Source organism: Jonesia quinghaiensis DSM 15701 (genome assembly GCF_000423205.1).
Taxonomy (GTDB): Bacteria; Actinomycetota; Actinomycetes; order Actinomycetales; family Cellulomonadaceae; genus Jonesia; species Jonesia quinghaiensis.
This window is the reverse complement of record NZ_AUHN01000004.1, coordinates 115,344-346,029: the sequence shown is the minus strand read 5'-3', so window position 1 is coordinate 346,029 and position 230,686 is coordinate 115,344. Positions and strand designations below refer to the sequence as shown.

Annotated in this window: 203 protein-coding genes, 1 tRNA gene, 1 pseudogene and 1 riboswitch (1 of these 206 running past the window's edge); of the genes and pseudogenes, 132 read left to right on the top strand and 73 right to left on the bottom strand. The window is 58.2% G+C overall.

Annotated features, from left to right (window positions below):
* Together G538_RS0101650 and G538_RS0101645 are read right to left on the bottom strand one after the other, a co-directional pair.
* A protein-coding gene (locus G538_RS0101650) for a peptide chain release factor 3 (protein ID WP_051196454.1) crosses the window boundary here: on the bottom strand, nt 1–344 show its 5' end (the start). The gene continues 1,240 nt to the left of window position 1, outside the view; 344 of the gene's 1,584 nt are visible here — the first part of the coding sequence; it begins with the start codon at nt 342–344; its stop codon lies off the left edge, out of view.
* A complete protein-coding gene (locus G538_RS0101645) occupies nt 341–754 on the bottom strand; it encodes a MerR family transcriptional regulator (RefSeq protein ID WP_029067941.1) in 414 nt (137 codons plus the stop codon). The genes G538_RS0101650 and G538_RS0101645 overlap by 4 nt, the downstream gene beginning before the upstream one ends.
* A gap of 198 nt (nt 755–952) precedes the next feature.
* Between G538_RS0101645 and G538_RS0101640 the strand changes: the two genes are divergently transcribed.
* Genes G538_RS0101640 through G538_RS0101625 form a run of 4 tightly spaced genes read left to right on the top strand, consistent with a single transcriptional unit; the run spans nt 953 to nt 4,429 of the window.
* Nucleotides 953–1,495 (top strand): hypothetical protein, encoded by a 543-nt coding sequence (locus tag G538_RS0101640; protein ID WP_029067940.1) that lies wholly within the window; start codon nt 953–955, stop codon nt 1,493–1,495.
* Between the two features lie 23 nt (nt 1,496–1,518).
* Entirely contained in the window at nt 1,519–2,694 is a 1,176-nt protein-coding gene (locus G538_RS17160; RefSeq protein WP_051196453.1) for a biotin/lipoyl-binding protein, read from the top strand.
* Nucleotides 2,691–3,329 carry an ABC transporter ATP-binding protein gene (locus tag G538_RS0101630; protein WP_029067939.1) on the top strand — a complete coding sequence of 213 codons (639 nt, stop codon included), beginning with the start codon at nt 2,691–2,693 and terminating at the stop codon, nt 3,327–3,329. Before G538_RS17160 ends, G538_RS0101630 begins: the two co-directional genes overlap by 4 nt.
* The gene (locus G538_RS0101625) at nt 3,326–4,429 is read left to right on the top strand and encodes an FtsX-like permease family protein (protein WP_029067938.1); all 1,104 of its coding nucleotides are present in this window, start codon (nt 3,326–3,328) and stop codon (nt 4,427–4,429) included. Before G538_RS0101630 ends, G538_RS0101625 begins: the two co-directional genes overlap by 4 nt.
* 305 nt (nt 4,430–4,734) lie before the next feature.
* Here G538_RS0101625 and G538_RS0101615 read toward each other — a convergent pair whose 3' ends face one another.
* From G538_RS0101615 to G538_RS0101605, 3 genes are all read right to left on the bottom strand, one after another.
* Nucleotides 4,735–6,951: an ABC transporter permease family protein gene (locus G538_RS0101615; RefSeq protein WP_029067937.1), complete on the bottom strand. Its 2,217-nt coding sequence runs from the start codon at nt 6,949–6,951 to the stop codon at nt 4,735–4,737.
* Entirely contained in the window at nt 6,948–7,625 is a 678-nt protein-coding gene (locus G538_RS14535; protein WP_035832743.1) for an ABC transporter ATP-binding protein, read from the bottom strand. The genes G538_RS0101615 and G538_RS14535 overlap by 4 nt, the downstream gene beginning before the upstream one ends.
* Before the next feature lie 259 nt (nt 7,626–7,884).
* Complete coding sequence (locus tag G538_RS0101605; protein ID WP_029067936.1) at nt 7,885–8,586, bottom strand: NUDIX hydrolase; 702 nt, start codon at nt 8,584–8,586, stop codon at nt 7,885–7,887.
* Between the two features lie 204 nt (nt 8,587–8,790).
* Here G538_RS0101605 and G538_RS0101600 point away from each other — a divergent pair, with 204 nt between their 5' ends.
* The 3 genes from G538_RS0101600 (at nt 8,791) to G538_RS14530 (ending at nt 11,476) form a co-directional block, all read left to right on the top strand.
* On the top strand, nt 8,791–9,291 hold the full coding sequence (locus tag G538_RS0101600) for a hypothetical protein (RefSeq protein ID WP_157544259.1): 501 nt from the start codon (nt 8,791–8,793) through the stop codon (nt 9,289–9,291).
* Nucleotides 9,292–9,413: 122 nt separating this feature from the next.
* Nucleotides 9,414–10,514 carry an SPFH domain-containing protein gene (locus tag G538_RS0101595; protein WP_029067934.1) on the top strand — a complete coding sequence of 367 codons (1,101 nt, stop codon included), beginning with the start codon at nt 9,414–9,416 and terminating at the stop codon, nt 10,512–10,514.
* Nucleotides 10,511–11,476: an inorganic polyphosphate kinase gene (locus tag G538_RS14530; protein WP_051196452.1), complete on the top strand. Its 966-nt coding sequence runs from the start codon at nt 10,511–10,513 to the stop codon at nt 11,474–11,476. The genes G538_RS0101595 and G538_RS14530 overlap by 4 nt, the downstream gene beginning before the upstream one ends.
* A gap of 47 nt (nt 11,477–11,523) precedes the next feature.
* Here the strand turns inward: G538_RS14530 and G538_RS14525 are convergent, their stop codons facing one another.
* From G538_RS14525 to G538_RS0101575, 3 genes are all read right to left on the bottom strand, one after another.
* Nucleotides 11,524–13,125, bottom strand: a complete 1,602-nt coding sequence (locus tag G538_RS14525; protein WP_084618030.1) for an MATE family efflux transporter — start codon at nt 13,123–13,125, stop codon at nt 11,524–11,526.
* A 328-nt stretch (nt 13,126–13,453) separates the two neighbouring features.
* Complete coding sequence (locus G538_RS0101580; RefSeq protein ID WP_169514074.1) at nt 13,454–16,828, bottom strand: S8 family serine peptidase; 3,375 nt, start codon at nt 16,826–16,828, stop codon at nt 13,454–13,456.
* A gap of 224 nt (nt 16,829–17,052) precedes the next feature.
* Nucleotides 17,053–17,916 carry a hypothetical protein gene (locus tag G538_RS0101575; protein WP_029067932.1) on the bottom strand — a complete coding sequence of 288 codons (864 nt, stop codon included), beginning with the start codon at nt 17,914–17,916 and terminating at the stop codon, nt 17,053–17,055.
* A gap of 114 nt (nt 17,917–18,030) precedes the next feature.
* Here G538_RS0101575 and G538_RS0101570 point away from each other — a divergent pair, with 114 nt between their 5' ends.
* Nucleotides 18,031–18,246, top strand: a complete 216-nt coding sequence (locus G538_RS0101570; RefSeq protein ID WP_029067931.1) for a hypothetical protein — start codon at nt 18,031–18,033, stop codon at nt 18,244–18,246.
* Nucleotides 18,247–18,306: 60 nt separating this feature from the next.
* Entirely contained in the window at nt 18,307–18,996 is a 690-nt protein-coding gene (locus G538_RS0101565; protein ID WP_029067930.1) for a uracil-DNA glycosylase, read from the top strand.
* Here G538_RS0101565 and G538_RS14520 read toward each other — a convergent pair whose 3' ends face one another.
* Complete coding sequence (locus tag G538_RS14520) at nt 18,997–19,647, bottom strand: nuclease-related domain-containing protein (protein WP_051196451.1); 651 nt, start codon at nt 19,645–19,647, stop codon at nt 18,997–18,999.
* 400 nt (nt 19,648–20,047) lie between these two features.
* Here G538_RS14520 and G538_RS0101555 point away from each other — a divergent pair, with 400 nt between their 5' ends.
* The 4 genes from G538_RS0101555 to G538_RS0101540 are packed head-to-tail and all read left to right on the top strand — an operon-like array spanning nt 20,048 to nt 24,388.
* Nucleotides 20,048–20,752 carry a YkoF family thiamine/hydroxymethylpyrimidine-binding protein gene (locus tag G538_RS0101555; RefSeq protein WP_029067929.1) on the top strand — a complete coding sequence of 235 codons (705 nt, stop codon included), beginning with the start codon at nt 20,048–20,050 and terminating at the stop codon, nt 20,750–20,752.
* Nucleotides 20,752–21,510, top strand: a complete 759-nt coding sequence (locus tag G538_RS14515; protein ID WP_245566761.1) for an ECF transporter S component — start codon at nt 20,752–20,754, stop codon at nt 21,508–21,510. The genes G538_RS0101555 and G538_RS14515 overlap by 1 nt, the downstream gene beginning before the upstream one ends.
* Nucleotides 21,507–23,615, top strand: coding sequence for an ABC transporter ATP-binding protein (locus G538_RS0101545; RefSeq protein WP_029067928.1), 2,109 nt, complete (start codon nt 21,507–21,509; stop codon nt 23,613–23,615). The genes G538_RS14515 and G538_RS0101545 overlap by 4 nt, the downstream gene beginning before the upstream one ends.
* The gene (locus tag G538_RS0101540) at nt 23,612–24,388 is read left to right on the top strand and encodes an energy-coupling factor transporter transmembrane component T family protein (protein WP_029067927.1); all 777 of its coding nucleotides are present in this window, start codon (nt 23,612–23,614) and stop codon (nt 24,386–24,388) included. Before G538_RS0101545 ends, G538_RS0101540 begins: the two co-directional genes overlap by 4 nt.
* A gap of 40 nt (nt 24,389–24,428) precedes the next feature.
* Here G538_RS0101540 and G538_RS0101535 read toward each other — a convergent pair whose 3' ends face one another.
* Both G538_RS0101535 and G538_RS14510 read right to left on the bottom strand, forming a co-directional pair.
* Complete coding sequence (locus G538_RS0101535; protein WP_029067926.1) at nt 24,429–24,863, bottom strand: hypothetical protein; 435 nt, start codon at nt 24,861–24,863, stop codon at nt 24,429–24,431.
* A 67-nt stretch (nt 24,864–24,930) separates the two neighbouring features.
* The gene (locus G538_RS14510) at nt 24,931–25,215 is read right to left on the bottom strand and encodes a sulfurtransferase TusA family protein (protein WP_051196450.1); all 285 of its coding nucleotides are present in this window, start codon (nt 25,213–25,215) and stop codon (nt 24,931–24,933) included.
* Nucleotides 25,216–25,303: 88 nt separating this feature from the next.
* On the opposite strand from G538_RS14510, the gene G538_RS17155 reads away from it, so the two are divergent.
* From G538_RS17155 to G538_RS0101500, 6 genes are all read left to right on the top strand, one after another.
* Nucleotides 25,304–26,029 carry a GntR family transcriptional regulator gene (locus tag G538_RS17155; RefSeq protein WP_051196449.1) on the top strand — a complete coding sequence of 242 codons (726 nt, stop codon included), beginning with the start codon at nt 25,304–25,306 and terminating at the stop codon, nt 26,027–26,029.
* The gene (locus tag G538_RS14500) at nt 26,026–27,309 is read left to right on the top strand and encodes an MFS transporter (RefSeq protein WP_245566760.1); all 1,284 of its coding nucleotides are present in this window, start codon (nt 26,026–26,028) and stop codon (nt 27,307–27,309) included. Before G538_RS17155 ends, G538_RS14500 begins: the two co-directional genes overlap by 4 nt.
* 63 nt (nt 27,310–27,372) lie before the next feature.
* Nucleotides 27,373–27,663 carry a hypothetical protein gene (locus tag G538_RS0101515; protein WP_029067925.1) on the top strand — a complete coding sequence of 97 codons (291 nt, stop codon included), beginning with the start codon at nt 27,373–27,375 and terminating at the stop codon, nt 27,661–27,663.
* A 249-nt stretch (nt 27,664–27,912) separates the two neighbouring features.
* The gene (locus tag G538_RS0101510; RefSeq protein ID WP_245566759.1) at nt 27,913–29,838 is read left to right on the top strand and encodes a DUF4914 family protein; all 1,926 of its coding nucleotides are present in this window, start codon (nt 27,913–27,915) and stop codon (nt 29,836–29,838) included.
* A 204-nt stretch (nt 29,839–30,042) separates the two neighbouring features.
* Nucleotides 30,043–32,412: an ATP-binding cassette domain-containing protein gene (locus tag G538_RS0101505; RefSeq protein WP_029067923.1), complete on the top strand. Its 2,370-nt coding sequence runs from the start codon at nt 30,043–30,045 to the stop codon at nt 32,410–32,412.
* A gap of 180 nt (nt 32,413–32,592) precedes the next feature.
* A complete protein-coding gene (locus G538_RS0101500) occupies nt 32,593–33,429 on the top strand; it encodes an NAD(P)H-binding protein (protein WP_029067922.1) in 837 nt (278 codons plus the stop codon).
* A 153-nt stretch (nt 33,430–33,582) separates the two neighbouring features.
* Here G538_RS0101500 and G538_RS0101495 read toward each other — a convergent pair whose 3' ends face one another.
* The 5 genes from G538_RS0101495 to G538_RS0101475 form a co-directional block, all read right to left on the bottom strand.
* Entirely contained in the window at nt 33,583–34,278 is a 696-nt protein-coding gene (locus G538_RS0101495) for a DedA family protein (protein WP_029067921.1), read from the bottom strand.
* 121 nt (nt 34,279–34,399) lie between these two features.
* Entirely contained in the window at nt 34,400–34,894 is a 495-nt protein-coding gene (locus tag G538_RS0101490) for an ASCH domain-containing protein (protein WP_029067920.1), read from the bottom strand.
* Nucleotides 34,891–35,145, bottom strand: a complete 255-nt coding sequence (locus G538_RS14495) for a hypothetical protein (protein ID WP_051196448.1) — start codon at nt 35,143–35,145, stop codon at nt 34,891–34,893. The genes G538_RS0101490 and G538_RS14495 overlap by 4 nt, the downstream gene beginning before the upstream one ends.
* Before the next feature lie 74 nt (nt 35,146–35,219).
* Nucleotides 35,220–35,714, bottom strand: a complete 495-nt coding sequence (locus G538_RS0101480; protein ID WP_157544258.1) for a hypothetical protein — start codon at nt 35,712–35,714, stop codon at nt 35,220–35,222.
* 123 nt (nt 35,715–35,837) lie between these two features.
* Complete coding sequence (locus tag G538_RS0101475) at nt 35,838–36,884, bottom strand: LacI family DNA-binding transcriptional regulator (protein ID WP_029067918.1); 1,047 nt, start codon at nt 36,882–36,884, stop codon at nt 35,838–35,840.
* 267 nt (nt 36,885–37,151) lie between these two features.
* Here G538_RS0101475 and G538_RS0101470 point away from each other — a divergent pair, with 267 nt between their 5' ends.
* Nucleotides 37,152–38,465 (top strand): ABC transporter substrate-binding protein, encoded by a 1,314-nt coding sequence (locus tag G538_RS0101470; RefSeq protein WP_029067917.1) that lies wholly within the window; start codon nt 37,152–37,154, stop codon nt 38,463–38,465.
* Between the two features lie 87 nt (nt 38,466–38,552).
* Here G538_RS0101470 and G538_RS14490 read toward each other — a convergent pair whose 3' ends face one another.
* Nucleotides 38,553–39,527: a LysR family transcriptional regulator gene (locus G538_RS14490; protein WP_051196447.1), complete on the bottom strand. Its 975-nt coding sequence runs from the start codon at nt 39,525–39,527 to the stop codon at nt 38,553–38,555.
* A 270-nt stretch (nt 39,528–39,797) separates the two neighbouring features.
* On the opposite strand from G538_RS14490, the gene G538_RS14485 reads away from it, so the two are divergent.
* The 12 genes from G538_RS14485 (at nt 39,798) to G538_RS0101400 (ending at nt 53,325) form a co-directional block, all read left to right on the top strand.
* Complete coding sequence (locus G538_RS14485) at nt 39,798–41,114, top strand: MFS transporter (protein WP_051196446.1); 1,317 nt, start codon at nt 39,798–39,800, stop codon at nt 41,112–41,114.
* 80 nt (nt 41,115–41,194) lie between these two features.
* Complete coding sequence (locus G538_RS0101450) at nt 41,195–42,103, top strand: ABC transporter ATP-binding protein (protein ID WP_029067916.1); 909 nt, start codon at nt 41,195–41,197, stop codon at nt 42,101–42,103.
* Nucleotides 42,100–42,849 (top strand): ABC transporter permease, encoded by a 750-nt coding sequence (locus G538_RS0101445; RefSeq protein ID WP_029067915.1) that lies wholly within the window; start codon nt 42,100–42,102, stop codon nt 42,847–42,849. The genes G538_RS0101450 and G538_RS0101445 overlap by 4 nt, the downstream gene beginning before the upstream one ends.
* Nucleotides 42,846–44,057 carry a histidine kinase gene (locus tag G538_RS17150; protein WP_051196445.1) on the top strand — a complete coding sequence of 404 codons (1,212 nt, stop codon included), beginning with the start codon at nt 42,846–42,848 and terminating at the stop codon, nt 44,055–44,057. The genes G538_RS0101445 and G538_RS17150 overlap by 4 nt, the downstream gene beginning before the upstream one ends.
* Entirely contained in the window at nt 44,054–44,662 is a 609-nt protein-coding gene (locus G538_RS0101435) for a response regulator transcription factor (RefSeq protein ID WP_029067914.1), read from the top strand. Before G538_RS17150 ends, G538_RS0101435 begins: the two co-directional genes overlap by 4 nt.
* A gap of 14 nt (nt 44,663–44,676) precedes the next feature.
* Complete coding sequence (locus tag G538_RS0101430; protein WP_029067913.1) at nt 44,677–45,666, top strand: YdcF family protein; 990 nt, start codon at nt 44,677–44,679, stop codon at nt 45,664–45,666.
* Between the two features lie 423 nt (nt 45,667–46,089).
* Nucleotides 46,090–46,791: a glutamine amidotransferase gene (locus tag G538_RS0101425; RefSeq protein ID WP_029067912.1), complete on the top strand. Its 702-nt coding sequence runs from the start codon at nt 46,090–46,092 to the stop codon at nt 46,789–46,791.
* Nucleotides 46,792–46,987: 196 nt separating this feature from the next.
* The gene (locus G538_RS0101420; protein ID WP_029067911.1) at nt 46,988–48,097 is read left to right on the top strand and encodes an NADH:flavin oxidoreductase/NADH oxidase; all 1,110 of its coding nucleotides are present in this window, start codon (nt 46,988–46,990) and stop codon (nt 48,095–48,097) included.
* A gap of 212 nt (nt 48,098–48,309) precedes the next feature.
* Nucleotides 48,310–49,194 carry a carbohydrate ABC transporter permease gene (locus G538_RS0101415; RefSeq protein ID WP_051196522.1) on the top strand — a complete coding sequence of 295 codons (885 nt, stop codon included), beginning with the start codon at nt 48,310–48,312 and terminating at the stop codon, nt 49,192–49,194.
* Nucleotides 49,194–50,096 (top strand): carbohydrate ABC transporter permease, encoded by a 903-nt coding sequence (locus G538_RS0101410; RefSeq protein WP_029067909.1) that lies wholly within the window; start codon nt 49,194–49,196, stop codon nt 50,094–50,096. Before G538_RS0101415 ends, G538_RS0101410 begins: the two co-directional genes overlap by 1 nt.
* A gap of 34 nt (nt 50,097–50,130) precedes the next feature.
* The gene (locus G538_RS0101405) at nt 50,131–51,480 is read left to right on the top strand and encodes an ABC transporter substrate-binding protein (RefSeq protein ID WP_029067908.1); all 1,350 of its coding nucleotides are present in this window, start codon (nt 50,131–50,133) and stop codon (nt 51,478–51,480) included.
* Nucleotides 51,481–51,570: 90 nt separating this feature from the next.
* A complete protein-coding gene (locus G538_RS0101400; RefSeq protein ID WP_029067907.1) occupies nt 51,571–53,325 on the top strand; it encodes a glycoside hydrolase family 35 protein in 1,755 nt (584 codons plus the stop codon).
* A gap of 109 nt (nt 53,326–53,434) precedes the next feature.
* Here the strand turns inward: G538_RS0101400 and G538_RS0101395 are convergent, their stop codons facing one another.
* A complete protein-coding gene (locus G538_RS0101395) occupies nt 53,435–54,448 on the bottom strand; it encodes an NADP-dependent oxidoreductase (protein ID WP_029067906.1) in 1,014 nt (337 codons plus the stop codon).
* Between the two features lie 37 nt (nt 54,449–54,485).
* A complete protein-coding gene (locus G538_RS0101390) occupies nt 54,486–54,878 on the bottom strand; it encodes a DUF1304 domain-containing protein (protein ID WP_029067905.1) in 393 nt (130 codons plus the stop codon).
* A 103-nt stretch (nt 54,879–54,981) separates the two neighbouring features.
* On the opposite strand from G538_RS0101390, the gene G538_RS0101385 reads away from it, so the two are divergent.
* Nucleotides 54,982–55,560, top strand: coding sequence for a TetR/AcrR family transcriptional regulator (locus tag G538_RS0101385; protein WP_029067904.1), 579 nt, complete (start codon nt 54,982–54,984; stop codon nt 55,558–55,560).
* A 134-nt stretch (nt 55,561–55,694) separates the two neighbouring features.
* Entirely contained in the window at nt 55,695–56,333 is a 639-nt protein-coding gene (locus tag G538_RS0101380) for a M15 family metallopeptidase (protein ID WP_029067903.1), read from the top strand.
* A gap of 86 nt (nt 56,334–56,419) precedes the next feature.
* Here G538_RS0101380 and G538_RS0101375 read toward each other — a convergent pair whose 3' ends face one another.
* The 3 genes from G538_RS0101375 to G538_RS0101370 are packed head-to-tail and all read right to left on the bottom strand — an operon-like array spanning nt 56,420 to nt 57,471.
* On the bottom strand, nt 56,420–56,941 hold the full coding sequence (locus G538_RS0101375) for a hypothetical protein (RefSeq protein WP_245566758.1): 522 nt from the start codon (nt 56,939–56,941) through the stop codon (nt 56,420–56,422).
* Complete coding sequence (locus G538_RS17860; protein ID WP_157544257.1) at nt 56,926–57,099, bottom strand: hypothetical protein; 174 nt, start codon at nt 57,097–57,099, stop codon at nt 56,926–56,928. Before G538_RS17860 ends, G538_RS0101375 begins: the two co-directional genes overlap by 16 nt.
* Before the next feature lie 6 nt (nt 57,100–57,105).
* Nucleotides 57,106–57,471 (bottom strand): thioredoxin family protein, encoded by a 366-nt coding sequence (locus G538_RS0101370; RefSeq protein WP_029067901.1) that lies wholly within the window; start codon nt 57,469–57,471, stop codon nt 57,106–57,108.
* 36 nt (nt 57,472–57,507) lie between these two features.
* Between G538_RS0101370 and G538_RS0101365 the strand changes: the two genes are divergently transcribed.
* Nucleotides 57,508–57,939 carry a hypothetical protein gene (locus tag G538_RS0101365; RefSeq protein ID WP_157544256.1) on the top strand — a complete coding sequence of 144 codons (432 nt, stop codon included), beginning with the start codon at nt 57,508–57,510 and terminating at the stop codon, nt 57,937–57,939.
* 77 nt (nt 57,940–58,016) lie between these two features.
* On the opposite strand, the gene G538_RS14475 is transcribed toward G538_RS0101365, so the two are convergent.
* The 3 genes from G538_RS14475 to G538_RS0101350 form a co-directional block, all read right to left on the bottom strand.
* Nucleotides 58,017–58,886, bottom strand: coding sequence for a D-hexose-6-phosphate mutarotase (locus tag G538_RS14475; protein ID WP_051196443.1), 870 nt, complete (start codon nt 58,884–58,886; stop codon nt 58,017–58,019).
* 72 nt (nt 58,887–58,958) lie between these two features.
* Nucleotides 58,959–61,298, bottom strand: a complete 2,340-nt coding sequence (locus G538_RS0101355) for an LLM class flavin-dependent oxidoreductase (protein ID WP_029067899.1) — start codon at nt 61,296–61,298, stop codon at nt 58,959–58,961.
* A 104-nt stretch (nt 61,299–61,402) separates the two neighbouring features.
* On the bottom strand, nt 61,403–62,398 hold the full coding sequence (locus G538_RS0101350) for a LacI family DNA-binding transcriptional regulator (protein ID WP_169514073.1): 996 nt from the start codon (nt 62,396–62,398) through the stop codon (nt 61,403–61,405).
* A 159-nt stretch (nt 62,399–62,557) separates the two neighbouring features.
* On the opposite strand from G538_RS0101350, the gene G538_RS14470 reads away from it, so the two are divergent.
* From G538_RS14470 to G538_RS0101295, 11 genes are all read left to right on the top strand, one after another.
* A complete protein-coding gene (locus G538_RS14470) occupies nt 62,558–64,216 on the top strand; it encodes an HAD family hydrolase (RefSeq protein WP_051196441.1) in 1,659 nt (552 codons plus the stop codon).
* A 15-nt stretch (nt 64,217–64,231) separates the two neighbouring features.
* Entirely contained in the window at nt 64,232–65,131 is a 900-nt protein-coding gene (locus G538_RS0101340) for a DUF8171 family membrane protein (protein WP_035832908.1), read from the top strand.
* A 2-nt stretch (nt 65,132–65,133) separates the two neighbouring features.
* The gene (locus G538_RS14465) at nt 65,134–66,879 is read left to right on the top strand and encodes an ABC transporter ATP-binding protein (RefSeq protein ID WP_051196440.1); all 1,746 of its coding nucleotides are present in this window, start codon (nt 65,134–65,136) and stop codon (nt 66,877–66,879) included.
* A 1-nt stretch (nt 66,880) separates the two neighbouring features.
* Nucleotides 66,881–67,702 (top strand): energy-coupling factor transporter transmembrane component T family protein, encoded by an 822-nt coding sequence (locus G538_RS0101330; RefSeq protein WP_029067896.1) that lies wholly within the window; start codon nt 66,881–66,883, stop codon nt 67,700–67,702.
* Nucleotides 67,703–67,826: 124 nt separating this feature from the next.
* On the top strand, nt 67,827–68,408 hold the full coding sequence (locus tag G538_RS0101325) for a helix-turn-helix domain-containing protein (RefSeq protein WP_029067895.1): 582 nt from the start codon (nt 67,827–67,829) through the stop codon (nt 68,406–68,408).
* 273 nt (nt 68,409–68,681) lie between these two features.
* The gene (locus G538_RS0101320) at nt 68,682–68,981 is read left to right on the top strand and encodes a hypothetical protein (RefSeq protein WP_035832741.1); all 300 of its coding nucleotides are present in this window, start codon (nt 68,682–68,684) and stop codon (nt 68,979–68,981) included.
* A 9-nt stretch (nt 68,982–68,990) separates the two neighbouring features.
* Nucleotides 68,991–69,368, top strand: coding sequence for a hypothetical protein (locus tag G538_RS0101315; protein ID WP_029067893.1), 378 nt, complete (start codon nt 68,991–68,993; stop codon nt 69,366–69,368).
* Complete coding sequence (locus G538_RS0101310; RefSeq protein WP_029067892.1) at nt 69,365–70,741, top strand: hypothetical protein; 1,377 nt, start codon at nt 69,365–69,367, stop codon at nt 70,739–70,741. The genes G538_RS0101315 and G538_RS0101310 overlap by 4 nt, the downstream gene beginning before the upstream one ends.
* An 83-nt stretch (nt 70,742–70,824) precedes the next feature.
* A complete protein-coding gene (locus G538_RS0101305; RefSeq protein ID WP_029067891.1) occupies nt 70,825–71,316 on the top strand; it encodes a DcrB/PsbP domain-containing protein in 492 nt (163 codons plus the stop codon).
* 91 nt (nt 71,317–71,407) lie between these two features.
* Nucleotides 71,408–72,205 (top strand): hypothetical protein, encoded by a 798-nt coding sequence (locus tag G538_RS0101300; protein ID WP_029067890.1) that lies wholly within the window; start codon nt 71,408–71,410, stop codon nt 72,203–72,205.
* Between the two features lie 70 nt (nt 72,206–72,275).
* A complete protein-coding gene (locus G538_RS0101295) occupies nt 72,276–72,608 on the top strand; it encodes a DUF4333 domain-containing protein (RefSeq protein WP_051196438.1) in 333 nt (110 codons plus the stop codon).
* A gap of 137 nt (nt 72,609–72,745) precedes the next feature.
* Here G538_RS0101295 and G538_RS0101290 read toward each other — a convergent pair whose 3' ends face one another.
* On the bottom strand, nt 72,746–73,792 hold the full coding sequence (locus G538_RS0101290) for an NAD(P)-dependent alcohol dehydrogenase (RefSeq protein WP_029067888.1): 1,047 nt from the start codon (nt 73,790–73,792) through the stop codon (nt 72,746–72,748).
* A 282-nt stretch (nt 73,793–74,074) separates the two neighbouring features.
* On the opposite strand from G538_RS0101290, the gene G538_RS0101285 reads away from it, so the two are divergent.
* From G538_RS0101285 to G538_RS0101235, 11 genes are all read left to right on the top strand, one after another.
* Entirely contained in the window at nt 74,075–74,392 is a 318-nt protein-coding gene (locus G538_RS0101285) for an SdpI family protein (protein WP_157544255.1), read from the top strand.
* A 35-nt stretch (nt 74,393–74,427) separates the two neighbouring features.
* Nucleotides 74,428–75,165: a sporulation delaying protein family toxin gene (locus G538_RS0101280; protein ID WP_157544254.1), complete on the top strand. Its 738-nt coding sequence runs from the start codon at nt 74,428–74,430 to the stop codon at nt 75,163–75,165.
* A complete protein-coding gene (locus tag G538_RS14460; protein WP_051196437.1) occupies nt 75,162–75,758 on the top strand; it encodes an SdpA family antimicrobial peptide system protein in 597 nt (198 codons plus the stop codon). The genes G538_RS0101280 and G538_RS14460 overlap by 4 nt, the downstream gene beginning before the upstream one ends.
* Nucleotides 75,755–76,756 carry an HTTM domain-containing protein gene (locus G538_RS0101270; protein ID WP_029067885.1) on the top strand — a complete coding sequence of 334 codons (1,002 nt, stop codon included), beginning with the start codon at nt 75,755–75,757 and terminating at the stop codon, nt 76,754–76,756. Before G538_RS14460 ends, G538_RS0101270 begins: the two co-directional genes overlap by 4 nt.
* A 195-nt stretch (nt 76,757–76,951) precedes the next feature.
* On the top strand, nt 76,952–77,599 hold the full coding sequence (locus G538_RS14455; protein ID WP_051196436.1) for a Rossmann-fold NAD(P)-binding domain-containing protein: 648 nt from the start codon (nt 76,952–76,954) through the stop codon (nt 77,597–77,599).
* A gap of 26 nt (nt 77,600–77,625) precedes the next feature.
* Nucleotides 77,626–78,219, top strand: a complete 594-nt coding sequence (locus G538_RS0101260; protein ID WP_029067884.1) for a hypothetical protein — start codon at nt 77,626–77,628, stop codon at nt 78,217–78,219.
* A gap of 70 nt (nt 78,220–78,289) precedes the next feature.
* The gene (locus tag G538_RS14450) at nt 78,290–78,904 is read left to right on the top strand and encodes a hypothetical protein (RefSeq protein ID WP_051196435.1); all 615 of its coding nucleotides are present in this window, start codon (nt 78,290–78,292) and stop codon (nt 78,902–78,904) included.
* Between the two features lie 89 nt (nt 78,905–78,993).
* On the top strand, nt 78,994–80,250 hold the full coding sequence (locus G538_RS0101250) for an arginine deiminase (protein WP_029067883.1): 1,257 nt from the start codon (nt 78,994–78,996) through the stop codon (nt 80,248–80,250).
* A gap of 31 nt (nt 80,251–80,281) precedes the next feature.
* Nucleotides 80,282–81,040 carry an ABC transporter ATP-binding protein gene (locus G538_RS14445; RefSeq protein ID WP_084617946.1) on the top strand — a complete coding sequence of 253 codons (759 nt, stop codon included), beginning with the start codon at nt 80,282–80,284 and terminating at the stop codon, nt 81,038–81,040.
* Nucleotides 81,037–82,140, top strand: a complete 1,104-nt coding sequence (locus G538_RS0101240) for a hypothetical protein (protein ID WP_029067882.1) — start codon at nt 81,037–81,039, stop codon at nt 82,138–82,140. The genes G538_RS14445 and G538_RS0101240 overlap by 4 nt, the downstream gene beginning before the upstream one ends.
* Entirely contained in the window at nt 82,137–82,724 is a 588-nt protein-coding gene (locus tag G538_RS0101235) for a hypothetical protein (RefSeq protein ID WP_029067881.1), read from the top strand. The genes G538_RS0101240 and G538_RS0101235 overlap by 4 nt, the downstream gene beginning before the upstream one ends.
* 27 nt (nt 82,725–82,751) lie before the next feature.
* Here G538_RS0101235 and G538_RS0101230 read toward each other — a convergent pair whose 3' ends face one another.
* Entirely contained in the window at nt 82,752–83,120 is a 369-nt protein-coding gene (locus tag G538_RS0101230) for a hypothetical protein (protein ID WP_029067880.1), read from the bottom strand.
* A gap of 238 nt (nt 83,121–83,358) precedes the next feature.
* Nucleotides 83,359–84,114 (bottom strand): hypothetical protein, encoded by a 756-nt coding sequence (locus G538_RS0101225; RefSeq protein ID WP_029067879.1) that lies wholly within the window; start codon nt 84,112–84,114, stop codon nt 83,359–83,361.
* Between the two features lie 301 nt (nt 84,115–84,415).
* Here G538_RS0101225 and G538_RS14440 point away from each other — a divergent pair, with 301 nt between their 5' ends.
* From G538_RS14440 to G538_RS0101200, 5 genes are read left to right on the top strand one after another with little or no spacing between them, the layout of a single operon-like run.
* Nucleotides 84,416–85,174, top strand: a complete 759-nt coding sequence (locus tag G538_RS14440; RefSeq protein WP_035832739.1) for an ATP-binding cassette domain-containing protein — start codon at nt 84,416–84,418, stop codon at nt 85,172–85,174.
* A complete protein-coding gene (locus G538_RS14435) occupies nt 85,171–85,998 on the top strand; it encodes an ABC transporter ATP-binding protein (RefSeq protein WP_035832738.1) in 828 nt (275 codons plus the stop codon). Before G538_RS14440 ends, G538_RS14435 begins: the two co-directional genes overlap by 4 nt.
* Nucleotides 85,995–87,353: an MFS transporter gene (locus G538_RS0101210; RefSeq protein ID WP_051196433.1), complete on the top strand. Its 1,359-nt coding sequence runs from the start codon at nt 85,995–85,997 to the stop codon at nt 87,351–87,353. The genes G538_RS14435 and G538_RS0101210 overlap by 4 nt, the downstream gene beginning before the upstream one ends.
* A gap of 26 nt (nt 87,354–87,379) precedes the next feature.
* Nucleotides 87,380–88,927, top strand: coding sequence for an ABC transporter substrate-binding protein (locus G538_RS14430; RefSeq protein ID WP_035832737.1), 1,548 nt, complete (start codon nt 87,380–87,382; stop codon nt 88,925–88,927).
* Nucleotides 88,928–88,952: 25 nt separating this feature from the next.
* Nucleotides 88,953–90,725: an ABC transporter permease subunit gene (locus G538_RS0101200; RefSeq protein ID WP_051196432.1), complete on the top strand. Its 1,773-nt coding sequence runs from the start codon at nt 88,953–88,955 to the stop codon at nt 90,723–90,725.
* A gap of 212 nt (nt 90,726–90,937) precedes the next feature.
* On the opposite strand, the gene G538_RS0101195 is transcribed toward G538_RS0101200, so the two are convergent.
* Together G538_RS0101195 and G538_RS17145 are read right to left on the bottom strand one after the other, a co-directional pair.
* Entirely contained in the window at nt 90,938–95,530 is a 4,593-nt protein-coding gene (locus G538_RS0101195) for an Ig-like domain repeat protein (RefSeq protein WP_029067876.1), read from the bottom strand.
* An 88-nt stretch (nt 95,531–95,618) separates the two neighbouring features.
* Entirely contained in the window at nt 95,619–98,891 is a 3,273-nt protein-coding gene (locus tag G538_RS17145; protein ID WP_051196431.1) for an Ig-like domain repeat protein, read from the bottom strand.
* Nucleotides 98,892–99,151: 260 nt separating this feature from the next.
* Between G538_RS17145 and G538_RS0101185 the strand changes: the two genes are divergently transcribed.
* The 4 genes from G538_RS0101185 (at nt 99,152) to G538_RS0101170 (ending at nt 102,197) form a co-directional block, all read left to right on the top strand.
* The gene (locus G538_RS0101185; protein WP_029067875.1) at nt 99,152–99,514 is read left to right on the top strand and encodes a hypothetical protein; all 363 of its coding nucleotides are present in this window, start codon (nt 99,152–99,154) and stop codon (nt 99,512–99,514) included.
* Nucleotides 99,515–99,522: 8 nt separating this feature from the next.
* Nucleotides 99,523–100,785, top strand: coding sequence for a hemolysin family protein (locus tag G538_RS0101180; protein WP_029067874.1), 1,263 nt, complete (start codon nt 99,523–99,525; stop codon nt 100,783–100,785).
* Nucleotides 100,786–100,986: 201 nt separating this feature from the next.
* On the top strand, nt 100,987–101,514 hold the full coding sequence (locus G538_RS0101175; protein WP_029067873.1) for a hypothetical protein: 528 nt from the start codon (nt 100,987–100,989) through the stop codon (nt 101,512–101,514).
* 155 nt (nt 101,515–101,669) lie between these two features.
* Nucleotides 101,670–102,197, top strand: a complete 528-nt coding sequence (locus G538_RS0101170) for a hypothetical protein (RefSeq protein WP_029067872.1) — start codon at nt 101,670–101,672, stop codon at nt 102,195–102,197.
* Here the strand turns inward: G538_RS0101170 and G538_RS0101165 are convergent, their stop codons facing one another.
* Genes G538_RS0101165 through G538_RS14420 form a run of 3 tightly spaced genes read right to left on the bottom strand, consistent with a single transcriptional unit; the run spans nt 102,198 to nt 106,950 of the window.
* Complete coding sequence (locus G538_RS0101165) at nt 102,198–105,020, bottom strand: multicopper oxidase domain-containing protein (RefSeq protein ID WP_035832735.1); 2,823 nt, start codon at nt 105,018–105,020, stop codon at nt 102,198–102,200. It lies immediately after the preceding gene.
* A gap of 2 nt (nt 105,021–105,022) precedes the next feature.
* On the bottom strand, nt 105,023–106,144 hold the full coding sequence (locus tag G538_RS0101160; RefSeq protein ID WP_245566757.1) for a hypothetical protein: 1,122 nt from the start codon (nt 106,142–106,144) through the stop codon (nt 105,023–105,025).
* Complete coding sequence (locus G538_RS14420) at nt 106,141–106,950, bottom strand: helix-turn-helix transcriptional regulator (protein WP_051196430.1); 810 nt, start codon at nt 106,948–106,950, stop codon at nt 106,141–106,143. The genes G538_RS0101160 and G538_RS14420 overlap by 4 nt, the downstream gene beginning before the upstream one ends.
* Nucleotides 106,951–107,143: 193 nt before the next feature.
* Between G538_RS14420 and G538_RS0101150 the strand changes: the two genes are divergently transcribed.
* Nucleotides 107,144–107,443: a DUF2249 domain-containing protein gene (locus tag G538_RS0101150; RefSeq protein WP_029067869.1), complete on the top strand. Its 300-nt coding sequence runs from the start codon at nt 107,144–107,146 to the stop codon at nt 107,441–107,443.
* A gap of 235 nt (nt 107,444–107,678) precedes the next feature.
* Here G538_RS0101150 and G538_RS0101145 read toward each other — a convergent pair whose 3' ends face one another.
* Nucleotides 107,679–108,011, bottom strand: a complete 333-nt coding sequence (locus G538_RS0101145; protein ID WP_425402170.1) for a metal-sensitive transcriptional regulator — start codon at nt 108,009–108,011, stop codon at nt 107,679–107,681.
* A gap of 112 nt (nt 108,012–108,123) precedes the next feature.
* On the opposite strand from G538_RS0101145, the gene G538_RS0101140 reads away from it, so the two are divergent.
* The 3 genes from G538_RS0101140 to G538_RS0101130 all read left to right on the top strand — a co-directional run bounded on the left by G538_RS0101140 (nt 108,124) and on the right by G538_RS0101130 (nt 110,979).
* Nucleotides 108,124–109,872 carry an FAD-dependent oxidoreductase gene (locus tag G538_RS0101140; protein ID WP_084617940.1) on the top strand — a complete coding sequence of 583 codons (1,749 nt, stop codon included), beginning with the start codon at nt 108,124–108,126 and terminating at the stop codon, nt 109,870–109,872.
* 90 nt (nt 109,873–109,962) lie between these two features.
* Complete coding sequence (locus tag G538_RS0101135; RefSeq protein WP_029067866.1) at nt 109,963–110,148, top strand: hypothetical protein; 186 nt, start codon at nt 109,963–109,965, stop codon at nt 110,146–110,148.
* Nucleotides 110,149–110,304: 156 nt separating this feature from the next.
* On the top strand, nt 110,305–110,979 hold the full coding sequence (locus G538_RS0101130) for a DNA-3-methyladenine glycosylase (RefSeq protein WP_051196429.1): 675 nt from the start codon (nt 110,305–110,307) through the stop codon (nt 110,977–110,979).
* Here G538_RS0101130 and G538_RS0101125 read toward each other — a convergent pair.
* A complete protein-coding gene (locus G538_RS0101125; RefSeq protein ID WP_029067864.1) occupies nt 110,965–111,846 on the bottom strand; it encodes a LysR family transcriptional regulator ArgP in 882 nt (293 codons plus the stop codon). The genes G538_RS0101130 and G538_RS0101125 overlap by 15 nt on opposite strands.
* A 57-nt stretch (nt 111,847–111,903) precedes the next feature.
* On the opposite strand from G538_RS0101125, the gene G538_RS0101120 reads away from it, so the two are divergent.
* Nucleotides 111,904–112,713, top strand: coding sequence for a LysE/ArgO family amino acid transporter (locus tag G538_RS0101120; protein WP_029067863.1), 810 nt, complete (start codon nt 111,904–111,906; stop codon nt 112,711–112,713).
* 103 nt (nt 112,714–112,816) lie between these two features.
* Here G538_RS0101120 and G538_RS0101115 read toward each other — a convergent pair whose 3' ends face one another.
* Entirely contained in the window at nt 112,817–113,461 is a 645-nt protein-coding gene (locus G538_RS0101115; protein WP_169514072.1) for a DUF3060 domain-containing protein, read from the bottom strand.
* Nucleotides 113,462–113,843: 382 nt separating this feature from the next.
* Here G538_RS0101115 and G538_RS17140 point away from each other — a divergent pair, with 382 nt between their 5' ends.
* Entirely contained in the window at nt 113,844–114,875 is a 1,032-nt protein-coding gene (locus G538_RS17140; protein ID WP_157544253.1) for a hypothetical protein, read from the top strand.
* Between the two features lie 121 nt (nt 114,876–114,996).
* Here G538_RS17140 and G538_RS14410 read toward each other — a convergent pair whose 3' ends face one another.
* The gene (locus G538_RS14410; protein WP_051196426.1) at nt 114,997–116,163 is read right to left on the bottom strand and encodes a hypothetical protein; all 1,167 of its coding nucleotides are present in this window, start codon (nt 116,161–116,163) and stop codon (nt 114,997–114,999) included.
* Between the two features lie 130 nt (nt 116,164–116,293).
* Here G538_RS14410 and G538_RS0101100 point away from each other — a divergent pair, with 130 nt between their 5' ends.
* Both G538_RS0101100 and G538_RS14405 read left to right on the top strand, forming a co-directional pair.
* Nucleotides 116,294–116,833 carry a peptidylprolyl isomerase gene (locus G538_RS0101100; RefSeq protein WP_029067861.1) on the top strand — a complete coding sequence of 180 codons (540 nt, stop codon included), beginning with the start codon at nt 116,294–116,296 and terminating at the stop codon, nt 116,831–116,833.
* Between the two features lie 90 nt (nt 116,834–116,923).
* Nucleotides 116,924–117,796: a rhomboid family intramembrane serine protease gene (locus G538_RS14405; protein WP_035832733.1), complete on the top strand. Its 873-nt coding sequence runs from the start codon at nt 116,924–116,926 to the stop codon at nt 117,794–117,796.
* Between the two features lie 125 nt (nt 117,797–117,921).
* On the opposite strand, the gene G538_RS0101090 is transcribed toward G538_RS14405, so the two are convergent.
* On the bottom strand, nt 117,922–118,182 hold the full coding sequence (locus G538_RS0101090) for a cell division protein CrgA (protein ID WP_029067860.1): 261 nt from the start codon (nt 118,180–118,182) through the stop codon (nt 117,922–117,924).
* Between the two features lie 123 nt (nt 118,183–118,305).
* On the opposite strand from G538_RS0101090, the gene G538_RS0101085 reads away from it, so the two are divergent.
* Both G538_RS0101085 and G538_RS0101080 read left to right on the top strand, forming a co-directional pair.
* A complete protein-coding gene (locus G538_RS0101085) occupies nt 118,306–119,058 on the top strand; it encodes a DUF881 domain-containing protein (RefSeq protein WP_035832731.1) in 753 nt (250 codons plus the stop codon).
* 82 nt (nt 119,059–119,140) lie between these two features.
* A complete protein-coding gene (locus tag G538_RS0101080; protein WP_029067858.1) occupies nt 119,141–119,782 on the top strand; it encodes an anthranilate synthase component II in 642 nt (213 codons plus the stop codon).
* Nucleotides 119,783–119,928: 146 nt separating this feature from the next.
* Here G538_RS0101080 and pknB read toward each other — a convergent pair whose 3' ends face one another.
* Genes pknB through G538_RS0101045 form a run of 7 tightly spaced genes read right to left on the bottom strand, consistent with a single transcriptional unit; the run spans nt 119,929 to nt 129,630 of the window.
* Nucleotides 119,929–121,986, bottom strand: coding sequence for a Stk1 family PASTA domain-containing Ser/Thr kinase (gene pknB, locus G538_RS0101075; protein WP_029067857.1), 2,058 nt, complete (start codon nt 121,984–121,986; stop codon nt 119,929–119,931).
* Nucleotides 121,980–123,722 carry a serine/threonine-protein kinase gene (locus G538_RS17625; protein WP_084617936.1) on the bottom strand — a complete coding sequence of 581 codons (1,743 nt, stop codon included), beginning with the start codon at nt 123,720–123,722 and terminating at the stop codon, nt 121,980–121,982. The genes pknB and G538_RS17625 overlap by 7 nt, the downstream gene beginning before the upstream one ends.
* Nucleotides 123,719–125,170 (bottom strand): peptidoglycan D,D-transpeptidase FtsI family protein, encoded by a 1,452-nt coding sequence (locus G538_RS0101065; protein ID WP_029067856.1) that lies wholly within the window; start codon nt 125,168–125,170, stop codon nt 123,719–123,721. The genes G538_RS17625 and G538_RS0101065 overlap by 4 nt, the downstream gene beginning before the upstream one ends.
* The gene (locus G538_RS14395) at nt 125,163–126,896 is read right to left on the bottom strand and encodes an FtsW/RodA/SpoVE family cell cycle protein (protein ID WP_157544252.1); all 1,734 of its coding nucleotides are present in this window, start codon (nt 126,894–126,896) and stop codon (nt 125,163–125,165) included. Before G538_RS14395 ends, G538_RS0101065 begins: the two co-directional genes overlap by 8 nt.
* Before the next feature lie 2 nt (nt 126,897–126,898).
* Entirely contained in the window at nt 126,899–128,425 is a 1,527-nt protein-coding gene (locus G538_RS14390; protein ID WP_035832728.1) for a PP2C family protein-serine/threonine phosphatase, read from the bottom strand.
* Nucleotides 128,426–128,429: 4 nt separating this feature from the next.
* The gene (locus tag G538_RS0101050; protein WP_029067855.1) at nt 128,430–128,903 is read right to left on the bottom strand and encodes an FHA domain-containing protein FhaB/FipA; all 474 of its coding nucleotides are present in this window, start codon (nt 128,901–128,903) and stop codon (nt 128,430–128,432) included.
* 10 nt (nt 128,904–128,913) lie between these two features.
* Nucleotides 128,914–129,630, bottom strand: coding sequence for an FHA domain-containing protein (locus G538_RS0101045; protein ID WP_029067854.1), 717 nt, complete (start codon nt 129,628–129,630; stop codon nt 128,914–128,916).
* 209 nt (nt 129,631–129,839) lie between these two features.
* On the opposite strand from G538_RS0101045, the gene G538_RS0101040 reads away from it, so the two are divergent.
* From G538_RS0101040 to G538_RS0101005, 8 genes are all read left to right on the top strand, one after another.
* A tRNA-Leu gene (locus G538_RS0101040) sits at nt 129,840–129,922 on the top strand.
* A 219-nt stretch (nt 129,923–130,141) separates the two neighbouring features.
* Nucleotides 130,142–131,575, top strand: coding sequence for a zinc ribbon domain-containing protein (locus tag G538_RS0101035; protein ID WP_029067853.1), 1,434 nt, complete (start codon nt 130,142–130,144; stop codon nt 131,573–131,575).
* A complete protein-coding gene (locus G538_RS0101030; RefSeq protein ID WP_157544251.1) occupies nt 131,566–132,357 on the top strand; it encodes a hypothetical protein in 792 nt (263 codons plus the stop codon). Before G538_RS0101035 ends, G538_RS0101030 begins: the two co-directional genes overlap by 10 nt.
* A gap of 69 nt (nt 132,358–132,426) precedes the next feature.
* Nucleotides 132,427–132,954, top strand: coding sequence for a low molecular weight protein-tyrosine-phosphatase (locus tag G538_RS0101025; RefSeq protein ID WP_029067851.1), 528 nt, complete (start codon nt 132,427–132,429; stop codon nt 132,952–132,954).
* A gap of 2 nt (nt 132,955–132,956) precedes the next feature.
* Nucleotides 132,957–134,222, top strand: a complete 1,266-nt coding sequence (locus G538_RS0101020) for an App1 family protein phosphatidate phosphatase (protein ID WP_051196425.1) — start codon at nt 132,957–132,959, stop codon at nt 134,220–134,222.
* A 12-nt stretch (nt 134,223–134,234) separates the two neighbouring features.
* Complete coding sequence (locus tag G538_RS0101015; protein ID WP_029067849.1) at nt 134,235–135,404, top strand: pyridoxal phosphate-dependent aminotransferase; 1,170 nt, start codon at nt 134,235–134,237, stop codon at nt 135,402–135,404.
* A gap of 280 nt (nt 135,405–135,684) precedes the next feature.
* Nucleotides 135,685–135,942 (top strand): helix-turn-helix domain-containing protein, encoded by a 258-nt coding sequence (locus G538_RS0101010; protein WP_029067848.1) that lies wholly within the window; start codon nt 135,685–135,687, stop codon nt 135,940–135,942.
* Between the two features lie 18 nt (nt 135,943–135,960).
* On the top strand, nt 135,961–136,419 hold the full coding sequence (locus tag G538_RS0101005) for a (deoxy)nucleoside triphosphate pyrophosphohydrolase (protein ID WP_029067847.1): 459 nt from the start codon (nt 135,961–135,963) through the stop codon (nt 136,417–136,419).
* A 79-nt stretch (nt 136,420–136,498) separates the two neighbouring features.
* On the opposite strand, the gene G538_RS14385 is transcribed toward G538_RS0101005, so the two are convergent.
* The 4 genes from G538_RS14385 to G538_RS14375 form a co-directional block, all read right to left on the bottom strand.
* Nucleotides 136,499–137,050 carry an NADPH-dependent FMN reductase gene (locus tag G538_RS14385; protein WP_051196424.1) on the bottom strand — a complete coding sequence of 184 codons (552 nt, stop codon included), beginning with the start codon at nt 137,048–137,050 and terminating at the stop codon, nt 136,499–136,501.
* Between the two features lie 112 nt (nt 137,051–137,162).
* Nucleotides 137,163–138,017, bottom strand: coding sequence for a sugar phosphate isomerase/epimerase family protein (locus G538_RS14380; RefSeq protein WP_035832726.1), 855 nt, complete (start codon nt 138,015–138,017; stop codon nt 137,163–137,165).
* Nucleotides 138,018–138,043: 26 nt separating this feature from the next.
* Nucleotides 138,044–138,838, bottom strand: coding sequence for a bifunctional hydroxymethylpyrimidine kinase/phosphomethylpyrimidine kinase (gene thiD, locus G538_RS0100990; protein WP_029067846.1), 795 nt, complete (start codon nt 138,836–138,838; stop codon nt 138,044–138,046).
* Between the two features lie 240 nt (nt 138,839–139,078).
* Entirely contained in the window at nt 139,079–140,476 is a 1,398-nt protein-coding gene (locus G538_RS14375; protein ID WP_051196423.1) for a glycoside hydrolase family 15 protein, read from the bottom strand.
* A gap of 229 nt (nt 140,477–140,705) precedes the next feature.
* Here G538_RS14375 and G538_RS14370 point away from each other — a divergent pair, with 229 nt between their 5' ends.
* Entirely contained in the window at nt 140,706–143,387 is a 2,682-nt protein-coding gene (locus tag G538_RS14370) for a cation-translocating P-type ATPase (protein ID WP_035832724.1), read from the top strand.
* A gap of 101 nt (nt 143,388–143,488) precedes the next feature.
* Here the strand turns inward: G538_RS14370 and metE are convergent, their stop codons facing one another.
* The 3 genes from metE to G538_RS0100965 all read right to left on the bottom strand — a co-directional run bounded on the left by metE (nt 143,489) and on the right by G538_RS0100965 (nt 148,679).
* Nucleotides 143,489–145,831 carry a 5-methyltetrahydropteroyltriglutamate--homocysteine S-methyltransferase gene (gene metE / locus G538_RS0100975; protein WP_029067845.1) on the bottom strand — a complete coding sequence of 781 codons (2,343 nt, stop codon included), beginning with the start codon at nt 145,829–145,831 and terminating at the stop codon, nt 143,489–143,491.
* A gap of 84 nt (nt 145,832–145,915) precedes the next feature.
* On the bottom strand, nt 145,916–146,923 hold the full coding sequence (locus G538_RS0100970) for a methylenetetrahydrofolate reductase (RefSeq protein ID WP_029067844.1): 1,008 nt from the start codon (nt 146,921–146,923) through the stop codon (nt 145,916–145,918).
* 7 nt (nt 146,924–146,930) lie between these two features.
* Nucleotides 146,931–147,039, bottom strand: a riboswitch (SAM riboswitch).
* Nucleotides 147,040–147,152: 113 nt separating this feature from the next.
* Nucleotides 147,153–148,679: an Abi family protein gene (locus tag G538_RS0100965; RefSeq protein WP_029067843.1), complete on the bottom strand. Its 1,527-nt coding sequence runs from the start codon at nt 148,677–148,679 to the stop codon at nt 147,153–147,155.
* A gap of 297 nt (nt 148,680–148,976) precedes the next feature.
* Here G538_RS0100965 and G538_RS0100960 point away from each other — a divergent pair, with 297 nt between their 5' ends.
* The 3 genes from G538_RS0100960 to cydC all read left to right on the top strand — a co-directional run bounded on the left by G538_RS0100960 (nt 148,977) and on the right by cydC (nt 153,343).
* On the top strand, nt 148,977–149,543 hold the full coding sequence (locus tag G538_RS0100960; protein WP_029067842.1) for a hypothetical protein: 567 nt from the start codon (nt 148,977–148,979) through the stop codon (nt 149,541–149,543).
* A 138-nt stretch (nt 149,544–149,681) separates the two neighbouring features.
* Nucleotides 149,682–151,646 carry an ABC transporter ATP-binding protein/permease gene (locus tag G538_RS14365; RefSeq protein WP_051196421.1) on the top strand — a complete coding sequence of 655 codons (1,965 nt, stop codon included), beginning with the start codon at nt 149,682–149,684 and terminating at the stop codon, nt 151,644–151,646.
* The gene (cydC, locus tag G538_RS14360; RefSeq protein WP_051196420.1) at nt 151,643–153,343 is read left to right on the top strand and encodes a thiol reductant ABC exporter subunit CydC; all 1,701 of its coding nucleotides are present in this window, start codon (nt 151,643–151,645) and stop codon (nt 153,341–153,343) included. Before G538_RS14365 ends, cydC begins: the two co-directional genes overlap by 4 nt.
* A 33-nt stretch (nt 153,344–153,376) precedes the next feature.
* On the opposite strand, the gene G538_RS0100945 is transcribed toward cydC, so the two are convergent.
* Nucleotides 153,377–153,628: a hypothetical protein gene (locus G538_RS0100945; RefSeq protein ID WP_029067841.1), complete on the bottom strand. Its 252-nt coding sequence runs from the start codon at nt 153,626–153,628 to the stop codon at nt 153,377–153,379.
* Nucleotides 153,629–153,830: 202 nt separating this feature from the next.
* On the opposite strand from G538_RS0100945, the gene G538_RS0100940 reads away from it, so the two are divergent.
* The 3 genes from G538_RS0100940 (at nt 153,831) to G538_RS14355 (ending at nt 158,038) form a co-directional block, all read left to right on the top strand.
* Nucleotides 153,831–154,004 (top strand): CsbD family protein, encoded by a 174-nt coding sequence (locus G538_RS0100940; RefSeq protein WP_029067840.1) that lies wholly within the window; start codon nt 153,831–153,833, stop codon nt 154,002–154,004.
* Nucleotides 154,005–154,469: 465 nt separating this feature from the next.
* Nucleotides 154,470–156,221 (top strand): ABC transporter ATP-binding protein/permease, encoded by a 1,752-nt coding sequence (locus G538_RS0100935; RefSeq protein WP_051196419.1) that lies wholly within the window; start codon nt 154,470–154,472, stop codon nt 156,219–156,221.
* The gene (locus G538_RS14355; protein WP_051196418.1) at nt 156,218–158,038 is read left to right on the top strand and encodes an amino acid ABC transporter ATP-binding/permease protein; all 1,821 of its coding nucleotides are present in this window, start codon (nt 156,218–156,220) and stop codon (nt 158,036–158,038) included. The genes G538_RS0100935 and G538_RS14355 overlap by 4 nt, the downstream gene beginning before the upstream one ends.
* A gap of 45 nt (nt 158,039–158,083) precedes the next feature.
* On the opposite strand, the gene cofD is transcribed toward G538_RS14355, so the two are convergent.
* Entirely contained in the window at nt 158,084–159,091 is a 1,008-nt protein-coding gene (gene cofD, locus G538_RS0100925) for a 2-phospho-L-lactate transferase (protein ID WP_029067838.1), read from the bottom strand.
* A 180-nt stretch (nt 159,092–159,271) separates the two neighbouring features.
* On the opposite strand from cofD, the pseudogene G538_RS18255 reads away from it, so the two are divergent.
* Nucleotides 159,272–159,607 (top strand): annotated as a pseudogene (locus G538_RS18255) (hypothetical protein); the annotation flags it as partial.
* Between the two features lie 284 nt (nt 159,608–159,891).
* Here G538_RS18255 and G538_RS14350 read toward each other — a convergent pair.
* On the bottom strand, nt 159,892–161,571 hold the full coding sequence (locus G538_RS14350) for a DHA2 family efflux MFS transporter permease subunit (protein ID WP_084617932.1): 1,680 nt from the start codon (nt 161,569–161,571) through the stop codon (nt 159,892–159,894).
* Between the two features lie 9 nt (nt 161,572–161,580).
* Nucleotides 161,581–162,714, bottom strand: coding sequence for an AAA family ATPase (locus tag G538_RS0100900; protein ID WP_051196416.1), 1,134 nt, complete (start codon nt 162,712–162,714; stop codon nt 161,581–161,583).
* Nucleotides 162,715–162,906: 192 nt separating this feature from the next.
* On the opposite strand from G538_RS0100900, the gene G538_RS0100895 reads away from it, so the two are divergent.
* Nucleotides 162,907–165,156 (top strand): exo-beta-d-1,3/1,6-glucosidase, encoded by a 2,250-nt coding sequence (locus G538_RS0100895; RefSeq protein WP_029067835.1) that lies wholly within the window; start codon nt 162,907–162,909, stop codon nt 165,154–165,156.
* 219 nt (nt 165,157–165,375) lie between these two features.
* Here the strand turns inward: G538_RS0100895 and G538_RS0100890 are convergent, their stop codons facing one another.
* Nucleotides 165,376–166,584 (bottom strand): cobalamin-independent methionine synthase II family protein, encoded by a 1,209-nt coding sequence (locus G538_RS0100890; RefSeq protein WP_029067834.1) that lies wholly within the window; start codon nt 166,582–166,584, stop codon nt 165,376–165,378.
* A gap of 182 nt (nt 166,585–166,766) precedes the next feature.
* On the bottom strand, nt 166,767–167,252 hold the full coding sequence (locus G538_RS0100885; RefSeq protein ID WP_029067833.1) for an FBP domain-containing protein: 486 nt from the start codon (nt 167,250–167,252) through the stop codon (nt 166,767–166,769).
* A 215-nt stretch (nt 167,253–167,467) separates the two neighbouring features.
* Between G538_RS0100885 and G538_RS0100880 the strand changes: the two genes are divergently transcribed.
* Nucleotides 167,468–168,310 (top strand): EI24 domain-containing protein, encoded by an 843-nt coding sequence (locus tag G538_RS0100880; RefSeq protein ID WP_169514071.1) that lies wholly within the window; start codon nt 167,468–167,470, stop codon nt 168,308–168,310.
* A gap of 45 nt (nt 168,311–168,355) precedes the next feature.
* Here G538_RS0100880 and G538_RS0100875 read toward each other — a convergent pair whose 3' ends face one another.
* Nucleotides 168,356–168,658 carry a putative quinol monooxygenase gene (locus tag G538_RS0100875; RefSeq protein ID WP_029067831.1) on the bottom strand — a complete coding sequence of 101 codons (303 nt, stop codon included), beginning with the start codon at nt 168,656–168,658 and terminating at the stop codon, nt 168,356–168,358.
* Nucleotides 168,659–168,995: 337 nt separating this feature from the next.
* Between G538_RS0100875 and G538_RS0100870 the strand changes: the two genes are divergently transcribed.
* The 3 genes from G538_RS0100870 (at nt 168,996) to G538_RS0100860 (ending at nt 172,010) form a co-directional block, all read left to right on the top strand.
* Entirely contained in the window at nt 168,996–169,850 is an 855-nt protein-coding gene (locus tag G538_RS0100870; RefSeq protein WP_029067830.1) for an HpcH/HpaI aldolase/citrate lyase family protein, read from the top strand.
* Between the two features lie 7 nt (nt 169,851–169,857).
* Nucleotides 169,858–170,223, top strand: a complete 366-nt coding sequence (locus tag G538_RS0100865; protein ID WP_029067829.1) for an antibiotic biosynthesis monooxygenase family protein — start codon at nt 169,858–169,860, stop codon at nt 170,221–170,223.
* A gap of 206 nt (nt 170,224–170,429) precedes the next feature.
* The gene (locus G538_RS0100860) at nt 170,430–172,010 is read left to right on the top strand and encodes a cation:proton antiporter (protein WP_029067828.1); all 1,581 of its coding nucleotides are present in this window, start codon (nt 170,430–170,432) and stop codon (nt 172,008–172,010) included.
* A gap of 115 nt (nt 172,011–172,125) precedes the next feature.
* Here G538_RS0100860 and G538_RS0100855 read toward each other — a convergent pair whose 3' ends face one another.
* Together G538_RS0100855 and G538_RS0100845 are read right to left on the bottom strand one after the other, a co-directional pair.
* Entirely contained in the window at nt 172,126–172,389 is a 264-nt protein-coding gene (locus G538_RS0100855; RefSeq protein WP_029067827.1) for a hypothetical protein, read from the bottom strand.
* Between the two features lie 170 nt (nt 172,390–172,559).
* The gene (locus tag G538_RS0100845; RefSeq protein WP_245566756.1) at nt 172,560–174,092 is read right to left on the bottom strand and encodes an aminotransferase-like domain-containing protein; all 1,533 of its coding nucleotides are present in this window, start codon (nt 174,090–174,092) and stop codon (nt 172,560–172,562) included.
* A 53-nt stretch (nt 174,093–174,145) separates the two neighbouring features.
* Here G538_RS0100845 and G538_RS0100840 point away from each other — a divergent pair, with 53 nt between their 5' ends.
* The 11 genes from G538_RS0100840 (at nt 174,146) to G538_RS18250 (ending at nt 189,428) form a co-directional block, all read left to right on the top strand.
* Nucleotides 174,146–174,994: a nitrilase-related carbon-nitrogen hydrolase gene (locus tag G538_RS0100840; RefSeq protein ID WP_029067825.1), complete on the top strand. Its 849-nt coding sequence runs from the start codon at nt 174,146–174,148 to the stop codon at nt 174,992–174,994.
* Nucleotides 174,995–175,164: 170 nt separating this feature from the next.
* Nucleotides 175,165–176,580, top strand: a complete 1,416-nt coding sequence (gene hydA / locus G538_RS0100835; protein WP_029067824.1) for a dihydropyrimidinase — start codon at nt 175,165–175,167, stop codon at nt 176,578–176,580.
* A 54-nt stretch (nt 176,581–176,634) separates the two neighbouring features.
* Nucleotides 176,635–177,666, top strand: coding sequence for a TIGR03842 family LLM class F420-dependent oxidoreductase (locus G538_RS0100830; protein WP_029067823.1), 1,032 nt, complete (start codon nt 176,635–176,637; stop codon nt 177,664–177,666).
* Nucleotides 177,663–178,544 carry an ABC transporter permease gene (locus G538_RS0100825; RefSeq protein WP_029067822.1) on the top strand — a complete coding sequence of 294 codons (882 nt, stop codon included), beginning with the start codon at nt 177,663–177,665 and terminating at the stop codon, nt 178,542–178,544. The genes G538_RS0100830 and G538_RS0100825 overlap by 4 nt, the downstream gene beginning before the upstream one ends.
* Entirely contained in the window at nt 178,541–179,338 is a 798-nt protein-coding gene (locus tag G538_RS14345; RefSeq protein WP_035832718.1) for an ABC transporter ATP-binding protein, read from the top strand. Before G538_RS0100825 ends, G538_RS14345 begins: the two co-directional genes overlap by 4 nt.
* Entirely contained in the window at nt 179,335–180,108 is a 774-nt protein-coding gene (locus tag G538_RS14340) for an ABC transporter permease (RefSeq protein WP_035832715.1), read from the top strand. Before G538_RS14345 ends, G538_RS14340 begins: the two co-directional genes overlap by 4 nt.
* A gap of 50 nt (nt 180,109–180,158) precedes the next feature.
* Complete coding sequence (locus G538_RS0100810) at nt 180,159–181,316, top strand: ABC transporter substrate-binding protein (RefSeq protein ID WP_029067821.1); 1,158 nt, start codon at nt 180,159–180,161, stop codon at nt 181,314–181,316.
* A gap of 121 nt (nt 181,317–181,437) precedes the next feature.
* Nucleotides 181,438–182,811, top strand: a complete 1,374-nt coding sequence (locus tag G538_RS0100805) for an aspartate aminotransferase family protein (RefSeq protein WP_051196415.1) — start codon at nt 181,438–181,440, stop codon at nt 182,809–182,811.
* On the top strand, nt 182,808–183,593 hold the full coding sequence (locus G538_RS0100800; protein ID WP_029067819.1) for an SDR family oxidoreductase: 786 nt from the start codon (nt 182,808–182,810) through the stop codon (nt 183,591–183,593). The genes G538_RS0100805 and G538_RS0100800 overlap by 4 nt, the downstream gene beginning before the upstream one ends.
* A 180-nt stretch (nt 183,594–183,773) precedes the next feature.
* Entirely contained in the window at nt 183,774–184,775 is a 1,002-nt protein-coding gene (locus G538_RS0100795) for a TIGR03557 family F420-dependent LLM class oxidoreductase (RefSeq protein ID WP_029067818.1), read from the top strand.
* 321 nt (nt 184,776–185,096) lie between these two features.
* Nucleotides 185,097–189,428, top strand: a complete 4,332-nt coding sequence (locus G538_RS18250; protein WP_029067817.1) for an SdrD B-like domain-containing protein — start codon at nt 185,097–185,099, stop codon at nt 189,426–189,428.
* A 78-nt stretch (nt 189,429–189,506) separates the two neighbouring features.
* Here the strand turns inward: G538_RS18250 and G538_RS0100785 are convergent, their stop codons facing one another.
* The gene (locus G538_RS0100785; protein ID WP_029067816.1) at nt 189,507–190,127 is read right to left on the bottom strand and encodes a hypothetical protein; all 621 of its coding nucleotides are present in this window, start codon (nt 190,125–190,127) and stop codon (nt 189,507–189,509) included.
* Between the two features lie 58 nt (nt 190,128–190,185).
* Entirely contained in the window at nt 190,186–190,731 is a 546-nt protein-coding gene (locus G538_RS0100780; protein ID WP_029067815.1) for a M57 family metalloprotease, read from the bottom strand.
* Between the two features lie 232 nt (nt 190,732–190,963).
* Between G538_RS0100780 and G538_RS0100775 the strand changes: the two genes are divergently transcribed.
* Nucleotides 190,964–191,767: a metal-dependent hydrolase gene (locus G538_RS0100775; RefSeq protein WP_029067814.1), complete on the top strand. Its 804-nt coding sequence runs from the start codon at nt 190,964–190,966 to the stop codon at nt 191,765–191,767.
* Nucleotides 191,768–191,841: 74 nt separating this feature from the next.
* Here the strand turns inward: G538_RS0100775 and G538_RS0100770 are convergent, their stop codons facing one another.
* The 4 genes from G538_RS0100770 to G538_RS14330 form a co-directional block, all read right to left on the bottom strand.
* Nucleotides 191,842–193,524 (bottom strand): FAD-binding dehydrogenase, encoded by a 1,683-nt coding sequence (locus G538_RS0100770; RefSeq protein WP_029067813.1) that lies wholly within the window; start codon nt 193,522–193,524, stop codon nt 191,842–191,844.
* A 213-nt stretch (nt 193,525–193,737) separates the two neighbouring features.
* Entirely contained in the window at nt 193,738–196,098 is a 2,361-nt protein-coding gene (locus G538_RS14335) for a rhamnogalacturonan lyase (protein ID WP_051196414.1), read from the bottom strand.
* 309 nt (nt 196,099–196,407) lie between these two features.
* Entirely contained in the window at nt 196,408–196,773 is a 366-nt protein-coding gene (locus tag G538_RS0100755) for a hypothetical protein (RefSeq protein ID WP_029067811.1), read from the bottom strand.
* Nucleotides 196,774–196,846: 73 nt separating this feature from the next.
* Nucleotides 196,847–198,115, bottom strand: coding sequence for a multidrug effflux MFS transporter (locus G538_RS14330; protein WP_035832712.1), 1,269 nt, complete (start codon nt 198,113–198,115; stop codon nt 196,847–196,849).
* A 55-nt stretch (nt 198,116–198,170) separates the two neighbouring features.
* Between G538_RS14330 and G538_RS14325 the strand changes: the two genes are divergently transcribed.
* The gene (locus tag G538_RS14325) at nt 198,171–198,626 is read left to right on the top strand and encodes a MarR family winged helix-turn-helix transcriptional regulator (protein ID WP_084617928.1); all 456 of its coding nucleotides are present in this window, start codon (nt 198,171–198,173) and stop codon (nt 198,624–198,626) included.
* A gap of 84 nt (nt 198,627–198,710) precedes the next feature.
* Here G538_RS14325 and G538_RS0100740 read toward each other — a convergent pair whose 3' ends face one another.
* A complete protein-coding gene (locus G538_RS0100740; protein ID WP_029067810.1) occupies nt 198,711–199,922 on the bottom strand; it encodes an amidohydrolase in 1,212 nt (403 codons plus the stop codon).
* 89 nt (nt 199,923–200,011) lie between these two features.
* Here G538_RS0100740 and G538_RS0100735 point away from each other — a divergent pair, with 89 nt between their 5' ends.
* On the top strand, nt 200,012–201,235 hold the full coding sequence (locus G538_RS0100735; RefSeq protein ID WP_029067809.1) for an N-acetylglucosamine-6-phosphate deacetylase: 1,224 nt from the start codon (nt 200,012–200,014) through the stop codon (nt 201,233–201,235).
* 5 nt (nt 201,236–201,240) lie between these two features.
* Here G538_RS0100735 and G538_RS14320 read toward each other — a convergent pair whose 3' ends face one another.
* The 3 genes from G538_RS14320 to G538_RS0100720 form a co-directional block, all read right to left on the bottom strand.
* The gene (locus tag G538_RS14320; protein ID WP_051196413.1) at nt 201,241–202,857 is read right to left on the bottom strand and encodes a glycoside hydrolase family 43 protein; all 1,617 of its coding nucleotides are present in this window, start codon (nt 202,855–202,857) and stop codon (nt 201,241–201,243) included.
* 67 nt (nt 202,858–202,924) lie between these two features.
* Nucleotides 202,925–203,335, bottom strand: a complete 411-nt coding sequence (locus G538_RS0100725; protein ID WP_157544248.1) for a hypothetical protein — start codon at nt 203,333–203,335, stop codon at nt 202,925–202,927.
* A gap of 5 nt (nt 203,336–203,340) precedes the next feature.
* A complete protein-coding gene (locus G538_RS0100720) occupies nt 203,341–203,889 on the bottom strand; it encodes a hypothetical protein (protein ID WP_029067807.1) in 549 nt (182 codons plus the stop codon).
* A 504-nt stretch (nt 203,890–204,393) separates the two neighbouring features.
* On the opposite strand from G538_RS0100720, the gene G538_RS0100715 reads away from it, so the two are divergent.
* The 13 genes from G538_RS0100715 to G538_RS0100635 all read left to right on the top strand — a co-directional run bounded on the left by G538_RS0100715 (nt 204,394) and on the right by G538_RS0100635 (nt 221,741).
* Nucleotides 204,394–211,014 (top strand): DNRLRE domain-containing protein, encoded by a 6,621-nt coding sequence (locus G538_RS0100715; protein WP_029067806.1) that lies wholly within the window; start codon nt 204,394–204,396, stop codon nt 211,012–211,014.
* A gap of 21 nt (nt 211,015–211,035) precedes the next feature.
* Nucleotides 211,036–211,446, top strand: a complete 411-nt coding sequence (locus tag G538_RS0100710) for a hypothetical protein (RefSeq protein ID WP_029067805.1) — start codon at nt 211,036–211,038, stop codon at nt 211,444–211,446.
* A 1,229-nt stretch (nt 211,447–212,675) separates the two neighbouring features.
* Nucleotides 212,676–213,128, top strand: a complete 453-nt coding sequence (locus G538_RS0100695; protein ID WP_157544247.1) for a hypothetical protein — start codon at nt 212,676–212,678, stop codon at nt 213,126–213,128.
* 278 nt (nt 213,129–213,406) lie between these two features.
* On the top strand, nt 213,407–213,604 hold the full coding sequence (locus G538_RS0100690; RefSeq protein WP_157544246.1) for a hypothetical protein: 198 nt from the start codon (nt 213,407–213,409) through the stop codon (nt 213,602–213,604).
* 641 nt (nt 213,605–214,245) lie between these two features.
* Nucleotides 214,246–214,824: a hypothetical protein gene (locus G538_RS0100680; RefSeq protein WP_029067800.1), complete on the top strand. Its 579-nt coding sequence runs from the start codon at nt 214,246–214,248 to the stop codon at nt 214,822–214,824.
* Between the two features lie 334 nt (nt 214,825–215,158).
* Entirely contained in the window at nt 215,159–215,737 is a 579-nt protein-coding gene (locus tag G538_RS0100675) for a hypothetical protein (RefSeq protein WP_029067799.1), read from the top strand.
* Nucleotides 215,738–215,961: 224 nt separating this feature from the next.
* Nucleotides 215,962–216,639, top strand: coding sequence for a hypothetical protein (locus tag G538_RS0100670; RefSeq protein WP_029067798.1), 678 nt, complete (start codon nt 215,962–215,964; stop codon nt 216,637–216,639).
* A gap of 28 nt (nt 216,640–216,667) precedes the next feature.
* Nucleotides 216,668–217,267: a hypothetical protein gene (locus G538_RS0100665; protein WP_029067797.1), complete on the top strand. Its 600-nt coding sequence runs from the start codon at nt 216,668–216,670 to the stop codon at nt 217,265–217,267.
* Nucleotides 217,268–217,301: 34 nt separating this feature from the next.
* A complete protein-coding gene (locus tag G538_RS0100660) occupies nt 217,302–218,354 on the top strand; it encodes a hypothetical protein (RefSeq protein ID WP_029067796.1) in 1,053 nt (350 codons plus the stop codon).
* Between the two features lie 135 nt (nt 218,355–218,489).
* Complete coding sequence (locus G538_RS0100655) at nt 218,490–218,948, top strand: hypothetical protein (RefSeq protein WP_157544245.1); 459 nt, start codon at nt 218,490–218,492, stop codon at nt 218,946–218,948.
* A 59-nt stretch (nt 218,949–219,007) separates the two neighbouring features.
* Nucleotides 219,008–219,397 (top strand): hypothetical protein, encoded by a 390-nt coding sequence (locus tag G538_RS0100650; protein ID WP_157544244.1) that lies wholly within the window; start codon nt 219,008–219,010, stop codon nt 219,395–219,397.
* Between the two features lie 803 nt (nt 219,398–220,200).
* Nucleotides 220,201–220,962 (top strand): hypothetical protein, encoded by a 762-nt coding sequence (locus G538_RS0100640; RefSeq protein ID WP_029067792.1) that lies wholly within the window; start codon nt 220,201–220,203, stop codon nt 220,960–220,962.
* A gap of 185 nt (nt 220,963–221,147) precedes the next feature.
* Nucleotides 221,148–221,741 (top strand): hypothetical protein, encoded by a 594-nt coding sequence (locus G538_RS0100635; protein WP_029067791.1) that lies wholly within the window; start codon nt 221,148–221,150, stop codon nt 221,739–221,741.
* Nucleotides 221,742–221,776: 35 nt separating this feature from the next.
* Here the strand turns inward: G538_RS0100635 and G538_RS17850 are convergent, their stop codons facing one another.
* Nucleotides 221,777–222,061 carry a hypothetical protein gene (locus G538_RS17850; RefSeq protein ID WP_157544243.1) on the bottom strand — a complete coding sequence of 95 codons (285 nt, stop codon included), beginning with the start codon at nt 222,059–222,061 and terminating at the stop codon, nt 221,777–221,779.
* A gap of 297 nt (nt 222,062–222,358) precedes the next feature.
* Here G538_RS17850 and G538_RS0100625 point away from each other — a divergent pair, with 297 nt between their 5' ends.
* Genes G538_RS0100625 through G538_RS0100610 form a run of 4 tightly spaced genes read left to right on the top strand, consistent with a single transcriptional unit; the run spans nt 222,359 to nt 224,751 of the window.
* The gene (locus G538_RS0100625) at nt 222,359–223,066 is read left to right on the top strand and encodes a hypothetical protein (protein WP_029067789.1); all 708 of its coding nucleotides are present in this window, start codon (nt 222,359–222,361) and stop codon (nt 223,064–223,066) included.
* A gap of 58 nt (nt 223,067–223,124) precedes the next feature.
* Nucleotides 223,125–223,664 (top strand): hypothetical protein, encoded by a 540-nt coding sequence (locus G538_RS0100620; RefSeq protein WP_157544242.1) that lies wholly within the window; start codon nt 223,125–223,127, stop codon nt 223,662–223,664.
* The gene (locus G538_RS0100615) at nt 223,661–224,221 is read left to right on the top strand and encodes a hypothetical protein (RefSeq protein WP_157544241.1); all 561 of its coding nucleotides are present in this window, start codon (nt 223,661–223,663) and stop codon (nt 224,219–224,221) included. Before G538_RS0100620 ends, G538_RS0100615 begins: the two co-directional genes overlap by 4 nt.
* Nucleotides 224,215–224,751 (top strand): hypothetical protein, encoded by a 537-nt coding sequence (locus G538_RS0100610; protein WP_157544240.1) that lies wholly within the window; start codon nt 224,215–224,217, stop codon nt 224,749–224,751. The genes G538_RS0100615 and G538_RS0100610 overlap by 7 nt, the downstream gene beginning before the upstream one ends.
* On the opposite strand, the gene G538_RS14315 is transcribed toward G538_RS0100610, so the two are convergent.
* Complete coding sequence (locus G538_RS14315; protein ID WP_051196412.1) at nt 224,748–226,235, bottom strand: family 20 glycosylhydrolase; 1,488 nt, start codon at nt 226,233–226,235, stop codon at nt 224,748–224,750. The two genes, G538_RS0100610 and G538_RS14315, sit on opposite strands and share 4 nt — an antisense overlap.
* Nucleotides 226,236–226,323: 88 nt before the next feature.
* Here G538_RS14315 and G538_RS0100600 point away from each other — a divergent pair, with 88 nt between their 5' ends.
* The 4 genes from G538_RS0100600 to G538_RS0100585 all read left to right on the top strand — a co-directional run bounded on the left by G538_RS0100600 (nt 226,324) and on the right by G538_RS0100585 (nt 230,661).
* Nucleotides 226,324–227,481, top strand: coding sequence for an ROK family transcriptional regulator (locus G538_RS0100600; protein WP_029067785.1), 1,158 nt, complete (start codon nt 226,324–226,326; stop codon nt 227,479–227,481).
* Between the two features lie 68 nt (nt 227,482–227,549).
* Nucleotides 227,550–228,776, top strand: a complete 1,227-nt coding sequence (locus tag G538_RS0100595) for an extracellular solute-binding protein (protein ID WP_029067784.1) — start codon at nt 227,550–227,552, stop codon at nt 228,774–228,776.
* 80 nt (nt 228,777–228,856) lie between these two features.
* Nucleotides 228,857–229,849, top strand: a complete 993-nt coding sequence (locus G538_RS0100590) for a carbohydrate ABC transporter permease (protein ID WP_029067783.1) — start codon at nt 228,857–228,859, stop codon at nt 229,847–229,849.
* Nucleotides 229,846–230,661 (top strand): carbohydrate ABC transporter permease, encoded by an 816-nt coding sequence (locus G538_RS0100585; RefSeq protein WP_029067782.1) that lies wholly within the window; start codon nt 229,846–229,848, stop codon nt 230,659–230,661. The genes G538_RS0100590 and G538_RS0100585 overlap by 4 nt, the downstream gene beginning before the upstream one ends.
* Nucleotides 230,662–230,686: the final 25 nt, after the last annotated feature.

Here is a 230,686-nt window from a genome sequence, read left to right as displayed (position 1 = left end):
ACCGCGGCGTCGACGGCGGTTAGCACACGGTAGGTGTCTTCAGAGAAGTCAGCGTGACCGGGGGTGTCCAGAAGGTTGATGACGAGACCGCGGTATTCGAACTGGAGAGCTGCGGAGGTAATAGAAATTCCGCGTTTCTTTTCGATGTCCAACCAGTCTGACACCACACCGGCGCGGTTACCGCGCCCGTGGACGGCGCCAGCCTCCGAGATGACTTTGGCGTGCAAAGCCAGTGCTTCGGTGAGGGTGGATTTACCGGCGTCCGGGTGTGAAATGACGGCGATGGAACGCCGCCGGGACGCTTCATCGATGATGGTTTGGTTTGACAAAGTTACTGATGTCACGTGCGGGGACTCACTGCCTGGTGTCGGATGGTGTGGGTGCGGAGTTGCTCGGCGAAACCTTCAGCGATGCTGAGTTGGCGTCGTAGAGCTTGGCAGCGCTCGTCGGTGGCGGCATGGAACATGTCAAGCCGCTCGAGTGCATCTGCGTGGTCTTTGGCTGTGGCGGCGGGGTCATCGAGAGTGTCGAGTGACTCAAGGAGGCCGCGCATCTCGTCGAGGGAGAAATCCAGCGGTTTCATGGCTTTCACCACGTCAAGCCGGGCGATGTCTTCCTCTGTGTAGAGACGGAAACCGCCCTGGGAGCGGGCAGAGGGGGTAATGAGGCCCACTTCTTCGTAGTAGCGGATTGTCCGCAGGGACAGTCCAGTACGTTCCGCGACCTCGCCGATCTGCCGGTGGTTGTGTGCCATGTGGGGTTCTCCTCGCTCCAGCCCACAAGTCTACCGTTACGTGAGAATCCTGGGGCGTGACAGCGGTAACGTTCTTGGCCATCCAGACATAGACAGGTTGTGGGCGCCGATGCGTCCAGGGTAGGTGGACTTTCACACCCCCCGATTGGTAGTTTGTGCATGTCAAGGAAGACGCCGCACCTGAGGGGGATGCGCTAAATGGCAAATATTTCGAAGTCTGTTCATTATTGCCTCGTTAGTGTGGTGCTGTTTGCTGGTTGCGCTGGTGAAGAAGCCAGCCCAGCAGCGCAAGAATACGCATCGTTAAATGTCACGCTGTTAGAAGACAACGCCAACGAGGTCGTGGAATGCGTCAAAGAGCGAACAGGCTTCGAGGTCACAGCTGACCCTGATGGGAGCGTTGGCTACACCAACGAAGACGTACCGGAAAGCCAATACGAGATCGTTGACGCTGCGATCCCCGAATGCTTTGAAGAACTCGGATTCATCACCGACGGTGTCATGTCAGACGAACAAAAAACCCGCATGTACGCCCTACAAATCGAAGCCCGCAACTGCTTAGCTGAACAAGGCTACGACACCCCCGAACCACCCTCAGAAGCGGTCTACCTCGACACGTACGGCACACCAGAATACTGGGCACCCTGGGGTCACATGGGCAATTACCAACTGTCCAGCGAAGAAATGACAACACTCCTCGCGGAGTGCCCAGATCCTGGCGCATTCACGTCACAGAACTAACAACCAGAAACGACCCAACACCCATGAGCCGCCACACCGCCACGGGGCGCACCACGTGGATCACCCGACGCACAGCAACCCTCGCTGGTGCGATTCTTCTGGCAGGTGTGGCGCTCGGATGGGCACTCAACCACGCCTTCACCTCCCCAGAAGACACCCTGACCGACGCCACCCACGTCACCGTCACCGCGCAAGCAGGGGAACGCGGCGAAAGCCTCACCCTGAACACCACCGCACAATGGACCCCCACCCAAGGTGCCCTCAACAGGGCGGCTGGAACACTCACAGCCCTGACAGTCGCCAACGGTGACAAAGTGAAAGCTGGCGATGTGCTCTACCGCGTCGACAACCGGCCCGTCGTCATAGCAGCCGGTAAAACACCCGCCTACCGAGACTTACGCCCCGGTGACAGCGGCCCAGACGTCAAACAGCTCGCCGCTCTGCTCAACACCCTCGGCTACACCGTCGAACCCACACAACAAACCATTGACTCCCAGTTCACTGCCGCCATCCACCAATGGCACAAAGACCTTGGCGTCCCACGCTCAGAAACCGTCACCGCAGGTGACGTCCTCTACGTCCCCACCCTGCCCACCCGGGTTGCCTACGCCCCCGACGCCCCAAGCATCGGCGCTGTCCTTACCGGGCAAGACCCACTGATCCTGACCGTGGCAGCAGAACCCACATTCCACATCGACCTCACCACAGCCCAAGCGCAACGCATCACAACCGGGAACACCGTCACCATCACCCCACCCACCGGTGACCCCTGGACAGCAGAAATCACCACAATCGAACCCAACAACGACGGTGGGCACACCGCAACCCTCGGGCCGCAAAACGGCGACACTATTTGCGGGAAAAACTGCAACGACCTTGCCGTTGACACACCCACCTACCTGCCCACCGACATGATCATTACCCCGCCAGTCAGCGGAACCATCGTCCCCCTCGCGGCGCTGACCTCCGGCCCAAACAACACCCTGCACATCACCACCACTGCCCATGACACCATCACCGTGGAACTCCTCGCCGCAGTACGCGGAGAAGCAATCGTCGACGGCCTCGAACCAGGGGTAAACATCCTCGTACCGGCTGAGAGCGACACCGACGTGGTTGGCGCAACCACCAGCACAAACGCAACGCCAACAGGTGACGATACCCCCGCTGACGACGGCACTAGCGACGACGCCCCATGACCACACTTGAAGCCCACAACATCACCTTCGCCTACCCCGGTGGCAGCCCCATTCTCACCACCTGGAGCCACACCTTCACCGCAGGCCAAACCACCGCCATCACCGGACCATCAGGACGCGGAAAATCCACCGCCCTCTACATCCTCGGGCTACTCCTCACCCCCACCACCGGGCACGTCACCCTCAACGGCGAAACCCTCTCCAACCAGCCAGACCACACCCGATCCTGGCACCGCGCACACCACTTCGGATTCGTCTTCCAAAACGCCGAACTCGACCCCACCCGCACCCTCGCAGACAACATCCTCGAATCCTGCCACTACCGCAACGAAAACCCCGCCACCCGCCACAACCACGCACTCCACCTCATGGAACGCTACGGCGTAGCCCTCCCTCCACACCGCCGCCCCGGCCAAATCTCCGGCGGCCAAGCCCAACGCGTCGCACTATGCCGCGCGCTCATCGGCGACCCACTTGTCGTCCTCGCTGACGAACCCACCGGCAACCTCGACGCCCAATCCACAACCGCCGTCATCAACGGACTCAAAGAACACGCCGCCACCGGGCGCATCGTCATCATCTCCACCCACTCACCAGACGTCGTCGCCCGATGCGACACCCACATCGACCTATGACCGCCACCCAACGCCACACACGAGAAGCGCTCGCCGGTGTACGCGCCCAACCAGTGACCTCAGCGCTCCTGATCCTCATCGCGGCAATTTCCTGCGCACTCATCCAACTCACCACTGGCCGCACCGCCGGAGTCGAAGCGGACCTCCTCAACCAGATCGACGAGGCAACATTCCGCATGATCGTGGTGCGTGCCCAACCAGACGCCGGACTCACCATGGGCGTGCTCCCAGCCCTCCAAGCAATCCACGAAATCGACAACATGATGGTGCTCGGCCCCGCCACAGACATCCACAACACAGACCGCGGCCCCACATCACCAGTGATCGCCAACCGCACCATCCCCGCGCAACTCTGCGAAACCCATGTGACCTGCGAAAACTCCACAATCAGTGGCACACTACTTGCTACCACCGCAGCGCAACGCACCCTCGGAGTGAGCCCCGGTACCGGCACTCTGGTTGGTACTGACGGCTTGACGTACGGGGTTGGTGAAACGATCACACTGCCCGCGCACCTTGCCACCCTCGAACCGCTCGCGTTAACGCCCATCCACACCGACGACCTTGCCACGCAACCCGCCGCGATGATCATCGTGCTCGTGAAAAACAGCCACGAACTAGCCGCCGTCACCGCAACACTGACCACTCTCATCGACGTACCTGACCCTTCAAAAATTAGCCTCGACACCGGCGCCTCCTACGCTGAACTACGCGCCGGAATCTCCGGGCAAGTGGGCACCTACGGGCACGGGCTCCTCGTGATGCTCATCCTTGGAACAGGGGCAGTGATCGGTGCAATCGTGCTGGGGGTGGTGTTGCTCCGCCGCCGCGAATTTGGTCGCAGGCGCTCCCTCGGTGCCACCCGCACCTGGCTCATCCGGTACGTCATCACCCAAGTTGTTGCACTCGTGGCAGCAGGCGCGGTGATCGGCACAACCGCCGGGCTCGTTGTCCTCGCTGTAGAGAACGCGCCGATGCCCGCCCCCAGTTTTGTGATCGCCGTCCTCGTGTTGTTGCTCGCTGCTGCAGCCGTGTTCGCGGCCGTACCAGCGACATACGCGGCCCGCCGAGACCCCGTCGCCGAGCTGCGCGTCCCGTAACTCTGCGGCGGTTGGTGTGTGCGCCCCGTTCAGCCCCCCACTGCCTCCACCCCACCGCCCTTCACCCCACCGCCCTTCACCCCACCGCCCTCCACCCCACCGCCCTCCACCCCACCGCCCTTCACGCCGAGATCCTAGATATCGGCGTGAGATCCTCCCCGTGGACAAGGATCTCAGTGCGACATCTAGGATCTCGGCAGTAGAGAGGTGGGCGAGATGAAGGGAGAGGACGGTCGCAGCGGGCGTAGGCGGGTTGCATGCTGCGGCGTAGCAGCGCTTGACCCACGTGAGAAGCAGTTTGGTTTTTACTGAGTGAACGCGTCCGGTCTACCGCTTTGCCACTCGGTGCCGTAACGGGCGATTGTTTTCGCTGTGGCAAGGGTTATCACCGTGAGGGAAAACAGGAGAGCTCCCAAGGTACTTACAACAAGCGCGTAGGGGACGGGGAGGGTCCCGGCGCGAAACTCACTGATGTACAGCGACAAAGCGAGGCAAATGCCGATGATTGCTCCGGACAACAGTGGGATTCCCAGAATCCCTCCCGCCAGCCGGATGTGTGTTATCCGCGAATGGGACAACATTGACACTGCCGCGAAGGCCCGGCCTGTGCGCAACACCTCGAAAACAAGAGCAGAGAAGGCAACAAAGAAAGCTATCCAAATTCCCATGGTTCCGATGGTTGTGTAGTAACCGCCTGCTGCTTGGTTGAATGTAGCAGTAACCATGTCCATATGGCCTAGAAGTGCGACTTGCGCATTTGCTGTTCCTAAAGCAGTGGTGACGGCTGACTGAATTTTCTCTGTGTCGAGAGGTTCGTTATTTGATGTGATAACAAAGAATGCGTCGGATTCAGCCAACAAATTATCTTCAACAACAGCAATGGGCGCTTCTTCCGAGAAGGCGAGTTTTTGATAATCCGTCATGGCGGAAGTTGTTGAACCGGATGAGGCTCCAAATATCAGCTCTAATGACTCCTTGTCTCCAACGACAGAAGTGTAGGTCATCGTTGAAAAATCAACGGCGTTCCCTCCTATAAGTACCGATTCTTCAGGGAGATTGTTTTTGATTTCTGCTATAGCTTTTGAATCAAACTGCTCATGAATTATTGCGACTCTACCTAAGTTTTGCGATTGTGTCTGCTGGGCATCTGAAAGAAACAGATCTTGGCGGCCCCATAGTGCGACCGTGTTGACAGTCAAAAAAGCGATGATGGTGATACCAATCGCAGTGCGAACCGTCGGTTTCGGAAGCGCTGCGAGATTTTTATATGCGACAAGACTAATGGCATCATTTCGCTTCTTACTGATCGCTGTTCCAAACTTAGCGATTACAGCAAAAACTGTGGTGAGAATACTCCCTGACAGGAGTAAAACGATAATGGCGGCAAAGGCGTACAGTGGAAACTGTGTGTCGCCAAAAGGATCCATTACTTTGCTAACAATGAGGTTTGTTGCAATGAGCAGAGCTAACACACCGAAAATGACAATGCTGTGAGGCTTTGACGGCGGCAATGTTGGTCGTGTGCCAGTCATTCCTCGTGGGGTGCGGGCGTACACAAGCAGCCCAAAGACACAAGCAAGGAATGTGATGGCTACAGCTGAGAGCGCAACCCAAGGAAGGGCATGGCGAAGATCCGCACCAATGACTTGAAAGCCTATCTTGGGCAACATCCATGTCTTGCTTGCGGCGACACTAGCGATCAGAAAGCCAGAAAAAGCACCAAAAGATGCAGGTGGAAGAACTTCACGCAAAACCGCACGTCGGACGATGCGCGGTGAGGCACCAAGGAGTGTCATGGTGAGAAGCTTGTGTCGCTTCCTCTCACTATCAAGACTAATGATGACTGCTAAAGCGATAAGGGCGGGAGTGATGAGATAGGTGGCCGCAGTGAAATAGAAGTGATTCGGGTCAAGAAAGTTAGTGGTATCGCCTGTGTTCCCGCTGAACCATAGGGGTCCATTTCTCTGCCTCCCACATTCGTAGATACTGGCACAGTGTGCTATGCGTGGCTCGTAGAGTGGTTGGAACCAGTCGGTTGACTTGGCTGTTGAGAGATCCACGCCCGCGTAGATAAGGCGCTCATTATCCGCCACAAGCCCTGACTCTTTGATTGTCCCTGCGATCTTTCCGTACCTACCCACCGCATCGGTTACTCCCGGCATTTCTAGGACCGCAGGGCTTACGAACACTTCTCCGGGGGCGGGCCACTGGGTTAGTCCAAGTGGAGGGTGAGAAGTTGGGTTTTCAACGGCAAGGAACGACCCGTAGACGGCTGTCGTATCAATGTCGACGCGGAGAAAGCCAGCCAATCCAACCGGGGCGCGACCGTCAGCGGGGGCAAGAAGATCACGCGCGTTGTCCCGTAAAAGACGCCCTTCATAGGTTGGGTGAATAAACAGAACAAAAGTTGTTGCAAGAGTTAGCAGGCAGGCTGCGATTGCAACGAGCACACGCCACCAACGACGGTGTGCTGAAGAGTCCGCAAGAAGGTTCTTTTGGGAAAGCGCTTGTGTCGTCGTCACTGGGGCACCTCATCATGTGACCACAGTTGACCATTTTCAAGAATGAAGCTTCTATCGGCCCGTGCTGCAAGTTGGGGGTCGTGTGTGACCAGGAGGAGACCACGCCCCTCTTTACGCGAGTTGTTGAACAGTTCGTCTGCGACGCCGTCTCTCAGTGTGGTGTCTAGAGCGCCTGTAGGTTCGTCCGCGATGATGAGCGGGGCATCATTAATGAGTGCGCGAGCCAAAGCGACACGTTGCCGTTCTCCACCCGACAGGACGTGCGCAGGAACTGACACGTTATCCACGCCGAACCGATGGAGAAGTTCGGAAGCGCGTGATGCCGCACTGTCCCACGATTCATTGTTAAAAAGTGCTGGAATCGCAACATTCTCAATGGCGTTGAGCGCTGGTAGCAATTCCCCAAATTGATAGACGAAGCCTAATGATTCTCGACGCATTCGGGCTTTCTCAGAAGCCGTTATTTTGGCAATGTCGCGATCCTGTATGAGAACTCTCCCTCGAGTGGGCCTCAGTAGTCCTGCCACCAAGGACAAGAGAGTGCTTTTCCCGCTGCCAGATTGCCCCATGATGGCAACAGAGGTCCCCGCCTCAACGCTCAAGGACACCCCCTCAAGAATGACCCGATTTTTGTACTTGAACGAGACTGAGTCAAGCGACAGTATGTTTGCCATGTGGCGAGCAACCCTAACAGCGGAAAATGAGGAAAATGCAGTGTGGTGCGTTTTGAGGAAGTCAATATAAGTGAGCGATGTTCAGTGCGGCTGTTATGGATTCGTGAAAAGAGCCCGTTGAGCGTCCTGTACTTGTGAGGGGCATAACAGCACGAGAAGTATAGTAACAAGCATCAAGACAAATCGTATATGTCATTGAATGCGAAACTATTAATGATATGACGGAAGCCCTACGAAGCCCTTTTGTGCTGCATCAGGGTTACATGCTGCGGCGTAGCAGTGGCGGGTAGAGCACGGCGTCGTGTGGGGAAATGCCGTCAGCGACCCGGAAAAGTTCGGCTGGGCGGCCAGTGCCGCCGCCTCCACGTTTACCTGTAGAGGTGACAAAACCGGGTGTTCCGGTGATCTTGCGGTGGAAGTTGCGGGGGTCAACGTTTTGCCCCCACACCGCTTCGTAGACTGCCCGTAGTTCCGCGATGGTGAACTCTGCTGGGCACATTGTTGCGGCTAAGGGGGAGTATTCAATTTTGTTGCGGGCCCGTTCAATGGCGTCGTTGAGGATTGTTGCGTGATCGAATGCCAGGGCGCCGAGTGTGGAAACGGGATGCCACCCGGCTTCGGTGGCGTCTCCGCCTGCTTGGGGGATGCGGTCGGCTGGGGCGAGTAGCAGGTGGGCCACGGACAAAATGGGGCCTCGCGGGTCGCGGTCGAGGGGGCCGTAGGTGCGGAGTTGCTCTAAATGTCCTGGTGGGACGATACCTGTTTCCTCGTCGAGTTCGCGCAGGGCGGCGGCAGGCAGGGTTTCGTTAGGCAGGACAAAACCGCCCGGGAGGGCGAGGTCACCGGCGAAGGGTTCGAGGAGCCGCCGCACGAGGAGAACATTGAGTTCACCGTTGAGGACAGTGAGGGCAACGATGTCCACGGTGACGGGCACGAGCCCGGCGGTGGGGGGAACAGTCATGGCCACCACCCTACCCTTAGCGTCACAATGACGAAAACAAGATTGACGAAGCGAAGGGCCGTGGCAGCGCCGGTGCGGGTGGTGTTCATCGTGCGGTAATCCGACGGTCACCCTGTGTCCGGGTTGGAGCCAGCGCCCCCTGTTATCGATGAGTCGTCACTGTCAACGCTGGTCGCGAACGGCGCGGCCGAAGGGAGAACTTACGTGACGAATCATCATTATTGTGCGCACCGCAAGGTGGGTGCCGCAACCGTTGCTGCCCGGTCCCGCCAGGTTGCTGCCGCCGTGCTGCTAGCGGGGAGTTTATTTCTCAGCGGGTGTACGGCATCGGCTCAGTCTGCGGAAGCTGGGGGAGGTGTTGGGCCAGATGAAATGAAAACTGTGACCCACACGGAACCTATTACGGGCATGTCAGATTCTGGTGTGGAGGGGGTGTTGGCTTCTTATCAGGAGGGCGACAAGGCCTACTTTTACGTCCTGGATGACACTGGGGTGAAGCATGGTCTCATCGTGCCGCAGGGGTTTACCGCTAGTGATGACGGGTGGACTTTGTTGAATGAGGGCCGCGAGGTTGCGACGGTCGGTCAGTCGTACTTTTTCCCTGGTGGGTGGGCTTCGGAACAAGTAGGGACGATGTGGGACTTGCCTGACACGCAGGGTCATTACACGTTGTGGGTGGTTGGGGAGCCGCGCTCCGAGGAGTAGCAAAACACCCTTAGGGTCAACTTGACGATAACTCTCGACATGGGTTATCGTCGAACTGACGAAAACGGGTGGGGTGTGGTCACCCCCACAACCACACCCCACCATCACCTAAGGAGCACCCCATGAGCGTCATCCGCACATTCCCCGCCTTCTCCCACTACCTCGGCAGCGCAAACGCGGACGTCATCCACCTCAACAGGGGAGCACTCAAACACCGCGGCATCGGGCAATCCTTCTGGTTCCGCCCCCAAACCTCCGTCATCAGCGAAGTGCCCGCCACCGACCAAGAACAACCCGTCGTTTTCCACGTCATCACCCGCGACCAACAAGACGTCACCGTGCAAGTCAACGTCACCTACCGCTTCACCGATGCGCACCTCGCCTCCCAACGCCTCGACTTCGGTGTGTTCCCTGCACGCCGCAAACACGAACAACAAGCCGACGGGCGTCAACGAGTTGGCGTGATCATCGGTCAATCAGCACAATCAATCGGCGTCACCCTCTTCGCCACCCTCAACCTCAATGCCACCCTCGAACACGGCATCATTCGCCTGCACGAAGCGCTGATCGATGGCCTCACAGCAGACCCACGCCTCACCTCAACCGGCATCGAAATCCTCGGCGTGCGCGTGCTATCCGTCCGCCCCGAAACCGCCATCGAAAAAGCACTCCAAACACCCGTCCGCGAACGCCTCCAATCCGAAGCCGACCGGGCCACCTACGAACGGCGAGCCCAAGCAGTCGAACGCGAACGCACCATCTCCGAAACAGAACTCGCCTCAAAAATCGAGCTAGCCCGCCGCCGCGAAGACCTCCTCACCCAAGAAGGTGCCAACGCCCAACGAGAAGCCCGCGAAACCGCAGCATCGGCGTTGATCACCACCAAATCAACCATCGAACGCAGCCGCCTCGAAGCGGCCTCCAGCGCAGAACGAAAAACACTCCTCGCCGAGGCCCGCGCCGCCGAAATCACCGTGATCGGCCAAGCAGAAGCCAACAAAGAAAACGCCCTCATGCAGGCCTACGCAACCGTTGGGCGCGACGTACTCACCGCGCTGGCACTGCGAGACGCAGCCGCAGCTCTTCCCAACATCGGGAATCTCACCGTCACCCCAGATGTCCTCACTGGCCTGCTGGGCAACCTACTCGGTGGCGGTACACAGCCAACCGGAGGGCCAAACGGAACTGACATGCCAGCGGCAAACCAACGGGACGCAGCATGAGACGCCGCGCAGTCATCGTCCACCGCCGCACCGAACTTGACGAACTCCTCAACCGCCACGCCACCCGTGGGCAAGCAGAGTTCTTCCTCCGCACACGCGGCCGCACCCTCGATGACGTGCAACAACGTCACGACACCACCACAGAAGCGATAGCCACAATCCTCAGTGCCATACCCACCGACTGGGCCGTGGCTCACGTTGAACGCGCTGACTTGTCCCGGTTTTTGTTCGCCCCCGAGGATGTCGTGCTTGTCATTGGGCAAGACGGGCTCGTTGCAAACACCGCGAAATACATCACCAACCAACTTGTGATCGGAGTGGACGCCGCCCCAGGGGTAAATGCCGGGGTGCTGGTGCGCCACAGTACCGCCGATGCCACAGCGAGCATCGGACGCATAGCTGAGGACCAGCACGGAACGCACGCAACCAAACTCATCACCCACAATCAACTCACCATGGTGGAAGGTGCGCTTGATGACGGGCAAACCTTGCGGGCACTCAACGAACTGTATGTTGGGCACGAACGTCACCAATCCGCCCGTTACAGTGTGCGAACCGCGGAGGCCAGCGAACGGCAAGCATCGTCCGGGATCATTGTCGGGACAGGAACAGGGGCAACCGGTTGGTTGGCATCAATCAGCCGTGATCGCGGTGGGCGGCGTTTGCCAGCACAGTCCGATGCGGCTCTCGCCTGGTTTGTGCGTGAAGCGTGGCCATCACCCGCCACCCAAGCGACCCTCACTGAAGGGGTTATTTCTCGCGGTGTGCACCTGGACATCACCGTGGAATCAGACCAACTTGTCACCTTTGGTGACGGCATTGAAACTGACCGGCTCACCCTCACCTGGGGGCAAACGCTGCGCATCGGGGTTGCCGAGCAACGACTCCTCCTTGCGTCGCCCGCGTCGCCCACTTCTGCTACCTCCCCCACGCCTGCTACCTCCTCCACGCCGAGATCCTAGATGTCGGCGTGAGATCCTCGCCGTGGACAAGGATCTCAGTGCGAGATCTAGGATCTCGGCTGGGGAGAGGGCTGGGGAGAGGCCTGGGTAGAGTGGCGCAGGCCGTGGGCGTCGTCGTGGGGTTCATACTCGTCCGGGACGCTGTTAGCGAGCAGTGACACCGCCATATCCCGGTCAGCCTCGGATACCCCAAGGGGCATGGGAGCAGCATCAGCGTGAACATCGTTGTCGCCCACACCGGTTGTATCCTTCACTGTGTCAGACCCACCGAAAGCGTTCGGCCCGCTAAAGGCCGCCGATGCCCCAGAAGGTGTCGCGGTCGTAGCGAGTTTCAGCCGGGCAGCGCGCCATGCCGGCACCAACAACACCACAGCGCCAACCCATGCCAACGGGTTACCCCACACAATGCCAGTGAACCCAAACAAGGCACCCAAAATAATGGCCGCACCAACACGCATCACCAGTTCGATAACACCAGTCAACGTGGGAACCAGCGTGTAACCCAAGCCTTGCAGAGCGCCGCGCAGCACAAACAGCACACCCAACACCACATACAACGAACCGTTTGTGACCAGGAACCAGTGCGCCATGTCCACAACGCCTTCAGCGTCGTTCCCAACAAACGACCGCACAATGGGGCCACCAGCGGTAATGAGTACCGCAGCTAGGGCAAGCCCACCAGCCACGGACATCCACAAACTTTGTCGCACACCAACACGGATGCGGTCCATCAACCCAGCACCATAGTTCTGTGCGGAGAACGTCGAAACCGCCAACCCCAACGATGCCAGGAACGCAATGGCGAGGCCGTCAACGCGGGTGGCTGTGGTGTACGCGGCCACGGCATCGGCGCCAAGGGTGTTCAACGCAACCTGCACTGCCAGCGTGCCAATCGCGATGATTGATGCTTGGAAACCCATCGGTAAACCAAGGTGTAAGTGGTGGCCTAGCTCGGCGCGAGTGACCCGCCAATCCTCACGCTGTACGTGCAGCACAGGTAACCGGCGGCGCACAAACAGCAAACACAACACCACGGACAACAACTGTGACAACACTGTTGCCAACGCTGCACCGCCGACGCCGTACCCAAGCCACGCCACGAACGCCACAACAAGAACCACGTTCATCAGGCAGGCAATCACCAAGAAAATGAGCGGCGTCCTAGAGTCACCGATCGCACGAATAATCGCTGACAGGAAGTTGAAAAACATGGTTGCCCCAGCGCCCAAAAAGCTGATCACCGCGAACGTTGTCGCCTGATCGAGGAGCTCGGGTGGGGTGCGTAGCAACACCAGCACGGGCCGGGCAATCAATGGGGCCACAATGGTGAGGAAGATGCTCACCCCAGCAGACAGCAACGCGCCTGCAGCCACCGACCGGCGCACGCCACGCAAATCACCGGCACCAAAAGCCTGTGCGGTGGGGATAGCAAACCCAGAGGTCATGCCCCACGCGAAACCGAGCAGCAAAAACAGCAACGACCCTGTTGCGCCAACGGCAGCGAGGGACGTCACACCCAGCACATTGCCCACTACCATCGCGTCGATGACGTGGTACATCTGCTGGACGAGGTTACCGATCAATAGGGGAACGGTGAAGAGGAGGATCACGCGCCAGGGGCTGCCGACGGTGAGGGTCCTTTGAGACATGACAGGGTGCTCCGAGATCACAACAGGGGGGTGGAATCGTGGCGGCAGTGTGGCACCCATCGCCACCTTCGCCCACAAAACTCGTATCGATTCGATGCTACGCCTGGCCCCCTCCGGTGCGTCTAGGCTTTATCCCCGTGAACTGCGCCTCAACAACAAAAAATTACCTCCCCACGGCGTGCACTTGACCTTAACCAACACTTACGTGACCCCCACCCGGGAGTGACGCAACAACCCGTAATTGCCCGCGACCTCAGTGAAACGCAGTGGGGGACCACGCCGCAACGGCATGGTCCCCCACAAACGCGCATCGGCCCGATGCCCGTGATTAGTCAGCTGGTCGAGTCACCTCAACACCAGTGAGGTCAACACTGAGCCCCGCAGTACGGTTCAACCCGTAATCCCAGGCGTACAGTGTCACCGAATCAGGAAGCGCGCGGTCCGTACCCAAACGCTGTTCCATCGTGTCCCAAGAAGACTCGATATCACTGAGTGGAACCGTCACCTCATACACGTGACGCTTCTTCACCGTGGTGAACGGGGTGTCTGTGGTCAGCACCCGCTGGAAATACCCGGTCGTTTCAGACTCGTGGAAAGACACCGCCGACAAATATGTGTCGTCGCTGACCGTTACCGACAGCGCAGCATCCGCACCCTCACCGGTCGACTCAACACCCTCAACCTTGGGGCCTACCGCGTCAAACGTCAGCGGTGTTTCCTTACGTTGAATGGCGCTAGTGGGCTTTGAGGTCCGCGCAATCTGCGTCAACGTGTACGCACCAGGCTTCAACTCGCGCCCACGTGAGTCATACCCGTTAAACAGGGGCTGGTTATCCAAGTAATCCTCGGCGTACAAGATGTACCCCAAGTTCGCGAAGTAGAACGACTTCGCGACCTGATCAAACTTGTACTTAGCCACAGACTTACCCGTAGATCGCTGCACCAACGAATACTCCAACTTGTCAGTGTTACGCAGTAACCCGGTGTACGTTTGGAACTCGTTTGGCTTGCCCTCCACCAATAGCGGCGAGAACACATACCGTTCAGGTTTGATCGTCGCGGCAGGTTCACTTAACGCCGCACTCGTTCCGTTCGGGTCAAGAGGGTTCACACCCAACACGGTGCTCAGTGACGTGTTGTACAACATTGTTCCCGCAATGTGGAAGTCCTCCGTGACGAGGTCAGCATCAAAAACAGGTGCGTCACTCCAGTCCCCGTAGAAACCCAAGTATGGCAACGACAACGTGGGTGCCGTGTCCGATGCCAACTGCACAAAGCCCTCAACGTACGTGCCGTTGACCGCCGGTTTCACAGCATCCTTAAACGCCTTCTTCGCGGAAACAGTCACCTTCACTGTTGCAGAACCACGGGCCGGAACAGTGAGCTTGTCGCCAGAAACCCGCGACCCTTTGAAGGACACATCAATGCCCTGACCAGTCCAATCCACTGACTCATCCTGGAAGAACCCACCACTGATCGCATCGGACAGCGCAGTGGCATCCAAGGTGTACTGCTGGCGCTCGCGGGTCAGGTTGTGTGCGGTGAAACTGAAGGAGAAGTTACCTTTGTCGCTTTCCCCCATCGATGCGGAGGGGCGTGCTTTGTCTGTTGCACCCTTCACGGTCAGGTACACCGGGGTGCGTTGTGCGGCTGGTACGTTCGCGATTCCGGCGCCCTGCTTGCGTGGGGTGTAGAGAGTTTTTTCGCTGGAATCAGGGTTGATGAGCGGCCGTGCGGTGTTCATCATGATTTGCATGGCCAGTTCACCGGCTTGTACGGAGTTTTTCTTCCCGTAGGTGGCTGGGTTGTTCAGAATGTGCTGTTTGAGGATCGCCAGGATGCCCGCTGTTTGCGGTGCAGCCATTGATGTTCCAGATTTCCAGCCGTAGTCGTTCCCAGGTACGGCTGAGTAGATGTTGCCACCTGGTGCGGCAACATCGGGCTTAAGTTGCAGGTCAGGGGTCACACCCATGGAGGAGAATGCCGATGCCCGGAACTCTTCGCTTGGTGCCTCTAGTTGGTCAGAATCCACCGTGAGCGTTTTTGTGGTGCTGGCAAGTAGTTCGTCACCGTGGGACTTGGAAATCATCGCGGTGGGAATGTCGCTTGCGTCAAGTGAGGGGGTGAGAAGGTCAGCAGACTCCACGTTATCCATGATGAGGACTGCCGCAGGGTTGTAGGTCGCTGCCGCCTCAACCTTCGCTTGGAACGTGATCGAGCCACGGCGGATCAGGAAGATCGTGTTCTCAGCTTCACCAGGTTCTAGTGTTGCTGCTGCCGCCGCAGTGTCCTCGGGGGTGCCGATGCCCGCATCGACGTATTTGTATGTCCCTTCGGCTAGTTCTGAGAACGGGGTGACAGCGCCTGTGCCCGATGCCGCAGCACTTTGGTAGTACACCTTCAGTCCGTCGCCGCTTAGCAGATAAGAGCGAGCCAGAGCGTTGTTGATGCTCGCAATGGAGAGGTTTGGTTCATAACTGGAAGGAGAGGACAACACCCCGTAGTCAGGGTCGGTGACGTAGGGCAGGTCCTGGCCGGAAGTGTTGCGTACTGCGGCGTGCTGGGAGTTACCAGCTGAGGCGTTAATGATGACACCGTTTTTGCGCAGCTTCTCGTAAATGTTTCCGTACAGGCTGTCGCGTTCACGGCTGTATCCGTTGGAGGAACCAAGGGACATGTTAATGACGTCAGGCTTGATTTTCACGGCGTCATCAAGAGCAGCGAGAATCCACGAGTCTGAGGCGAACTCTTCGGTGTCACTGAATACCTTTTGCACCATGACCTGCGCGTTGGGTGCGGTGCCGCGGATTGCTTCGCCACCGTTCGCTGCCGAGATGCCAGCTACGTGCGTGCCGTGGGACATGTCAGTATCCCCAGTGGGATCCACAATGTTGTCACTGTCTGCGTAGTCGTACGCGAAAGGCACTTTATTGTTGACGTAGGTGGCTGTTTTCCCTTGTCCGAGGGACTTTCGAAGTTTGTCGATCTGCTTTTTGGTGTACCGGACTTTTGAGGTATCGAGGTTGTCCACGAACGCCTCGTGAGTGGTCTCTAAACCGGTGTCAATGATGCTGATGAGCATGCCATCACCAAGCTCTAATGCTTGATCGGCGCCTGTCATAGCGAGGGAAGAACCATTGGCCCAGTCGTAAGTGCTTGTGCTGAGCGGGTCGACGGGCATGTTCTCTGGGATTTCGTAGCGGCGTTCAATGAACGTGGTCCGCACACCTGGCGCATCGGATACGGCGGGTTGCCCCCACCGCGGGATTTCTACGGCAATACCGGTAAATGCGGTGTCGTACTCTTGGACGATTTCCACGTCCGGGGCGTCAAAACCTTCGGCTGCGGCTTGCTGGCCAAGTGTTTCTTCCAAAGCCTCGGCGACTTGCTCAGGGTTGTTTGCTTGGGCTGGGGCAAGCTCGATGATTGTGACAACGGTTTCTTCTGGATCAGCGACAAGAAGTTCTTGGTCATCCTGGTCGGAGTCTGCGGTGCCTAACGTGCTGAGATCGATGGGGTCTGAGCCTTGCGCTGCTAGTTCATCAGCTGACAGGAGGAGCCTGGCGGTGTCTTCCGATGCGTCAGCAGCGGATGGGGAAGCTAGTGCGCTGGACGTGATGCCGATGCTCGTTGAACCGGCAAGGAGAGCTGTACTTGCCAGAACGGCAATCGCTCTCGTAGGAACTCTGGTGTTATGTGTCATGCCACCAGAAATTAGCATCAAGTGGTGGTTGATGTACCTCCTTAAACGATTAGTTTATTGACTAGATACTTGGCAGACAGTAAGTTACCTGCCGGAAATATCTGGGCAACAAAAACAGTGACATCGCAGGTCAGAAGCTATTGAATTATCAACCACCGGCAGAAAGTGCAATGTTGTGTTATGAAAAATGCGCGCAGGTAGCGATAATTCACCCGGGTATTATTTTAAGGTCTTGAAAAAGCTGAAAAAGTCTGCATCAATGGTGCAAGATCCAGCGAGGTGGCCAATGCGGCACGGCCCTTCGTCGCATGAACCCCGTGTACTGCAAGTATCACTGCTCCCGGCCCCGCGCACATTAACGGTGCATCACCATCAATGTCACACACCACCGTCAACCGCTCCACATCAGCCGTGACATCCCACATGGAAGCCCACGGGAAAGAACGCCACTCCCCAGCCGGAACGTCATCCAATGGCCCAAAGTCATCTCCGGCCACTGTGGCCAACCAGCGCACCTTCTCCACCGCGATCACCGCGATGCGCTGCGATGTCACCACCACAACAGCTCGCTCCCGATCCCGCCAACCGCGAACCCCACGAGCCCGAGCGGCAGCCACCTGCCCACGCTGCGACGACATCACCACAGAACTCAACAAGCCAGCCGTCGCCACATATGCGGGGCGACCAACCGCCATCCCGCCAGACTGCGAGGTGAACGCGTCCCGCCCCCGGTACCGTGCCACAAGCATCTGCCCGTGCCATAAAACTTGTTCGCCCGTATGTAGCGGAAACCCACGCAATGGCGTGTCCGTGGTGGCAGGCGCCACCGTCTCGCCGGCGATAAGCGCGGCCAGCAAGCGTTGCGAGGAGGTGACCGCAGCGTCAACCGGGGACTGCGGCCAGGCGTGGGGGCGGATGTGCACGTGAACAGTTTCCGGGCGTGCGGCGATAACCGTCAACGGGCCCAATTGCCCTATGACACTACTCACGCTTAACGTCGCGCTGACCTGCGCATTTAAGCCGATGCGCGGGGTGGGTTTGAGTCCCCGGATGCCACTGCCCACGTGGTGGTTGAGGGAGTGTGTCACCTTCCTCTGCTGGCCTGTGGATCAGGAGGAGCCACGCACTCACTCGAAAAACGATCCACACACGAGTGGGAAACCGGGAAGTGGTTTGTGGAGTGGCCGCGGTAGTGTGCTGATATGGCCTTCGCAAAAGCCCCACTGGTGGTGAACAGCATGATCATGGTGGTGTGTCCGCTGATGGGCGCGGCGCTTTCCGCTTGGTTGTGGGGCCGCTGGCTGCCTGGTGCGTCGTGTGGGGTTGTCGTTGGGGGAGTGATTCTTGCCGTGCGCGGTTACGTCGCGTGGCGTTCCCGACTCCCGAGTGAGGGTGAAGCGGGCTTCAGCTACCGCTAGTGGAGTGCTCCACATCAGGTGACCTGTGGAAACAGCCGATGCGTCAGTTAGGGTGAATCCATGTCGAAGAGCCTCGCTGAACTTGCCGCTGAAGGACTGATCGCCGCTGACTGGGCAGAGGTTCTTGAACCTGTTGCCCCCACCATCGCGGAGTTGGGCGACCGGCTGCGCGCTGAGGTGGCACAGGGGCGAGGTTATCTTCCTGCAGGTGAGAACGTGCTGCGCGCTTTTTCTCGCCCGCTGGCTGACGTGAAAGTGCTGATCGTTGGGCAAGACCCGTATCCCACCCCGGGCCACCCGATCGGGTTGTCGTTTGCAGTGGACCGTGATGTGCGTCCCCTACCGCGGAGCCTGAACAACATTTACCGCGAACTCACCAACGACCTTGGCATCCCTGCCGCGGAACACGGTGACCTCTCGGCGTGGAGTGACCAAGGGGTCATGCTCTTAAACAGGGTCCTCACGGTGCAACCGGGCAAGCCCGCATCACACCGTGGGTGGGGTTGGGAGTCTGTCACCGAGCTCGCCATCCGTGCGCTTGTGGCGCGTGACGCTCCACTGGTGGGTATCTTGTGGGGCAAGGATGCCGCAAACTTGCAGCCGATGCTGGGTGACACCCCCGTTGTTGTGTCACCTCACCCGTCACCGTTGTCTGCACACCGTGGGTTCTTTGGGTCCCGCCCGTTCTCACAGGTCAACACCATGCTCGAAAGCATGGGTGCTACCCCGGTGAACTGGCAGGTCAACTAACTACGCGGGTGGGAAAGCGTTGGCGATCGCGGCATGGGTGTCAGTAACGTTCATCCCTTGATGCGGGGATGTGGTCGTCAGGAGTTTCACGAGCCGTTTAGGCCACACAACGTGGACGTCGCGGGTCGAGAAACTCCCTCCGAACAGCGGCCAATCAGCGTCAATAAAGCACAGCACCCCGTGAACTGGGACGTCACCCACCACCGCCCGAACAAGATCAACTTGACGGATCACACCGTCAACGATTTTGTTACATTGTCGCCTGCCAACGAGCAGGGTTTCGGTGCGCGGCCGCAACAACCCACCTTCAACGCGTAACGTTGGGCGCCCGGTGTAGCGTTTGGCATCGATCACCCAAACGCCACTGTCGGTGATGACGAGGTGATCAACGTTTGCTTTTGTGCGGCGGATGCGCCGATCATGAAGAACTTTCAGCGTGGGTGAAGCCACGCTATCGAGGCGTGCTCCAAGTTTCTCTTCGCCTACAGCGCCCTTTTCCCACACCTGGGTGCTGCGACGCTCACTTGATAGGGCAACCGCAAGCCCACCTAGACGCCCCCACTGGGCTCGAAGCTTTTCTTCGTCACGTGCTTTGCGGCGTTCGTATTCACGGCGTGCGGATGCTCCGGCATCCCCTTGGGAGTTGCTCACGGTTAGGCGCGTCCTCTAGTTCCCTTGGAATTAATGTGTCGGTGCAGTTCACCAGTGCCTGAACGACGTTGGTGTGCACCACCTTTACTCATCGAAGAGTTCAGGTCGGAACTGTAGCAAATCGCCCAAACAATCTGGTGAGTGGTTCGTCTTGCCATGGGCAGGCATCGGCGGCTAATGTCGTGACCAGCACGGGAGTCCAGTGAGCTGGACTGAGAGGGAGTAATCAAACTTCGACCGTAGAACCTGATCTGGGTCATTCCAGCGAAGGAAGCGAATTGACTACTGTGTGCCGCAACGGCACGCAACGCCATGTCACCTCGCCCATTCACATCCGTGAAGAGGCGCGCCCTGGTGACTGGGTGGTCTCCTTTCCGTGCTACGACACGGAAAGGACCCCATGACAACGACGCAAACCCCCGCCCCAGCTGAGGCGTTCACCACCGACCCACTGATGTTTGGTGTGGGCGCTCGCATCACCATTTCTGTCATGTCTGACTCCTATGTGGATGTCATTCTTGGTGCCCTGAATACCGCGAGCCCGCACGGCCTGTCGCTCACCACAGGTGACGTGTCGACCTGGGTGGGTGGCCACGAGCAGGACGTGTTGCGTTACCTCACCGACGTGACCAGCGCTGTTGCCGCCAGCGGGCATCACGCATCAGTCAGTGTTCATCTGTCACGCGGGTGCCCTGGTGAGGTTGCGTGCGCGCTACCAGGCGGCGCTGGACCGCGGGCTATCAACGCACCCAAGGGCCGGGAAACGGGTAATTGGGTGGCTGCCGAATGGGCGCTCTACCCGCTAGGAACTGGCACACCAGCCGCACTCGATGAAGCCGGAAACCCGGTGGAACCCGCCCACATGAGTGCCATCTATGCGGCCATCGCAGCGACGCAAGAAACCGGTATTAACCGGGGTTCGGAACACTATGTCACCCGTTTGGAAGGTGACCTAGGTGTCGTCCTAGAGCAGGTCGTCGCCGCGTGGACGGCTGTGGGGCGCAGCGTCCAACACGTCACCAGCCACCTCACACTGTCCATCAACAGCCCCAGCCACACCGCCAACAACGCTACCGGTAACGCCGCACCTGAAGGAGCGCACTGATGACCACGAACACCACGGGTGACACTCCACAACCAGCCAACGACACCACCCAACCCGCAGGCGACACCCCTCAACCAACCAGCGGCACCACCAGTGCACCGCAGAGCACTCCTCAACCCGGTCCCGCATCGACAAGCTCGACCCCAGTAACACCCCCTGCCCCCGCAACCCCGCAGCAACGGAAACGCCCAATGCTCCAGATGCGTGACATCGTCCTGATGGTCACGCTATCCGTTGTGTTTGGTTTCCTGTACTGGGTGCTTGTCCAGGCATGGAACGTGCTGACCGTTGCGATGGGCCCAGCCGGTGACCTGTCGCAGCACATCCTCTTTGGTGGGTGGCTTCTTGTGGCGCCCATTGCGTTGGCGATTATTCGCCGCCCCGGTGTGGGAATCATTGCGGAACTTGTTGCCGCCGCGGTGGAGATTTTCTTCCTCGGTTCACCAATGGGCCCCGTGTTACTCATCGCCGCGTTCCTGCAAGGTTTTGGTAGCGAACTTGCCTTCGCACTCACCCGGTACCGCCGTTTCACATGGGGTGTCTATGCGCTATCCGGGTTGTTAGGTGCGGGGATTGTGTTCTTCTACTCGGCGTTCCGTATGGGCTGGTTTGGGCAGGACATTTTCTGGTTGCGTTTCGCCATTCAATGCGGTTCTGGGGTGATTCTTGGTGGGCTCCTTGCGAAGGTCATTGTTGACGCGCTGGTACGCACGGGTGCGTTAAACAACTTCGCCATTGTGCGCGAGGCCAAACCGTGACCACCGCGCACACCGTGACCACGGAAAGTGTGACGCCGCAAGGTGTGACCACGCAGGCCGTAACCCCACGCGTCGCGCCTCAACCAGCCCCACCCGCGCACACCGCGCCTCAACCAGCCCCACCCGCGCCTCAACCAGCCCCACCCGCGCACACCGCGCCTCAGGAGACCGAAAACCTACCAGCGGTCAGGTGCACGGATGTCACGGTGCAGTTCCCTAGCGGGCAGCACACCGGGCCGGTCACGTTGAGCATCAAACCGGGGGAGTCGGTGCTCATTATGGGGCCGTCAGGGTCGGGAAAATCCACCGTGCTGCAGCGCATCATTGGTGCGATCCCGCACGCCATCCACGCCGAAGCGCACGGCACCGTGCATGTTTTTGGCCGGGACATGGCTAACCACGACCCGGCAGACAACGCTGATGTCACCGGTGTTGTTTCGCAAGACCCGTGGTCTGGGGTGTGTTTCACGCTCGTGGAGGACGACATTGCTTTCCCTCTCGAGAACGCAGCCGTCCCACCTTCGCAGATTGGTGAGCGGGTGCGCGCCGCTGCCGATCTTGCGGGGGTGGGTCACCTAACCGGTCGCCACACCACGCAACTCTCCGGTGGAGAGTTGCAGCGGGTTGCGCTCGCGGCCGCGATTGTGGGCAACCCTAAGCTGCTGCTGCTCGATGAACCCACGTCAATGCTGGACCACCAGGGCATTCGTGATGTCACGGCCGCGTTGGCGAGTGTGCGGGAACAGACGGGTGCCGCGCAGGTTCTTATTGAGCATCGTCTCGATGAAATTGCTGCCCATGGTGGGGTCGCGGAGCTTCCGCCCCGGTGGGTGTTGCTCGATGCCCGTGGCGCTGTGGTGTGGGATGGTCCTGCTGACAGTATTGATGCGGAGACTGCGCGGATGCTGGTGCGGCGGGGCTGTTGGTTGCCGTTGGATGTGGAACTGTTGGGTGTTTTCGGTGAGTTGGGCGGCTTGGCGAACCCTGCCATCCAGGAGGCGTTACTTGTCCCCACCCCCGTAAACTCCACCCCTGTGCCCCCCACCCCCGTAAACCCCCAATCGAAAGTGGGATTGCGCCCACTTTCGAAAGGGAAAGTGGGCGCAATCCCACTTTCGTTAGGAGAGGTGGCGTTAGGAGAGGTGGCGTTAGGTGGGGTGGCATCCGCACGGGGGGAGACGGGGAAGGGGCTGGGGGAGAGAAGACAAACTCTTCTCGCAGAGCAGTTGGCGGTCGCACCGAGGTCTGGCCTGGGCAGAAAAGCACAGCGAAAGCGCCCCAGAAAACCTCACGATTCACGCCGCGAACAATCACGCACCAACCAGCAAACCCCTGTGGTTGCTGGGCTGGACCTTGCCATTCACACAGGTGAACTGGTCGCCCTCATTGGGGCGAACGGTACTGGGAAAACAACGCTACTGCGAGCACTTGCCGGGCTCGATGCGCCAGTTGCGGGGACCCTCACAGGGCCACGCGGGGGCATGGTATTCCAAAACCCGGAGCACCAGTTCATGGGCAACACGGTGCGCGGCGAGGTCAGCCACAACGTCGCGGCAGAACACCACCACCGTGTTGATGAGTTGCTGGTGAGGTTTGGGCTTGACGGGCACGCTGAGCAGTCACCGTTTTCGTTATCGGGTGGCCAAAAACGGCGTTTGTCGTTGGCGTCGATGCTCGCCCACGATCATGCCTTTTTGTGTGCGGACGAACCAACTTTTGGGTTGGACCGGCATGGTGCATCGGCGGTATTGACGGCGTTGCGTGAGCATAGCCGTGCCGGACATGGCGTGGTGTTTTCCTGCCATGACATGCGGGCGGTTGCGACTTACGCAGACCGCGTGGTGGTACTCCACCAAGGGCGGTTACTTGCTGATTGCACCCCGTGGGAACTGTTCCGTGACCCTGCTTTGGTGGACAAGGCGGGACTAGCGGTGCCACCACTGATCGCGTGGGTCGCGGCGCGCACTCCCAACAACACCGCCTGCCAGCAGGTGCTCCGCGCACTGGACGCCCGCGCACTCAACTCAAAACTGCCAGATGCCACTGTTACGCACGGCGGGACAGATGCGTTGGCCCCTATCCGAGTTGCGCAGGTAACGCGATGAACCTGGTTGGTACAGCATCAGCGCAGTGGTTGATCCGCCGTAACCCAACAGTCAAAGTGGCAGTACTGACCGTGGTGTCGCTGGGCATTATGTTCCTCACCGACCCGGTCACTGTGGCCGTGGTGTTGGCGGCAGTGCTCCTTGCCGTGACAGTGGGCGCGGGTGTACCAGTCGCCCGGCTGACGCTCGTCATGTCACCGTTTGTGCTTTTCGGGGTGGGGGTGTTCATGGTGAACGCTGTCACCCGCCCAGGCGAAGTCATCGCCACTTTTGGCCCACTGGTCGCCACCCGCGAAGGCGCAGCGATGGGTGTTGCGCTAGCCCTACGTACACTGATCATTGGCGCGTTAACGGTGGCTTTCCTGGCGTCCACCCCGCCCCGCGACCTCATGGTGTCGTTGCAGCAGCACGCACGGTTGTCACCCCGGTTCGCATCGGCGTTGATGGCCGGGCACCGGCTCCTCGATTCAATGCCTCACCACTGGTCAACGATCCGCGCCGCCCACGCGGTGCGGGCGCCACGCAACCGCCACGGCGAGCCACGGTTCACTGTCGCAGACTTTGGCCGGTGCGCGTTTGCGCTGCTGGTGACATCTATTCGATCATCGGAACGGGTTGCGCTCGCGTTGGAAACACGCGGGCTACGTACCGGGGAACGCACCGTGTGGAAACCCGTTGCGTTGGGGCGAGCCGATGCGCTGTTCGCTGGGGCGGGCATCGTCGGTTTCACGATGCTTGTCGCGGTGGGGGCTTTCATCTCGCGTACCGTGTGATGCCGTCAGCGGTTGCCTGGTACGGGAGATGATAGCGGAGCTATGGGGTTGCTGGGCTTGACTCAGGATCGTCAGGGGTTTGGGGGAAGTTGCCCCACACGACGGAGTAGCACGACCCATTGTCCTCGTTGGCGGTGACGTTGATTTCTTTGAGGAGTTCCGCGTCATCTCCGGTGGTGATCTGAAAGATGTATTGGGTTCCTGCTTGATCTACTTCAGTCACGTTGAGATTGCCGCCGTCAGCGTTTTCGAACGAATTGCGCAACGCGTCAAATTCCGCCTCGTCAACGGTATTACCAACTTGGAGGTACTTTTGCGCCTCCTCGGCGTCGTTTTCTGACACGGCATCGACGAACACTGAAAGGGCGCCTTCGGGGCTTTCAGTGCCGTCAAGGCACGACGCTTGGCCAACTGTGCTGCACCCGCCTGTCCCAGCAACGAGCCCAAACGCCAATACAATGCACAATTTCTTCACAATAGTCCTGACGTCGCTTTTCCTATGATATTCCGTTACGTCAGTATTCGATGTCAGAGGTGTCGCATCAGGGGGTAGGGGACGCCCAGGCGCGCCCAGCGGTGGAGCGGACAGACTTGTCGGTGACCTCAAGGGTGTGCCGCAAAACCTCACCGTCGTGTTCCACGCCTACGTAGGTGTGGTGGGTCATGTGGCACCAGGCGGGCAGGTCATACACCGATGTTGGGTCATCAGAAACCACGACGAGTTGACCGCCAACGGGTAGCTCAGCGAGACGAGCTCGGATTTTCAGGAGCATCGTGACGCACTTAGCGCCGGTGGTGTCAAAAACGTCAGGTGCGGGGGCGATCATGCTGCCATCTTAAAGGCGCGGTGCACATCACAAACCCACACCTCAGTGATGCATGCATTAATGCATGCATCAGGAGTACGATGAAGTAATGAACCAGTCGGTGCCGCCACGCGACCACACCACCCTGCCCTGGGAAACACTCGACACCCCCGGTGGGAAGTCGCAACCCATCGCACAACACATCGCAGCACACACCGCCCAACGCATCGTCGAACGCCACTACCGCGAAGGCGACCTCCTCACCGAAGTGGAACTCGCCGCCCAACACGGCGCAAGCCGCACCCCAGCCCGCGAAGCAATGCTGCAACTCCAACGCTGGGGCCTCGTGCGAATCGCCCCCAAAAAAGGCGCAACCGTCACCGCACTCACCCCCAACGACGTTCTCGACCTCATCGCCGTGCGCGTCATGTTCGAAACCCAAGCAGTCACCCGCCTCACCGACCAACCCCACGAACTCGAAACTCTCGGCCACGACCTCACCATCCTCCTTGACCGCCAAGAAGCATCCACCAACACCACCGACGCCCTCGCCTTCGCCGCCGACGACTACCGATTCCACGCCCGCATCATCCGCTCCTCCGGAAACACCGTCATCACCGGCATGCTCGACAACCTCGCCCCCCGCCTCGCCCGCCTCACCTACCAAGCGGTCCTCGCAAACCCACACCTCATCACCACGTTCCTCACCGAACACCACACCCTCGCGCAACTCGCCCAACAAGGCAACGCAACAGCCTTCGGTGAACTTGCCACCCGCCACCTCCACAACGCACACTTCCCCACCACCCCGCCACAGCCAACGGACGCACCATGACCACCACCGACGCCACCCCCACCCTCGCGTCCAACTCGACACCCACAACGGCGACACAACCAGCGACGCAACCAGCCGGTATGCACCAACGCCCCTACTGGCTATTCCTCGCCCCCACCGTGTTCCTCCTCGCCTGGGGTGGCAACCACTTCACACCCCTCCTGCACTTCTACGAACAAGTCGGCCACTACCACCCCTGGCAAGCCAACCTCCTCCTCGGCACGTACGTCCTCGGGCTCGTCCCCGGCCTCCTCATCGCCTCCGCGATCTCCGACCAACACGGCCGCAAACCCCTCCTCATCGGCGCGATGATCCTGGCACTCATCGCCAGTGCCCTCGTCGCAGCCGGGCTCCACACCTTCTGGCTGCTCTGCCTTGGGCGCGCGCTCGCAGGCGCATCAGTGGGGGTTGCCATGTCCGTTGGTACCAGCTGGATGAAAGAACTGTCCTCCCCGCCCTTCGACCCGCGTGCCGGTGTGAGCGCCGGGGCTCGCCGCCCCGCACTGACCATGACACTCGGGTTTGGCATCGGCGCTGCAGTAACAGGGGCGCTCGTGCAATGGGGGCCGATGCCCGCCATCCTGCCGTACGCAGTCCACGCCCTGCTGAGTGTAGTTGCGTTAGTGCTCCTTGCGTGGGTGCCAGAGTCGCTGCCCGCCGGGCAGCGCACCACCCAACCGTGGTGGAAAGACCTCGCTGTTCCAGCGGCAGGGCACCGCACATTTATGCGCCTGGTGCTCCCCGCAGCGCCGTGGGTGTTTGGGGCGGCCGGTGTCGCGTATGCGATTATGCCTGCCGTTGTGCAAGACCAACTGGGGGATAGCACCACCATTTACGCATCGGCGTTGACGATTTTGACGCTAGGAACCGGTGCGCTCATCCAAAATGCTGTGCCCGCCATCAACCGGAAAACCGGTGGCCGAGCGCTCACCGTTGGGCTGGTCGCGATGACCGCGGGAATGGTGCTAGCGGTTATCGCGGCGATCCTCAAGGACCCCATTTTTGTGCTACTCGTTGGGGTGGTACTTGGCGCCGCGTACGGGATTTGTGTGGTTGCGGCTCTCCTCATCGTGCAGAGCATCGCCACCCCGCAAGACCTTGCCGGGTTAACCGGGGTGTATTACTCGATCACCTATGCCGGTTTCCTGTTGCCCAGCATCCTCGCGGCACTACTGCCCGTGTCGAGCTACGCGACCTCACTGGTGGGGGTCGCAGTGTTGTGTGCCGGATCGTTGATTGCTGTGCAACGCGGGTTCGTGGTGTTGCGCGCTACTCGTTGAGGGGTATTGGTAAGGTAAACGCGAGAATATTGATATTGCGGCGCAAGGAGCAGTCCGGACATTATGGAATACGATTCGATTGCTGATGTCCCGACCTTCGTGCTCGCTATAGGCGGAGCCCTTGGGCTGGGTTTAGTGTTCGGCCACGTCTGGTTGAGTCGCCGTAACCCTGTGTGGCTCGGTGGGATAGTGCCCGCCATCTACGTGATCGCGAATATTGTGTTCGTGGTTATTGACCGCCCCAGGGCTGGGGAAATGATCGGGACGGGCCTCACCCTCCTCGCGTTGCTGGTGGTGTGGTGGGCTGGTGAAGATACTCGGCAACGTCGTCGAGGTCTCCCGGTCACTGAATAGGTGCCATTGCCTCGTTCTTGGCACTGAAAACCCTTCTCTTTGCTGAAGTTTTACCTCGATGAGAACTTAGTGCGCCGTTGCCCAGACAGTTACCGCCGGAAAAGTCGGTACAAAGGTCCCATCCGGTAAAGGGGTATTCAACACTAGCCTCAAGTTAATGGCACACGTCTGCACATGTACCGATGTTGGTGCAGGGGGCGGGCAACGTGCACCGCAGCACGGGTCAACACAGTGAAGTAAAAAACCCGTGTGCCTGAGCCTGAGGAGGATCTCGTGGAACTATTGCTGTCCAAGGTCGACCTGCCACCCGCCGTTGCTGATGCGCTCAAGGCGGCCCCAAGTATCATCGTCCCTCGAACTCGAGCTGAACTCTACGAACTCTCACTTGGGCCAGACGGCGCGGACACGTTCGAGGTGAAATACCAGGTCCCCGGAAACGGCGTGGTCACCGAGGCAACAGTTGTTCGCTGCAAAAACGGCATCGCCGTGAACTACCCCGAAGACTACATTCGCCGCCGCGACCCCAATTGCATGCGCATCGCGGACGACCGCCCCACCGACAAACCCCGATTCAAAGACGTCTACGGGTACGACTTCGCATCACTCAAACAAGAAACCCTCGACTGGTTGGCCACCCAAGACCTCATTGTGGTGCCCTTCAAAGCCGGTGGACTCACCTACGGGTCACCATCATTGGCAATCATCCCCGCAAACACAGGTTTCTTCGCCACCGCCCTCGTTGACCTCCAAGGTTGGGTAGGGATCGACGAGATTGAACCCTTCACCCCGCGCAGCATCATGTACGCAGCCCCACCCTTCCGCCACACCCACTTCGAGGGCAAACAAGTAGTAGTCCACGACCGCTCCGACACCCTCCACGAGATCTTTGCGTACAACCTGTACCCCGGCCCATCAGCCAAAAAAGGTGTGTTCTCGGCACTGCTAGACATTGGTGAACAAGAAGGCTGGCTCACCGCACACGCATCATCAGTGCGCGTCACCACCCCGTACGACAACGAAACCGTCATCATGCACGAAGGTGCCTCCGGTGGTGGTAAATCCGAAATGTGCCAAGACATTCGCCGCCAATCAGACGGTCGTATCCTGCTTGGAACCAACGTTGTCAGCAACGAGCCGTACTACATCAACCTCGCCGAGTCCTCACAACTCGCCCCCGTCACTGATGACATGACGCTGTGCCACATCGACCTGCAAAAAGGTAACGGTAAACTCACCGTCGCCGACGCAGAAGACGGCTGGTTCGTGCGCGTCGACAACATGAAAACCTACGGCGAAGACCCAAGCTTCGAACGCGCAGTGATCCACCCAGAAACACCACTGGTCTTCTTCAACATCTCCGGCATGCCAGGCGCCACCTGCCTACCCTGGGAACACGAACCAGACTCAAACGGCAAACCATGCCCCAACCCGCGCGTCGTCATCCCGCGCCGCATGATCAAAGACGTCATCTCCGAACCCACCGAAATCGACGTCCGCACCTTCGGTGCACGCATGCCTGCCTGCACCCGGGACAACCCCACTTACGGGATTATGGGCATGATGCACATCGTGCCACCAGCCCTCGCCTGGCTGTGGCGCCTCATCGCGCCACGTGGAGACAAAAACCCCTCCATTGGTGAATCCGCTGAACAAACCGACAAACTCGCACACGGCGGGTTGGTTTCCGAAGGTGTCGGCTCGTACTGGCCATTCTCCACCGGCACCAAAGTAGCCGCCGCGAACCTGCTCCTCAAACAACTCATGGACGCAGACCGTACCCGCTACGTGCTCACACCCAACCAGCACATCGGCGCGTACAAAGTTGGGTTCACCGCCGAATGGTTAACCCGCGAATACCTTGCACGCCGTGGGGGTGGCAAGATCCGTGAAGAACAACTCACCCCAGCTCGCTGCGCACTGTTCGGGTACGCCCTCAAAGAGGTGAAAATCGACGGTCAACAGGTGCGCCCCACCTTCCTGCAACCGGAGAACCAGTCACAAGTTGGTGTCGAAGCGTATGACACGGGTGCGAAGATCCTGTCTGACTTCTTCAAAGCTGAACTGGAACAATTCCTCACCGATGACCTCGACCCACTGGGCCGCGCCATCATTGAGGTGTGCATGAAGGACGGGTCTGTTGCCGACTACGAGGCGCTCACCCCGACATACATCTAGCGATTCGCGTCACGGAACAGGGGGAGCCCTGTTCCGCAGCGCTGAACTTATAGCGCGCATGACGTAACGCAGCCTGGACAAACGGGCGGGCAGGTCTTGGTAACCTGCCCGCCCGTTGCTGTGCCCCGCGCCTTCCGTTGCCATGCGCAACCACCAGCCGATGTGTGTGTTGCCTGTGTCACAGGGTGCAGCAACAATGGGGTTATGACTGCCTCCCCAGCGCCCAGCCACCCAGCTGATTCCCACGACATTATTCGGGTGCGTGGCGCCCGGGAGAACAACCTTCGGAACATCAGCGTTGACATCCCTAAACGCAGGCTCACTGTGTTCACGGGGGTGTCGGGGTCGGGTAAGTCATCGTTGGTGTTTGCAACCATCGCCGCAGAATCTCAGCGACTCATCAATGAAACGTATTCCACGTTTGTGCAGGGTTTTATGCCAACGTTGGCTCGCCCTGAAGTGGACCAGTTAGATGGACTGACCACCGCGATCATTGTCGATCAGGAGCGAATGACCGCAAATTCGCGTTCCACAGTGGGCACAGTCACCGATGCAAACGCACTATTGCGCACACTGTTTTCACGTATCGCACAGCCGCATATTGGGTCATCCCAGGCGTACTCCTTCAACGTCCCCTCCGTGCAAGCGTCAGGTGCTATTACTGTGCAACGGGGGAACAAAACCACAGAGAAACAGACGTATTCGCTGGTGGGTGGCATGTGCCCGCGCTGTGAAGGCATCGGTAAGGTGAATGATATTGACCTCACCCAACTGTTTGACGCCACGAAATCTCTGGCTCAAGGGGCAATAACTATTCCGGGGTACACCGCGGATGGTTGGTACGTTCGGCTTTTTAGCGAGTCCGGGTTCCTTGACCCTGACAAGCCCATTGAGAAGTACACCAAGCGCGAACTCCACGACTTTTTGTACCGTGAACCAACGAAGGTACCGGTCGCGGGCGCAAACATGACGTATGAGGGCTTAGTTCCGAAAATACAAAAGTCGATGCTGTCTAAAGATCCCGATGCCATGCAACCGCATATTCGTGCGTTTGTTGAACGGGCCGTGACGTTCATGGTGTGCCCTGATTGTGAGGGAACGCGCTTGTCTGAAGGAGCCCGTAACTCGCGTATTGATGGCAAGAACATCGCAGAGGTGTGTGCGTTACAGATCTCTGACCTTGCCCAGTGGGTGGCGCAGATCAAAGAACCTTCTGTTGCCCCGCTAGTTGAGACACTGTCCCGCACGCTTGACTCATTTGTGAGCATCGGGTTGGGGTACTTGTCGTTGGATCGCCCATCAGGTTCACTGTCGGGCGGGGAGGCCCAACGAACCAAAATGGTGCGGCATTTGGGGTCAGCTCTCACCGATGTCACCTACATTTTTGATGAGCCGAGCGCCGGGCTACACCCGCACGACATTCAGCGCATGAATGACCTGCTCCTTCAGCTACGAGACAAGGGCAACACGGTGCTGGTGGTGGAACACAAACCAGAAATGATCGCAATAGCCGACCACGTTATTGACCTTGGTCCCGCCGCTGGCACCCGCGGCGGAACCATCACCTTTGAAGGCGACGTTTCAGGGCTGCGGGCTAGTGACACGCTCACCGGGCACCACCTTGATGACCGGGCTCACCTGAAGGAAACCACCCGCCCTGCGCAAGGGGGGCTGGAAGTTCGGGGGGCATCGGACAACAACCTCAACGCGGTCGATGTAGACATCCCGCTCGGTGTGTTGGTTGCGGTGACAGGGGTGGCGGGTTCGGGGAAATCCTCACTCATCCACGGGTCCGTGGCGCCGCGTGATGGTGTGATCGCTATTGACCAAACACCGATTCGTGGCTCACGCAGGTCCAACCCGGCAACGTACACCGGGTTGTTGGAGCCAATCCGTAAAGCGTTCGCGAAAGCTAACGGTGTGAAACCTGCATTGTTCTCAGCGAACTCGGCGGGCGCGTGCCCGGCATGTAACGGTGTTGGGGTCACTTTCACTGACCTGGGGATGATGGCATCGGTGGCAAGTACCTGCCTGGAGTGCGAGGGTAAACGCTTCAGCGCTGAGGTGTTGGAGCATACGTTCGGGGGTAAAGACATCAGCGAGGTGTTGGCGTTGCCTGCTGAGCAGGCGCATGAGTTTTTCTCCCACGGGGATGCCCGCACTCCCGCTGCTGCGACTATTTTGCAACGGTTGGTTGACGTCGGGTTGGGGTACATCACGTTGGGGCAACCGTTAACAACGCTGTCTGGCGGTGAACGCCAACGCCTCAAACTAGCCACCCACATGGGTGGTAAAGGTGACATATACATCCTTGATGAACCAACAACAGGGCTTCACTTGGCCGATGTGCAACACCTCTTGGCCCTGTTAGACCGGCTTGTGGATAGCGGCAAATCCGTCATTGTCATTGAGCACCATCAGGCAGTGATGGCTCATGCGGACTGGATCATTGACCTGGGGCCAGGTGCAGGGCATGACGGGGGGAACATCGTCTTTGAAGGAACACCTACCGCCCTTGTGGCTGACCGCTCGACACTGACCGGCCAACACCTCGCCGAATACGTGACAGCCTAACTCCGTCGGTGCTTGAGGTCGCCGGTATGAGTGCCCGCCCATGACCGTTCAACAACGTGACCAGCATGGTTGCCGGGCGGTGAGATAGGCACTTCAAAGTGCCTGTGGAAAACCTGGAATTGCTTGCCACACCAGCCCGTTGATGCAGATGACCGCAATGTTTCCTTGAAAGGACCCACCATGTCAGTAGTCGTTACCGGAGCCACCGGACACCTGGGCCGTCTCGTTCTCGATTCCCTCCTCGCACGCGGCGTGGCCCCCACCGACATCACCGCCGCCGGCCGTCGCACCGAAACCCTCAGCGACTACGCCGCGAAGGGCATCAACGTTGTTGCCGTGGACTACAACGACCCTGCCACCCTTGAAGGCGCTTTCACCGGTGCAGATGCTGTCCTGCTCATCTCAAGTTCCGCTATTGGCCAGCGCGTTGCCCAACACTCCGCAGTGTTGGACGCTGTGAAAGCATCGGGCGCTGGGCGCATCGTCTACACCAGTGCCTTCCCCGGACTGGTTGTTTCCCCAGAACACGAAGTAACAGAAGCTGCCATCAAGGACTCCGGTGTTCCCTTCACGATCCTGCGTAACGGCTGGTACATCGAGAACTACCAAGGGCTTGTGGACCAAGCGCGCGCAACAGGCGGAATCATTGGTGCCGCTGGTGAAGGGAAAGTTGCTGGTGCAACCCGCGCTGACCTTGCCGATGCTGCGGCAGTTGTGCTGACAAGCGCGGGCCACGAGGGTAAAACGTATGGCCTAACCGGTGACACAGCCTTCACCTACACTGACTTGGCTGCCGCTTTGGGTGGCATTGTGGGCCGTGAAGTGACCTACACGGACATGTCCGTGGAACGGTACACCGAAGCGCTTATTGGTGCTGGTCTTGACGAGGGTACTGCTGGGTTCCTCGCTGCTGCAGACCAGAACATTCGTGACGGTTTGATGGCTGAGGTTACTTCTGACTTGAGTGACCTCATTGGTCGCCCCACCCAGTCGCTGAAGCAGGGGTTAACTGCCTGATCTGCCGTAACGACCGGGTGCGTGGCTAGCCCGCGTCACCTGGTGAACTGGCACCCAACGCAGGTGAACATGTGGACCGGCCGCTGTGGAGAACACCCACAGCGGCCGAGTTATCCACAAGGCTTGGTCCATAGGTGGGTGGTGCTTTGAGTGTCAGGGCATATCAGCGCGGCGAACCCGCAACAACCTGCGCACCCGCACCACAACAAACCACGCCACCAACACCGCAATGACGACGAGCACAGCGTTGGAGAGCACACCGCTCCATTGTTCAAGAACCGGCCGGATCGCAGGCCCAAACGCGTAACCCAACCCGATCCACAAACCATTCCACAGGCCAGAACCAGCGAGAGTGTAGGCCGTGAACTTGGCGAAGTTCATGCGCTCAATACCCGCTGGAATGGACACAAAAGACCGAACGAGTGGCACGCATCGGCCAACAAAAACAGCAACCCCACCCCACCGGGCGAAGAACGCTTCAGCGCGGTCAAAGTCGTCGTACTCCATCAGCGGGATCCGCCCCACCAGCGCCCTGGTGCGCCGCGCACCAAGGGCCGCACCAATCCAATACCACAACCATGCGCCGATGACCGCGCCAATAGTGGCCGCCAACCAGGCAAGCCACGCATTCATTTGCCCGTCATAAGCGAGGAACCCCGCGCCGGGCAACACCGCCTCGGAGGGGATCGGTGGAACAAACGTTTCAATGAAAACAGCTAACCCCACACCCACTTCCCCGAACGTGTCCATGAGGTGCAACACCCACCCAATGAAACCGTCGTACTGCGGCTCATCGCCGCTTGCCGCAGTCGTAGCGAGGGTCGCTAGGGCGGTGAGGTGTGATGTCATGGGTGGGCTTTCGCATCGTGGAGCGCAGGCGTGAGTGCCAGGTTAGGCATGAGGTCCACAGTAGTAACCGGCGAACCGCAGAACCGCGACACAGTGGGGACAAGCCGTGGAGATCTTCAGGTCACGCGGTGGCAACAACCTCAAAACGCTCAAAAACCACGTCAATGTCGTCGTGGAAGGCGAGGTTGTGTCGAGCCAGAACGCGCGTCCAGTAACGCTGATGTTCCCGGCGCCAGGATTCTAGGGTGCGGTCATCTTCGCCTTCATCGGCGGCGAACGCTTCAGTGCATGAGTGAAAGGGGCCGATGCGCAATTCCGTGGATCGCAGAATCGCACGTGGCGCACCGTGCCCGTCGCAGGCCACCCAGTGCGAACCGATCACGGGGAGTTGCTCACCCGCCCAGGTGAATTCGGCGACGAGTGCTGCGGTTGCTGTTTTGTCGCCAGCTAACACCAGGGCCATGAGCTGGTTATTGAGTTCGAGGGAGTCCCCAAACCGGTCAATGATGTAACTGTCGCATGCCGCCATACGGTCCGGGTGCGCTTGAGCGTAGCGTTCCCAGAATGCTTCAGCGGCCGCAATATCCATCGGTGCCGCTGGTGTTGTGCCGCTCATACTGACTGTTCTGGGGTGTCGTTGATGGGGCGTTCAACAACGTATGTTGACCCGTCAGGTGCGGTGACTCGGACAAGTTGGGTGCGCAGGTCAGCTTCGCGTTGGCGTTCAGCATCTGTGTCAGGGCGGCTAGGTTTGGTGGGGTCACTGACCTGAGCTGGGCCAAAGACGGGAAGCAAACCTTCAGTGAATCGCAGTCCGCGAGATTTTCTTGGCCGTTGAGGTTCTGTGGTGCGGTCTTGGCGGGCCATAACTACTGCTCCTGGTGTGGTCGATTCCTTGTGCTGAGTCTATCGGTCACGGCGATTGTGTGAGCAGCTTTTTATTACCCGCCGGGCATCGTCATGCGGGTCGCCTGTGATTGGCCTGCGCGCATGACAAGGTAGGTAATGCACGCGCACATGATGAGGATTCCACCGGCGTTTAGTGAAGTCGACACCTGTGCACTCAAGGACCCTGAGAGGGTGAGGGTTTCACGGCTGAACCCAGCGATGATGACTCCAAGTATGGCGGTGGGGAAAAGCCAGGCAATACATGCCGCAACAGATGTGGAGGTTTTTCGAAGAAAACCCCACTGTGCCCCATGAGTGCTGAGGTAGCACAACACGGCAGTGGTTAAGCAGATGCCTAGAAGATTTGTTGGGCTGATGAGTTGGATAAGTGCAGACCCTGCTGTTGTGTCGTGAGTGGCGATAGGCACAACGAACACGGCGATGAGCACCAGAAACGTTTGCATCCCGAGGATCGCTGTGGCTATACGCATCGGGTGGGCCCGGTGTTCAATAGGCCAACATCCGACGATGTTATTCAATCTCCCCATAAGGACATCTTAGATACATCAACAATTCTCGGCATCGTCAATGCCCGAGGTTAAATGCCCGAGGCGTCGTGCCACTATTTTCCCGGACCGGCGCGCGTCATCCCATCGGCGGTGAGGTGGCCGTTATGTCCGTGGAGCGGCGGTGGAGCCCCGCACTATCAGTTCAGTGGGGATGGTGGTGCGGTGGTCGGTGAGTGGTTGGCCGCTACGAATTTGGCGGAACAGGACATCCATGAGCGCGGTGCCAACTGCGCTGAAGTCTTGCCGCACGGTGGTCAGCGGTGGCCATAGGTAGGGCGAAAGGGGGATGTCGTCAAAACCGATGATGGACACGTCGTGAGGTACGCGCAGTCCACGTTCGTGTGCGGCGCGCATGAAACCGGCCGCCATTTCGTCGTTGGCGCACAGTATTGCGGTAACTGAGGCGTCATCAAGGAGTTTTGCGCCAGCGGCATGCCCGGAAGCTGCCGACCAATCCCCGCGGAGGACCTCAGGAACTGGGCGCCCGTGGGAGGTGAGGGTTTCTTGCCACGCTTGGATACGCACCCCGGCGGGGGAGGAGTCGGCTGGGCCAGCTAGGTGGTGCACGGTGTTGTGGCCGAGGTCGAGGAGGTGGCGGACAGCTTGGGCGATTCCGGCCCGCTGATCGGTGCTGACGGCTGGGTGGTGGCCAATGAATCGCGAGTCTGACACCACGATTGGCAGGCGGCGGGGGAGTTGCAACGTGTCAGGGGTCGCGGTTTCCGCGCGGATGATGACCAGTCCATCAATGGATTGGTGGGTGAGGCGTTGCACGGCGACGGAGACGTCGTCGGAGGAGGGGGACTCAACGTCGATCAGGTTGACGGTGAAACCGTTTTTTCGGGCTGCTTCCACCAGGGCGTCGATGGTGTGGAATTCTCCGGTGCGTGACAGGTGGTGGGCGATGACACCGATGGACCCGAAGCGCCCGTAGCGCAGGGCGCGCGCAGCGTGATTGGGCGAGTACCCTAGCTTCTCCATTGCGGCGAGAACTTTGTCTCGGGTTTCTGGGCGGACCCGTTCAGCTCCAGTGGAGACGCGGGAAACAGTTTGGGAGGACACTCCAGCGAGGCGTGCAACATCCCCAATTGAAGGTCCTAGCCGTTTCCGGGTGGGAGTGGGCGATTCGGTAGGGGCCACGCTGTCCATGAGGACAGGATACCCATGTTCACGTTCACATGGTGAAACAGAATGAAAATTTCCGCCATTGCGCTGAGAAGTGCATCACGTTGGGCGTTGACGATGTTTGCGTCAACATGCTACCTTCACTTCAGATGTTGACGTAAACATCACCCAGATGTGCCACACGGACGTGGCACAACGCACTGTGCTGAACACTCAACGAAGAGAACCAGCAGGGTCACCCTGCACAAGCCAGAGCCCGATGCGGGAACTGGGTCAGGAAGGAGGCCACACGTGGCCATTCACAAGAAATTACTTGCCACCGGTGCCATCGCAGGAACACTCGCACTGACACTCGCAGCATGCGGAGGCGGCGGGAGCGACGACCCCACCGCAGCCCCCACCAACGATTCAGGCGAACTGTCCGGCGAACTCACCGTGTGGGCATGGGACCAAACCATCGCCGACGTCGCCGAAGCCTTCACCGCAGAACACCCCGATGTCACAGTCGACGTCGTCAACGTAGGCACCGGAAACGACCAATACATCGCCCTACAAAACGCCGTCGCAGCAGAAACAGGTGGCCCCGACCTCGCGCAAATCGAATACTTCGCTGTGCCACAGTTCTCCATCGGTGGTGCACTCGCAGACATCGGCCCCATGGGTGCATCGGAACTTGATGGAACATTCACCACTGGGCCGTGGTCTGCTCTTTCCCAAGGGGACAGCGTGTGGGGGTTGCCGCTGGATTCAGGCCCCATGGCGTTGTTCTACAACACCGAAGTTTTTGAAAAGTACGACGTTGACGTCCCCACCACGTGGGATGAGTTCCTTGAGGCGGCGCGCACACTCAAAGAAAACGACGTGTACCTCATCAACGACACCGGTGACGCAGGCTTCACAACCTCCATGATGTGGCAGGCTGGCGGGCGCCCCTACGAGGTTAATGACACAACAGTGTCCGTCGACTTCACCGACGAGGGAAGTAAACAGTTCGCAGAAATGTGGCAAACCATGATCGACGAGGACCTCCTCGCCCCCATCGGTTCATGGAGTGACGAGTGGTACCAAGGGTTGGGCGACGGCACAATCGCCTCCCTCGTCATCGGTGCGTGGATGCCCGGAAACCTCGAATCAGGTGTGCCAGACGGCGCCGGTAAATGGGCTGTTGCTGACATGCCACAGTGGAACGAAGGTGAGTTCGTCACCGCAGAAAATGGTGGAAGCTCCATGGCTGTCATGGAAGGCAGCGACCAGAAAGCCTTAGCCTACGAATTTGTTGAGTTCGCTTCAGCTGGGGAGGGCATCGACATTCGGGTAGAGGGTGGTGCGTTCCCAGCAACAGTGGAAACACTGAATGAACCTGGCTTCTTGGACCGCGAATTTGAGTACTTCGGCGGCCAAAAAGTTAACGAAGTCCTTTCCAAAGCCGCAGGTGGTGTTGGTGAAGGTTGGCAGTACCTCCCCTTCCAGGTGTACGCAAACTCCATCTTCAACGACTACGGCGCGGACGCCTACAACGGCAACACGCCACTAGCTGACGCCTTCGTGCAATGGGGTGACGCCTCAGCAACCTACGGTGAGCAACAAGGATTCACCATCCAGTAGCCCGCCACACCCAGCGCGTGCCAGGGTGGGTCGCGCGCAACCAACGATGCCCGGTGACAGTGAGACAGTCACCGGGCATCGTTGCGCCTACGCGTTAGTACCCCCGATGTTGTTGCCGCCGCTACTGCCGTTACTGCCGCCGCTGTCGCTAGTGCTGCTGCTCATGTCATGTTCCCCAAGCCCAGCATCGTGAAGCTGACGGTGAACAAGGTCAACAAACATTTGCGGCGCCAACCCCACAGCCCGATGCCGTGCGGTCACCAACAAAATAGGTCGCGATGCATCCCGATGCCGGAATGGCAGCAACACAACATCGTGCGCATAGGTGCGCCGCGGAACGATCGCCACCCCCAACCCGGCCCCCACCAGCCCCAACACAGTAGAAATTTCCTGCCCCTCAAACGCGACGCGCGGCGACACACCCCACCGGTCAAGAAGCGCATCAATGGTGCTGCGCAACCCCAACCCGTGCCGCAACGCAATGAGGTGCTCAGAGGCAAGATCACCACTCGTCACATCGTCACGGCCCACCAAATGGTGTGTGCGCGGCACCGCTAACACCAGTTCCTCCACCGCAACCTGCTTACTCGCGTGAGCCAACGCATCGGGCACCACCGCAATGAACGCAACATCGGCGCGCCCCGCATCGAGCGCAGCCAAACACTCCGCCCGCGAGCCTTGCGTCAACGCAAACTCCACCGCAGGGTACGCATGCGTGAAATCGCGAATATAAGAAGGCACCAACGCCTCACCCAACGAATGCTGAAACGCAATGCTGATTCGCCCACGTAACGCCGAATCCAACCCCGCCAAGGCGTCCCCAAGCAAGCGGAGCGCAGTATTCGCCGCATCGCCCAACTCGCGCGCCGCCCTCGTGGGCGTCACGGTCCGCCCTTCACGGTGGCGCAGCCCGATGCCCGTGATGGCCTCAGCGGCAGCCAAGCTCCGGCTGACCTGGGGTTGGGGCACACCCAAGACGTCCGATGCCGCAGTGACCTGGCCTGTGTCAGCAAACGCTGCCAGCACGGGGAGGTGGGGAAGGAGGCGAGCCACAGAATCCATAACAAAACTGTATGGGTTTTCGTAGCAAAAGAACATTAGTGTTATGCGATTGTGCGGAGTAGGTTACAGACCACACCCCTCCACCAACCTACCCCGCACCTCCACCCAACCTGCCGCCGACTCTACTTCCTCACCCCTCACCTCCGCCCCTCGCACCACCCTCACCCGCCTCGTGTGTGGCACGTTTTGGGACCGTGTGGCATGTCCTAGACAGCACACTCAGTACCGAAACCTGCCACATGGGGGCGACGCACCAACTGGGAACCTGCCATGACCGCACTCGCACCTACGCCAACCCTGCCGACCCCAGCCACCCCAACAACCCCACCAGCGCTGAAGTCCACGCAAGGCTCTACCCAGCCCGCCAAACCAGACACCGCCGATGCGCTACCCACCACCAACCACAGGCCCCTACTCGTCGCGCTTTTCGCCGCAGGCCTTGTCACCTTCGCCCAGATCTACGCCCCACAGACGGTGTTACCCCACATCGCGGCCAGCCTGTCCATCACCTTCGCGCAAGCCGGGCTGATCATTAGCGCAGGAACCCTTGGCCTTGCCGCTGGAGTCATCCCGTGGGTACTGGCCGCACCGCGCATCGGGTGGCGCCTCTCCCTCACCATCGCCCTCATACTTGGCACCGGCATCAGCGCCCTCAGTGTCCTCGCACCCACGCTGCCGCTGTTCCTTGCTGCCCGTTTCGTTGCCGGAGTCGCGCTCGCAGCTGTGCCCGCCCTTGCGCTTGCGCAAGCTAACGCACTGCTTCCGCCGCACCGCGCAGCTCACGGGGCGGGGGTGTTTATTGCCGGGAATGCTGTGGGTGGTGTTGTTGGGCGTCTTGTTTCTGGTGTGGTTACCGCGCAGTGGTCTTGGCAAGTGGGGGTGCTTTCGGTAGCGGCAATATGTGCAGGTGGGACAGCGGTTTTCCTGTTGTGGGCGCCGCGTAATGCCGATGCTTCACACTCGCACAGCGTGCGTCTGTTTGCGGTGGCGCTCGCCTCCCCAACAGTGCGGCGGCTGTGTGTGCAAGGGTTCTTGGTGATGGGGGTGTTCGTGACGTTTTACAACTACATCGGGTTTCGGCTGACTGATGCGCCGTTGAATGTTTCCCATACCGCAGTTGCGTGGATGTTCAGCGTGTTCGCGGTGGGCACCGTGGCGTCCATGGGCGCGAGCCGCCTCACTACACGGTTGAGTCGCGGGGCGGTGGTTGCGGTGGCATCTGGGGTTTCTCTTGTGGGGCTTGCCCTCAGTGTGGTTCCGCACGTTGCGGCACTATTGGTGGCATTGATCTTGGTGACGGTCGGATTTTTCGGTGCGCAAAGCATCATCGCAGGGTGGGCTAGTAGCGCCCTCCCGCAAGCTCGCAGGCACAGCGCAGCTCTCTACACCATCGCGTACTACGCCGGTGGAAGCATCGTAGGGTGGGGCGGCGGCATCGCGTTTGCCGAACTGGGGTGGGGTGCAGTTGTGGCGCTCACTGCGGTGTGCGCGGCGGCGAGCATCGGCATTGCGTTGACGATGCGTGGGACCGCTGGCATGCAGCACCCAGATTGCCCTGCCAAGAAACCCAACCAAACCGCACCTTGAGCCCCGCCATGACAACTGTCATGGTCAGCTCATGACGTGCGGCAGTGTTCAAACCATGCGGGGCACGCAAGGATAAGAGCATGAGCACTCACACTGCGGTGACCCTGAGCGGAGTCACCAAAACGTTCCGCACAGACGGGGGGACACTCACGGCTGTTGATGGCGTGGACCTCACCGTCAACGCCGGTGAAATCGTTGCGTTCCTCGGCCCCAATGGTGCCGGCAAAACCACCACCATCGACATGATCCTCGGGTTAACAGCCCCAGTCGCAGGCAGTATCAGCGTGCTTGGGACAACACCGCGTAAAGCAGTTCAAGCGGGTCGGGTATCAGCACTGCTACAAACCGGTGGGCTCCTCCACGACCTTACCGTGAAAGAAACCGTCACCTCCATCGCGTCGCTGTACCGGCTCGGCACAGACCGGGTACACGATGTCATGGAACGCACCGGCCTCACCCGCCTAGCATCACGCAAAGTATCAAAATGCTCAGGCGGTGAACAGCAACGCCTGAAGTTCGCCCTAGCGCTACTACCAGACCCTGACGTGTTGATCCTCGATGAACCAACAGCAGGCATGGACGTGTCAGCGCGCCGCGAATTCTGGTCCACCATGCAAAGCGAAGCCCAAGACGGACGCACCGTCATCTTCGCAACCCACTACCTCCAAGAAGCAGAAGACTTCTCCGAACGCACCATCCTCATGAACAACGGCGTCATCATCGCTGACGGCCCCACCGCACAGATACGTTCCATCGCTGCTGGGCGCACCGTTTCCGTTGTCCTCCCACCCGACTTCGACGCCACCACCCTCGACGCCCTGCCTGGTGTCACCGCAGTGCACCGCAACGGGGACCGCGTAGTGCTCACCACCACCGAGTCAGACAACAACGCACTGCACCTCCTCACCCACGGCGCCCGCGACATGGAAATCACCGCCCCCAGCCTCGAATCCGCATTCGTGCAACTCACCAGCAAGGAGTCCCAATGAACACCACGTTCTTTCGCATCGACCTGATGCGACAACTACGGGACTACGGGAACCTCATTTTTGTTCTCATCATGCCCACCACGATGTACATCATCTTCGGGGCAACCCAAAGCTTCGGTGACGACCCAGCCGGAAACGCCAACGTCAGCTTCTACATCATGGCGTCCATGGCCGCCTACGGTGGGGCACTATCAGCAGCGAGCATCGCCGGGACCGCCGCAATTGAACAAATGCAAGGGTGGGGCCGCCAACTAGGCCTCACCCCCGCATCGGGCAGGCGCATCGTCGCGACAAAAGTAGCCGTCGCCCTCACCATCACAGCACTAGCCATCACCTTCGTGTTTGTGACCGGCGCACTCACCGGCGCCCGCGCAGACAGCCCCTCCGTGTGGGTTTTCACGTTCCTCCTCATCCTGGGCGGGTCCTCAATATTCGCCCTCCTGGGGTACGCCATAGCCGTAACCTTCAAATCAGATTCCGCCACAGGCATCGCATCTGGGGCAATCGTGCTCCTCAGCTTCCTCGGCAACGTGTTCACACCACTCAGCGGAACAATGCTCACCATCGCGAAATTCACGCCCCTGTACGGTTACGTGTCACTAGCACGATGGCCACAACTCGAAGGAGTCGTCCTCAACGAAGGCAGCGACGAACTCTGGCTCATCCTCGCAAACATCACCGTGTGGATCGCACTCTTCGCGGCGCTCGCAGTGCTGGGGACCCGACGAGGAAGGCAACGGCGATGACCCGCCTCCAACCCATCATCACGTGGTTGGGTAACCACCTTGACCTAGCATTGCCCAGCATTTTCTTGGTGTTCCTCGCGCCGCAGGTCAGTTACATCCTGGAGCACCAAACGAACCCTGTTGCCCAAGTTGCTGGCATAGCCCTCGTTGTTGCGTTCGGTGCGCTCTACCTGTGGGCGTTTGTGCTCTTTGCGATGCCCATCTTCGGCCCAGCGGACCCCCGCGTGTGGTGGGTTTTCGCCGGGCTCACGGCGATCAGTGGGCTGTTGGCGCTGTTCAACGGGCCACTGGCATTAGCAACATTCCCCTTTCAGGCTGCCGCGGCCTGCTACCTTTTGCGGTTGCCAATGGCGTTGCTCGTTGGCGCAGGCTACACCGCAGCTAGTGTGGCCATCTTGGCGCTAACCGGGACACTTCTCGACAACCTGTTTTTCCCCATCCTCATTGTCGGGGTGTTCCTGGGGAACTTTGTGCTCGCCAGCGTGTTCATTTTCGATGCCAACGCCATGCGCATGAGTAGCGAACTAGCTCGCACCCAAGAGCGCGACCACCTGGCCCGTGACGTCCACGACTCCCTGGGGCACACCCTGACCGTGGTGGCCATTAAAGCGGAACTCGCGTCACGGCTCATCGACACCAACCCCGACCAGGCTCGCGCCGAACTTGCGCAACTTCGCGACCACATCCGCGACGCCCTCACCGACGTCCGATCCGTCGTGACCGGGCTCAAAACCCACGACCTCCCCACCCAAATCGACGCCCTACACTGCACGATGCCCGAGGCTGACATCAGCCTCACTGTCGTTGGCAGCCCCGACACAGTCCCAACCCAACACCAGCATGCGCTTGCGTGGATACTGCGCGAAGCGGGCACCAACGTGCTGCGGCACTCCGGCGCAACACAGTGCACAGTGACATTCCGAGATGGTGCCATGACGGTTCACGACAACGGGGACGGTATCCCTGACCAGCTCGTACCGGACTACACAACGGACCCTGGTAACGGTAACGGTAACGGCAACGGCAACGGCAACGGCAACGGACAGGACCAGATGCACGGTCAGGATCACGGCCAGATTCGCAGTCAGGTTCACGGTCACGGACTCACCGGAATGCTCAGCCGCGCCCAAGACAACAACATGACCGCACACATCACCACCCCACCCACCGGCGGCACCCTCGTCACCATAGAGTGGACAGCATCATGACTATTCGTGTTCTCGTTGCTGACGACCAAGCTCTCGTACGCCAAGGGCTCGCCGCATTACTTTCCCTCGAAGCTGACATTGATGTGGTTGCTGAAGCAGCCGATGGGCTGCACGCAACCCAACTTGTCGCTGAACACAGCATCGACGTGTGCCTCATGGACGTGCAAATGCCGCACCTCGACGGAATCGCCGCAACCAAACGTATCGCCGAAACTAACCCCAACTGTGCCGTGATCATCGTGACAACATTCGGGCGAACCGGCTACCTCAAACAAGCCCTCGCAGCAGGAGCACGCGGATTCGTTGTCAAAGACACACCCGCCGCGCAACTCGCCGAAGCAATCCGAAAAGTCCACCGAGGGCTGCGCGTTGTAGACCCAGAACTCGCCGCCGCATCGCTCAGCGAAGGCACCAACCCCCTCTCTGACCGGGAAAAAGAGGTACTGCGGCACGCCCTAACCGGCGACACCGTGGCCGCTATCGCCCACACCCTCCACCTCACCGCAGGGACCGTGCGCAACCATTTATCCTCCGCAATCCAGAAAACCGGCGCCATCAACCGGGTCCAAGCAGCACGAACCGCCGCCGAACGAGGCTGGCTATAGGGCACACTTGAACAGTGGAAGTAATCCTCACTCTCGTTTTCGCTGCCGCAGCAGCCCACGGCTTCGTCACTGACCGCCGTCGGATGCGCAACGCCATTTACGTGGGGTTCGCCATCACGTTCCTCGTGCTGTCCATCACCGCGCAAGGCGGAAACAACACCATTGTGGGTGTGGGCATCGCCCTCGTTGGGGTGGCATTTTTGCTGTCCATCCCTGCGTTAGCTGTTGTGTTGATTGCCAACGGGGTCACCATGATCCGGCGGGAAGGGAGGAGCCTCGCGAACCTCCTCACCATCCCCTTAGGGTTACTCATTCTTGTTGCCCCCATTTTGCCGTTCTACATTCTTTCCCAACACAACACGTGGCTGATCTGGGGCAGCCTGTGGATCATCATGCTGTTGGGATACTTGGGGTTCGTGTTTGCCAGCTACCTGGCATACTCCTTCCTCTACACTGCGGTACCTGAACGATTTGTTGCCAAATACGTTGTGGTCCTCGGGTCAGGGCTGATCAACGGGAAAGTCACCCCACTGCTGGCTTCCAGACTCACCGTGGGAATCGAAAAATACGCGGACTTCCGGGCGCTTACCGGTGAAGCCGTGATCATCCCCTCCGGGGGGCAAGGCCCCGATGAACCCATGCCTGAAGGGGTGGCGATGCGCGACTACCTCACCGAACACGGCGTGCCATCCGGCGACATCATCGTGGAAGACCAAGCGCGAAACACCGAAGAAAACCTCATCAAATCCAGGCTCCTCATCCCCGAACCAGACGAACCCATGGCCGTGGTAACCAACAACTACCACGTGTTCCGCACCGCCCTGCTCACCCGCAAACTAGGCATCACCGCCCACGTGTACGGTGCCCCCACGGCAACGTACTTCCTGCCCAGTGCGTTGATTCGGGAATTCGTGGCGATTTTGGTTGAGAACAAATGGGTGAACCTCCTCATCATTGGTGGTCTGACCGGGCTGTGCGTCGTGGGGCTACGCGCCACCCTCTAGCTGGCCTGTTTGGTGCTTACGCCACCTGCGGCATCGGCCGTGACGCCAACTACGGTGGCCTGTATTGGCGCCGATGCTCCACCACCGCATCGTGTCGCATTGCTTTTCGCTTCCCCTTCTGCCTCAATCCCACGCCCCACCCTGCCCTCACGTTCCCCCTCCCCCCTCCACCATCCCCCGCTCAGGCCATGTGGCATGTTTTGGGACCGTGTGGCATGTCCTAGACAGCACACTCAGTACCAAAACATGCCACACAGGGGGGCAGGGGAGACGCTTGCTGAGAGCCCACCGCGATCACACCCGCAGCGTTCAGATCGCACTCGCACCACACGAACTCACTTCAAAACCACGAACTCACCGGTGATTATGCGGTGCTAGCAAACCCGCGCCAGTTGCTCCGCAGAGTCTGTGGAAAGATGAACCATGACCAAAAATGCCCTCGTTATCCAGCATGTCCTTGCTGAGGATCTCGGTATTCTTCAGCCAGTTCTCCGCGACCACGGATACACCATCACCATGGTCGAAACGCCGGTGCACGGAATCGCTGCCCCGCAGGCGCTCGACGCCGACCTGCTCGTGGTCTTGGGTGGCCCAATTGGTGTGTATGAGACAGGCGATTTCCCTTACCTGAACGACGAAATTGAAGCGATTACTCGCCGTCTTGCGGTAGGTGCACCAACAATGGGGATTTGCCTTGGTGCGCAACTCATCGCCCACGCATTGGGTGCGACAGTTGAGCCCACCGGCAGCGTCGAAATTGGCTACAGCCCTTTGACATTGACCGATGCTGGCCGACATTCAGTACTGGCACCATTGGTTGATACGCCGGTTTTGCACTGGCATGGCGATCAGTTCCACATCCCTGAGGGCGGCGATCTCCTCGCTCACACCCCTGGGTTCCCACATCAGGCGTTCAGCGTGGGCAATCATATCCTTGGCCTGCAGTTTCACTTGGAGGTGGACCCCACCACTATTGACCGGTGGATCATCGCGAATGCTGGTGAGTTGGCGACTCACGGTATCTCTCCCGATGCGCTGCGGCGTGATGCAGCCCAGTACGGTCCCGCTTTGGTGGCGGCGGGGCAGCAGGTGTTCGATGCGTGGCTTGCTGGGGCATCGGCATAATGGGGGTCACGCATGAAGGCGAAGTGGTCGGGGTGGGGTTTAGGGGTAGGCGGACGGTGAGGACAGCGAGGCGTGGATGACGGTGGGGAATCCAAGCGGAGGCGAGGACGTCGCGTATCAGGGCGAAGGGATCTGATTCGGGCAGGACGCGCGACCGGTGGGAATACTGCACCGGCCTGGTGCTGTTGCCCCCTGTGTGACCAGCACACTTTTTGATCCCATCGTTTTCCATGACCACACGATCCGTAACCGCGTTTGGGTGGCACCGATGTGCCAGTATTCCAGCGAGGATGACGGGTTGCCTACGCCTTGGCATCACATGCATTACGGCCAGTTCGCTGCGGGCGGTGCGGGCCTTGTCATGCTTGAGGCAACCGCGGTGTCACCGCAAGGCCGCATCACCCCGAGTGACTTGGGAATTTGGTCTGATGAGCAGGCTGCAGCGTTAGCGCCGATTGCCGCGTTCATTGCGGAGCATGGTGCATCGCCCGCTATTCAGCTCGCTCATGCGGGCCGTAAGGCGTCCACGTATGGCCCGTTTTCAACGAAAAATGGGTCAGTTCCGGTCGGTGAGGGCGGGTGGGAAACTATTGGCCCCTCGGCTGTGGCTTTTGGGAGCGAGTCGGGTCTCCCTGTTGACCGCCAGTTAGCTGTGCCGCGTGAGATGACTTCTGCGGACATTGCGACTGTGATTGAAGACTTTGCGAACGCTGCTGACCGTTCGGTGCGCGCCGGTTTCACCGTTTTGGAGGTTCATGCTGCGCACGGTTATTTGCTGCATGAGTTCCTTTCGCCAATTTCTAACCAGCGCACCGATCAGTACGGTGGTTCGGTGGAGAACCGGTCACGGTTGACGGTGGAGATCGTTGAGGCGATCCGTGCGCGCCACCCGCAGGTCCCTTTGTTTGTTCGTATTTCTGCGACGGATTGGGTGGATGGCGGGTACACCCTTGAGGAGGCGACGGTGACGTCGCGTTTGTTGAAGGCGGCTGGGGCTGACCTTATTGATGTGTCGACGGGCGGGAATGTTGCTCGCGCTCCGATCGCTACGGGGCCTGGGTACCAGATTCCGCATGCTGCGCACATTAAGAAGGAGGCTGGGGTGCAGGTCAGTGGTGTTGGTGCGATTACCGATGCGCGCCAAGCTGATGGTTACCTGCGTGATGGTCTTGTTGATGCGACGATGCTTGCCCGCCACATGCTGCGTGATCCGCACTTTGCGCTTCGTGCGGCTGATGAGTTGGGTGTGACGTTGGATTATTGGCCGGTGCAGTATGAGCGGGCGCAGGGTTTCCCTACCGCCTAGTTGTGGTTGATGCACTGAACGGAGAAACCCGCGTGGCAAGCGCGGGTTTTTCTGTTTTTCGGGGAACCTCTGGCGAATGTTTACGTCAACATGCTACTGTGTGACGGTCGATGTTGACGTAAACATCTACGTTTTCTATTCCTGCGAATAAGGTGGTTCGCACCGTGACTCTCACCAGAGAAGTTGAGACGCACCCCGGCGCCGCATCTAGTATGCCCGTGATTCGGCGTTCACGTCGGTCCTGGACCGGCTGGGGCTTTATGGCGCCCTTCATGATCGTGTTTTTGTTTGTTCTCCTCGCCCCGGTTTTGTACTCCGTATACCTCAGCGTGTACGACACAAAACTGATCGGTGGCACCCAGTTTGTGGGGATGGATAACTACATTCGGGTGATGAATGACCCGCAGTTCTGGGACGGTGTCGTCAGGATTCTGAAGTTCTTCGCGATTCAAGTGCCGATCATGATTTTCTTGGCGCTCGGTGCGGCGCTGGCCATTGACTCGGCGCGACTGCGGGCTAGTGGTTTCTTCCGCATCATTATTTTCATGCCGTACGCGGTGCCAGCTGTGGTTGCCACCTTGATGTGGGGCTTCATTTTCGGTGATCGTTTCGGGTTGGTCGCGAACCTCAATGACTTCCTCAACGCGAGTATCCCCTCACCGTTGACGAGCAGTTTGATTCTCCTGGCTATCGCGAACATCCAGGTGTGGACCTTCACCGGGTACAACATGTTGATTTTCTACTCCACGTTGCGCACTATCCCGGAGGAGTTGTACGAGGCTGCTGACCTTGATGGCGCTAACCAGTGGTGGGTGATCCGCAGCATCAAGCTCCCGGCGTTGCGCGGTTCTATGGTGATTGCGCTGGTGTTCTCGGTGATCGGTAGCTTCCAACTCTTCAACGAACCGAACGTGTTGAAGGGCCTTGCGCCGAACTCGATTTCTTCGTTCTTCACACCCAACATGTACGCCTACAACTTGTCCTTTAGTGGCCAGCAGTACAACTATTCCGCGACTGTGGCACTGGTGATGGGTGTGCTCACGATGATCGTGGCGTACTCTGTCCAGCACTTCGGCACCCGAAAGGATGAGCGCTGATGGCCGCCCTATCCCGTTACCGCAAAGACACCTCTGTTTTGTCCTCTGTGGGTGTCCCGAAAATTAAACGTTCGCCGCTGCTGTTCGCCTTGATGTTGTTCATCGCCGGGTACATTCTGCTCCCGTTGACGTGGCTCGTGGTGAACTCCACGAAAACCCAAAAGTCATTGTTTTCCAGTTTTGGCTTGTGGTTCTCTGGCGAGTTCGCACTGTTTGACAACATTTCGAAAGTGTTGACCTACGACGATGGGGTGTTTGTTCGCTGGCTTGCGAACACCGCGTTGTATGTGGTGGTTGGTGCTGGTGGTGCAACCTTGTTGGCTGCGCTGGGTGGGTATGCGTTGGCGAAGTTCAACTTCCCAGGGCGTCGTGGAGTGTTCATTCTTGTGTTGGCGTCATTGTCGATCCCTGGCACTGCGCTGGCTGTCCCCACGTTCTTGTTGTTCAGCCAAATTGGGCTCACTAACACCCCGTGGGCTGTCATTTTGCCCTCCCTGATTAACCCGTTTGGGTTGTATCTCATTTGGATTTACGCCTCGGAGTCGGTGCCAACGTCGCTGTTGGAAGCTGCCCGCCTTGATGGTGCCCGTGAGTTCCGCATCTTCTTTACGATTGCGTTCCGCCTGCTCACACCAGGGTTAATCACGGTGTTGCTGTTCTCCATTGTGGCGACGTGGAACAACTACTTCTTGCCACTGATCATGTTGAGTGACCCGCAGTGGTACCCGCTGACGGTGGGGCTAAACCAGTGGAATGCGCAGTCGTCCACAGTTGGCGGTGAACCAATCTACAACCTGGTGATCACGGGTTCATTGCTCGCCATCATTCCGATTATCGCCATTTTCTTGTACCTCCAGCGTTACTGGCAGTCCGGGCTAGTCGCCGGTTCTGTCAAGCAGTAAAAACCCGCCGTACCCCCACTTTCAGGAGACATTTATGTTCGCGTTTACCGCTAAAAAAGGCCGGATTGTTGGCGCCGCCGCCATCACCGCCTTGCTCGCTGGCACTGTTGCCGCGTGTGGTGACTCTCAAGACACCGCTCAAACGACTTCTCCCGCCGATGCTGAAGCTGCTCTCAGCGAAGAGTCCAGTTTGTTGGTGTGGGGGTGGGATCCCGCTATTCAACCTGTTGCTGACGCGTTTGAGGCCAAGTACCCAAACATTGACGTTGAGGTGGTCAATGTGGGAACGGGGTCTGACCACTACACCAAGGTCCAAAACGCCATCACCGCTAGTTCGGGTGCCCCTGATTTAGCGCAAATGGAGTACTACGCGATCCCGCAGTTTGCGCTGTCGGGTGGTTTGGCGGATCTCACTGCCCTTGGCGCTGGTGAGTTGGAGAGCTCGTATACTCCGGCTGCGTGGAACAACGTTGTGGTCAACGATGCGATTTATGGTTTGCCGTGGGGTACCGGGCCTATGGCGCTGTTCTACAACAAGGCCGTTTTTGATGAGCACGGTGTTGAGGTTCCGGGCACGTGGGATGAGTACGTTGCTGCAGCGAAAACTCTCCATGAGGCTGACCCCGATTTGTACATCACTAATGATGCTGGTGATGCCGGGTTCGCTACGTCGATGATGTGGCAGGCTGGTGGTCAACCTTTCCAGATTGATGGCACGAATGTGTCGGTCAATCTCCAGGACGAAGGTTCCATGAAGTGGGCCAACACCTGGAATGAGCTTGTTCAGAACGACCTGGTGGCGCCTATTTCGTCGTGGTCTGACGAGTGGTATCAGGGGTTGTCCAACGGGTCTATCGCATCGTTGACTATTGGTGCGTGGATGGCTGGGAACTTGGAGTCTGGTGTCCCTGATGGTGCTGGTGACTGGCGGGTAGCCCCGATGCCGGTGTGGAACGAGGGTGACACCACGACCGCTGAGAACGGTGGTGGCGCGTTCTCCGTGTTGGAGCAGAGCGACAACAAGGTTGTGGCCCAGGAGTTCCTTGAGTTCATGACGGCAAGTTCTGAGGGTCAAAAAATCACTCTCGACACGGTGGATGGTATCCCGTCAACGGTTGCTGAGCTCAGTGACGAGCAGTGGTTGAACCGTGAGTGGGAGTACTTCGGTGGCCAGCAGGTTAACCAGGTTCTTGCCGATGCTGCGAACAACGTTGTTGAAGGGTGGCAGTACTTGCCTTTCCAGGTGTTCGCTAACTCGGTGTTCGCTGACAGTGTTGGCCAGTCTTACGCCAACAAGTCAGACATTAACGCTGGGCTGTCGCAGTGGCAGGACGCCATTGTCAGCTACGGCGAGCAGCAAGGGTTTGAGGTGAGCGCCCAGTAAGGACCCCGCCAGGGTTCCCACTGGGTTCACTTCACGGCCGCACATGACGTAACGCCCGATCAGTTCACGCCTTAATCAGGAGCATCCCGCATGTCAGTCTTCGCGATCGGTGAGCGCGACTTCACCCTTGATGGTGAGCCGTTCCAGATCATCTCCGGCGCTATCCACTATTTCCGTGTTCACCCCGACTCGTGGCGTGACCGGATCCGGAAAGCGCGGCAGATGGGTCTTAACACCATTGAGACGTATGTGGCGTGGAACTTTCACGCCCCCACTCCACAGGTGTTCCTCACCGATGGGGACCGGGATTTGGGGAGGTTCCTCGACATCGTGCATGAGGAGGGGTTGCGGGCCATTGTGCGGCCGGGGCCTTATATTTGCGCCGAGTGGGATAACGGCGGGTTGCCCGCGTGGTTGACTGCCCAACCGGGTATTAAGTTGCGTAGTTCGCAGCCCGGTTACATGGCTGAGGTGGAACGTTTTTTGGCGGCGTTAGCGCCCATCCTTGAACCACGCCAGGTCACTCATGGTGGGCCGATCATTTTGTTCCAGGTGGAAAACGAGTACGGCGCGTACGGCAACGACCGCGCCTACTTGGAACGCCTCGTTCAGGTGTATGAAGAGTTGGGGTTTGTGGTGCCGTTCACGACGGTGGACCAACCCATGGATGACATGCTCGCCAACGGCACCCTCCCGCAACTGCACACGACCGGCTCGTTTGGGTCGCGCATCGAGGAGCGCCTTGCCCGGTTGCGTCAACACCAACCCACCGGACCGTTGATGTGTTCGGAGTTTTGGATTGGCTGGTTTGACCATTGGGGCGCGCACCACCACACCACCAGTGTGGAGGAGTCCGCAACAGCGTTGAACACGCTGTTGGCTGCGGGGGCGTCAGTGAACATTTACATGTTCCACGGTGGCACAAACTACGGTTTCACCAACGGCGCGAATGACAAGGGCGTGTACCAGCCGCTGATCACCAGCTACGACTACGATGCGCCTCTTGCCGAAGATGGTTATCCCACTGAGAAATACTGGGCGTTCCGTGACGTCATTTCCCGGTACGCACCAGTCCCCGATGATGTGCCTGACCACCGCCCCAAGGTGGCTGAAGGTGTGGCGCAACTGACGCATCGGGCTGGGTGGTTGGACATGCCCCTGGACGTTGACACCACCGTGGTGACTGACCAACCAGCAACGTTTGAGGACCTGCACCACACGGGTGCGTTCCTGCTGTACGAGCGGGACATTAATGTTCAGGGTGAGGCGGCACTGTACTTCGCTGACGTGCGCGACATTGCCCACGTATTCCTTGACTCCACCCAGGTGGGGGTCGCCTACCGCGACCACCACGACACGTTCATTCCTTTACCGGCAGATGCGCGCGGCACTCTGCGTGTGCTTGTTGAAGACCAGGGGCGCGTCAACTATGGGCCACGCCTTGGGGAGTGGAAAGGCCTTGGACCGGTTGAACTTGACGGGCAGCTCCTCACCGGGTGGCGCACCACACCGTTTGACCTCGGCATGGTGGGGCGAACCGCTTTCACACCCATCCCTGCGAGCAACACCGCCATTGCCGGGCCAGTGTTTTTGCGCGGTGACGTGACTATCACGCAGCCAACAAACCTGTACCTTGACACCACCACCTGGGGTAAAGGCAACGTGTGGGTCAACGGGTTCAACGTGGGAAGGTACTGGGCGCGCGGCCCACAACACACCCTCTTTGTGCCCGCCGAACTTCTGCGCCCAGGCACCAACAGCATCACCGTGTTTGAACTCCACGGCGCACACCGCCCCCAGGTGACATTCGCCAGCGGACCAAACCTCGGGCACACCGACTTTTAACCGAAACACAGCAAGGGTGAGGCCGCTTGGCGGAGCAGCCTCACCCTCAACACAGCACCCTCAACGGGTGCCCCAACACAACAACAGCCCACCACGGGCCGTCACACAACTAGGACAGTCGCACAACCATCTTCCCGATGTTCCCGCCACGCATCATCGACAAAAACGCGTCAACAGCGTGGTCAATACCGTCAACAACAGTCTCGTCATACGCGACCTTGCCCTCACTGAACCACGCAGTCATTTTCTGCGTGAACTCAGGGGCACGGTGCGTGTAACCACCCAACGTGAACCCGCGCATCGTCAAACCGCGAGAAATCATGTTGACCATGTTGTCTGGGCCAGCGACCTTTTCCTGGGTGTTGTACGTCGAAATCGCACCACACAACGCCGCCCGGCCACCATCGTTAAACGAGTTCAACGCAGCCTCCAAGTGGTCACCACCCACGTTGTCAAAGAACACGTCAATGCCGCCTGGTGCAGCCTGCTCAAGTTGCTGGCGGATAGGGGAATCCTTGTAGTTCAGGGCAGCATCGTACCCATATTTGCTGGTCAGCAAGTCAACCTTCTCCTGCGACCCGGCAGAACCAATCACCGTTTTTGCGCCAAGAAGACGAGCGATCTGCCCGGCAGCTGTTCCCACAGCCCCAGCAGCACCCGAAATGAACACAGTGTCCCCTTCGTGCACTGGAGCGATATCGGTGAGTCCCACGTACGCGGTCAGACCGGTCATACCCAACATGCCGAGGTACAACGACAGCGGCAGCCCGGGGAGTTCCTCCACCACACGGAAGCCTGCGCCGTCCTCTTGCACGATGTCGCGCCACCCGTACTGGTGCAACACAACCGCGCCAACAGGGTGCGCTTCAGAAGCTGATTCAATAACCCGGCCCACAGCGCCACCGGTGAGGGTTTCACCCAACTGGAACGGGGGAACATACGACCGCACATCATTCATGCGCCCGCGCATATACGGGTCAACCGACATGAACTCATTACGGACCCGAACCTCACCCGGGGCAAGATCGCCGTACTCCACCACAGTGGTGGAAAAGTTCTCAGGGGTAGGCCAGCCTTGTGGGCGTGACGCCAACTGAATGTGAGTGCTTGTGGCAGTGGACATGAAAAAGTCCTTTCACGAGAGGGAGACGAACAAAAAACTAGAGGACACCGGCAAGACCAACAGCAAGAAGCACGACGCCCACCAACGGTGGCACCAGTTGCTTCAACGCCGCACTTGTCTTGTCAGGTGACGAGAGAATCAGCACCAGACCGGCCGCAACCATCGACCCGGCGCCAGTAAACACCAACGTTGCCCCCACAGCCGTGTGCCCCACCGCTAGAACCACAGTCCCCACAATCACGGCAACAGCCAAGAACAGGTTGTAAAAGCCCTGATTAAAAGCCATGGTGCGGGTTGCTTCAGCTTCTTGTGGGCTCATGCCAAAGACGGCAAGCGCACGCGGTGTGGTCCAGGCGATGGATTCGAGGTAGAAGATGAACAGGTGTATTGCTGCGGCTAGCCCGGTGGCGATGAGTCCAGCGATGATCATGGGGTGTCCTGTCGAGCGTGATGTGGGAGCGGGAGTTATTTTGAACTGACCAGTTCAATATATACTGTAGTCCACACCCCCGCAACGCAACGGCAGGAACCCCATGGGACGCAACCAAACTTTCAACACCACCGACGCCGCCCGGGCAGCCCGCGACGTTTTCTGGTCAACCGGTTATGAACAAGCCTCCCTGCCCGAGCTCGAAGCTGCCACTGGACTCAACCGATCCAGCATTTACAACACGTTTGGCAGCAAACGCGGCCTCTTCGACGCAGCAGTGCAGAACTACCTCGATGAGGTCATCCGCCCTCACCTCAAACCACTCCACGCACCAACCATCACCGCTGACGCCGTGGTGAACTACCTCAACGGTTTGCGTCACGCCATCAGTCAAGAAGCCACTAACCCAACCCACAACGGCTGCCTACTCATCAACACCGCGGGGGCGCCCATCGCCCGTGACGCTGAGGTGCAACGAGTCATTGCCGCCTACCGGGCTGAACTCCACACAGCCATTGCTGCAGGGATCCGTGCCCGCCACCCCCAGCGCCCCGAATCAACAGTTGAGACGCTTGCACAAACCACCACCGCACTTGTGGTGTTCGCCATGACCATGGCCCGTGTTGACTCCACTGCCGCCAGCAACGCCCTCACCACGGCAATTGCAGGCATCGACGCCTAAAGCCACGAGGGAGCTGCTCTCTAGCACGCAGGTGCGCGCATAAACCACCCGCCGTGTTCCTCAGGTGAACCCCCGCCCTGCCGATGAGGTGGGTCAGACACGACAAAGCCAGGTAAGGCGCAGAAGGCGGGGCAGTGGACGGAATCGCAGCGATCTCAGCGCGCATGATGGAAATCCAAAACCGAATTGACATGCTTGGTGGCATGTCAGCGCAGTCCTTGGGTGGCACCGCCACCCAGGCCACGAGCGGCGCCCAAAGCACCAGTGCCAGCGGTACAAACGCCGTCCAAGAGGCATCATTTGAAGATGCCCTGAACACTGCGATGGAACAAGCCCAAGGCACAACAGCGGTGGCTGCTCCTGCCGCCCAATGGACCGCTGACGGGGTGCCCAAAGACCTTGTGAAATACGGAAATGGAAAAGTCCCCCGTGAAGCTCTTGATGCTGTGGGGAACACCGGCCACCGGTTGTGGGCGCCCGCTAGCGCATCGTTAGAGAAACTTATGGCCGCCGCGAAACGCGACGGCGTTGACATTGGAATCACTGACTCTTACCGGCCCATTGACGTGCAACACGACCTCGTGCGCCGTAAAGGCCTCTACTCCCAAGGTGGGCTCGCCGCCGCACCTGGGACCAGCCCACACGGGTGGGGGATCGCTGTTGACCTGAAACTCGACAACCAAGCCCAAGCGTGGATGCGCGCCAACGGCAAGGAATACGGGTTCATTGAGGACACCCCACGCGAACCATGGCACTGGGTGTTCCGCCCATAATGCCCGTCGGTTAGTTCGCCTTGTTCTGAGCTTCGCTGATCTCGTCACGCCGTTTTCGTTGCGCTCCGGGAAGCGCACAGGTGACGTCAGTTGCTCACGTCACCTGCCACCTCGAGGGGGCAAGCAGCTTCTTTGGTGATGCGAGCGTGTAGCGCCCACCCGAGTAGCGCGATTGCTCCGACGGCGAGGTAGGGCTGGATGGGTTCAAAAAATTGGATGGCCCCGGTGTATCCCAGCGCGAGGAGCACCAATTTGTTGCACACGGGGCAGCCCACGGCAAAGAACGTGACAAAAGCGCCAGCTGTGCCGAGGCGGCCAGGCCGGTCGCGGGTATCGGCGGTGTCTTTGCGGGCAACATAGGTTGCCGCAAGCAACCCAGTGAGAACACTTGTGACAATGAGGACCGGCCACGACCACGGGGTGGGTGGGATTTCACGCCCAAAAATCCCGGTGGGAATCATGGCGGTGGGGATCGCAATAAGCAGGACGGTCACCCCAGCAGTCAAGGCAGCGAAAAGCCACCGGCGGGCCTGCCAGGTGCGCAGTTCACTGAGCAGGGTTCGCCGTTGCGTGGGGATGGGCAGGGCGGGGGTTAGGTTCTGTTGCACGATGCTCCACTCAGATAGCAGCGCCCCGTTACGGCGCTCCATGCGGTGAAACCGGCGGCGAGGAACGCTGTTCCGGCCAGCAACGGCATGGAAAGGGTGTCAAGACCAAAGGCGATCAGCATGATGGTGACGACAATATTGGCGATGCGTACAGCCATGGCGGGTTATGAAGCGTTCCGTGCAGCGAGTTTTGTGCGAACGTCGTCCATGTCTAGCGAGACGATCTGGTCAATGAGGGCGTTCAGGTTTTTGCCGTTCATTGCGCCGGGTTCGCTGTAGAGGATGATGCCGTCGCGGAACGCGTACAGGGTGGGGATTGAGGTGATGCCAAACCCTGCGGCAAGTTCTTGTTGGGCGTCGGTGTCGACCTTGCCGAACGTGATGTCAGGGTATTTCTCGGAGGCCTTCTCAAAGATGGGGCCAAACTGTTGGCAGGGCCCGCACCAGGCGGCCCAAAAATCGAGGAGCACGATGCCGGTGTCGGTGACGTGCTCGCTGAAGTTCTCTGAGGTGATGTCCACTGTAGCCATACCCCAAAGATACCCCTAGGGGTATCTTCATGCAATGTGATTCACGGCCGCAGCGCCCGCCGATGCGCTACCCTCAACATCAGTGCACCCTTCATTGCGCCCTCAGCCCAAGCAAGAGAGGCCGCTCTTATGGCGCTAGACGTCACCCTCCACCTTGGGGATCTGTCATTCTGGGTTGTCATCAACAGAATTGGACTTTTCTTCCTTGTGGCGCTCTCCGCCCTACTTGGCGCTCGCATTGGGGAATCAGAGCGAAGCAAACAACTCTTCCGGAACTCTCCCAGAGAGTTCGCGTGGGAAGTCTTTCTGGTTGCCGCAATGGCGCTCATGTTCATGGAACGTTCGATGCTGTCCCCGTGGTGGGCGCACGTCGTTGTGTTCTGCCTCATTCCGTTGCTCGCGGGCGCGGCATGGAGAAAATGGCTGGTCAAAACACCACGACGTCAGCCGGAACCTACTAAGCGCTGAACGCCCCAGAGAAGTACGGCACGCTCAGTGGCGGGCAACGAGGTGGAGTCGCCGCTGCCCGCCCGTGACCAGTACTGTCACACGGTGATGGGTTCGATAGGGGAGACGGTGTACCGCACCGACAGGCTGTGACCCTGCTGCGGTTTGAGGGTTACCGCGTTTGGTCCGATGTTCCCAGACTCAACACACACAAAGCGGTTCCATTCGCCGTCGCCAATGTCAGGCATCGTCGAAGCGAGTTCTTGCCCTGGATTCCACACCACGGTGGAACGCGACCCCGACTTGGTGACCGTCACTGTTTTGTTGCCACCAGGGTCGGTGATGGTGACGGCGCGCATTGAGCTGTAAACCCGGTCAACTTCACCGGCGAATGTCACGGAGCCTTCTTGGGTGTGGTTGGTGCCGTGCTCTGTGTAGGGTTCGTCTTCTAATCCCAGCACAGTGGTTTCTGTGACGTCGGAGACTGCGAAGTAGGTGTGTAGCGCCTCTTCAAAGGTGAAATCGCTGTCCCCTTGGTTCACAACAGTGAGGGTAAGTTCCAGGCTTTCGGCAGTAAACGCCGCAGTGTATGTGGCGTGGAAGGGGTGGGGAAAAAGTTGAATGCCATCTGTGGCGCTGGCTTGGGTGGGGGTGAGTTCAAAGGTGACGGTGACATCGCCGGTGGGGCTTTCAACAGTGTCAACCAGGTTCCATTCACTGAGCCGGGCGAACCCGTGTGACGGGGTGAGCAGGGCGTCTGGGCCTTTGCCGAACCATGGGAAACACAGTGGGATACCGCCTCGTAGAGCGGTGCCCGGGGTGTGGTTTGCTGCGGAGGAGACGTACAGCATCGGGCCGTGGCCAGGTGCATCCCACTGTGTCACCTGAGCCCCCCACGCGCGTGTTGCAAAAGCGCCTGCGGGGGTCATGACAGTGAGGTTCTCCTCGGTGTTTTGCGCGGAATTCATAGTTCCATTTGACCATTGAGGCCCCCGCCCCGCCCTATGGAGGGGGAGTTGGAACGTTTTTGTCCGCGTATGTCACCCCTCAAACATGGGTGGCATTGTCGGGGGCACCGCTAAACCAGAACGGAACAGGTGTTCAGGGTCCCACTGCTGTTTCAACCCAACGAGTCGTTCAAGTGTTGCCCCAGGGTAAGCATCGGGCAGCCTATCAACGCGGGTATCCGAGGAATACCCGGCGTACATTCCGCGCCGGTACGCAGCCCACAACGCCCAGGTGTTGTCGTGTGCGGCAACGTCGCCGGGGTAAAACCAAGTGGTCACGTGAACATCAGCATCACGGTGAGCGAACGCTGTGGCGCCTGCGGGCAGGTCATTGATGGCCCCACCCACGCTGCGTAACTCCACCCGCATCACTGTGTCACCACTCAGCATGGAGGCAACAGCCGCCGCCGATGCGCTATCCACCTTGGTGAGGTACCCGTTGCGTACGTGGATGGTTTGCTGACCGCTGTGCCGCTGGTGTGTTGGTGCCATGACTTGGCTGTATGGCAGCAGGTGAGCTTGCTGCTGGAGGGGTTCGCCGAGGTTCAGGAGTTCTTCTAGCACCATGATCGCGGCTTGTGTGTCATCGTTTGCCCACATGGCAAACACTTGCGCCACCACACCGGAAGTTGGTGTGCGGTCCAGGAACACAAACGTTGTGAGTTCACGAGGGCTGCGCGCTAGGAGGTCAGCCCACTGTTCAACGAAAGCGGCAGGGTCACTGACGGACAACATGAATTGCGCAAACACAACTTTATCGACGTCTAACGCCTGGAAATCAACGTCAGTGACAATCCCAAATGAGGACCCTGCCCCGCGAATTGCCCACAACAAAGCAGGGTTTTCCTGAGCGTCCGCGCGCACCCACTGGCCGTCAGCGGTGACAATCCGGGCGCTACGAATGTGATCAACGGTCATGCCATGGGCGCGAGCCAAATAGCCCAACCCGCCACCGGTCGCTAACCCGCCCACACCAACATCACCAATGTTTCCGCTGGTCATCGCCCACCCGCGGGGGGCAAGACGATCAGCCACGTCACCCCACAACGCACCCGACTGCGCCCGCACTAACCTCTGGGCGCTGTTCACCACAGCCACTGACGCCAATGAGGACACATCAACAACAATCCCACCAGTATTTGTGGATTGCCCCGCCAGCCCGTGCCCACCTGAACGCACACTCAACGGCACATCGGCGTGGCTGGCAGCGAACTCCACTGCGGCTCGTACGTCATCAACGTCCCGGGCCATCAGCACTAACCCTGGAGTGCCTTTTGCCATGTACGTGGAGCGAACATCGTCATAACCACTGTCCCTGGGGGTGAACGCAACATCACGTAACCGTTGCGGCACAGCACCATAATCGATGGCTTCACTCAGTGGTGCATCGTGTGCAGCCGCACTTGCCCGGAAGTGCCCACCACGGCGCCCAGGGGCCACCGCACGCCACCGCACACTATCGCCAGCTTCACGTGCCTCCGTGAGCATCTCCTGCGCCATCGGTGCAATGACCTGCGCAAAAACACTGATTTCTTCTTCACTGTCTGTGGCAAGAATGAACGTCGATACCCCAAACTCGCGCGCAATGTTCGCCACATCGCGAGCCCAACTTTCTGGTGAACCGTGAAACACCGTCCCACCAGTTGTGGACTTACCAGCAGCCGTGAGCGTGCCGTTGATGTTCAGCATCCGCTCAATGTCGGCAGGTTCACGCCCTGCCTCACGGGCGGCCGCATCGATGATGTCGTTCCCTGTCGCTAACTCATGCAATGACGAAAGATACGACAACGACGGCAACCAGCCGTCACCCTTGCGGCCAATGATGCGTTGCATTCGAGGTTTGAGCGCCCCCACCCAAATTTTTGGGTCATGGGCTGGTGCAGGCCCACGCTTTGCGCCCTGCACCTGATGCACGGTGCCGTGATGCACGAAACGCCCGCGGTTGGCGGGGTTCCACGTGTCACGGATGATGTCGATCGCCTCGTCTAGGCCGGTCACCGAGTCACGAACACTGAGCCGCGGCACCCCCATCGCTTCGATGGCGTCCCAAAAAATCCCTGCCCCGATGCCCAGTTCAACACGGCCCCCCGTGAGGAGGTCGAGGCTGGCGATCTGCCGGGCTAGCCGCACCGGATTGTTTAACGGCAGGTTCATGACGTTGCCCGCCAGGCGGATGCGACTGGTCGCTGCGGCGATGTAACTGAGCAGCGTCCACGTGTCGTGGTAGCCCGGCTGGTAGGGGTGGTCTTGGAAGGTGACGAGGTCCAGACCAGCCTCTTCGGCGTGTTGTGCGAGGCGCACAGGGCGCAACGGGTCGGTGTTTGCGGGGGTGATGAAAGCCCCGACGGTCAGGGGGCGTCCGTAGTCGGGCATGAAACAAGTTCCTTTGTGAGGGTGCTCTTGTCAGCGTACGCCTGAGCGGGTGAGATGGCAGACCTTCAGCCCGATGCTCGGCGTTGCTTAAATGGGGAGTGCTGTTACGCGGAGTTGGGGATGGTGGAGCCGCGGGCGATAAGTCGCGGTTCTACGACATCGCGGCGCGGGGGTTGGCCGCCCAGCATGTCGACCAGCATGTGTAGTGCCCGTTGGCCCATCTCGTGGCGGGGTTGGTCGATGGAGGTGAGTTGGGGGCGCAGGAGAGTGGCGAGCTCAGTGTTGTCGTAGCCAACAATCGCGAGGTCTTCGGGGATGCGTAGCCCAGCATCGAGGGCTGCTGCGTGGAGTTTCGCTGCACGCCGGTCATTTGATGCGAATACCGCGGTGGGTGCGGTGCGCGCGGTGGCTGGGTCGCCCATCGCATGGACAAGGGCATGTGGGCCGTGGAACACCTGGTGGGGTTCGGGTAGGGCAAGGTCGGTCATGGTGGTGTGGAATGAGGCGAGGCGGGCCCTCGATGCGGGGCGTGGTGAGCCTGACAGGTGGGCGATGCGCGTGTGGCCCAGTCCGGCGAGGTGTTCCACGGCGAGGCGGGCGCCAAGTTCGTCGTTGTTCCACACCGAACCGACTGTGTCTGGTACGGCGGCTGGGCGGCCAACAACCACGATGGGCAGGCGGGCGGCAGCAGTGGCAAGGTGTTGGGGGTTCAGGGCTGCGGACACCACGATGATGCCGTCTGCGCCGAGATCCTGCATGTGGCCAAGTCGGGCGGAGAGCGCTTCTTCATCACGGTGTCCGTGCGTGAGGATGGCGCTGAGTCCCACTGTTGTGGCGGCAGCTTCGATGCCTTGGGCGATGTCTGTGTGGTACGCGGAGGACAGGTCGTTGAGCAGAATCCCGATCATGCCGCTGCGCCCTTGGGCGAGGTTCCGGGCCCACGTGTTGGAGCGGTAGCCCAGTTCTTGGGCCACATTCAGGATGTGTTGCCGGGTTTCGGGTTTTACTCCGCTGCTGCCGCGTAACGCAAGGGAGACCAATGATTTGGATACTCCGGCGTGCTGGGCAACGTCAATGATGGTGGGTTTTCCGCGGCTCACGTGTCCATTTGTAGCACGGGTCTGTGACAACCCCATTTTGTGGAACGTTCCACTCTGTCATTTGTGGAACGTTCCACAGTTGTTCACTGTGCGGTCCGCCACATGTCATATTGCGTGCGTAGCGTCGGGCACCAGAAGAACAGCAGAAAGAAGCCCACCATGACAACACGCCACCTGCCCACCCCACGGGCACTCCTCCTCGACTTCGGCGGAGTCATCTTCCTCACCTCAAAAAACCCCGCCGGAAAAGAAGCCGCCACCGCCGCACTCCTCCGCCACATCCACCGCGCCGGCCACGACATCGACCCAGCCGCCCTCACCGCCTCCATCACCGCCGGACAAACAGCACTCAAACACTGGAAACACGCCTCCTCCCGGCGACTCAACCCCAGAGAAATGGGACACCGAGAAATCGTCGGCGACTTCCTCGCCGCCGACCTCCCCGCACCCATCCGCGCAACCCTCGAATCAGAAGCGCGCCAAGTACTCCACGACATCAACTCCGCGCTCTCACACCACACACTGCGCCCCGGCATCACCGACCTGCTGAACACCGCAGCACAACACAACGTGCCCGTCGTCATCGTGTCCAACGCCCACTCCGGAGCCAACCACCGCAGACTCCTGCGCGCACACGGCATCGACAAATCCTTCGCCGCACAGATCTACTCCGACGAAGTCGGCATCCGCAAACCCAATCCACGCATGATCGAACTCGCCGCTGAAGCAGCAGGCGTCGCCCCAGCCGACTGCTGGTACGTCGGAGACACCCTCGACCGCGACGTCGTCACAGGCCGCCGAGCCGGAACCGGAGCGGTATTCATCACCGCCTCCCAACACACAGCAAACCCACCCTTCGCCGTCACCGAACAACCCGACGCGATCTTCGACACCCCAGAAGGCCTCGTCCCCGTCTTCCACGACGCACTCACCAACACCACAACACAACCCGGCGCCACAACACAACAACCGGCACAAGCATCGGGCAACACCACAACGTCAACGAACGAACGCCGCACAACACTGTTCATCGACCACGGAGGCGTCATCTCCACCTCCCACAACGACGATGCCCTCCTCACCCCATTCCTGCGCCACCTCTCCGAATTCCTCAGCACACCCACCCACCCCTTCACCGTGTGGGAAGCCGGAGTACAACTCGCCCAAGCCCGCGAAACCCACAAAACCTGGAAACAACAACGCCGCCTCGAACACGACGCCACCGACGCACCACTACGCGAAATCCAACCCCACGAATTCTGGACCACACTCTTCGGCGCAGGCCTGACCACACAACAACAAGCACTCCTACGCACTGAAGCCCACGAACTCACCGCCGCATACGGACGAGCCAAATCCCGGCGCACCCAACGCCCCGGCATCCACGAACTCCTCACCGCCTGCTTTGAGCGCAACATGCCCGTCGTAGTCGTCTCCAACACCATCAGCGGGCGCGCAGTACGCGCAGAATGCCAAGCAATCGGGCTAGACGGCCTGATCTCCGGGTACGTGTGCTCCGACGAAATCGGAATCCGCAAACCCGACCAACGCATCATCAACCACGCCATCACCCTCGCCAACGCAAACCCAGCAACCAGTTGGTTCGTTGGCGACAAACCCCAAAACGACGCCGCCGTGGCGCTCGCCGCAGGCATCACCCACCGGGTGCTCCTACGTGGGGGAACCACCGAAGACGACCAGCTCGACGCCGCATTGGAATCAGGCCTCGCCACCCACGTGGTGGATTCCGCCCACGGTGTTCTCGACGCAATGACCTCACAGCATTCTCAGGACCGACTCCTCGCACACCACCTCTGATTGATGGGAAAAACCATGACCAGCACGTATGAGCGTCGCGGAGAACTACGCGGCACCATGGACGAAAACCTAGAACTCAACACCTCACAAAAATTGATGATCTTTGTGCTGTCCATGTCACTGTTTGGGTTGTCCAACGTGATCTTGGAAATCATCCCTGATGTTTCCATCGGCCCGGTAGATATCTCAGTTGCCTACTTTGTTTTTGTGCCCCTGGTGATGGTGGCGCTCTTCAGCCCATTCTGGGCTGCACTTGGTGCCCCAATCGGTGAAGTAATCTTCACCGACCTGTTGATGGGAGACTTCTCAGGGCTCGCCGAAATCGAAGGCATCATCCAAATGTTCCTGGCCCTCTACATCGCCGGAACACTGATGCGGAACCCCCGCTCAAAAGCGCAAATCTGGATAGGTGCCATCACCGTTGTCGTCATTGACAAGTTCCTCTCCGCTGCCGTTGACCTCTCCAAAGTGTGGATCGGTGTCGAAGACGCAGAGTTCGTCGAAGGGCTCCCACAGTCCATCCTGCTGCTAGAAGGAATCGGATTCGGCGTTGACATCATCATCTCCGGGATCCTGTTCGGTGCCATCCCTGCGATGTGGCTGATCCCAGCGCTCTACGGAAAAATCGAACCACTGCTTGGAATGCGCCCCCGCCAACCCGGAGACAAAGTCAACGGCGGAGCACAGAGCGTCTGGTTCGTGGTGTCCGCAGTGTTCCTCTCCATCGCCGCTTTCTTCTTCGCCTTCCTCGAAGCGTGGGACGTTGAAGTGGGAGTCATCGACTCCGACCTGCGAGAACAGTACGGCGATACCTTCCTCCTCGTCTCAGTGGCAGGGATCATCGTGCTCCTGACCCTGGTGTGGCTGATCTCCCGCCGCACACAGCGCCGCTCCGCCTCACCCTCCAAGGACTGACCGTGCCGCAACCCATCATCACCGTTACCGACCTGTCATTTCGCTACCCAGGCGCTGACCAAGACTCCCTACGCAACGTCAACCTCACCATCGAAGCTGGCGACTTTGTCACCGTCATAGGCGGAAACGGGTCAGCAAAAACGACCCTGTGTAAAACCTTCAACGGACTGATCCCGCACTACTGGCACGGCGAATTCGCTGGATCCGTGCACGTTGCAGGCGTTGACACCTGGGATTCCTCCGTCACAGAACTATCCGCCCACGTGGGGTACGTGTACCAAGATTTCCACAACCAACTTGTGCGCCCCACCGTGCGTGACGAGGTGGCATTTGGCCCCGTGAACTACGGGCTTGATGACCACGAAGAGCGCACGTCGTCAGCGTTAGAAACCCTCGGTATTACTGAGCTCGCACAACGCTTCGTCTGGCAGTTATCTGGCGGCCAAGCGCACCTGACAGCACTGGCTTCAGTGCTAGCCCAACGCCCCACCGTGCTGATCGTTGACGAACCAGTCGCCGAACTCGACCCCGAGCGCGCCGCCGTCATCTACGAACGGCTCGCCACACTCAACCGTGAACTCGGGATCACCATCATCACCATTGAGCACCACATGGAGTTCGTGGCCCGCTACGCAAAATCAGTAATCCTCATGGCAGACGGCACACCAGCCTGGCACCTCCCCATCGAAGAGGCCATCACCCGCACCGGTGAACTCGAAGCTCACGGCATCCCAGCACCCCAATCCATCAACGCCGTCAAGGCGTTAGGTATCAGCGCCACCCCACGCACCACGGAAGATGCAGTGGCTGCGATTCGCGCATCGGGCAAAAAACCCAGCGTCCACTGGTCCGGGATCGCACACCTAGCCACCCAAGAACCCAACCGTGACGTCGTAGCACGCGCTGTGAACGTCACCCACGGGTACAAATCGGTGTCCGGGGAAACCCACATGGTCCTCAACAACGTGAACGTTGACCTCCACGACGGCGACCGGGTAGCACTCGTTGGCGGAAACGGGGCAGGCAAATCCACCCTCATGAAACTCCTCGCCGGGATCATTGTGCCCCGCGAAGGGACCGTGTGGTTGGGGGAAACAAACTCACGCTCAAAAGCTTCCCCACACCTCGCAGAACATGCCGCCTACCTGTACCAACACCCAGAGTTGATGCTCCTCAAAGGGTCCGTCGCTGAAGACGTCGCGTTGTTCCCTAAAGACCGTAAACACCCAGACACAGATGCACTGGTGGCGCACATTTTGGACCGAGTGCGCCTCACCGACTTCGCAGACCGCGATGGGCGCACCCTGTCAGGTGGGCAGCAACGGCGCGCAACACTGGCCATCGGGCTAGCGATGCGCCCCACAGTTCTCCTCCTTGATGAACCAACCTCATCACTGGACGTCTCCTCCCGCGACGACGTCACCCACATGCTCGCAGACCTTGCCGGGTCAATCCGGTGCACAGTTGTTGCCACACACGACATGCAACTCGTCGCGGAATGGGCAAACCGGGTGATTGTGCTATCCGAGGGCGGGATCATCGCGGACTGCCACCCACGGGAACTCTTTGGCAGCCCACAGGTGTTGGAACGAGCCCACCTCACCGCCCCAGAAATCGTCCGAATCGGTAACGCCCTCGGTGTTGCCCCCGTGCCACTGTCGGTCGCTGAACTAGCCGCCGCCTACCACGGTGACGGCCCACCACCAGTGCCAACCGCAACCGCGCAAACATCAGCGTTAGGAGTGTGACGTGCGTAAACACCACGACGTGTTGTCCGTTGAATGGGTCAAACTAGAACTCATTCGCACCGCTTATGCGACCCGTGGCGGGCTCTTCTCCACCATGGACCCGCGCATGGTGGTGATGTGGTACCTCGTTCTCGCGATCGTGCCCTGGTTTACGCACAACCTCACCGTCCTCGCCGGACTGTTTGTGCTGGGTTGCATCTCCGTAGGATTGGCCCGGGTGGGGCCACTGCTGCTCGGGTTGTTTGTGTTTGGCCTGATTGTCGAAACGTTCTACGTGTTCATTGCCGCGTGGCTCTTTGGCGGGGACACGCAAACAGTCATTGCGCTGGTGGAACTGACCCTGAAACTTGGGGCTGTTTCGTTAGCTTCCATGGCAGCGTTTGTGTCGCTAGACCCCGAAAAACTTTCCGATGCGATGCTTGCGTTCCGCATGCCACAAATGATCACCTTCGGCGTGTCCTACGGGTACCGCATGCTCCCCATCCTCATTGAACAGTTCGCCACAGTCTTTGAAGGCTACCGGCTGCGTTCCGCCCCAGTTGAGAACAAGGGGTTCCTTGGGTGGCGGATGATCACCCAATGGTGCCGCCTGACAGTGTTGTCGTTCTACCCCATCTTCCTCAACACGGCGAAGTCAGTGCGCACCACGGTTGAGTCGTTGGAAGCACGCGGATTCACCTACGCCGCAGTTGATGGGCGGGGCCGCCAGATCCGCCTCGCATACCTGCGACTCACAGCGAAAGACTGGGCCGTCATGGCAGTGACCCTCGCACTGATTGCTGGCGTTTTCTGGTTCGGAGCGCAGTTCCCGCTGTACCGCTGAGCGGTGGTGTAACTTGCCGTGTGGCACTGCCATGAGCTGAAACGATCATCTAGTATTCGGCGTTCAAGCCCTGTAGTCTCGTTATATCGAATTCGATATAACGAGGCAGTGACGGGGAGGGAACATGTTCGCGGACACTCTGAAGCGAATGAGGGAGTCCAATGGTCTCCGTCAGTCAGACATTGCGAAAAAGTTGAACACTTCTCAGTCTGCATACTCGTACATCGAATCGGGAACCCGTGTGCCAGGGGTGGATTTAGCTTTCCGTGCGCTGCGCGGAGCGGGTGGTCAGGTTGCATTTTTCCCTACCCGTCGACTGACCGTTGCTCAAAGGGCGGAAGCGATTGGTGACGCCCTCGAAGAGGGCCGTTTCAGTGTCGCCTATCGGGCGTTTATTCAAGTTGCAGATGACCTGATGAATGCTGAGCCTGCTGAGGCAGTAGGCCTTTCGCTCACTGAACCAGAGCTGTTGGCCCGATCTGAATGGGCGAATGCTTTGGCAGCGCTTGTTGAGTATTCACTCCACAAACGAACGCTTCCTGTTCCTCAATGGACGGCCAACTACGGGGCTCCACTTGAGCGGCCAGTTGCCCTTGAGTTCTCAGATTCACTGGATATTTCTTTTCCTGTTGATCTCCAATTGGTGCCTCCAGAATTTGCGAAGCGGAATGTCCTGTTAGAAGAGCCTGAAATTGTGAGTGCGTAAAATGATTGAAATCCTCAGTGGAAAAATTGAATTACTGATGTTGACCAATAGTCAAGATTTTGCGCGCCATCATAAATTCGCTACTTAATCAAAAGTCAAAGATCAGTCCACGCGGCTCTATAGAACTATGACAAACGATGTTGTGTAGTTTGCCGTTTCGAAGGCGTGGGGAGAACCTCCCTGTGGATAACTCCAATGGCTACAAGCCCCTTCCCTAGGCTGAGTGCATTGAGGCGGAACGCGAACCGCCTTATGCCATAGGGGAGGGGCAATGTGAACGGCGTAATCCGGTATTCACGTGCAGCGATGAGTGAAGCAGAACGCAACGTCCTAGCAAACGCTCAACAACTAGAAAGAGTCATTAGTGACCGGCGCCGTGATGTCGCTGCGGCGATGGCCCAGTATGAGGCGACAGGGGTGTCGGCCGAGTACGCCGCGAAAGAGGAACGGTGGGTAGCAGCCGCTGACAGCGTGCTAGAAATCGTTGGCACGTTGCGCGAGGCGATGAACCGCACTAACCGTGACGCTGACGATGCGTGCGCTCGTTTACGTGCCCTTGCTCAAGGAATGTAGGCCGCGCGCATGCTCATTGACTTTGACATTGACCCCGCTGGGGTTGACATTTTCCTCACCCAAGCGAAAAAACATGTGCAGGGGTTACGGGACGCGTCACCAACAGGTGACGGGAACCTCAAGTCGCTAGCAGACGATGCGCAAACGCTATGCGACCCTGATGTTGCACGCCTTGCTCACAGCGTCCTTGCCAACCACACCGGCGATCTGCAACGGATCGTGGGTGAGATTGAGGCAGTGCTTGGCACCATTGGTGAGATGGCTGCGGTTGTTAGTGAAACTGATCAGTGTTCCGCACAAACTTTGGAAACAACCTACGCCGGGACAGTTGGCAGTTTCGAACCGAGCCGTTTCGCATCACCGCAGACGGGGTTGAAACCACAATGACCGGCCAGCTACCTGTTCCGTACGCGGATTACACACTAGAGCCTGTTCGCGCTTTGCTGGGCGCGTTGCACCGCACCGCGACGGGCATCGAACAATCAGTGACCCGGCTGCATGATCATTGGCCAACGCTGAGTTCCTCCTTTTCGGGGACGCTGCTGACCTCCGTGCCGTCGACCCCCACGATTACCGAGAAAACTACACCGGCAACAGAACTTGTTGCGGTGATGCGCGACGTGTGGGACACCTTAGACACCTACGCTGATGACGCTCACACACCGTTGGAGAACCTCCGGCGGCTCCGAGACGAGGCTGCAACGCTACAAAGCCAACGACCACGCGATGTCATGGTGGCGCCAGGCACCCCTGATCAAGAGGTTTGGGCTGCCCAGGCAGGGTACAGCAACCCGGTGTGTTTGCCAGAGAGCCCGTTCGACACATGGAACCGGCAACGCGATGAGCTGAAAGCAGAGATCGCAACGTGGGTGCAGGCCTACGAGAACGTTGCACAACAGTGTGTTGCCACGTTGCGGCGCATAAATAGCCCTGTAGCAATGGGCGTGTGGGATGCGTGGACCCCCAGCGAAGCCCCCTACGACCGGCCGATGTTTGACACGGACCGGATGCACTGGGAACACAAAGACAATAAACGCCGTGAAGAGACGTATAGTTTTGAGATTTCACGGTCAACACCGGGCGACGATGACTCAACAAAAACCGCCGAGACAACCTCGTCTACTCAGGCTAAAGAGTCAACCACCTTCGGTATCAACACGGTGGGTCTCAACACGTCCCAGTCGTGGTTCCGTGGTCACCAAGACGCTGCGAGCGGCATTTTTGGGTCACAGGATGGTGTCCACGGTTCAGGGAACGCAAGCTACCAGGCTGGGCTCATGGCTGACACCGGCGCTGGAATCAATGGTGATGGCGCAAACATCACCGCCTCAGCGTACGCCCAGGCACAGGCTGGTGTTCGCGCAGATGTTGACGGTTCCGTCGAGTATGGGGTTCTTCATGCTGGTGGTTCCGCATCGGCCTCAGTAGGGGCGGTTGCAGCGGCGAAAGCCGGTGTGACCGCAGGCAAGGATGGGGTGTCCGCTGAACTTGGGGTTGATGCCATGGTTGGTGGTGAAGCCTCCGCTGAGTTAGCTGGTGGGATATCCGGGGTCAGTGCAGGGGTTGGTGTTACCGGGTATGTTGGGGCCGGGTTTGGTGCAAACTTGGACGCTGACATCACGTTGGACCGTGTTGCCGTTGACCTCGACCTTGGTGTTGCTTTGGGGATTGGAGCGGGTGTCAACGTGTCGTTCGATATTGATCCCAAGGAAGTCATCACTGATATTGGCAACGCTTTTGATCCCCGCGGGTGGTTTTGACCTTCCCTACCGCCCACAAACCGACAAATCCACAGTTTCGTTACCCGTTAAGTCCACTATTTGTTGATGTGAAAGGCCAGCCGATGCCCGCTCTGAGTTACCCAAGCCCCGACTTTCCAGCGTTGTCTGGATTCACGGTCGATGTGCCAGACCATTGGCGTGCTGACCCCGAAAGCGGTGTGCTTTTCGCTGTGCGACCTGTGGCTGACATTGAAGGTTTCATGCCAAACATGGTGGGCTCTGTGCGCCGTGCACCCCAGGGCGCCCTGCAAGCCAGCGTTGATGAAATCAACCGCAGAACAACAGCGCTCGCGAATTATGAGGAACTTGGGCGTACACACACAACTGTGGGGGAGCATCGTGCTTTTCACATTGAGTACAGTTACCGGCACACGGACACGTTGACGCTAGCGCAGATGATCACCATTGTTGAGGTGGACCGTGGTGCGGTATGCGACGTTGTTCAGATCACCGCAACATGCGCTGGCAACCAAGCGCAGCAGTATTGGGATGATTTCCGGCTTATGCAAGCAAGTTTGTTCATCGCCCCCCAAGGAAAAAACACAAATACGTGATGTCTTACACGCCTCGCATCACATGGGGAGTGCTCCCGTAAGCCTGTGGATAACTCATTCTGGCAAGATTCCACAGCCTAGGGTGGACACCATGGACGTGACATTCACTGGCCCCAGGCTTACCCGCTACCAGTCCCTTTTCTTCGGTGGAATCTTTCTCGCCTTTGTGGCAGCCTTCGCTGGTGTCTGCGTCATACTCACCATTGTTTTCCGTGCTCTTGACCTCACAGAAGACTGGCCGCTTTGGATTCAATACGGCAGTGTCATCCTGACACTGGGCTTCGCTATACCTGCTTTCATTGTGCTGAGCAGGACCGCACGGGAAACGCTCGAAGCCCAAAGTAAACAGCACGTCGATGGGCTCGCTGATATCACTGGCCCACTCCCTGAACTCAGCCAACCAGCGCCACTGGACACCGTGCTGCAAGCGCTACTCGCAATCAACCACAAGGACCTTCCCTACTCGGTTGCAGTGCGCAAAACCCGGCGAGGCGCAAAGGTTTCCGTAGGTACCCGCCCGGAAGAGACGCGCTGGACAGATGCTCTGGCACGGGGAAGCTCAGCAACCAGTTGGCAACTCGTGGTGACGCTGCGTGAAAGTAACGGGACTTACCATTTTGGTGAGTTCTCAACGGGTAAACATGTCACCCAGTCCGCGACGTCGCTGTCCATGAGGTGGTCTTGGTCGTGGGCTGTTTCCCTCACAGGGAGCTTCACACCAGTGTCACACATTTGGTCACCCAAAGACCTCACCCAGCACGGCGTCAACCACGTCGAGGGGGTGCGCGTGCGGCCAACCGACATGAAGATGCCAGTTTTCGCGATCCTGCGAGCTCACGGGTGGCGGCCGCGTTGGAACAATCGCTTCAGTGAACTCTTCGAGTTTTAGTGCTTCCGCTTTCATCAACACACCGCACGTCCCCCTTAACCGGCCACCCAAGGCTCAGAAAGAGTTCGACATGTTTCGCAAAAACTTTGCCCTGTCTTTGACCACCGCAGCGACTGCACTGGCATTAAGTGGTTGTTCATTCAATGCCAGCGCTTACCTCACTGTTCCCCCTGAAGATATTGAGAAAGTGGCCTCAGAGGCCCTACAGGAACAAATCAATAACGGGTACGTGCCTATCCTTGATTGTGGGGACGATCGTGTGAAGGTCCGGGTTGATGAGGCAATTGACTGTGTCATGACCTTCGACAACGACCCAACGGTGCTTGATGCAGTGGTCACTATCACCGAAGTGGATGGCAAGGACTACAAAATCTTTGTGAAGGTCGCTGACGAACCGCGATGACACTGAAGTAGCACTGACACCGCACACGCAAGGGGGCGGCACCGTGGTGGTGCCGCCCCCTTGTTGTGATGTCAGCGTGGCTTTTCGGGTGAGAGGGACGCTGATTTGTGTTGTTGTGTCGCCGTGCGGGGCGGGTGTTATTTGGTGAGTGTTGAGGTGTCGATGACGAACCGGTAGCGCACATCTGATGCGAGCACTCGTTCCCAGGCTTCGTTGATGTTGTCAGCGGAGACAACTTCTACCTCGGGGGAGATTCCGTGCTCAGCGCAGTAGTCAAGCATTTCTTGGGTTTCTGCGATGCCACCAATCATGGAACCGGCGAATGACCGGCGCCCACCAATGAGGTTCCCTGCGCGTAGTGACAGTGGTTCAGCTGGTGCCCCAACGTTCACGAGCGCCCCGTTGACGGCGAGGAGCCCAAGGAAAGCATCGACATCGAAGGGTGCGCTCACGGTGTTGATGATCAGATCAAACGATCCGGCGAGACGAGAGAACATCTCTGGGTCGTTTGTTGCCTCGTAGTGGTTTGCGCCCAAGCGCAAGCCGTCTTCTTTTTTGGACAGGGTCCGTGAGATCACGGTGACGTCAGCGCCCATGGTGTGCGCGAACTTCACGGCCATGTGGCCCAGCCCGCCTAAACCAACAACGGCAACCTTTTTGCCTTCCCCTGCACCCCAGTGCTTCAGCGGTGAGTAGGTGGTAATCCCGGCACACAACAACGGGGCGGCCTTTTCAAAGGGGATGGCCTCGGGGATGCGCAGCACAAAATTCTCAACCACGACGATTTCGGTGGCGTACCCACCCTGGGTGACAGTGCCGTCACGGTCTGTTGCACCATAGGTGCCGACCATGCCATTAAGGCAGTACTGTTCGTCGCCTGCTTCGCAGTTGGTGCAGGTGCCGCAAGAGTTCACCATGCACCCCACACCCACCCGGTCGCCGACTTTGTGGCGGGTGACATCGGAGCCAACCTCGACAACAACACCGGCGATTTCGTGGCCGACTGTCAGTGGGTAAGGTTGTGGCCCCCAGTCGCCGCGCACCGTGTGAATGTCTGAGTGGCAAATACCAGACCACTGGATGTCTATGCGCACATCGTTTGCGCCCACCTCCCGGCGTTCGATAGTGCCAAGGGTGAGTGCGTCTGTCGCTGAGTGTGCGACGTATGCGGGAATTGTTGACATATATTGTGCCTCCACGTTCAGGGTTGTCTTTCCAGTCAAGCAGACCACAGTGAGAGTTGCCTGAGGAGTCCCTGCTGATGGTGGTACTGGCAGTGCCCCCATCGAGGAATGCCCGTTCTCCTCGGCGTGACGTGCCAGTAGTGGATACGCAGCTCTTGCATGCCTCCTTCTTAGAAGGTAAGTTAACGTACTAATTCCGATTTACGAGGTGATTCTTTAGTGTTCTATCCGCCGATCGTGGGACTTTTCATTCTTTCAGTGGTAACAACAGGCCTCGCGATAATGATCACGAGGAACGGTCTTGAGAAGAATTCGGTTGTTGGTATCCGGACCCGGCACACGCTACGCTCGGACGCTGCTTGGCATGCGGCTCAGCGATCGAGTGTCCCCTATTTGGGTACCATCGCCGTAGTCGCAACAAGTCACGCAAGCGCGTTAATTGTTGTTGAAGTGGTTGGTTCGTTGGAAACGGTCGGGCATTTTCTCGCCCTGAGTGGTTTCCTCGTCGTAGTCGTCATCGCGCTTGTTGCCTGGCGAGTCGCGGACTCGGCTGCGAAGCAAGCTAGTGAAGTCTCAACGGAGTCAGTTGAAGAAAGTTAGAAACAATCAGTACACAGAAAACAGGGGAGTCGAAAATGAGAAAAAGCACCGGAATAGCTGCCACGCTCGCCACAATGCTTGTGGTTATTTCATTCGCAACGTCAGCTCAGGCGGACGAAAGTTCCAGCGTCGAATTTCCTTACCAGGTGGAGGGCGATGATCGCCGCGCTGAGCTTGTCACGGACCGGGCAGCTGAAAATACTGCGACTGCTGCCGCCGCGCTGTTTGATGAGGGTGAGTCAATTTCAGATGCTGCTCTCGTTGCTTTCCTGCTTGTGGCAAAGGGGCCGATTGCAGAACGTAATCCCGACGCTGTCGCGGTTGCTGAAGCACAAATTCCCGCGCTCAAAGAGGTGAGCGACGAGCAGGCGCTCGAAGCTTCCCAGGAGTACGTGGATGCGAGCGATGTCTTCCAATCTGAAATCCGTCCAGGCCTTTTGAGCGATAACCCTGTGCATGTCCAGAACGCTATCGAAGCTTTCGGCTCTGACTTTCTCGCGTACGTGGATTCCCTCGCGCCTGGCGTCGGGGAAGCGGCTCAAGGCCTCGCCTCTAAACCAGCCGGCTGTAACGGAACGTTTTGCGTTAAGCAGACGGCACTTGTTGGAACGACCGCTGTTGTCGTTTGGCAAGTCGCGGGGCTCCACAGCGCGGCTGCGGTCACTATAGCGTTGGCCGCAGCGGTATTCGTCTACCTTCCTGGTGATGAGCGTATGAGCGCAGTGGATCAGCAGATTTTCACCTCAGATTTTATGACCAGCGTACGAATGTGAAGGGCCAAAAGGAAGATCACGATCGTACGGAACGGGAACGACGACAGAACCACGCAGCCGCCGAGACAACCTTTCGTGTGTCGAGCATCTTCTTCGTTGCTTTCGTTACGTTGACGGTCCTGGTGCAATTACCAACTACCGTTCTGGGTCCGGTACCGGACGATACCCGGAGGGTCTGGACTGCTCTTTACCCGCAGGGTTGGCAGTTCTTCACCAAGGATCCTGACGATGCCGAAGTTACGGTCTTTTCAGTTGATGGAGAAGCAGTGACTTCTGCAAGCGCCTTTCCAAATTCCGACGCAAAGAATATGTTCGGGTTTAAGCGGGCGCAGAGAGCTCAAGGGCCCGAGGTCGCAACCTTGATTAGGGAAGTGGAGGAGTGGACCAAGTGCGATTCTATCGGCGGCGATTGCGTCTTACATGTCGCATTGGATGGGGAAGCGCAGAGTGTCGTGAATCCCAGCGATGTTCCCACAGTCTGCGGAAGAGTGATTGTTGTAATGACTATTCCTGTGCCATGGGAGTATCGGGATTTGTTCACGGGCTATCGAATTGATGACCAAGCGGCCATGCTCGAGGTGGGCTGCACATGACTAGTTTCGTTGACCAGATACGTTGGTGGAGGGTCGTTCCTCAGGTAGTCCGAGCGCTGGGTTCTCCTCACCGTCTCTTTATGCTTGCCCGTGCGATAATTGCCGGAGCACAGCTCAGCATTTACGCGCTCACACCTCTGGATTATCTCACCGCTCAAGTCGGTGGGGTGACCCGGGAGATGCATTGCTCCGCCGCGTTGAGTTCGTGGAACTTGGTTTGCAGTCCGTTACCGGCGGAAGTTGTTCAGGTATTTTTTATCGTGGCATTGCTCTTTGTCATGAGTGGCTTTGTTCCAAGGTTTGGGGCTTTAGTGCATCTGTATATTGCACTTGCTACCGTGAGCGGCCTGACCCTGATCGATGGGGGAGAGTCCGCAGCTGTCGTGGCACTCACATGGATCGCTGTCATCTGTCTTTTCGACCACCGAATCAATGGTTGGTCGAGAACGCCGCCTACATATGTGCGACAGGCATACTGGTGGCACGGTCTCCCTCGAGCGGCTACTGTTGCGCTGCAATTGCAATGCTCCGTGCTCTATCTACATTCCGCCATCTCGAAACTAGGTACCGGAGCATGGGTGGACGGGACCGCCTTGTATTACATAGTGCGGATGGACATGTTCGGGGTATCCGGGCCTCTCGGAGATATAGCCCTAGTGTTGACGGCGCAGCCAGTAATCGAACTCGTACTGACATATGGTGTCCTTGCTGCCGAAGTGTTCATAGCGGTCATCATCTGGTGGCCGGGACGCGTTCGCTACACCGCTGTTCTCGTCTCAGTAGCACTCCACCTTGCGATTATTGCTCTGCTAGGTATCGGAAGCTTCGGGCTTATCATGATCGGGTTCGTGCTCGCTACAGCGGCGGGGAGAGATCATGTACTTGGGCAAAGGAACGAGAATCTTTTAGCACGTACACGCAACAAGGCTGAGAGGAAGTTTTCGCACGAAGAAGAGCGCGGCTTATCGAATGCAGCCACAACCTCGAGCGTCGTTTAGCTGGGTGTGTCTCAAACGAGGACCGCGTCCCACTAGACATCGCCATTCCTCAAGGCGGTCCCTTGTATAGACACCTTAATAGCAGCGCGAGCTTATCTGCGCAGCTAGCGGCGCCCAAACCAGCGGCTGTCTCACGACGCGGGGATGAGCACATAACCGACAAACAGGAAGGGGGCCTATGAAAGTCGCTTATGTATGGTCTATAAGGATCTTCTACGGGTAGCAGAACTGGCCATTGTGGCTTACTTGGGATTTGTCCGTGCCGTGACGGGGATTCGTGGGCGTTCGGCGCGGCGGTTGTTTGGTGGCGGGTCGGCGGATCAACTGCCAGCGCGCGGTGAACTGGGTCAGCGCCTCAAAGAGGCGGTGGATCGTGGTGTGGTGGTGTTCCACAAAGATTTCACGGTCACGCAGTTGACCCCGACGCCCCACGGGCAACTTGCGGTGCAGGCAGGTGGGGCAGGCGCGGAAAACACGATCACGGTCGATGCGCTTGTCGCGGCAACAGGATTCCGCCCAGACCTCGATATTCTCCGTGAAGTGCGGGTCACGTTAGACCCGGTCATTGAGGCGCCGGTGCGCCTTGCCCCCGACATTGACCCCAACGAGCACAGTTGCGGGACGGTGCGCCCACACGGCGTTGATGTCCTCACCCATGATGAGGAAGGGCTCTACATTATTGGGATGAAGAGCTATGGGCGAGCGCCCACGTTCTTGCTGGCCACAGGATGTGAGCAGGCACGGTCTGTGGTGGCCCACATTGCAGGGGATGCGGCAGCCGCGTCACGCATCGAACTGCAATTACCCACAACCGGGGTGTGCAACACCACGGTTGTGGCGTGAAGCAACACGTGACAAAGGAAACGGCTGTGCCTAAAGAACGAACCATGCAAAAACTTTTCGAACGGTGGATCGCCGCGGCGCCTCAAGCTCCGCAACTTGCCGAGGTCGGTGAGTTACTCCGTGAGCACTACAACGCTTACCAGATCCCCACCGACTTTATGGAGCCAGACGGTCTGGAGAATGACGAAGAGGTGCGAGTCGACCTAGTCGCAGCGCTCTACACCATCACCAATCCGCTGACGTTAGGCCAGTTTTCTCGTGGAGCAGCGAAACGCTTGAGTAAAGCGGCGCGTGTGGAGGCAGCGGAAGAAGCCGAAGAATACTGGCAAGAACTGTTCGACGGCCCCAGCGAAGAACTTCCGTACCGTCTCATCAGTGCCCAACATGCACTAGGGCAACGGGTGTCTATTCTCCTTGAATGCGAAGGCGCTGCAGTCACCGGGTTCAAGGTTTACGGGGTGCACGGTGAGGAAATCAGCAACTACCTGCTCGCTCTCATCGGTTTCCCACAACGCCGACCAACCGACCCCGTCGATGGCCCATTTATGCGCCCTGGGGACCTCACCGACGAACTGTTCTGCGAATACCTCGCCGCGGCGACAGCCCACGGACGCATCTAGCAAACACACAACCCAGTCGTTCGCTGAGGATTTGCCCCGATGTCAAGATGCCAAGGCATAGAGTGAGACTGTGCCACACCATCAACAAAGCGGTTCGCCATCGCAACCACGCGTGGTGTTGTGGTGGATTCCGGTTGGTGCGGGTAGCGCCATTTCACCGCACACAAGTCGCGCGTGGGAACGCATTGACGCCTTTATTCACCGCAGGCCTGCCCAACAGTTAGTGCATGCCGCATTGGAAATTACTACGGCAACCGGTGAGGTCACAGTGATTGAAATGGCGCCGGTATGGCAAATGCCCCGCCACACCCCGCGCGGTGTGGTTGCGCAGGGGCCAGTTGGTGCTTCTGGTTTGGGGCGGTGGCGTGCGTTTCGCTACGAGGTGCGATGTTGGCGCGGCGGCTCAATCCCCGACACGCAGTGGGCGGTAAGTTCCGTGCCGGTGACATGCCCTGACCCTGCCGGGCTTGAGCGGTTAACACATGAGGTCGCGCAGGTGCCCCGCCATGTCTGGGGTCGCCACACCCACGGTGTGGCTGACATGTGGAACTCCAACTCGCTCATCGCATGGCTCCTCACCACATGTGGTGTTGATGTGGGCGTTCTCGGCCCACCAGCCGGAACGCGCGCCCCAGGGTGGGACGTGGGTATTGTGTGCGCGCGAATGCGACACAGCGCATCGTAAATCGCAAAACTACTGATGACGTGGCAGGATCGACACAGCGACACCCCTGATCGGGGTGTCGCGCAGTGCCGTTACCCGGAGGGAACCCCATGACCGAGTCGCAAATACCAGCCAACATGTACGGTGTTCACTCGGAGGTGGGGACGCTCCGCAAAGTGCTGGTGTGCAGGCCCGGGCTGGCGCATCGGCGGCTTACCCCCACAAATTCCAGTGACCTGCTGTTTGATGACGTGCTGTGGGTTGACCGCGCCGAAGAAGACCACGCAGCGTTTGTGCGCTCCCTCGAAGCGCAAGGAGTGGACGTTGTTGAACTCCACGACCTGCTCGCCCACACCCTCACCCAACCAGGTGGGCGCGACTGGATACTGGACCGCAAAATCACCGCGAACCTGGTGGGGATCGGGTTGGTTGACTCGGTACGCACCTACCTAGAAACCCTCACCCCACAGCGCCTCGCTGAACACCTCATTGGCGGGTTGTCCATTGACGATGTGCCTGCCGAGTTCCGCCCACCAACAATGCTGTTGGTGCGTGGTTCCGCTGACGCCCGCGACTACTTAATGCCGCCCCTGCCCAACACGTTGTACACCCGTGACACCACCTGCTGGATTTACGGTGGGGTCACCATGAACCCCCTGTACTGGCGTGCCCGCCACGACGAAACACTCCTGATGAAAGCGATCTACCTGTTCCACCCAGACTTCGTGGGTGCAAACGTGTGGTGGGGAGACCCAGAACAACGGTGGGGGCAAGCCACCCTTGAAGGTGGGGATGTGATGCCCGTGGGCGGTGGGGTGGTCCTCATTGGGATGAGTGAACGCACCTCCCGTCAAGCGATCACCCAAGTTGCGGACACACTCTTCCAACGTGGCGCAGCCGAACAGGTCATTGTTGCGGGGATGCCAAAACTACGCGCCGCCATGCACCTTGACACCGTGTTCACCTTCGCTGACCGTGACATTGTTACCGTGTACCCGCGGATTGTGGACTCCATTCACACCTTCACGCTGCGCCCCGATGGGCGCCCAGGGCGCTCGCATGTTACCGACCACGGGCAAGAAAAGCTCACTGACGTTGTCGCTCAAGCGATGGGCCTTGACGGGTTGCGGGTTATCAACACTGGTGGTGACGCGTACGAATCCGAACGCCAACAGTGGGATTCCGGCAACAACGCTGTCGCTGTGCGCCCAGGCGTGGTCTACACCTACGACCGCAACACCAAAACCAACGACCTCCTCACTGCGGCCGGCATTGAGGTGCTGCCCATCGTGGGAGCGGAGCTTGGGCGTGGGCGCGGCGGCGGGCACTGCATGACCTGCCCCATCGTGCGCGACCCACTCGACTGACGATCAACTTGGACTGACAACACGGCGCATCATGGAATATATGGTTGAAGCCCGCGCAATGACGTTGGGTTACCGCAGAAAAAGAGTCTTTCACGAGGCAACATTCACTATCCCTACCGGGGTGGTGGGTTTGCTTGGCCCTAACGGGGCAGGTAAATCTACGCTCATGCGCGCGATGGTAGGCCTGGCCACTCCAACAGCAGGTGAGCTACGCGTCTGCGGGCGCCCTGTCAGCAGGAACACCCGCAATAAATCTGTTGGTTCGTTGAGTGGTTTCCTTGCGCAAAATGCCCCATACGATCCCCGGTTTACTGTCCGTGAGCACGTGGAATACTGCGCTTGGTTGAAAGGTATGCCACGGACCCACATTGCCGATGCGGTTGCTCGCGCCATCGAAGCAGTTGGTTTGACTGGAGAAACAGACACACGCATCGGCGTGCTTTCTGGTGGCATGGCACGCCGAGCAACAATTGCTGGGACAATTGTTTCCCAACCACGGCTGTTAGTTCTTGATGAACCTACGGTTGGCTTAGACCCCGGACAACGCACAGCTTTCCAAGAAATTATCAAAGATCTTTCCCAGCATGCGTCGGTGTTGCTGTCCACGCACCTCGTCGAAGATGTTGCCGCTTGTTGTGACCATGTTGCTTTGCTCGTTGATGGGCGCATCACCTCCGTGTCCTCCATCGAAGACCTCGCAGGGCCCAACGCGGACGCAATACAAAGGGTGCCTGCCCTCAACGCCGCATACCTTCACGCCACAACAAGCGGTTCGCAGGCGGGGAAATGACACCGCGTGACACGACAACGGCGTGGGTGTGGTTTTACGCAACCCGACGCCTCCCATTAATCGCCGCAGCGCTCATAGTGCTTCTCCTGCTGGTCACCATTGCTCAACGATGGGCGGAGGAGCGGCTCAATCACGGCCTGCTCATGACTGCAACACTGTACGACGGAGCAACCATGATCTACGCCATTGCAGCATGTCTTGGCGCATGGGGTGGATTACGCGAGCACCGCCTATCACTTCGTGTTCTTGACGACAGTGACACGGCATCCTGGCGCCGCGGGCGGTTCGTCAGAATTGCTGGGCCCATCTGTGCTGTTACAGGTTCTATCGCACTCGCTAGCATCATCACCGCTCTCACAATGCTGGCACTCCCGCACCGCTCAGGGCCCCTTCATGTCGGCGCAATTATTGCGCTGATAAGCATGGCCGGGCTTCATGTGCCCATCGGATACTACTTTGGACGGTGTTTCCCGCACGTCCTCACGGTTCCAGCGGTGGGCGGTGCAGCGTTGGTGATTGCATCATCACTCGGCAACGGACAAGGAACACCAGCCAGCATTCTTTTGCCCTCAGGAGGTGTGGGCGGAGATGCCTTCTCAACGTGGAATCCAACAACGATATGGGCGCAAGCTGTCTGGTTCACCGGCCTACTGTTAACGGTTCTGAGCCTCATAGCGTGGCGTGGTACTGCCACGAAGCGGGTGGTTGTGATTGCTGTTGCCCTCAGTGCGACCCTTATTTGTGCGGGTGTGAGCCTAGCGTCACAACACTGGACACGGTTCGATGCCGGAATAACCAACGGTGAACCCATACCAAATGCGTACTGCGTCGGGAAGGAACCCACGGTGTGCGTACCACCTGCATACCGTGGAATCGCCGCAGAACTAGCGGAAACCTTCCGCCCAGTTACCCAGCAAACTGCAAACACAGATCACCCCATCACCACACTTGAACTTCGCCCGCGAGGCATAGGCCAAACCCCCACACCGGGGGCAACCGCTATCCACTTGGACACTGCTGTACCTGGCGCGAGCAGCATCGCGCTTCAGGAGTTCCTCGAAACCCCTGTCTGGTTCATGGAAGAAACCGCCACACCGTGACATTTTTCGCTGCACGCCACTGGCGGTTCTACGCAACGCTCGGAGCGTTGGCGGCGGTTCTGATCGCAGCCACAGGTGGGCTAACCCTCCGGCTGCCTACCCTCGACGAATGGGGGCAACCATTAACCGTTCGGTTCACTGCCTTCGCACCTGCGATCTTCGCGATTCTCGTCACCGTTGGCACAAAAACCCACTATGTATCACTTGAACGAACGGCACACCGGAACCTATCCCGTTGGCGGTTGGTGCACATCTTGACAACACTTACAGGTCAAGCAGTTGCCCTGACACTGGGGGTTATTGGTGGGGCGTATGTTTCAGGAACCCCTGCGGAGGTGCCCGAACGGCTCATCGACTTCGCACTGTTTGCAGGCGTAGGGCTGGTCATTGCGCCATTGAGCGGGGCGACCCTGTCCTGGATCGCCCCGCTAGCAACAGCAATTATTTGTGCAACACTCGCAGTGAATACACCCATCAACGTCCTCACCCAAAGCATCGCTGAGGCCCCGCAGCTAGCGGTCACTAGCGTGGTGTTGTGTGTTGCTGGTGTTATTGCAACTGCGATATTGCCGTCTCGCGAGTGATGCCAAAGTCCTGACGTGCTGTGGCAACTACCGGGAAGTCGTTACTGTGTCCTCGAGGCGTCGGGTTGTGGCCCACAGGGCAACCCACATGATCGTAGGAATGATCGCTAGCACCGCGACAACACCCAATGGGACGGTTGTGGGGGCTGACAAGGCGAAAGCCACTGCAAGAACCGTGAGCGTGCTGGCAATGATGCCTACCGTGACGCCAGGTTTTTGCTCAGAGCGTGTGAGTTCAGCGATCACCGTGATCCCCACCGCCACTGCTGCTATAGCGGCGATGAGTGCGACGGCAGTCAGGCCGTTAGCGCCGGTGAAAACGGCCCCGATAGTGAAGCAGGCAGCGACAAATACCTTCAACCCGGGGGACATTCCCAGCAATTCTTTGTTGTTCATCTCAACCTCCTGGATGGGTGCTGACTAATTCCACGCTAACGTAAACCCGCGGGTAACTCCACACGTCAACAGGCCGAGATCCTAGATCTCGGCATGAGATCCCTGTGCAGGGCAAGGATGTCGATGCGAGATCTAGGATCTCGGTGACGGGTCGGAGCGGGGCTTCGATATCAGTGGGCTCATCGTCCTCGAACTCATCCGGCGCACAGTCGTCATTGGAAGCCTCACATGCGAATCGTCACGCTTGAGCCTCACAGTCCGGCAGTGCCCGAACCAGCAAAGCGTCATCGGGGAGCGCAGAGGCCCCGATCACGCGCCAGTCTTCACCGAGCACGCCGTGGAAGCCGAACAAGCAAACAATAGAAACCCAGCGTTTGATCGAGTCAGCAACTGCCGCACGCAACTCTCGTTCGAATGGCGCGAAGTCCGCACCATCTAAAGTTCTCTGGCGATGGGCAGTGAGTGAGGGGGAACTAGCGATGGCTGCCTGCTCAACTTCATCCCACATAGCCCTCGACGATCGCGAGGTGACGTCTTTACCGGATATCTGATCGAGATGGTGGTAGCGACCCGCGTCAGCGTAGTTCCTTAGTGTGCGAACCACCGCAGCCCAGACAGGGTCGTTGTCGAGGGTGCAGATCCAACTGCGCAGCATCCGTTTCCGCTCCCAGTCTCCAGACTCGATGGCCTCACGAAGTCCGGAGCGTAGCCGCTCATCCATCTCATCTAAGGCATGGCCCCAACCCTCATGGGTGAAGCCCATCTTCTTTGGCCAACCCTCACCTTTGGAGACGGCTGCAGTCCCAAGTGCGAGCTTCATCAATCGCTCGACGCCTATCGGGTAAGTCGCAAGAACAGCATCGAGATCGCGTCCAAGAGTTCCTTCCTGCCGCAGCAGTCGATCAGCGGATGCGAGCACACTCCGCGCGGAATCGACCTCGGGTAGTAACCCATCGAGCCACTGCTGGCTTGTAAATCCTGACCCCTCGCGCATAACTCAAGGATATCGAGAGCAGCATGCCTTGCCGAGGCCTGTGTTTTCGAGGCGCTCAATTTGATCGTCAACGGACAGCCAAGGTTTTGTGTATGTCGCCATGATTCTCCGGGAAAAGAAAATCAGCCCGCGCCTTTCGGCAACGGGCTGATCATGATGTCTTAACTTTAGCACGGGGGAGTGACGCCGTTGGGAGGGCTTGGGGCGAGCGCTTGGATGAGCCCTGCGCCAAGCCTGGGGAGCGATATATCACACACCAGATGAGATTGCTTCTGAGAATCATTATTGATAATTTTCAGGTGTGCCAACCACCCTGACCGTGCAGAACCTCGGCGTCACCATCGACAGAACACCACTTGTCCGCGACGTCACCTTCACCGCGTCCGCAGGGGAACGCATCGCACTCATCGGCGCATCAGGATCCGGCAAATCCCTCACCGCAGCCGCAATCATTGGTGCATCACGCCCACCAGCTCGCGTCCACGGCACCATCACCCTCGACACTGATGCCAACACTCCTCACCAACGCGCAGTGCCACGGTTCGCCGCAGCCTTCCAAGACTCCGCAACCGCACTAAACCCACTGGTCACAGTGGGACGCCAACTCACCCAGCCGATGCTCGCCGCACGTACCGTTACCGCCGCATCGGCCCGAGAAAAAGTGCACCAACTCCTCACGCAACTAGGGTTCGACAACCCCGCCACCATCACCAGCCGTTACCCCGGTGAACTATCAGGCGGTCAACGCCAACGAGCCGCCATCGCGCTCGCGTTACTGTGTGATGCGCCCGTACTTGTCCTCGATGAGGCCACCACCGCCCTTGACGTTGTCACCCAACAAGCAGTTGTGAACGTGGTGGACGAACACGTCCGAGACACCGGCCGCATCCTCCTGTTCATCACTCACGACCTGCCCGTCGCCGCGAACCTGTGCACCCGCATCATCGTGATGGACCACGGGAGAGTGGTGGAAGACCAACCACGCGACCAACTCCTTACCGCCCCACAGCACCCCGCCACCATCAGCCTTGTTGAGCACGCCATGGCAGGTGTCGCATGAGCGCCAACCTTACGGTGCGTGGCGTCACCTACGCCTACCCAGGTCGCAACAGCCACACCTCTTTGGTGTTAAACGATGTGTCATTCACGGCCGCCCCCGGTGAACGGGTTGCGATCGTTGGGCGTTCAGGTGCCGGAAAATCCACGCTGCTCCGCATCATGTTGGCTCTTCTGAGCCCAAGTGCAGGGGCGGTGGAACTGGACGGAAAACCAGTGTTCGCCGGGTCGCAACGCACTACCCGCTGGTACCGCCAAGCGGTGCAGTACGTTCCACAAGACCCAGCGGTGAGCCTTGACCCACGCATGAGCGCAGGGCGACTCATCGCCGAACCACTGCGCCGGCTGGGTGCCCTGCCTTCAACTGACACCGGCTCGCGCCGCGCTCAACGTCATGCGGAACGTGAGCGCGTGATCTGGGCTTTGCGTGCGGTGGGTTTGGATGAGGGTTTTTTGACTGCGCGGCGCGGTGAGCTGTCTGGTGGGCAGGCTCAGCGGGTGGCGATTGCGCGGGCTATCGCTACGCGCCCCCGGTTTTTGCTTGCTGATGAACCGGTCAGTGGGTTGGATGTGCCGTTACGTGACACGGTGTTGACGCTCCTGCAGGATTTGGCGACCACCCACGGCATGGGCATTGTTTTTGTGTCCCACGACCTTAATGCGGTGTACCGGTTGTGTGAGCGGGCGGTGGTGCTTGATGGTGGCCGGGTTGTTGAGGACACAGACGTTGCGTCGTTGCGTCATGCTCCGCAGTCAGCCGAAGGGCAGCGTTTAGCTGCTGCGCTGCCGCAGATGCCTGTGGTGGGTGGCGTGGAGGTGGCGAGGTGAGTTCCACGGTGTCGTCAAAGGTTTCCGATGTGCAGCACACCAGTGCGGGTGACCGCGTTGGTGAGGCACCAACCACGGTTGTTAGTGGGGGTGTAGCAGCGCGTCGCGGGGAGGGGGCTCCTCGGATTTCTCCCACAACGCGGGTGCTGTTGTCCGCGCAGCTGATGTTTAACGTTGGTTTTTACACGGTTGTGCCCTTCATTGCGCTGATTTTGCGCGATGAATTTGCGCTGGCTGGGGTGTGGGTTGGCGTGGTGTTGGGTTTACGCACCTTCGCTCAGCAGGGCATGTTCCTCTTTGGCGGATTGTTGGCTGACCGGTTTGGGCCACGCCGGTTGATTTTGCTGGGTTGCGTGGTGCGCATCATTGGTTTCCTCGGCTTGGCGGTGACAACACATTTCCCGGTGTTCCTTGCTGGGGTGTTGTTGACTGGTTTAGGTGGGGCACTGTTCAGCCCAGCTGTTGAGGCGCTTATTGGGCGCGCGGACAGTGAACAGGCGCGTGCTGGCCGCCGCACCACACTTTTTGCGTCGCTGGCATTTTTTGGGGAGATTGGTGCCGTCCTTGGCCCCTTGTTGGGGGCGTTGCTGCTGCCTGCCGGGTATAGCGTTATCGCGTTGGCTGGCGCTGGGATTTTCACGGTCATTCTTGCCGTGTTGGCGTTGGCTTTGCCGACAACAACAGATGCCGATGCTCGCCCAACGAGCACCAGCACCCCGCAGCGCATCCCACGGTCCCGCCCATTTATCGCGTTTTGCGCGGTGGCGTCGGTGAATCTTCTCGCGTTCAACCAGTTGTATGTGGGAATGCCTGTGATGTTGCGTAACGCTGGTGCCGACGATTCCTGGTTGGGTGTGCTGTTCGCGGTGGTGTCCGCAGTGACCATTGCGGGGCAATTACCGATCGCTGCTGCGATGGGTCGCTTGCCGCGCCCTGCCGCTTTCCGTATCGCTTACGGAACTATCGCTTTAAGTTTTGTGCTTGCCGCAGTGTTTTCTCTCGGTGTGCCCGGTATCGCTCAGGGCAGCATCATGGGGTCACTTCCAGCCGCCGCACCGGCAATAATTACCGCCGTGGTCCTGGTAACCGGGACCATGATGGCCTCCCCGTTGGCACTGTCCACGGTGCCTCTGATCGCTAGCACAACACCAGGGGCAGCTCACTATGGGCTCCTGGCCACGATGGGCGGCATCGCCGTGCTCATCGGGAACACCGCCCTTGGCCCGCTCTACGACCTCGCTTTGACTCCGCAAACCGCCGCTATATTGCCGTGGCTTGCCCTTACCCTCGCAGCGGTTGCCGCCGCGATCACTCTTCCACGCATCGTGCACAAGCACAGCGTGGCCGCCATTTAACACTGATCACAAGAAAGTTCACCGCCATGAATGCACAACCCCTCCGTCACCTTGCCGTGACGGCAACCGCCCTGACCCTCACCTTCGCGCTCAGTGGGTGTTTCTCATCCACCCAAGCAGAAAATGGTGGCACTGACGCCCAAGGCGGCGACCAGCGAGTCAGCATTGCCATGCTCCAACCACCACGTTCCGGCTTGACCCCACTCAGTGACGACGCATTCAAATTGTCCCGGTGGTCTACCGCTGAAACACTCATCGTCCTTGACGAAGCTGGTGACGCTCAACCATCTTTGGCCACCGAATGGCAGCAAACCAGCCCCACCACCTGGGAATTCACCATCCGTGACGGGGTGACCTTCCACGACGGCACCGACCTGACCGCCGAACAAGTCGCGGCCTCATTGACTGCTGCCACTGAAGCGAACCCCAAGCCACGCATCCTTGACGGTGTTGACATGAGTGTTGAGGTGCAAGACAACACGGTCACCATCACCACCGGCACCGAAGATCCCCTCATCCCACAACGCCTCTCCAGCCCACAGCTCGCGATCCTCGCCGCCTCCGCTTACGGAGAAGATGGCGTTGTGAACCCTGTTGGTACAGGTACTGGGCCTTTTGAACTTGTTGACGTTGACGGCACCACCGCCGCAACCCTCAACCGGTATGACGGGTACTGGGGTGAAAAAGCCAAAGCATCAGGCATCGACGTCACCTACGTGCCAGACGGCACCGCACGCGCCGCCGCCCTGCGCACCGGCACCGCCGACATCGTTGAAGCGATCCCCGTGGGCCAAGCAGCCAGCATCGATGAAAACCTCATCTACGAGGTTCCCATGCCACGCACCAACACCCTGTACCTCAACACCGAATCAGGCCCCTTCAAAGACCCAGCAGTGCGGGCAGCAGCACAAGCCGCCGTTGACCGGGCAACCATTGTTGGCACCGTGTACGAAGACCGCGCCGACATAGCCGAAGGTCTCCTTGGCCCAGCACTACCGTGGGCAGCCGAAGAACGCACCACCGAGGAATACCAAGACGCCCGCACCCCCATCGCCACACCAGAAGAAGTCGACGGCGTAAAAATCACGCTCGGCACCTTCACCGACCGTGCAGAACTGCCCGAAGTTGCTGTCCAACTGGAACAACAACTCGAAGCCGCCGGGTTTGACGTCACCCAAGACGTCCGCGAATACCAGTACATCGAAGCTGATGCCCTCGATGGCGCGTTTGATGCGTTCATCCTGTCCCGCGCAACAGTTCTCGACTCCGGTGACCCCGTCGCCTACCTGTACAGCGACTTCTCCTGCGAAGGCTCATTCAACATCTCCCAGTTCTGCAACGACGATGTTGACGCAGCCCTCGCCACCGCAGCAGCAACCCCAGCAGGCCCAGAACGCCGCGCCGCCATCATGGAAGCTGAAGCACTCATCCTCGCAAACAACGCAGCCATCCCGATGCTCCACGAACGTGTCATCCAAGGGGAACTACCCGGCACCGATGGCGCGGCCCGCGACCCACGTGAACGTACCCTCGTAACCTCAAACACCAACGTCACCGGTGAGACGGCCAAATAACGCCAACGAATAACACCAGCACACCATGACATCACGCACACAAACCGCCGCGCTGACCGCCGCCTCACGTATTGGGGCGGTGGCAGCGGTGGTGGCCCTCATCGGGATGCTGCCTTGGCTATCCGGGCGGTCAGCCGAATACACCATTTTGCGGGCCCGCTACGCTGACCGGGAAGCAACCCCGGAAGCACTCGCCGCCGTCCGTGCCGAACTCGGTTTAGACCGCGGTCCACTGCCCATATTTGGTGACTGGCTCAGCGGTATCCTTCAGGGCGACGCCGGGAACTCATGGATCACCAACACCCCAGTGCTACCAGGCACCCTCAGTGCATTAGGGGTGTCACTCACACTCATGGGCTTCGCCGTCGTGTGCGCGTTAACCATTGCGCTGGCGTTATGTATCCCCGCGATCCGTGCTGGTGTGCGCGGGGAGCCACGCCGCGAGTCAGGTGCCCTCGCGGCAGCGTTCACCGCGCTACCTGAATTCCTCCTCGCAGCGATACTCCTCATCATCGGTTCCATCTGGTTAGGGTGGTTCCCGCCCTACGGGTGGAACAGCATCAACAATGCTGTACTGCCAGCACTTGCTTTAGGTATTCCAGGGGGCGGGCTCATCGGGCGGCTCACCTCCGAAGCGTTGACCGCCGCTTTCCAAGAGGACTGGGTACGCACCTGGCGCATGGCCCAATTTCCGCGCCACACCATCGCATTCGCGGCATTTCGGCGAGCATTACCCTCAGTGATCAGCCAAATCGGTCTGGTCATCATCGGTATAACCGGAGGGGCAGTAGCCGTCGAACAAGTGTTCGCGATCCCTGGGCTGGGGCGTGCCACCCTTGGTGCGGCAGCCGCCCAAGACATCCCCACCCTGCAGGCAGGGATCCTTGCGCTCCTGGTCATCGCAGTGGTGGTGGGGGTACTAGCAGCAGGCATCCGTGCGCTGCTCTTAGGTCCAGCGTTACGACTCAACACGGTGCCCGCCGTGCCGATACCGCACCGCACCACCCGGCGTGACCTGATCGCCCCAGTTGCTGCGGCATCGGTACTCATCCTCATCACCAGTGTGGGGTTGTTCCGCAACCCCTACTTGTCCACGTACTCACGGCTACAACCACCCTCATGGGCACTGCCCTTTGGGGCCGACGCCTCTGGCCGTGACCTGCTCGCACGTGTCGCACACGGCACCCTCACCACCGTCGGCACGGCGCTCGCTGTGGTCGGTGTGTGCCTCATCATTGGGTTGCTGGTGGGGTTGGTCCCCCGGTTATCAACCGGGTTCATCGAGGTCACCAACGCCGCACCTCCCATCATTGCTGGGCTCATTGTTGCTGCGATCTCTGGACCATCAACTATTGGCGCGGCCATCGCAGTGGCCCTGGTCAGTTGGGCGCCACTTGCCGCACACACGGCGGCACTGATTTCAGAAACCCGCGCACAACCACACATCGCAGTATTGCCGACCTTAGGTGTGGGGCGGGCACGTACCTTGTGGGCGTACCTGCTGCCCTCGGTTCTTCCCACAGTGTTGCGGCACGCGATGTTGCGTTTGCCAGGCATCGCGTTGGCGTTGGCTGCCTTGGGGTTCCTTGGTTTGGGGCCACAGCAACCCACCCCCGAGTGGGGTTTGATTCTTGCTGAAGGCATTGATTATGTGGAGCGCGGACCGTGGGCTGTGCTTGCCCCTGCGAGCGCACTTGTTGCGGTGTCAGTGTTGGCGGTGTCGTTGTCTGGGTTGTCGATTCGCCGCCGTTCAACGCGCAACAGCGTTAGCGACGCCGTGAACGCTTCTGCCCCCTAACATGCCGAGATCCTAGATCTCGGCATGAGATCCCTGGCATGGGCAAGGATGTCGATGCGAGATCTAGGATCTCGGGCGGGGGAACGTTTGGTGGGGGAATGTTTTGCGGGGGGATGTTTTGCGGGGGTGAGGTTTGGGTTGGGCTGGAAAGGGGGCACCGGAGTGAAAATCCCGATGCCCCCTGCCAGTTATTTCCCGATGCGCCCCGCCAGCTACTTCACGCTCAGTTTGACGGTTTTCGCCTCCGATCCAGCAGCAGTGGCTGACCCATCAAAGGTCACCTTCACGGTGTAGGAGCCGCGCGGTAACGCCTTCAATGTGGCGGTGGCTTTTGAACCGCGCACCGTCACCTTCTGGGACGCAACCTGCTTTTTGCCCTGGTACACGCGCACTGTTGCTTTCCCACTGACCGTGGCCTTTGGTGAAGCCTTCACCGTGATAGCGACTTTCGCTTTGTCGCGGGGGGTCACCTTCTTTGTGGTGACCTTCGCTTTGGTGGTGGTTGTTGCTTTCACCGTCACCGAGGTCGACCCTGTTGATGGTTTCACGGTGGAAGTCCCGGCGTACGCAGCGGTCACCGTGTGCTTACCGATGCCCTTGAACTGTGGCAGCTTCACGGCGGCTTTACCGCGCTTCAACGTCGCTGACGTGGAGTGAACCTTCTTCCCACGGGCATCTTTCACTGTGACAGTGACTTTGCCAGTGACATCAGCGTTTTTCGCAGTGACTGACACGTTCGCAACCACCCGATCCTTGGTGGTGGGTGCTTTCGGTGTCAGTGTCACCTTCGTGGTTGACGTAGCCAGTGCTTTCTTTTCGACACTCACCACAACTGGTGCGGAACTACCAGCAGCCAGCACGTACTGTGACGCCGCTGGGGGAGTGAACACGGCGACCACAGGGTATGAGCCTTCACGCAGGTCATTGACCTTCACGGACGCAACACCCTGAGCGTTCACTGTTGCTGTGCCAAGGGTTAGCGCACCGGAGCGGAACTCCACCACACCACCAGTAACAGTGCCCTGATCCTTTGTCGTCACCGAAGCTGTCAACGTTGTTGACGCCCCCACTGTGATGGTTTTCGGTGACGCACTTACTGTCACCGTGGGCGCCACGCGCCCATCAACAACCGCCACAGCATCAGAACGTGACGTGGTGGAACCAAACCCAGGTGCAGTTGCGGTGACCTGCACGCTCAACGCGGCACCAGCATCGGCCAACGATGGGGTGAACGAGGACCCAGTGGCGCCCTCAATCTCCTCATCACCAAGGAACCACTGGTACGTCACCTCAGCATCAGCAGGGTCAGTAACCACCGCAGCCTCAACGGCGCTGCCAGCAACAGCGCTGCCCGTAATGGACACCAACGGCACGCCAACAACACGGTCCAACGTCACCGTGTACGAGCGGGTGTCACCCGTTGGGGCGGTCACCGTGACCGTTGCGACGTCCCCGTCCACCTCAGTGGTGACCGAGGCGGCCGAATCCAGTGGCACACCCACAACGGCAGGTGCTGAACCGCGCGCCACAGCGGTGTACTCCAGCGTGTCAGGGGTGAACCCCTCCACGTCCACGCCACCCACAGACAACCGAGCCAACTCGGTGTAAGCAGACGCAGCCGGTTGCGGAGACTCAATCAGAGACTCAGAAACCACCATGTGGGTGTTGTCGCGGGCCGTCATCACAAACCGCACAGCATCGGTGTACACGGTGTCGAAATCGACCCCAAACTCAGGGTCGTTGATGTTCGCTGCACTGCCCACGCTCACCCAGGTTTGGGTGCCTGGGGTGCGCACCTGAACAGTGACCGACACCGGCCATGAGAGGGAACTTCCATCACGGTAGAACACTTGACCTGCCCCGCTCACCAACTGGGCTGAGGGGAACGTGTACGTCAACGTGTCTGTGGCGTTTTTGGTCCCAGACCTCCAGTTCGACCATGCCTTGTCAGCCAGGTTGCCGTTGATGGTGCCAGCAACGCTGTAGCCAGGTTCAGTGAATGACGCGCTCGCGGTGCTTTGCGTGGCGATGTTGATGCTGCCGTCTGCTGGTGCCACAATGACGGCCAGTTTCGCGGTGATTTCTTTGCTGCCGGTGTCGGCGGCTGAGATAGTTCCGGTGACCGGGTAGTGCCCTGGCTCAGCCAGTTGCTCATCGGTGATGCCGGTGAAGTCCCAGGTCACAGGTAGGGGGAACCTGCTTTCGCCGAGACCAACTTGAACGGGTGCTGTGGTTGGTGCTTGAGCGGCCAGTAGGGCGCGTGGTGTTCCTGCGGTGACGGTCACTGATACTGGGTCAGCGATGGTGACTGCACCAACTTCAACGATTGCTCGCACACCTGTGATGACGTTTCCGTAGACGTCCACCCCGGACCCGAGGACGGTGACGGTGCCTGGGCGGTCCCATACCCCGTCAGGTGTGTTCCAGGTGATGGGTGTTGCCACACCTTCGCCCCACGTGTAGGTGGGGGTGACAGTGGTGGGTAGGGTTGGTGTAACACCCACGGCAGTGCGGACAGTTACGTCTTTGACGGTGGGGGTTGCGCTGATTTCGCGGAACGTCCACCGTTGGTTTGCGCCGCCGTTTGACCCGTAAATACCGACCGATGTGCCATCAGCTGAGGATTGTCCGGCTACATCCAGCGACGATGCGGTGGCGCCATTGACCATGCTCCATGTGGACCCGTCGAGGGTGGTGAGGTACCAGGTGGTGTTGGGTGACGCCGATGCTTCCTCAAGTGTTCCGCCGGTGAAAGAGGTTCCTGCTGAGGTTGCGGAGAGGAACCGCCCGTTCGCTTCGTTTTCGAGGACGAAGGAACGCCGGTTGCTTGGTGCAGCGTTACTGGTGGTTTCGTGCATGGTCCACAGCTGGTTTTTCACACTGTCGCTGCTGGTGCTTGGTGAGGTGATGGTGAGTTTGCCATCACCTGATTGGGTGAGCATTTTGCTGCTTTGCACACCTTGTACTTGGTAGGTTGCGCCGTCAATCAGAGGGTTTGCCTCATCAGCAACACCAGACACCCCATCAACGTCAAAGGTGGTCACTGATCGGGCTGGCACGGTCAGCGTTGCGGTACCCGATTTTTTGCTGATCTGGACGGTGTCGCCCTTCACTAGTGCGGTGCTGGTGTCATTGACGTCTGCTGCTTGCGTGGTGACATAGGGGGTGACCGATGCGCTTGAGGTGATCTCAGCAAAGTTCGCGAGATCAATTTCCACCGTGCGGTCGGAATTGCTGGAGTTGGTGTAAATGATGCTTGCACCAGAACCATCAGCGTCAACCGCAGCGGTTGCGTTTGCGTGACCAGCCTCAATGATGCGGTCACCAGCGGTGATGAAGTGCATGAAGTTGCGCATCGTGTCGAACTTAGAGTTCGTCACAATGTGACAGTCCTCTACGGTGCTTGCTTGCTTACTGTTCGCCAACGCATCGTTAACGCGGCGCAGAGATTTAAACCCAACGGCGTCCTGCTCGCTGGGCAGAACGCTGCCATCGGCGCCAATCCACTCACAGTCGAAGTCAATGAACACCGAACCCCAGTTCAGGTTCTCCCCACGCGGGGTGGGTTGCTCCATGTTGTAGTAGTCCTCAACTTCTTGCCACAACACGTACGCGTCAGGTTGCAGTTTCCGCAGATCATCGGTGATTTTTTGGGCTAACCCAAGGCCGCCACTGATAGCAACAGGGTCAAATGCCCCGCCTACGAAGTCGCCGCCAGTTTCAGACATCCACAATGGTTTGCCGGCAGCAAGCGCATAGTCACGCGACTGCAAACTGCCGCCGTCCCAGTAGGTGTGAACGTTGAGTTGCCCCACCTTGTCGCGGGTGGCTTGGTCGTACTTAGCCCACGCGTTGTTGAAATTTTGGGGGTTGGTTTCGTCGTTCGCTGACACCACAGCGTCACTGGTGGATTTCTGCAGTTCAGCGTTCAACAGGTTGATCAATGACTGCTGCTGTCCAGCACCAGTTCCAGGGCAAATCTGTGCACCTTCTTGAGGTTTTTTCGTGGCATTAGTGAACGGGGTGATCCCATCCGCTAACCGCCCTGACGGTGTGGACCAATACCCGGTGCACGGCTCATTGAACGGGGTGACGGTCTGAAACGACACGTCATACTCATCTTCAAGGTGCTCCACCACCTTCGTGAGGTACGTGGCGAACTTCGCTGGCGCATCGTGCGAAGTTAACACCTGTTCCGTGGAGGAATTAGCCCCACCAGAGGAATACCCAGACACCGTGAGGAACCACGGTGGTGAGTTCGCGAACCCCTCCAACACGAGGTCGTCACGTTCTTTGGCGAGCTTCTCCAGCCACCAACGCTGGGTGGCGTCTTGAGTCCAGTCATAGTGATCAGGATTATTCGGGTCCCACGCCTGAGCAAGGTTGAGGTGGTCGGCGTAGTTTGTGGTGACATCACCGTAAAGGCTGCTCTCCTCAGTGGAGGTATCAGCCGCCCAGAACCCATCAACGGCAGCGCCTTGTCGGAAATAGTTCCCCACATCCGATGCGCGCCCACCACCAATGTTGTAGCGGGCCACGTTCATGTTCAGCCCTTCGGCACCAAACACGAGGTCATACAGTTCGGTGCGTAGTTCCTCTGGGTAATCCCCAGTGGCGTTAGCAAACCACACTAATGAGTTACCCCACCCCTGAAAGGGTGCCCCGGCGTGTGCGGGTTGTGGGGTGATGGTGGTGTCAGGGGCTGCCTGTGCGGGTAGCCCGGCTGTTGCAACGAGCCCGGAGGCGAGCATCGTGCCCGCTGCAACTGTTGCGATAACGCGGTGTGTTCGTGAGCGATGAGCCACGAGGTGTACCGTTCCTTCCGTGAGGGTGCGCGCCGTCGCGCACCGTGGGGGTGTTACAGGGCGATGCCCCAGGTAGGCGGGGTGTTGCTTACTTGGGTTTCGCTGCGGAGCGGGCAACAACCTTGATGGTTGTCACCTTGGAGGTCTTCTTTGCGAGGGTGTTTGACCCGGCGAATACCACCTTGAGGCGGTGGTTTCCGGTGCGGGAGAGTTTCACCGTGGCGGTGTCTTTCCCTTTGTCGCGGGCGGTGAGAGTGCCAGTGGCGATGACCTTGTTGCCGTCGAGCACTTTCCAACGCCCGGTGGGTTGAGCCACGCCCTTAGCGGAGACCTTCACGGTGAGGCGTACTGGTTTGTTCGCCTGTACACGGGTGGGTTTCGCCGTCAAGGTGACCTTGGGTGTTGCCTTTGTGATAGTCACCCGGACGGTAGAGGATTTCGATGCTTTGTGATGCGCCGGCTTGGTGGGTGTAAACGTGGCCCGCAACGTGTGTTTACCGACCGCAAAGGTCGCTGGAACTTTCCACGTAGCTGTGCCACTGCTGCCCACTCGTAGTGTCGCCACCGTTTTTGCACCATCAGTGATGGCAACTTTCCCGGCAACCGGTTTCGCCCCGCGCGGTGCAGTAACTTTCACCGTGGCGGTAGGGCGTGACGACGCCCCATACACGGCGGTGGCTTTATTCACACGCAGCGTTGTTGTTGTGGCAGCAGCAGGAACATCGGGCTCAGGATCTGGGTCCGGTTCGGGGTCTGGTGGCACAGTAACTTGCGCTGCACCATAAACCTGAGCTTCAACGATCCCCGCCGCCCACGGGGCGGCGTTACCGTTGTGGTCATTAATGACTGATGCCACCTCAATAGCAACGTACCGGTATGTTCCAGCCAGCGCGTCACTGGTGAACCCCACTGTTTTGTTCCCTGTGCGATCCGCTAGATCCACCCAGCTCACACCATCAACGGAGCCACGCACCGTGTAGGTGGCATACGTTTCAGACCCATTCCACTGACGCCAACTCAGATCAACCCGGCTGAGTTCGTGGTTCTCCTCTAAGTCCACCGTCCAGGTAAACGGCACACTCGTGGGCGCAAAATACGCTGAACTATCCCCGGTGAGAGTGGTGTTCTGGTTGTCCCCATCATTAGCGCGTGATGCCGGTGATCCGCTCAGTTCACTGCTCGCCGAAGCAGGCTTACCTTGCGAGAGCAGCGGGAACTCAGGGTAAGAAAGCCCACCCGTCTGGGCATCAAGCCGCCAACCCGGCCGGTAGTCCAAAGCCATCTGCACACCGTCTCTGCCCGTCGTGATATCCATGGGCAACCACACGTAAGTGGACGACCCCAACTTCTTAGGGTCCCACCGGTCACCCATGTACACGTACGAGGTTTTCCCCGCCGAATCGGTCAGCGTCATGATGTTCGTTGGTTGGCTCTTAAAGGAGGTGTTGTTACCAACCAAGTACTGCTGAGACCAACCATCGGGATCATCAAGATCTTGGGTGTACGCAAACCGGGACTGGTTGGGGTACCACCCCGACTGCCCGGAGGTGACAATCACATAGTGGTCATCCACCTTTGCCACAGCGGGCGCTTCGCGGTGCCCGCCCACAAACGCCTGGTACGAGTTACGCCAATCAACATCCTCATAAGAATCATTAAGCGGGTAAATGCGCATGTTCTCGTGGTCCTGCGCGGAGAACAAATACCCCTTAGCGGTGTCTGGGTCAATAAACACCGTGAAGTCCCGCGACCCATAACCCCACTTGCTGTCACCACCGGTGTACGTTGGGTCAGCCTCATCCGTTGACACCTCACCCACACCGGGGCGGAAATGCTTGATGAAGGTGTAATCACCGTCAATGGTGTCGCTCACCGCCACCATCAGGTGGGACGCCGCATAATCTTGCCTGCGCTCCCAGTGGCCCCACAACACAAACTTCTTTGTGGTGGCGTTGTATACCAGTTTGGGGCGTTCCACCTTGGAGTCGGCCAGGTCTGGGTGGGAGGACTGCGTCAAAATGTCGTTGACGAAATCCCAGTTCAACAGGTCTTGTGAACGGTACAAGCGAACAGAGCGGAACAGAGCCGAGTCGTGTTCTTTGTTTTCGCCAACCCAGTAATACCAGCCCTCATGTTCAAGGAACCCGCCCCCGTGCGCCTGGATTTTTTCCCCGCGCGTATCGAACCAGGGTTGCCCTACTGGCACATCGGTGTAGCCCTCCTCGGGTAGCTCAGTGATTGTGTAGGTAGCTGATATTTCCCCTGAGACGATGCCGTTGCGCGCTGCGACCGCACGCACCGTCGTGTCTTGGGCCACCACAAACGGCCCCGTGTAGCGGGTGCCACTCAGCACGCCGGGGGTTGAACCATCCGTTGTGTAAAAAACGGCGGCACCTTCAGGCGCTGTGAGTGTGACTTCACGCGGGGCAGCATAAACATCCCCAGCAGGGGAAATCGTTGGCGCATCGACGGTGGGGGTGCTGGTATCAACGTCCACCACCCCCGCAGACACAGCCAGCCACGCAATGACTGGGGCTTCGGTGCCTGCTGTGCGCGCCATGGACGCTGTCACACTGCCTGCCACCTGCTGGGTAAATGACCCAGACATCACAGCGGTGCGGGCACCGGCTGCGGAGCTGACCGTCGCGGGGGACCCTACCTGAGTTACCTCACCATCAGCGGTTGTCACCGACAACGCCATCGTCCGCGGCCCAGACCACCACTCTGTGACCCCAACGGTGATGGTGTAGTCGCCAGCTTCTAGGTCTGGCAGCAGGTAAGACAGGGCCGCACTGGAGTTGTTTTTCCCGTAGTGACCGCTGGTTGCTTTGTCGGCCCGCGCGCCGGCAGGTGTGGGGCGGGTTCCGTCATAGCCGGCATCGGCCAGGTACCCCCAGCCCGATGCGGTACTGCGCGCATCGGGAGTGGTGTTCTTGAGCGACATACCGTCTAACGCCGACACAGCGTTGTGTGCCGGGGAAGTTGTAGCGCCAGCATCCACAAAATACAGCAGATCAGAGGGGACGACCTCAACAAACGCTGTTGTTTCGATGGTTCCCTCAACAAGTCCAGGGACCTGAAATGTTCGATAGTGCTGGTCAAAATCAAGATCTTGTAGATGCCATTCCACCGCAGCGTCCCGGGTTGCCCCAGAATCGGTGGTGACCTGGACGGTGTCGGGTAATTCTGGGTCTTGGCCAGCATAGGTGGCAGCCCACACGGTGTCTGTGGCACGGACGGGGGTATTGAGAGTGAGGGGTTGTGCAGCGGCGGGCGGGGCAGTGAGCCCTGCTGCGCATAGCCCAAGCACCACTGTGGTGCTGAGCGCTCGTCGGGGAGGGGCGGGTGACGTCGTTGTCATCGGATGTGTCTCTTTCTTCTCAACGCTGAGCAGAAACCTCACATGTTTACGTCAACATGATCGTGTATGAGGGTTTCATGTGCGCTGGGTCACGTCAAGAGCGTGAAGCGAAATGAGTGGGGGAAAAATGTTTACGTCAACATCCGATAGCGGTCCCAGCCGGTTGAATCTGCACATACCGCCACAGCGTATTCTGGGAGCCAGCGACACCCCTGACACAACGCAACGACTGCGCCAACCACAACCGCATGAGGAACCCCATGATGTACGCCATTGCCGCCGCGATACTACTCGCGGGCGTCATTCTTGTGATCCGTGCCGTTCGCAAGGAACGCCAACGGCCAGACCACCACATGACAGACGACGGGCAGGTCCTCCTCGCTGACACCTGGCAACACCGCCGCGACGCAGTCACCGGATACAACGCCCGCATCCGACTAGAAGCAAAAGGATTCACACTCCCGCACGCCACCTGGAACGACGAATGGGTCTCTACAATCCGGGCAACCCACGAACACATGGCAAATCCGCAGTGGCACACCGCATACATCATGCGCCGCCGTAAAGCTGCGAAACTCCCCGACCTCGTCCTGCCACCCGACCTGCGCCACACCGGAAAGTAGCCGACCTGATGGATGCTGACACCCTCGCCAATATTGGCTTAGTGTTCCTTTTTGTATTTATTGGCGGAGTATTTGCCGGGACCGAATTTGCTCTCGTGTCCCTGCGCGAATCCCAGATCAACCGAATCGAACAACGCGGTCCCAGGGGTCGCCGCGTAGCCAGCGTTGCGCGCGACCCCAACCGATTTCTCGCAGCAGTACAAATTGGGGTAACCGTTGCCGGGTTCCTTTCGGCAGCCTACGGCGCCTCTACGTTGGCACCAGATTTTGTCCCAGTGCTCCTGCGCCTAGGGATGCCAGAGGCCGTCGCTGAACCCGCCGCGCTGCTAGGTCTCACGCTCATGATCGCCTACCTGTCGTTGGTTTTTGGAGAGCTCGTTCCCAAACGCATTGCCCTGCAACGCTCCGAACAAGTGGCCTTGGCCGTGGGGCCACCGCTAGACCGCTTTGCCACGCTGATGCGTCCCGTCATTTGGTTGCTGTCCCGCTCCACAAACGCGGTTGTGCGGCTACTTGGCGGTGACCCGACGGCCCGCACGGAAGACATGTCACAAGAGGAGTTGCGAGAGATTGTTATCGCTCACGAAGGGCTCCCAGATGATGAACGACAACTTTTATCCGACGTTTTTAGCGCAGCAGAGCGCTCCATTGGTGAGGTCATGCGGCCACGTGGAGAGGTTGTTTTCGTCGACGCCTCCATGACTCTCGCTGATGCTGCGGACGTGGTACGGGATCAACCGTATTCCAGGTATCCGGTGATCGGCGATGGCTTCGATGACATTCATGGGTTCGTTCATATTCGCGATATTTTGCAAGCCCCACTGGGCAGGTCACCTGCGAAAGTGACCGTGCGTGACGTGGTGCGCCACATGATCGAGTTCCCGGTGACAAACAAACTTCTCCCCTCATTGCGAACAATGCAGGCGCAAGGAATCCATGTTGCGCTGGTCGTTGATGAGTACGGTGGCACTGACGGAATCGTGACGATGGAAGACCTCGTCGAGGAACTGGTGGGGGATATTCGCGACGAATATGACCCCCTTTATGTTGTCCAAGCAGCCGGTACATACAATGCAGGGTTGACGATTGAAGAATTTGCGGAGCAGACTGGGATAGCTCTCGTTGATGGACCCTACGAAACGGTTGCAGGGTTTGTTTTAGCCCAGTTAGGGCGTCTCGCCGAGGTAGGCGACGAAATTTCCGTTGATTCGCGAACAATCCGAGTAGTTGAGGTTGATGGGCGGAGAATCACCGCAGTGTCAGTGGCCTAAAGCTTGCGTGTTGTGTGAGTCCACGGGTAGAGATGTTCATTGCCTGTTTGAGCTTCGAAGAGGGAAAAGCGGGTGAGAAGTCCCCGAGCAAGAGCGCATTCGCCTGGACTTAAAAGCCTTTTCCTGGGAATAGGAATATTTCAGGCTCGACGTTTCTGGTAGCGTCAAGACGTTTTATTATGACGTGATTGGATTGAGCGCATGTTTTCACTTTCAGGCCGCCGGGCCTCCGCATTTTTTGCCACAGTTGCCTTAACTGTTGGGCTCGCTGCCTGCTCTGGTGACACCACCGAAGAAACAGAGCAGCCAACCGCCTCCCAAGAGTCAGAAGCACCAGCAGAGACAACTGACACTGGAGATGTCGCTGAATCCTGTGACGCGGTAAATGAAGCGCTAAGTGCGCAAGCAGATGCACTTCAAAACGCCATGACCTCCGCAACGTCAGGCGACACCCAAATCGCCGTCGATCTCATCGATGGTCTCATTGGTGCGTTGAACGAAGCAGAAGGTCAAGTGACAAACGCAGAGGTGAAAGCAGCCACTACAGAACTGCGCACCACCTTCGAAGAATTCCAAACCGCACTTGCTGAATTGGACTTCGAAAACCTCGACATCACTGACGAAGCATCCGTCGAAGAGTTTGAAAAACTCGCTGGTGACTTTGAAGAGATCGGAACGCAAGTTCAAGAGGCTGGTATTGCATTCGACGAACTCTGCGCAACTGCATAAAAAATTGCTGCTCTCAACCCATCACGCGGTGGCTTGAGAGCAGCAACACTTTCCTTGAAAAGCATCAGTAGAGGTCACTGCACATTGACGTGTCAGTGTCACAGCGAGGTGATAGCGTCAGACTTTCTGACCTTTACTGTGATAGGACCTCACGCATGTTTACACGCTCTGGCCGCCGCGCCTCCGCTTTTGTTGCAGCTGTCGCACTAACCATCGGCCTTTCCGCGTGCTCAAGTGACTCTGCTGACGACGCAGAGCAGCCAACTGCGGCTGAAGAGTCACAAGCTCCAGCAGAAGCCACTGAGGGCGAAACAGTTGCTGAAGCCTGTGCAACGATCAATGACACCATGAACCAAGAAGCAGACGCTCTCCAAGGCGCTATGGCGAACCTTGAAAGTGATGACTTCGACGCTGCAACAGAGGCAATGGGACGCCTCGTGACAGCCCTCAAGGGTGCCGAAGAACAGGTCACCAATACCGAGGTACAGACCGCTGCCACCGAGATGCGCGTCGTTTTTGAAGAGTTCCAAGGCATGATGGGTGACCTCAACCCCGAAAACCTTGACATGACCGATGAAGCAGAAGTCAAGGAATACCAAGAGCAAGCAGCCCGGTTCCAAGAGGTTGCCCTTGAAGTTCAAATCGCTGGCACTGCATTCGACGAACTCTGCGCAACAGCATAATCACCGGGCGCTCACGCTAAATACCCCTCGAGCCCCCATTTCGGCGTCCGCCATAATGTGGGTGACAAACGGGTAGTTTCCAGCTTCGGGGAACGTCAATTCCACAAAACCGCCCTGGGCGGCTTGCATACCGAGTGCTTGCGAGCCGCCATTGGCCGGGTCAGCTGGGCCCTTTTCGGAGCCAAGAATGTACTGTCCTTCAAACCACACCCGGTCAAACTGGCCACCCACAATGTGGAACGAAGACGGCTTATTGGGGCCAATGTCGAGCACCCACACCCGCACCCGTTCACCGGTGACGGCGGTGAGTGGATGGGCTGCGTACTGGCTGGCATACCCGTTAAAGGCCACCACGTCGGCGGCGTGACCACCGGACAAAGCCCGGTCAACATCGACGGTTCCGCCCTGCGGTCCAAGGTAGAACTCCGATTGTGTGAGCACGTAGGAGCGGTCAACCGCTGGCAGGTCATCTGGTTCAATGATGACCGCCCCGGCCATCCCATTAGCGATGTGTGCGGTCATGGGCATTGTCCCGCAGTGGTACATCCAGATCCCGGCGCGCTCCGCAGTGAACCGGTACACCAACGATTCACCTGGTGGGATGGTGCGCATAGGGCCGTCCGGGGCCAGATTTGAGGCGTGGAAATCAATGGAGTGCCCCATGCTGCCGTTGTTGACCAACGTGATTTCGAAAATGTCCCCCACCCGCCCATGCAAGGTAGGCCCTGGGGCAGCCCCATTGAAAGTCCACAAGCGTTGAGTGACACCTGGGGCTACCTCAATGTCTTTCTCCACAATCTCAAACGTTTCTCGATGCACCGTTGGGCTGCCATCGCTAGGTGCTGGGGACAGCGGAGGCAGGCTTGCGTCACGTGCCGTGAAATCGGCAGGTGGGGTGGCCATAGGGTCAAAATCGGTCGCAGCAGAATCGGTAGCTGCACCATCGGTTCCTGTGGTGCCGTGGCCCATAGCTGAGTGGTCCGTCCCCGAATCTGTGGGGGCATCGCTGGAATCGTCAGCAGAGGGTTGGGTGCTTTTCTCGCCACTGGTGAGGACCGTGAATACCATTCCCATGTTCTTGTGTCCCACAATGGAACACCACCCATCAAGCGCCCCAGACACCACACCCGCGTCCAACGTCGCGGAGTCGCCAGGGGCGATCCGCCCAGTCTTAGCGCCATTGGCTAAAACCAGGTCGTGAACATCAGCACCATCAGTGTTGGTGAGATTGATGACCAACTGATCACCAGGGTTCACCGTGATGGAGTCGGGGAAAAACCGCATGTCCCGAGCCTCCACGTCAACAGTGACTGTGTCACCTGTGGCGGGAACGTCGTGTGCTGCCGAATCGCCGACGACCCCACCACTAACAGAAACACCCCACCGCCCAGCGTCAGCGCCTTGACCAAGAGCCGTTTGGCCAAGAGCAGACGGGTCAGCGATCACCCCAACAACCACGGTCAACGCCACAGCGATCAGGCCGGTAGCTGCTTGACCCACTAACTGGCCGCGGGGCCGGTCCCCGGTGGCGGACATCGGCCCAGTATGTTCAGGAGCAGCTAGGTGGGCGCTGGGGTCACGTTGTGCCTGCTTCGCGGCACGCATCGCCTGCACCATCAACACCAAGAAAGACGCCATCACACCCACGTACAGCAACGATGCTGCCACCCGGACAATAGACGGAACCGGCAGCGCACACACGATAAGAGCGCCGTGTGTGGCAGTAATACGGAACCAGGCGCCACGGTCCATCACCTGGTTTGCTGCCCTCGCAGAAGCAGGGCCACGAGATACCGACACTGGCACCAAATAAGACAACGCCCCCACCAGAACCGGCAAAGCCACCCCGGCAGCAAGGAACGGGGTAATCCACGTGAAATGATCCTGTGCAACAACCCAGTCGTTCCGTGGAGAAGCGATCGCCACCCACACGGTCAGGTACACCAAACAACCAACAAGCCACACCTGGGAGGCGGCAACAGACTGTGCCGCAAAGGTGACGGGCCTTTTTGACCATGCAGTGCGCACCAAAGGTACTTCTAACACCACAACCCCGGCGATATACACCGCCAAGCCCACTGCGACCAGCCACAACCAACCAACCAACGACCCCGCTGAAGCAATAACCACCCCGCCCACAAGAACCGGAAGCGCCCGGCGGGCCGCAGGCAACGAATCATCACGCAATTTAGTGCGCAAAATCGTGGGCCACAGCGTGATCAACGTGCCAAGGATCGTCAAACCCATCCACCCCAACACGTTCAACAGGGCATGAGAGAACTTCACCTGTGCATGGGTAGGGTCAGCAAAACCATGCGACAACAACGTGCCCAACACCGCACCCACCGGTAAAAACACAGCAGCCGCAGTATAAAAATGGACGGTCGAAGCGAAACGCGTCCCCAACGCTGAACGCAACCTACGCCACAGCGACACACCGTGCCACAACACACCCGCACCAATGGCGCTGGCCCCCACCGCGGTAACCGGCCACCACATGCCCAGCACGCCAACAATGACCACGACAGTGCCCGCGTTCAACAACACCAAACGCACAGTTTGGTGGCGGCGCTGCACGTCAGTGATTTGCGCATGCAATAACGCCACAGCGAAATGTTGAGACCACACCAGAATCGAATGACTGATCGCGCCAAGGAACACCAGGTGGAGCATGAGCCAACGCGGCGCTGGAACCCACTGATGCACCAACGTCGCAACCACGGCAAGAACAAGCCACACCACGGCAGGTAGGTCGCGCATCGGCTGAAAACCGCGGCTCGTTGGCCGCGCAGAATCGGCGTGGGCAATGGGCAATGAACGCATCGTCACGATGACACTCCCTGAGAACGAGTAGCGAGGAGCGCAGAACCCAGCGCAATCACGAAGAAACCAGCAACCCCAACAACGTTGGCAACCCCACCAACCATGTGGGCCAGCGGAATACCCAACAGATCACCCAACCAAATGCGGGCCACCAAACCGCCATGCACCACCAGCGCAGCCACCCACATCACGGGCCGATACGGCAACGGTCGGCGAATCACCGCAGGCAAAATCACCGACGAATGCGCCATAATCATCGAGATGGTGAACCCAATGAACACTGCATGAATTACCGCATCGTATGGCCCACCCATAAACGCTGGCCCACCGACCCACACCACCCCGGCGACAAGCAACCACCCATACCCGGCAAGCATGCACGCCGCCATGAAACGGGTATGCCCGGTAGTGCGGATCATCTTGTTAGCAACATCATTCGCCGCCAACCACGCAGTGAGTGCCACAACAACAACCCCCAACAGTGGGTACCCCACGCCAGGCCACAACAAGGCAACCACCGCAGCGCAGCAATAAGCCAACGCGAAACTGGAGAGTAAAGCGTTAGCCCGCGGCCCCATCGCAAACCGGGCAAGTTCAAGGCGTTCGCCAGCAATGGTGAGAATGACAAAACCCGCCAGCCACGCAATGAGCACTGACACCGGAACACCACCAGCCCTCAACGCAGCAGCTATCACCGCGCACACGGCACCCAACGCCTGCACAAGGACCGCCTCATCACGGTTACGCAACCACAACGGCCGGTAGATCGCCGCGAGAACGCTCGCGCCCGCAACCATCAGCCACGCACCAGCCGCAGTGGGCAGCGGAGTAATAGCGCCGATGCTCCCCACGCTCAACAGCACAGGTGCGGCATAGCCCCACAGGCGCCCCAACGCCACTGCCCGTTCCAGGGCGATGAGTGTTCCCACAAACCCCAACGTCATGAGGTACCCGTGCTGGTCAGCCAACCGTGATGAGGTGACGGGTGCCCACGTGCCTAGCAGTTGAAGCGCAGCGTTGAGCCCCAACAACAGGGCCGCGCCTGCAGGGAGGATGAGGAGGGCGCGCAACGGCACAGTTGGGCGGGTCCGTGAAGCAGGTGGGGGAGTGGGCGTCGTTGTCACGGTGAAGAGCTCACGTTGTGAGGGGTGGTAGCACTGCGCAGGCGCAGATGCAGGGCACAAGCATCGGGCGTAGCAAAAGGAATGAGTTGTGTCCCTGTGGCGTCGTGTCCCAACGTGTGAGCCACACCTTCAATGAGCCCAAGGTGCACACTGCACACCACGCCCGGATATTTGCGGGCCGCATCAATGAGTGGGCACTGCGTAAGCTCAATGCGTTCATCAGTCCCAACCCCTGACACAGCTGTGCCTGCACCCGTGTTCACTGTGGTGTCGCTGAGGCGGGGGGCGAAACCCAGATGCGCAAGAAGACCGGTGATATGTGTCGCGGCAGCCTCAGTGTCGGATGTGCCGCGCACCTTCGAAGCATAAAGACCTAATTGGCCTGCCAAAGACTTCCCCCACTCGTGCCCCGTTTCACGGGCAGCAAGTTCAGGTGCCGGTGCGGTGCGGTGGATGGTTGCAGCAAGAGCCGTAGCCAAATGGGCGTACTCGTTCTCTTGGGTGACAACAGCCCGCCATAACCACGCCGGGCGGCCGCGGCCATCACTTGGGCCTTGAGTGCGCATCACATAACCATCAATCAGTAACGCTTCAAGGTGGCCACGCACAGTGTTCTCGTGCAGGCCAATGATTTTGGCAAGGCAGGTCAGGGTTATCGGTGTTGGGTGTTGTTCGAGTTCTCGCAGAACAGCGAGGCGCGAAGGAGAAAGCGCACGTGTGCGCTTACTGGCGCCGGTATGGCCGCAGGCCCGAGGACCACTGCGTCGGTGTGGTTCCGCTGGGTCGCTGACGGCATTGTTTTTCACGGACTTAACACTAGTCAATAAAAACGAATCCAGCCTAGGACTATTGGTGGTTGATAAATCAACGATCTTTGGCGGGACTTAAGTCATTTAAAACGAACTTCTCCGTGGTTAATGTTGGGGGAGTGTGATGGGTGGCTGCGTAGTTGGGTCAGCACTCCCGCGCATCGTGTTCCTCTGATGAAAGGCGTATCCCATGAGTAAGCAAACAGGCCTAGAAATTGGCGAAAAACCAACGAGCGGTTGCGCCTGTGGTGACCATGACGTTGTTGACTACCCTGAACTTGACACCCGGGTCATCCCGCACGCGATCCGGCACGCCACGATCTTTGGTGCGTTGGGGTCAATTGTTGAGGGCCGCGGAATGGTGATTGTTGCTAATCACAACCCTGTTCCGTTGCTTACGCAGTTGGAAGAGCGGGCGCCTGGTCAGTTTGATGTGACCTACCTGGAGGAAGGTCCAGAGGTTTACCGGGTTCAGTTCGTTCGCCTATAAGCGCATCCTCTTCGCGCGTCCCTTTTACGCACTCCCACTCGCGGTTCCATACGCACCTCTTTACGTACCTCCCTTATGCGCCTCCCTATGCGCCGAGATCCTAGATCTCGCATCGAAATCCTTTGCGCGGTCAAGGATCTCAGTGCGAGATCTAGGATCTCGGCCTTTTTTGTGTGAGGGAGGGGGCGATGCGCGCCGTGGGTGAGGTGGTGATGCTGAGGTCCCGCTGAGCTGGTTACGCCAGGGTGAGGAAGAGTTTTTCGAGTTCGTCGAGGGTGAGTGGCCCCTTTTTGCCTTCTTCGGTGGCTTCTTCTTGGCGTTCAGGGTCAAGAACGCAGTCCTTCATTGCAGATGAAATGATGGCGAACCCGGCTTTGTCGAGGGCCGAGGAAACTGCGGAGAGTTGCGTGACAACGTCTCGGCATTCTGCGCCTGATTCGACTTGAGCAATGAGTCCAGCGAGCTGGCCGTTTGCTCGTTTCAGGCGGTTCACGATTCGCTTGCGGGCGGCGAGTTGTTCTTCGGTGTCGGCTTTCATGATTCCCTCTGGTGCGTGTGTGGTCTTCATTATTGTCCCCTCTGGTGCGGTCATTGTGTGACGCATGACCATATGACATTCTATACCCCTGGGGGTATATTAAGGAATAGAGATTCACACCACCACACCCAAGGGAGAGCAGATGCCACACCAGACATCGGCATCACAAAGCGCCACCAGCACCAACGCTACCAATGTGCACAACATTGTTGTTATCGGCGGCGTTGCCGGCGGCATGAGCGCCGCCGCCAGGGCGCGGCGCATCGCAGAAACCGCGAACATCATTGTGCTGGAAAAAGGCGCCGAAGTGTCCTTCGCGAACTGTGGTTTGCCGTACTACGTCGGTGGAGAAATCGCCACAGCCGACAAACTCCAAGTCCAAACCCCACAAAGCCTGGGTGCATCACTCAACCTCGATGTGCGCATCCACTCTGAAGCTACCCACCTGGACCACACAGCCCAAACCGTCACCGTCATCCACACCGACCCCACCACCGGTGACACCGACAGTTACACGCTGCCCTATGACGCGCTGATCCTCTCCCCAGGTGGCGTGGCCATCACCCCACCCATCAGCGGCATCGACTCCCCACGGGTGCGCACCCTGCGCACCGTCCCAGACGCCATCGCGATGCGCAACACTGTTGAAGCAGGAGCGAAACGCGCCGTGGTCCTCGGGGCAGGATTCATCGGGCTGGAAGCAGCAGAAGCACTCGAGGCACAAGGCCTCGAGGTGCACGTGGTGGAACTCGCAGACCACGTACTGCCACCCCTAGACACCGAAATTGCCGACGTCGTCACCAAAGAACTGACCCGCCTCGGCATGCACCTACACACCGGGGTTGCTGCGCAAAGCATCGAACACCATGACACCCACGACACCGTGATCCTCGCGGACGGCACCCGGATCGACACTGACCTTGTTGTGCTGTCAGTGGGCGTGCGCCCAGACACCCAAGTCTTCCAAGACGCTGGCCTGGACACAGAACGCGGCGCGATCATCGTCAACAACCACGGTCAAACCAACCTGCCCAACGTGTGGGCAGTCGGCGACGCAACCCTATCGACCGATGCAGTGACCGGCATTCGCCGTCCCGTTGCGTTGGCAGGCCCAGCGAACCGTGCCGGGCGGCTCGTGGCTGACCACATCATCAACCCAGCCACCGCCCGCCCCATCCCGCAACCAGTTGGCACAGCCATTGTGCGCATCGGTGAGTACGGGGTGGCTATGACCGGTGCAAGCCGCAAAGTCCTGACTGATGCTGGCATTGCTTTTCACTCGATCTACCTGCATCCCCTCAACCACGCCGGGTACTTCCCTGGCGCAAACGCCATCTCGCTGGTTGTCCACTTTGCACAGGCGGACGGTCGCATCCTCGGTGCCCAGGCCGCAGCGAAAGACGGTGCCGACAAGCGCATCGACGTTCTCGCCACAGCGATTCGTGCGGGCATGAACATTGAGGACCTCATTGACCTTGACTTGGCGTACTCACCACCGTTTGGTCAGGCAAAAGACCCCGTAAACCTCGCTGGAATGAACGGTGCGAACGTCATGAGTGGCGCTATCCGGCTGTGGTACCCGTGGCAACTACAGCAGATGCGCGACAACGCACTGATTCTCGATGTCCGTGGTGCCGGTGAGTACGCTGGTGGGCACGTGCCTGGTGCCCTCAACATTGCACACACTGACCTGCGCGAACGCCTCGACGAGGTACGTGAGGCAGCAGCGGGACGCCCAGTGCGCGTCATGTGCCACTCGGGGATGCGCTCCTACTTGGCGCATCGGATCCTCGACCAGGCAGGTTTCGATTCAGCGACCTTGTCCGGGGGCATGCTTACCCTCAAAGCGCACCTCGGTGACGCAGCGCACGACATCCTTGTGACCGAGTAGTTCAGCTCGGCGCTACAAACGCTTCACAAGCAACGCAGTACCTCAACAGCATTCCCCTCTCACAGCACCATCACACCAAGGAGAACAAATATGTGCCGTCCAGTTTCATGCAAAGTATGTGGCAAAACCACGTGGGCTGGCTGCGGTCAGCACGTTGGTGACGTCAAAGCTATGGTGCCTGCCGCCCAATGGTGCAACGGCCAACACACTGACGCTGAGCAAGCACAAGCATCCACCAACCAGGGTGGGTTCTTGTCCAAGATCTTCGGCCGCTAACACGTGACCTGCCGCTAACACGTGACCTGCCGCTAACCGGTGACCTGCCGCTAACCGGTGACCTGCCGCTCACCGGCCTCCGGCCGCTCCTTGAGCCTGATCACACATAGCGCCGCCCACCTGCCTGATCTACACCGTTCGGGTACGCTGACGCCCATGGTTGATGCGTGCCCGAACGGTTTTTTTGTGCCCGACCGCCACTTTTTCGAACGGCCTGCCCGCGAGGTCGCCCCCGCTTTACTGAACGCCCGGATCACAACGTTCTTTGAACCTGGCCCCGTTACCGTACGCATCACAGAAGTTGAGGCCTACCACGGGCCTGGCATGGACGCGGTGCCTGACTCCGGTTCCCACGCCCGGATGGGCCCCACCGCACGAAACGCCACCATGTTTGGCCCACCAGGGCATATGTATGTGTATTTGTCCTACGGGATTCATAGCGCAGCAAACGTGGTGTGCTCCCCAACTGGCACCGCATCAGGGTTACTGTTGCGGGCTGGTGAAGTTGTCGACGGTGCGGACATCGCGCAGTCACGCCGCCCAGCAGCCACGACACCCCGAGATTTGGCCCGTGGGCCGGGCCGCCTTGCCCAAGCGTTGGGTATCACTTACCCCATACACGACGGGACCGATGCTCTAGGTGGTGGCATGGCAAGCATCGTGCTGCCTGTTCCCGGCTCTGAATATGCCGTGCACCCTGACAGTATCGGCACCTCCCCGCGTACCGGAGTATCAGGGGTTGCAGGCACCGATGCTTTTCCGTGGCGGTTCTATATTCTTGGCGACCGTTATGTGTCGCCCTTTAGGGCAGGGCGCTCACTTAATGCGTAGCGCGTAAGCTGCGGCATCTTGGATGGCTTGCCGCAGTGTGTTGAGTGCTGGTGATTCCAGTTTCCATTGTTGCCAGTACAAGGTGATGTCAAAGTGTTCAGACAGGTGGATAAGCTCACCGGTTTCGAGGGCATCTTCGATTTGTATTTCTGGGGCGAGACCCCAGCCCATGTCTTGTTCTATGGCGTGGACAAACGAGTAACTGGACGGCACATAGCATCGTGAGGGTGCGTCGGGGTCAACACCGTGGGCTTGCAGGAGTAGGTGTTGGAGTTTGTCTTTCCGGTCGAAGACGACGGTGGGTGCTTTTTCCAGTGCGGCGGGTGTCAGGCCGCGGGGGAACCACCGGGCGGCGAAGGCGGGCGTGGCAACGGGGAGGTAGCGCATGACTCCGAGCCGGTATGACTCGCAGCCTTGGATGGGGTCAGCGACTGATGTGACGGCGGCGAGGACGGTGCCTGTTCTCAGCATTTCAGCGGTGTGATCTTGATCATCGCGAAGGATGTGGAAGTTCGCTGTGTCCCGGATGGAGGCGAGCGCTGGGATGATCCACGTCTCTAGTGAATCGGAGTTCACCGCGAGGGGGATGTCGGGTGGTCCGGTGGACACGAGATCTGTTTGTCCGAGGGTTTGGGAGAGCACTGCGTCGATCTGACGGCCTGCTTGCACGTATGGAATGCCTGCTGGGGTGGGGCGTGCGGGTTTTGTGCGTTGGATGAGGACTTGCCCGGCGGCGGTTTCGAGCGATTTGATGCGTTGGCTGATTGCGCTGGGTGATACCCGCAGGACGGCGGCGGCGCCGTCGAAGGAACCTTCGTCAACAACGGCAAGCAGGGCTTCGAGATGCCCGAGTTCCACCTTCATCATTAGCCCACCTTCATCAGGAACAGTTTCATTAACTGTACTGAGGTTACCCCCGCTGTCATGGTAGGACGCGTGATTTCCTTCCCCGTCATTCTCGCTGGCCTTGGCTTTGGCCTGTCCCTTATTGTCGCCATTGGCGCGCAGAACGCCTTTGTCCTACGGCAGGGTCTGAAGCGCGAGCATGTCGGTATTCTTATTGCGATCTGTATTGCCTCTGACATCATCCTTATTTCTGCGGGTATCGCAGGCTTTGGTGTCGTTGTTGCGAAGGCGCCGTGGGTGATCCCCATTGTCACGTTCTTCGGAGTGTCATTCCTTTTTTGGTACGCGATGCTGGCGTTTCGCCGGGCAATTCGCCCGGAGGCGCTTGATGTCGATGCGCCTGATCTTCAGCCAACACCCGTTGTCCCGGCGGGTTCCGTGAGTTCCCCCGACGTTGTCGGTGACCCCGCACTTGAGGGCGGCCAGTCGGGGTTAGTCACACCGGGTGCCACAACTGGAACGGCAGTTCTTCCGATGCCCATCGCCGCACCAGCGGAGACCCACGTTGAGGTGCCTAAACCACGGATGTCTTCCCGCCGTGCGGTAATCATTCAGATCCTGATTGTTACGTACCTCAACCCGCATGTGTACCTCGATACGTTGGTGCTGATGGGGTCAGTGGCGTCGACGTATGGTTCGTTGAAATGGAGCTTCGCGATTGGAGCTTTCATGGCAACGATCACCTGGTTTTTCGCGTTGGGGTTTGGATCACGAGTACTCGCTCCGATTTTCCGTCGCCCATCAGCCTGGCGTGTTCTTGACGCTCTTATCGGTCTGATGATGCTCTTTCTCGCCACGAAGCTGGCAGTCGAACTCTTCCACGGCTGACCGTTTTTTGCGCGAGAGATAACCACGAGTGCCGTGACTGCGACGTTCCCTTACCGGGGGAGCGCAGCGGTCACGGCACTTTGTGTTTCACCGCTTTGGTGTTTCACCGCTTTAGTGTGTTGTCTCCTTCGTTGACGTCAGGTTTTTTCACTCCTTCTTTCCACACCACGGTGTTTGAGGTGCCACGGAGTTCTAGTTTGTTGATGGTTGTGGCCCGCACCGTGTGGTTCACCCCGTACAGGGTCAGAGCGTCGATGCTCTGCGCAGTGATCCGCGTATTCTCGCCTTTGACTTCAATGGCACTGGGAGTGGTGGTGGTCAAGGTGATGCCGGTACCAGCAAGGTCAACGTCACCGGTTATCGGGGAGTCAAGTGTTGTGTTTTGGCCTTGTAGTGTCACGTTTCCCCAGGTGTCACCGGTGAGGTTGTGGTCCTCGCCTAAGATCGACACTGTTTGCGCGGACTCTATATTTGCTGTGATTCCGATGCCTTCGATGTGGACTCGGCCGCACTGCCCGGTGATAACGGGGGTGAGGTTACTGCCGCGCACCACAACATCAGTTCCATCGGTGCAAGCCCCACCGTTTGTGAAGTCGGTTTTTGGTGCATCAGCTGGGTTGTTGTCTTCTTGGGTTGCGGCAGTGTCGGTGGTTTCCTCCGCTGGTGTGGTCGTTGAGTTTCCGCAACCTGACAGTAGGGCGAGGAGGGTTGCTAGTGACAGGGTGGTGAGGGCAACGCGTGCGCGCACGAAGGCTCCTTGGGGTGAGTTGAGTGTGCAGGGGCTCTGGAGGGCGCCGGTGCACGGCAGGGTGGAAACGGGCCGCGCGGTCATTGCGTGGGGGCGTTAACCTCCTCATTTTGATGTCCTATAGGGTCGCCGCCGATGGGGAGACCTGTCCCGGTTTTTCCTGGGCGCTAGAAGAAAACCGCCCAGGTATGCGGTTTGTGTGCAGGAAGCGTGATCGAGCGGCGCAATGATGGGGAGTGCTCACCGAAAACGTCTCTTTCGTTGGGATTTTTCATCCTTTACCGTCAGGTTAGGCGTTGCACGCCATTTCACGTCGGGTGACATCTCCACCCCCATCATTCCGCCCCTGCTGCAACGCAACATCTTCATGGAGGTTCTACGGATGAGTGGCGTCTATTCCAGTCAGTTGTTATCCGGTCCTCGCGGGCGCCGTCTTCTGCTTGAGCTTGCCTCCTCACGTAACGAGGTTCTTGAAAAGCTACTCATTCAGAGCGTCGCTGGTGGACTGGATTCCCATATCCGCGCTCAAGTAATTGTTGAGTTGGGTCGCTCTGTTGCAGCAGTAGAAGCAGAACCGCCTAACGAGTACGAACTACTCTTGGCGCTGCGCGAAACCGTCGCATCGGCGCAGTACTGGCAGTCCCCAGATATTGAGGATGCTCTCCTGTCCCAACAGTCGGTTGCAGCCGCGTTGCGCCCGCTCGCTAAAGCAGTTGCTGAGGTTGTGCCGCAGTGGTGGTCGAGTGACATGGGTGGGCAACAACGCCGTGTCCAAGAGGAAACGGCGATCCCCTTCAGCGACCCGGCGGCATGGGAGGCAGCGGCGGGCGTCCAGCAGTGGTACCGCAGGGCTATGGCTGAGGAACTCCACTCGCAGCAGCATGACACTGACCCAGAGGCTGAGATCTCTGGCATGTGGTGGTCAACCCCTGCCCACGAGGCGGTTCCGGCCACAACACGTTCATTGGGCGATCTTGGCCCGGTGGGACTGTGGGCTCAAGAGGACATGTCCGTCAGCCAACACGCGGTGACGTGGCCAATTGAGATCGTTGGTCCCTCGAAGGTGCTGGAAATTCGCAGCGCAGCAGACTACGTCAAACTTGTGGAACGCTACCCACTGAGAATGACTCGCTCTAGGTTGCATGACTGGTACCGGGTGACTGGTTCAGTCGATGAGTGGTTCATTCCGCACTGGGGCCTGATCGCCAAAGAATACGAGGCGGTACACCTCAGCGCAGTGGCGTACTTGGAAACCGCGACCCGTCGTTTGCCTATCGCAGGTGGCTCGACGATGCTCGCTGGCTGGTCCCCAGACGTCACCTACTGGATTGGGAACTGTGTTGTGGGCGGCTCATCGCCGCAAGAGTGGGAACACAAGGCTGTCGGCAACGGCGACCTGTGGCTCGCTGCCTAACAAATACACACCGAAACACAAAAACTGACGAAAACGCATCGTGGGGGTAACGGAACATTCCGTTACCCCCACGATGCGTTGTGTCGTGTGAGGTGCGCCGAGCGCACCTCACACGAGTGACTTACTTGTCTGAATCTGGCTTGGTGGCCTCTTCAACTGTTTCAGCGGCATCTTTCGCGACATCTGCGGCTTTGTTCGCTGCATTATCAACGGCGTCAGCTACGGGAGTTGATTCCCCGCTGATGTCTGCTGCTTGCCCGGTCGCGTTCTTAGTCTTTGGGCGACCACCGGGGCGAGGTGCCTTCTTCGCTGCAGTCTCGCGTACTTCAGCGATCTTCTCGGATGCTTTGCCAGCGAGCTCTTCGGAGGTTTCTTTAATGTCCTCAGACGCATCGCGGGCCGCTTCAGCGAGCTTCCCAGTCACATCGCGACCTTTAGCGTAAGTGTGACCTGCTGCTTCACCAACAGCCTCAGCTGCGGAGCCGATCTTCTCTTTAGCTGTGTCTACAGTGTCAGAGAACCGCAAGTTGTTGTCATCCTGCTCCCATGGCTCAGCCCATGGGTCAGTGGTGGGCTGGGAACGACGCCACAACAGGTAGGCGCCACCTGCGGCGGCAGCACCACCAACGATGAGCCATCCTTTACCAGAACGCTTTGATGACTTTTCGGCTTTACGGGCAGCCTCAGAGAGTTTAGCTGGCCCGCGCTTGGATGCTTTCTCCAAGGACTTTGCCAGGTGCTTTGCTTGCTTAGTGGCTCGCTTGTTGGCGCGCTTGCTCATTTTCTTCCCTGCTGCGGCGGCAGTAGCTGCGCCAGCGGTTGTGGCAGCTGCGAATTTCGCGGTGCGCGCATCGATAGCCTCGCCGATAGCTTTACCGTCGATGGCGTTATTTGTGCCTGTCGCTACAGTTTCTGCTGCTGCGGCTGCGCGGTCAGCTGCTTCGTTAAAGATGGTGACGAGTCGCGGTAGGACTTCATCAACGATCTTGTCGTGGGCAATACCAACAGCGGGGGTAGCCTTCTCGGCAACCTTTTCGACGCGTGGCGCTGCTGCCTTAACAGCTTCGTTCCATGCCTGCTCTACGCGGGGTGTGGCCCATTCGACGAATGCCTCAACCTTGGGTGTGCCCCAGTCCTTGACGCCTAGCGCTGTTTCGCGCGCTTTCACGGAGAACTCATGTGCGTAGTCCTGCGCGTGGTGTGCAACGTTGCCGGCTTGGTCTTTGATCTTGTCGGCATCGATAGTGTCAGAGGTCGCTCGAGCGAACTTCTTGATGTGGTCGGACATGAAGAACTCCTTAGGGGTTTCTTTCTCTTATCCTTACTCTCTCACTTTGTGGGTTAGCCTGCAGGGGAAATCACGAGATGTTCATAAGTTCAGGACAACGAGGCCCCGCGATTCATGGAACAATGAAGGAATGTTCGCAACACTGCACACCACTGCTGGTGACATCCGCATTGAACTGTTCCCCAACCATGCGCCTAAGACTGTCGAGAACTTCGTCGGTCTTGCACAGGGCACAAAAGCATGGACTGACCCCAAGTCAGGTGAAGAGCGCAAGGACCCGTTCTACGACGGTCTGATCTTTCACCGTGTCATCCCGAACTTCATGATTCAGGGTGGTTGCCCATTGGGCACAGGAACAGGTGGCCCAGGCTACACCTTCAATGACGAGATCCACCCAGAGCTCACCTTCTCAAAGCCCTACCTGCTTGCTATGGCCAACGCTGGAAAGCGCATGAGCCCCATCACTGGTCAGCCTGCAGGGACGAACGGCTCCCAGTTCTTCATCACTGTTGACCAGACAACGTGGCTCAACGGTAAGCACACCATCTTTGGTGAGGTGGCTGACGATGCCTCCCGCGCCATTGTGGACAAGCTTGCTGCTGTGAAAACCCGCCCAGGTGACCGTCCCGTTGAGGACATCACCATCAACTCGGTTTCCATCGAAGACTGACATCATGTGTGACAAGCGACCGGGCAATTTCTGCCCGGTCGCTTGTCTATGTGCCCACTGACTCACCCTGTCACGGGTGAAGGAGACAACGTGTCTGAATCTGCTTTTGGTGTACACGGGCCGCAACAGTCAGTGCCTGTGTGCCGTAACCATGCTGACCGCCCAACCTATGTGCGCTGTCAGCGCTGTGACCAACCGATCTGCTCGGACTGTACTCGTCAGGCGGCAGTTGGAGTTCAGTGCCCCCAGTGTGTCGATGCGGGAAAGAAAAATGTCCGCACGCCGCGCACCGTTGCCGGAGCTGAGATTGGTAACACCAAGCCGGTTGTCACCTACGGCATTATTGGCGTGAGTGTGGTGGCGTTTGCAGCGCAAATGCTGTTGGGGTGGGACTCATTCACTCAGTACTTTGTGTTCGCCCCGTTCTTGGGCCTTGATGAGCCGTGGCGTTTTGTTACTGCTGCGCTCTTGCACTCCACTGGGTGGCTGTTGCACATTGCCTTCAACATGTGGGCGTTGTGGGTTGTGGGGTCCCAGTTGGAGTTGATTCTTGGGCGAGCGCGTTTCATCACCTTGTATGTGTTGTCTGCAATTGGTGGGCACGTTGCGGTGCTGCTTTTGGCGTCACCATTGAGCGACTCGTGGGCTGTGGGGACTTTGGGGGCCTCAGGTGCTGTGTTCGGTTTGTTTGGTGCGCTGGTGCCGGTGATACGTCGGGTGGGCGGGGATCTGCGTGGCATCACTGGTCTTATTGCGATCAACGTGGTGTTGGGGTTTGTGATACCCAACATTTCGTGGCAAGGCCACTTGGGTGGGCTTGTAACAGGCCTGGCGCTGTCTGCGCTGTATGTGCGCGCACCCCGTGACAAGAAGGGCCTGGTCGCTGTTGTGGGTTCGGTTCTTGTGGCTGTGGTGTTGATTGGTGCAGCACTAGGAAAGTACGCGGCGGTGGGGTACCTTTAGTCGCCGATGCCTTATCCACACCTGTGGATAAACGTGTGGATAAGTTTTTGGGGTGGTGACGAAAAAGGCTGGGGCAACGAAGAAAATCTCGTTGCCCCAGCCCTTTTACTCAAACAACAGGGGGTTTAGCGCCAGCGGGTCGCTAGCCCTAAACCGCCCAACATGATGACAAAGCCTACTGCGATGTTCCACTGACCGATCCACGGGAGTGGAAGCCCCAGGTTGCTTGCAGTGAGGTAATACAGCACCACCCACAAACATCCAACAATGAGCAGAGTCACCATCGTAGGTACAAGCCAAGCGGGATTACCGATGCGCTGTGGCTTCTGCGCCACAGGCTCGACAGTGTCGTCGTTACGCTTTTTGCGTGACCGGGAAACAGGCACAATCTACTCCAAGGATGAACGAATTCTCTTGAGAGACAGCATACGTCACCCTTGCCTCTCAACTCACGGGGTAAAGTGCACTACCCTAGGTATCACAGCAGTACATCGATCCGGGGGATAAGCATGGCACGCACAACCGCCGTCGTGCGCAATAAGTTCCGCACGGCAGTAGCCGTTGGGGTCGTGATGTTTTTATCCGTATGGATGATTACGGCCAGTGCAAAAATGTCGAACAACAACGATGTCCGCCACCCAGAAGACCTCTCTGACGTGGTTCGAGATGAAGCTGCCCGGCAAACGGAACTCGTGGCCACACTTTCTGGCCTAGAACAATCTGTTGAGGACATGACAGCACTTGCGAGTGCAGAACTTCCAGCGCTGCCTTCCGAGGTAAAAACCTCCTCAGAGGTCGCTACAGGGGCCACACCTGTGACAGGCCCAGGGTTGAAAGTTTCGCTGTGGGACGCTCCACAAACCGAAGAGAATCTTTTGGGTTACCGGCCTGACGATCTTGTTGTCCACCAACAAGATTTACAATCTGTCATTAATGCTCTGTGGGCAGGTGGCGCTGAAGCGATGACGCTTCAAGGTCAGCGGGTAACCCCTACAACGGCGTTTCGTTGCGTTGGCAATGTGTTACTGCTCCACGGTCAAGTGTATTCTCCACCATTTGTGGTTGAAGCCGTTGGGGACCGAGAAACACTTAATGATGCGTTAGACAGTTCACCAGAGGTCCAGAACTATCGTGCCTATGTGGATGTCATCCAGTTGGGCTGGGCTTTGGAGTCTGTGGATAAGTTGGAGATTCCGGCAGCACATAACTCGCCAAAGCTGAAGCATGCGGCAGTCCCTGAAGGGACCGACCTGTGGGGCTGATGCCCGTCTGCTCTGGGTGCCGCGCTATGATCGTCACACCCTAAATCCAAGCGCTGATAACGTGCGACCCCGAGGCGGCACTATGGTCAAGATCCTTGTCATCGACAACTATGACTCTTTTGTTTACACAATCGTCGGCTATCTCAACGAGCTGGGCGCAGAAACTGTTGTTGTGCGTAATGATGCTGTGCCTCCGCGAGAAGACCGCGCTGAATTTGACGGTATTCTCGTGTCTCCTGGGCCTGGAACGCCGGCAGGTGCGGGTGAGTCGCTCCAGGTCATTCGGGACTGCGCACACACAGGTATGCCGATGCTTGGGGTGTGCCTGGGGCATCAAGCGTTGGGTGAGGTGTTTGGTGGCACCGTCACGCACGCGCCTGAACTGATGCATGGCAAAACAAGCGAAGTGAGCCACGACGGTGGCGGGGTTTTTGCTCATTTGCCGTCACCATTCACCGCAACGCGGTACCACTCACTGGCGGTGGTGAACGGGACTGTGTCTGATGACCTGGTGGTCACAGCAACGGTTGATGGCACATCAGGTCCGATCATCATGGGCCTGCAGCATCGTGATTTGCCGTTGTATGGTGTTCAGTTCCACCCAGAGTCAGTCCTCACTGAAGGGGGGCACAAACTCCTCGCAAACTGGCTAGAGGTGTGCGGCTCACCTGATGCTGTTGCGAAGGCGCAGAATCTTGCCCCGCTGGTGCGTGCTCGCGGTTAAGTGAGGTTGTCAGGTGTTTCTTTGCCTCGGGAACGGCGCAAGGTGTCTTGAGGAGAGCAACACCTGTGTGAGATGTAGGAAGGGCGGCACGATGGTTTCCCCATCGTGCCGCCCTCTTTAGTGTTCTGCCCTACGGGCGAGAGGTGCTAGTCGTCACCCTCGTCGCCCTGGTCGCCATTTCCCTGGTCACCGTCATTGCCTTGGCCGTTATCGCCCCACCCTGGATCTTCGGTTTGCTCTGGACCGAGGGACACAACGATCTTTATTCGGGTAGCGAGGTCAACCTGTTGACCGCCCTGCGGGTCGGTGCGGATAACTTGGCCGGCTGGAATGCCGTTGTCGTTGATTTCCTCAACTACGGGGATGAGCCCGAGGCGTCGAATTTCTTCCTCAGCGTCGCCGCGTTGCCATCCCACGACGTTGGACACAGCAACCTTTTCTGCTTCCACAACCTTCGCAACGGTTAGGGTGATGGAACTCTTCTGCTCGACCTGTCCAGGCCCAGGTGACTGCTCGAGAACGGTTCCGTCTTCGCCTTCTTCGACTTCGCGTTCTTCAACCACCACGGTCATGTCTATGCCTTCGAGAACAGACCGCGCTTCACTGAGTGAGCTTTTTCTGACATCAGGAACTTCAACAAACCCGTTAGAAACAAACAGTTTGATGGAATCGCCCTCGTTGACAGCTGCACCCGCTTCTGGGTCAGTGCGAGTGACGCTGTCTTTGGGGATTCTGGCTGAGTTCTCTGAAGATGCCCCACCAGAAACACGCAGACCCGCCTCTTCGAGGGCTGCGATCGCTTCGTCTTGGGTCATCTCGGTGACATCAGGCACCGAGGTGGCATCTGGCCCTGCTGACATCACAACGGTGATCTCAGTGTTCAGTGGCACATCCTCCCCAACAGGAGGATCAGACTCGATGAACTCGCCTTCAGGCACGTCGGTACTTGCCGCCCGGCTAGGTATTGGATCCTTAGTGAACCCTGCTTCGGTGAGGGCCGCCCGTACTTCCTCAATGGTCATACCTGACATTGTCGGTACGCGACCTGTGTCTGGTTCTTCTTCGCCGCCGCCTAGCAGAGTGAAGCCCAAGATCGCGAGGAGCGCAACAACACCAACAGCGACAAGGGTCCAGATGACTTTACGTTTTGAGTTGTTTTCGTCTTCGTCGTCATCGCCACCGGCCAAAAGATCCTGGGGTGGGTTTTGCTGGCCTTGCCAAGGAGCTGACCCACCAGCAGGTGTACCGAAGACTTGAGTAGCGCCTGCAGAGGTTGGTGAAAGGACCTGTGTTGCTTGGGTGTCATACGGTGCTACAGCAGCAAACGCTTGGGTGGCAGCGACCTGCTCGCCGCGCCCCGCCGCTTCAAGGGCGGAGCGAAACTCAGCGGCAGTGGAGTAGCGGTCATCGCGGGCTTTCGCCAAGGAATTCAACACCACAGCGTCAAGGACACGGGGAATGTCTTGAGCGACTTGGCTTGGTGGAATGGGTTCTTCACGCACGTGCTGGTATGCAACTGCTACCGGTGAATCACCAATGAATGGTGGGCGTCCAGTGAGGAGTTCGTAGAGTAGGCAGCCGGTGGAATAGAGGTCTGAACGGGTGTCAACAGTTTCACCGCGGGCTTGCTCGGGGGAAAGGTACTGTGCAGTTCCAATGACAGCTTGGGTTTGCGTCATTTGTGAGGAGTCAGCAAGCGCACGGGCAATGCCAAAGTCCATGACCTTGACTGCGCCAGCTGGGGTGAGCATCACGTTCGCTGGTTTGATGTCACGGTGCACGATGCCCGCGTGGTGGGAGTATTCCAAAGCGGAAAGCACACCAGAGGTGATCTCGATGGCTTCGTCGATAGGTACTGCTGCGCCGTCGCGCAGAATGTCGCGGACGGTGTGGCCTTCAACGTATTCCATGACGATGAAGGGAACATGAGCGACACCGCCACCTGATTCGGTGGAGGTGTCTTCTCCAGTGTCATAAACAGCGACAATAGATGGGTGGTTGAGGGACGCGGCAGCTTGAGCTTCGCGTCGGAACCTCGCTTGGAAGGACGGGTCACGGGCTAGGTCAGAACGCAGGATCTTGATGGCGACGGTTCGACCGAGGCGGTTGTCTCGCCCGATGTGAACCTCGGCCATGCCTCCACGGCCGATGAGTTCGCCTACCTCGTAACGTCCCGCCAAAGTGCGGGGGGCGGGGTTTACCACTGCACGTCCTTACCTATGAGGGCAAAACTTGAGGTTTCGCCTTGAGAAAACAAACCTTGCGTTATCGGCAATGCTGAGATGAATTCTACTGGTGTTTGGTGCTCGGAGATACGATTCGCGGAATCCTGGGATGAGCCGGGGCTCACAAGCCCCTTCACGAGCGTGGCCAGCATAATGATCACAACGAGCCCCACCAGAGTTAATGTAAACCAGCCCAAGTTTCTTACACGGTCCAGTAAACCAGTTTGAGCGGGCGGGGTGTGATGGCTTCGTGGAGAACTCCCCACTGTCTGTGCAGATGTTGTGTCTCGTCGCCCTCGTGGTGACGATCCGCCAGCACTTTGTGCGGATCGTCCTGAGTGTGGCCCACCGGTTGAGGTGTTGCCCCCAGTAGACGATGCACCTGGTCCGCCGCGTTTGAGGTCAGAGAGTTGGCCGCGTGGCCGGGTTGCACCTAACTCATCGTAATCGTCTGGGTTCAAGCGAGGTCGGTTGTTCGACTGGCGCGAGCGTTGAGTGGACTGAGGCCCTACGGACTGAGGCCCCGCGGATGGGTGCTCTTGGGGTACTGATCGTTGTGGGTTTACTTGCGGTGCCCCGGAGTGCGCGCCAGCGCGACCGTAGGCTGATGCTTCAGGTGCTGAGGCTTGAGATCCAGCATGAGGCGCCGATGGCGAGCCCGCGAATGGTTCCTGTGGCGGGCGCGAACCTGGCCCTCCGTGATTGTTTAAGCGAGTTGAGGCTGGGGGCGCTCCACCGGCAAGAGGAGTTTGCGATGGACGTGCTGGTGCTTGATTCGTACCTGGCCGGGGTTGGCCGCGGAAGATCTGTGGCCCGGTGTCTTCAATGGAGTGGTGGCGTGTTGGGTCGGGGTTTTGGCGTTCCCGAGGTGTAGAAACTGGCCAAGGGTTCTCGGCAATTTTCCGGGCGAGGTCTTCAAACGTGTGGGCCAAAGCTGCGCCAGAACGTGGGCGTTCCAAAGGGTCTTTGGCGAGCATCTTCATGACGAGAGTTGCTAAGTCAGGGTGCGTGTTTTTCGGTAGTGGTGGGACCTGTTCGTTGACGTGAGCTACCGCAATATCTACGGGTGTTTTCCCGGTGAAAGGTCGGTTACCTGCGATTGCCTCGTACGCAACGATACCGAGCGCATAAATGTCCGATGCGCCTGTTGCAGGCCGTCCCACGGCTTGTTCTGGTGACAAGTACTGCGCGGTTCCCATGACCATACCTGCTGCAGTCATCGGAATTTGGTTTGCTGCAAGCGATACCCCGAAGTCAGTGATTTTTACTTCACCACCGTGCTCAAGCAGGATGTTTCCAGGCTTGATATCGCGGTGAACAACCCCACCAACATGGGCAGCATGCAGCGCCCGTGCGGTTTGCGCCAGGATCGACAAAAGCCGTGCAGAATTGAGGACAGGTTCACGTTCTAAGAGGTCAGACATTGGCTCGCCACTGACCAGTTCCATCACCAGGTAAGCAGAACCGCCCTGCTCGCCGTAGTCGTAGAGCTGGGCGATGTTGGCATGTGACAACGACGCAGCGTTACGGGCTTCAGTACGGAATCTCGCGAGAAAGTCAGTGTTTCCAACGAACTCTGGTTTCAGTACCTTGACGGCGATGTCGCGGGCAAGGGATTCATCGCGAGCAACCCACACTTCTCCCATGCCACCGACTGCGATCTGGCGGACAAGTCGATAGCGCCCAGAGAACGCGACGCCGGGTGCTGCTTTCACTTGGTGATCACCGCCTCCATGATCTGTCGAGCGATCGGAGCGGCCACCGCCCCACCTGTTGCCTCGCTTCCCGCTGACCCGCCGTTTTCTACAACGACGGCCACCGCGATTTGCGGGTTGTCAGCAGGGGCGAACGCCGTGAACCAGGCGTGCGCTGAGGCCTCTCCACCGGTTTCTGCGGTGCCGGTTTTCCCAGCCACATCAATCCCGGAAATTTGCGCGGCTTTACCGGTTCCATCAGCAACGACAGAGGTCATCATGTCGGTGAGTTGGCGTGCTGTCTCTTCCGAGATTGGATCACCGTAGGCATCGGGTTTGGTTGTGGAGTAGACACTCAAATCAGGGTTGCGAACTTGATCAATCAGGTAGGGCTTCATGAGGGTGCCCTCGTTGGCGATCGCGGCACTGACCATGGCTACCTGGAGAGGCGTGACGCGCACATCTTGTTGACCAATTGCGGACAGCGCTGTTTGCGCGTCGTTTTCGTTCTCTGGGTAGCGGGATGGAGTGACTGACAGAGGCACTTGAATGGAGTCGCCGAAACCAAACTCTTGCGCCTGGGCGAGGATCTTTTCTTGCCCAAGGTCATTGCCGAGGATTGCGAAAGCAGTGTTACAAGAGATTTTTAATGCGTCCGATAGCGGCATCGTTTCACCAGGTGTGCACGATGCTCCACCAAAGTTTGGGAGATCCGTTTGGGTACCAGGTAACCGGTAGGTGTTGGGTGCATCTACTTGGGAGTCTTCGGTGTACCCGTCTTCCAGTGCCGCGGCAGCGGTCACAAGCTTGAATACGGAACCTGGCGGGTAGGTGTCACCTGCGATGGCGCGGTTGATGAGGGGGTTACCGTCATCATTGAGAAGCGCCTGGTAGGTGGCGCGAACATCGGCGCTGGAGTGGCTCGCCATGTCGTTGGGGTCAAAAGCTGGTTTGGAGACCATAGCAAGAATCGCACCGGTCGACGGATCAATGGCAACAGCAGCACCGCGTTGATCGCCGAGCGCGTCCCAAGCTGCTTTCTGTGCCTCAGGGTTGATGGTGAGCTCAATGGCTGAACCCTGCGGGTCTACGCCGGTGATGAGGTTTTCTAACCGGGACCAAGCTAGTGCGTCAGATGACCCATTGAGGTACTCGTTGGCGGCAAGCTCAACACCTGTGCGCCCATAGATCACGGAGTAGAAACCAGTGATACCTGCGTATAGCGGGCCGTCAGCGTAGGTGCGCTGATAGTTGAAGGCGTCGTCGGAGGGAATAGTGGAGGCGATTTCTTCGCCTCCCACAATGATGGCGCCACGGTTGGTGCCGAACTCGCGGTAGAGCGAGCGCACGTTGCGGCTATCAGAGTTGAGTTCTGGTGCTTTAACGTACTGGATCCACGTGGAGGAGGCGAACAGTGACAGGAACAGCAGTAGTGCAATGACAGACACCCGGCGGATGGGCTTATTCACTGTCTTCCCTCCGGGAGTATCGAGGTGGTGTGTGGTCCTGCTCAGGTTGTGGAACAGCTGGCAGGTCAGGTGAGGTGCGTGGCGACCCTTGAGATTGTGCTGACCGGGCAGAGGGGAACGATGGGGCAGCGTGTGGGGTTGGGGCGGTTGTTGGCCTTCCGCTCTCTCCGCCAGGTGCTACAGGTTGCGCATCTGTGGTGGCAGGAGCCTCCTGCGCGGAGATCACGTCCCGCCGTTGGATTACTTGGGTGCCCGCGTTGTCCAACTGGTTCATCCACTGGAAGTGTTCAGTGTTTTGTTCTGGCTGATCATGTGGGTCAACGGCTTGAACGTTCGCGTCGTTAATGACAGCGGAACGGCGCCGTGTGCCGTCGTCTTCTGAGCCTGTTGCCCCACGGAGCGGTAGTGGTGAAGGCCTGCGCGCATTGTCGGAAATACGAAGCAAAATGGCCACGATAACCCAGTTGGCGAGCAGAGATGACCCGCCGTATGCCATGAATGGTGTGGTTAACCCGGTGAGTGGGATGACGCGGGTGACGCCACCAATAACCACGAACATCTGCCAGGCGATAACAAATGCGAGCCCTGAGGCCAGGAGTTTACCGAACCCATCCCGGGTGCCCAGTGCAACGCGGAAACCGCGTTGCACAAAGAGTACGTACAACAACAGGATGGCGAAAATGCCGGTGAGACCTAGTTCTTCACCGAGTGAAGCGAAAATAAAGTCAGAGTAGGAGAACGGAACAATGGTGGGGCGGCCTTCGCCTAGTCCGGTGCCGAATAGTCCACCGGACGCCATGCCGTACATTCCGCGAACGAGTTGTCCTGAGCCACCAAACTCGGCGTTAAATACCTCGTTGTCTAGGGCGTGTAGCCAGGCATCAAATCGTGACTGTACGTGGGTGAACTGGCTTAGTGCGGCGACAACACCAACGCTGAACATCAGGAAGCCGATGACAATCCAGCTGATGCGCTCAGTAGCGATGTACAACATTGCTACAAACAGCCCAAAAATCAGCAGGGATGTTCCTAGGTCGCGTTGCATAACGAGGATGACAATGGAGGTGACCCACACCAAGATGATTGGGCCGAAGTCGCGCATGCGTGGGAGTTGGATACCCGCAATTTTCGGTCCAGCTAGGGCAAGACGATCCCGGTTTTCAACAAGGTAACCGGCAAAAAAGACAGCCAGGAGAATCTTGGAAAACTCGGCTGGCTGAAGAGAGAACGGCCCAATGTGAATCCAGATTTGCGCGCCGTTGATTTCTCTACCCAGGAACGGTACTAGCGGCAACATGGCAAGGACCAGGGCGCTCAGCATCGTGACATAGGTGTACCGGCGAAGGATTCGGTGATCCTTCACAAAGAACACCACAACCGCGCAGGCAACGATGCTGACAGCCGTCCAGCCGAGCTGCTTAGTGGCCAGGTCGCTGTCCATTGCGCGGGAAATGCGGAAGATCATCGCAAGGCCGACGTTGTTCAGCGCGAACGCGATCGGCATGATCAATGGGTCAGCGAAGGGTGCTGCCTTACGAATCACCGCGTGCAGAAGTAAACCCAGCACACTCATCGTGGCTATGAACGTGAAGAACTCAGCGGGAATGGAGTCATCAAGCGCAAACCCGATGATTGCATAGGCCATAGCGCCGATACCGAGACCGCACGCAAGAAGAAAAAGTTCACTTCCGCGCCGGGTGCGAACTTGGGGAGTGTCGATGCTCACCGTCAGCCCCTATCTGTTGCAGCCGATGTGTCAGCCTCGTTCGTGGTGGAGTCAGCAGGTGCGGATTCCGTATCAGTGGTGCTGTCGCCGTTGGCGGGTTCTGGCTCGGTTGCGGGATCAGTGGATGGATCTGTGCTGGTAGCAGGATCTGTGTCACCCTCTGGGTTTCGCGTCGTCACGAGATCCTCAAAGTAAGTCAGGCGTTCGCGTGCATCTGCGAGAGAGTCGGCGCGAATGGTTGAGTACAACTGACTGGACTCAAAGGGGGTCAGGCCCGTGACAGGGGTGTCTGAGACGTCAACGGTGGATGACAGGTGTACCGGCCCAATGGACTGGGGGAAGCCGTTGAATATCGCAACTTTCCCTTGGTGAACACCTAGGAAGTATTGCTGGGAACCCCACCAGAAGACACCGTAACCAGCCGCGCCTAACAAAATCAGGACAAGTAGTGTGTTGATCAGCGAACGGACGACTCCGCGGCGTGGCGATGGTGTGGACACCATGACATCGTCAACATCCACGTCATCGCTGTGAACGCCGTGGTGTTGTTCGGCAGTTTCAAGGTCCGCTTCGCTGAGATTCAGCGAACCTGTTTGGGTTTGTGGTTCGGCGTCGCCACGGCGTCGAGCCTCAGCGAACAAGATGACCTGTTCTACCTTGCCGTGTGCTTCACGTAGAAGTTCTTTGCTTTCCGATGCCGCTCCGCCATCCTCAAGGGCTGCGGGGAGGTCTTCGCCGTAGGCGATCGAGCCGACAGCGATGGCTGCGGGAAGTTCACGGTCGTGGATGACTGTGGAGTCTTCGGTTTCGTAAATGTCAGCGACAACGCAGGTGATGTTGTCACTACCACCGCCACGCAGAGCCAACTGGATGAGATATTCGGAGCACAACTCCAAGTCTTGGACGTCGCGCAGCGTTTGTTCCATGGTCTCAAAACGCACAAAACCCGACAGTCCATCAGAGCACAGCAGCCAGCGGTCACCGGGGCGTGCTTCACGGATGGACAGGTCAGGTACGAGATCTAACTCAAAGTCCCCGAGAACCCGCATGACAACGGAACGTTGAGGGTGTGTTTCTGCTTCGTCAGGGGTAATTTTCCCGGCGTCAACGAGATGTTGAACGAACGTGTGGTCTTTGGTGACCTGGGTGAGTTTTCCATCGCGCAAGAGATATCCACGTGAATCACCCATGTGAGCCATAGCGAGTTTATTCTCGCCGAGTAGCAGTGCAGTGACGGTGGTTCCCATGCCAGCGAGTGAACGGTGACCGCGAGCTTGATTGACGAGGTCTACGCGGGCGCGCTCGATGGCTTCACCAAGGCGTTCAAGCATGGACGATGTTGACACGGCTTCGTTGTTCAGAGGCGCTATCGACGCGACACACAGGGCGGATGCGACATCACCACCTGCGTGGCCGCCCATGCCGTCAGCGACGAGTAGGAGTTGCTCTCCGGCAAAGGCCGAATCCTGGTTGTTGGCACGCACGAGTCCCACGTCGGAGCGTGTGGAGTACCTCAATGCAATTGTCACGGACTTACCTTTGCAGTTCGATCGTGCTTTGACCCACACGAACTGGTGCACCTAAAGGTAGCGGAGTCGGTTCCGTTACCTTGTCCTTGCCGAGGAACGTGCCGTTCGTTGACCCCAAGTCTTCAACAAACCATGCGTCAGACTGGGGAAACACGCGGGCGTGGCGCGAAGATGAGTAATCATCTTCCAGAACCAGCGTGCAACTGGGTGAGCGTCCGATGAGGATAGCGGACGAACCCAAAGGGATCGTGGTGCCGGTTAATGGGCCGGCTGTGACCACAAGGCGGGTGGGGCCAGCAGCGGCTTTGCGGCTTGGCGTAGGAGTTGCGGGAGCGCTCACTGCGGGGACCGGTGCGGGTGCCGCCGTTATCCGTGTGCCGTAGAGATCTGAGCGCAAAACGCGAATGACAAAGTAGACAAAAGCCCACAAAAGAACTAAAAATCCCAGCCGTAGCAGGGTCATCGCCAATGCGCTCATGTCAGCGGAACTACCTATCTCCACGGTTATTGTCATCGGCAACACCAGACCAGAACATAATCCTGGTGCGGCCAATGGTCAGCGAGTTTCCATCAAGCAGGGTCGCTGCTGGAACCTGGTGGCCCTCAACAAACAGGCCGTTGGTTGATCCGAGATCAGTGGCAATCACGCCATTGGGGGTTACAGAGATCTCGAGATGACGGCGGGATACCCCCGGGTCATCCACGACAATATCGGCTTCTGAACCGCGACCAATAATCGTCACAGGCCCGGTAAGTAAATAACGCTGTCCGTCGATGTCGAGCAAAGGGTGGCGCGAACTGCGTGGGTCGGCGGGACCAGGTGCCACGTTTCCCCGAAGTGTAGAAGACCGCACAGTGAAGTGGCCGGTTTCTAAGGTGGGGGTCAGTTCAAAACTGACCACCACGGGACCGACGAATGCGTAGTGCTGTGATGCAGCGTACTCGGTGACGTTCACAGCGAGTTCGTCGGCGAGCATCTCTGCCCCCCAACTCTCGATCTGCGCGAAATCGGCCTCGGAGAGTTCAATGGTGAAGTCGTTGGGAACGACGGTGCGGGACCGATCGAACACTGCGGTCCGATCGTCTACCTCACGCCTGAGCGCGCTTGCTAGGTCAACGGGTTTAATATCGCTGCGGAACACCTTTGAGAAGGTGCTGTTCACGGCGCGTTCAACGCGCTGCTCGAACTTGTCGAGGAAACTCATCGAAACCTCCTTTCGCGGGTGTCACCGAGCTTCTGGTAGTGATTACGGTCTGACAGAAGCCTACGTGGTCATGTCATGAATCCGCATAACCAGTGGCAGATGCACACAGGAAATCTCAGAATCCGCCATCAAGTATGTTACTTAGACCTCAGTGAAACATCCTGATGGAAATTGTGGAAGGTTTGCGTGGTACAGTTTTATCCGTTCTCGCGTGTGTGGCGGAATGGCAGACGCGCTGGCTTCAGGTGCCAGTGCCCGCAAGGGCGTGGGGGTTCAAGTCCCCCCACACGCACGGTAATGAAAAGCGGAAGTCGAGGTTTCGACTTCCGCTTTTTGCATGCCCACGTGACGGTGGGGATAGTAGGGAGCGGCCGGTGAGAAGTCTGTAGCTGTGGGCGTTATCGCAGATCGCGCGCATGGGGAGACCTCCACGTTTCTGCCACAGCGATCATGTTCACGGATACTCTGATCAAGCTAGGTCTTCCCGCTTCCTCACGCCCGCGAGTTCAACATGTCTGCTCTCGATCATCAACCCCGCTACCGGGCATTCATGCCCCCTGACGCGGTCAACGACGACACTGTTCCCGTCCGGCGTGCTCCTTCTTCTCCTGATGTCGCTGCAACACCGGTTACCCCACCAGCTCAGGCTCCGTTAGAGCAGTCGTCAACTGCAGGAGTGGGGCACCCAAGCGCAGCCTCCGCGCATGAGCCAGACGACGACACCATCATGCGTTCTCGTCTCCACAATGTACGAACAGTTCCCGGCACCCCGACCGACGAACCGCCGCATCAACCCCCACCACCTTCAGGAATGCCACACTTCACTATTCCCGCTCAAAATGAGCGCACTAACGCCCCTACTCAAGACCTTCCCACCGTCACTAGCCAGCAAACGTCTGACGCGCAAAAATCCTCGACACAGCAGTCAGTAAAGACTCCGTGGGCAAAAGCAGTCATCGCATTGATGGTCCTTGCGCTGATCGCTGCGGGAATCCTTTACGCACGTGCTGCGTTCTTTAGCCCATCGGCGACGGTCGACAGATACCTCGGTGCGCTCGTTGACGGTGATGCTCCTCGCGCCTTGCAACTGTCATCTTCTACCGCAAGCCAGGCAGACACCTACGCCAGTCAAGCACTCCGCAACTACCGCCACCTAGCTGGGCGGCCCACAAGTTTCACCATTAATTCGGTGGATGAGGGCGAATCAACTGCTGCAGTACGTGCAACGATCACTCAACAAGACCAAACGCACGACGTCGTCTTCACCCTGCGCAAGGAAGCTGGCGGGTTCGGTCTGTTTTCAACCTGGCTTTTAGACAAAGGTTTAGAACGCAAACTTGATGTCATCATGACATCCCCTCGGTCCAGTGGCCCTGCGCGGGCGGCTGTTATTAATGGCGGTGAAGCCCAGGCCACAAGTGGGTCCACTGTTTCTCAGCTTGTTCTGCCTGGAATCTACGCAGTGGAAGGCCCTGCTCGTGGTCGTTACTTTAACTACGGTCCAACTCAAACCGTGACCGCTGGAGTCAGCGACCAGTACAACACCATCACGTTGACTGAGCAGCCGACGCAGGCCCTTGAAGAGGACGCTCGAGCACTCGCTGAAGAAATCATCGCGTCATGTCTGAAAGATCTCAACGGAAAAGCATGCCCTAACCAGGCTAAAGACATGCTGGCCCCAGCAGACCAGATCGAAAGTTTCACCTGGACCCCAACCTCAGAGGAATTCACCCTCGATGCAACCTCATCGAAACTGACCTACTCCGGGAAATTCCGGCTCTGGTACTCCTACCCGCAGGTCGTCACCCAATACAACCCCCGCATCTACGCGTGGGAAACGGTGACACGGTTTGAATCAGAAACCCAAAAGACCTCAGGAAAGATGTCCTGGCTCATCTCCATTGACCCCGCACGTGAGTCACTATCTCTGGCGAAATGGAACTGACTGCCCTTACGTTGCGGTCGCGGCGCATCGTCCACGGCTTTTGGAGCATGTGCCTGGTGATGGCTGTCATCACGCTGAGTGCATGCCAAGCCGATGAAGCCCCATTAACTCCCGCAGCAGAAACCGCATACGAGAAACCAGAAGACGAACCGCAAGACATTGTTGACCCGGTTTTTGTGCCCTATATTGGCATCGAAACCTGGCCGCGCAACGCGCGTCTCGAAGCGGCGCTAGACAAAACCATTGCGCCCACAAGTTTCAGCAAACGTTACGAAGAAACACCACTTGAGGTGGTGGGGGTGGCTGCAAATATCACTGCCCGAACTCACGCAGGGTTAACCGCCCTGCATCGGGCGCGTTCCGGTGACGAACTGAGCTACTACGAACCCATTCGCTCCATTGTTACTGACGATCTCTGGGACCAAATAGTAGAATACGTCGAACTTGCGGAAAGTGGTGATTCATCAGCAATCGGGTCATTCGCTCCGCAAACCTCACGCGATGGACTGTGGGCAAAAGTTGACGGTGTCCGCTACATATCCACCGGCTCACTAGAAGTCAGGTTTTGGGGGATTCCGCGGTTCTCAATGTCCGACGACGACCCCACCATCACCTTCCCCGTCGATGTGACTGCCCATGCGAACCCGAATAACATCGGATACTCTGCTGAGTTCACCGCGACATTAACGCAGAACAAAGGCCGCTGGCTGCTCGATGGGTGGTCCACAGTGAGAACCTCAGAGGTCACGGTGCTCAACGAAACGGGTCGCACGGGCGAGTAGGTGCAGTGAGGGCTGGGTGCCCCTGTTACATTGTCAGAAAGGGAAGACCATGGATGGCAAGGAGCACACGTGTACGCAATCATGATGGTCTGCACCGGAAATATCTGTCGATCCCCCATGGCGCAGTACGTCCTTGATGACAAGTTACGCCAGCATGGGTTGGCAGACGTTGTCCGGGTAGCATCAAGCGGTGTTAGCGATGAAGAAGCGGGAAACCCCATCGATCATCGAGCCCGACGGGCACTGCTGGATGCCGGATACACCGACGCTACTATTGCTGCGCATCGTGCCCGGCAGATAGAAGCTTCGGATATCGGTTCCCACGATCTCATCCTCGCGATGACAACCTCCCACGCCCGCGCGATCCGCCGCCTAGCGGATCAAGCTGGCACACCGGAAGCAACCGATCACATTGTGATGTTCCGAAGTTTTGATCCACAAGCACCAGGTGCCGCAACATTTCATGACGAGTATTTGCTGGATGTTGAAGACCCTTGGTACGGGGGGATGAAAGACTTTCAGATCTGCTTGGAACAGGTCGAAGCAGCAACTGACGGAATCATCGAGTTCCTGAAAATGGAACTGAACAAGGGGTAGTTTTGACGTCATCTGGGGCGGTCTCACCAACTAAGAACCAACCCACAAGCAAACCGTACTGGGCGCGCCGAGTCGAGGTGCGCGTTGTGCGGTGGCTCTCATCGTTTTTCCAACGCCTAGGATGGCGTGAACGAATTGAACCGTATGTGGGGTACGGTGCTGCCCCGGGAATGGCATCGCACACCTCACCTGACCCCGACACGTACCGGGTTCTTGAACCTGTTTCGGCATCAGATGCTGAGAGCGAAGACGTACAACGCTCCACCAGCACTGATGCCACAACGAACAGTTCACTCAGCGCACCAACCCAAGCAGCCGCCAAAGCAGGGTGGGTGCGGGTGCTCGCGCGAGTTGTTGTCTCCCCTAAACGACGTGTTTTATTGCGCCGAACTTCAGTTCCAGGGCGGGCCGAAGCGTTGCGTGCGGTGCGCGGATGGCGCAATTTCTTCACTGTTCAATCCCCTGGCGTCCCAGTTCGGTTGATGCTAGCGGGGCAGCGGTTTCTCGTCCATTCAGACCTCAACGGCTACATCGATGTTGTGATCCCCAGTGTTGCCGAGGCTGGTTGGCATGAAGTAGAGATGTCTACACTTCACGGCGGTCAAGCCACTCTGGGAGTGCGGGTCTTAGGCCCCGATACCCGGGCAGGACTCATCTCCGATATTGACGACACCGCCATCGTGACGTCTTTGCCGCGCCCCTTGTTGGCGATCTGGAACTCTTTTATCCTCCACGAGGATGCCCGCACCGCTGTGCCGGGTATGGCTCGGCTATACCGGCAACTTGGTGCGCAACACAATGACTTCCCGGTGTTCTACTTGTCCACCGGGGCGTGGAATGTTGTCCCAACGATGCTGCGTTTCTTCGCGCATCACGGGTTCCCGCACGGACCAATGCTCATGACAGATTTTGGGCCTACCAATACGGGGTTCTTTCGGTCGGGCCGCGAGCACAAGGAGCGGAGTTTGCGCCGCCTTGCGAATGATTTCCCTGACGTTCAGTGGATCCTGGTCGGTGACGATGGGCAGCATGACCCAGTGATCTATCGTGATTTTGTGGTGGATATGCCTGATCATGTTCGTATGGTCGCGATCCGTCAGCTGACATTTAGTGAAGCGGTTTTGGCTCACGGTATGCCGACAGCGACCCAGGCGAACCGTCAAGCCGAAGAGAACACGGATGGGCCCACCGTGGAAACAGCGTTCGTTATGGGCCCAGATGGTGATGACCTTGCGCGGCAGATGCGTGAGCACGGGCTTCTGAGTTAGGCGGGTGCGCTGATGAGAGCTTCTCATCGTTCTGAGGTTCCACCTTTCAGCGTGATGCAGATTATCGCTCAGGCTAATGCGCGGAAGGCTGCTGGTGCGCCGGTGATCAATCTGTGTGCTGGCGAACCTGCCGCCGGTGCTAGCGATGTGGTGCGTGATGAGGCTGCCCGGGTGCTGCGTGAGGGCACTATGGGTTACACCGAATCGTTGGGTGTGCCTGCGTTGCGGCAAGCTTTGTCGGAGCATTATCAGCGGTGGTACGGGGTGGACGTTGATCCATCACGTATCGCGGTGACAACGGGCTCATCTGGCGGGTTTGTGTTGGCGTTCCTTGCTGCTTTTGATGTGGGGGATCGGGTGGCGCTTGCCCGCCCTGGGTATCCGGCTTACGCCAATATTTTGCGGGCCCTGGGGGTTGAGGTTGTTGAGTTGCCTTGTGGTGCGCAGAGTCGGTTCCAACCTACGGTTGAGCAATTGGAGGTGATGCATCAGCAGTCGCCGTTGGCCGGGCTTGTGGTGGCGTCTCCGGCGAACCCGACAGGGACGATGATTTCTGCTCGCGAGTTGGAACGTATCGCCCAGTGGTGTGTGGCGCGTGGGGTGCGGTTGATTAGTGACGAGATTTATCACGGAATTACTTACCCACCAGGTGATGTGGCGGCAAGTGCGGCGTCTTTTAGCGACGAGGGTGCAATTGTTGTGTCGTCGTTTTCGAAGTACTGGGCGATGACGGGGTGGCGGATTGGGTGGTTGGTTCTTCCGCCTGAGTTGGTAGGCCCCGCCGATGCGTTGGCTGGCAATGTGTCGTTGTGTCCGCCGGCGTTGTCGCAGTATGCGGCTGTAGCCGCGCTGAGTGAGGAGGGGTACCGTGCGGCGCGAGCTGACGTGGACGTGTATTCCTTGTCGCGGGATGTGGTGGTGGACGCCTTACCTGCGTTGGGGTGGAGTGATGTGGCCCCGGCTGATGGCGCTTTTTATGTGTGGGCGAATATTTCACACTCGGGCCTTGATTCGGTGACGTGGTGTCGCCGGTTGCTTGAAGAGGCTGACGTGGCGATGACGCCTGGGGTGGACTTTGATCGGGTCGCAGGTCATGAGTGGCTGCGTTTGAGTTTTGCGCAACGGCCGCAGGTCATGAAGCAAGCCCTGGAGAGGGTGATAAATTGGCAAAATGCCCTGTGATTTAGTGTTCAATTTTTGTCTCAACGGGTGAAGCGACGGCTGTTATGACGCAAAATCAAGTGTGATGTACGTCACAACAATGGGCGAAATCGCCCCCACAAAGTAGCGTAAGTCCGACTTATTAACTGTTTATGCAGACCCATGAATGAACATGCCTGAAGATGGGTGAAAATTCTGCGTCATGATTCCTAGTGAGGGCACTCTCTTTAAGTGAATGCTCTCATCACCGGAGGGGGACCCAACCGTAAGGGTGGGCGCCGGCGAGAATAGGAGGAACGACATGAGCACAGTAGAATCCGTCAACAGCGAGCTCGATACCGACGCAGGAGGAAAGGACCTTACGCGCCGTGAACGAATCGTTCTAGCGAACCTGCGAGAAGACGTCACCTTGGAGCAAATTGCCTCCAAACTTTTCGTGACACGCAACACCGTGAAGTCACAGGTGCGTAGCGTGTACCGCAAAATTGGTGTGTCTACTCGCGCAGACGCCGTGCAATGGGCCCGTGAAGCAGGGATCCAGGCGGACGCTGACCGATGACTCCCCTATAGTGATGTCGTGACATCACGAGGGGAACAGACAGAGCGACGACTAGTTGTCGCAGCGGCGATTGTTGATGATCTTGAGCATCCTACGCAGATGCTGTCAGCGCGGCGCTCATATCCTAAAGAGCTTGCTGGACAATGGGAATTTCCCGGCGGGAAAGTTGATCCGGGAGAAAGTCCAGAACAGGCGCTTCATCGCGAGCTTCGGGAAGAGCTCGACCTTGAGGTCACTCTAGGACGTGAGATCACTGGACCTGATAATGGCGCGTGGATCATCACCGATCGGCACATTATGCGACTGTGGTTTGCCCGGGTGACTGCTGGGGTGCCGCAACCACTAGTTGAGCACGATCACATTGAATGGTTGTCCCGCGGGAATCTATTCTCTGTGCCATGGCTTGATGCCGATGTCCGCATTGTTGAGCATGTTAGCGGACTTCTTGGCGAGGCATCTGGCGCTGAGAAACCATGAGACATAACGCGTGAGGGTGTATCCAGGAGTTCCTGGATACACCCTCACGCGCGTTTAGCGACGAACCATTAAAAAGGGGTCATGCGGCGGAGCTTGCGCCGCTGTGGTCAACAACAGCGTTGATGTAGTCCCGGGCCGTAGCAATAAGTTCAGGCTGAGCGAAGGAGCCATCATCTGTGAAGGAGTCGTCGTTCACGAACACGTTGAGGTGAGTTTCAAGTACCTTGGCCTGTCCAAAAGCGAGGATGTCGGCAAGGAAGCCGCCTGCTTTCGCTCCGCCATGAGGGGCGATTGATGCACTGGCAACAGCAGTGGGCTTGCCGCTAAAGGAGTGTTGACCCCAAGGGCGTGATGCCCAGTCCACGGCGTTCTTGACGGCGCCGGAGAAAGAGTCGTTGTACTGCGGGGTGGAGATGATGACAGCATCGGCTGCTTCGACGCTCTTTTTGAGTGCGGCGGCAGCTTCTGGGTAGGCGCCATCGAAGTCGGGGGAGTACATGGGCAGATCCGCAATGGGGATTTCGTTGATCTCGACGCCTTCGGGAGCGAGTTTGCGTAGCGCTTCAAAAACTCGACGGTTGATCGATGTGCTGGAAATGCTTCCGACGATGTAGCCGATGTTGACGGTCACAGGTACTCCTCAAGGTCTGATGTTTACGGGCAGAGTCCTCCGCCCACCCGTAAACTTGAACCATCAAGTAACGAACGATATTTCATTTCCGTTCGTGACCTGACTCACTTTTCTACCAGGCGTCGGTGGGGCGTTCGTGAGCGTGCTCCTCCAGCGACACCACAGGCACCGGGGTAGGAGCGCCCGCAATAGCCGCTTTTGTAAACTCCAACGCCTCGCGAACCATCGCAACACGGTGTGCAGCGTTGTCCGCTTTCCGTGTCCCAATCTCAATGGCAATATCCCCATGCCAATGAGAGTTCACCAAGTGTTCGATCACTTCCAAGCACGGTTGGTCACCCACACCCGGGACAAGATGCTCATCCTTAGCTGAACCAGTGGAATCAGCCATGTGAATATGACGAACAGTGCCACCAAGCTTTCGCACCAGCTCCAAGGAGTTCTGGCCCGCAGTACCCGCATGGGAAAGATCAACGGTCACCGCGTCGTAATGCTGGGTGAGCAAATCCCAATGAGGGAGGTAAGCGACATAGTCTTTGCGTTTGCTGCGCCACGGGTACATATTCTCCACCGCAATGGTGATACCTGTCGCTGCAGAAAGCGCCTTCACATGCTCAGCGAACGTCTCCGCGTACTTTGACTGCCAAGCAAAAGGCGGGTGAACCACCACCGTCTTCGCGCCAACCTGCTCAGCCAAATGCACGGAACGTTCAAGTTTCCGTGCCGGGCGAACCCCCCAAACGCTCTGTGACACAACAAGAGAGGGCGAGTGAATGGAGGTGATGGGCATGTTGTAGTGCTCGGAAAGGTTCTGTAACCGCACTGCATCTTGAGTCACAGACTCCGACCACACCATCACCTCCACCCCGTCATAGCCCAAGCGTGAGGCCAACTCAAAGGCGAACCCGGCCCGCCGTGGAAACACGGAGGCAGTGGAGAGCGTGATATTGATATCGTGGCCTGTCATAAGTTCAGCCTAGTGGGCTCAGCGAGTCACAGCACGCCCTGCCATACAGAATCAAAAGGCGCATTCGATGGTTGGCGGTGGGTAATACCAGCTGTGACAAGTTGCTTCGCCACAGTCACAGCATCCTTGATGCTGCTGCCCTTTGCCAGTTCTGCGGTAATCGCCGCAGCGAACGTGCAGCCTGCGCCAGAGACCCGCTCGGAGCCAATTTTCGGTTCTGAGTAGATGGTGACTTCTTCCCCATCAACAAGAACATCAACAGCGTAGTCACCAGGAAGCTCCACACCGCCCTTAGCAACCACATAGCGCGGACCCAGCGCCTGAATGCGCTTCGCAGCCTCAATGAGGTCATCAACGCTGTCAATGGAGTCCATGCCCGCCAGCGTCATCGCTTCAAAGTGGTTGGGGGTCACAACCGTGGCGAGGGGAAGGATTTTCTCCCGCAGCGCAGTGTCTGTGTCCAGGGCGGCACCCGGTTCTTGACCTTTACAGATCAGCACAGGGTCCAACACAATGGTGTCCCATTGCTGGCGCCCCAGAGCCTGCGCAACAGCATCGATTGTTGTTGGAGTGCCGAGCATCCCAATCTTCACAGTGGTGTGATTATGCACAGCCGTTGCAGCCTCGATCTGGTCAGCAATGACCTGTGGATCCACTGGAACAAACCGGTGAGCCCAGTTATTCTTCGGATCAAACGAGACGATGCACGTCAACGCGCCAGCACCATACACACCAAGCTGCTGGAAAGTTTTCAGGTCCGCTTGAATACCAGCGCCCCCGGAAGCTTCAGAACCTGCAATAACAAAAGCTGTGTGAACCATAGGGATCCTTAGAGTCGTAGGCCACGCCGTGAACTGGAAAACCAACACGGCGCGGACAGTCTGTGCTGCGTCTGAGATTACGCCTTCCCGCGCATGATGCCCAAGTAGCGCCGCATCGTGACCACGCATCGTGACGCCGCTTATGTATTTGGCACCCCGCCCTTGCGCAACCACGAACTCGCGGGAGGCAGAAGCCTGCCGATGCGCGCGAGAAGTTAGGAAACGGGGTGCTAACGAAGCTTATGTTCCGACTGTCCCAGCACCAGCCCCAGCAGGGCGGCGAACCCGCAACGCGTGTGCGCTGAGCGCAACGCACGCCGCTGTCCAGGCCAAAGGCGCGACTGCTGATGGGTTGCCGTCTGCTAGAACTTTCTCCGGAAATGTGCCAGCATCTGTGCGGTGTGATTCCAGCCAGGTGAGGCCACGCTGCCCCACAATGGTGCCGTCAGCGGTGCCGAGGGTGGCGTTCGCTAGCGCGAATACGGCGGTTTCGGGGGTCCAAGAAACCCCGTCTTCATGCCAGTCCTCCCCGGGTGATAACCCACCTGCGGGTTGCAGCATGATGGTCTCTGCGCGCCGCATCGCCGCGATGACGCCGTCCCGGTTACTTATTTCGCGGGTATATGGGGGCAGGAGGAACGCAACCGCACTGTCTAAGGTGTACCCGTCGGCGTGACGTGGGTATCCGCGTTTCCCAAACACGTCGAGAATGTACGCGTCAACACTGTGGGCTGCTGCTGTGCAACGTTCTGCACGGTCGGTGTCCCCTGAGGCTTCGAGGAACGGGATGAGCCACTGTAACCCGGCGAGGGTTGGTGCGGCGGTGCCTAGGGTGATGGTTCGTTCGCGGATTTCCCAGTAATCCGATGACACGGGTACTTGGCCGTCGGTTGCCTCAACGTTGTGCACAAGCGAGTCAGCCAGTTCTGCTGCGAAGGCGCTGTAGCGGGAGCGGAATTGTTCTTGATTGTCTGAGTGCTCGTGTATCCAGCCCAATGCCCAGGCAGCCCAACCTAAACCGTCGAATTGGGGTGCCCGGTCGTCTGGTGCGCCGCTGCCATCGAGGGTGTAGCGGGCTTCAAACCAGCCGCGCGATGTTCGTGGTAGCCGGGCGAGGAAATCAAGGGACCGATGCGCACGTGCGGAGTCTCCCGCTGCGGAGAAAGCCACGGCCACGTGTGCGGTGTCGCGGGGCCATACGTAACGCCAGTAGGTGGACCAGCCAGCTACTGGGGCGGGGAGTTCCTCACTGAGCGCGAAGATGTCGAGGTATGCGTCTCGGATGAGTTCGGCGTATGGGCCTTCTCGGGTCCATGGGGCTAGTGAGGCGAGCCATGATTTTTCGCGTTGCACGAGAAGGTCAGCGTATTGGGAGCTCGCGACAACGCGAGTACCTGGTACGAGATCTGCCGCGGAAGATACTGCTTCACGTGTGCTCAGGCCGGTGAACGCGACTGTTGATGCATGCAGTGGTTTGGTGTCGAGTGTGGCGTGCGCCTGGATTTGCGCGGGGGATAGGCGGCCACTGATACCCCACAGTGTGAACCCTACGGTGAGGAGGCCTCCTGTGAGCACGGTTCTGCGAGTGACGAGGGTTCTGCCTGGTGGGTCAGGTTTGCTTGATTCGGGCGCGGGCACAGTGACTCCTGGTGGCGGTGGAGAAGTTGCTTCAGTGGCGGGTGAAGCGTACGGCGGGGTGAGCGTTGTGTCTGGCGGTGAATTATGGGTAATCGTATCCGAAGTGACGTGAAACACAAAGGGACTTTTGTCGTGTTCGCACCCACCTTACACAAGGAAAATTCCAGAGAATGCACGCAATAGTCGCTGCCCAGTTGCTTATCGGGTGGGCTGCTGTTGTGCTGGAGAGGTGACCACAACGAACCACGGCGACCCCGGATCAGTGACCACCGACCCACAGCGCGGCTTAACGGCGTCGGAGGCTGCCGATGCGCTGAGTAAGTACGGCCCAAACTCAACCCCCGAAGCCCAACGTGAGGGCTTCTTTGCCCGTCTGTTTGGGCACATGAAAGATGTATTGATTATCCTATTGCTCGCTGCTGCGATAATTAAAGCCTTCATGGGTGATTGGGTTGATTTCTCAGTCATTTTCGTTGTTGCTATTGTTAACGTTGCTATCGGCATGATTCAAGAGGGTAAGGCTGAGAAAGCCCTCGATTCCATTAAGAGCATGTTGGCTATGGAAGCCAGTGTTTTACGTGATGGGCAGTGGCAGCGACTTGCCGCAGCTGAATTGGTCCCTGGAGACATCGTTAAGGTCCGTTCGGGTGACCGGATACCAGCGGATATGCGCATTGTTGAGGCAACAAACCTGCAAGCTGATGAGTCGGTGCTCACGGGTGAGTCTGATGCTGTTGTGAAAACAACAGACCCGGTGCCCGATGATGCAGCGGTTGGTGACCGAACCAATATGCTGCATTCGGGAACTTTGGTCACTACTGGGACTGGTCTCGCCCAGGTGACGGCCACGGGGCTCCGCACGGAAATCGGGAAAATCCAAGACCTCATGTCCGATGCTGAGGGCACTGAAACCCCTCTGGCTCGCCAACTTGATGTGCTGGGTAAGCGCATTGCCGTGATCGTGGCGGTTATGGCCGTGATCATGGTGTTCTTGGGGGGTGTTGTGTATGACTTCACCGGTAATGAGTTGCTTTCAGCAACGATTGGTTTTGCGGTAGCAGCGATCCCTGAAGGGCTACCAGCGCTGGTAGCGATCACCTTGGCGCTTGGCGTCCAGCAGATGGCACGCCGTAACGCGATCACCAGGAAGCTGACGTCCGTTGAGGCGTTGGGGTCGGTGTCGGTGATTTGCTCGGACAAAACCGGAACCCTGACCAAAAATGAGATGACCGCACGAGCCGTCGTGACGCCGTCACACACGTACACCGTAACGGGGGAGGGCTACTCCCCGCACGGTGACATTCAGCGTGATGGTGAGACTATTGATGCCCGTCACACACCTGACTTGTGGCGCCTCGTCTGTGCGGCATCGGCGGCGAATGATTCCGATGTGCGCCAAGAGGGCGATCAGTGGAAACTTGTCGGCCAACCCACCGATGGTGGGTTGCGGGTTCTGACCATGAAGGCTGGTGCGCCTCAAGACTTTGACCGCCTCGCGGCTGTGCCTTTCGAGTCGTCACACAAGTTCGCCGCCTCACTCGACGCCATTGCTGACAGTGACGACATTATTTTGCACGCGGTTGGTGCACCTGACCGCCTCCTTGCTCGCTCCGCTCACCAGTACAACGCCGATGGGCAGCAAACCGAACTCGACCAGGAATTCTGGGATAACAAAATTGATGAGCTCGCGGCCCGAGGGCTGCGAGTGTTGTCTGTTGCTCACCGACACCATGCGGGGGACACTACTGAAAGCATCAGCGTGGAGGATGTTGAAGGCCTGACGTTCCTCGGGCTGGTTGGGATCGTTGACCCGCCCCGCCCTGAAGCGATTGACGCGATCAAAGAATGCCAACGTGCCGGCATCGACGTGGTCATGATTACTGGTGACCACGCTGGGACAGCCACCACCATCGCCCGGGAAATGGGCATCGTGCCCGCTGACACCGCCAACGACGCAACCATCATGATGACCGGGGCACAACTTGACGGCCTCGATGCATCGGGCCTGGAGGAAGCTGTTCGCACCGTGCGGGTATTTGCCCGCACCAGCCCGGAACACAAACTGCGCATTGTTCGCGCCCTGCAAACCAACGGGGAAACCGTTGCCATGACTGGTGATGGGGTGAACGACGCACCAGCCCTGCAACGCGCCGATGTGGGTGTCGCCATGGGAATCAAAGGCACCGAAGCCACCAAAGAAGCCGCAGACATAGTCTTGGCGGACGACAACTTCGCCACCATCGAACGAGCCGTTGAAGAAGGACGCCGGATTTTCGACAACATCAGAAAATCCGTGGTGTTCCTCCTGCCCACCAACGGGGCGCAATCCTTGGTCATTTTGTTTGCGGTTCTCGTTGGGGCAGCTCTGCCGCTCACACCAGCGCAAATCTTGTGGATCAACATGATCACCGCCGTGACACTGTCCCTCGCGTTGGCCTACGAACCCGCTGAACCCGGGTTGATGGACCGCAAACCACGAAACCCCCGTGAAGGAGTCCTCACCAAAGGCGCACTCTTGCACGTTGGGCTCGTTTCACTCCTTATTGGTGGAGTGACATTGGCAGTAGTGTGGTTTGAACGGTCACGTGGCTCTTCGGAGGAAATCACTCAAACCACAGCCGTGATGATTTTGGCTTTTGCGCAACTGGCATACCTGCTGAACTGCCGGTTCTTGCACCGCTCCAGCATCACCCTTGATGTGTTCCGTGGCAACAAAGTGGTGTGGATCGCTTCGCTGTCCCTCATCACCGTGCAACTGCTGTACACGGTGCTGCCCTTCATGAACACCTGGTTTGGGTCCACCCCTCTGCCGCTTGACCATTGGCTGTTGACCATTGGGGTTGCCGTGGTGGTGTTCTTCATCATCGAGAGCGGGAAAGCAGTACAGCGCCGCGTCACAGCCCTCCAGTGACACAACGATGCGTGGGCTAGGCACCAGCCCAGCCCACGCATCGTTGGTGGTTCTTTTCTGGTGCGCACTCACGTGCGCACCATCATGTTCCTGTGCAGGTGTTACACCCCTGCAGTCACCGTTGCCCGAACCTCATGAGCAGCATCCACGAGGTTACGCAGCGACGCGACGGTCTCCTCATAGTGGCGGGTTTTCAACCCGCAGTCAGGGTTCACCCACAGCAAGTCCGGGCTCACAGAACGCGCCGCAAGCTCCAACAACTCAGCAAGTTCCCCACAGGACGGAACACGAGGGGAGTGAATGTCATAAATCCCAGGCCCAACACCGCGCCCATACCCGGCAGCAGCCAACGCCCCCAACACCTCCATGCGAGAACGAGCCGCCTCAATGGAGGTGACGTCCGCCCCCAAGTGGTCAATGGCATCAATAATGTCGTTGAACTCTGAGTAGCACAGGTGGGTGTGAATTTGGGTGTCAGGGCGAACCCCCGTGGTCGCCAACCGGAACGATGACACCGACCAATCCACATAGTCAGAGTGGTCAGACTTCTTCAACGGCAGCAGCTCACGCAACGCTGGTTCATCGACCTGAATAACGGCAATGCCCGCAGCCTCCAAATCTTGCACCTCATCACGCAGGGCAAAACCAATCTGCTTCGCAGTGTCCGCCAACGGCAGATCCTCACGAATAAACGACCACGCCATGATCGTGACCGGCCCAGTGAGCATTCCCTTCACCGGCTTGTCCGTTAACGACTGCGCAAACGTCGCCCACTCCGTGGTAATCGGTGCCGGGCGTGACACATCACCCCACTGAATAGAGGGACGTGTGCACCGTGAACCATACGACTGCACCCAACCATTCGTGGTCACAGCGAACCCGTCAAGATTCTCCGCGAAGTACTGCACCATGTCATTACGTTCAGCTTCACCGTGCACCAGCACGTCCAAACCAAGGTCCTCCTGAAGGCGAATGACCCGCTCAATTTCAGCGCGCATCTGCTCCTCATAACCCTGCTGCGACAACTCACCACGAGTCCACGCGGCGCGAGCCTTACGGATCTCCACCGTCTGAGGGAACGAACCAATCGTGGTGGTCGGTAGCGGCGGCAAACTCAACCGCTCCTGCTGCGATGCCTTCCGCAACGCAATAGACGCCCGTTGCCCCTTCTCGTTAGTGCGGGCAAGATCAGCTGGCGTGATCGCCGCTGTGCGCTGCCGCACCGCAGGAACATTCACCCCCGGAGCCGCGGCCCGCTGCGCCAACGCAGCACGCGACTCAACCAGTGTGGCCTCCACGGTGTCCCACCCGTCACGCACACCACGCGACAACGTAACAATCTCGCCGATCTTCTCATCAGCGAACGCCAACCACGAACGCAAATCAGCATCCAACTCAGGCTCATCAGCGACCGTATGCGGCACATGCTGCAAACTCGTTGACGCAGCTACCGACACCTGCACACCTGAAGCAGTCAACGCCTCCAACTGCCCGCGTGCCACATCAAGGTCAGCCCGCCAAATATTGCGCCCATTGACCACACCAGCAACCAGCGTCACACCCTGGGGAACACCACCAGGAACATCGCCGTGCACCAGGTCAACCGCAACCGCCTCAACGCCACTGGTTAACACCGGCTGCGCCAACGCACCCAACGACGCAAACGGCGCAGTCACCAAAATCTGTGGGCGAGCATCGGCGCCAGTCAACCGCTGGTACGCGGCAGCAAAAACCTGCTCCAATTGTGCTGCGTCATACGACAAGTTCTCCGACACCAACGCTGGCTCATCCAACTGCACCCACTGCACACCGCGAGCCGCAAGGTCAGCCAACAACTCGACATACAACCCCACCAACTCATCAAGGCGAGAAAGGGGGTCAAACCCGGCAGGAGCATCGGCAGCCGCTTTCGACAACGCCAAGAACGTCACCGGCCCCACCAACACAGGGCGTGTCGTGAAACCCTGCTCCGCAGCCTCATCCACCAGGTTTGTCACCAACACCGGGTTCAGAGTGAAAGGAGTGGACTCATCAACCTCAGGCACCAAATAGTGATAGTTCGTGTTAAACCACTTAGTCATTTCTAACGGTGTGTGATCACCAACGCCACGCGCAACAGTGCTGTACGCCCCCACCAAATCCCCAGACCAATCCAAATCCCGGAACCGCTGGGGAATAACACCAAACGTCACAGCAGCATCCAACACCTGGTCATACCAACTAAACGACTCAGGAATCGACGAATCATTACGCCCCAACCCCAACGAGGCAAGGCGCTCGCGGGTGTTGTGGCGTAACTGGCGCGTCGTGTCGGCGAAATCAACTGCACTGGACTTACCAGACCACAGTGACTCAAGTGCACGCTTGAGTTGACGGCGGTCACCAATGCGGGGGTAACCCAAAACGGTTGCGGCTGGAAAAACAGAAGGTGTAGGCATGGTCATCCCTTGAGGGTAGTTTGTGAGAGAGTGTTGCGCCGGTACGTCACAGCATGAAACGTGCAGGCCAGAGGTCAAAAAGCTGAAACGTTAGGCGGACAATGAGGATGCGCCATCCTGCGGCCAACTGGCCAAGTCCGTTCCCTGCGACGACGCAGCGGGAAGTGGACTGCCGAGGTGTACGCCCTCGAGCAGGTCTAGTGCGGGTTCATACTTGTTGAAGGTGTAAATGTGCAGACCAGGGGCCCCGGCTGCGATCACGGCATTTGCGAGCTCAACAGAGGCTGCAATGCCGTACGAATGCCTCATGTGAGGGCTTGTGATGGACTCCAATGTTGCGGACAAGTCCGGTGGTGCAGGCACACCTGTTAACTGTTCAACCCGGCGAAGTCGCTGTGGATCAGTCATCGGCAAAATGCCCGCCACAATGGGAATGGTGACCCCAACACTGCGGGCAATGTCCACAAATTCCGTGTACGCCTGCGCCGAATAAAACAACTGAGTGATAGCGAAGTTCGCACCGGCCTGCTGTTTCTCCAGCAGGCGCTGTGCCTCTTGCTGGCGGCTAGTCCCTGCATCGCGGTTCCCCTCTGGGAACGTAGCGACCGCGATAGTTAAGGGTTTCGCCGCACCCCGCAAAGCTTCCGATGCGTCAGCCCGGCAACGTTGTGCCTCAACGTCACGCAGTAACGCAATGAGGTCCATCGAAGAACTCACACCATCAACTGGTGGCTTCCAGTTGGGGTGATCCTTTGGCGGGTCGCCGCGTAATGCCAAGAACGTGCGGGCACCAGCTGCAAGAAAATCATCAATGGTGTCAGCGACGCTGTCTTTGGTTGCCCCAACACACGTGAGGTGGGCAATGGGCAAAACGTTGGTGTGCTTCACCAAGGTTTCCACGACGGTTCGAGCGGTATTGCGGTCACCACCAGCAGCGCCGTAAGTCACCGAAACAAAGTCAGGGTGAGCTTCGACGAGTTTGCGGGCAGTGTTCCAGAACTTTGGTGCCGCCGCAGGGTTGCGCGGTGGCATGAGTTCGAAGGACACTGCTGGGCGGTGGAAACCGCGGGCCGTTGACGATACGTCAAAGGAAGCCATGATCAATTCTCCATCGGATCTGGCGGTAGCACCCGTTTCCCTGTGGAGGCTTCCGCTCAGGAGATGGGTTGCTGCGGTGTCATAGAGCCAGAACTCTCGACCGCTCTGGATGGAACGTAACAACCTCAGTGTGCAGGGATTCCGACTGGTGAGCAATAAGTGTCTTGATATGTGGTCAAGTGTTTCGCGATGTGCTGGGTGTTCAGGAGGGAACGCTAGGTCTGCTCGTTCATTCTGTCTCAGGAACAACGAAGGTGTTCACAGCGTCTGCGTCCTTGATCGTGGTGGTGAAATCCGTCTCGGGTATTGTGGCGAGCAGGTCAGCGGGAGACTGAAGAGTTCCGTCTGAAGTCGTGGGGAGTCCGGGGTGTGGAGTCTGCCACCAGTCGAGGAGCGCGGCAGCCGTCTGAGTAGTCTCAACACCACCGCACTGCGCGATGAGTGCCTGATTGATCTCTGCCAGAGCGTTGATGATCTTCCCGTCTCTGAACTGGAAAGCCGGATAGTGCTTTGTCTTTCCGAGACCAATTTCGATGACGACCTTGTAGTGCAGATAGGTGCGTAGGAGCTGACGTTGAGCAGCTTTGTGTGCCCTGGAAAGTTCCGGGGCAGTGCGCTGTTTGTCGGGGTCTTTGATTTTTGCGCTTGTGAGCGTGTCCCGCGTCTCGACCGCGGTGAGGCTCTGTGCTCGGTCAAGGAGACTCGCCGCGCGCATGGGCGCTTGATCGAGTTCGAATTGGGTGCCCCAGACCGCGTCAGCGGTCCAGTTTTCAGGAAACCCAAGTTGGGCGAGGTCGAAACCGACCACCCTCGATTGTTCGTCGATGAAGCCAAGCAGATCGGGGACATCGCGCCGGTCGGGTGCGATGCTCAACAGCAGGTGCTGCATGATCAGCAGAACGCCGTACAGCTTGTTCGTCACACTCTTGTCTGCCAGCCGAGACAAATGGTGATCGGGGTCGATACGGAGGTGGCCCGGGGCGTCGATGATCACGTCGAAAGCGCGGTTCCAGATTCGGCCGTAGTGTGCGCAGATGTTTCGGACATTTCGAAGACTATTGAGCCAGTTCGCTAGTGCTCCCCGGTCACCTTTGCCGTCTGCGGTGTTGACTTGGAAGCGTGCAGCGAGGATCTCCTGGTCCAGTTGCGGCATCAAGGTGTATAGGTTGCTCAATACACCGAACGACATGACCTCTGTTGCCACCCAGATCGGTAAGTGGGGACCGTATTTCTTTCGGAAGTGGAGGACGAAGGCATCTCTGGCACGCGTTTCGTGACGGTCGTATTCTTCGAGCCAGTCGTTGTAGGAGGTGGTTGGCTCAGGCGAGTCGCCAGGGTTTACCTGCCTCATCGTTTCGAGCATTACTGGGTTGCGGTGTGCGAACTTGTCGGCCCCACCCAATCGGTGTCCAATGAAGAACCGTAGCGAGATTTCGATCGTGCTGAGCAGCTCACTCAGGCGAGTGCGAAGCGCTTGATCGAAATCGTACAGTGCGACTACGTGCGCGAGGCTGGTATCAGGGACGAATGTGTCGAGCCTGATCTCGCGACCGTCCGCGTCAACACGGGGTGCTGGAGGCGCGGGGAGTTCCCGGTAAGGGTGCCAGTAGCCCGAGAGTCGGTAGTAGCCGTAACGTTCCAGAATCGCAGTAGCGAACGCATCCGTTTCGCAGTCCATCCCGCGGTCACGCAGGCGACGGATCTGCGCCGGGACCGTGAGAAACGGTTTCGCGTATGTACTATCTAGGCTTGTCACGACCTTCAACGTCCTGTTTCCCGGCAAGCTCAGAAGCGTTGCATAGGGTAGATAAAGAACAAGCTCGCGTCTCATCTAGAGAAGCGAGCTTGTCGTGTTACCTCAAGGTTACGGGGGCGCACCGACACCGTCAAGCCTGAGGATGTCTACTCCGCGATACCCGAGTGCCCCCCGGCTAAACCCGCGCGCAGCATCGTCAGTCACAATCTTCACCCTGCCCGCATGTAAGAGAAGTTGCGGTTGCGACACAAGAGGGTGAATGAACCCACCACAGCAGGGCACAGAGTCGAGGCCGCAATGACCATAGCCAACAGGCTTAACGTTCAGTTCCGCAGGGATTCGGCGTTAACGCGCCCCGTTGTTGCGCTGATCGCTGCTACCGCAACAGGCATTGCTCTCCTGCTCATCGATCACGTCATCACGTTGTCGGCACCGGCGACCGCGCATGGTGATATCGGCAACTGGTGGCTCGCATCGCACCTGGCGATCATGCTCATCATCCCGTTCGTGATGCTTTGGTTCACCTCCCAGCCCGATGCGCACACCGCGAAACCCGCACAACCCGAATACCCACTTGTTCTCGGTGCAGTGCTCGTGACTGTTGGATGTGCAGTCCTTGTGGCCATAGCTAGCGCCGTCCCGCTCACTGCCCCTTTCGCCGCAGCAGCCATGACATTCGCCTCTAGCGGCCCATTTGTTTCACTAGGTTTCTGGTGCGCCCTGTTTCTGGCTGTTTTCGCGGTGGAACGCCGAGACAAGCGCGGCTTCTTCACTGCCCTTGCAATAGGTGGTGTTGCGCTATTTATCGAATGCATGCTTTACGGTCAATGCGCAGTGTGGCAAGCAGCCCACCACCTCATGTGACAGACCATTGACGAGCCAGATCCAAACCGGTGGCCACTCGCCCCAGGCAATGTCAGGTGACCAGCGAAGATGCCCGGAATCAGTGTGATGTTCGCCGTGCCCCGAGTGTAGGCACTACCGCTGTGTTAGCGTGCTGACATGCCTGCCTCCAACGCATCGTCCCCGCACCGGCGTGCTGGCGAGAACACCCCCGCAAAGCACCCTGGTCAACGCCCCAATTCCCAAGGCCACACCCCCAGTGGCGGAGGGCATCCTGGCGGCCGTCCAGGGGGACACGGTGGCGGCAAGCCACCAACAGTAGACCCAGCTATTTTGTACACACCACAACTGCGCACCACCACCCGACTATCCGCCATCATCCTCACCGCCGCGTCCGTCGTCACGGCGCTCCTGTTTGTGGTTGCCGGGGCGGTCATTGACGGATACCTCGTGAAATCAGGCGCAACCAGCGAGATCGCCTCGTTTGGAACGTTAAGCGACACCAACCAGGCTCCCCTTGCCTCACTAGTGGCGGGCATCGGCCCAGGCTTTGGTGGATGGTTGGCGATTGCGCTCGCGGCGCTGGCAGCTTCACTAACGGCGGTGGGGGTGTGGGTGACGACGGCTGGCACCGCGCGTGAGGAAGCGCAGGTGCGCACCCGGATTGTCTCTCACATTCTTGATGTTGGGCCGGTTTCTCGGGCTTCTGATCGTTCAGGCGCGATTGTTGCTTCCGCGACGGATGGTGCTGAACGGGTTGCCGCGTACCGGATGGGTTTTGTGGGGCCCTCGCTAGCCTCGGTCGTTTCACCGGTGTTGGTGGTCGTGGTTATTGCGTTGTTTATTGACTGGGTGACAGCACTGATTTTGCTGGTTCTTATCCCTGTTATTCCGGCTGCAATTTATGGTTTTCAGAAGGCGTTCCGTCAGGTTTCGGGGCGTTCACGGGCTCAACGCCAAGCGCTTGCCGCAGATTATTTGGATGCGTTGCAGGGGTTGACGACGTTGCGGTTGATGCGCGCCGCCCGGTGGATGCAGGAGCGGCTTGCTGCTGCGGGTGAGCGAAACCGGCGTTCTGTGATGCGTTTGTTGGCAGTGAATCAGGTGGTCATCCTGGTCACGGATGCGGTGTTTTTCCTGGTGATGGTGTCCGCGTTGGCGGTGCTCGCCGTGGTGCGCCTGCAAGATGGGATTATCACTGCAGGTCAGGCCCTTGCGTTGGTGCTTCTTGCGACAGTGTTGTTGGAGCCGTTGGCGAAGGTCGGTTCGTTCTTTTACGTGGGGCTGGGTGGGCGTGCCACTGAGCGAGGCATCGCGAGGTTCCTTGGCACGCGTGCTCCTGTGACAGGCGGCTCCTCCCCGTCCCTGCGCCGAGATCCTAGATCTCGCACTGAGATCCTTGACGACGGTGAGGATCTCGCACCGAAATCTAGGATTTCGGCTGATGATACCCGCCCACCTCTTCTCGAATTGCGCAACGTTGTGTGCGGGTACGGTGAGTTACGAGTCCTCAACGGGGCTAACCTCACCATCCACCAGGGTGAACATGTGGCACTCACCGGCCACTCAGGTTCCGGGAAATCCACCATCGCACGCATCGTGGAACGTTCCATTGCTCCAGAAGGTGGTGACTTGTTGTTCGCCGGCCAAGATGCTACCGAGTTGACCTTGCCCGCAGCGCGCGCTTTCAGCGCCGTGGTGCAACAAACCACCTACCTGTTTAGTGGCACTGTGCGTGACAATCTGCATGTTGCTGCCCCCGATGCAACAGATGACGACATGTGGGTTGCCCTTGAAGCAGCTCACCTAGCCGCTGATATTCGAGACATGCCAGGCGGGTTGGATGCCGCTGTGGGGGAGCGCGGTATGACGCTCTCCGGTGGGCAGGCGCAACGCCTCTCCATTGCGCGCGCTCTCCTCACAGATGCGCCACTGATCGTGTTGGATGAGCCCACGTCTCAAGTGGACCTGGCGAGCGAGCGGGCCATTATTGCTGCTATTGACGGAATTGTGGCGTCCACTGACCGCACCGTTTTGTCGATCTCTCACCGGGCATCGGCGTTACGAACTGTGGACCGTGTACTAAACCTGCGTGACGGAATATTGACTGAGGTGACCCGATGACCACGTCGTTTTCTGCCCTGTTGTGGAGCGCGCGCCATGTTCGTTCCGTGCTGTGGCCGCTTGTTCTGTCGACGGTGTGCCGCATTGTGGATCAGGTTCTTGCCATCGCGATTCTGGCAACAGCCGCCGCTGGTGCTGCCCGGGCGGTCGTGGGTGGGGTTGATGTTCCTCGCTTGGTGATCACGCTTGCGGTGTTGACCCTGATTAAAGCGGTGTTTCGGTATGTTGAGCAGTACTCCGGGCACTATGTGGCGTTTAAGGCTTTAGAGGAACTGCGTGTGTTTGCGTTTTCGCGGGTATGGCCTGGTGCCCCAGCGAATACTGCTAGCGCTAAAACTGGTGACCTTCTGACCCGGATGACGAAAGATATTGACCGGATTGAGGTGTTTTTCGCGCACACTATTGCCCCGGTGATCAGCGCCGTGGTGGTGCCCATTATTGCGTTGACGTGGATGGGTATGACAACTTCCCCCGTGTTGGCGTGGATCGCGGCTGCAGGGGTGTTTGCCGTTGCTGCTGCGATCCCAACGGTTGGGTGGTTCGCGTTGCAACGGGCAAGCCAGAGTGGTGCGGGGCGCCGGGGCGAGTTCGCTCAGTTCGCCACTGAGTCGGTGCAAGGTGTGCGTGAGATTGTGGGGTACGGCTACAACAAGCCGTGGCTGGAACGCTCCACGCAACTGACTTCTGACATGACACACGATGCCCGCCGTGAAGGCGCTCTGACAGCAGCACGCCGGGCTTTGACACAGTTCGTCACCCTGACCACGGTGCTCCTTGTGCTTGGTGATGGGGGTGCCCGCCTTGTGCGTGGCACGCTGAGTTTGGAACAGTTGGCGCTTGCAACAGCGGTGACGTTGGCGTGTTTTTCTGCGGTGAAAGCCATTGATTCATTGCTTGCTGACCTTGATCGGGCCGGTTCTGCGGCGCATCGGCTGCGCTTGGTGGTATCGCAGCCGCCAGCGGTAAGTGACCCAGAACAACCCGCGGTGATCCCGGCTGGCCCGGTCGGTGTTGAGTTCAACGGCGTCACGTTCACCTACCCTGGCGCGCGCACCGAAGCGGTCACGCATGCGTCACTGGTGATTCAGGCGGGTGCCCGCGCGGTGATTGTGGGCCGCTCGGGTTCTGGGAAAACAACTCTCGCGCATCTGCTGCTGCGCTATTGGGATACCGATGCGGGGGTTATCTCCGTGGGCGGTGAGCCAGTGAACACTGTGGCGCAGGATGACCTGCGGGCCCGTGTTGCGATGGTATCGCAACGTACCCACTTGTTTGCGATGAGTATTGCCGAGAACCTGCGCATTGCCCGCCCTGATGCTTCATCCACTGAGTTGCAGGCGGCGTGCGAGGTGGCGCAACTGCATGACGACATTGTCGGTTTCCCTGACGGGTATGACACCGTTGTGGGTGAGTTCGGTGAGTCGTTGTCTGGTGGGCAACGTCAACGCCTCGCGTTGGCGCGGGCATTGTTGAGTGATGCCGATGTGTTTGTGCTGGACGAGTACACGTCCAGCCTCGATGAAGATACTGCGGGGAGGGTGCGTCGGGCGTTGCGTGCGGCTCGCGTTCACGCAACGATTGTGGAAATCACGCACCGCCCACAGGACGCTGTGGGGGCGGATTGTGTGTTCCGGGTTGATCATGGCTCTGTCACTCAGGTGACGGCCGGTGAGGTGCTCGCGACCGTCCCTGAGTGACAGCTTTCTGTGCACATTTCTGTGCGCATGTGTTTAGTTCCGTAGTGCGCGTACGGCGTCACCGATGGAACTGCCTGGGTGTTGCTTTCGGTAGGTTTTGATTGCTCGTGGTGTGGGGGTGTTTTCGCTGCGTGGCGGCGGATCACCGATGCTGGTGAATCCCCACACAAGTACGGCCGTCGTTGCGAGGAGCAACGCAACAATGAGGTTGTCAGCGATCACGTAGGTGATTGCTGCAGCGACCGTGAGTCCAATGATGGTGAGCGCTGGAATGAACTGTTTCATCAGCAGATTCCTTACTTTCTTGATGCGCGGTGAGCAGGAGCAACAAACAAGGTATACCTGGGGTGGATGCCATGCAATCGCGGGTGTGTGGCAGCGTTCAAGATGCGAACCTCAAGAATCTGCGGCAGTGTAGATAGTGCAGGGACGAGCTGGTACCAACCAGTGAATCCCGACCATGATCATTCGCCCGAAGGAGGAGCACATGGGACTCGGAGACAAAATCAGCAACAAGGCTGAAGAACTCAAGGGCAAGGGAAAAGAAGCCTACGGAGACGCCACGGATAACGAGCGTCTTGAAGCTGAAGGTAAGGCCGACCAAGCCAAGGCCAACACCAAGCAGGCTGGCGAAAACGTCAAGGACGCTTTCCGCGACTGACGCTGGTAGCTGGTATGAGGCCGCGCATCGGCGTTGGCCCTCAGCGAGTTCACCGCACGCTTTACTGGCGTGACGTGAATACTTAGGCAAGACCACTGAGGTGGGGTGGGGTGCGAAAGCGCTCCGCCCCACTTTGTTTTGCCCGGCGACTTCCCTGCTGTCGCCCAGCCCAGCCCCGGCCCGCCCGCCCCCCGCGCCTCCAACCCCGGCCCGCCCGTCCCCCCTCCCCCTCCCGGCGAAAGTGGGATTGTGCCCACTTTCCCTTTCGAAAGTGGGCACAATCCCACTTTCGTTTGAGTGTGGGGGCTGGTTTGGTGACGATGTTGGTGACAGTGTCTGATCGCCTCGGGGAAACAGGGGAACCAAGGACAAACGTCCCGAGTGAGGTAAGCCTTACCTATCGTAGATTCATCGGGTGACACCTTGTCACGTCAACCTGTCACTTGCAGATCACACGGTGGAACCATGACCGCACCCCACACCCCGCCCCTCTACTCGCCCCGAGCAACAACAATCCTCCGCGCGTCTATAGCCCTGACCAGTACAGCAGCGCTCGCGGCTGCCCTACTCATGGTGTGCATCGGCGCGCTTATCGATGCGTACCTCACCACTAGCGTCATCGCCGTGCCGCTAGTGGCAGTTGCCGCTGGTTGCGCTGGCCTGTCAGCGGCCCTTACTGCCCTCACGATTGTGATAACCGGACAAGGTGCAGCACGCGAAGAACAAGGGCTGCGTGCAACACTGATGAACCACGTATTACGGTTAGGCCCAACCGATCGCAGCGAACCCAACAAACACAGCGACACAGGAAACCAACAGGGCACAGATCGCACAGGTGCACTGACCTCGATGATGACTGATGGGGCGGAACGCGCGGCGACCTATCGCCTCACTTTCCTGGGGCCAACGATTGCGGCAATGACGAGCCCGCTTGTGGTGTTGGTTGTTATCGCCGTGAGCATTGATGTGGTCGCTGCCCTGATTCTCCTCGCGTTGGTGCCTCTTATCCCAGGGCTTATTGGCGGTTTCCGCCGCGCTTTTGGGGCGGTGTCATCGCGTTCGCGGGATCAACGTCAACGCCTCGCTGCGGATTATCTTGATGCCCTGCAAGGGTTGAACACCCTTCAGTTTGTGGGTGCGGCTGGGTGGATGCACCGCAAACTTGCCGCAGCGGGTGAAGTGAACCGGCGGACCATTATGCGTTTGTTGGCGGTGAATCAGGTGGTCATATTCCTCACTGATGCGCTGTTTAGTTTGGGGATGGTGACGGTGGCTGCCGCTTTGGCGATGATTCGGTTCAACAGTGGAGACATCACTGCCGGTCAGGCGGTCGCTTTGGTGTTGTTGTCCCTGTTGCTTTTGGAGCCCATGAATAAGGTGGGGGAGTTCTTTTACGTTGGTATGGGTGGGATGGCAGCGGAACGGGGCATGAAGCGTTTCTTGGCCCTGCAGCCCCACATCAGTGACAACGACGATGCGTCTGCTGGCATTGGCTCACCGGGTGCGGGAAGCGCGCACAATGGTGGTGTTGGGCGCGGCGAGTCCGCAGCTCCGGTGCCAGCGGTGAACCTCAACGCCCTGAACTTTTCTTACGGTGATACACCAGTGCTGAGCGATGTGTCGTTGGCTGTTCAACCAGGGGAGCATGTTGCGATTACTGGGCGAACCGGGGCGGGGAAGAGCACCCTGTTGAAGGTGTTGCAACGCCATGTGCCCACCGACCCGGGCGCAGTCATGATTCACGGCACTGATGTCACGTCAATGACTGCCCGTCAAGGGCGGGCGCGCACTGCCACAGTGAACCAGTCCACTTTCCTGTTCACGGCGAGTGTTCGGGATAACCTCCTCATTGCTCATCCACAGGCTGATGACAACGCCCTGTGGAAAGCGCTCAGCCAGGCCAACATCGCCGCTGATATTCGCGCAATGCCACACGGACTTGACACCATTATTGGCGAACGCGGTCATGGCCTTTCCGGCGGGCAAGCCCAACGCATTGCCATCGCGCGAGCACTGCTGACCGGCGCGGACATTCTCATTCTTGATGAACCCACCGCGCACGTGGACCTCGCCGGTGAACAACTCATCCTTGAGGCACTACGAAACATTCCCAGCCACCACACGGTCCTCACCGTTGCCCACCGCCCCACGCTCATCGCCGCCGCAGATCGGGTACTTCACCTCGACAACGGCACCCTGACGGAGGTCACCTCATGACACCACGACTATCCCTCATGCGTCGCCTCGCTACCCTGGCTCGCCCGGTGATGACCCCACTGATACTGAGTGCCCTGTGCCGGATCCTTGACCAGTTCGCGGGTATCGCCTTACTCAGTGTCGCCGCTTACGGAGCCGCCACAAGTGCTACAAACCCGGCAGACGCATCGGCCACTATCACCCGGACCCTCACAATCATGGTTGTTTTGGCCCTCGTGAAAGCAGTGTTGCGCTACCTAGAGCAGTACACCGGCCACTACGTGGCGTTCTCCGCACTTGAACACCTGCGGGTGTGGGCTTTCGGGCGTATTTGGCCCCAAGCCCCAGCGATGTCCACCTCAAGCCACACCGGTGACATACTCTCCAAAGTCACCAGGGACATCGACCGCATCGAAGTGTTTTTCGCACACACCATCGCCCCTGTCACGGCCGCACTGGTTGTTCCGCTCAGTTCGCTGGCAACACTTGCTGTGTGGGCGTCACCAACCTTGGCGTTGACGGCGCTGCCATTTGTTCTTGCGGTGACGTGGGCGGTCCCGTTTCTCGGGACCCGACGCGGGGCCAAAACCGCCGATGCGCTCCTCGCCGCGCGCGCTCAACAGGCCATGCACGTCACTGAGACAGTGCAAGGTGTGCGCGACATCGTTGATTTTGGGTATGAGCATCCCCGCCTGCAACAACACGCCATACTCGACGCCCCGATCGTTACCCACACATCGACCATGTGGCGACTTGTCGCACTACGTCGAGGTGCGTCCCAAGCACTCATGTACGTGTCGCTCGTGACCCTCGCCGTTGTGGGGTTGGGACTGTACGGAACCGGGCAACTGAGCTTGCCTGAGGTCGCTGCTTCACTGGCCGCCGTGTTCGCCACCTACTCCGCAGCTCGAGGGCTTGAAGACGTCATGACTGACCTCGAAAAAGCCCTCGCGTCAGCTCAACGCCTCTTCCACCTGACTGACGCACCACCAGCCGTCGCTGACCCACCTGTAAGCGAAACCCGGGAACTGCCTGCAGGCCCACTGGCGGTGTCCTTTAACAACGTGACCTTCACCTACCCGCCAGCACCTGGGCGCCCAAGTTGCGCACCGGCCCTTACCGGGGTCACCTTCGAAGCCCGCCCCGGCACCCGCACTGTCATCGCGGGGCGGTCGGGGGCAGGTAAATCCACCCTCGCGCATCTTCTCCTGCGAGTATGGGACCCCAACGCGGGAACCATCCACCTGGGCGGGGTAAATATTTGTCACCTCCCACTAGCGACACTGCGTTCAACGGTGGCGCTGGTCAGTCAAAACACCCACCTCTTTAACGTCAGCATCGCAGAGAACCTGCGCCTCGCCAACCCTGATGCGACGCTTAAGGAACTCAAAACGGCCTGCGGTATCGCCTGCATTGACCAAGACATTGAAGACTTCCCAGCAGGCTATGACACGCGGGTAGGGGAGTTTGGGGAGAACATTTCCGGTGGGCAACGCCAACGCCTTGCGTTGGCTCGTGCGCTACTCAGCGGAGCCAGAGTGCTGATCCTTGATGAACACACCTCCCACCTGGATGAAGCCACCGCAGCCCAGGTCCGTGACTCATTGCGAACCGCATTCCCTGAGGTCACGCTCATTGAGATCACTCACAGGCTGGGGGACGCTGCTGGGGCTGACTTGGTGTTACACGTGGACGGCGGGGTGTTGCAGGAAACTACTGCTACCCGCTTGCTTACTCCCCTCCCCCTCCCCGTCCCCCTCCCCCTCCCCGTCGAAAGTGGGATTGTGCCCACTTTCGAAAGGGAAAGTGGGCACAATCCCACTTTCGTTTCGAGGTGAGCGAAGGAGCGAGGGGAGGACCGAGAGGGAGAGGGTGCAGGGAAGCTAAAGGTCAACGGATAATGCGGCGGCGGCAATCACCTCATCGTTGCCCTGCCCAAAGATCAAGGGCAGCGCCCGCCAACTCACACGCTGCCCGATGCTCGTGGCCGCGAAATCCTGCTCATCACCGGCATCGATAAGCCACCCGTCAAGCAACCCACCCTCCTGGCGAGCACCATACATGCCCGCCACCCCGGCGCTGGTCGACTCCACGCCAACAGCAGCCAAACAGGTGTCGGCATACCCACGAACCGGCCGCCCACCAATAAGCGGGGACAACCCCACCACCCGCGCGGAGGTAGAGGTTAGTGCCTGACGCACACCGGGAATAGCGAGCAGCGGAGTAATGGAAACAACCGGGTTAGATGGGGCTATGAGCACCAGATCAGCGTGTGCGATGGCATCAAGAACCCCCGGTGCGGGGTGCGCCTCACCGGCCCCATGACTGACAAACCCCAACGGAACCGGTTGCGCTTTACGTTGAACCCACCATTCTTGGAACAGCACGGTGATGCCCTGCCCACCCGGCGCATCGACAGATAGAGAGGCTGGGTCGCTCCCCTCAGCTGGCAACTGCACAAGCGTGGGAACAGGATCATCAGTGACCGGCAAAACCCGCACACCCACCCCATAAGAAGAAGCCAAACGGGCCGTCACCTCGCTGAGAGTATGCCCCTCATGGAGTAAGTGAGTGCGCATGGCACAGTTCGCGATATCAAGGTCACCCAACTCAAACCACGTCACCTCCGGCAAGTGCCGGGCAACTTCTTGGGCAACACGGTGCGTCTCATCGCGTCGCCCCCACCCATGAACCGGGTTATTCAACCCGGCAAGGCGATACACCACAGAATCAATATCAGGGGAAACCCGCAAACCCAGGTGCGTGAAGTCATCACCAACATTGACGACCGCCGTCAACTCATGCGGGGAGCCATGTTGCGTATTCCACCTGTCTAACACCTCAAGGAACTTCGCTCCACCAACCCCACCACACAGGACTGTGACTTTCATCTGGCTCTCCTGTTCAAACAACGCCATCATGCACCTGACCAGCAGTCATCTCACGCCTACGGCGGTTTCGCGCCACCCAACAAGGCGGCACGTAACCGGTGTGACATCGTGAGTAACACGATTGTGTCACGCACACGAGTACCGTAAAGACCAGCAACCACCAGCCAGAAAGGACCACACGTGAACACAGCCCTGTGGACAGTCATTGTTCCCGTACGGTCCTTCACCACCGCGAAATCCCGCCTCAACGGGGCCCACCCGCACGTTCCCTCAGCAACAGTTGCCCGCGCCCTCGCCCACCACACCCTGAGCGTCCTTGACCAGTGGGAACACTGCACCAGCATCATCATCGTGTCCGATGCCCCACTCGGTTGGCACAGCACCTCACCCAAAGCCCGCCACATACTCCAAGGCGAACACCCTGGCCTCAACGGCGCAGTCACCGCGGCACGAGCAACCGTCACAACCGGGCCAGTGCTGGTCATCCACGCCGACCTTCCATGGCTGAGTGTCGATGACCTCAACCACGCACACCACCACTACCTGACCAATTACACCAGCGGCGCCAGTGCCACCAGTGAGAGCCAGCGCCCCTGTGACTGGTTCATCCCTGACGCCCAAGGCACCGGAACCACAGCCCTGCTCCTGGCGCCAGGCAGCACCCGGCAACCACTGTTCGGGGTCGGCTCCGCCGAACGCCACCACACAGCGGGCTACCAACGCCTCACCCTGCCACCAAGCAGCGGGCTACGCCGAGACCTCGACACCCCAACCGACCTCGACGCCGCCCTGCGCGACTCCTACGCGCTCGCGGCTGGTCGCTTCCCACCTGGTCCGTCGGGCGCCTCCGGCTTACCGGATGCACCAGACGCCCCGGCGGTGCCGGAGTCGCCTGAGTCAACCGAGTCACCAGCCAACGGCGCTGGCGCACCTAACCGGAAACTGGTCACCAACCCCACAAGCAACGCTGCCGCAGCGGTGAGCCCAGCGAACTGAACCCCCTGTGTGAGGGCTTCACGCGCCGCATCAGCGATAGGTGCGGTTGCTGGGTCAGCAGCCAACTGCGGGATGAGCGCACCGGAGGAACTCGTGACCGCATCGACCAGGGTTTGCGCACCGGGGTTTTGAGCCAAATATTCAGTGAGCCGCGACTCTGTGCCAGCTTTCAACGTGGTGAACAGGACGCTACCCAACACGGCAATGCCCAATGCTGAACCAACTTGGCGGGCCGTGGACTGAGTTGATGAACCTTGACCGGACCTTGCGATGGGGACGTCCACCAAAATTGTTGAGGTGAGTTGTGAGGTAGCGAACCCAACGCCCAACCCGTACACGAACAGGGTCGCAGTTGTCAGCCACAGTGACGAGTCGGGACGCAGCAGCAACGCCAACGCCACAAGCCCAGCAATTTCAAGGACCAGTCCCACCCGCACCATGATGACGGGGGTGACTTTTTTACTCAGTGCGGAGATCGCCCCAGAGGCAAAAAATGATCCAACCGCTAATGGAATGAGAGCCAGCCCGGCATCAAAAGCTTCCAAACCGAGGGCGTACTGGAACCACAACGGGAGCGACAGAATCAACCCGAACTCACCCATGGACACCACCATCGCGGTGATGTTGCCGTTACGGAATGACACAATCCGGAACAGCGACAAGTCCACAATCGCGCTCAAACCGCGGGTAACGCGGCGGTGTTCCCACCACACAAAAAACGCCAGCACACCAAGTGCTGCAACAAGTGCCAGCGGGATGATCGACAACGAACCAATGGACACTGCAGCGGTAGCTTCAGCAGCCCACCAGCCGTACACGCGGCCCTCAATGAGAGCAAACACCAGCGCGCCAAAACCAACAATGGACAACAGCGCACCAAACCAGTCAGTGAGTTTTTCTGCGCTGGTGTCTTTCGATTCAGCCACAGCCCACAGCACGGCCCCAGCGATGATCACCACGAGGGGCACGTTAATGAGGAACGCCCAGTTCCACGTGTGATAGGTCGTCAACCAGCCGCCGACCACGGGGCCAACCGCCGCCATGCCACCAATGGTGGACCCCCAGATCGCGAACGCGATGGTGCGTTCCCGCCCAGTGAACGTGGTGTTCAACAGTGACAATGTGGTGGGCAGAATCATGGACCCACCAACACCTTGCACGGCGCGGGCAAGAATGAGCATGCCACCCGAATCGGCGGTGGAACACCACAGGGACGATGCCCCGAAAATCATCAACCCAATGATGAGGATTCGCCGCCGGCCCACCCGGTCAGCCACACGCCCCCACACCAGAAGCAGCGCAGCAAACACCAGGGTGTATATCTCTTGGACCCACTGCACCTGGGTGGTGGAAATACCAAGGTCAGTGATGATGGAGGGGATCGCCACAGACACAATCGTGGAATCCATAATGATCAGTGCCACGGAAAAACTGATCGCCGCAAGCCCCCACCAGCGGCGCGAATGATGCGCGGGAGTGTTCATGACGTTATGCTACGCCCGCTTGGGCCACACCCAGTTCGTTGACCCTAACGGGTCGTGGCCAACTACCTGTGTTGAACGGCCATCATGCGTCAATTCAATGTGTTGCGCCTGATCACGCAGGGCATCGACAAGTGTTGTGGAGTGAGACACCACCAATACTTGAGTGGCCCTCGAGCCTTTTAATATCAGGTCCGCCATCGCCGGAATCAACGACGGATGCACACTGCCTTCTGGTTCGTTCAACACCAGGAAACGTGGTGGCCGTGGGGACAACAGCAGCACGGCAATCATCAGGAAACGCAACGTACCATCTGACATTTCCGAAACATCCATAGGGCGGCGCAAACCAGTGAACCACTGCACGTGGGCGACACCGCGATCGTCTTCCATTACATCAACTGACGCCCCAGGGAACGCACGACCAACTGCCTCATGTAAGGCCCCAGCCTCACCAGCATGCAAAACCGTTGCCAACGCAGCCGCCAGATTCCCGCCATCGGGAGCCAACGCGGCAGTAAACGTTGACGGGTGAGGCTGGCGGGCGGGGGAGTGTGAGTCCACGCGCAACGCATCGTAAAACCGCCACGAGCGTGCCTGCTCCCGCAACGCATACAACTCAGGTGACACCAACGGGTCAGTAAGAGTCGCAATCATTGATTCTTCCACCCGTGGGCGCCACGGGCTGACCCCAAAACCGCCGGTGTCATCACGCAATGACACCGCTTGATTCCTGCGCTGTGCAAGCAAAGCTGAAGGGCGCGGATGCGTGCCATGCCACAGTGTTTCCACCTTCACCTCAGGGTCAAGGAGAAACGGACCCAACTGAGGTAAACCAAGCTCAATCGCATAGTTCAGGTCATCCACCGCGACACCAAGACGCATCGCCACGGGCACACCCCTGCGTATGTCCGCGTGCAGAGCATTACGCAACCCGCCCTCCCACGCGAGCGTCGACAACGCCCCATCGCGCACGATGTCCGTGATCAGGCGCATTGCCCGGTAAATGTTGGACTTCCCCGAGCCATTCGGGCCAGTAATGACCGTGAGCTGACCCAAGTCGAGAGTGACATGCTCCAACGACCGGTAATTCTCAAAGGCAAGGTTGCGAATCATGACAGCGACGCTACCGGGAACACCTGACATGGGCGCGGCTCTCCTCGGCTCTCCTCCGCAACTCACTCAGCGAAAGTGGGATTGTGCCCACTTTCCCTTTCGAAAGTGGGCACAATCCCACTTTCGATCGGAGGGAGGTAGGGGTAGCGAGGGGTTGGGATCCGATAGGGTATGTGGGAGCGCTACCATCGCGAGTTGTTCCCTGTTGGCAAGGAGGCCACCATGACCACACATCTTCCCTACCGTGACCCAGCCCTACCCGTCACACAACGCGTCAACGACCTCATCAACCGCATGACCCGCGAAGAAAAAGTCGGGCAAATGATGCAACAAGACGCCCGGAACAACCTCGACCACCTCATCAACGAGGTGCACATTGGCTCGATCCTGCACGCGTCACCCGAAGCGCTACGCGAAGCGCACGAACTCACCGAACGCACCCGCCTAGCCATCCCCCTCCTCGTCGGGGAAGACTGCATCCACGGGCACTCCTTCTTCGAAGGAACGACCATCTTCCCCACCCAACTGGGCATGGCAGCATCCTGGAACGCTCCACTCATCGAACAAGCAGCCCGCGTCACCGCCATCGAAGCATCCGCAACAGGCATTCACTGGACGTTCTCACCCGTACTATGCATCTCCCGAGACCTACGCTGGGGCCGCGTCAACGAAACATTCGGCGAAGACCCCCACCTCATCGGCGAACTCGCCAGCGCCATGGTGCGCGGCTACCAAGGTGACGGACTCACCGACAACACCGCGATCCTCGCCACCGCAAAACACTTCGCCGCCTACTCCGAAACCCAAGGCGGCCGCGACGCCTCCGAAGCCGACATATCCCAACGCAAAATGCGCTCCTGGTTCCTACCCCCCTTCGAACGCGTAGCCCGCGAAGGATGCCGCACCTTCATGCTCGGCTACCAAACCACCGACGGCATCCCCATCACCATCAACTCCTGGCTCCTTGGTGACGTCCTGCGCGGCGAATGGGACTACACCGGCATGCTCGTCACCGACTGGGACAACGTCGGCCGCATGGTGTGGGAACAACAAGTCATGCCCGACTACACCCACGCCGCCGCCGCTGCTGTGAAAGCCGGAAACGACATGGTGATGACCACCCCACAATTCTTCGACGGCGCACTCACAGCCCTCAACCAAGGACTCCTCGTCGACGCAGACATCGACGCAGCTGTCGCCCGAATCCTCACCGTCAAATTCGAACTCGGCCTCTTCGACAACCCACGCCACCCCGACTTGGAGCGCATCGCCACCGCACTTGCTACACCCGAACACACAGCAATCAACCGTGACCTCACCCGCCGCTCCCTGGTCCTCCTGGCCAACGACGGAACACTGCCACTCACCGCCACCACAGAGGGCAGCAAAAAAATTGCGGTCATTGGCCCCAACGCCAACGACCACCAATACCAACTCGGCGACTGGGCCGGGAACTCCGGCCAAGCCGGATGGATGCCCAACGGGCACCGCACTGACCAGATCACCACCGTCTACGAAGGCCTGCGTGACATCGTCCCCGACACCTGGACCATCACCCACGCCCGCGGCGCAAACATCGTAGACCTCGTAGACGACCCCGCCGGAACCCACTTCCCCGACGGCCAACCCCGCCCCCGCATCGCCCAACCAGCACCCATCGACAACACCCTCCACACCGAAGCACTCACCGCAGCCAAAGACGCCGACTACATCGTCGCCGTCGTCGGAGACGCCATCCCCCTCGTCGGCGAAGGACGCTCCACCGCAACCCTGAACCTCCTCGGCGGCCAAGAACACCTCCTCAACGAACTCGCCGCAACCGGCAAACCCCTCATCGTGGTGCTCCTCGCCTCCAAACCACTGGTCCTCCCACCCTCCGCACTGGGCGCAAACGCCATCATCTGGGCGGCAAACCCCGGGATGCGCGGCGGACAAGCGCTCGCTGAACTGATCACCGGGGCCATTGAGCCAGCGGGCCGGTTGCCCATAAGTTTCGCCCGGCATGTGGGGCAGCAACCCACGTACTACAACCAGATTCGCGGTCAACACGGGGACAGGTACGCGGACCTCACCCAAGACCCGCAGTGGGCGTTTGGGTTCGGGTTGTCCTACACGAGCGTGGAGTACAGCGGGCTCACGCTTGACCGAGACCAACTGGGCGAGGGCGACACAGTCACCGCGCACATCACCCTGACAAACACTGGGCAACGGCCAGCGGTGGAAACCGTGCAAGCGTATGTGTCGGACCTGGTGACCTCAGCGTCGTGGGCAGACAAGGAACTCAAAGCTTTCACTCAAGTGGAGGTGCAACCTGGACAGAGCGTGACCGCAACCGTCCAGGTGCCCGTCGCGGACTGCACAATTGTCGATGCCCGTGGCTGCCGGGTCGTGGAGCCCGGTGAGTTTGAGCTGCTGGTGGGTCCTTCCTCACGGGCCAGTGACCTGCACCGGGTTCGGTTCACCGTGCAGTGACCCTTTAGTTCCACCCCTTCTCTTCCCTCCGTCGAAAGTGGGATTGTGCCCACTTTCCCCGTCGAAAGTGGGATTGTGCCCACTTTCGACGGGGAGGGCAGAAGGGAATAAGTGTGGAAGGGTGACTGCCATAGCAGGTGGGGTTATCGCATGACGTTGCGATAACCCCACTGCTGTGATCGGCACGGAGACTTAACTGCTACGGCGTGTAGCGGATCGTCATTTCCATAGTTGTGCGCTGGCACGGCGCGCACCCTCGGCAAGTGTTTCTAGTTTCGCGGTGGCGATTTGTGGGTGGATGCGCCCGCCAAGGCCGCAGTCGGTGGATGCAATGACGTTGTTGCGCCCAACTCGGGTGGCGAATCGGGTGATGCGTTCTGCGACGAGGTCAGGGTGCTCCACCACGTTCGTTGCGTGGGACACCACACCGGGCACAAGGATTTTCCCCTCGGGCAGGGTGATGTCATCCCACACCGTGTACTCGTGTTCGTGGCGGACGTTTCCTGCCTCAAACGAATACGAACCAGCGTTCACTGTCAGCATGGCGTTCACGATGTGCCGGAATTCGAGGTCAGTGGTGTGTGGGCCGTGCCAGGAACCCCAGCACAGGTGGTAGCGAATCTGCTCTTCTGGGAGCCCGCGTAACGCGTGGTTCAGCGCTTCAACGCGCAGTTGAGAGAACGCCAGGTAATCCTCGATGGACGGTTCTGGGGTGATCTGGTCCCAGTTCTCGGCTAGGGACGGGTCATCAATTTGCACAATGAGACCGGCTTCAACAATGGCAACGTATTCCTCGCGCAGCACGTCAGCCCACGCGTACACGAGTTCCTCGTCGCTGGCGTAGTGGTCATTGCCGATCCGCATCGCTGAACCTGGGGCAATGGAGGTAATGAACCCCTGCTCGAGCCCAGTTGCTGCTAAACCGGCTTTGAGGTTTGCGATGTCTGTGGCCACCGCATCGTGCCCGGTGTAGGTCAGCTTATCCACAACTTTGGGGAACAGTTTGGGTGCGCCACCGGAGAAAATTCCTGATTCGGGGTCTGTGTACGCCTCGCGGAAAGCGGCTTGGTCGCGGCGGTGCCCAAACCCTGTGGTGCGGACATTGCCGGGAGTGGATTGGATGTCGGTGGTGAGCCACTGTTGGTCTTCGTCCAGGGCGAGGCCGCCTGTACGGGAAAAGGAGTAACTCCACCACGCGCCGTAGTCCACCGCTGTTGACATGGACTTTCCGTATTCGCCGTCCCCGGGCAGGGTGACGCCAAGTTCTTGTTGGCGCTTCACGATGTTCACAACTGCTGCGGTGCGCAACTCATTGATGGCATCGGTGGGCTCGCCTGCATCAATTGCCGCGTTGGCGGCGAGGAGTTCAGGAGTGCGGGGCAGGGAGCCGGAGTGAGAAACAGGAATGGAGTCAACGGTGTGGGACATGAGCGCTAGTTTAACCACCAGCCTTCCACAAAGTGGACACCCTGCCCGCATGGCGGGACAGGGTGTCTGGGGCTGGTGCTGGTGCTGGTGCTGCCCTCATCGTTATTTCCAGGGAAAGTGGGATTGTGCCCACTTTCCCTTTCGAAAGTGGGCACAATCCCACTTTCGATCGGGGGAGGGGATTACGCGCTGCGTACCCGCCGTGCGAACCGTTCCGCGTTGGTCTGAAGCGCGCCGATGCGCCGGGCAATGAACCCCTCCGGGTCGGCTTTGCCCTCCATGGTGTTTGGTGCGCGCCGCACGTGAGCGGTACAACTGAGGTCGGTGTGAAGCAGTGTCCCCACCGTGTTGCCTTGTCGTCCTGGTGCACCAGCTAAGCGGGCCGCGAAGAGCCTCACGTTATCAACCGCAATGATGTCCTCGCACAGGGCGCACATCGTCTTCTTTGGTTTGGTGGGGCTGGTACGCAACAAAATCCCTACCGGGGCATCATCGACAGGAATGACAACGCTGGTGACGAGGGGATTTTTTGGGTCAGTCCAGCCAAAAATGTCTAGCCGTTCCCAGGCCACACCATCAAGGCGGGCAGCGGAAGCAGCCAAAGCAGCTTCACGTTTGGACGCGTTAATAAAGGACGCGCGAATGTCATGTGAGGTCAAGGGGTGCATGAGGAAACTTTCAAAGAGAACAGGACAGCGAACAAGAACAACTCACTCACCGCGCAGCACGCTATGGGCTGGCGGTGTGAAAAATATGGAGTGTCAGATGTTCGCTGTGCAGGCCATGAATGGCCACCGGTCCTTTCCTCGGAAACTCACCTGCCACCGTATACTCATTGCGGTTTGGCGTGCCAGACTTTTTGAGTCACACCGAAAGGACCAACGTGCCAGCACCCATCGACCCTCAGGCCGCAGCAAAAAACGCCCAAGACATCACGCTGCGCGTACGTGACGGAGCGTTTTACCTGATGGAGGGGATGCGTTGGCTCCTCAAACGACCTAAGCTCCTCATCCTTGGGATGATGCCCGCCGCGCTGGTCACCCTGATCTTGTTGGCACTTCTGATCGTGCTGCTTGTGAACATTGTGCCGATCACGCTGTTCCTCACACCATTCGCGCAAGACTGGGCCACCGGGTGGATGTGGACTGTGCGCATCGTAGCTGCCATCGGTGTTCTAGGACTAGCGCTCGGACTCAGCGCGGCCCTCTTCACCGCATTAGCGTTAATGATTGGTGACCCGATATACCAAAAGATCTGGGAAGAAGTCGAACGTGACATACACGGTAAAGTACCCGACCAAGAACCCGGATTCTTCCAAGGCATCAAAGACGGGTGGGCGCTCGCTTGGCGGTCAGTACTTTTCGCCATGGGATGCATGATCATCAGCATCATCCCCATTGTGGGGCCCGCCGTTGCCGGAACACTGAACCTCAGCGCCGCAGCCTGGCTACTCACCCTAGAAACAGCTAGCCGCTCACTGACGGCGCACGGCGTCCCAGAAAAAGACCGCCGCGGTTGCTTGCGCAAACAAACCCCCATGACCCTCGGGTTTGGGTTCACGATCAGCGGCGTCTACACCATCCCGCTTGGAGCCATATTGTTCATGCCAGCGGTTGTTGTAGGCAGCACGATGCTCGCGCATCGGATCATGGAACTCAGCGGCTACCAGCCGCCTGCACCAATCGACAAAAACCCGCCACCCATCCCGGGCATGATCAACTTGTAGTTCCGTAAGGGAGAGTTGCGCTGCGGGGAAATAGGCGGGAGCGGGCTAATCGCGCAGTGGGGAACCTGCAATAGCGAAGTCATAACCACCAAAATCACCTGTCAGGTGAGGCATCGCGTCAGAAATAACAGCTTTCACCTCATCAAGTTCCAATGACGCAGCGTGAGCTTCTTGAGATTCCCACACCTCCGCCACATACACGGTGTCAGGGTCGTCATCGCGCCCACCAACCTCATACACCAAGCACCCTGCGTCACGCAGTGCAGCGTTGTGCCGCGTCATAATCTCAATGACAGTGTCGCGCTCGTCTGGCTTCACACCCATGGTGCCGATCGTTGCATACGTCATGACACGACCTTAACAGCGGCGCGCGCAGCCCCATAGCGTCTCATAGGATGGGAGCACAGAACTGTCCAACGATCACCCGCAACCGTGACGAGACGCCATGACCTCTACCGACGCACCGCAACCAGACCCCAAAGAGCCCGCCACAGCATCGGACAGCGCCACTGCGGCCGCTAACGCTGAACCAACAGGTCACAACGATGTACCTGCCAGCGCCCCAGCAGCCGATTCCGCCGAACCGGTCCAACCATCTGACCCAGTGCAACCAGCTGAACCATCACAGCCCCAGCAGCAGGAACCCAAGCAGCCTGCTGAGACCGACGAGCAAGCCACACACCGGATCCGCAACGAACGCGCCGCGAAACTCCCCGCGAACCTGTCACGGTCCTGGCTGCTCGTCAACGCCGCCAAACCAGAGCAGTTTGAACCTGCACTCCTTTCCGAGGCTGACTCGGTTATTTTCGACCTTGAAGCTGCTGTCGCTGAAGACCGCAAAGAAGAAGCCCGCTATTACGTGGTGCGGGCGCTGAACTCTGGGCTGTCCGCGTGGGTGCGCATCAACGGTATGGATACCCACCACTGGAAAACTGACCTTGAGGCGCTCATCAAAACACCAGGTTTGCGCGGTGTCATGCTTGCGCAAACCGAAAAACCGGAACAAGTCACTCTCACGGCGATGCGCCTGCACGCTGGGACGCCGGTGATCGCACTCATTGAGTCGGCTATTGGTGTGGAAAACGCTACCGCTATCGCCTCCGCGCCTGGCACATTCCGTCTTGCATTTGGTGTGAATGATTTCCGGAAGGACACCGGCGCCACTGAGGACCCGATGGCGTTGGCATACGCCCGGGGGAAACTGGTCGTTGCCTCGCGTGTGGGTAAGTTGCCTGGCCCGATTGATGGTCCGCCTGCCGCAACAGACAGTGTGGAGGCTGTGCTTGCGGCCTGCGATATCACCCAACGTATGGGGATGACCGGGAAAATGTGCTTGACGGTTGGACAGGTCGAGGACGTTAACCGTGGCCTGTCGCCTAGCACGGAGGAATTGCAGTGGGCGCGGGAGCTCATCACCCAGCATGAGCAGGCGCAACGCAGCAACGGGGTGGATATTGCGGACGGCTCGTACCTGCCGCGCTTGGCCCGTGCCCAGAAGGTCGCGAACCTTGCCGACACGTACGGTTTGTGGAAAAACTAGGAGAGATATGTCTGTCATTAAAATCAACGCCATTTCCGTGCCTGAGGGTGCGGGTGCGGAACTGGAAAAACGGTTCGCCGCACGCAAACACATGGTCGATTCAGAGCCAGGTTTCGAGGGGTTTCAGTTGTTGCGGCCTGTCGCTGGGGAGTCCCGGTACTTTGTGGTGACCCAGTGGGCCTCACAAGAGGACTTCGAACGGTGGCGTGACGGACGAGCTAAAGAAGCCCACGCTAACGGAGGCGCCCGCGACGGTGAAGGCCACGGCCACGGCCACGGCCAAGGGCACGGACAGGGCGAGGGTGCTGAGCAGCCACATCAACCTGTTGCAACCGGTGCTGACCTCCTCGAATTTGAGGTTGTGGAGTTCTAACCACCAGGTTCGCGGCGCTTACAACAACGCGAACAACGCGCTGAACAGCACATACAACCAGATCGCCGTAATTGGCGATCTGGTTGTTTGACCAGTGTGAGCTGAGGGTGCTAGGGGGCGCTGACCCTTTCAAGGTTCGGCACACACCGTGAGGCTTACACACAGGTACATCGCGCCGCCGCTGTGACTGTGTGATGCTGGGGGTCATGGAACAGCTCATCATGATCATTGCAGTGCTGCTCATCACCGTTGTCCTTGTGGGTATTGGTGACCGCACCGGGTTACCGTGGCCGGTGCTCCTCACGTTGTCGACAGCAGCCATTGTGTTTGTGCCGTGGATTCCAGATTTCAGGATCGCCCCTGACATCATTTTGCCCATATTTTTGCCGCCATTGTTGTGGGCTTTGGCGCGGAAAACATCGTGGTCAATGTTCCGTGCCCGGTGGCGAACGATCCTTGGTTTCTCAGTGCTTTTGGTTGCAGTGACAGTAATCGCTGTGGCTCTTACTGCGTGGATTCTTGTCCCTGGAATTGCGATTGCGGCTGCCATTGCTTTGGGCGCCGCTGTGGCACCACCAGACCCGGTTGCGGTGGAGGCAGTGGCGGAACCTGTTGGGTTACCGCGCCGTTTAACGGGGCTTCTCCAAACGGAGGGCCTCTTTAATGACGCAGCATCATTGGTGATTTTCCAAACGGCGTTGGCGGCGACACTCGGTGATGAACAGTTCCTTTTTGGTCCTTTGGTGGTCCATTTCTTTGTGTCATCTGCGATTGCGGTAGCACTTGGTTTAACCGTTGGGTGGGTGGGGATCGCCTTAACGCGATGGCTGAACAGCAGTGTGGGGCGCATCGCCTTGACGATGGTGTTGCCTTTCGCGGTGTATCTCCTCGCGGAGGAACTTCACGCATCGGGTGTTATTGCGGTTGTTGTGGCGTCAGTGCACATGGCGTCCACCCCTGATATTTACGATGCTGATGATCGAATCACGGCGACCTCATTTTGGGGCGTCATTGATGTTTTAGTCACCGGGCTTGCTTTCGCGCTTATTGGTTTGGAATTGCGTGACGTTATTGACGCGGCAGGCACCCAGTTGTTGACGATTGCAGCATGGGGTGTGGTCATTTCTGTGGTGCTGATTGCGGTTCGCGCACTGTGGATGGTCATGGTGTGGCAGATGCACCGGCGTAAAGCACCAGCGTCCTCACCACGAGATATTCGCGATGCGGTGCTCCTGACCTGGTCGGGGATGCGCGGTTTGGTGACCCTTGCGTTGGCTTTGTCGTTGCCTCAGACGTTTGCGTGGCGCACCGAATTTTTGGTGATTGCTTCGGTGGTTCTTGTTGTCACCATGATTGTGCCGGGGTTGACGTTGCCGTGGTTGGTGCGCACGTTGAAGCTGGCTGACACCAGTGAGGATGAGAAGGAACGTGACATGCTGGTGGCCCGCGCCCGGGGTGCGGCTGTGGCGTCGTTGCGTGAGGCGTTGGATAAGGTGCCGGATGGTGTGAAGGGTGATGCGCGCGAGATGCTGAATCAGTTTTCGCAGGCAAGGTCCGGTGGCGTTGAAGGGGAATTAGCTAGTTCCGCCGATGCGCCTGTTGAGTCTGTGCGTGCGTGGAAGCGACACCGTGACGCGTTGGCACGGGTGCAGTCCCGGGCCATTGAGCAGGCTCAACGTGAGATTTTGGATGCCCGCAGTGAGCCGGGCGTGGACCCTCACCTCGCCGATTCGGTGATTGAAGAGCTGGACCGCATGATGCTGTCGCGTAACCCTCGCGACCACTAGGTCAGAGGCATCGGCTCCCAACAGTTTTTGTCAGCGTGCTTCTCTGCCGTCCCGCTGTGCCCGCGCTACCGCGCACGAACTCATGGGTCTTGTCTACCTAGGGTGACATTGCCATTTACCATTTTCGTCGTATGACATTGAATCCGAGGGCCTCGAGTTCTTCGCAGAGGGGGTCGTATCCTTTGTCGAATGCTTCGAAGATGTCTTGGGATTCCCATTCTCCGATTTCGTAGTCGTAGTGCTCTTGGAGCAGAGAAACCCATGACAGCAAACGTTGCTGCGTGTCAGGTGGGATGTCATCCCATACGTCTGGTCCCGCTTCGGTGGAGTACACAGGTACGCCAAAGTAATCAGGTGAGAATATAAGTTCTCTTCCCATGGTGACCTCGTTTGAGTTCAGGAATATTGCTGGTTTAAACCATTATGAAACCGCTATAACCGACGAGACCATCATTTTTCACGAGTTTGAGGCCCGCACACGGCGAATCCGCGAACTCGCGGGGAACATGGGGGGCGAGGGCGGTGTGCGTTAGTGGATGGCCAAAGGGATTACGATGCGTGGGCGGCTTGGGCCAGAACAGTGCCGAGGACGTCGAAGTTGTCGCGCGCATTGCCGATGCTCACCCGAATATGTGGCCCAGCGTCCAACGCTGTGCGGCTGTCTAAAGCGGTGTGACCATCTCCAGCAGGGCGGCTTCCTATCGGGGTGGAGGTGGAACCTGACCCGCTGGTGGTGAAGGGGTCGCCGGGGGCGACACGGATTCCTTGGGCGGCGAGGAACACCATGGCGGCGCGTTCGCTGGTGACGGGAATCCACATGTTGAGGCCTTCGCCGTGGAGGGTGTTCACGCCGTGGCTGGTGAGGGTTTTGTGGATTTCGCGGCGGCGCCGTGCGTAGTTGGCGCGGGCTGCTGCGACGTGGTCTTGGGTGGCGCGGTCGTTGAGGAGTTCAAGGAGCACGGTTTGGAGGATCCGGGATGTCCAGCCGGGGCCGAGCATCCGCCGGGCGACGAGTGGTTGGATGATGCGGCGTGGCCCACCGACTGCTGCGATGCGGAGGTCTGGGCCGTGGGATTTGCTGTAACTGTGGATGTGTATCACCTGGTGGGGGAGGTGTGTGCCGAGGGATAGGTCGGCGGTGGAGCAGATTGCCCCACAGTGGTCGTCTTCGATGATGACGATGTCACGCCCGCGCGGGTGGGACATGATCGCTTGGGTGATGTCGCGGATTCGTTCTGCGGTCATGGTTGCGCCGGTGGGGTTTTGGGCGCGTGGTTGCAGGATCAAAACGTCGCACCCGGCGTCAAGTGCAGCAGTGATTCCCGTGGGTGTGGCCCCATGGCCGTCGATGGTGACGGGTACGGGTTGGGCACCAAGGACGTCGATGAGGTCGAGGAATGGTGGGAAGCAGGGGTTTTCCACACCTACCCGCGAGCCCACTCCCACGAGGATGTCGAGCACCCGGGTGAGGCCGTCGAGTGCCCCGTCAACGACGGTGATTTCTTCTGGGGTGGAGGGCCAGGCGGCGCGTAACCGTTTTTCGAGGAGGGGGAGCACGGGTTGCCCCAGGTAACTGGAGGTCACAGCCCCGGATGTGCGCCGCCCGAGGCGCGCGAATGCTGGCCCGACGGTGGGGAGCAGGTGGGGGTCTGGGGTTCCTGATGACAAGTCAAGGCGGTAGGGCACTTGTGCGCCATCGGCGAGGTCCCGGTAGCGCGGTGGTAGCCATGATGTGTTTTGTTCAAGAACAAAAGTGCCGGCCCGCCCCCGTGAGGTGATGAGCCCTGACTCGGACAGGGCGTGCCACGCCCCAGCGACGGTGCCTGGTGATACCCGCAGTTGTGTGGCGACGTCACGCACGGTGGGGAGGCGTGTTCCTGCTGCTAGTTCACCGTTTCTGATGCGTCGCCCTACTGCTGCGGCGATGCCCGTGGGGGACACGTCGTGAAGCTCTGTCAGGAAGTCCATAGTTAAGGATGCCCACGCCCTGGGGGCTTGGATGACCAGATCGAACAGATTTAACACACCGGGGTTAAACGTTTTTCTGAAAGTAACCCGGCGCAACGCGACGGAAATGTTCAAGGAGCAGAGTCACACATCATCACCACCCGCCACGTGAACTGCTGAGGAGAACCGTGAACAACGTCAAGATCGCACTGACTCAGTGCACCTGGACCGGCGACAAAGAGTCGATGATCCAACTGCACGAGGACTACACCCGCAAAGCAGCTGCTGAGGGTGCACAGATCATTTGCTACCAGGAACTCTTTTACGGCCCGTACTTTGGGATCACCCAGGACACCAAGTACTACGAGTACGCCGAAACCATTCCTGGGCCAAGTACAGAACGTTTCTCGGCGCTGGCGAAAGAGTTGGGCATCGTCATTGTGCTTCCCATCTATGAGGAAGACCAACCCGGCGTGCTGTACAACACGGCCGTTGTGATTGATTCTGACGGGTCAGTAGTTGGCCAGTACCGTAAGCACCACATCCCGCACCTGCCAAAGTTTTGGGAGAAGTTCTACTTCCGCCCAGGCAACATGGGGTACCCCGTGTTTGACACAGCGGTGGGCAAGATCGGTGTGAACATTTGTTACGACCGGCACTTCCCTGAAGGGTGGCGCGCCCTGGCCCTGGGTGGCGCGCAAATCGTGTTCAACCCCAACGCCACCGCACCAGGTGTATCCAACCGGTTGTGGGAAATTGAGCAACCCGCAGCCGCAGCTGCTAACGGCTACTTTGTGGTTGCCACGAACCGTGTCGGGTTGGAAGACAACGAGTACGGCGAGGAGGCCGTGAACTTCTACGGCTCCTCCTACGTGGTTGGCCCTGATGGGAACTTTGTGGGCGAGGTTGGGTCATCCACTGACCCACAACTCCTTATCCGTGACATCGACCTTGATGAGATCCGCACCGTGCGGGAACGGTGGCAGTTCTTCCGTGACCGCCGCCCTGACGCGTACGGCTCACTGGTTGCCCCGTAACCAGACGCGCCCTTAACAGCAGGCGCCCCGCCACCGGAGGCGACCCCGGGCGGCACGTGTGTTTTCACTCCACGTGCCGCCCGCCCTCCCGGGCACACCGCCCACGGCACAACCTGCCCTCTCGCAATCCCCGCACCACGCATCGCACGGCACACGGAAGGAACAAGCACATGTACACACTCATCACCGGTGGAACAGTTGTTAACGCCACGGGAAGTGGGCTCGCCGATGTCCTCATTGAGGACGAGAAGATCGTTGCGATCCTGGAACCTGGCTCCACCGTCCTGGGTACAGCGTTCCTCGCCGGAGTCGACAAACTTATCGATGCGACAGGCAAGTACGTCATCCCAGGTGGCATTGACGCACACACCCACATGGAGATGCCGTTTGGTGGCACGTTCGCATCGGACACTTTCGAAACGGGTACTCGCGCTGCCGCGTGGGGCGGCACCACCACCATCATTGACTTCGCGGTGCAGTACGCCGGGGAAGACGTCCTGACCCAGTTTGCGCGCTGGCACGAAAAGGCCGCGGGCAAATGCGCCATCGACTACGCATTCCACCAAATCATTGGTGGGGTTAATGACACGTCACTGGCCGCCATGGACACCCTCATTGATGAGGGGGTGTCCAGCTTCAAACTGTTCATGGCCTACAAAGACGTGTTCCTCTCCGACGACGGCCAAATCGTCCAAGCCATGCAACGCGTCTCCCACAACGGCGGGCTGTTGATGATGCACGCCGAAAACGGCTCCGTCATCGACCTCCTCCAAAAACAAGCCCTAGAACGCGGCGACACCGACCCCATTAACCACGGCCTGACCCGCCCATGGCAAACCGAAGAAGAAGCGACCTACCGGGCTATCCGCCTCGCCGACCTCACAGGCGCCCCCCTGTACATCGTGCACGTGTCCGCGAAGCAAGCCGCCCAACGCATCGCCGAAGCCCGCGACACCGGCCAAAACGTTTTCGGGGAAACCTGCCCCCAATACTTGTGGCTCTCCCTCGAAGACCAACTCGGTGCCCCCGGGTTTGAAGGCTCCAAATGGGTGTGCTCCACCCCGCTGCGCTCGCGGGCGCACGGGCACCAGGACCACATGTGGACATCGTTGCGCACAAATGACCTGCAACTGGTGTCCACCGACCACTGCCCGTTCTGCATGAAGGGGCAAAAGGAAATGGGCTTGGGCGATTTCACAAAGATCCCTAACGGCATTGGGTCTGTGGAACACCGCCTCGACCTGATTTACCAGGGCGTGGTGACGGGAAAGATTTCTTTGGAGCGGTGGGTTGAGATTTGCTGCACCACCCCGGCTCGCATGTTTGGACTGTATGGGAAGAAAGGTGTGCTTCAGCCGGGCGCTGACGCGGACGTGGTCATTTATGACCCGAATGGCACCACAAAAATCTCCGCTGAAACCCACCACATGAACTTGGATTACTCCGCGTGGGAAGGGTGGGACATCAACGGTCACGTGGACACGGTGTTGTCCCGCGGGTCAGTCCTCATTGAGGACGATGCGTACCACGGTCACGCCGGTCACGGCCAGTACGTCAAGCGCGGTTTGTCCCAGTACTTGTTGTAAATCGTCCCCCCCACTTACGCCCCCGCCACTTACCTCACCCTGAAGGGAACTGACATGGATTTCGGTGTCGTCCTCCAACCAGACCCACCCACCCAACGCACCGTTGAGATTGCTAAGCGGGCAGAGTCCTACGGTTTCACGCACGCGTGGTTGTTTGACTCCCACCTGCTGTGGCAAGAGCCCTTCCCCATTTTCAGCAAAATCCTCAACGAAACGCACCGCATCAAAGTGGGCACGTATGTCACAAACCCTGCTACCCGGGATTGGACGGTGTTGGCGTCAGCGTTTGCCACACTCAACGAAATGTATGGCAACCGGACGGTGTGCGGCATCGGGCGCGGTGATTCAGCGTTGCGTGCTTTAGGGCGTAAACCAGCCACACTCAAGGAACTGCGCCAAGCGATCCATGTCATTCGAGAACTAGCGAACTCTCGGCCTGTTGAACACGAAGGTGCGACACTGCGATTCCCGTGGGCGCGCACCTCAGAGCTGGAAATGTGGGTGGCCGCCTATGGGCCGTTGGCGTTGAAACTGACCGGTGAGGTGGGGGACGGGTTCATCCTGCAACTTGCAGATCTAGACATCGCAGAATGGATGATCAAAACAGTGCGGAACGCCGCTGAAGCTGCAGGCCGCGACCCCATGGCTGTGAAGTTCTGCATTGGTGCCCCCATGTATGTCGGTGACGGTGATGACCCGGTCGCCCGGGCACACATGATTGACCAGTGCCGCTGGTTCGGTGGGATGGTCGGCAACCACGTCGCTGACATTGTGGCCAAATATGGGTCAAGCGGGTCAGTACCTAAAGCGCTCACCGACTACATTGAGGGCCGCCAAGGGTACGACTACAACTCTCACGGCCGGGCCACCAACACCCACACCGACTTTGTCCCTGACGAAATTGTGGAACGGTTCTGCCTCATTGGTTCCCCCAAGGAACACATCGAAAAACTGAACGCACTCAAAGACCTCGGGGTCAGCCAGTTCGCCGGGTACCTCCAACACGACAATAAAGATGCGACCCTCGCCGCATACGGCAACACCATTATTCCGGGGGTCCAGGACGCAGTGTTGGCCCGGTCATGAACGCCGTGAAAGCTGTCCTGTCCAACAAAGTAGTCGCCGCGGTCCTCGCGATCATCGCCGTGGCAGCACTATGGGAAACATACAAAGCACTAGGCCCCGACCAGGGCGTTTCCCTTGGGGAAACCCGTATTTTGCCCCGCACCACAGACATCACCATGCCGCACACGTGGGAGATGATCCAACGCGTTGTTGAACCTGTCTCGGGGGCAACAGGGGCGCAACCATTATGGTTTGCCGTCTTCGCAGCAGCGGTCTTCACCTTCTCCATCGCCATCGCTGGGTGGCTGATTGGGGTAACCGTTGGGGTAGTCCTCGCCGTGGTGATGCAACGCCTCGCCATCATCGAACGAGCAGTCCTGCCACTCGTGATCATCTCCCAAACGGTTCCACTCATCGCCCTAGCACCCCTGGTGCGATCCTGGGGTTCACAAATCACCATCGGAACGGTCCCCTGGCAACCGTGGATGTCCGTAGCAGTGATCGCCTCCTACCTGGCGTTCTTCCCCGTAGCTGTCGGAATGCTCCGCGGTTTGCAATCACCACCCACCATCCAGGTGGAACTACTCCGCGCCTACGGCGCCGGATGGTGGACCACCCTGATGCGACTGCGACTACCAGCCAGCGTCCCCCACCTGATACCCGCACTACGACTAGCAGCCGCCAACGCCGTCGTGGGAACCATCGTCGCCGAGGTAGCAACCGGACTACCCGGAGGCATCGGCCGCATGATCCTCGAATACGCAAACTTTGCGTCCTCCGACCCCGCAAAACCCTGGGCCCCAATCTTCGGGTCCATCATCCTGGGACTGATCGCCGCCGGAGTGATCACACTCCTCGGACTTCTCCTACGCACCTACCGACGAGTGGAGACATCATGACAACCCGCCCCGCCATCGAAGTCACCGGCGTCCACCGTGTCTTTGGCCGTGGACCCACCGCCGTCACCGCACTACACGACATCAACCTCAGCATCGCAGCCGGCGAGTTCATCTCCCTCATCGGCCCATCAGGCTGCGGAAAATCAACCCTCCTGCGGCTCATCGCAGACCTCGACCAACCCACCGACGGAACCATCACCGTGTTCGACCACTCCGCCAAAGAGGCACGCCTCGCCCGCGAATACGGCATCGCCTTCCAACAAGCAGGGCTCCTACCCTGGCGCACCGTCGCCCAAAACGTTGACCTACCACTCCAACTCGCCCACCAAGGCAAACGAGCACGCAAAGAACGGATCGACCACCTCCTCGACATGGTGGGCCTCACCGACTTCGCGAACCACTACCCCGACCAACTCTCCGGCGGCATGCAACAACGCGTCGCCATCGCCCGAGCACTCGCCGAAGAACCCTCACTACTCCTCATGGACGAACCCTTCGGCGCACTCGACGAAATGACCCGCGAACACCTCCAAACCCAACTCCTACGCATCTGCGCAGAATCACGGGCAGCCGTCGTATTCGTCACCCACTCCATCCCCGAAGCCGTGTTCCTCTCCAACCGAGTCGTCGTCATGTCACCACGCCCCGGCGAAATCCGCCGAATCGTCGACATCACCCTCGACCGCACCAGCGACGACCTGCGCACCAACCCAGCATTCTTCGAATCAGTAGCAGCAGTACGCGACGCCCTCCACAACGGAGCCCCCGCCGGCGCAGGAGTGGACCTACGATGACCACCACCCTCAAACACGCCGCAGCTACCATCGCACCCCCACTCATCCTGTTCACCGCGCTACTGGCCGCCTGGCAAGCATTCGTCACCCTCGGCGACATCCCCGCGTTCATCCTGCCCGGTCCAACAGCCATCGCCGACCAATTCACCCAATTCCGCGAACCCATCACCGGAGCAGCACTCACCACCGGACGCAACGCCCTCATCGGGCTCATCATCGGAGCGATACTCGGCATCCTCACCGCCATCATCTCCGCCACGCTCTGGATCGCCGACCGCATCGCAGAACCCATCGTCACAGCGCTCGCCGTCGTCCCCATCGTCGCCCTCGCCCCCGTGCTCTACTCCATGTTTGGGGCAAGCTCAGAACAAGCCCGCATCATCGTGGCAGCGCTCGCCGTCTACGTGCCCGTTTACCTCAACACCCTCACCGGGCTACGCCAAGTACTCCCCGTCCACCGCGACCTCATGCGAGCACTCGCCGCAAAACCACTCGACGTCATCCGATACGTCACCATCCCCACCGCCACACCCCACGTCTTCACCGGGCTACGGATGGCATCCGCGCTCGCAGTGATCTCAGCGATTGTGGCCGAGTACTTCGGTGGCCCACGCTCCGGTGTTGGGTCCTTCATCACCACAGCTGCCGCCGGGTCAAACTACGCCCAAGCGTGGGCGTACGTCCTTGGCGGAATCGTGGTGGGTTTGGTGTTCTACACCACCACGCTGGCATTAGAAACATACGCCCTGAGAAAGGCAGGACACCGCTGAACCTGACGCCGCACCACCGGCATTAACACTGACCCCTGGAAGGGAAACTCATGAGAACTCGTTCAAGATTCTTCGCCCCACTCGCCCTTACACTGACCGCTGGCCTCGCCCTGTCCGCCTGCTCTATTGGCGGCACGTCAGAAGCAACCGAACCCACCACTGCAAGCGGCGAGTCCGCAAACCTCACCCCTGTGAAACTCCAACTACAATGGCTCACCCAAGGCCAGTTCGCCGGATACTACGCGGCCCTAGACCAAGGGTTCTACGAAGACGAAGGCCTCGACGTGGAGATCATCCCCTCCGGTGGTGACATCGTTCCCCAAGATGCCCTCGCCCAAGGTGAAGTGGACTACGCCATTGCGTGGGTGCCTAAAGTTCTTGGGTCCATCGAACAAGGCGCGAACATCACCAACGTTGCGCAAATCTTCGAACGCTCCGCAACCCTCCAGGTCGCATTCGCTGACTCCGGAATCACCACCCCTGCTGACCTTGAAGGGAAAACAGTTGGCTCCTGGGGTTACGGCAACGAGTGGGAACTCTTCGCTGGGCTGAACAAAGCAGGCGTCACCGACTTTGAGCTCGTCACCCAAGCCTTCGACATGCTCGGCCTGCTGAACGGCGACATCGACGCAGCCCAAGCAATGACCTACAACGAATACGCCCAACTCCTCGAAACCATCAACCCGGACACTGGCGAGCTGTACACACCAGAAGACTTCACCATCATCGACTGGAATGACGAAGGCACCGCCATGCTCCAAGACGCCATCTGGGCTGACGCGGAACGCCTCGAAACCGACGCCGAATACTCCGAAACCACCGTCAAATTCCTCAAAGCATCCCTCAAAGGCTGGATCTACGCCCGGGACAACGCTGAACAATCAGCAGAAATCGTCACCGCAGCTGGCTCCACACTCGGCACCAGCCACCAACTATGGATGGTCAACGAGGTCAACAACCTCATCTGGCCCAACACCACCGGCGGAATCGGCATGGTCGACCAAGCCGCCTGGGACGCCACCGTCGCCATGGCACTGGAAACATCCAACGAAACTGGCGCCACCATCATCAGCGAAGCACCACCAGAAAGCGCCTACTCCACTGAATATGTGGAACAAGCGCTCGCTGAGCTCACTGAAGAAGGCATTGACGTGACTGGTGACGGGTTCACCCCGCTCAGTGTCACCCTCAACGAGGGCGGCAACTAGCCCCAAGCCACACCGCGAGTGGGTGGGGGTGCCAACACCTCCCTGGTGCCCCCACCCACCCCGGATGCCACGTGCCCCTCCCGCCTCACCGCCCATTCACTCACCCACCAGGAGCAGCCTCATGGCCACCAGCATCGGCGTACCCGCCGCCCCAGATACCGACATATCCGTCACCCCTGATGAGGCGATCGCTCTGGACCGCGCCCACGTGTTTCACTCGTGGTCAGCGCAAGGCGCACTCAGCCCGATGCATATCACCGGCGGGTCGGGCAGCACCGTGTGGGATGCCCAGGGCAAGCACTACCTTGATTTTTCGTCGCAACTGGTGAACGTCAACATTGGTCACCAGCACCCTGCGGTGCTGGCTGGTATTCACCAGCAAACAGACATTCTCACCACTATTGCGCCGGGGTATGCGAACCTGGCCCGGTCGCGGGCCGCGAAACTCATTACTGACCGGGCACCGGACGGCTTTTCGAAGGTGTTTTTCACCAACGGCGGTGCTGACGCGAACGAAAACGCGATCCGTATGGCCCGTGAATTCACTGGCCGCCCCAAGGTGTTATCCGGTTACCGGTCCTATCACGGCAACACCGGTGCAGCTATTAATGCGACGGGGGACTGGCGGCGCCTCCCCAACGAGTACGCCACCGGGCATGTTCGGTTCTTTACCCCTTACCTGTTGCGCACCGAGTTTTGGGCCACCACTGAGCAGGAGGAAACCCAGCGGGCACTGCACCACCTAGAACGAGTCATTCAGAGTGAAGGTGCGGCGAGCATCGCTGCGATCCTTTTGGAAACCGTGCCGGGTACTGCCGGTATTTTGACGCCCCCTGCCGGGTACTTGCCCGGGGTCCGGGAGATCGCTGACCGGTACGGTATTGTGCTCATTTTTGATGAGGTGATGGCTGGTTTTGGGCGCACCGGTAACTGGTTTGCGTTCGAGGAGTACGGGGTGGTCCCTGATCTCATCACGTTCGCTAAAGGTGTGAACTCTGGTTATATTCCTGCTGGTGGGGTCATTATTTCTGATCCTATTGCGGACTTTTTCTCTGACCGGGTGTTCCCTGGCGGGCTCACCTACTCAGGCCACCCGCTGGCGATGGCTGCGATTGTTGCCACGCTGGAAACCATGGCAGCTGAGGATATTGTCGAAAACGCGGCGAGCATCGGCCGGGAGATCCTTGGCCCAGGGTTACACCGCCTCGCAGGTAAGCACCCGATGATCGCCCAGGTGCGCGGCCTTGGGGTCTTTTGGGCTGCTGAACTCACTGAACCTGGCACACTAACCCCCACACCACCAGCGACCATGGCGCGCATCAAAAATTACTGCCTTGACCACGGGCTGATCGTGTTTCAGGCGGATAATCGGATACACATGGTCCCCCCGTGTGTGGTTACCGCACACGAGGTGGAACGTGCCCTACAGATTCTCGACGCCGCGCTGAGCAGCGTCACCGCGTCACCACTTTCATCACCGGAGGAAACCTCATGACAACGCCTGGTACTGACACCACCCCAGCAACACCCAGTAAACGTGCAGTGGTGACGGGGGCGTCCTCGGGTATCGGCGCGGCAACAGTGCGCGCGTTAATCGCAGACGGTTGGGCTGTGGTGGGAGTGGCCCGCCGTGAGGACCGCCTCGCTGAGCTTGCCGCTGAGACTGGTTGCGACTACGTGGTCGCTGATATCACTGACAAAGACAGTGTCACTGCAGCGATCACAGCGATCACCGCTCTTGGCCCTATCGACGCACTGGTCAACAATGCTGGTGGTGCGCTGGGTATTGACCGTGTGGATTCTGCTGATCTTGACCTGTGGGAACGCATGTATGACCTCAACGTGATTGGCACGTTCCGCATCACTAATGCGCTGCTACCGGCGTTGCGGGAAACCGCTGGGTCCATCGTGTTCATTACCTCCACCGCAGCTCACGAACCTTATGAGGGGGGCGGGGGTTACGTGGCATCGAAATACGCTGAACGTGTTGCAGCCCGCACGATGCGCCTGGAACTTGTGGGCGAACCGTTACGGGTCATCGAAATTGCGCCGGGCATGGTGCACACAGAAGAGTTCTCCCTAGTGCGGTTTGGCGGCGACAAGTCCAAAGCAGACTCAGTGTATGACGGTGTGCCCAACCCGCTCACTGCCGGTGACATCGCTGAATCGATCCGCTGGTCGTTGTCCATGCCACCTCACGTCAACATTGATTCCTTGGTGGTGCGCCCCGTTGCACAGGCCGCTTACACCAAAACGCACCGCGTTACCCAGAACTAAAACACAGCATTGCTGCCTGGTGGTCTGTGAGGCAACCTGCGTCGTTGCGAGGTAAAAACGCAGGCCGATGCCCGCCCCGCCGGGCAGGCACAGCCAGTTGGGTGAAGGTAGCGTAAGTGACAGATGCTTGTGCTCCCGCCTGGCGGTACACACACGAATTTTTCTCAGCGAAGGAGACCCATGAGCGAGTTAACTATTGGTTACGCAGCGATGTTGGAGCAGTTCCACCCCACGGACATCATCGAATACTCGGTGCTTGCTGAGCAGCACGGATTTTCCGGTGTCATGGCAGCGGACCACTTCCAACCGTGGGTTCCCCAACAGGGCCAATCGGCGTTTGTGTGGAATGTTTTGTCGGCGTTGGGTGAGCGCACCGTTGGCGACCTGGGGCCTGGCGTGACCGCCCCAACGTTCCGGTGGCACCCGGCGATGGTTGCTCAAGCTTCGGCGACTTTAGCGGCTATGTATCCAGGGCGTCACTGGCTTGGGTTGGGGTCCGGTGAGGCACTGAACGAGCACATTGTGGGGCAGTATTGGCCAGAAGCCCCTGAACGCATTAACCGCATGTTTGAAGCGATCGACATCATGAAGAAACTGTTCCACGCTTCGCTGAATGGCAAAGACGTGAAACACCATGGCCAGTTTTACAAAATGGAATCTACCCGGCTGTGGACCATGCCTGAGGTTGCCCCAGAGATCCTTGTCGCAACAGCGGGGCCTGTGACGGCTAAACGCGCAGGTAAGCACGCTGATGGGCTCATAACGGTTGGTGCGCCGTTGGAAAAAATTGAGATGCTGTTTGGTAAGTTCGCCGACGGTGCCAAAGAAATGGGCCGTGACGCTGACGCGATGCCCAAGGTGCTGCAAATTCACATGTCGTGGGCACCCACGGATGAAGAAGCCCTCACCAACGCGATGACGGAGTGGCCAAATGGGGGTATGAAGTTCCCGAAGGCTGACATTCGTTCACCATTTGAGTTTGAACAGATGGCTAAGCTCGTGCGCCCGGAGGACTTTGAGGGGCGCATGGTTATTTCCTCTGACCCTGACGAACACCGCGCGCACATTCAAAAGTTCGTGGATCTTGGGTTTGACCGTATCTACCTCCACAACGTGGGGCGCAACCAGAAGGAATGGATCGAGGTTTTTGGGCGTGACGTGCTGCCTAAACTGAGCCGGTAAAAATCGGGAGTTCGCTTCCAAAATATGGACAAACCTCGTTCCGCGGTGACGCGGGGCGGGGTTTTGTCATGCTGTCATAAAAATGTTCTCTCACCTGTCTGAATATCAGGTTCACTGATACGTCGCACCACTTTGAACCTCCAGTGGACGTATCTGAGTGTGATCGCGGTCGCTGGGTGAAAAAACCTTCCAACTGGCAAGTATTGGTGGTGGGGTGGCTACAGTAAAGCGAACGAACGATCGCTGAACCCTTGTGTAAAGAATTAATGGGGTTAAAAGCGGTTAAAAGACATTCGTTTAAGCCCGCCCCCAAGGATTGATATGCAAAAGACCTCTGCTTCAGCGCGCCCAAAAAATTATGGGCCGCGCCCCGTCATCCGATCTTCACGACGAATGCTCAGAGCTATCTCTGTCACCGTCAGTGCTGCGTTGATTGTTCTCACCGGCTTTGTAGCATTGCCAGCGTCTGCGAACACCCCACTGCCTGTTGGTGTGGACTTCATCGCACCTGATCTCGGTAACCAAACCGCCGACGGACGCGTCATCGTGAATGAATCAGGCACCTACACCTTTGGTCTGTTGTATCAACCAACCAATTTCACAGACGACTACGAATCTGTTCGAGTGGGTTTCACACTGGAGGAGCCAGCTGCTCTGGAAATCCCAGACTCGGCACTAGTTGTCCCACTCAATACGCGGGCTATCCAAGAAATTCGCCGCGTTCCAGGCTCTCCTGGTGAACTGGACATCATCTTCATAGAGAACGTTCGCGAGTTTTTTGCTGTCAGGCAGATTGACCAAGAATATTTGGAACTCGAGTTCACCTTTGATCTTGATGGTTCCGGGACTGGTCCTGCAGAACTCTCTTGGTCAGGCCTCACTGACCCATTGAGCGTCCTGGTTGTTGCAAACGGTGATGAACTTATTGGTGTTTCCGATGAGTGGGAAAAAACAGCGCAGAACCCCTCGTCATCTGGCATTACAGTCGCCAATGATGGCGTGACGGTTGCTGAATCCTACACCGGCCGCACCCAATACTCGCTCCACCGCGAAACCCAATCGGGCGGCAACACGGTTTTCACTGACACCCTTGACCAACCGTGGGTGTCCTACGACCCAACCTCTTTTAGTGCCACCCTCACCTCGTGGGAAGACGGCGGCTACGGGTATGGGCCACAAACAACCCAAACATTAACTGCGGCCGAACTCGGCGCAGTCATCACCACCGTTGATGGTGTGCAGACGTTCTCGTTCGTTCAAAACCTGCCGGAGAACTCCCAACTCACTGTCAACTACGCAACCACCGTGACAGATCTTCCCGCGTTCCGCATCGACCTTGAGGCCGCATACGCCGCCGCAAACGGCGAAGGCGTGCCCTTCTATGTGTCCGTCGGCAACGAAGCAGACTACACGGTAGGCGGCTCAACTGAGCAAGATACCGCCACTGTGAACCACGGTTCAAACACCTACGCACCACCGCGCCCCAACATTGGCGCAGCTTTCGCTAAGTCCGTCACCCCGACAGCCTTGGGTTTCCGTGATTTCACCGGAACCGCTCTCGACGCTCCCCAAGAGTTGGAATACACATTCCGTGCAGACCTGCGTGAGTTTGACCCACCGGCGGACCTCGTCGATGACCAGTACTACCAACTCACCGATGATGTTTTTATCGTTGACACCCTGCCTGTTGGTTCAACGTGGACGCCAGCCAGTGCACCATTCATCACCGCAACGGTTAATGGGGTGGATACTCCACTCACTGAAGCCCTTGATCCACTGGACCCACAAGTGGGTGAGTATGTTGTTTCCGGTGACCAGCGCACACTGACCGTTAACGTCGGGCGCGATGTCACAGAGAACTGGACCGTTACTGCGGTGTCAACATTGACATCCCTCGAAGCAGCGGGACGCTCCACGCACCCTGAAACGGGATACGTCACCTACACGCACCGCAATAACGCTCAGTTCCGTTACACCACTGATGGTGATGGGACCGAGCGCACCACCACGCGCCGAGCTACAACCACAGTCCGCGACCGTGGCGACACAACTGATGGCGTCACAGACTCCACCGTGTTCACCAAGAGCGCCGACCAATCTCTGGTCAACGTCAGGGTGGGCGAAGCAGCGACCATTGCTTACGACATTGTGGTTGATGCGACGTCAGCAAACGATGACCAGATCGACATTGCCACCACCAACATTGTGGACCATGTTGATGAGGACATCTTTGACCTCGGCGATAACCTCGAAAACGTTGGAATTACCGCGACCTACAAAGGAAACGCGCTGACAGCGTCTTCTTTCGAGTTGGAGCGGGTAGCGGACGGTGTGCAAATCACTCCGAGCGCAGAATTCCTCACCAGCCTGCAAACATGGGGTGGCGATGGGCGTCTCGTTGTGACACTTGAGCTGCAAACGCACCCTCTGATGGAACGTCAAGTTCTGGAAATCACCAACCAGGCAAGCTACCGCGGCACGAAATCGATTGACGGTGACTACCTTGGTGGTGTCAGCGTCACTGGTTCCTCGCTTGGTGAAGGAATCCAGGTCTTCAAGGAGATCTACGACCCTGTCACTGGTGAGTTCACCAACAACCTTCGGGTTGAGCACACTGATGGAACACCTGACGAGGCTGCCTACCAACCAGGTGACTTCACCTACAAGGTGACGTTGATTGTTCCACCAGGCTATTCAGGTCCGCTCCGTTCCATTGAAGACGACCTCACAGGTGCTGGGCTCACTCTTGACGGGTTTGTGGCGAGCGCTGAATCACCAACTGCCACAACCAATGACCAAAACGTGGGCCGTAATATTCGTGCCGTTGTTGACCAAGGCAACATGATCATTGATTCTTCGGGCAATGTTGCCGCTGGTTCTGACGCGGTGTTCGAGATCATGTACCGAGCCAACATTGATTCGTGGGAGGTGGACTCACCTGTCATGAACAAGGTCAGTAACTCCACCGCCACGGTGACGAAAACGAACGACTACCCACTGAACATTTTCAAAGTTGATGCTGATGACCCAAACGTCACCATCGATGATGACACGGCCGTGTTTGAAGTTCTCGACTCGTTGAACAACGTTGTGGTCGATAACGCGTACGTTGTTGGTGGGCGGTTGGTTGTTCCGGGCGACACGCCGGGAACCCACAGTGCGTTGCGTGTTGCTACTCCAGGGCAGTACACCATCCGTGAGGTGCGTGCGCCGCAGGGTTACTACAAAACTGCTGACACGTTCAGTGTGACGGTTGAACCAGATGGCACATCGTTGTCCGTGGAGATTCCGAACACCCCCATGGATGCGGGCACCATTTCCCTGGTGAAAACCGTTGATGGTGGACCAACTGAGGCAGACAACGCCAACTACAACTTCACCTGGACAGCTACCCCTCCAACGGGAGTGTTGCTTGAAACAGAACAACTCTCCGGGCAGGTAACTGTTCCTGGTGATGGCACCGTGACCGCCCTAGGTGTCCAGTTCCCTCCCGGTACACAGATCACCCTTGTGGAAGAAGATGCCCCAGAGTTTGCTGGGCACGCCTTCCTTGGTGCAGTCCTCAGCGATTCTGAGGTCACTGTTCTTGCTGGTCAGGATGTTTCAGTGAATGTCACCAACACCTACCAAGCGGTGGTGTCCATTGGTGACTACGTGTGGGTTGATGAAAACCGCGATGGGCGCCAAGACCCGCAAGAACCAGGGATCCCTGGTGTCGTTCTTGAGGTCACTGGCCCAGACGGTCAACCGGTCACCGACGTGTTCGGGGACCTTGTCGACCGGGTCACCACTGATAAAGATGGTGGCTACCACTTTGGTGACTTGCCGGTGCTCCAACCTGGTGAGTCTTACACGGTGAGCATTGTTCGTGAGGAATCAGGCGACGCTTTGCGGGAGTACCTGCCCACCACACCTGGTGTGGGGGACCGTGAAGGGGACTCCTCTGAGTGGACTGCCACCTCGGAAGGGCTCACTGAAGGTGGAGACCACGACCCAACCCTCGACTTCGGTTTCGTGCGCAGAACGTACGCGATTGGTGACTACGTGTGGATTGATGAAAACAATGACGGACGTCAGGGAGAGTCAGAGCCGCGCCTTGCGGGTGTGACCGTTGACCTTCTTCACGCTGATGGTTCGGTGTTGGACACGACAACAACTGACAGCGAAGGCCGTTACCTCTTTGATGAGCTGCCAGCTGGTGACTATCAGGTGCGGTTTACTTTGACCGACGCTCAGCAGAAGAAGTACCAATTCACTAAGCGTGACGCGGGTAAGAACAGTGCCGTTGATTCTGATGCTGATGTGTCAACCGGGCTGACGGTCATGATCACGTTGGGTGCTGGCAATGACAACCTCACCGACGACTATGACCGTCCGTTCACCGCAACTGAAGGTGTGGACCCCACGTGGGACGCCGGTGTGGTGCTGCTGCCTGAAGCGCCTGTGGATGGCGCTCTCGGTGGTGGCGAAGACGGCGGAAACCCATCACTGAGTGATGCAGAGACTGGCGCTGATGAGGGGGTCGCCTCTGGTGGTGGTTTGAGTGACACTGGGTGGTCTGGCTTGGCATTTGCGCTGGCTGCAGGGGCACTCATCGTTGCTGGTGGTGTGATTGTTCTGGCACGTCGAGGGCGGGTCACTGACGGTCTGTAGTCAGTCACTCACGTGTTCCTTATGACTGTGGGGCGGAAGCTATAGCTTCCGCCCCACAGTCTTTTTGTGTGCTGTGTTTTACCGGTCTGAGGTTGGTGGGGCATCGGCTGATTCAGCAGTGTCGAGGGTGACGTTGCTGGGCAGCTCGTCGCCGTCTTCGGTGGAAATGTGTTCAAAGGTCAACGAGTTTAGGGTGTTTTGGCTTAGCGTTTGCGGACTAATCCGCGAGGGCGAGCGTTGTGCGGTTTTGGCTTGGTAGATCCCTGCAGTCACCCCGGTGACGTAGTAGTGCGCAGCAAGCTCACCGCTGAGCCCTGATTCGGTGAGGTATAGCAAGTAGGTGGTTCCTGGGGTGAGGATTTCTTCGGTGTCTGCAATAGAGACATCCCCAAATTGGCGCACGGTGATGGCGTCTGCCGGTGCTTCGCCGAGGACGGCGTCCTGGATGGTGACAGTCGACAGGGTAAACGGCGTGATGTCGTCGATGTCGTAGACAGTGGTTTGGGTGCCCACAATGCCAACAACTACCAGGTCAGAGTCGGCGCTCATGGCGTCAAGCGAATCGTAGAGGGCAACCCGTGAATAGTCGGTGGTTGTCATGGAGCCAGACTCGGTCAGGGTCAGGGTTGAGGCGCAACCGGTGAGGGCCAGTGCCATGATGCCAGTTAACGCGAGGCCCGCTGTTTGTGTGTGTCGCATGGTGTCGTCCTTGTCGATGCGTGTGTGCGGTGGCCGGGCGCGTCCGGCGGGTGTGGGATCAGTACAGGGCGTTGATTCCGTTGATTTCGTCGGTGGTGAGAGCAGTGACGCCGTTGTTGTAGGGGACAACGGCTTGGGGGTACATGATTCGATAGGAGTTGGAGACGTGCCCGAGCCCGAGTGAGTGCCCAAGTTCGTGGAGCCACAACACTTTGATGCGGTTTAGTGGGGCACTGGATTTCACGTAGTGGGTATTTATTTGAGATGAGGCTGAGCGTGTGCTTACCGCACCAGATAAACAGTTCACTTGGGCTCGCCCTTCCCAACCGGTTGCCCCGTAGTTACTGGTGCGGGCTGTGAATGCCGGTCCGCTTGCTGTTGTACGGGTGAGGGTGACGTCGGTGCGGATGTTGTAGTTGGAGATCGCGGAGGTTAAGCCGCTGAGGTAACTTCCGCTGACGCCGCTGCTGTTGATGCGTAGTGAAGATCCGGACCAGACGCATCCGTTGGTGGTGTAGGCGAGGGCGGGGGCTGCTGGGATAAATGTGGCACCGGTAAGCAGGGCGGTGGCAGCAATCGCAGCAGAGATGCGTGGGGGTCTCATACCTGAATTATGTTGATGATTCCGCGGTAATTACGGTGGCTAAACGTTTAAGAATTGCAGTTTTCCAAACCGTTACACAAAGTGCTTTCCTCGCGACACTGTTGTGTCTTCGGGGTGATGGGGATTGATGCCCGCAAAACGGGGCGGGCAATGTCAGTACCTGCGCTTATGCTGTGCTGGGCAGTGACATAGACCGCCACAAGCGGTGCAGGGGACAGGTGGGCACAACAGCATGATGGGCAGCACGCACGCAGCGACAGGAGCTGCGGCTTGGCTTGCGTTGGCCGGAACAGTGCCGGGCACACTTGGCATTGTGGGAGACTTCGATAACGCCGGGTTAGCTGCCGGTATGGCAGTGGCTGCAGGCGCTGCTCTCCTCCCAGACATCGACCACCACAATGGAACCATCGCTCACTCACTGCCACCGGTGTCAAACCTCGCAGCGAAACTTAGTGAAAACCTGTCCGGGGGGCACCGCAAGGGCACCCATTCGTTATTCGGTTTAGGTTTAGCGAGTGCGGCGTCTATTGGGGCTGCCCGGCTCCAGTTGGAACTTGATGGCACCGGGACACTGCACATTGGGGCAGGCATCGGTGCGATCCTGCTGTGCGCCTTCGCGCTGCGGGCACTCAACCTCACCGAGGGGCGCCTTCTCACGTGGATCGCAAGCCTTGGGCTTGCTGTGTGTGTGGTGCTGTTCGCTTCCAATAACTGGGTGTGGTTCCCCTCCGCAGTGGCCATCGGTTACGCAGCGCACCTCATCGGTGACCTGGTGACGACCGGTGGCATTCCTGTGACCTGGCCGTTTGTGATGAAACCACCCAAGTGGTGGCGGCGGGCACCCGTACTTTCCGATGTGTGGCGTGCTAGCGGCAACCTGTCCTTCCCGATTCTGGGTGACTCAGGCTCAAAGCGCGAAGAACTCCTTTTGTCGGTGTTAACCATGTGGATGCTGTGGGTGAGTGTCAGCCAATGGTTAGGGTTCGATGCGGTGCTGTGGTTAGCGACTGTGTCTGGGGCGTTGCGCAACGGTTAGCAACATAGTGCACCTAGGTTTTTGAGCGGCCTAGTGCGGTAACCTGCTTACGTTCGGTTCCTCAAGCATCGGCGTCATGAGGTTTTGTGGTGTGCGTTTGCTAGCACTTGCCCTACGGTGCGCCCGGTGAATAGGCACCCGCCGAGGAAGGTTCCTTCCAGTGCGCGGTACCCGTGCATTCCGCCGCCGCCAAACCCGTTGACCTCTCCAACAGCGTAGAGGCCGGGGATCGCGGTGCCGTCCTCGGCGAGTACTTCGCCGTCGAGGTTTGTTTCAATGCCGCCAAGGGTTTTGCGGGTAATGATGTGTAGTTTCACGGCGATTAGTGGCCCGTGGGTTGGGTCTTGGAACTGGTGCGGTGAGGAGACGCGCAGAAGTTTGTCACCACGGTAGGCGCGGGCTGAGCGCACAGCGTTGATTTGGCTGTCTTTGCCGAAGCCGTTCACTACTTCACGGTCGTGGGCGCGCACTTCAGCGCAAATGTTTTCCACGTCGAGGTCAGCACCGTCTGATTCACGGGCCATTTTCGCTACGAGCTCGTCGAGGGTGTCGGCAACCAGGAAGTCGAGGCCGCTTTCTTTAAACATTTCTACTGGCCCTGGTGCGCCGGGTTTCATCCGTTGCGCGAGGAGTTTCATGTCTTTACCGGTGAGGTCAGGGTTTTGTTCTGACCCGGAGAGCGCAAACTCTTTTTCAATGATTTTTTGGGTGAGCACAAACCATGAGTGGTCATACCCGGTCAGTGACAGGTATTCCAGGGTGCTGAGGGTGTCGAAACCTGGCCACAGTGGTGGGGGTAGGCGTTTACCGGTGGCATCGAACCATAGGGAACTGGGGCCGGGGAGAATGCGGATGCCGTGTTCTGCCCACACGGGGTCAACGTTGGTGACACCTTCGGTGTAGTGCCACATGCGGTCTTCGTTAATGAGGTGTGCCCCGGCATGTTCGGCGATGTCAAACATGCGCCCGTCAACGTGGGCGGGCACCCCGGAGAGCATGTGTTGTGGTGGGTCACCGAGCCGCACCGGCCAGTTAGCCCGCACGAGTTCGTGGTTTCCCCCAATACCACCGGAGGCGACAACAACAGCGGGTGCGCGGACTTCAAAAGCCCCCACTACTTCTCGGGACGATGCTTGCCCACGTGGGCTGGCATCGGGCAAAAGGACTGCGCCGCGCACCCCGGTGACGGACCCGGATTCCACGATCAGGTGGTCAACACGGTGTCGGTATCGGATTTCAGCCTGACCTGTTGCAACGGCTTGGGTGACTTTCGCGATGAAGGGGGCAACAATTGCTGGACCGGTGCCCCACGCAATGTGGAAACGGGGAACGGAGTTGCCATGGCCAATGGCGCCGCCACCACCACGCTCAGCCCACCCTACGACGGGGAACAGTTTCACTCCGAGGCTGGCGAGCCAGGACCGTTTTTCTCCGGCAGCCCATTCGACGTAGGCACGCGCCCATTTGCGGGGCCAATAATCTTCGGGGCGGTCAAACGATGCGCTACCAAACCAGTCCTGTAGGGCCAGGTCAAGGGAGTCTTTCACACCCAGGTGGCGCTGTTCAGGGGTGTCAACCAAGAATAGTCCGCCAAAGGACCACCAGGCTTGCCCACCCAGGTTGTGCGAGTTCTCTTGGTCAACGATGGTCACGCGTTTACCGGCGTCTATGAGTTCGCAGGCGGTCACTAACCCGGCGAGGCCAGCCCCGATGATGACTACATCCGGGGACGTCGGTGTGGTAACTGCGTTGTTCAACGTAACTCCTGACCGGGCCGCGGGCTTTCCTAGCAAGAGTAGGCCGCATGTGCGCAGATGTTAAGCGGTACACCCATGAACACGCAGGTCAGTAAAAATATGTGCTGCTGTGGTGGTGCCGTTCCACAAGAGTATGGGTTTCTATGCAGCAACGCCCGGCAGGAAACACAGAAGTGTTCCTAGCCGGGCGTTGCAGTGTTAGGTGGTGCGGGGTTAGCGCCCTGTGCCTCCGGTGAAGGTGACCTTGGGTGCTGGTGGGGTTTTCATGCCGTCACCAATGAAGTAGCTGGTGTGTGGTGGTTGGTTGTACCCGGAGTTCTGCCATGCCACAGCGACACGGTAGGTGGGGTCTTGCATGAGGGTGACCAACCGGTGTGTGGTGGGGATTCCGGTGGTGTAGATCCGTAGTTCCGAGGAGTCTTCAGAGCGGTACACCACTTCTTCACGCCAGTCACCAAAGAGGTCTGCCTGGAGGGCGGGGGTGCCTTTGGTGGTGTTGTTGGTGAGTGTGCCGTTGAACGTGGCGATCCGGTCGGATTTGTTGGATGTCCAGTTCCATTTAGAGATGGTTGGTGTTCCGGCTGCGATGGATGAGTTGTACGTGTGGTCACCGATTTCGCGCAGGAGGTCACCGTCCCACCACACCATGAAGTTCGCTGCTGGTGTGGAGTTGGAGATCTTTTCGCCCTTGGCGCTCATGAGGTAGCGCGTGGAGCTCATCGCCCATGATTCTGCACCTGGGTGGCGTGGGTCAATGTCACCGGTTGTGCCGCGGCCGGTGTCAGCGGTTGCGGGTGTGGACCAGAGTACTTGCCCAGTTTTGCCGTCACGGAAGGTGGAGCCCTTGTTTCCGGAGGCTTTCATGTCTTCGTGGACCATGAAGATTTCCATGCCGGGGCGTGATGGGTCAAAGTCACCAACGTGCAGGGCGTCTCCGTGTCCAGCTTTGGTGTTGTGGAGGACTTTCCCGTTGTCGTCGAGGACGAGTGAACCGAGGATGATTTCGTCTTTACCGTCACCGTCAACATCAGCGATGGACTGCTGGTGGTTTCCTTGCCCTGCGGTGCCGGAGTTGTTGTTGGAGTCAAACACCCAGCGTTGTTGGAGTTTGCCACCTTTGTAGTCGAATGCTGCGACGACGGTGCGGGTGTAGTAGCCGCGTTGGAACACAACGGATGGTGTTTTTCCGTCAAGGTATGCCACTGATGCGAGGAAACGGTCTACGCGGTTGCCGTAACTATCTCCCCAAGAGGACACGGTGCCACGTGCTGGGACGTAGTTAATGGTGCTTTGCGCTGCTCCGGTGAGTCCGTCAAACAAGGTGAGGTATTCCGGCCCGGACAGGACGTAACCTTTGGAGTTGCGGTAGTCCTTTGAGGCATCGCCAATCACGGTGCCTTTACCGTCTTTGGTGCCGTCGGCGGTACGGAGTACCACTTCGGAGCGTCCGTCACCGTTGAGGTCGTACACCATGTAAGGGCTGTAGTGGGCGCCTGCGCGAATGTTTTTGCCGAGCGAGATCCGCCACAACTGTTTGCCGTCCATGCGGTAGGCGTCGAGGAACACTTCACCGGTGTACCCCGATTGGGAGTTGTCTTTGGCGTTACTGGGTGACCACATGACGAGCATTTCGTAGGTGCCATCACCGTCGAGGTCACCCACTGATGCGTCGTTCGCTGAGTAGGTGTAGTTCACGCCGTCGGGGGTTTTCCCACCTGCAGGTTTTTGGAGTTTCACTGACCGGTAGCCGCTACCCCACACACGCAACCCTGTCGCCACGGCGGTTTCTTTGCCGTTGATGACGCTACGAATTTCGTATGACGAGGCGGGGGTTCCCCCAGCGTCGTGGAAGTTCGTGGAGTTGGTGATGGGTGCAGAGTTCAGTCTTGTGCCGTTGCGGTACACGTTGAACGCGATGTTTGTGGGGTCATCAGCGAGGAAACGCCAGGACACCAGGTTCCCGCCGTTGGAGCCGGGCACGGCCACAGCTGCACGGTCGAGGCGTTCAATTTCTTTGCCGTTGACTGGGGCTGTCACCGATTTGGGCGTGATTTTCACGGCGTTGAGGCGAGCCCCGGTGCCGCTTGCTTGAATGTTGAGTTGCCCATCGGACACGACAACCCCGCTGTGGGTGACGTCTTTAACGGTGCCTTTCCCAGCGTTGCCGTTGCCCGATGCTTTACCTTCGATGGTGAAGTCGGTGCGGCTGGTACCAAGCCAGTCCCCTGATGAGGTGGTGACGTCGTAGGTTCCGTTGGGGAGATCCACGGCGAAACGAATGTCTGCTGCGTTGACGAAGTCGCGTTGCAGGTCGTTGGCGCCACCTGAGGTGCCGCGGTCGCGGGAGTCAACGGTGGTTGTCAGGCCGTAACCGCGTGCAGCGGTGTAGGTGGTGGATGGGTCGACCCGGGTGTAACCGGAGGTGACGGGGGACGACGACGTCCCAAAGTCGAAGGTGTAGACGGGCGTCGCTGCCTGGGTAGGTGCTGCGACGACGGCGCTGCAGGCCACCGCAATCATGGCGGTGGCAGCGCCGACTTTCCGTCGGCGTGTAGTGCCGCGGTTGTGGCTCATGGTGCGTCTCCTTGAGGCGTGGTGTGGTGTGTGGTGCGTGCCGGGGAAGACTCTGGCACTGCCAACCACATGTGTTGGGGGAGGGGCGCACGTGGTGAACGTCGCTGGAACATCCTTGTCTGTGTTGCGGTTCGATAACAATGGCTGGTCAGGGGGACAAGTTCCCGAGCTTTTCGCGTCATAGGTTACCCCTGGTTGAAAACCATTGAAAAAGCAGGGCTTGTGACGCACCAGTAAGAGCTTTGCATCGATGGAGAGTGGTCCATGGGCAGGGCTCCCACCAGATGAATGGGTAGACGCGAGGAGGGGTTATTCCTCGAACATTTCCCGTGTGGACACAACAATCTGGGGTTCGTTGTGCCCTGAAACCGCAACCCCGTCCGCGGTCATGACAGTGCGGTCGTCCTCTGCACGGACCACAACACCGGTGCGGTCTTTGATGATTTCCACTACCTCATGGAAAGTGCTCTCTGACGTAGAGATGAGGACCACCCCCGCCTCATAGTCCAGACCATAGGAGCTCATAGTCGGCCCCAGCGTGTCGGTGACCGCTGCTACCCCAGGTGCGCTCGCGGCACCTGGGGTAGCAGGGGTGGCCGGGGCGGCAGCGCCCACATTCGTTGCCATGACTGCCGTCACTGTGAGGGTGATGCTTGCCAGCATCGTTGTGCGCATGGTCCCCAACTTTCGTTGTGTTGTTGCCGCGCAGTCACCTCACGATGACCTGTGCCTGTTATCCCTTATGTGTCTAGTGGGTGTGAACCATTACAGGTGTGGCGGGTGTGGCGGGTGTTCCGCCCCGTGGGCGGGAGGCGAGGAACGCTCCGCCAGCGATGAGGGCGGATGCCACCATGATGATTGCCATGGGCAGGGCGGTGCCTTCACCCCAGAGCCCCACGATGGGTGAGACAAGCGCGGCGAGCATGAATTGAGCGAACCCGAGGAACGCTGACCCGGTTCCAGCATGTTCACCGGCTTCAGCGAGTGCGAGGGTGGTGACGTTCCCGAATACCAGACCAAGGGACCCTTGGAAGCACGCGAACAGGATGAGGGTAGGAAGCGCTGGAACCCCACCCAGTGCGCACAGGAGCAGCCCGATGCCTGCCGTGGTCATGAGGGTGAGGCCGGTGCCGATCATGGTGCGGTAGGCGACTTTCCCGGCGAGTGATGCGGCGATGGCGCTGGTTGCGGTGACCGCGATGGCATTGAGGGCGAAGAGCAGGGCGAAGCGGGTTTCGCTCATTCCGAGGATGTTTTGGATGATGAAGGGGGAGGCGGAGATGTAGGCGAAGAGGCCTGCGAATCCGAATCCGAAAACGAGGAGGTTCGCAGTGTAGGTGCGGTTAGCGAGGACGTGGCGGGCGACGCGCATCGTTTCGGTGATGCCACCGGTGGTGCGGTGGGTGATGGGTAGTGTTTCGGTGGTGAGGGTGAGCGCTCCGAGCCAGGTGAGTGCGGTCAGGGCTGCGAGGACCCAGAACACGGCACGCCAGCCGAGGGTGGGGATGATGATTCCGCCAGCGAGGGGCGCAATGACTGGTGCGATGACAGCGATGATGGTGAGGATCCCGACGAGGCGAGCTACTCGTGGTCCGCGTTCGGCGTCGGAGATCATGGCGCGGGCGAGGACGAGTCCGGCTGCTCCGCCGAGTCCTTGGATGAGGCGGGCGGCGGTGAGGATGGTGGCTGTGGGGGCGAGTGCTGCTGCGATAGCGGCGAGCATGGCGAGGAATGTGCCGAGGAGCAGTGGGCGGCGGCGTCCGAGGGTGTCGGACAGTGGGCCGATGATGAGCTGCCCAACGGCCAGGCCGACGAGGTAGGTGGTCATGGACAGTTGCACGCCGGTTGCTGTGGTTCCAAGTTCAGTGGCCATGGCGGGGAAGGCGGGCAGGTACATGTCGATGGCGAGGGGTGCGGCGGCGGTGAGGATGCCGAGTACGGTGATCGCGGCGGCACCGAGGTGTGTGGTGGGTGGTGCGGTGTCTGTGGGACTGGTGGTGGGTGGTGCTACGGACATCAGTAATCCTTTATGGAAACATATATATGAACATATATAAGGTTATACTGAAGTCATGGTGAAACACACAGCACACAACGAGGGATACCCCACACTCGCTGACACCCTACGAGACCTATCGTGGACAATTCACCGCCGGCTCCCCGACGCCGTCACCACCGGGCCACTACCCACCACAGAACTCGCAACCCTCAAACACATCATCGACACCCCCGGTGTCACCGTGTCCCAACTTTCCCGCTACTTAGGGATGCAACAAAGCAACACCAGCGCATCGGTGCGCACCCTCGTCGACAAGGGATACGTTGAACGCCGCCACGACACCCCCGACCGCCGCGTCACCAACCTGCACCCCACCGCCTACGCCCTCGACCAACACCTCACCATCGCCGCCGCCTGGTCAGGGGCAATAGACCACGGCATCGACAAGCTCACCCCCCAACAACAACAAGCGCTCGCCGATGCCCGCCAGGCGTTCATCGCCCTCGACGCAGCCCTGCGCGACCGGTAAAACACCGCACACAACAATGGCGTGCACCCCGCAACACGGGGTACACGCCACACACCAACAACGCGCTCAGTGAGAAGCGGTCAGTTAGAACCGTTCTGAACGCTCAGCAATGATCGCGCTATGCGTGTCCTCATTCCACGCATACACCAGATCACCATCAATCACGACGTGCTCAACCCGCTGATGAACATCCAACGGGTCACCTGACCACACCACAACATCGGCGTCCTTGCCAGGCTCCAACGAGCCAATACGGTCATCCAACCCCAAGAAACGCGCCGGATTAATCGTCAACGCCTCCAACACCGTTTGACGCGGCGCACCCTCACGCACAGCCATCGAGCCTTGAGTGATCAACAAATTAATCGGCACCACCGGGTGATCAGTGGTGATAGCAAGCCGCACACCGGCAGCAGCCATATCCGCAAACTGGCGAACACTACGATCACGCAACTCCACCTTGGACCGCGAGGTAATAATCGGCCCAAAAATCACCGGAATGTCCTTCTCCGCCAAAACATCAGCGATCTTGCCACCCTCAGTACCGTGATTCACCACCAACCGGTACCCAAACTCCTCAGCAATACGAATCGCGGTAACAATGTCATCATGACGGTGCGTGTGCTGATCCCACACCAACTCACCCTCCAACACCCGAACCAACACCTCAAGGTCCAGGTCACGGTCAAAAGGTTCGTCCTTCACCGCAGCCGCATCACGCTTCGCCCGGTAATTCTGCGCCTTCACAAACGCCTCACGCAGCACAAACGCAACACCCAACCGAGTCGACGGCATCTTGTCCTTACCGCCATACACCCGCTTCGGGTTCTCCCCCAGAGCAGACTTCACCGACACCTCAGGCACAATGACCTGCTCATCAATGGTGCGCCCACCCCACGTTTTCAACGCCACAGACAACCCACCAATGACATTTCCCGACCCAGGCTTAATGACCGCCGCCGTCACACCACCAGCCAACGCATCACGGAAACCCTCATCCTCAATGTTCACCGCATCAATCGCCCGCACACCAGGAGTCGTTGGGCGAGTCATCTCATTGGTGTCATTACCAGCAGGCCCATTCGCCTCCTCATGGATACCAATGTGCCCATGAGCCTCCACCAACCCCGGCAACACCCACTTACCCGAAGCGTCAATGATCTCCGCCCCATCAGGCACCGGAACATCCGCCCCAACAGCAACGATCTTTCCCCCAGAAATAACGACAGTGCCGTTGTCGATCTCCGGGCCAGTGACGGGAACAACTTTTCCATGGATGATTGCAATATCAGACATGACCTCCAACCTACTCCCCACATGTGACGATCCGGTAACCTAAAACAGACCTGGGGAGGTCACCAACTCTCACCGTGGAGGAACCTCGCGTGACATCGCGTGTCTTAACCGCCGACCGAGTCTTTACCGGAACCGCCATCTTCACCCCGGGGTGGGTCGTCACCGACGGCCAATCCATCGTCGAAGTAGGGCGCGGAACAACCCCACCCCGATTCGCCCACCTCCCCACCACCAACTACCCCAACGCCACCCTGACCCCTGGGTTCGTGGACATCCACTGCCACGGCGGCGGCGGAGCAACATTCGGTATCCCCACCAAGACCGATGCTGGTGCTGGGAGCGACAGCGGGGCCACAACAAACCACAACAACACCGCCGATGCGCACGCAGCGGGTGTGCATACAGCGGCGCGCACCGTGCTCACCACCCACCGCAAACACGGCACCACCACCATGATCGCGTCACTGGTCACCGACAGCATCGACAACCTCACCCACGCCGTAGCTGCCCTTGGCCCACTCGTTGACACCGGGGAACTCGCAGGAATCCACCTCGAAGGCCCCTGGCTCTCACCCGCCCACAAAGGCGCCCACACTCCCCACCTGCTACGCGACCCACACCTAGACGACATCACCCGCGTACTCGACGCCCACCCAGGGGCGGTGCGCATGGTCACCATCGCCCCAGAACTCCCCGGCGGGTTAGAGGCCGTCACCGCACTCACCGAGCGTTGCGTTATTGCTGCCCTTGGCCACAGTGACGCTTCTTTTGACGATGCCCGCAACGCCGTAGACGCCGGAGTCACCAACGTGACGCACCTGTTTAACGCCATGAACCCCATTCACCACCGCACCCCTGGGCCCATCATTGAGCTCCTTGCCGATGAGCGGGTCGCCGTGGAGTTGATTTGCGACGGCGTGCACGTCCACCCGGCAGTGTTAGCGCATGCCGCTGCCACCGCTGGGCGGTGGCGCACCATTTTTGTCACCGATGCGATGGCGGCGACAGACATGCATGACGGTCAGTGGGACCTCGGCGGATTGTCTGTCGACGTCACTGATGGGGTGGCCCGCTTGAGTGATAGTGGGGCGATTGCTGGGTCCACGCTCACCATGGACGCAGCCGTGCGGTTCGCTGTGACGGTGGCGGGCATCGACCTGTTGGACGCGTTAACGGCGGCGACCAGCGCCCCCGCACTGTTGATTGGCCGCTCCGATGTGGGGTACCTGCGGGCCGGGGCGCGCGCCGACATTGTGGTGCTCGATGACGGGTTGCATGTGCGTGAGGTACTTACCCCAGCCGCGCACGGTTAACAGTGTTATTGCTGGTGGCCCGCCTCATAGTGGACATGCCAACTCGTGACATCAACGGGGGTAGCCCCTGGTTCCACAAAGGGGCCAACCACTGTCCCCACGAAACTGCCACTCACCTCTGACGACAACACAGCGGTGCCTACCTCGGTAGTGAACCGTTGATCACCCGCAGTAACCTCCCAGTGCGCCACCTGCCCGGCGAACCGGGCACTCAGCGTGAGCGTTGGCGTGTAAGGCCACACGGTTTCAGCCACAACCTGGTCAACGCCGTCGCGGCGTTCGATAACGGCGAGCCGGGTGTGAGCATCGGCCTGGGTGACCTGGGCACGCACACTAAAACTGTCCTTATTGATCGCCACCAACCCGCAAGTGCCCTCACCGTGCGGGTGGAGGGTCACGCTATGTACATCAGTGTGGCTTGCCATGCGCACGGCGGCGCACGCCGGGTGGCCCGGCTCAGTGACAGAATGCTCGGTGGCGGTGAGTGTGACAGGGGCGCTGTGCTCGGATGTTTGTGCTGAGTCTATTGGGTTTGCCGAGTGTGTATGCCCTGGGTGCGACACGAAATCCAACCCGCCACGCAACCCCACAACATAGGACCGGTCAATGCCACGGGTAAGAACATCATGCAGGTGGGCCAGCACGTCACCACCCGCAATATGGCCGGAGCGTTCCACCGCGTCACCTGCGGGGAGTGGTGTTTCACCACTGGTGGGCAGTGTGCCCACACCGGGGTTCACCACGGGCCAGTCATCCTCCCACACCAGCGGGGTTAAGAACGTTTCCCGCCCCAGAATGTGGTGCCCGTTGATGGGGCGGGTCGCTAACGCAACCATCCACCAGGAGCCGTCCGCGAGCTCAACAATGTCGCTGTGCCCCACATACTGCACCGGTGCAGTATGCCCAAGATGCCGATGCGTGAGGATCGGGTTGGACGCATACCCCACGTAGGGGCCGGTCATAGTGCGGGACCGGGCAGCCGTCACCGCATGGTTGAACTCGGTGCCACCCTCCGCTGTCAGTAAGTAATACCACCCGTTGCGGTGCACAATGTGTGGGCCTTCAGCCCACCGGGCGCCACGCAACGCACCAGACCACAGGTTGAACTCCGGGCCGTACAACTCGCCTGTTGTCACATCGATGCGGCGCAGCCACGTTTGGGCGTGACCCTCATATTCTTGAGGTGCGTTGTCTTTGCAGCCCATCCACCACGCGGTGCCATCAGTGTCAAAAAACAGGGACGGGTCAATACCGTCAGCGTCCGCAACCCACATCGGGTCAGACCACGGGCCGCTGGGGTGTGGTGCGGTGAGGAGGAAGTTTCCCGAGGGGCCATCCCCGCCCACCAGCGTGCACACCAGGTAAAATGTGCCGTCATGTTCCCGCAATGTGGGGGCGTATAGCCCGCCTGAGGAGTGAACGCCCGAGTAGTTCAACTGCTCTGGGCGGGAAATCGCGTGGGTCAACAGCGACCAGTTCACTAAATCCCGCGAATGGTGAATGGGCAGGCCAGGGAAATGCTCAAACGTGGAATTGACGAGGTAGAAGTCGCCGCCTACCCGGATAATCGACGGGTCAGGGTAGTAACCGGGCAAGATGGGATTATGAAACGCCGTTGTCATGCACCTATCCTGCCACGCAATAGTTAACTCATTGACTTAATTGGTGGGCGGTGTTGTCGGCGCACGCTCAGTTCACCATGAAAGTGAACTCGATAGTGCTGTCCGCTTCAAGGTAAAAAGCGGTGATGTCGATGTCATCAACTCGTTGAGCCCACACGTCCTCTTCTACGTTCGCCCACGGTTCGTTGGCGAACGCACCCTCAATGACCTCAGGCGGGGTGTCGTCTGGAAGGCGAAAAACGTGGCCGCCTTCGGGCCCGTACTCGCATTGTTCATACGGCCTCAGGTAATCAACGGGAACGTTGATGCTTTGTAGGGTTTCCTCCCCGATGCGCTCGGTGATTTCCCCAGCTTTTTTGCATGTGGTTGGTATGCCGCACGAAGCAAGAAGGTATGGCGCTACTAGTGCGAGAATAACTACCGACACGTGGCTTCGCGTCAATGAGGGTCGTGTTTTCGATTGCTGTCTGGTGGTCACTCTGCTCACTGTGCTTGCCTGTCTTTCCAGTATTTGTGGAGTTCTTTGGGGTCGATCCCGTTCAGCCAAAGGATTCTCCGTGCCGTGTTCTCGTCACACCCTTGCCAACTCCTCGCGATCTCCTTGCTAGCTTTTTTATCCCATTTTTTGAGGCGCCCAGGGTCATCTACTGTCTGCCTCCATGCGGCTTCAACAGCCGGGCCGTAGCGTGAAAGGCGAGCCTCAACCCAGGTTGTCAACGGGGCTAGCCGGTCAGGGTGGTACAAGTCTCTGAGGAAGGGGAACTCCATCATGATGAGCATGACCCTCTCTTCATCATGTGTGGCCCTTTCCCACAATGCTTGAAACATGGGGATCATCTCAGGGAAGGAGAACCCCAAAAGGTCGCACGCTTCGTGGTATTCGTCTTCGTGAAGCGTGTAGACCGCATCTCTTTGGTTGCCGGGTTCCCACGATGCCCTGCGAACCAACCACCACACGTCCGCGAGACGCTGGAAACGCTCATTATCGTGTCTCGGGGCAGCGTCATCACCGTCTTTGCTGTTGTTACTCACGAAGTTTTCCTAACTGTTGCGCAACGCCACTGCGTTGTTAGTACGTCATTTTATGGTGGCGACCAGGCACACGAGCCGAGGGGGCTTTCGCTGAAGCGATGAAAGCAAGCGGTCCCAGGCAGGGGATGAACAGTAACATTTGATCAGCATCTTTCATCACTCAGTTTCCACAGTAATGCCATAGTTCGCCGCGGCACCGCGAAACCACGAACTCATTGCGCTTCCAAACGCGGGTTTGCTCGCCGCGCCCCAACCTTCACCTCCTTGGGGGTCAGCCCTCGATCAGCTTCCCGCCAGCAGCTTCTAAATAGTTCAGCAGTGAAATAAAAAGTGATATGACACACATCATTGCGTCAAGGGTGGGGAGATCTCAATGGTTTTGACTCCCCACGCCCTACTTTCCAAGTGGAATGTTTTCGCTGGTCATTGCCTTAGCGCCTTCCTTCATGCATTGTTTTATCAGTTTTTTTTCAGCCTTTAATCAGGCTCCAATAAGGGGACATCATGGAGATCTGGCGCTCAACCGTCATTACCGCTGTCTCGGCTGCTTTAGTGCTTACCGTGGGACTTACACCCGCCCAGGCGAAAGACTCCGATACCAACACAAGCGAGACAAAGTCTAGTGAGGTCTTGGAGCGACCGGATACAGTGTCCGCTCAGGTGAGTGCCCGGTCTATTGGTAAGCCTGTGGAGGATCTCTCCCAGCGCACGCCAACAGAGCAGGTCTTTGCTAACCCTGACGGTTCGTGGACTTCTGAAACATCGACGTTGCCTCGCTTTATCGAGGAAAAAGGCAAGTTGGTCCCCATCAAAGAGTCCGTTGCTCTTGATGAAGCTGGTCATGCTTTTTCTGGTACTGGCGCAAAGGTGGCGGTAGCTGATGGGCAAGAAAAACCCGGGGATGGCCCAACTGACAGTTCGGTGAACCTCGTTACGATGACAGGCACGGGTGACGCTACTGAGGCGAAGATGGAACTTGGTTGGGAAGGTGCCCTCCCAAGTCCGAAAATTGCTGACAATGTTGCAACGTTTGATTCAGATATCACGGTCCCGGTTGTCCCCATCCAAGAGGATGACGCTGACAGTGACGACCCGGTAGAAGCCACTGGAGAGGTCGCTGCGCAAGTAACAGTTGAACCCACGCGGACCGGGTTCGCTCACACGACGGTGATCTCTGAAGTCCCTGAAGGTGACGTTGAAATCCGGTACCCATTGGGTCTGTCAAAGGGGCTTTCCGCGCGGCAGGACGATGAAACTGGCGATCTCTTTGTGGAGAATAAAGAAGGCGACCTTGTCTTTTTCGCCTCAGCTCCAACGATGTGGGACGCAGCGATCAATGAAGCCTCTGGCCTGCCTGCGGCGGAGACACTTGTCGATGCGGAACTGATTAAAGAAGATGGGGAACATGTTCTCGTTTTGAAGGCTAGCCATGACTGGCTTGCTTCAGATGAACGTGAGTACCCGGTGACCATTGACCCAACGTGGAGTGCTGGTGCCGCTGATACGTGGATTCAGTCAGACACGACAAGTTCCAAGGCGACTTCCGCGGAACTCCGTGTTGGCACCTTTGATGGCGGTAAAACTAAAGCACGTTCGCTTCTTCGTTTTGGCACGACCGCTTTATCTGGTAAGAAAATCACCAAAGCTGAAATTCGTTTAAATAACTACTATTCCTATTCCTGCACTGCGTCTGGAACGAAAGTTCAGCGGGTAACGAGTGCATGGACCTCTGCTGATGCGCGTTGGAGCAACCAGCCTTCAGCGACCTCATCTGGCGAAGCGAAAATTACGAAGTCCCTTGGGTATTCGTCATCATGCCCAGGCGGTTACGTGTACCTCCCTGTCACGGACATTACCCAGTACTGGGCTAATAACCCTGACAAGAACTTCGGGGTTCGCCTCATCGCTGAAAACGAATCGAACAACACGTCATGGAAACGCTACCGTTCAGCTAACCACGTCAATGGTGAACTCGTAAAGTCTGAGCCTCACCTACTCGTAACCTACAATTCCTACCCGAACACGCCTTCACCGGTGACTTTTGGGTCAGGTCAAAGCGCTAAAGACGCCAGCGGGAAGGTGTGGGTTCGTTCGCTGAAACCTCAGTTCCGTTCAACGGTCTCTGACCCTGACGGGGGCAAGGTTAAAGCCGAGTTTGATATGACAGGTGGTTCCACCCTGTCAAAGGCGGCGGGCACTAACGTAGATTCCAAGAGTGTGTCCACGTATGCAGCCACGCTTGCGGAGGGGAAAACTTACACGGTTTCTGTTTGGGCTCATGACGGTGCTTTGCGTTCTAAAAAGGCCAGTTCAGCAGTAACTTTCACCGTTGACACTAAGGCGCCTGCGCTACCGACAGTGACCTCATCTTCGGGGTATACGCATGGCTCCTGGAAGGACACTAAACCTTCTTCAAATACTTTTACCTTCGCCTCTGACAGCGACACGCACGTGTTCGAATACCAGCAAAACAACGATGCGTGGAAGACCGTTAATGCCTCATCAGGTAAAGCCAGCATCACGTGGAACCCTGCTGGTTCCAATACGTTGAAGGTGCGGGCGAAAGACAAAGCAACGAACACGTCAACGGTTCGAACCGTGACTTTTGGTAATGGCAGTGCTTCGTTGTCCGCTCCGACAGCGGGCATGACAACGTCTGACGCCTTCCGTGTCGTTGCTGCGGGGCCAACATCCTCCACTGGTGTGGTGACCCCACGTGTCTACTGGCGTGAGGCGAACAGCGTCAGCGGTGACACTGCGCAGTACGGGAGTACATCGGGCTGGTACCAAGCCGCAGAGCTTCCCGCGATTGCGCAGGGGCAAAACGTTGCCGTTGACACGATGGTTGATATCTCAAACGCGCCGTCAGGCAAACTCGCTGAACTTGGAAAAGAGCGCGTCCCGGCACTTGTTGAGCTTCAGGTGTGCTTCACCTACGCAGGAGCAGCTAGCGACAAGGCATTACAGTGCACCACGAACGTGTCAAAGCCTGCTACCGCGGTGACGAAACTCCCTCACGCGTTTGGCGCTAATTTCCCCACCGCTACCGCAGGTGAAGGGCAAGTTGCTCTCACCACAGGTGAGTTGAACATTGCGGCTACTGATGTGTCAGTTGACGCCGGGAACACCGGCCTTTCAGTGTCCCGCACGTACACCAGCTACTCAGGCATTGGCGCGAACTCGAAGATTTTCGGTCCTGGATGGCGTGCAAATATCGATGGGCCAGATGAAGGCCTTGCCGGTTTACTTGTCGTGGAATCTACTGCCGTTGATGGCACTGTGACACTCATTGATGATGATGAGTCTGCGGCTGTTTACCGGCAACCTGGTGGCGGCAAAACTTCTTTGAAGCAAGGCGAATACACGCCAGCTGATGAGAATGCCATTGCTGCTGGCTGGAAAGTCGAGCTGAAGGGGTCTGGAGCCTCTGCGGTCATAAAGGTGACTGAAGAAGACGGCACTGTTACGACCTTCACCAAGGGCAATGCGCTGGAAAGCGGCGCAGCCGTTTTTGAGTGGACCCCAGCTACGGTTGAAGGCACTTCAGCAACCGGGACTACGAGGTTTGTTCGCGATAACCAAGGGCGCACAACGAAGGTCATTTCGGGTACTGAAACATCTCTGAACTGTGACCCAACACCTGTTAAGGGTTGCCGTGTATTGAACTTGGCCTATACCGGTGACGTTATTTCCAAGGTGACGTACACGGCGTGGGATCCATTGACGTCAAAGATGGCAACGGTTGATATAGCAGAGTATGGCTACACCTCAAATAAGTTGACTTCAGTGAAGGACAGCCGCACAGGTGACATCACGACGTACACTTATGGGCCTAATTCAGCGGCAGGTGTCCCATTGCTTGCCTCGTCAGAGGAAAAGACACACGATGGCCAACGTGTAGCCGCCCCAACCTACTACGAGTACGGAACGGGTGCAGGTAACGGGCGGTCTGACTGGCTGGAATCAGTTAAACGCGGCAACGCGACCGATGGTTCTGGGAAAATCCAGCTTGCACGGTTTGTTTACGGGGTTCCTGCTGACGGTAACGGGACGACGTTGCCTGCTCTTAGTGAGCAAGCAGTTGGTTTGTGGGAACAGGACGCAGCTCCTGTCACCGGTTACGCCGTGTTTGGGCCGGGCAAAGACATGACGACTTCAAAGGCTGGCAATGTTGCAGCTGGTGATTGGCGTTACGCTGACCTGACTTACGTGGATGACCGTAACAGGATAGTGAACACGGCGTCGTTTGCTGCTGGTGCTTGGCAGGTTTCTGCTCAAGTGTTTAATGGCGACAACATGGTGGTTCGTTCTTATGACCAACGCGGCTTACGGCTTTTGCGTGCTCAGGCAGAGGAAGATTCTGACCGTGTTGTTGACGGGGTGTTCACTGGACACACTGACTATGCAACGGTGACGGCGTATCACAGTGACGAGGATTTCCTCACGGAGGAAGGCACTCCACGCGGCGATACACCCGAGGATCAATCCACGAACAAAGCCAAAGCGGAGCACGTTCGCGGGTATGCCACGGATGTGTGGTCACCTGTCATTCTCACGGAGGACGGGCAACCAGCTCGTTCGCATAGCCACACCGTGTACACCCCTGTTACTGAAGTTGATGCGGGTGGGATGCCTCGCATGCTCGTGACTGAAACAACAGTCACGGCAGCGCCTTCAGGTGAGCTGAAGCCTGGGAGTGACGGTGAACCTGTTATTTCGAAAACCCGTAATTCGTATGACGCGTTTGAAAAAGACGGCGAGGGGCGCGCTACCACTGACAAGGAAAACACCCGTTCCGGGTGGGTGCATGGTTCACCAACAACTGTCACTACGGTGATGGAGAGCGGTGGAAACATTGAAGCACGCACGTGGATGGATGACAGTGGTCGTACAGTAAAAACACTGCAACCATTGTCGTCAGGTAGCGATGCTGGGGCTACACGCACTGTGTATTACAGTGCCGCCGCTAACAGCGACTACCCAGAGTGTGGGAATGTCCCTGAATATGCTGGGTACGTGTGCCGCACTGTCCCGTTGGGGGCAGGGTCGGTGTCGAAACACCAAACTGGTTTCAACATTTATGGGCAACCAGCTGAGTTCACGGAAGCCTCTACTACCCCAGGCGAAAACGCGAAGCGCACCACTCAGCAAACGTACCGTGCTGATGGTCAAGAACTGGTCACAACGGTAACGAGCAGTGGTGTTCAGGGGAGCACCGCGCTGCCAGCGGTGGAGCGTTTGTACGACGCCCGTGGTGTGAACGTTGGGCAGCGCACCCTTGGTGGTAACCCGTCGGAGATTCGTTGGGAAACTAACCTGTGGGGGCAGCAAACCTCATACACCAACAGTGCAGGTGAAACGTCCACAACTGAGTATGACGCGTTCGGGAACGTAGCAAAAACGATTACCCCGCAGGGCACGTCACAGTTCTGGTACGGGGCGCTCTCTGGGCACAGTGACGCCGAGTATCAGGGTGTTCTCACGAAGATGACGATCACTGGTCATGGCGGTGTCAATGATGTTGGCACGTACACGGCGTCTTATGACGGTGATGGCAACATGTTGACTCAAACGATGCCTGGCGGGTTGTCGCAGGTGCGCCAATATGATGATTCAGGCTCTGAGGTTGGGCTTGCGTATCACGGCCCAGTCACTGACGAAAATGGCGAAGAGGGCACTGGTGTGTGGCTTGCGTGGTCACGTGCCGTGGACGCCTCAGGGCGGGTTGTTGGTGAGAACACCCCTGACGGTGTGTGGCGTGCTGGCCTTGCGGGTGACGGGGCGGGCGACTACGACCGTTCGTATTCCTATGATGGTGCCGGGCGTTTGGTGAAGGTCAAAGACATCACCGCGGCCCCTGGCGACTTGGTGAACACTGACCCTGATGAGGGTGTGGTCACGCCTGTTGTTGAGCGTGTGTATGCGTTTGATAAGAACGGTAATCGTACGGGGTTGGCTACGCGTGTTGATGGTGAGCAGGTGTCAGTGCGTGAGTGGGCTTATGATGCTGCTGACCGGTTTGCCACTGGCGGGTACGTGTTTGATGGGTTGGGCCGCCAGTTGACGGTTCCAGCTGTTGACGCGCCGGTGACGGGTGGTTTTGCTGCTGGTAGTGGTGATATCACGGTGTCGTATTTTGATGATGATCAAGCTCGCACTATTTCTCGCGGCAGTGTGACTACCACGATTGATCTTGATTCTGCTGGTCGACGTTTGACGTTGACGGGTAGTGGTGATGGTGCGGTTGTGAAGAATCATTATGTTGATTCTTCGGATAACCCTGGGTGGTCAACGTCCACGGTTGGTGGGGACACCACGTTGACTCGGTACGAGTCCACTATTGGTGGGGATTTGGCGTTAACGATCACTGATGGTGTGGTTAGTGTGGCGTTGAGTAATCCTAATGGTGACGTGGTCGCAACGCTCCCACTTAATGGGGACGATGCCGGTGCGGGGATTGCCTCGTGGGCGGCCTTTGATGAGTACGGGAACCTGACCTCCACAACCCCGGCGAACACGGGTGTGAACACGTACGGGTGGCACGGTAAATCCCAACGTGCCCTCGATGCTAGCGGCCTGATCCTCATGGGTGTGCGCCTGTACAACAGTGCAACAGGTGCGTTTACCTCGCGTGACCCCATCGACGGCGGAAACACCACCACCTATGCTTACCCACAAGACCCCATCAACCAACACGACCTCGACGGTCAAGCTAAGAACTGGAGAGATAGCTGGCTCTGGAGGAACAAATGGACCGTCGCTTCTGTGGCAGTCGGTTTTATCCCAGGTGTAGGTGCCGCAGCATGGGCCTATCGAGGATACCGTGTGGCACGGGCTGTAAATTATGCGACAAAAGCGAATAGGCTTAAAAAATTTGGAACAACCTTTAAAAAAGCGACGAAGGCTGTTGCGACTAGGGTAAAAAATAACAATTTTGTCCGAGTTGGTCGGGTAAAAAAAGACGGCCATTTTCGAGTTTCTTTCGGACCGGCGCCCAAGCATTGGGCAAAATTGTCTCCAAGAAGGCAGAAGATCCAACGGCACCATTTGCACATTGATAGAACGGTGGTTGCTTTCACGCGGTACAGAAAAGGTACTACACACCGGCATTTTTGGGGAAAATAAGATCTACGTTAGGGTGTTTTGATGGAACTGTCAGTCGATGAGTGGGTAGGCTTCGCCAAGGGCGTCTTTGCCGCTCAGTTCAGTAGGATCTTCTCGAATGCTGTGTACACATTCGAGATGAAGAATAGATACATCCTTCAATGGAATTTAACCGTAGACGGCAAGGGCGAGTTTCAGATAGTCAGTAGGCTTGATGTTCTTGAAGTCTATTTTCGAAAAGATTATTGCGCTTTAGACTTCGCCCAGTATCCAGATGAGGACTTTGAAGAAGTTATATCAGATATGCTGACATGGATCGCTCGATACTACGCGGGAGAAGTTGACGTTGTTCAGTCTAGAACGCGTATTTTAAAGAAGATCCAATACATCTTTAAAAACCGCGAATCTGAAGAGGTCCTTTATTTTACGGAAGTTGGAAAGAGGAGAAAGTAGATTCGAAGGACTAAAAATTTAGTTCGAATGGTCTAGGAAAGGTAGATGAGACGGAGAATGAGTAGGATTATTTCTTCAACATGACTACCCCGCCTTCCTTGAACTTGATGATGAGGCTGAATAAGAATCAGAGAAGACTTGGAGGATCTTGTGGTGGTACCTCTGGTAACCATTAGCTGACCAGAGAGTGCTGAAGTCACATTGGCCGGGAACAGGTGAGAAGCGACTGGCAAACGTCAATGGTGCCGATCCTGTTCGCCGTAAAACTCTAGTTGTGAGCGTCAACCATGCGTGCTTAAGGACTTGTGAGAAAACTGGTTGATGTTGCAGGCCTGCACCGTGTAAAGTCCGGGGGCGCCTAAAGGAGCCGCGGAGGGTGAGGTAACCGTAGGAAACCAGGTCGCTTAGCGAATGGTAAAAGTATGTGGAAAAGGAATTTATGAGGTACTATCTTCTCTTTGCTTTCGGAGTGGTTTTGGCTTTGATTGGAATGAACCTAAATATTGAGACCGAACAATCGACGCCGTGGGGCGGATTCCTCAAGTAGGGGTTGTTAACAATAGGCTTCGCTGTCTCTGTAGGAGCTTACGTGGCTTGGGCGAAAGCTGGTGATCGCCCAAAGGGTGACGAGCGATAGGTCACATATGCGATCAACGCTACCAAATTTGGATCCGAAGCCGTGGCTTTACTCAGGCCGTCACTTCGTTGTCTACCGAAAAGTCCCGTTGTTGTTGCCTAATATCTAAGGCGACGGAAAATCCAACGCTTCGGGTGATGTTTGGGATGGGATGGGGTGGTAGCCATGCATAAAGGGTTCTTGATTGCGAGTCTTTCTGTTTTTATCGGGTTGATTATTTGGGACATGATCTTTCATAAAAAATATGAACGTGGTGTTTTTGAGATAATCAAGAACCCGCCTGAGGATAGGCAAACGTATAGACTTGGCGCATTAATGTGTGTGGGTATTTCTTTGGTGTGGGAGTGGATTCCGGTGCGGGGAGGTACAGGGATCAAAGGCTTGTAAATATCCGCAGCCAAAAACCGTGGGGCTTTGTGTAAGCGACGAAAGAAAACTACCAGTTTCTTACTCAACTCTTGCTAGCCTGATGAGTATGAGAGAGCGGTCTACAGACGGAGGTTCGAACTTACGTATGCAGGTCACCCTAGTGGTGAGACTAGTACTTCTTCTGATGATGGCCACTGCGCACATTATTTTCACGGTCGTTCTCATGAGTTCGGCGGAACGGGAACCATATATCGAATTTCTCAATTTCACGCCGTGGCTTTCGTTCATGATCGTCATGGGTTTGCTCGCAACCACTGCGGAAATTTCAAAAAATGATACCCAGCTACTCGTCACCGAGTTGTTCACAACAAAATCAATACCGCGCAGTTACATCCACCATGTTGATGGTGGCAATGGAATAGTAGTCATTTTAAATGACCACTCAGAGATCGATACGTTCGCCCGTGATTCAACCTTATTTAACACGGACAGATACTTGCTCGCCAATATGGAAGTCGCTGAAGAAATCAATACTTGGGTGAACACCGGTTCAGCAGAAAATAGTTCTGGTCCTCAAGTCGCACGGCGCCGACGCCCTGACCCTATAAAAAACAGTGATCTCCTTTCTATGGTCAGCAACCTTCTTAACCTGTCTCTACATCGTTCACCCTGTTGAGTGGAATCTCTAACGGCTGTTTGGAAGCGGTCGAGGTGAGCATCCATGGCTTTGCCCGCTCAGAATGACTGGCCCCTGATTTCCTTGCTCCAAGGTTCATTGAGGTGTACTTGCACGGTGTGGAGACGCTAATATTGCACATGTGGCATCTGGACACGGTCTACGTGTGACTGTGACAGCAAAGCACCGGGTTCAAAATCTTGATTATAGTGTTGCGTTCTAAATCATTGTTGAACTTGTCAGGTCAAAAATATACTTTGAAAGAAGCTTGGGTGCTCATGAGATATTATTTTCTCTTCGCTTTTGGGCTAGTTCTGGCTTTGATTGGAATGGACCTTAATGTTGAGACCGAAAAGTCGATGCTGTGGGGCGAGTTCCTCGAGTTTGGGTTGATAACAATCGGTCACGCAGTCTCTGTAGTAGCATATGTGGGCTGGGCGAAAGCTGGTGATCGCCCCAAGGGTAAGCATCGGTAAACCATTCATGCGATGAACGCTACCTAATCTGCTTCCGAAGGTGTGACTTCACTTAAACTGTCACTCCGTTGTCTACCGAAAAGTTCTGTTTTTGTTGCCAAATATTCAAAGCGACAGAACGACAAACAATTAAGGTGAATCCTGGGATGGAGTGTTGGCTGTGCACAAAGGGTTCCTAATTGCGAGTCTTTCGGTTTTTACCGGGTTGATTATTTGGGATATGATATTTCATAAGAAATATGAACGTGGTGTTTTTGAGATCGTGAAAAACCCGCCTGAGGATAGGCAAACGTATAGACTTGGCGCACTCATGTGGGTGGGCGCTTCGCTGGTGTGGGAGTGGATTCCGGTGCGAGGAGGTACGGGAATCAAAGGCTGGTGATGGCTGCTCTTCCACTGCATCAAACTACTGAGTTCAGGTGTCTACGCCAGCTATTAGACGACCAACCTAGAAGGCATCGAAAATAAGTAGTCACTGCTCATTGCTGCCGGTAACCTCATCCCCAATTGAAGCAAGGGTGTTGGGAAGCCGACCAGCGCATGGCTGCTTGTTTCTTGAGGGCTGTAGCACACTGGATATGCGCAGGGGTACGAAGCGTGTAGCGCTTTAACTCGCTGTAGGGTACGAGGTAGAGGGACTTATGGGTTTGTTGTGGGACAAGATTGAGGCGTGGTTGGGTAGAAAGTGGCCGAATCGTTTTGTCGATTGGGACCGCCTCAACTCGCTTGAGAAAGAGTATGCAAAGCTAAGTGATCAAGAGTTTGCGGCTCTGTGGTTTGCAAGTAGGCGTGAGGACACGTATGAAGCAAAGGCTATTACTAGTGTCATCATTGAACGGCTTTGGGATTTTGGTTCCATGGAATCCATGATTAAAGCAATGTGGTGTAACGCGCTCGACGATGACGCGAAGATCTATGTAGTGGAATGCTTCCATTTCTGTGTTTGGCATATGATCCACCATGAACACGCCGAGCCGATGCTCGAATGGCTTCAAGAGAAGGTTGCTGCATCGAGTTCTCGCGTCCAGCTTGGTGTCCAAGAAATGCACATCGAACGCTTCTCTGATGAAGAATGGCTAAAAACGGCACAAGACGACATTGAGACTGGTATAAAGCGAGGTAGCAGTGACGAGACGATTCTTGAGGACTGTCGCTACTATGGGTTGTCCGAAAAAGTAATTATGGAAATGATAGCCACCGAGCGACGACGGAATGAATAGCATTCTGTAGGAATGAAAAATCACTCGTACGCTCGTGCTTGATAGAACAGCATGTGTTTGTCCATGTGGGGTGCTGCATTACAGAAGAAGCAGGAGCGTGGTGTTTTCGAGATCGTGAAAAACCCGCCTGAGGATAGGTAAACGTATAGAATCTGCGCACGCATGTGGGTGGGTGCTTCGTTGGTGTGGGAGTGGATTCCGGTGCGGGGAGGTACAGGGATCAAAGGCTGGTGATGGCTGCTTGTTTCTTGGGGGCTGTAGCACACTGGATATGCGCAGGGGTTCGAAGCGTGTAGCGCTTTAAGCCGCTGTAGGAAACGAGGTAAAGGGACTTATGGGTTTATTGTGGGACAAGATTGAGGCGTGGTTGGGTAGAAAGTGGCCGGATCGTTTTGTCGATTGGGACCGTCTCAACTCGCTTGAGGAAGAGTATGCAAAGCTAAGTGATCAAGAGCTTGCAGCTCTGTGGTTTGCAAGTAGGCGTGAGGACACGTATGAGGCGAAGGCTATTAGTAGTGTCATCATTGACCGGCTTTGGGATTTTGGTTCTATGGAATCAATGATTAAAGCAATGTGGTGCAACGCGCTCGACGATGACGCAAAGATCGATGTAGTGGAACAGTTCCACTTCTGGGTTTGGCATTTGATTCACCATGAACACACAGATCCAATACTTGATTGGCTTCAAGAGAGGGTTGCTGCATCGAGTTCTCGCGTTCAGCTCGGCGTCCAAGAAATACACTTCGAACGCTTCCCTGATGAAAAATGGCTAAAAATGGCACAAGAGGACATTGAAAATGGCGTAAAGCGGATAGATAGTGACGAATCGATTCTTGAGAGCTGTCGCTACTATGGGTTGTCCGAAAACGTAATTATGGAAATGCTAGCCCGCGAGCGGCAACGAAATGCGTGACACTTCAAAACTTGTAGGAGATAGCCCACCCTCACACTGAAACCCTTCAACAAAGGTAACTAGTCAAAGAGTGTTTCAGAAGCAACTTAGAGAATGCGCCCACGCCTAGTATTGGCGTGCCAGGGGCGAAGCAGGCCAATATGTTCCCCTGCCAGGTGCGATACCATCGGTTCCAGCCGCATCGGCGTTGAGTCAGTGTACTTAGACAGGAGTGCCCTTAAGGCATGGAATTACTCGTTTACCTCTTCGCCGTGTACGGCTACATCATTCTTGAGTATTTAGAAGATAAGTTCGTCTACGTCATTGTCTACGTATTGCTTCTCTTCACAGGGGTACTTGGCCTCATCATCTGGCACAAGTTGAAGAACAGAGTCCTTAAATCCTGGGTTAGATTGTGCAAGGCGCAACAAAGAGGGCCTACCACAGGCGGCAAAGTCGTGATCCGTCCGCAACACTCGTGGATCTGGACTGTGCGCCTAGTTAACGTCATTGTTATTGCACTTATTGTGGCTCTGTATGCTTTTCCGTCCCCCATTGATCTGCGCCGTGCAGTGGGTTGTGGACTGTCAGTTGCTCCGCTGCTGTGGTTCTTGGTCCGGAGTTTTCAAACGAAAGTTGTCACTGACAACGGGGTTCTCAAGTACTACGGCTTGGGTCGTACTTGGAATATTCCCATGTCATCAATCCACCTCATTTGCCAGTCCGATGCGAAGGGCGCCAGCGAGGACGGATGGCTGGGCCCTCAGTACTCTGCTGCCCCAGAGATCATCTTCCAGAATGGCCGCAGCATCGTGTTGGTTGCTTTGGGAGGTCACAACCGTTTGGCGTGGGAAAGAGTGGTCCAACTGTCCGAGTGGGCGGGGCTAGCCCAGGAACCAGAACACGGCTGCCGTAAACCGTGACTCCTTACTCAGAAACAGGCCCCCGCTGATGAACACCTCCACTCTCAACGCCTTTAGGCGACCGTTTCTTAGCCGAATCCCGTTACGCCTAGTCACGGGTGTCATCGTCGCGATCTTGATCAGTAACCTAGTTGAGGGCGATCTAGACCACGCCCTGCAAGACTTTTATTTTTGGCTAATCGCTGTTCCCGCGGTTTACTTCTTCGTCAGATCGTTTGTTGTGGGCCTACGGTACAAAAATGGGGTATTTGTTTATCGCACGTATTTTTGTAAAAAGAGGTTCACCGCTGAGCAGGTCGATTTCTTCCAAATAGTTGACAGCGATGATGACTGGGCTGACATCGTGGTTGGTGTGCTCAGTGAGTTGTTCACTGTGCCGGGTGCTCACTTGAAGAACGGCGAGAAAATATCGTTCAGGGCATGTGCTGGGTTGATGTGGTCGGTGGACAAAAAACTTGTCCACATGAACCGAATCATGAACCCTGCATGGTCCACCCCCACTGATCTAGATAGGCCAGGGGTCAGTAATTGGACCATCTGGAAAATGTTTGCAAGCGATTTCCGTCAACGGGATTCACCCCGAACAAAGCAAACTCCGCAACCAGGCCAAGGCGACGAACCACAATGAACCTTTATTGCACCAGATGTGAGGGTGGGTCTGCATGGCGAAAATCAAACTAGGCCCTGGCCCTCACGCTCACTGGGACCGACCAGTGGCGATACTGGTGCTTGCGGTGCTCACTGTCATCCTGATGCGTGGTAAGGCCGACGCAGGGCTTTACGCAGTGCTCATCTTCGCTTGCGCTATTGCAGTGTTTCTCATTGTTCAAGAGCGCAGAAAAGTGTCAAAGTATCGGCGGCACGTCAAGCGTTGGCAGGAGTTGGCAAGCAACTCCACTCGTATCAAAGCTCGGGAACTGAAGAACCGGTTGGCTGCCGCCGCCCAGTTTGGTGTTGCTACACGACACGGCACACCGCTGGTAACACGCTGGACCTACAAGCCTGATACAAGGCAGATGTTAGTGGAACTTTTTTCCCTGAATCCCGAACACCAACGAAACGATGTTTTCCTCATCAAGGAAAGTTCACTCGCGGCACTGATTGAGGAACTCCACTTTCGAGTAATTGAGAGTCCGACACTTTGCGCCCAGGTGGAAACAGAGTACTTCGATAGTTTCGTTCCTCCGCTACGAGTGAAGGAGCAAGAACTCTTTAACAATGCCCTCCAAGCAGTTCGAGGTACCTGGCCTACTGGCCCGTGGCGCAGAAAGCATGGACGTATCAACATGGCCGCAGGTGCTGTCGGGCTTGGGCTGCTTGCCCTCACGCTCCCTGACGCGTTCAGTCCTGGTGTGGAGTGGGCTGTTTATGTGTTTGTGCTGTGTGGGGTGGTGCTTGTCGGGTTCGCCGTCCGATTCGGAATCACTGTGCAAGACACGGCTGTGAGTTATTGCAATGGGTTACGTAAGCAAACGTGGCAACTCGCGGAGATCGACTCTGTGGCGGTTCGATACCGTGAAACCTTTGGGTTCCTCGGTGAGCGTGGCGGCTTCCACCCTGTGCTGGTGTTGAACAATGGTGAACAAAAAGATCTAGCGCTCTTTGCATATTCGCGGCGTGATTCCGCGCGTACCTATGTTCAGCTAGACCAGCTGTGCGCTAACGGAGCTCGCCAGAATACGCTTCCAAAAGAATTACCTTCTTATGATGCGTGAACGGGTTGTTAAACTCACCGTAGCGTTGGGTTGATTTCCCCTTTTACTCGGAAGGCAACTCCCGATGCGCTCGAAGCGTACAGCAGTATTCAGGCCAAGGTAGATAGGGAAGTTGCTTCAGTGATTATCGATATCATGATTGAGGCTTGGGGGTCTGTTCGAACGTTTGGTGGTTGGGTCCTCGGGCTTACCTATATTTGTCTTGTTGCATCTGTTTTTATTTCCGCTGACGCTGGGCAGTATGTCAGTTGCGGGATGGCTGTAGTCGTCGCCGTTGCTGTGTGGTCCGTACGTTTCCGCATTGATGACTTACGGTCACGGGATGACCTAAGAATGCGGATCGCCGAAACAGGAAAGCGACTCTCGGACTGGAAGCTTCTCTCAAGAGCGGTCCGGGTGTTTCTGATTATGAACTTGCTCGTCTCAGGTGTCGTGACTGCGCTCCTCATAGGCGAGGATAAGACGTACCTGGTTTATGCACTACAAGTCACGCAAGTTGCCGCGCTGCTGTTGTGCCGTTGGAAACTAGTGCTTACCGTCCCTCCAAAGTTGTTGGCGAGTCATGCTAGGACTGCCGCGGTTGTGCGTGACTGAACGGGGAACTCGTCGTTTCTTGAAGGGGCAAATAGCCGGGTGGAGGTGCACCAATGGTCATGTCAAACGAAGAGTGGCTAGTGTTCGCTCAAGCTGTTTTTGACTCGCAGTTGAAAAGAATCCTACCCGACGCTGAATATGAACTTGAGATCAGAGAGAAGTACATCCTTCACTGGAAGTTGAGTGCCTTTGGGCGACAGGACTTTGAATTCATCAGCAGAGGTGAGTTGCTCTTCATTTATTACCATAATAACTGTGCGAATCTTCAGTTCGCGCAGTATCCTGATGATGATTTTGAAGAACTGGTTTCAGATATGTTGACGGTAATCGCACGGTACTACGCTGGAGACATCGACGTTGTTCAACACAGAACTCGACATCGGAAGAAGCTTGAGTATATTTTTAGAGACTATGATTCTGGAGATTTCTATCATTTCACAGAAGATTGAAGAACTTGTACTGTTGAGAGTGATGACGTGAGAGTGTTTTTAATTGATGGTACTCTTCCACACGCGTGGCGAATATCGTGGGCCGCTCGTTGTGGCAAGATTATATCTGTGGGAGTTCTACCCCAGGGGGTTGTGCCAGAAAGGTTTTTGTCACCGCTCCGGAAAACGTTGAAGAGTCTGGAGATCACTGTTGGTGCTCCATCAGGGGACTATTCTTTCCTTGAAGATTTTTCAGAGTTGCGAGAATTGGGTTTGTGGATAAACTCAACGATTCCTATAGATTTCACGAAAATGAACCTAGAGTCTTTGGCTATTTCGGCATCTCGGTCTTACAGATCGGTCATTGATTCTCAGACGATTAAATCCCTGTATGTTGCGGGTGGCGGGGTGTCGTGGCTTCCACGTGCAGGGCAATTGACAGAACTTGCTTTGGAGCCCATCTCAAAGGATAGGGATCTTAGTGCTCTTGCCACACAGAAAAACCTGGAGAAACTGAGTTTGACTGGTCGAGGGGGGATCGATCTGGCTGGGCTTCGTTCGTTGGTTTCCCTAACCTCCATTGATCTCAGTTGGTTTTCTGAAGTGCTCAATGTGGAGGCATTGGTATCCCTGCCCCACTTGCGGAAAGTAGCGTTCTCTGACGTGAAGAAAGTAGATAATGTGCGGGCGCTTCATATGCTGCGGGACAGCGGTATACATGTGCACGCTGATGGAATGGCGCCTTGGACGCGCCCATTCCACCCCGAGTCCCGGTCGCTGATATCGCTTATTCGAACTGGTCTACATTAGGAAAGAGGGTTGCGATGACAAAGCCTGATGACGCAGTAGTTCTTGATTTATTGAAACTGGGGCAACGTAATTTTCTGTTTGCTGCACCCTGCCATGGCATGGATTTGCTCGTTAGGTTCGATCCAAGTATTTCTGGAGGATGGTATACCTTCAATGGTTTATCACGTAAGTGGGTGCCTAGATATATATCAATGATTGGTGGGGAAATCGTCGGCTGGAAAGTCCCGGAAGTTGATGATGACTTGGATGAATGGTGGATGCGTGTAGCAGCGGATTACATTATGTGTTCTCCGCCGCTCGATGAAAAGAACCTCATCGATTTCCTCGAAGCGGACAGTGGGCAGTGGCTGTTGAGTGAGGAGCAGTTACATGCTGCTCTTCCAAGGTTTGAAACATTTGATGAAGATATTTCCGACATTATTGGTTACTATCGGCCGCAGTTCGAGTTGGTGAGTTCCAAGAGGGTGACGCTTGACGGTCGCAGGTTCATTGCATGCGCGATTGTAGATACAACACATAGTAGTTGGGGGTGGGACTGGGCACCTCTCGGCGCTCCCCAAAGGTGGACGCGAAAGCGGAGTAAACACCCTTACGTTTTTTACGATTTCCTTTTGCCCTGGTCGAAAGATAAAAACCTCAACTCTCGTACTGTGGTTGAGGCGCAGCAGTTTGTGAGGATCCTGCATGGTGAAACGCGCTTCGACTGGTTCACCCGCATGCATGAGCTCTTCACGGTGCGTTCCTGCGGAGAGATCCTAAATCTCGCAGACAAATAGCCTCAGCTGGCTTTGTGTCTCGTATTCGTCAGCGAGGGCTGGTTCATGCCGCTTTAACTTACTCCTCAGTTGATCGATCAGTGCTGTTGATGCATAAAAAGAGTCTCGGACAGGAACCTTTCGCTGCTATTGTTCCCTTTAAATGACAGCGAAGGTGAAAAGCCTCGATTTATGAGGGATGAACAATGGACGATGAACGCTATGACGAGGCAGAGAAAAAGTTCTCTGCGATGAGCGACCACGAGTTGGGTCGTGTGTGGTGGGATCGGTGGGAGTTTGACGATGACGAGTCAACTGCGTATGTGTGCGTCACACAAGAGCGCAAGTGGGAAGTTGATTCCGCCGATTCGCTGATCAAAGCAATGTGGGCATCTGCTCCTGATGATGACGGAAGAAGGGAAGTGATCTACGAATTCTATTTAGACATTTGGTCGTTTCGTCATCATAAATTTTGTGATCCCACACTCGAATGGCTTCGAGAACAAGCGAGGGTGCATAACAGAGTAGTTATCAATTTTATTGATGCTGTTGGATTCAAAAGATATCCCATGCCTATATGGATTGAACGCGCAAGAAAAGAGATAAGGGAGCGAATAGCCTGCGGAGCAGATGACGATTACATCCTAGATTCAATCAGGATGTGTGGACTCCCGAGAGAAACTGAACTTGAACTTTTGGCTATAGAGCGGCGATCCATTCGTGGACGTATAGCCACTGTGAGAAGTTGGGTGAGGATCTGGTTTTATCGGCTACGGTACCCAGTTGACCAAGAGTTATGAGACTTTGAGATGCTGATCTCGTGTGCCACCCGGGTTCACCACAGAATCCAGAACCCTCGCTTAACACCTTGAAGGGGCTGGAGGGTTTGTCCTTTACGTTCACCGATCTCGGCAACCAGCCTCTCCACCATCGGACGTGGCATGAACGCCTGTGTGAGTGTTATGGGTTCTTGCGTTTGAGATTTTCTATCCAGTGTGACAACTCGAAGTTTTCGAGGGCCAGCGGCAAACATCATTGCCCCATCCCACTGTTCATCTGACACTCGAATGATCTCCGGGTAAGGGATGAAGTCTGTGCGGAGATAGTTCCTGACTACCATGCCGCCCTCGGCCAATCTCACAACAGCTAACTGTGCAACTAAAATGTGGATAAGTGAATAAGCCGCAAGAATGGCTCCCCCGAATAACCAGAACCACGACTCCTCGATGTATTGGACACAAAAGATTCCAGTGAGCAACGGTAATAGGTGATAGATAGTCGTAAACCTGCGCGAGTAATGTGCCCAGTTTTTAGAATCGCCCACCCTCACGCTCCCCGTCTCATCTGTAGTGCCTCCATCTACTGCGCTTCTCCTCATGCGTCGGGAACCTAACATCTGATGCCATAAGGTGTGTACATGAAGGCGCTCATCTACTACTTTGCCATCTTTTGGGTTCACCAGTTGGTGACAAACTCGGAGTCGGTCATAGCTAATGTCTTTGGATTGATTGTGCTTCTCGGGCTGGTAGGTGCCAGTGTACTGATGGGTACAGTGCTCCCACTCCTCCATAGAAGAGTGATAAACCGCTGTGCCGCGAGTGGCAGCAGCCATGAAGCAGGGGAGTTCAAGAAAGTCACTGCACTTACCCGGTCGCGGCTTGGTGCTTATGCATTGTTGGCGATGATACTGGGAGTGTCCACGTACACATACTTGGTCGGGGACGTGCCACAAACCGCAGGTGCTGTGGCTTTCGTGTTGTCAACCGCACCCCTCGTTGTTGCGGCTATTCGCCTGCCTCGTGTCTCAGCGTCTATTGAGAACGGTCACCTCACGTACCGTGGGGTGTTCCGTACCCGAAAGATCCCCACGCACCAAGTCCACGCAGTATCCCCGTGGCAAGAACATGACAAAGAATCGTCGCTTTTTGAGGCAGTTGATGCCATGCCAACTCTGCACCTACTCAACGGGAAAGAACTCCCGATGCTTGGGCTCATCAGGCCAGCCAAAGCATCGTTAGCTTTGTGTGACGAGATTACGCGCTCGATCAGCCTAGCTCCGTACCAGGACCACGACTGCCTCACTCGCGGATTGCTCCCCACGAGTGGCTTGTTTCCAACCAAGTAGTGGATACAGCGCTACGTTGCGCCACGGTTGAACGTGTTAACGAAAGGGTAATCCTTCTTTGAGTAATGACTCCACTACCAGCGGTTCCGTTGAGCGTCCCCGTGTGCGCCGGGTTCTGCCGTCACTGTATTTTGGTGTTCTTTTTGTCCCTTCATCGTTTGGTGTTTTGTTTACCTGGACAGGGCCCTTCGCGGAGTCTTTTTCTTTGGTCTCGATGGCTTTCCTATACCTTCTGATGCTTGTGTGGGGCTTAGCCGTGGTTCTTGAGTTGGAACGGCGCAGCTGGTTGTGGCGGCGGGTGCGTGACAGGAAGTGGTGGGCTGTGTTCGTGCTGTTCACTCTTCTGGCCGCTACATGTGCGGGTGTGAACCCGATACTTACAACGTATGAGCTTCCCTCAAATATTATGTGGGGTTATACCGCGTTTTCGACGGTAGCTATTGTTGTGGGCATCGCTTGTTTGTGGTGGTGGCCCTTAAAACCGGGAATGTATGAACAACTCGTTGTTCAACGAGACCAACCTGATCCTGAACTTGATGTTGAGGAAGAAGAGGAGCCAGAGGAGGGGCGCAGGAGCTTGTGGTGGTACCTCTGGTGACCGTAACTCAACCACAGTTTGCTGTACTCAACGAGGATGGAGAGCAGATGAGATCGGGCCGCGCAACCAAAGCACTCACTGAGGGTGGGGCAACTGCAGGGAACCGGGCCACTCGGCGAGTGGAAGAAATAACACTCAAAGGGTTTGAGGTTCGTGAAGATCCCTCTGATTTCATCTCGGTGGACATCACAGGCCGAGGGAGGATTGATCTTTACAACGACGCTAAACTCATTGAATATTCATGGTTGTTCGAGAAAAGCGTTTTCCGTATCGCCTTTCGAGAGTGCGAATCCGGCGACATCATAGACTTTCAGTTCTCGGGAATCCGGAACCTTGTGGCCGTGCCGGATGCAGACGAAACGCCGCTGCCCGTGCCCCCAAATATCGAGTTTGTTCGGTTCGTTTTTGGTTCATATCATCTCGATATTGAGCCGAATCCTGATTGGCAGAAAAATGTTGAGTTCTCCACGAACCTGATGATCTATCGGTTCTGGGCAGAACAAGTGGAGGTTCGTGTAAGAGACAGGACCGAGGGGGCAGCGACTCACACATGGTAAGAAACTGGGCCGCGTATTCGAAACGCTGGACTGTGCCGTGGTGGACCGTAGTGGGAGCCTCAACAACCGGTGGCACCGTCGTAGCCATTTCCGCTGAAGATGTCCTCTTCTCAGTGATTGGTGGTGCCGCGACTGTCTTTTGTTTAGTCCACTTCGCAAACGCGCTGAGTGTCATGCTGATTCTCCACGATCACACACTGGAGTACCGCGTGTGGTTCAAGCGGCATCGTGTTCCGGTATCAAACATTTCATCGTTGACTGAGGAACGTTGGGACGGCGGGTGGGTCCTCATCGGTGACGGGCCAAAAAAGATCCGAGTCCTGACTATCCGATTGAAGCGCAGCAACGGTGAATATCGCACCTTAGATTTCGCGTTCATGCCAAGGAAGCACCTCAACCAATTGGTTGAAGACATTCACGCCGTGGCACCACAACGCATCAAAGGGTACAAACCAAACACGCAGCATCCCCAACGCCCCATATGCCCCCAGCGCCCCCTACGCCGCCAGCGTCAAGCCCTCAGTGATTAACGCTGCACCCAGGGAACGTCGGGGTCGGCGTAGTGGGCCCAGCCGTTGGGGTGCCACCAGGTGTGTTGGTGGGTGGCGATGCTGGTCACGAAACTGGGGTAGTCCACGGGTGCCCCCCATGCGACGCTTGCGACTGCGGGTAGGCGCGGTAGGAGCATCGTCATGATGTCATGTGGGGTGCGGATTGTTTCTGTCCACAGGCACGTCTCCACACCTGTGATTAAGTGGCTGGGGATAACCGGCATCGCCGCGGCGGGCGTCCACTCGTACGCGGCCCGCAACGGTACAAGCCCCGCCCACGTTAACCCCAACGGAAAGTCAGGGACCGGTTTCAGGTCAAGGTAGGTGTGGTAAGCCGGTGACGCAATCACCTCAACACCGGTGTGTTCAGCAGTGTGAGCAAGGTGCGCCAGGTTGTCTTGGTTGAATTCGTGCGTCCAATACTGCACCTGGGTTCCCTCAGGCAGGGGGGAGCCTGCCGCCTCTTGCCACACCACAAGTTTTTTGCCGTGCGCCGCGACCAGTTCACCGAGCCTGCCCATGAACTGTTCATACTCGGGGCGGGAAACCTGCTTCACCTCATCCCCGCCCACATGCAAGTATTCGCCGTGGGTGGTGCGCGCCAAGCTGCCCACAATGTCATCAAGGAGTTCCCACGTGGCGTCGGCGGTCAGGTTCACCCACGAGAACCCCACATCAATCCCCGCATAGGGTTCACGCGGTTTCCCATCCGGTGACACCTGAGGGTAGGCGACTTGCAGGGCGTGTGTGTGGCCTGGCAGGTCAATCTCCGGCACAACGGTCATGGCGTGCGCGGCGGCGTATCGTTGGATCGCCTCGTAATCCGCGAGGGTGAGGTACCCGCCCGCCCCGCCATCCACATCGTTAGCGGATGCCCGTTCCGTGAGCGCCGGGTGCCCGTCAATTTCGATGCGCCACCCCTGGTCGTCGCTCAGGTGCAGGTGCAGGCGGTTCAGCCCGTAGGCGCTGGCCACATCAATAACACTGGTGATGGTGTCCACACCGAAAAAGTGCCGCGCTACGTCAAGCATCACCCCGCGTGTGGGGTAGGTGGGTGCGCTGCGTGCTGTGAAACCTTCCGCGCCGGGGGTGCGTAACGCCTGGATCAGGGCGTTCACGCCGTAAAAGGCGCCAGCTGGGTCAGCGGCAGTCAGGTCGATGCGCTCCCGTGTTGCGGTGAGCTCAAAACTCTCAGCGGGGAGGGAACGGTCATGGGTTGCGCTGACTGTGCGAAGCGGCGCGGCGGGTGCCGTGTGCCCGATGCCCGTAACTGTCCCATCAGCATGACCTGTTGCGGCCGTGGTGGGGGAGGGGGTGTAGGTGGTGAGGAGGTGGGTGGCGGCGTGTGGCGCCCACCCGTTGAGGCACTCAGCGAGCGCGGCGTGTTCGGCTGGTGTGAGTGGTGGCAGGGGGGTGTTGTCGCTGGTGAGGTGTTGGGGTGTGGGGATGATGTGGGTGGGCATCGTTGCCTCCTTGGTCGTGATGAAACCGTAACGCAATCTGGTGTGGAGCGGCCTTGACGTTAATTAGTAAGTAAGGTGTACTTACTTTATGGCACGGATCACGACAAGTACAGGGCGGCGAGCAACACAAACCCGCACCGGCGCGGAATCAACCAAAGTTCTCCCAGCAGATGTGCGGCACCTGCACCGCACCCTGCTGCTCACCCACCTGTACAAATCGGACCCCAAAAGCCGGGCAGACCTTGCCCGCGCCACCGGGCTCACCCGTGTCACCGTCTCCGACGTGGTCACTGACCTCCTCGACCGCAGCCTCGTTCGCGAGGTTGGCACCCGCCCCGGAACACGAGTGGGTAAACCAGCCACACTCGTCACTGTGGACTACGAGTCACACGCCATTGTGTGCCTCGACCTGTCCAGAGAAACCGAGTTCCGAGGGGCAGTAACCACACTGAGTGGAGACATCATCCACCGCGAAGCTCTCACCCTTGATGAGCACAAAGGCGACGATGCCCTAGCCAAGGTCATCACCCTCGCCAAAAAACTCATCACCTCAACCACCTCTCCCGTGGTCGGTTTAGGGGTGGGGACCCCCGGTATCGTCAGCGCCGAAGGGGTGGTGCGCAACGCACCAAACCTTGGTTGGCGAGACCTCAACCTTGCTGAGGTACTCCACCGTGAGTTAGGTGTTCCCGCGTACGTAGCCAACGACGCTGACACCGCTGTCCTCGCGGAAAGTACCTTCGGGGCGGGGGACGCCACCGGCCTCATGCTCGTGCAAATCGGGCATGGTGTGGGTGCGGGGATTCTGTGCGACTCCCACCTGCTGCGCGGGCCGGAAGGCACCGCAGGGGAAATCGGCCACGTGCGCATCAGTGATGACAACGTGCCGTGCTCCTGTGGCCGCACCGGATGCCTCGAGGCGTACCTCGCGGCCCCGAAACTCAGGGCCCGCATCGAAGGATGCGCACCTGACCAGGTGGCCCGCGAACTCACTACCGCAGGGCAACAACTAGGCCGCATCATCGCCCCAGTGACCCAAGCACTAGGGATCTTTGATGTTGCCCTGCTCGGCCCCGAGGACCTCCTCACCCAGGAATTCCTCACCGCAACACAAGAAGCCGTCCACGCCACCACGAGCCACTTCATGGACCGTGACGTTGTGATTCGGCTATCTGCCCTCGGGCATGACGGTGTCATCCACGGCGCCGCAGCCCACGTCTTAGCCGGTGAACTCGGACTGTCATAACCTGCAACACTTCACGATTCCCACCCACGTGACAGTCCTTCACCACGCGACCTGAAAGGACACCACCCATGAAGTTCTCCCGCATGGCTGCACTCGCACTAGCCTCAACCCTGGCATTAACCGCCTGCTCCAGCGAAAGCACCACCGAAGAACCCGACGCAACCGGCAGCGAACAAGGCGGGGAAATCACCGTCTGGTTAGCCGGTGAAACAGACACCCCAGAACCAGCCGTCACCTGGCTCAAAACCGAAGCGAAAGCCCAATACGACATCGACGTCACTGTGGAACGCATCGGCTGGGGAGACCTGCTATCCCGAGTCACCACAACACTGGGAGACACCTCCCAAACCCCAGACATTGTGGAACTGGGCAACACCCAAGTCCAAGCGTTCACCCACGCTGGCGGGTTCGCTGACATCACACCACTATGGGACGAGCTCGGCGGCGACAGCCTCGCCCTGCAAGGCATGGTGGAAGGCGGGTCCGTTGAAGACACCCTGTACGCTGCGCCCTACTACGCCGGTTCTCGCGTTGTGTTCTACGACGCCGCTGACGTTGACGAAGCCCCCGAAACACTCGAGGACCTCACCGAACTAGCAGCCTCACTCAACAAAGACGGACACTCCGGGTTCTACCTTGGTGGTCAAGACTGGCGTAACGCCATCTCCTGGCTCTTCGCCTACGGCGGCAACATCGCCACCTATGACGGTGACCAATGGGTTGGGCAACTCTCCTCCCCAGAGTCCCTTGCCGGACTGGAAGCCGTGCAAGAGCTCTACCAAACCGGAACTCAAGCCCCCAAAGACGCCACCGACGCTGACACCTGGGTGCCCTTCAACGAAGGCCGCGCATCCATGTTCATCGCCCCAGGGTGGGCTGCCGGACTCATCGAACTCGACCAATGGTCCGCATTTGCCCTACCCGGCGCTGAAGGCGGGGCAGCACCCGTGTTCCTTGGCGGGTCAAACATCGGTATTTCAGCAGCATCAGACAACCAAACCGGTGCCCAACAAGTCATGAAACTCATGCTCTCCGAGGACTACCAACTGATCCTCGCAGAAGCTGGCCTGACCACCATCTACCCGCAGCACGCTGACCTCGCTGCCGGAGACCCCGTGAAAGAAGCCTCCGCTGCCGCAGCAGCAGACGGCAAAATCACCCCAGCATCACCACAATGGGCTGCGTTCGAAGAAACCAAAACAATGGAAGAGATGTTCTTCGAAATCGCCAACGGAGGCGACGTCGCAGAAATCGCCGCTAAATACGACGAGATCATCACCAGCGCTCTGAACTAGCCCACACTCCCGCCGCGCGGGTCGGGGACTGACCTCCCCGTACCCCGGCCCGCCCGGCGGCCCTTGTCACAGGAGGAACCATGCCGAACGTGGCCAGCGACTCAGTCGTGCCCCCGGCAGCGCCCCCTCGAGCGCCATACCCTGTCCACCTTGGACACCGGATCGAGGACCTACCCACCAGGGCAACCCGCCGCAGCATCGGCCCCTACCTGCTGCTCCTACCCGTCATCATCGCCCTGATCTTAGCGTTGGCCTACCCCCTAGGCCGCCAAATCATCATGTCCTTCCAAGGGTTTGGGCTAGCACAACAACTTGGCACCGCACCGCCAGAATGGGTGGGGTTCGCCAACTACCGCACCCTACTCACCGACCCGGCGATCTGGACCGTCATCGCCCGATCCATCGCGTTCTGCTTCGTCAACGCATCACTGACCATGGTCATTGGCACCGCGCTCGCCACCCTAATGACAAAACTCTCCACAGGTGTGCGCATCGCACTATCCACCTCACTGCTGTTCGCCTGGGCAATGCCCGTCATCGCAGCGATGACCGTGTGGGAATGGTTATTCAACTCCGAATACGGGGTCATCAACTGGCTCCTCACCCAACTCGGGTTGGACTACACTGGCCACTCCTGGCTCACCAACCCGCTATCCTTCTTCTTCGTCGCGACCGTCATCGTGGTATGGATGTCCGTGCCCTTCGTGGTGTTCTCCGTGTACTCCGCCCTGACCCAAGTCAGCGAAGAAGTCCTCGAAGCTGCCGCCCTCGACGGCGCAGGCGGGTGGCAACGCTTCCGGCACATCGTGCTCCCCACCATCATGCCCGTACTCTCCGTCGTCACCGTCCTCCAAATCATTTGGGACCTGCGCGTCTTCACCCAAATTTTCTACCTGCAAGGCGCCGGTGGCCTCGCCTCCAAAACAGACCTACTCGGCACATTCATCTACCGCCTCGGCATCTCCCAATCCGACTACGGCCTCGCCTCCGCGGTGGCACTCTTCGTCCTCATCCTCACCCTCGTCATTACCTCAGGGTATGTGCGCTCACTGTTCAAGGAGGCAGACGCATGAGTAAGCGCCTCGCCAACACCCTCGGCATCATCCTGGCGTTGCTGTGGATCTTCCCCGTCTACTGGATGGTCAACACCGCTTTCCTGCCCGCATCCCAATCACGCAGCACCACACCCACATTCGTGCCCTTCGGAGGCGACTTCTCCGCCTTCAGCCGCGTCCTGACCCCCAGTTTCATGAACTCCCTGTTCCTGTCACTGCGCGTCACCCTCCTCGTTGTGGTCGTGGCACTGATCTTCGCGTTCCTCGCAGCGCTCGCGGTGTCACGGTTCCGATTCGCCGGGCGCAAAGGGTTCATCCTCACCATTTTGATTGTGCAAATGATCCCCGCCGAGGCCCTGTTCATTTCCCAATACAAAATGCTCCAAGGCTGGGGGCTCCTCAACTCCGTCGCAGGTCTCTCACTGCTCTACGTCGCAGCTGTCCTGCCCTTCACCGTGTGGATGCTCCGCGGATTCGTTGACGGCATCCCCGCCGACCTCGAACAAGCCGCCATGATCGACGGATGCTCCCGAACCTCAGCGTTCTTCCGCATCACCTTCCCACTGCTGGCACCAGGGCTCGTCGCCTCAGGGGTATACGCGTTCCTCCAAGCCTGGAACGAATTCACCCTCGCCACCGTCATCATGAACCCCTCCACCAAAACCCTGCCCCTGTGGTTGCGCGGACTAGCCATCCAATCCAACCAAGCCACCGACTGGCCAGGAGTTATGGCAGGGTCCGTGCTCGTCGCCCTGCCCGTCATCATCTTCTTCATGCTCGTCCAAGGCCGCATGACATCAGGTTTGGTGTCCGGCGCAGTCAAGGGCTAGCCCCCAAAAGCACGAAAGGCCACCA

Coding starts and splice junctions, on each gene's coding strand:
- G538_RS0101645 (WP_029067941.1), bottom strand. CDS start 754: ATGGCACACAACCACCGGCAGATCGGCGAGGTCGCGGAACGTACTGGA.
- G538_RS0101640 (WP_029067940.1), top strand. CDS start 953: ATGGCAAATATTTCGAAGTCTGTTCATTATTGCCTCGTTAGTGTGGTG.
- G538_RS17160 (WP_051196453.1), top strand. CDS start 1,519: ATGAGCCGCCACACCGCCACGGGGCGCACCACGTGGATCACCCGACGC.
- G538_RS0101630 (WP_029067939.1), top strand. CDS start 2,691: ATGACCACACTTGAAGCCCACAACATCACCTTCGCCTACCCCGGTGGC.
- G538_RS0101625 (WP_029067938.1), top strand. CDS start 3,326: ATGACCGCCACCCAACGCCACACACGAGAAGCGCTCGCCGGTGTACGC.
- G538_RS14535 (WP_035832743.1), bottom strand. CDS start 7,625: ATGGCAAACATACTGTCGCTTGACTCAGTCTCGTTCAAGTACAAAAAT.
- G538_RS0101605 (WP_029067936.1), bottom strand. CDS start 8,586: ATGACTGTTCCCCCCACCGCCGGGCTCGTGCCCGTCACCGTGGACATC.
- G538_RS0101595 (WP_029067934.1), top strand. CDS start 9,414: ATGAGCGTCATCCGCACATTCCCCGCCTTCTCCCACTACCTCGGCAGC.
- G538_RS14530 (WP_051196452.1), top strand. CDS start 10,511: ATGAGACGCCGCGCAGTCATCGTCCACCGCCGCACCGAACTTGACGAA.
- G538_RS14525 (WP_084618030.1), bottom strand. CDS start 13,125: ATGTCTCAAAGGACCCTCACCGTCGGCAGCCCCTGGCGCGTGATCCTC.
- G538_RS0101580 (WP_169514074.1), bottom strand. CDS start 16,828: ATGACACATAACACCAGAGTTCCTACGAGAGCGATTGCCGTTCTGGCA.
- G538_RS0101570 (WP_029067931.1), top strand. CDS start 18,031: ATGGCCTTCGCAAAAGCCCCACTGGTGGTGAACAGCATGATCATGGTG.
- G538_RS0101565 (WP_029067930.1), top strand. CDS start 18,307: ATGTCGAAGAGCCTCGCTGAACTTGCCGCTGAAGGACTGATCGCCGCT.
- G538_RS0101555 (WP_029067929.1), top strand. CDS start 20,048: ATGACAACGACGCAAACCCCCGCCCCAGCTGAGGCGTTCACCACCGAC.
- G538_RS14515 (WP_245566761.1), top strand. CDS start 20,752: ATGACCACGAACACCACGGGTGACACTCCACAACCAGCCAACGACACC.
- G538_RS0101540 (WP_029067927.1), top strand. CDS start 23,612: ATGAACCTGGTTGGTACAGCATCAGCGCAGTGGTTGATCCGCCGTAAC.
- G538_RS14510 (WP_051196450.1), bottom strand. CDS start 25,215: ATGATCGCCCCCGCACCTGACGTTTTTGACACCACCGGCGCTAAGTGC.
- G538_RS17155 (WP_051196449.1), top strand. CDS start 25,304: ATGAACCAGTCGGTGCCGCCACGCGACCACACCACCCTGCCCTGGGAA.
- G538_RS14500 (WP_245566760.1), top strand. CDS start 26,026: ATGACCACCACCGACGCCACCCCCACCCTCGCGTCCAACTCGACACCC.
- G538_RS0101515 (WP_029067925.1), top strand. CDS start 27,373: ATGGAATACGATTCGATTGCTGATGTCCCGACCTTCGTGCTCGCTATA.
- G538_RS0101505 (WP_029067923.1), top strand. CDS start 30,043: ATGACTGCCTCCCCAGCGCCCAGCCACCCAGCTGATTCCCACGACATT.
- G538_RS0101500 (WP_029067922.1), top strand. CDS start 32,593: ATGTCAGTAGTCGTTACCGGAGCCACCGGACACCTGGGCCGTCTCGTT.
- G538_RS0101495 (WP_029067921.1), bottom strand. CDS start 34,278: ATGACATCACACCTCACCGCCCTAGCGACCCTCGCTACGACTGCGGCA.
- G538_RS0101490 (WP_029067920.1), bottom strand. CDS start 34,894: ATGAGCGGCACAACACCAGCGGCACCGATGGATATTGCGGCCGCTGAA.
- G538_RS14495 (WP_051196448.1), bottom strand. CDS start 35,145: ATGGCCCGCCAAGACCGCACCACAGAACCTCAACGGCCAAGAAAATCT.
- G538_RS0101480 (WP_157544258.1), bottom strand. CDS start 35,714: ATGGGGAGATTGAATAACATCGTCGGATGTTGGCCTATTGAACACCGG.
- G538_RS0101475 (WP_029067918.1), bottom strand. CDS start 36,884: ATGGACAGCGTGGCCCCTACCGAATCGCCCACTCCCACCCGGAAACGG.
- G538_RS14490 (WP_051196447.1), bottom strand. CDS start 39,527: ATGGATTCTGTGGCTCGCCTCCTTCCCCACCTCCCCGTGCTGGCAGCG.
- G538_RS14485 (WP_051196446.1), top strand. CDS start 39,798: ATGACCGCACTCGCACCTACGCCAACCCTGCCGACCCCAGCCACCCCA.
- G538_RS0101450 (WP_029067916.1), top strand. CDS start 41,195: ATGAGCACTCACACTGCGGTGACCCTGAGCGGAGTCACCAAAACGTTC.
- G538_RS0101445 (WP_029067915.1), top strand. CDS start 42,100: ATGAACACCACGTTCTTTCGCATCGACCTGATGCGACAACTACGGGAC.
- G538_RS17150 (WP_051196445.1), top strand. CDS start 42,846: ATGACCCGCCTCCAACCCATCATCACGTGGTTGGGTAACCACCTTGAC.
- G538_RS0101435 (WP_029067914.1), top strand. CDS start 44,054: ATGACTATTCGTGTTCTCGTTGCTGACGACCAAGCTCTCGTACGCCAA.
- G538_RS0101425 (WP_029067912.1), top strand. CDS start 46,090: ATGACCAAAAATGCCCTCGTTATCCAGCATGTCCTTGCTGAGGATCTC.
- G538_RS0101415 (WP_051196522.1), top strand. CDS start 48,310: ATGCCCGTGATTCGGCGTTCACGTCGGTCCTGGACCGGCTGGGGCTTT.
- G538_RS0101410 (WP_029067909.1), top strand. CDS start 49,194: ATGGCCGCCCTATCCCGTTACCGCAAAGACACCTCTGTTTTGTCCTCT.
- G538_RS0101405 (WP_029067908.1), top strand. CDS start 50,131: ATGTTCGCGTTTACCGCTAAAAAAGGCCGGATTGTTGGCGCCGCCGCC.
- G538_RS0101400 (WP_029067907.1), top strand. CDS start 51,571: ATGTCAGTCTTCGCGATCGGTGAGCGCGACTTCACCCTTGATGGTGAG.
- G538_RS0101395 (WP_029067906.1), bottom strand. CDS start 54,448: ATGTCCACTGCCACAAGCACTCACATTCAGTTGGCGTCACGCCCACAA.
- G538_RS0101390 (WP_029067905.1), bottom strand. CDS start 54,878: ATGATCATCGCTGGACTCATCGCCACCGGGCTAGCCGCAGCAATACAC.
- G538_RS0101385 (WP_029067904.1), top strand. CDS start 54,982: ATGGGACGCAACCAAACTTTCAACACCACCGACGCCGCCCGGGCAGCC.
- G538_RS17860 (WP_157544257.1), bottom strand. CDS start 57,099: ATGGCTGTACGCATCGCCAATATTGTCGTCACCATCATGCTGATCGCC.
- G538_RS0101370 (WP_029067901.1), bottom strand. CDS start 57,471: ATGGCTACAGTGGACATCACCTCAGAGAACTTCAGCGAGCACGTCACC.
- G538_RS14475 (WP_051196443.1), bottom strand. CDS start 58,886: ATGAATTCCGCGCAAAACACCGAGGAGAACCTCACTGTCATGACCCCC.
- G538_RS0101355 (WP_029067899.1), bottom strand. CDS start 61,298: ATGCCCGACTACGGACGCCCCCTGACCGTCGGGGCTTTCATCACCCCC.
- G538_RS14470 (WP_051196441.1), top strand. CDS start 62,558: ATGACAACACGCCACCTGCCCACCCCACGGGCACTCCTCCTCGACTTC.
- G538_RS0101340 (WP_035832908.1), top strand. CDS start 64,232: ATGACCAGCACGTATGAGCGTCGCGGAGAACTACGCGGCACCATGGAC.
- G538_RS0101325 (WP_029067895.1), top strand. CDS start 67,827: ATGTTCGCGGACACTCTGAAGCGAATGAGGGAGTCCAATGGTCTCCGT.
- G538_RS0101315 (WP_029067893.1), top strand. CDS start 68,991: ATGCTCATTGACTTTGACATTGACCCCGCTGGGGTTGACATTTTCCTC.
- G538_RS0101310 (WP_029067892.1), top strand. CDS start 69,365: ATGACCGGCCAGCTACCTGTTCCGTACGCGGATTACACACTAGAGCCT.
- G538_RS0101305 (WP_029067891.1), top strand. CDS start 70,825: ATGCCCGCTCTGAGTTACCCAAGCCCCGACTTTCCAGCGTTGTCTGGA.
- G538_RS0101300 (WP_029067890.1), top strand. CDS start 71,408: ATGGACGTGACATTCACTGGCCCCAGGCTTACCCGCTACCAGTCCCTT.
- G538_RS0101295 (WP_051196438.1), top strand. CDS start 72,276: ATGTTTCGCAAAAACTTTGCCCTGTCTTTGACCACCGCAGCGACTGCA.
- G538_RS0101290 (WP_029067888.1), bottom strand. CDS start 73,792: ATGTCAACAATTCCCGCATACGTCGCACACTCAGCGACAGACGCACTC.
- G538_RS0101285 (WP_157544255.1), top strand. CDS start 74,075: ATGATCACGAGGAACGGTCTTGAGAAGAATTCGGTTGTTGGTATCCGG.
- G538_RS0101280 (WP_157544254.1), top strand. CDS start 74,428: ATGAGAAAAAGCACCGGAATAGCTGCCACGCTCGCCACAATGCTTGTG.
- G538_RS0101270 (WP_029067885.1), top strand. CDS start 75,755: ATGACTAGTTTCGTTGACCAGATACGTTGGTGGAGGGTCGTTCCTCAG.
- G538_RS14455 (WP_051196436.1), top strand. CDS start 76,952: ATGGTCTATAAGGATCTTCTACGGGTAGCAGAACTGGCCATTGTGGCT.
- G538_RS0101250 (WP_029067883.1), top strand. CDS start 78,994: ATGACCGAGTCGCAAATACCAGCCAACATGTACGGTGTTCACTCGGAG.
- G538_RS14445 (WP_084617946.1), top strand. CDS start 80,282: ATGGAATATATGGTTGAAGCCCGCGCAATGACGTTGGGTTACCGCAGA.
- G538_RS0101240 (WP_029067882.1), top strand. CDS start 81,037: ATGACACCGCGTGACACGACAACGGCGTGGGTGTGGTTTTACGCAACC.
- G538_RS0101230 (WP_029067880.1), bottom strand. CDS start 83,120: ATGAACAACAAAGAATTGCTGGGAATGTCCCCCGGGTTGAAGGTATTT.
- G538_RS0101225 (WP_029067879.1), bottom strand. CDS start 84,114: ATGCGCGAGGGGTCAGGATTTACAAGCCAGCAGTGGCTCGATGGGTTA.
- G538_RS14435 (WP_035832738.1), top strand. CDS start 85,171: ATGAGCGCCAACCTTACGGTGCGTGGCGTCACCTACGCCTACCCAGGT.
- G538_RS14430 (WP_035832737.1), top strand. CDS start 87,380: ATGAATGCACAACCCCTCCGTCACCTTGCCGTGACGGCAACCGCCCTG.
- G538_RS0101200 (WP_051196432.1), top strand. CDS start 88,953: ATGACATCACGCACACAAACCGCCGCGCTGACCGCCGCCTCACGTATT.
- G538_RS17145 (WP_051196431.1), bottom strand. CDS start 98,891: ATGACAACGACGTCACCCGCCCCTCCCCGACGAGCGCTCAGCACCACA.
- G538_RS0101185 (WP_029067875.1), top strand. CDS start 99,152: ATGATGTACGCCATTGCCGCCGCGATACTACTCGCGGGCGTCATTCTT.
- G538_RS0101180 (WP_029067874.1), top strand. CDS start 99,523: ATGGATGCTGACACCCTCGCCAATATTGGCTTAGTGTTCCTTTTTGTA.
- G538_RS0101175 (WP_029067873.1), top strand. CDS start 100,987: ATGTTTTCACTTTCAGGCCGCCGGGCCTCCGCATTTTTTGCCACAGTT.
- G538_RS0101170 (WP_029067872.1), top strand. CDS start 101,670: ATGTTTACACGCTCTGGCCGCCGCGCCTCCGCTTTTGTTGCAGCTGTC.
- G538_RS0101165 (WP_035832735.1), bottom strand. CDS start 105,020: ATGCGTTCATTGCCCATTGCCCACGCCGATTCTGCGCGGCCAACGAGC.
- G538_RS0101150 (WP_029067869.1), top strand. CDS start 107,144: ATGAGTAAGCAAACAGGCCTAGAAATTGGCGAAAAACCAACGAGCGGT.
- G538_RS0101145 (WP_425402170.1), bottom strand. CDS start 108,011: ATGAAGACCACACACGCACCAGAGGGAATCATGAAAGCCGACACCGAA.
- G538_RS0101140 (WP_084617940.1), top strand. CDS start 108,124: ATGCCACACCAGACATCGGCATCACAAAGCGCCACCAGCACCAACGCT.
- G538_RS0101135 (WP_029067866.1), top strand. CDS start 109,963: ATGTGCCGTCCAGTTTCATGCAAAGTATGTGGCAAAACCACGTGGGCT.
- G538_RS0101130 (WP_051196429.1), top strand. CDS start 110,305: ATGGTTGATGCGTGCCCGAACGGTTTTTTTGTGCCCGACCGCCACTTT.
- G538_RS0101125 (WP_029067864.1), bottom strand. CDS start 111,846: ATGATGAAGGTGGAACTCGGGCATCTCGAAGCCCTGCTTGCCGTTGTT.
- G538_RS0101120 (WP_029067863.1), top strand. CDS start 111,904: ATGGTAGGACGCGTGATTTCCTTCCCCGTCATTCTCGCTGGCCTTGGC.
- G538_RS17140 (WP_157544253.1), top strand. CDS start 113,844: ATGAGTGGCGTCTATTCCAGTCAGTTGTTATCCGGTCCTCGCGGGCGC.
- G538_RS14410 (WP_051196426.1), bottom strand. CDS start 116,163: ATGTCCGACCACATCAAGAAGTTCGCTCGAGCGACCTCTGACACTATC.
- G538_RS0101100 (WP_029067861.1), top strand. CDS start 116,294: ATGTTCGCAACACTGCACACCACTGCTGGTGACATCCGCATTGAACTG.
- G538_RS0101085 (WP_035832731.1), top strand. CDS start 118,306: ATGGCACGCACAACCGCCGTCGTGCGCAATAAGTTCCGCACGGCAGTA.
- G538_RS0101080 (WP_029067858.1), top strand. CDS start 119,141: ATGGTCAAGATCCTTGTCATCGACAACTATGACTCTTTTGTTTACACA.
- G538_RS0101050 (WP_029067855.1), bottom strand. CDS start 128,903: ATGAGCGCATTGGCGATGACCCTGCTACGGCTGGGATTTTTAGTTCTT.
- G538_RS0101045 (WP_029067854.1), bottom strand. CDS start 129,630: ATGAGTTTCCTCGACAAGTTCGAGCAGCGCGTTGAACGCGCCGTGAAC.
- G538_RS0101035 (WP_029067853.1), top strand. CDS start 130,142: ATGTCTGCTCTCGATCATCAACCCCGCTACCGGGCATTCATGCCCCCT.
- G538_RS0101030 (WP_157544251.1), top strand. CDS start 131,566: ATGGAACTGACTGCCCTTACGTTGCGGTCGCGGCGCATCGTCCACGGC.
- G538_RS0101015 (WP_029067849.1), top strand. CDS start 134,235: ATGAGAGCTTCTCATCGTTCTGAGGTTCCACCTTTCAGCGTGATGCAG.
- G538_RS0101010 (WP_029067848.1), top strand. CDS start 135,685: ATGAGCACAGTAGAATCCGTCAACAGCGAGCTCGATACCGACGCAGGA.
- G538_RS14380 (WP_035832726.1), bottom strand. CDS start 138,017: ATGACAGGCCACGATATCAATATCACGCTCTCCACTGCCTCCGTGTTT.
- thiD (WP_029067846.1), bottom strand. CDS start 138,838: ATGGTTCACACAGCTTTTGTTATTGCAGGTTCTGAAGCTTCCGGGGGC.
- metE (WP_029067845.1), bottom strand. CDS start 145,831: ATGACCATGCCTACACCTTCTGTTTTTCCAGCCGCAACCGTTTTGGGT.
- G538_RS0100970 (WP_029067844.1), bottom strand. CDS start 146,923: ATGGCTTCCTTTGACGTATCGTCAACGGCCCGCGGTTTCCACCGCCCA.
- G538_RS0100960 (WP_029067842.1), top strand. CDS start 148,977: ATGACCATAGCCAACAGGCTTAACGTTCAGTTCCGCAGGGATTCGGCG.
- G538_RS14365 (WP_051196421.1), top strand. CDS start 149,682: ATGCCTGCCTCCAACGCATCGTCCCCGCACCGGCGTGCTGGCGAGAAC.
- cydC (WP_051196420.1), top strand. CDS start 151,643: ATGACCACGTCGTTTTCTGCCCTGTTGTGGAGCGCGCGCCATGTTCGT.
- G538_RS0100945 (WP_029067841.1), bottom strand. CDS start 153,628: ATGAAACAGTTCATTCCAGCGCTCACCATCATTGGACTCACGGTCGCT.
- G538_RS0100940 (WP_029067840.1), top strand. CDS start 153,831: ATGGGACTCGGAGACAAAATCAGCAACAAGGCTGAAGAACTCAAGGGC.
- G538_RS0100935 (WP_051196419.1), top strand. CDS start 154,470: ATGACCGCACCCCACACCCCGCCCCTCTACTCGCCCCGAGCAACAACA.
- G538_RS14355 (WP_051196418.1), top strand. CDS start 156,218: ATGACACCACGACTATCCCTCATGCGTCGCCTCGCTACCCTGGCTCGC.
- cofD (WP_029067838.1), bottom strand. CDS start 159,091: ATGAAAGTCACAGTCCTGTGTGGTGGGGTTGGTGGAGCGAAGTTCCTT.
- G538_RS14350 (WP_084617932.1), bottom strand. CDS start 161,571: ATGAACACTCCCGCGCATCATTCGCGCCGCTGGTGGGGGCTTGCGGCG.
- G538_RS0100900 (WP_051196416.1), bottom strand. CDS start 162,714: ATGTCAGGTGTTCCCGGTAGCGTCGCTGTCATGATTCGCAACCTTGCC.
- G538_RS0100895 (WP_029067835.1), top strand. CDS start 162,907: ATGACCACACATCTTCCCTACCGTGACCCAGCCCTACCCGTCACACAA.
- G538_RS0100890 (WP_029067834.1), bottom strand. CDS start 166,584: ATGTCCCACACCGTTGACTCCATTCCTGTTTCTCACTCCGGCTCCCTG.
- G538_RS0100885 (WP_029067833.1), bottom strand. CDS start 167,252: ATGCACCCCTTGACCTCACATGACATTCGCGCGTCCTTTATTAACGCG.
- G538_RS0100875 (WP_029067831.1), bottom strand. CDS start 168,658: ATGACGTATGCAACGATCGGCACCATGGGTGTGAAGCCAGACGAGCGC.
- G538_RS0100865 (WP_029067829.1), top strand. CDS start 169,858: ATGTCTGTCATTAAAATCAACGCCATTTCCGTGCCTGAGGGTGCGGGT.
- G538_RS0100860 (WP_029067828.1), top strand. CDS start 170,430: ATGGAACAGCTCATCATGATCATTGCAGTGCTGCTCATCACCGTTGTC.
- G538_RS0100855 (WP_029067827.1), bottom strand. CDS start 172,389: ATGGGAAGAGAACTTATATTCTCACCTGATTACTTTGGCGTACCTGTG.
- hydA (WP_029067824.1), top strand. CDS start 175,165: ATGTACACACTCATCACCGGTGGAACAGTTGTTAACGCCACGGGAAGT.
- G538_RS0100830 (WP_029067823.1), top strand. CDS start 176,635: ATGGATTTCGGTGTCGTCCTCCAACCAGACCCACCCACCCAACGCACC.
- G538_RS0100825 (WP_029067822.1), top strand. CDS start 177,663: ATGAACGCCGTGAAAGCTGTCCTGTCCAACAAAGTAGTCGCCGCGGTC.
- G538_RS14345 (WP_035832718.1), top strand. CDS start 178,541: ATGACAACCCGCCCCGCCATCGAAGTCACCGGCGTCCACCGTGTCTTT.
- G538_RS14340 (WP_035832715.1), top strand. CDS start 179,335: ATGACCACCACCCTCAAACACGCCGCAGCTACCATCGCACCCCCACTC.
- G538_RS0100810 (WP_029067821.1), top strand. CDS start 180,159: ATGAGAACTCGTTCAAGATTCTTCGCCCCACTCGCCCTTACACTGACC.
- G538_RS0100805 (WP_051196415.1), top strand. CDS start 181,438: ATGGCCACCAGCATCGGCGTACCCGCCGCCCCAGATACCGACATATCC.
- G538_RS0100800 (WP_029067819.1), top strand. CDS start 182,808: ATGACAACGCCTGGTACTGACACCACCCCAGCAACACCCAGTAAACGT.
- G538_RS0100795 (WP_029067818.1), top strand. CDS start 183,774: ATGAGCGAGTTAACTATTGGTTACGCAGCGATGTTGGAGCAGTTCCAC.
- G538_RS18250 (WP_029067817.1), top strand. CDS start 185,097: ATGCAAAAGACCTCTGCTTCAGCGCGCCCAAAAAATTATGGGCCGCGC.
- G538_RS0100785 (WP_029067816.1), bottom strand. CDS start 190,127: ATGCGACACACACAAACAGCGGGCCTCGCGTTAACTGGCATCATGGCA.
- G538_RS0100780 (WP_029067815.1), bottom strand. CDS start 190,731: ATGAGACCCCCACGCATCTCTGCTGCGATTGCTGCCACCGCCCTGCTT.
- G538_RS0100775 (WP_029067814.1), top strand. CDS start 190,964: ATGATGGGCAGCACGCACGCAGCGACAGGAGCTGCGGCTTGGCTTGCG.
- G538_RS14335 (WP_051196414.1), bottom strand. CDS start 196,098: ATGAGCCACAACCGCGGCACTACACGCCGACGGAAAGTCGGCGCTGCC.
- G538_RS0100755 (WP_029067811.1), bottom strand. CDS start 196,773: ATGCGCACAACGATGCTGGCAAGCATCACCCTCACAGTGACGGCAGTC.
- G538_RS14330 (WP_035832712.1), bottom strand. CDS start 198,115: ATGTCCGTAGCACCACCCACCACCAGTCCCACAGACACCGCACCACCC.
- G538_RS14325 (WP_084617928.1), top strand. CDS start 198,171: ATGGTGAAACACACAGCACACAACGAGGGATACCCCACACTCGCTGAC.
- G538_RS0100740 (WP_029067810.1), bottom strand. CDS start 199,922: ATGTCTGATATTGCAATCATCCATGGAAAAGTTGTTCCCGTCACTGGC.
- G538_RS14320 (WP_051196413.1), bottom strand. CDS start 202,857: ATGACAACGGCGTTTCATAATCCCATCTTGCCCGGTTACTACCCTGAC.
- G538_RS0100715 (WP_029067806.1), top strand. CDS start 204,394: ATGGAGATCTGGCGCTCAACCGTCATTACCGCTGTCTCGGCTGCTTTA.
- G538_RS0100710 (WP_029067805.1), top strand. CDS start 211,036: ATGGAACTGTCAGTCGATGAGTGGGTAGGCTTCGCCAAGGGCGTCTTT.
- G538_RS0100695 (WP_157544247.1), top strand. CDS start 212,676: ATGAGTTCGGCGGAACGGGAACCATATATCGAATTTCTCAATTTCACG.
- G538_RS0100690 (WP_157544246.1), top strand. CDS start 213,407: ATGAGATATTATTTTCTCTTCGCTTTTGGGCTAGTTCTGGCTTTGATT.
- G538_RS0100680 (WP_029067800.1), top strand. CDS start 214,246: ATGGGTTTGTTGTGGGACAAGATTGAGGCGTGGTTGGGTAGAAAGTGG.
- G538_RS0100675 (WP_029067799.1), top strand. CDS start 215,159: ATGGGTTTATTGTGGGACAAGATTGAGGCGTGGTTGGGTAGAAAGTGG.
- G538_RS0100670 (WP_029067798.1), top strand. CDS start 215,962: ATGGAATTACTCGTTTACCTCTTCGCCGTGTACGGCTACATCATTCTT.
- G538_RS0100665 (WP_029067797.1), top strand. CDS start 216,668: ATGAACACCTCCACTCTCAACGCCTTTAGGCGACCGTTTCTTAGCCGA.
- G538_RS0100660 (WP_029067796.1), top strand. CDS start 217,302: ATGGCGAAAATCAAACTAGGCCCTGGCCCTCACGCTCACTGGGACCGA.
- G538_RS0100655 (WP_157544245.1), top strand. CDS start 218,490: ATGATTGAGGCTTGGGGGTCTGTTCGAACGTTTGGTGGTTGGGTCCTC.
- G538_RS0100650 (WP_157544244.1), top strand. CDS start 219,008: ATGTCAAACGAAGAGTGGCTAGTGTTCGCTCAAGCTGTTTTTGACTCG.
- G538_RS0100640 (WP_029067792.1), top strand. CDS start 220,201: ATGACAAAGCCTGATGACGCAGTAGTTCTTGATTTATTGAAACTGGGG.
- G538_RS0100635 (WP_029067791.1), top strand. CDS start 221,148: ATGGACGATGAACGCTATGACGAGGCAGAGAAAAAGTTCTCTGCGATG.
- G538_RS17850 (WP_157544243.1), bottom strand. CDS start 222,061: ATGGTAGTCAGGAACTATCTCCGCACAGACTTCATCCCTTACCCGGAG.
- G538_RS0100625 (WP_029067789.1), top strand. CDS start 222,359: ATGAAGGCGCTCATCTACTACTTTGCCATCTTTTGGGTTCACCAGTTG.
- G538_RS0100610 (WP_157544240.1), top strand. CDS start 224,215: ATGGTAAGAAACTGGGCCGCGTATTCGAAACGCTGGACTGTGCCGTGG.
- G538_RS14315 (WP_051196412.1), bottom strand. CDS start 226,235: ATGCCCACCCACATCATCCCCACACCCCAACACCTCACCAGCGACAAC.
- G538_RS0100600 (WP_029067785.1), top strand. CDS start 226,324: ATGGCACGGATCACGACAAGTACAGGGCGGCGAGCAACACAAACCCGC.
- G538_RS0100595 (WP_029067784.1), top strand. CDS start 227,550: ATGAAGTTCTCCCGCATGGCTGCACTCGCACTAGCCTCAACCCTGGCA.
- G538_RS0100590 (WP_029067783.1), top strand. CDS start 228,857: ATGCCGAACGTGGCCAGCGACTCAGTCGTGCCCCCGGCAGCGCCCCCT.
- G538_RS0100585 (WP_029067782.1), top strand. CDS start 229,846: ATGAGTAAGCGCCTCGCCAACACCCTCGGCATCATCCTGGCGTTGCTG.